Annotated in this window: 173 protein-coding genes; 71 read left to right on the plus strand and 102 right to left on the minus strand. The window is 66.2% G+C overall.

Going from position 1 to position 202,865, the window contains the following annotated elements:
* Positions 1–11 precede the first annotated feature (11 nt).
* The 4 genes from HOP58_RS03315 to HOP58_RS03330 form a co-directional block, all read right to left on the minus strand.
* Positions 12–1,133, minus strand: a complete 1,122-nt coding sequence (locus tag HOP58_RS03315) for a C4-dicarboxylate TRAP transporter substrate-binding protein (protein WP_234259547.1) — start codon at positions 1,131–1,133, stop codon at positions 12–14.
* Positions 1,134–1,240: 107 nt separating this feature from the next.
* Positions 1,241–2,182: a dioxygenase gene (locus tag HOP58_RS03320; protein ID WP_234259549.1), complete on the minus strand. Its 942-nt coding sequence runs from the start codon at positions 2,180–2,182 to the stop codon at positions 1,241–1,243.
* A gap of 90 nt (positions 2,183–2,272) precedes the next feature.
* Complete coding sequence (locus HOP58_RS03325; RefSeq protein ID WP_234259550.1) at positions 2,273–3,415, minus strand: CoA transferase; 1,143 nt, start codon at positions 3,413–3,415, stop codon at positions 2,273–2,275.
* Positions 3,412–4,227 carry a citryl-CoA lyase gene (locus HOP58_RS03330; protein WP_234259551.1) on the minus strand — a complete coding sequence of 272 codons (816 nt, stop codon included), beginning with the start codon at positions 4,225–4,227 and terminating at the stop codon, positions 3,412–3,414. Before HOP58_RS03330 ends, HOP58_RS03325 begins: the two co-directional genes overlap by 4 nt.
* A gap of 176 nt (positions 4,228–4,403) precedes the next feature.
* On the opposite strand from HOP58_RS03330, the gene HOP58_RS03335 reads away from it, so the two are divergent.
* Entirely contained in the window at positions 4,404–5,300 is an 897-nt protein-coding gene (locus HOP58_RS03335) for a LysR substrate-binding domain-containing protein (protein ID WP_234259553.1), read from the plus strand.
* Between the two features lie 75 nt (positions 5,301–5,375).
* Here HOP58_RS03335 and HOP58_RS03340 read toward each other — a convergent pair whose 3' ends face one another.
* The 12 genes from HOP58_RS03340 to HOP58_RS03395 all read right to left on the minus strand — a co-directional run bounded on the left by HOP58_RS03340 (position 5,376) and on the right by HOP58_RS03395 (position 21,229).
* On the minus strand, positions 5,376–8,837 hold the full coding sequence (locus HOP58_RS03340; RefSeq protein WP_234259554.1) for an EAL domain-containing protein: 3,462 nt from the start codon (positions 8,835–8,837) through the stop codon (positions 5,376–5,378).
* A 94-nt stretch (positions 8,838–8,931) separates the two neighbouring features.
* Positions 8,932–9,693: a fumarate/nitrate reduction transcriptional regulator Fnr gene (gene fnr, locus HOP58_RS03345; RefSeq protein WP_234259556.1), complete on the minus strand. Its 762-nt coding sequence runs from the start codon at positions 9,691–9,693 to the stop codon at positions 8,932–8,934.
* Between the two features lie 158 nt (positions 9,694–9,851).
* Complete coding sequence (locus HOP58_RS03350) at positions 9,852–10,661, minus strand: sulfite exporter TauE/SafE family protein (protein WP_234259557.1); 810 nt, start codon at positions 10,659–10,661, stop codon at positions 9,852–9,854.
* Between the two features lie 174 nt (positions 10,662–10,835).
* Positions 10,836–11,990, minus strand: coding sequence for a porin (locus HOP58_RS03355; RefSeq protein WP_234259558.1), 1,155 nt, complete (start codon positions 11,988–11,990; stop codon positions 10,836–10,838).
* A 412-nt stretch (positions 11,991–12,402) separates the two neighbouring features.
* Positions 12,403–13,533: a ProQ/FINO family protein gene (locus tag HOP58_RS03360; RefSeq protein WP_234259559.1), complete on the minus strand. Its 1,131-nt coding sequence runs from the start codon at positions 13,531–13,533 to the stop codon at positions 12,403–12,405.
* A gap of 121 nt (positions 13,534–13,654) precedes the next feature.
* On the minus strand, positions 13,655–14,173 hold the full coding sequence (locus HOP58_RS03365) for a dihydrofolate reductase (RefSeq protein ID WP_234253695.1): 519 nt from the start codon (positions 14,171–14,173) through the stop codon (positions 13,655–13,657).
* The gene (locus HOP58_RS03370) at positions 14,170–14,943 is read right to left on the minus strand and encodes a thymidylate synthase (protein ID WP_234259646.1); all 774 of its coding nucleotides are present in this window, start codon (positions 14,941–14,943) and stop codon (positions 14,170–14,172) included. Before HOP58_RS03370 ends, HOP58_RS03365 begins: the two co-directional genes overlap by 4 nt.
* A 248-nt stretch (positions 14,944–15,191) precedes the next feature.
* The gene (gene lgt / locus HOP58_RS03375) at positions 15,192–15,986 is read right to left on the minus strand and encodes a prolipoprotein diacylglyceryl transferase (protein ID WP_234259560.1); all 795 of its coding nucleotides are present in this window, start codon (positions 15,984–15,986) and stop codon (positions 15,192–15,194) included.
* 125 nt (positions 15,987–16,111) lie between these two features.
* Entirely contained in the window at positions 16,112–17,485 is a 1,374-nt protein-coding gene (locus HOP58_RS23240; protein ID WP_234259561.1) for a response regulator, read from the minus strand.
* A 59-nt stretch (positions 17,486–17,544) separates the two neighbouring features.
* Positions 17,545–18,339: an NRDE family protein gene (locus HOP58_RS03385; protein ID WP_234259562.1), complete on the minus strand. Its 795-nt coding sequence runs from the start codon at positions 18,337–18,339 to the stop codon at positions 17,545–17,547.
* A gap of 9 nt (positions 18,340–18,348) precedes the next feature.
* Entirely contained in the window at positions 18,349–20,610 is a 2,262-nt protein-coding gene (ptsP, locus tag HOP58_RS03390) for a phosphoenolpyruvate--protein phosphotransferase (RefSeq protein ID WP_234259647.1), read from the minus strand.
* Between the two features lie 127 nt (positions 20,611–20,737).
* A complete protein-coding gene (locus HOP58_RS03395; RefSeq protein ID WP_026037963.1) occupies positions 20,738–21,229 on the minus strand; it encodes an RNA pyrophosphohydrolase in 492 nt (163 codons plus the stop codon).
* A gap of 197 nt (positions 21,230–21,426) precedes the next feature.
* Between HOP58_RS03395 and HOP58_RS03400 the strand changes: the two genes are divergently transcribed.
* Complete coding sequence (locus HOP58_RS03400; RefSeq protein WP_234259564.1) at positions 21,427–22,083, plus strand: HAD family hydrolase; 657 nt, start codon at positions 21,427–21,429, stop codon at positions 22,081–22,083.
* A 108-nt stretch (positions 22,084–22,191) separates the two neighbouring features.
* On the opposite strand, the gene HOP58_RS03405 is transcribed toward HOP58_RS03400, so the two are convergent.
* Complete coding sequence (locus HOP58_RS03405; protein ID WP_234259565.1) at positions 22,192–23,166, minus strand: malate dehydrogenase; 975 nt, start codon at positions 23,164–23,166, stop codon at positions 22,192–22,194.
* A gap of 360 nt (positions 23,167–23,526) precedes the next feature.
* On the opposite strand from HOP58_RS03405, the gene HOP58_RS03410 reads away from it, so the two are divergent.
* Positions 23,527–24,693: an efflux RND transporter periplasmic adaptor subunit gene (locus tag HOP58_RS03410; RefSeq protein ID WP_234259566.1), complete on the plus strand. Its 1,167-nt coding sequence runs from the start codon at positions 23,527–23,529 to the stop codon at positions 24,691–24,693.
* Between the two features lie 2 nt (positions 24,694–24,695).
* Positions 24,696–27,800, plus strand: a complete 3,105-nt coding sequence (locus HOP58_RS03415) for an efflux RND transporter permease subunit (protein WP_234259567.1) — start codon at positions 24,696–24,698, stop codon at positions 27,798–27,800.
* A 95-nt stretch (positions 27,801–27,895) separates the two neighbouring features.
* Here the strand turns inward: HOP58_RS03415 and rsd are convergent, their stop codons facing one another.
* On the minus strand, positions 27,896–28,384 hold the full coding sequence (rsd, locus tag HOP58_RS03420) for a sigma D regulator (protein ID WP_010627212.1): 489 nt from the start codon (positions 28,382–28,384) through the stop codon (positions 27,896–27,898).
* A 211-nt stretch (positions 28,385–28,595) separates the two neighbouring features.
* On the opposite strand from rsd, the gene HOP58_RS03425 reads away from it, so the two are divergent.
* The 13 genes from HOP58_RS03425 (at position 28,596) to HOP58_RS03485 (ending at position 41,407) form a co-directional block, all read left to right on the plus strand.
* A complete protein-coding gene (locus HOP58_RS03425; RefSeq protein WP_234259568.1) occupies positions 28,596–30,881 on the plus strand; it encodes a bifunctional salicylyl-CoA 5-hydroxylase/oxidoreductase in 2,286 nt (761 codons plus the stop codon).
* A 2-nt stretch (positions 30,882–30,883) separates the two neighbouring features.
* Positions 30,884–31,639: an SDR family NAD(P)-dependent oxidoreductase gene (locus tag HOP58_RS03430; protein ID WP_103968316.1), complete on the plus strand. Its 756-nt coding sequence runs from the start codon at positions 30,884–30,886 to the stop codon at positions 31,637–31,639.
* Positions 31,636–32,103: a MarR family transcriptional regulator gene (locus HOP58_RS03435; protein WP_103968315.1), complete on the plus strand. Its 468-nt coding sequence runs from the start codon at positions 31,636–31,638 to the stop codon at positions 32,101–32,103. Before HOP58_RS03430 ends, HOP58_RS03435 begins: the two co-directional genes overlap by 4 nt.
* Entirely contained in the window at positions 32,100–32,909 is an 810-nt protein-coding gene (locus HOP58_RS03440) for an enoyl-CoA hydratase family protein (RefSeq protein ID WP_103968314.1), read from the plus strand. The genes HOP58_RS03435 and HOP58_RS03440 overlap by 4 nt, the downstream gene beginning before the upstream one ends.
* On the plus strand, positions 32,909–34,057 hold the full coding sequence (locus tag HOP58_RS03445) for an acyl-CoA dehydrogenase family protein (RefSeq protein ID WP_103968313.1): 1,149 nt from the start codon (positions 32,909–32,911) through the stop codon (positions 34,055–34,057). The genes HOP58_RS03440 and HOP58_RS03445 overlap by 1 nt, the downstream gene beginning before the upstream one ends.
* A 109-nt stretch (positions 34,058–34,166) precedes the next feature.
* On the plus strand, positions 34,167–35,798 hold the full coding sequence (locus HOP58_RS03450; protein ID WP_234259569.1) for a benzoate-CoA ligase family protein: 1,632 nt from the start codon (positions 34,167–34,169) through the stop codon (positions 35,796–35,798).
* A 182-nt stretch (positions 35,799–35,980) separates the two neighbouring features.
* Positions 35,981–37,123, plus strand: a complete 1,143-nt coding sequence (locus HOP58_RS03455) for an ABC transporter substrate-binding protein (RefSeq protein WP_010627205.1) — start codon at positions 35,981–35,983, stop codon at positions 37,121–37,123.
* 67 nt (positions 37,124–37,190) lie between these two features.
* On the plus strand, positions 37,191–38,105 hold the full coding sequence (locus HOP58_RS03460) for a branched-chain amino acid ABC transporter permease (protein WP_010627204.1): 915 nt from the start codon (positions 37,191–37,193) through the stop codon (positions 38,103–38,105).
* Positions 38,098–39,144: a branched-chain amino acid ABC transporter permease gene (locus tag HOP58_RS03465; protein ID WP_234259571.1), complete on the plus strand. Its 1,047-nt coding sequence runs from the start codon at positions 38,098–38,100 to the stop codon at positions 39,142–39,144. The genes HOP58_RS03460 and HOP58_RS03465 overlap by 8 nt, the downstream gene beginning before the upstream one ends.
* Positions 39,137–39,889, plus strand: a complete 753-nt coding sequence (locus tag HOP58_RS03470; protein WP_234259572.1) for an ABC transporter ATP-binding protein — start codon at positions 39,137–39,139, stop codon at positions 39,887–39,889. The genes HOP58_RS03465 and HOP58_RS03470 overlap by 8 nt, the downstream gene beginning before the upstream one ends.
* Complete coding sequence (locus tag HOP58_RS03475; protein ID WP_086509448.1) at positions 39,883–40,563, plus strand: ABC transporter ATP-binding protein; 681 nt, start codon at positions 39,883–39,885, stop codon at positions 40,561–40,563. The genes HOP58_RS03470 and HOP58_RS03475 overlap by 7 nt, the downstream gene beginning before the upstream one ends.
* A 12-nt stretch (positions 40,564–40,575) precedes the next feature.
* On the plus strand, positions 40,576–41,001 hold the full coding sequence (locus HOP58_RS03480) for a thioesterase family protein (protein ID WP_234259573.1): 426 nt from the start codon (positions 40,576–40,578) through the stop codon (positions 40,999–41,001).
* Positions 40,994–41,407, plus strand: coding sequence for a Rid family hydrolase (locus tag HOP58_RS03485; RefSeq protein WP_234244356.1), 414 nt, complete (start codon positions 40,994–40,996; stop codon positions 41,405–41,407). The genes HOP58_RS03480 and HOP58_RS03485 overlap by 8 nt, the downstream gene beginning before the upstream one ends.
* On the opposite strand, the gene HOP58_RS03490 is transcribed toward HOP58_RS03485, so the two are convergent.
* The 5 genes from HOP58_RS03490 to HOP58_RS03510 form a co-directional block, all read right to left on the minus strand.
* Entirely contained in the window at positions 41,408–42,259 is an 852-nt protein-coding gene (locus tag HOP58_RS03490; protein ID WP_234259575.1) for an alpha/beta hydrolase, read from the minus strand.
* A 36-nt stretch (positions 42,260–42,295) separates the two neighbouring features.
* Entirely contained in the window at positions 42,296–42,844 is a 549-nt protein-coding gene (locus HOP58_RS03495; RefSeq protein ID WP_086509444.1) for a disulfide bond formation protein B, read from the minus strand.
* On the minus strand, positions 42,844–44,460 hold the full coding sequence (gene gshA, locus HOP58_RS03500; protein WP_234259576.1) for a glutamate--cysteine ligase: 1,617 nt from the start codon (positions 44,458–44,460) through the stop codon (positions 42,844–42,846). The genes HOP58_RS03495 and gshA overlap by 1 nt, the downstream gene beginning before the upstream one ends.
* A gap of 117 nt (positions 44,461–44,577) precedes the next feature.
* On the minus strand, positions 44,578–46,944 hold the full coding sequence (locus HOP58_RS03505) for a Tex family protein (protein WP_234259577.1): 2,367 nt from the start codon (positions 46,942–46,944) through the stop codon (positions 44,578–44,580).
* A gap of 71 nt (positions 46,945–47,015) precedes the next feature.
* Positions 47,016–47,270 (minus strand): DUF1127 domain-containing protein, encoded by a 255-nt coding sequence (locus tag HOP58_RS03510; protein ID WP_234259578.1) that lies wholly within the window; start codon positions 47,268–47,270, stop codon positions 47,016–47,018.
* A 135-nt stretch (positions 47,271–47,405) separates the two neighbouring features.
* Between HOP58_RS03510 and HOP58_RS03515 the strand changes: the two genes are divergently transcribed.
* Entirely contained in the window at positions 47,406–48,257 is an 852-nt protein-coding gene (locus tag HOP58_RS03515) for a LysR substrate-binding domain-containing protein (RefSeq protein ID WP_234259579.1), read from the plus strand.
* On the opposite strand, the gene msrB is transcribed toward HOP58_RS03515, so the two are convergent.
* Together msrB and HOP58_RS03525 are read right to left on the minus strand one after the other, a co-directional pair.
* The gene (gene msrB, locus HOP58_RS03520) at positions 48,250–48,753 is read right to left on the minus strand and encodes a peptide-methionine (R)-S-oxide reductase MsrB (protein ID WP_234259580.1); all 504 of its coding nucleotides are present in this window, start codon (positions 48,751–48,753) and stop codon (positions 48,250–48,252) included. The two genes, HOP58_RS03515 and msrB, sit on opposite strands and share 8 nt — an antisense overlap.
* 128 nt (positions 48,754–48,881) lie before the next feature.
* Entirely contained in the window at positions 48,882–49,292 is a 411-nt protein-coding gene (locus HOP58_RS03525; protein WP_010627191.1) for a hypothetical protein, read from the minus strand.
* A gap of 110 nt (positions 49,293–49,402) precedes the next feature.
* Between HOP58_RS03525 and HOP58_RS03530 the strand changes: the two genes are divergently transcribed.
* Positions 49,403–50,779 (plus strand): PepSY-associated TM helix domain-containing protein, encoded by a 1,377-nt coding sequence (locus tag HOP58_RS03530; RefSeq protein ID WP_010627190.1) that lies wholly within the window; start codon positions 49,403–49,405, stop codon positions 50,777–50,779.
* 66 nt (positions 50,780–50,845) lie between these two features.
* Here the strand turns inward: HOP58_RS03530 and HOP58_RS03535 are convergent, their stop codons facing one another.
* The 4 genes from HOP58_RS03535 to yrfG form a co-directional block, all read right to left on the minus strand.
* A complete protein-coding gene (locus HOP58_RS03535; RefSeq protein ID WP_234259581.1) occupies positions 50,846–52,402 on the minus strand; it encodes a phosphoenolpyruvate carboxykinase in 1,557 nt (518 codons plus the stop codon).
* A gap of 316 nt (positions 52,403–52,718) precedes the next feature.
* The gene (hslO, locus tag HOP58_RS03540; RefSeq protein WP_234259583.1) at positions 52,719–53,594 is read right to left on the minus strand and encodes an Hsp33 family molecular chaperone HslO; all 876 of its coding nucleotides are present in this window, start codon (positions 53,592–53,594) and stop codon (positions 52,719–52,721) included.
* Positions 53,595–53,611: 17 nt separating this feature from the next.
* Positions 53,612–53,998 (minus strand): ribosome-associated heat shock protein Hsp15, encoded by a 387-nt coding sequence (gene hslR, locus HOP58_RS03545; protein WP_234259585.1) that lies wholly within the window; start codon positions 53,996–53,998, stop codon positions 53,612–53,614.
* A complete protein-coding gene (yrfG, locus tag HOP58_RS03550) occupies positions 53,991–54,749 on the minus strand; it encodes a GMP/IMP nucleotidase (protein WP_234259586.1) in 759 nt (252 codons plus the stop codon). Before yrfG ends, hslR begins: the two co-directional genes overlap by 8 nt.
* Positions 54,750–54,866: 117 nt before the next feature.
* On the opposite strand from yrfG, the gene nudE reads away from it, so the two are divergent.
* Complete coding sequence (nudE, locus tag HOP58_RS03555) at positions 54,867–55,454, plus strand: ADP compounds hydrolase NudE (protein WP_234259587.1); 588 nt, start codon at positions 54,867–54,869, stop codon at positions 55,452–55,454.
* A 41-nt stretch (positions 55,455–55,495) separates the two neighbouring features.
* On the opposite strand, the gene HOP58_RS03560 is transcribed toward nudE, so the two are convergent.
* The 5 genes from HOP58_RS03560 to HOP58_RS03580 all read right to left on the minus strand — a co-directional run bounded on the left by HOP58_RS03560 (position 55,496) and on the right by HOP58_RS03580 (position 62,034).
* A complete protein-coding gene (locus HOP58_RS03560) occupies positions 55,496–56,584 on the minus strand; it encodes an oxidoreductase (RefSeq protein WP_234259589.1) in 1,089 nt (362 codons plus the stop codon).
* 72 nt (positions 56,585–56,656) lie between these two features.
* Positions 56,657–58,501: a dihydroxy-acid dehydratase gene (ilvD, locus tag HOP58_RS03565; protein ID WP_234259590.1), complete on the minus strand. Its 1,845-nt coding sequence runs from the start codon at positions 58,499–58,501 to the stop codon at positions 56,657–56,659.
* A 104-nt stretch (positions 58,502–58,605) separates the two neighbouring features.
* Positions 58,606–59,151, minus strand: coding sequence for a hypothetical protein (locus tag HOP58_RS03570; RefSeq protein ID WP_010627182.1), 546 nt, complete (start codon positions 59,149–59,151; stop codon positions 58,606–58,608).
* A gap of 39 nt (positions 59,152–59,190) precedes the next feature.
* Positions 59,191–60,996 carry a TRAP transporter fused permease subunit gene (locus HOP58_RS03575; protein ID WP_234259591.1) on the minus strand — a complete coding sequence of 602 codons (1,806 nt, stop codon included), beginning with the start codon at positions 60,994–60,996 and terminating at the stop codon, positions 59,191–59,193.
* 60 nt (positions 60,997–61,056) lie between these two features.
* Positions 61,057–62,034, minus strand: coding sequence for a TAXI family TRAP transporter solute-binding subunit (locus HOP58_RS03580; protein ID WP_010627180.1), 978 nt, complete (start codon positions 62,032–62,034; stop codon positions 61,057–61,059).
* A 136-nt stretch (positions 62,035–62,170) separates the two neighbouring features.
* Here HOP58_RS03580 and HOP58_RS03585 point away from each other — a divergent pair, with 136 nt between their 5' ends.
* A complete protein-coding gene (locus HOP58_RS03585; RefSeq protein WP_234259593.1) occupies positions 62,171–62,899 on the plus strand; it encodes an SDR family oxidoreductase in 729 nt (242 codons plus the stop codon).
* Between the two features lie 20 nt (positions 62,900–62,919).
* Here HOP58_RS03585 and lon read toward each other — a convergent pair whose 3' ends face one another.
* The 10 genes from lon to HOP58_RS03635 form a co-directional block, all read right to left on the minus strand.
* On the minus strand, positions 62,920–65,355 hold the full coding sequence (gene lon / locus HOP58_RS03590) for an endopeptidase La (protein ID WP_010627178.1): 2,436 nt from the start codon (positions 65,353–65,355) through the stop codon (positions 62,920–62,922).
* A gap of 105 nt (positions 65,356–65,460) precedes the next feature.
* Positions 65,461–66,699: a DUF945 family protein gene (locus HOP58_RS03595; RefSeq protein WP_234259594.1), complete on the minus strand. Its 1,239-nt coding sequence runs from the start codon at positions 66,697–66,699 to the stop codon at positions 65,461–65,463.
* A gap of 58 nt (positions 66,700–66,757) precedes the next feature.
* On the minus strand, positions 66,758–67,231 hold the full coding sequence (locus HOP58_RS03600; RefSeq protein WP_010627176.1) for a phosphatidylglycerophosphatase A: 474 nt from the start codon (positions 67,229–67,231) through the stop codon (positions 66,758–66,760).
* Positions 67,228–68,181, minus strand: coding sequence for a thiamine-phosphate kinase (gene thiL, locus HOP58_RS03605; RefSeq protein ID WP_234259595.1), 954 nt, complete (start codon positions 68,179–68,181; stop codon positions 67,228–67,230). The genes HOP58_RS03600 and thiL overlap by 4 nt, the downstream gene beginning before the upstream one ends.
* 10 nt (positions 68,182–68,191) lie before the next feature.
* Positions 68,192–68,698, minus strand: a complete 507-nt coding sequence (gene nusB, locus HOP58_RS03610; RefSeq protein WP_234259596.1) for a transcription antitermination factor NusB — start codon at positions 68,696–68,698, stop codon at positions 68,192–68,194.
* Positions 68,695–69,195: a 6,7-dimethyl-8-ribityllumazine synthase gene (ribE, locus tag HOP58_RS03615; protein ID WP_010627172.1), complete on the minus strand. Its 501-nt coding sequence runs from the start codon at positions 69,193–69,195 to the stop codon at positions 68,695–68,697. Before ribE ends, nusB begins: the two co-directional genes overlap by 4 nt.
* A 111-nt stretch (positions 69,196–69,306) precedes the next feature.
* On the minus strand, positions 69,307–70,461 hold the full coding sequence (gene ribBA, locus HOP58_RS03620; RefSeq protein WP_234259597.1) for a bifunctional 3,4-dihydroxy-2-butanone-4-phosphate synthase/GTP cyclohydrolase II: 1,155 nt from the start codon (positions 70,459–70,461) through the stop codon (positions 69,307–69,309).
* Between the two features lie 343 nt (positions 70,462–70,804).
* Positions 70,805–71,941 (minus strand): bifunctional diaminohydroxyphosphoribosylaminopyrimidine deaminase/5-amino-6-(5-phosphoribosylamino)uracil reductase RibD, encoded by a 1,137-nt coding sequence (gene ribD, locus HOP58_RS03625; RefSeq protein WP_010627170.1) that lies wholly within the window; start codon positions 71,939–71,941, stop codon positions 70,805–70,807.
* Positions 71,942–72,003: 62 nt separating this feature from the next.
* Positions 72,004–72,486, minus strand: a complete 483-nt coding sequence (nrdR, locus tag HOP58_RS03630) for a transcriptional regulator NrdR (protein WP_010627169.1) — start codon at positions 72,484–72,486, stop codon at positions 72,004–72,006.
* Between the two features lie 144 nt (positions 72,487–72,630).
* Positions 72,631–73,167 carry a copper chaperone PCu(A)C gene (locus HOP58_RS03635; RefSeq protein WP_234253651.1) on the minus strand — a complete coding sequence of 179 codons (537 nt, stop codon included), beginning with the start codon at positions 73,165–73,167 and terminating at the stop codon, positions 72,631–72,633.
* 195 nt (positions 73,168–73,362) lie between these two features.
* Between HOP58_RS03635 and dsbG the strand changes: the two genes are divergently transcribed.
* Positions 73,363–74,118 (plus strand): thiol:disulfide interchange protein DsbG, encoded by a 756-nt coding sequence (gene dsbG / locus HOP58_RS03640; RefSeq protein WP_234259598.1) that lies wholly within the window; start codon positions 73,363–73,365, stop codon positions 74,116–74,118.
* Between the two features lie 54 nt (positions 74,119–74,172).
* On the opposite strand, the gene HOP58_RS03645 is transcribed toward dsbG, so the two are convergent.
* The 7 genes from HOP58_RS03645 to HOP58_RS03675 form a co-directional block, all read right to left on the minus strand.
* Positions 74,173–74,586, minus strand: coding sequence for a DUF6691 family protein (locus HOP58_RS03645; RefSeq protein ID WP_234259599.1), 414 nt, complete (start codon positions 74,584–74,586; stop codon positions 74,173–74,175).
* Positions 74,583–75,077 carry a YeeE/YedE family protein gene (locus HOP58_RS03650; protein ID WP_234259648.1) on the minus strand — a complete coding sequence of 165 codons (495 nt, stop codon included), beginning with the start codon at positions 75,075–75,077 and terminating at the stop codon, positions 74,583–74,585. The genes HOP58_RS03645 and HOP58_RS03650 overlap by 4 nt, the downstream gene beginning before the upstream one ends.
* Positions 75,047–76,846, minus strand: a complete 1,800-nt coding sequence (gene sulP, locus HOP58_RS03655; protein ID WP_234259600.1) for a sulfate permease — start codon at positions 76,844–76,846, stop codon at positions 75,047–75,049. The genes HOP58_RS03650 and sulP overlap by 31 nt, the downstream gene beginning before the upstream one ends.
* Before the next feature lie 10 nt (positions 76,847–76,856).
* Complete coding sequence (locus HOP58_RS03660; RefSeq protein WP_234259601.1) at positions 76,857–77,723, minus strand: MBL fold metallo-hydrolase; 867 nt, start codon at positions 77,721–77,723, stop codon at positions 76,857–76,859.
* Between the two features lie 186 nt (positions 77,724–77,909).
* On the minus strand, positions 77,910–78,101 hold the full coding sequence (locus HOP58_RS03665; RefSeq protein WP_010627162.1) for a DUF2892 domain-containing protein: 192 nt from the start codon (positions 78,099–78,101) through the stop codon (positions 77,910–77,912).
* Between the two features lie 22 nt (positions 78,102–78,123).
* The gene (locus HOP58_RS03670; protein WP_234259602.1) at positions 78,124–78,606 is read right to left on the minus strand and encodes a hypothetical protein; all 483 of its coding nucleotides are present in this window, start codon (positions 78,604–78,606) and stop codon (positions 78,124–78,126) included.
* 238 nt (positions 78,607–78,844) lie between these two features.
* Positions 78,845–80,254 carry an MBL fold metallo-hydrolase gene (locus tag HOP58_RS03675; RefSeq protein WP_010627160.1) on the minus strand — a complete coding sequence of 470 codons (1,410 nt, stop codon included), beginning with the start codon at positions 80,252–80,254 and terminating at the stop codon, positions 78,845–78,847.
* A 252-nt stretch (positions 80,255–80,506) separates the two neighbouring features.
* Between HOP58_RS03675 and HOP58_RS03680 the strand changes: the two genes are divergently transcribed.
* Positions 80,507–83,512: an Ig-like domain-containing protein gene (locus tag HOP58_RS03680; protein WP_234259603.1), complete on the plus strand. Its 3,006-nt coding sequence runs from the start codon at positions 80,507–80,509 to the stop codon at positions 83,510–83,512.
* 20 nt (positions 83,513–83,532) lie between these two features.
* On the opposite strand, the gene HOP58_RS03685 is transcribed toward HOP58_RS03680, so the two are convergent.
* The 6 genes from HOP58_RS03685 to HOP58_RS03710 form a co-directional block, all read right to left on the minus strand.
* On the minus strand, positions 83,533–84,897 hold the full coding sequence (locus HOP58_RS03685) for an HlyD family type I secretion periplasmic adaptor subunit (protein WP_234259604.1): 1,365 nt from the start codon (positions 84,895–84,897) through the stop codon (positions 83,533–83,535).
* Positions 84,881–86,644 (minus strand): type I secretion system permease/ATPase, encoded by a 1,764-nt coding sequence (locus HOP58_RS03690; protein WP_234259605.1) that lies wholly within the window; start codon positions 86,642–86,644, stop codon positions 84,881–84,883. The genes HOP58_RS03685 and HOP58_RS03690 overlap by 17 nt, the downstream gene beginning before the upstream one ends.
* 327 nt (positions 86,645–86,971) lie before the next feature.
* Positions 86,972–88,237, minus strand: a complete 1,266-nt coding sequence (gene glyA, locus HOP58_RS03695) for a serine hydroxymethyltransferase (protein ID WP_010627159.1) — start codon at positions 88,235–88,237, stop codon at positions 86,972–86,974.
* A 128-nt stretch (positions 88,238–88,365) separates the two neighbouring features.
* Positions 88,366–89,772: a hypothetical protein gene (locus tag HOP58_RS03700; RefSeq protein ID WP_234259606.1), complete on the minus strand. Its 1,407-nt coding sequence runs from the start codon at positions 89,770–89,772 to the stop codon at positions 88,366–88,368.
* A 146-nt stretch (positions 89,773–89,918) separates the two neighbouring features.
* Positions 89,919–92,519: an FtsX-like permease family protein gene (locus tag HOP58_RS03705; protein WP_234259607.1), complete on the minus strand. Its 2,601-nt coding sequence runs from the start codon at positions 92,517–92,519 to the stop codon at positions 89,919–89,921.
* Positions 92,516–93,268 (minus strand): ATP-binding cassette domain-containing protein, encoded by a 753-nt coding sequence (locus HOP58_RS03710; protein WP_010627155.1) that lies wholly within the window; start codon positions 93,266–93,268, stop codon positions 92,516–92,518. Before HOP58_RS03710 ends, HOP58_RS03705 begins: the two co-directional genes overlap by 4 nt.
* Here HOP58_RS03710 and HOP58_RS03715 point away from each other — a divergent pair.
* The 3 genes from HOP58_RS03715 (at position 93,267) to HOP58_RS03725 (ending at position 94,645) form a co-directional block, all read left to right on the plus strand.
* Positions 93,267–93,971 (plus strand): arylesterase, encoded by a 705-nt coding sequence (locus tag HOP58_RS03715; RefSeq protein WP_010627154.1) that lies wholly within the window; start codon positions 93,267–93,269, stop codon positions 93,969–93,971. The genes HOP58_RS03710 and HOP58_RS03715 overlap by 2 nt on opposite strands.
* 66 nt (positions 93,972–94,037) lie before the next feature.
* Positions 94,038–94,301 carry a type II toxin-antitoxin system Phd/YefM family antitoxin gene (locus HOP58_RS03720; RefSeq protein ID WP_010627153.1) on the plus strand — a complete coding sequence of 88 codons (264 nt, stop codon included), beginning with the start codon at positions 94,038–94,040 and terminating at the stop codon, positions 94,299–94,301.
* A complete protein-coding gene (locus HOP58_RS03725; RefSeq protein WP_010627152.1) occupies positions 94,298–94,645 on the plus strand; it encodes a type II toxin-antitoxin system RelE/ParE family toxin in 348 nt (115 codons plus the stop codon). Before HOP58_RS03720 ends, HOP58_RS03725 begins: the two co-directional genes overlap by 4 nt.
* Here the strand turns inward: HOP58_RS03725 and HOP58_RS03730 are convergent.
* Together HOP58_RS03730 and HOP58_RS03735 are read right to left on the minus strand one after the other, a co-directional pair.
* A complete protein-coding gene (locus HOP58_RS03730) occupies positions 94,630–95,544 on the minus strand; it encodes a DMT family transporter (RefSeq protein WP_010627151.1) in 915 nt (304 codons plus the stop codon). The genes HOP58_RS03725 and HOP58_RS03730 overlap by 16 nt on opposite strands.
* A gap of 5 nt (positions 95,545–95,549) precedes the next feature.
* On the minus strand, positions 95,550–95,819 hold the full coding sequence (locus HOP58_RS03735) for a SelT/SelW/SelH family protein (RefSeq protein WP_010627150.1): 270 nt from the start codon (positions 95,817–95,819) through the stop codon (positions 95,550–95,552).
* A 55-nt stretch (positions 95,820–95,874) separates the two neighbouring features.
* On the opposite strand from HOP58_RS03735, the gene HOP58_RS03740 reads away from it, so the two are divergent.
* The 4 genes from HOP58_RS03740 to ettA all read left to right on the plus strand — a co-directional run bounded on the left by HOP58_RS03740 (position 95,875) and on the right by ettA (position 99,872).
* The gene (locus tag HOP58_RS03740) at positions 95,875–97,188 is read left to right on the plus strand and encodes an MFS transporter (RefSeq protein ID WP_010627149.1); all 1,314 of its coding nucleotides are present in this window, start codon (positions 95,875–95,877) and stop codon (positions 97,186–97,188) included.
* Positions 97,189–97,297: 109 nt separating this feature from the next.
* Positions 97,298–97,732, plus strand: coding sequence for a PAS domain S-box protein (locus tag HOP58_RS03745; RefSeq protein WP_010627148.1), 435 nt, complete (start codon positions 97,298–97,300; stop codon positions 97,730–97,732).
* Positions 97,733–97,914: 182 nt separating this feature from the next.
* Positions 97,915–98,124 carry a hypothetical protein gene (locus HOP58_RS03750; RefSeq protein WP_010627147.1) on the plus strand — a complete coding sequence of 70 codons (210 nt, stop codon included), beginning with the start codon at positions 97,915–97,917 and terminating at the stop codon, positions 98,122–98,124.
* 86 nt (positions 98,125–98,210) lie between these two features.
* The gene (gene ettA, locus HOP58_RS03755) at positions 98,211–99,872 is read left to right on the plus strand and encodes an energy-dependent translational throttle protein EttA (protein WP_010627146.1); all 1,662 of its coding nucleotides are present in this window, start codon (positions 98,211–98,213) and stop codon (positions 99,870–99,872) included.
* A 72-nt stretch (positions 99,873–99,944) separates the two neighbouring features.
* On the opposite strand, the gene HOP58_RS03760 is transcribed toward ettA, so the two are convergent.
* The 14 genes from HOP58_RS03760 to HOP58_RS03825 all read right to left on the minus strand — a co-directional run bounded on the left by HOP58_RS03760 (position 99,945) and on the right by HOP58_RS03825 (position 112,574).
* Positions 99,945–100,103, minus strand: coding sequence for a DUF1328 domain-containing protein (locus tag HOP58_RS03760; protein ID WP_010627145.1), 159 nt, complete (start codon positions 100,101–100,103; stop codon positions 99,945–99,947).
* Between the two features lie 174 nt (positions 100,104–100,277).
* The gene (gene lpxL / locus HOP58_RS03765; RefSeq protein WP_010627144.1) at positions 100,278–101,192 is read right to left on the minus strand and encodes an LpxL/LpxP family Kdo(2)-lipid IV(A) lauroyl/palmitoleoyl acyltransferase; all 915 of its coding nucleotides are present in this window, start codon (positions 101,190–101,192) and stop codon (positions 100,278–100,280) included.
* Between the two features lie 12 nt (positions 101,193–101,204).
* Positions 101,205–102,323, minus strand: coding sequence for an alanine racemase (gene alr, locus HOP58_RS03770; protein WP_234259608.1), 1,119 nt, complete (start codon positions 102,321–102,323; stop codon positions 101,205–101,207).
* A gap of 131 nt (positions 102,324–102,454) precedes the next feature.
* On the minus strand, positions 102,455–103,927 hold the full coding sequence (locus HOP58_RS03775; RefSeq protein WP_010627142.1) for a TolC family outer membrane protein: 1,473 nt from the start codon (positions 103,925–103,927) through the stop codon (positions 102,455–102,457).
* A 110-nt stretch (positions 103,928–104,037) separates the two neighbouring features.
* Complete coding sequence (rpoS, locus tag HOP58_RS03780; RefSeq protein WP_026037959.1) at positions 104,038–105,030, minus strand: RNA polymerase sigma factor RpoS; 993 nt, start codon at positions 105,028–105,030, stop codon at positions 104,038–104,040.
* A 156-nt stretch (positions 105,031–105,186) separates the two neighbouring features.
* Positions 105,187–106,266, minus strand: a complete 1,080-nt coding sequence (locus HOP58_RS03785) for a peptidoglycan DD-metalloendopeptidase family protein (RefSeq protein WP_010627140.1) — start codon at positions 106,264–106,266, stop codon at positions 105,187–105,189.
* Positions 106,259–107,242: a DUF368 domain-containing protein gene (locus tag HOP58_RS03790; RefSeq protein WP_010627139.1), complete on the minus strand. Its 984-nt coding sequence runs from the start codon at positions 107,240–107,242 to the stop codon at positions 106,259–106,261. The genes HOP58_RS03785 and HOP58_RS03790 overlap by 8 nt, the downstream gene beginning before the upstream one ends.
* Positions 107,239–107,919 carry a protein-L-isoaspartate(D-aspartate) O-methyltransferase gene (locus tag HOP58_RS03795; protein ID WP_026037958.1) on the minus strand — a complete coding sequence of 227 codons (681 nt, stop codon included), beginning with the start codon at positions 107,917–107,919 and terminating at the stop codon, positions 107,239–107,241. Before HOP58_RS03795 ends, HOP58_RS03790 begins: the two co-directional genes overlap by 4 nt.
* Complete coding sequence (gene surE, locus HOP58_RS03800) at positions 107,906–108,652, minus strand: 5'/3'-nucleotidase SurE (RefSeq protein ID WP_010627137.1); 747 nt, start codon at positions 108,650–108,652, stop codon at positions 107,906–107,908. The genes HOP58_RS03795 and surE overlap by 14 nt, the downstream gene beginning before the upstream one ends.
* 18 nt (positions 108,653–108,670) lie before the next feature.
* Entirely contained in the window at positions 108,671–109,759 is a 1,089-nt protein-coding gene (locus HOP58_RS03805; RefSeq protein WP_010627136.1) for a tRNA pseudouridine(13) synthase TruD, read from the minus strand.
* Positions 109,752–110,243: a 2-C-methyl-D-erythritol 2,4-cyclodiphosphate synthase gene (ispF, locus tag HOP58_RS03810; protein WP_010627135.1), complete on the minus strand. Its 492-nt coding sequence runs from the start codon at positions 110,241–110,243 to the stop codon at positions 109,752–109,754. The genes HOP58_RS03805 and ispF overlap by 8 nt, the downstream gene beginning before the upstream one ends.
* On the minus strand, positions 110,244–111,020 hold the full coding sequence (ispD, locus tag HOP58_RS03815; protein WP_346657449.1) for a 2-C-methyl-D-erythritol 4-phosphate cytidylyltransferase: 777 nt from the start codon (positions 111,018–111,020) through the stop codon (positions 110,244–110,246).
* A complete protein-coding gene (gene ftsB, locus HOP58_RS03820) occupies positions 111,013–111,366 on the minus strand; it encodes a cell division protein FtsB (RefSeq protein ID WP_010627133.1) in 354 nt (117 codons plus the stop codon). The genes ispD and ftsB overlap by 8 nt, the downstream gene beginning before the upstream one ends.
* A 74-nt stretch (positions 111,367–111,440) precedes the next feature.
* Entirely contained in the window at positions 111,441–112,574 is a 1,134-nt protein-coding gene (locus tag HOP58_RS03825) for a GNAT family N-acetyltransferase (protein ID WP_010627132.1), read from the minus strand.
* Positions 112,575–112,770: 196 nt separating this feature from the next.
* Here HOP58_RS03825 and edd point away from each other — a divergent pair, with 196 nt between their 5' ends.
* From edd to HOP58_RS03850, 5 genes are read left to right on the plus strand one after another with little or no spacing between them, the layout of a single operon-like run.
* The gene (gene edd / locus HOP58_RS03830; RefSeq protein ID WP_010627131.1) at positions 112,771–114,657 is read left to right on the plus strand and encodes a phosphogluconate dehydratase; all 1,887 of its coding nucleotides are present in this window, start codon (positions 112,771–112,773) and stop codon (positions 114,655–114,657) included.
* Complete coding sequence (gene glk / locus HOP58_RS03835) at positions 114,654–115,622, plus strand: glucokinase (RefSeq protein WP_010627130.1); 969 nt, start codon at positions 114,654–114,656, stop codon at positions 115,620–115,622. Before edd ends, glk begins: the two co-directional genes overlap by 4 nt.
* 15 nt (positions 115,623–115,637) lie before the next feature.
* Positions 115,638–116,666: a D-hexose-6-phosphate mutarotase gene (locus tag HOP58_RS03840; protein WP_234259609.1), complete on the plus strand. Its 1,029-nt coding sequence runs from the start codon at positions 115,638–115,640 to the stop codon at positions 116,664–116,666.
* A 41-nt stretch (positions 116,667–116,707) separates the two neighbouring features.
* Positions 116,708–117,541, plus strand: a complete 834-nt coding sequence (locus tag HOP58_RS03845) for an aldo/keto reductase (protein ID WP_234259650.1) — start codon at positions 116,708–116,710, stop codon at positions 117,539–117,541.
* 36 nt (positions 117,542–117,577) lie between these two features.
* The gene (locus HOP58_RS03850) at positions 117,578–118,558 is read left to right on the plus strand and encodes a carbohydrate kinase (RefSeq protein ID WP_234259610.1); all 981 of its coding nucleotides are present in this window, start codon (positions 117,578–117,580) and stop codon (positions 118,556–118,558) included.
* 39 nt (positions 118,559–118,597) lie between these two features.
* Here HOP58_RS03850 and cra read toward each other — a convergent pair whose 3' ends face one another.
* Positions 118,598–119,596: a catabolite repressor/activator gene (cra, locus tag HOP58_RS03855; protein ID WP_234259611.1), complete on the minus strand. Its 999-nt coding sequence runs from the start codon at positions 119,594–119,596 to the stop codon at positions 118,598–118,600.
* Between the two features lie 208 nt (positions 119,597–119,804).
* Here cra and ptsP (HOP58_RS03860) point away from each other — a divergent pair, with 208 nt between their 5' ends.
* Genes ptsP (HOP58_RS03860) through HOP58_RS03870 form a run of 3 tightly spaced genes read left to right on the plus strand, consistent with a single transcriptional unit; the run spans position 119,805 to position 125,406 of the window.
* A complete protein-coding gene (gene ptsP / locus HOP58_RS03860; protein WP_234259612.1) occupies positions 119,805–122,693 on the plus strand; it encodes a phosphoenolpyruvate--protein phosphotransferase in 2,889 nt (962 codons plus the stop codon).
* Positions 122,693–123,667, plus strand: a complete 975-nt coding sequence (gene pfkB, locus HOP58_RS03865) for a 1-phosphofructokinase (protein ID WP_234259613.1) — start codon at positions 122,693–122,695, stop codon at positions 123,665–123,667. The genes ptsP (HOP58_RS03860) and pfkB overlap by 1 nt, the downstream gene beginning before the upstream one ends.
* Positions 123,664–125,406 carry a PTS fructose-like transporter subunit IIB gene (locus HOP58_RS03870; protein ID WP_234259614.1) on the plus strand — a complete coding sequence of 581 codons (1,743 nt, stop codon included), beginning with the start codon at positions 123,664–123,666 and terminating at the stop codon, positions 125,404–125,406. Before pfkB ends, HOP58_RS03870 begins: the two co-directional genes overlap by 4 nt.
* A 96-nt stretch (positions 125,407–125,502) precedes the next feature.
* On the opposite strand, the gene HOP58_RS03875 is transcribed toward HOP58_RS03870, so the two are convergent.
* Genes HOP58_RS03875 through zwf form a run of 3 tightly spaced genes read right to left on the minus strand, consistent with a single transcriptional unit; the run spans position 125,503 to position 128,363 of the window.
* Entirely contained in the window at positions 125,503–126,165 is a 663-nt protein-coding gene (locus HOP58_RS03875) for a bifunctional 4-hydroxy-2-oxoglutarate aldolase/2-dehydro-3-deoxy-phosphogluconate aldolase (RefSeq protein ID WP_010627122.1), read from the minus strand.
* 16 nt (positions 126,166–126,181) lie between these two features.
* The gene (pgl, locus tag HOP58_RS03880) at positions 126,182–126,853 is read right to left on the minus strand and encodes a 6-phosphogluconolactonase (RefSeq protein ID WP_010627121.1); all 672 of its coding nucleotides are present in this window, start codon (positions 126,851–126,853) and stop codon (positions 126,182–126,184) included.
* A gap of 1 nt (position 126,854) precedes the next feature.
* Positions 126,855–128,363: a glucose-6-phosphate dehydrogenase gene (zwf, locus tag HOP58_RS03885; protein WP_234253619.1), complete on the minus strand. Its 1,509-nt coding sequence runs from the start codon at positions 128,361–128,363 to the stop codon at positions 126,855–126,857.
* A 196-nt stretch (positions 128,364–128,559) separates the two neighbouring features.
* Here zwf and HOP58_RS03890 point away from each other — a divergent pair, with 196 nt between their 5' ends.
* From HOP58_RS03890 to HOP58_RS03905, 4 genes are all read left to right on the plus strand, one after another.
* A complete protein-coding gene (locus tag HOP58_RS03890) occupies positions 128,560–129,420 on the plus strand; it encodes a MurR/RpiR family transcriptional regulator (RefSeq protein WP_010627119.1) in 861 nt (286 codons plus the stop codon).
* 80 nt (positions 129,421–129,500) lie between these two features.
* Entirely contained in the window at positions 129,501–130,373 is an 873-nt protein-coding gene (locus HOP58_RS03895; RefSeq protein ID WP_010627118.1) for a putative selenate ABC transporter substrate-binding protein, read from the plus strand.
* Positions 130,373–131,137 carry an ATP-binding cassette domain-containing protein gene (locus HOP58_RS03900; protein WP_010627117.1) on the plus strand — a complete coding sequence of 255 codons (765 nt, stop codon included), beginning with the start codon at positions 130,373–130,375 and terminating at the stop codon, positions 131,135–131,137. The genes HOP58_RS03895 and HOP58_RS03900 overlap by 1 nt, the downstream gene beginning before the upstream one ends.
* A complete protein-coding gene (locus HOP58_RS03905; protein ID WP_234259615.1) occupies positions 131,134–132,657 on the plus strand; it encodes an ABC transporter permease subunit in 1,524 nt (507 codons plus the stop codon). The genes HOP58_RS03900 and HOP58_RS03905 overlap by 4 nt, the downstream gene beginning before the upstream one ends.
* Before the next feature lie 8 nt (positions 132,658–132,665).
* Here HOP58_RS03905 and HOP58_RS03910 read toward each other — a convergent pair whose 3' ends face one another.
* Complete coding sequence (locus HOP58_RS03910; protein ID WP_234259616.1) at positions 132,666–133,040, minus strand: RidA family protein; 375 nt, start codon at positions 133,038–133,040, stop codon at positions 132,666–132,668.
* Positions 133,041–133,254: 214 nt separating this feature from the next.
* On the opposite strand from HOP58_RS03910, the gene modA reads away from it, so the two are divergent.
* The 3 genes from modA to modC are packed head-to-tail and all read left to right on the plus strand — an operon-like array spanning position 133,255 to position 135,794.
* Entirely contained in the window at positions 133,255–134,031 is a 777-nt protein-coding gene (gene modA, locus HOP58_RS03915; protein WP_010627113.1) for a molybdate ABC transporter substrate-binding protein, read from the plus strand.
* A gap of 6 nt (positions 134,032–134,037) precedes the next feature.
* Positions 134,038–134,736: a molybdate ABC transporter permease subunit gene (modB, locus tag HOP58_RS03920; protein WP_234259617.1), complete on the plus strand. Its 699-nt coding sequence runs from the start codon at positions 134,038–134,040 to the stop codon at positions 134,734–134,736.
* A complete protein-coding gene (modC, locus tag HOP58_RS03925) occupies positions 134,733–135,794 on the plus strand; it encodes a molybdenum ABC transporter ATP-binding protein (protein WP_234259618.1) in 1,062 nt (353 codons plus the stop codon). Before modB ends, modC begins: the two co-directional genes overlap by 4 nt.
* Positions 135,795–135,807: 13 nt before the next feature.
* Here modC and HOP58_RS03930 read toward each other — a convergent pair whose 3' ends face one another.
* The 4 genes from HOP58_RS03930 to HOP58_RS03945 all read right to left on the minus strand — a co-directional run bounded on the left by HOP58_RS03930 (position 135,808) and on the right by HOP58_RS03945 (position 139,586).
* Entirely contained in the window at positions 135,808–136,176 is a 369-nt protein-coding gene (locus HOP58_RS03930; RefSeq protein ID WP_234259619.1) for a winged helix-turn-helix domain-containing protein, read from the minus strand.
* A gap of 79 nt (positions 136,177–136,255) precedes the next feature.
* Positions 136,256–137,158, minus strand: a complete 903-nt coding sequence (locus HOP58_RS03935) for a DMT family transporter (protein ID WP_234259620.1) — start codon at positions 137,156–137,158, stop codon at positions 136,256–136,258.
* Positions 137,159–137,223: 65 nt separating this feature from the next.
* Positions 137,224–138,024, minus strand: a complete 801-nt coding sequence (locus HOP58_RS03940; RefSeq protein ID WP_010627105.1) for a slipin family protein — start codon at positions 138,022–138,024, stop codon at positions 137,224–137,226.
* 50 nt (positions 138,025–138,074) lie between these two features.
* Positions 138,075–139,586 (minus strand): nodulation protein NfeD, encoded by a 1,512-nt coding sequence (locus HOP58_RS03945; RefSeq protein WP_234259621.1) that lies wholly within the window; start codon positions 139,584–139,586, stop codon positions 138,075–138,077.
* A gap of 137 nt (positions 139,587–139,723) precedes the next feature.
* Here HOP58_RS03945 and HOP58_RS03950 point away from each other — a divergent pair, with 137 nt between their 5' ends.
* Genes HOP58_RS03950 through HOP58_RS03960 form a run of 3 tightly spaced genes read left to right on the plus strand, consistent with a single transcriptional unit; the run spans position 139,724 to position 143,262 of the window.
* A complete protein-coding gene (locus HOP58_RS03950; protein WP_234259622.1) occupies positions 139,724–140,920 on the plus strand; it encodes an ABC transporter substrate-binding protein in 1,197 nt (398 codons plus the stop codon).
* A 15-nt stretch (positions 140,921–140,935) separates the two neighbouring features.
* A complete protein-coding gene (locus HOP58_RS03955) occupies positions 140,936–142,630 on the plus strand; it encodes an ABC transporter permease subunit (RefSeq protein ID WP_234259623.1) in 1,695 nt (564 codons plus the stop codon).
* Positions 142,627–143,262 (plus strand): ATP-binding cassette domain-containing protein, encoded by a 636-nt coding sequence (locus HOP58_RS03960; protein ID WP_234259624.1) that lies wholly within the window; start codon positions 142,627–142,629, stop codon positions 143,260–143,262. Before HOP58_RS03955 ends, HOP58_RS03960 begins: the two co-directional genes overlap by 4 nt.
* A 54-nt stretch (positions 143,263–143,316) precedes the next feature.
* On the opposite strand, the gene HOP58_RS03965 is transcribed toward HOP58_RS03960, so the two are convergent.
* Positions 143,317–144,711 carry a hypothetical protein gene (locus HOP58_RS03965; protein ID WP_010627099.1) on the minus strand — a complete coding sequence of 465 codons (1,395 nt, stop codon included), beginning with the start codon at positions 144,709–144,711 and terminating at the stop codon, positions 143,317–143,319.
* 92 nt (positions 144,712–144,803) lie between these two features.
* A complete protein-coding gene (locus HOP58_RS03970) occupies positions 144,804–145,787 on the minus strand; it encodes an SDR family oxidoreductase (RefSeq protein WP_010627098.1) in 984 nt (327 codons plus the stop codon).
* 557 nt (positions 145,788–146,344) lie between these two features.
* On the opposite strand from HOP58_RS03970, the gene glgA reads away from it, so the two are divergent.
* Genes glgA through HOP58_RS04010 form a run of 8 tightly spaced genes read left to right on the plus strand, consistent with a single transcriptional unit; the run spans position 146,345 to position 161,224 of the window.
* On the plus strand, positions 146,345–147,886 hold the full coding sequence (glgA, locus tag HOP58_RS03975) for a glycogen synthase GlgA (protein ID WP_234259625.1): 1,542 nt from the start codon (positions 146,345–146,347) through the stop codon (positions 147,884–147,886).
* Complete coding sequence (gene treZ / locus HOP58_RS03980; RefSeq protein ID WP_234259626.1) at positions 147,883–149,697, plus strand: malto-oligosyltrehalose trehalohydrolase; 1,815 nt, start codon at positions 147,883–147,885, stop codon at positions 149,695–149,697. The genes glgA and treZ overlap by 4 nt, the downstream gene beginning before the upstream one ends.
* Entirely contained in the window at positions 149,694–151,886 is a 2,193-nt protein-coding gene (gene malQ / locus HOP58_RS03985; protein ID WP_234259627.1) for a 4-alpha-glucanotransferase, read from the plus strand. The genes treZ and malQ overlap by 4 nt, the downstream gene beginning before the upstream one ends.
* Positions 151,879–154,671, plus strand: a complete 2,793-nt coding sequence (gene treY / locus HOP58_RS03990) for a malto-oligosyltrehalose synthase (protein WP_234259628.1) — start codon at positions 151,879–151,881, stop codon at positions 154,669–154,671. The genes malQ and treY overlap by 8 nt, the downstream gene beginning before the upstream one ends.
* 1 nt (position 154,672) lies before the next feature.
* Positions 154,673–155,371, plus strand: coding sequence for a DUF2934 domain-containing protein (locus HOP58_RS03995; RefSeq protein WP_234259629.1), 699 nt, complete (start codon positions 154,673–154,675; stop codon positions 155,369–155,371).
* A gap of 46 nt (positions 155,372–155,417) precedes the next feature.
* On the plus strand, positions 155,418–157,601 hold the full coding sequence (gene glgX / locus HOP58_RS04000) for a glycogen debranching protein GlgX (protein WP_234259630.1): 2,184 nt from the start codon (positions 155,418–155,420) through the stop codon (positions 157,599–157,601).
* A 28-nt stretch (positions 157,602–157,629) separates the two neighbouring features.
* Entirely contained in the window at positions 157,630–159,882 is a 2,253-nt protein-coding gene (gene glgB / locus HOP58_RS04005; RefSeq protein WP_234259631.1) for a 1,4-alpha-glucan branching protein GlgB, read from the plus strand.
* Between the two features lie 43 nt (positions 159,883–159,925).
* On the plus strand, positions 159,926–161,224 hold the full coding sequence (locus HOP58_RS04010; RefSeq protein WP_010627089.1) for an MFS transporter: 1,299 nt from the start codon (positions 159,926–159,928) through the stop codon (positions 161,222–161,224).
* Between the two features lie 75 nt (positions 161,225–161,299).
* Here HOP58_RS04010 and HOP58_RS04015 read toward each other — a convergent pair whose 3' ends face one another.
* The 12 genes from HOP58_RS04015 to doeA form a co-directional block, all read right to left on the minus strand.
* Positions 161,300–161,983, minus strand: a complete 684-nt coding sequence (locus HOP58_RS04015) for a haloacid dehalogenase type II (protein ID WP_234259632.1) — start codon at positions 161,981–161,983, stop codon at positions 161,300–161,302.
* An 89-nt stretch (positions 161,984–162,072) separates the two neighbouring features.
* On the minus strand, positions 162,073–163,023 hold the full coding sequence (locus HOP58_RS04020; protein WP_234259633.1) for a cyclodeaminase: 951 nt from the start codon (positions 163,021–163,023) through the stop codon (positions 162,073–162,075).
* A 27-nt stretch (positions 163,024–163,050) separates the two neighbouring features.
* Complete coding sequence (eutB, locus tag HOP58_RS04025) at positions 163,051–164,049, minus strand: hydroxyectoine utilization dehydratase EutB (RefSeq protein ID WP_234259634.1); 999 nt, start codon at positions 164,047–164,049, stop codon at positions 163,051–163,053.
* Positions 164,050–164,203: 154 nt separating this feature from the next.
* A complete protein-coding gene (locus HOP58_RS04030; protein WP_010627085.1) occupies positions 164,204–165,628 on the minus strand; it encodes an aminotransferase in 1,425 nt (474 codons plus the stop codon).
* A 269-nt stretch (positions 165,629–165,897) separates the two neighbouring features.
* A complete protein-coding gene (locus HOP58_RS04035; protein ID WP_234259635.1) occupies positions 165,898–167,397 on the minus strand; it encodes an NAD-dependent succinate-semialdehyde dehydrogenase in 1,500 nt (499 codons plus the stop codon).
* A 190-nt stretch (positions 167,398–167,587) separates the two neighbouring features.
* Positions 167,588–170,365: an aminotransferase class I/II-fold pyridoxal phosphate-dependent enzyme gene (locus HOP58_RS04040; protein WP_010627083.1), complete on the minus strand. Its 2,778-nt coding sequence runs from the start codon at positions 170,363–170,365 to the stop codon at positions 167,588–167,590.
* Positions 170,366–170,432: 67 nt separating this feature from the next.
* Positions 170,433–171,461, minus strand: coding sequence for a C45 family peptidase (locus HOP58_RS04045; protein ID WP_010627082.1), 1,029 nt, complete (start codon positions 171,459–171,461; stop codon positions 170,433–170,435).
* Positions 171,458–172,930 (minus strand): biotin carboxylase, encoded by a 1,473-nt coding sequence (locus HOP58_RS04050; RefSeq protein ID WP_010627081.1) that lies wholly within the window; start codon positions 172,928–172,930, stop codon positions 171,458–171,460. The genes HOP58_RS04045 and HOP58_RS04050 overlap by 4 nt, the downstream gene beginning before the upstream one ends.
* 149 nt (positions 172,931–173,079) lie before the next feature.
* Entirely contained in the window at positions 173,080–173,949 is an 870-nt protein-coding gene (locus HOP58_RS04055; protein WP_010627080.1) for a carbon-nitrogen hydrolase family protein, read from the minus strand.
* 196 nt (positions 173,950–174,145) lie between these two features.
* Positions 174,146–174,622, minus strand: coding sequence for an Lrp/AsnC family transcriptional regulator (locus HOP58_RS04060; RefSeq protein WP_010627079.1), 477 nt, complete (start codon positions 174,620–174,622; stop codon positions 174,146–174,148).
* Between the two features lie 47 nt (positions 174,623–174,669).
* Positions 174,670–175,683, minus strand: coding sequence for a N(2)-acetyl-L-2,4-diaminobutanoate deacetylase DoeB (gene doeB, locus HOP58_RS04065; protein ID WP_010627078.1), 1,014 nt, complete (start codon positions 175,681–175,683; stop codon positions 174,670–174,672).
* Positions 175,684–175,714: 31 nt separating this feature from the next.
* Positions 175,715–176,914, minus strand: coding sequence for an ectoine hydrolase DoeA (gene doeA / locus HOP58_RS04070; protein WP_010627077.1), 1,200 nt, complete (start codon positions 176,912–176,914; stop codon positions 175,715–175,717).
* A 214-nt stretch (positions 176,915–177,128) separates the two neighbouring features.
* Between doeA and HOP58_RS04075 the strand changes: the two genes are divergently transcribed.
* A complete protein-coding gene (locus HOP58_RS04075; RefSeq protein WP_010627076.1) occupies positions 177,129–178,535 on the plus strand; it encodes a PLP-dependent aminotransferase family protein in 1,407 nt (468 codons plus the stop codon).
* Between the two features lie 28 nt (positions 178,536–178,563).
* Entirely contained in the window at positions 178,564–179,499 is a 936-nt protein-coding gene (locus HOP58_RS04080; RefSeq protein ID WP_010627075.1) for a glyoxylate/hydroxypyruvate reductase A, read from the plus strand.
* A 52-nt stretch (positions 179,500–179,551) separates the two neighbouring features.
* On the opposite strand, the gene HOP58_RS23150 is transcribed toward HOP58_RS04080, so the two are convergent.
* Positions 179,552–181,183 (minus strand): methyl-accepting chemotaxis protein, encoded by a 1,632-nt coding sequence (locus HOP58_RS23150; protein WP_010627074.1) that lies wholly within the window; start codon positions 181,181–181,183, stop codon positions 179,552–179,554.
* A gap of 121 nt (positions 181,184–181,304) precedes the next feature.
* Complete coding sequence (locus HOP58_RS04095) at positions 181,305–183,203, minus strand: methyl-accepting chemotaxis protein (protein WP_234259636.1); 1,899 nt, start codon at positions 183,201–183,203, stop codon at positions 181,305–181,307.
* A gap of 471 nt (positions 183,204–183,674) precedes the next feature.
* On the opposite strand from HOP58_RS04095, the gene HOP58_RS04100 reads away from it, so the two are divergent.
* The 13 genes from HOP58_RS04100 (at position 183,675) to HOP58_RS04160 (ending at position 200,082) form a co-directional block, all read left to right on the plus strand.
* Positions 183,675–184,358: a hypothetical protein gene (locus HOP58_RS04100; RefSeq protein WP_010627072.1), complete on the plus strand. Its 684-nt coding sequence runs from the start codon at positions 183,675–183,677 to the stop codon at positions 184,356–184,358.
* An 84-nt stretch (positions 184,359–184,442) separates the two neighbouring features.
* Positions 184,443–185,369 carry a lysine exporter LysO family protein gene (locus HOP58_RS04105; RefSeq protein WP_010627071.1) on the plus strand — a complete coding sequence of 309 codons (927 nt, stop codon included), beginning with the start codon at positions 184,443–184,445 and terminating at the stop codon, positions 185,367–185,369.
* 168 nt (positions 185,370–185,537) lie between these two features.
* Positions 185,538–186,803 (plus strand): ABC transporter substrate-binding protein, encoded by a 1,266-nt coding sequence (locus HOP58_RS04110; protein ID WP_234259637.1) that lies wholly within the window; start codon positions 185,538–185,540, stop codon positions 186,801–186,803.
* Positions 186,804–186,822: 19 nt separating this feature from the next.
* Positions 186,823–187,800 (plus strand): sugar ABC transporter permease, encoded by a 978-nt coding sequence (locus HOP58_RS04115; protein WP_026037951.1) that lies wholly within the window; start codon positions 186,823–186,825, stop codon positions 187,798–187,800.
* Positions 187,800–188,642, plus strand: coding sequence for a carbohydrate ABC transporter permease (locus tag HOP58_RS04120; protein WP_234253581.1), 843 nt, complete (start codon positions 187,800–187,802; stop codon positions 188,640–188,642). The genes HOP58_RS04115 and HOP58_RS04120 overlap by 1 nt, the downstream gene beginning before the upstream one ends.
* Before the next feature lie 94 nt (positions 188,643–188,736).
* On the plus strand, positions 188,737–190,347 hold the full coding sequence (locus HOP58_RS04125; protein ID WP_234259638.1) for an alpha-glucosidase family protein: 1,611 nt from the start codon (positions 188,737–188,739) through the stop codon (positions 190,345–190,347).
* Positions 190,348–190,432: 85 nt separating this feature from the next.
* The gene (ugpC, locus tag HOP58_RS04130) at positions 190,433–191,539 is read left to right on the plus strand and encodes a sn-glycerol-3-phosphate ABC transporter ATP-binding protein UgpC (protein ID WP_234259639.1); all 1,107 of its coding nucleotides are present in this window, start codon (positions 190,433–190,435) and stop codon (positions 191,537–191,539) included.
* A gap of 95 nt (positions 191,540–191,634) precedes the next feature.
* The gene (locus HOP58_RS04135; RefSeq protein WP_234259640.1) at positions 191,635–192,690 is read left to right on the plus strand and encodes a substrate-binding domain-containing protein; all 1,056 of its coding nucleotides are present in this window, start codon (positions 191,635–191,637) and stop codon (positions 192,688–192,690) included.
* 114 nt (positions 192,691–192,804) lie between these two features.
* Positions 192,805–194,058, plus strand: a complete 1,254-nt coding sequence (locus HOP58_RS04140) for an efflux RND transporter periplasmic adaptor subunit (protein WP_234250072.1) — start codon at positions 192,805–192,807, stop codon at positions 194,056–194,058.
* Complete coding sequence (locus HOP58_RS04145; protein WP_234259641.1) at positions 194,055–197,162, plus strand: efflux RND transporter permease subunit; 3,108 nt, start codon at positions 194,055–194,057, stop codon at positions 197,160–197,162. Before HOP58_RS04140 ends, HOP58_RS04145 begins: the two co-directional genes overlap by 4 nt.
* The gene (locus tag HOP58_RS04150) at positions 197,159–198,586 is read left to right on the plus strand and encodes an ATP-binding protein (RefSeq protein ID WP_234253575.1); all 1,428 of its coding nucleotides are present in this window, start codon (positions 197,159–197,161) and stop codon (positions 198,584–198,586) included. Before HOP58_RS04145 ends, HOP58_RS04150 begins: the two co-directional genes overlap by 4 nt.
* Before the next feature lie 12 nt (positions 198,587–198,598).
* Positions 198,599–199,318 (plus strand): response regulator, encoded by a 720-nt coding sequence (locus tag HOP58_RS04155; RefSeq protein ID WP_234253574.1) that lies wholly within the window; start codon positions 198,599–198,601, stop codon positions 199,316–199,318.
* Between the two features lie 119 nt (positions 199,319–199,437).
* Complete coding sequence (locus HOP58_RS04160; protein WP_010627059.1) at positions 199,438–200,082, plus strand: hypothetical protein; 645 nt, start codon at positions 199,438–199,440, stop codon at positions 200,080–200,082.
* Between the two features lie 77 nt (positions 200,083–200,159).
* Here HOP58_RS04160 and HOP58_RS04165 read toward each other — a convergent pair whose 3' ends face one another.
* The 4 genes from HOP58_RS04165 to HOP58_RS04180 form a co-directional block, all read right to left on the minus strand.
* Positions 200,160–201,479, minus strand: coding sequence for a TRAP transporter large permease subunit (locus HOP58_RS04165; RefSeq protein ID WP_010627058.1), 1,320 nt, complete (start codon positions 201,477–201,479; stop codon positions 200,160–200,162).
* The gene (locus HOP58_RS04170; protein ID WP_234253924.1) at positions 201,476–202,072 is read right to left on the minus strand and encodes a TRAP transporter small permease subunit; all 597 of its coding nucleotides are present in this window, start codon (positions 202,070–202,072) and stop codon (positions 201,476–201,478) included. Before HOP58_RS04170 ends, HOP58_RS04165 begins: the two co-directional genes overlap by 4 nt.
* A 114-nt stretch (positions 202,073–202,186) precedes the next feature.
* Positions 202,187–202,387, minus strand: a complete 201-nt coding sequence (locus tag HOP58_RS04175; RefSeq protein WP_234259642.1) for a hypothetical protein — start codon at positions 202,385–202,387, stop codon at positions 202,187–202,189.
* Positions 202,388–202,455: 68 nt separating this feature from the next.
* The coding region (locus HOP58_RS04180; RefSeq protein ID WP_234259643.1) for a transposase at positions 202,456–202,865 on the minus strand (410 nt) is incomplete at its 5' end.

Here is a 202,865-nt window from a genome sequence, read left to right on the forward strand (position 1 = left end):
GGCATTACCGATCAGTTGCGGTCCCAGGCCAGTTCCGGCTCGTGACCGCGCTCGCGCATGGCATCCATGTAGGTACTGAGGAGTTCGCGGGCCGGCAGGCCCCGGCCTTCGTTGCGCTCGACCCACTGCTGCGCCAGGCCAGGCATGCCGTCGATCCACTGCTGGCGCTCCTCGTCGGATAGCGCCTGGACCTGCACCGGCGTGCTCTGGTCGGCACCCAGTTCGACCATCCGCTCGAGAGAACTCTCGTAGCGCTCGGCCAGGTCGCGGCCGTGGGCACGGGTGTAGGTCTCGCCCGCTTCCATCAGCGCCTGTTGCACCGGCTCCGGCAGGCCGTCCCAGGTGAACTGGTTGATGGCGAGCCCGCCCGAGAACACCACGCCCAGATTGACCTGGGTGACGTAAGGCGCCACCTCGTAGATGCGCGCCGGCAGGTTGCCGGTGGCAAGCCCCACCACGCCCTGGGAGACACCAGTCTGGATGTCGGTGTAATAGCTCGCCAGGGTACCGTCCACGGGCACCGCACCCACCGGCTCGAGCCATACGCCGAGCACGCCGGGGGCGGAGATGCGCGCCCCTTCCAGATCGTCGAGGCTCTCCACCGGGAAGTTGGTGTAGATGTCGTAGGTATCCGAGGCGGTGGCACCGAGGAACACCAGATCGTGCTCCTCCCACTCGGCGCGGAATTCCGGCACCGAGCGCACCAGGTCGTTCATCACGTCGAGCATCAGCTCGGGGTCGCTGGTGGTGAACGGCGTATAGGCGCTGATCTGGGCCAGCGGCATACGTGAGGGCTCCAGGTAGCTGAACACCCAGCCAATGTCGGCGATGCCGTCCTGAATCGAGGTGAGGGTGGCGTTGGTGCCGTAGAGCTGACCGGCGTAGGCTTCGGTCCAACGCACCTCGTATTCGCCCTCTTCCGCCAGGATCTCGTTGACCTTGGGGATGAAGACCTGGGGAATCATGCCCACCCAGGGAATGGTGGTCGGGTGGCTGGAGCCCACGGTCAGGTTGATCGTTTCCACTGCGGAAGCGCTGGCGGGAAGCAGTGCGGCGGCCAGCGTCGCGGCAGTGAGAGTTTTGAGGGGGAAGACAGTCGATGACTTGATGGTGTTGTGCTTTGGATGTGTCATGTTGGCGTCTCGTATTGGCTTGTTGTTATGGAAGCCGGATATGGAAACCGGTTATGGCAACTGGTTATTGCGACTGGTTACGGCAACGACGCTTCAGCGTGCGGGCATCACGAATCGATGGGCGATGCCGGCAGACGCGAAACGCCGGGCGACAGGTCGAAATCCACTTCCAGCGTGCAGTAGCGGCCACGCACGTCGGGGTCGGGCGCCCGGCCGTCGTCGTGGATGGGGAACTCCATGGCCAGGTCGGCGCTGGTGACGCCGAACACGCAGTCCGATTCGAGGAAGGGGTCGTCCTTGGGAAAGATCTGCGTCACCAGCGTCTGGTGGCCCTCGGCCGAAACGGTGAAGTGCAGATGCGCGGCGCGGAACGGATGGCGGCTCTGCGCCTCGAGCATTTCGCCGACGATGCCGTGGGTCGGAATCGGGTAGCTGGCCGGGCGAATGGTGCGGAAGTGGTAGCGCCCATCGGCGTCGGTGCGAAACTTGCCGCGCAGGTTGAGGTGCGGCTGGGAGTCGTCCTGGTTCTCGTAGAGCCCCTCCGGCGAGGCGTGCCACACCTCCACCAGCGCGCCCGGCAGCGGCTTGCCGTCGCGGCTCGTCACCCGGCCGGAGACGAACAGCGGAATGTCGCTCTCCTTCGGCGTATCGCGGGAGATGTTGAAGCCGAGCGGGTACTCCGGATCCTTGCGGCTGTAGAAGGGCCCCAGCAGGGCCGGCGAGATCTGCTCCGGCGTGCGCGCCTGATTGAGGATCATCACCAGGGTGGAGAAGCCCAGGGCGTCGGACATCACCATGGTCTCGTTGTGGCGATCGCGGGTGAGGTGGCCGAGCCGGGTCACGGCGTTGATCGCGGCCATGAACTCCTCTTCGTTCAGCTTCACCTCGCGGCCGAAGGCGTGCAGATGCTTCACCAGCGCGGTGAGTATCTCGCGCAGCCGGTCGTCCTTGGTATGGCTCATCGCCTTGAGCACGATCTCGGTGATGTCGTCCGGGGTCTGCGGAATGCCGTGTGGAACGATCTCGTCTTCGTTGGGCAATTCGAACATGACTGGGCTCCTGTTCGGCCTGGGCTGGCAGCGCCCGCCCGGCCTGATGATTGTCGTTGTGTCATGGTGCCACTGCGCCGCGCACTCGCTTCAACGTTGGCGGCGCTTCACTTCTGCCAGAATTTCGTCACGGTGTTCGTCCAGTACCGGCGGCGCCGTCACCTCCAGTGGCTTCACGCCGTCATAGGAGACCGGCGAACGCAGGGTGCGGAAGGTGCCCACCGTGGGGTGCTCGGTGCTCACCTCCAGCTGCAGATGCTTGACCTGAGGATCCTCAAGCACTTCGTCGGTGTCGTACATGGGGGCGTGGGGCACGTCCTCGGCTTCCAGACGGCGGCACCATTCGTCACGCACTCGGCGCTTGAAGACACCCTTGAGCACCTCGATCATCTGCTCCTGGTTGTCGATGCGCCCCTCACGGGTAGCGAAGCGTTCATCCTGCAGCAGTTCGGGGTACTCCATGGCGTTGGCCAGCCCCTGCCAGAACTTCTCCGGCGAGGACATGTGCAGTGCCACCCACTTGCCGTCGGCGCACTGCATCACGTACGACTGCGACACCTGTGGCCGGCTGTAGGGCCCCATGATCTCGTTCTCGGAGAGATAGTGGGTGAAGGCGTCGAGGTTGAAGTGACACATCGCCTCCAGCATGGAGACGTCGACCCGACGCCCTTGGCCGGTACGGCCACGCTCCACCAGTGCGCCGAGAATACCGTAGGCGGCGTAGAAGCCCGACAGCGCATCGGCCATGGCCGGCCCCACCACCCGTGGGTTCTCGGGATTCACCAGCAGCTTGAGAAAACCACTGGCGGCCTGAGCCACGGTGTCGTAGCTGGGGCGCCCGGCGTAGGGGCCGTCGTTGCCGAAACCGCTGATGGCGCAGTAGATCAGCCGCGGGTTGAGCTCGCGCAGGCGCTCTTCACCCGCCCCCAGCCGCTCGGCGGTGCCGGGGCGGAAGTTCTGGATGTAGACGTCGGCATCGCGGATCAGCGCATCGAAGGTGGCGAGATCCTCCGGCTCCTTGGTGTTGAGGGCGATGCTGCGCTTGTTGCGGTTGTAGGTCTGATAGTGGGGGCTGTAGAGCCCGCCCTTGAAAGCGCGGAAGGGGTCGCCCTTGCCGGGCATTTCGACCTTGATCACGTTGGCGCCCAGGTCGCCCAGCAGCATGCCGGCGGCGGGTCCGGTGATGAAGGTGCCCTGTTCGATGACGGTAATGCCTTCGAGTACCTTGCTCATGACTGCCCCCCTTCCTGGGTGAAGCCCGGCGGAACCTCGCCGGTGTACTCGACCCGCTGGGCCGCCTGATAGGAGAGCGCGAAGCCGCAGGGCTGCTCGGACTCCTCCAGCAGATGGGCGATCAGCCCGGCGGTGCGTGCCAACAGCGGCACACCGCGCAGCGCCTTGAGCGGAAAGCCCGCCCCCAGCAGCACGGCGGGAATGGCAGCGGAGACGTTGAGCTTGAGCTCCTTGCCGACGATGCCGGGAATGGCCCGCTCCACGGCTTCGGCGATCTCCACGTAGCGCAGCTCGGCGCCCGCCTCCCGCGCCACGCCGAACAGCGCCTCGACGCGAGGGTCGCGGGCCTTGTGCAGCGGGTGGCCGTAGCCGGGAATCGCTTCGCGGCGGGCGCGACGCTGACTGACGACATCGTGCACGGCACTTTCCAGGGACTTGCCCCCGTCGATCTCATCGGCGATCTCGGCGAACAGCTCCCCCGCCGCCTGAGAGGCACCGAGGATCACCGAGCCGCAGCCCAGCAGCCCCGCCGCCACCGCGCCCTGCAGCGCCTCGGGGGCGGCGGCATAGGTCATGCGACTGGCCTGCACGCTGGGTACCAGGCCGTGTTCGGCGATGGCCACCAGGGTGGCGTCCAGCACCCGGCGGCGCACGTCGCTCACCGGCTCGCCGTCGAGCAGCATCAGGAAATAGTCAGTGAAGGTTGTGTGACCGATCAGCTCGGCGCTGAGGTCCTTGCCGCGCACCACGATGGTGTCGGCGTTGGAGGTGCTGATGGCGGTTCTTGGAATTGTCTCACGCCCGATCTTCATGCTTTGGCTCCGCGTGGCAGATGCGAGCGAGTCATGCCGGAGCGGCACCCACGCTCGTGATGTGTAACGCTTGTGTTGGAACAACATAAGACGCCATCACGATGGACAAAAATGATAAATTTACATAAAAATGATTGATGTCATCGATTGATGATGCCACGACAAGCGGAGCTTGCATGGAACTTCGCCACATCCGGTACTTTCTGGCCATCGCGGAAACGCTCAATTTCACCCGGGCCGCCGAGAAGGTGCACGTCACCCAGTCGACGCTCTCCCACCAGATCCGTCAGTTGGAAGAGGAGCTGGGCCAGCCGCTGTTCACACGTATCGGCAAGCGGGTGACGCTCACCGAGGCGGGCCAGAGCTTTCACGAGCACGTGGTGCCTATCCTGCGCCAGGTCGATCAGGCCGTGGGCGCCTTGAAGGAAGCCCCCGACGACCTGAGCGGCGAGCTGCGCATCGCCGCCACCCACAGCTTCAACGTGCAGTTGATTCCACTTTGCCTCTCGCGCTTCATGCAGCGTCTGCCGCGGATGAAGGTGGTGGTCGAGGAGCTTTCGGGGGATCGGATCAGCGAGGGGCTGGTCGACGGCAGCCTGGACCTGGGCATCTCCTATCGTCCGGCCATACCCCGCGGCCTGCGCTTCGAGCCGCTCTACAACGAGGAGCTCAAGCTGATCGTGGCCAGCGACCATGCACTGGCCCGGCGCAAGCGGCTGCGCATGGTCGAGCTGAATGGCGCGCGCATGACACTGCTGGCACCGCACTTCTCGACCCGCCAGATGCTCGACGAGTGCTTCGCCGCTGCCGGCGCCCGCCCGCAGATCGTTGCCGAGCTCAATGCCATCTCCCCCATGATCGAACTGGTGCGACGCACCGATCTATGCAGCATCGTGGCGGAGAATGCGCTGGGCAACGAGCCCGGGGTAAAAGCCATCCCGCTGGAGAGCCCCACGCCGGTACGCACGCCGGGCCTGCTGTGGTCGCAGCAGGCCCAGCGCTCCCCCGCCAGCCGCTTCATGGCCGAGACGATTCGTCAGGTAGTGATGCAAGGGCCGCTGGTTCGTCGCTAGCTTTCAAGCAAGCTGCCAGCACCGCTCACTCACGGGCACAGCGCATGGTACGAACGTTCATGTCAGTGGCGACCCTCATTCGTCGGAGAAGAGCAGACTGCCGGCTTTCAGCGCCTGCTCGAGCCGCTCGCGGGGCATGGGGCGTGCCAGCAGGAAGCCCTGGAAGAGCTGGCAGCCGTAGCGTTTCAACAGACCGAGCTGCTGCTCGGTTTCGACGCCCTCGGCGACCACGGTCAGCCCCAGATGGTGGGCCATGGAGACGATGGCCTGGACGATGGATGCATCGTCCAGGTTCTCGGTCACTTCCTTGATGAAGCTACGGTCGATCTTGATCTTGCTGATGGGAAGATGCTTCAGGTAGTTCAGGCTGGAGAAGCCGGTACCGAAGTCGTCGATGGAGACATCGATCCCCATGTCACGCAGCGCATGAAGGATGTCGACCGCATCTCCCGCATCCTTCAACAGCACGCCTTCGGTCAGTTCCAGCTCCAGCCGGCTGGCCGGAAGCGCGGTCGCAGCCAATATCTCCCTGAGCGCTTCCAGAAAACCGGCTCGGTGAAACTGCATCGGTGAAAGGTTGACCGCCACCTTGAACTCACCGTAGCCTCGCGCACCCAGCCACTCCATGTCGAGGCAGGCACGCTCGAGTACCCAGCGACCGATCGCCATGATCTGGCCGGTCTCCTCGGCCAGGGGGATGAATTCCGCCGGTGACACGAAGCCTCGGTCGGGGTGAGGCCAGCGCAGCAGCGCTTCCACACAGACGATCTCGCCGGCCTGGTCGCATAGCGGCTGGTAATGGAGCTCGAGCCGATTGCCGTCGATGGCATCCTGAAGTTCGTTGCGCAAGGCGAGACGCTCGTTGACACGCAAGGTGATGTCACGGGTGAACCACTGGTAAGCGTTACGCCCCTGCTGCTTGGCCAGGTACATCGCCATGTCCGCCTGCTGAATCAGCTCCATGGGCTGAACGGTGGTCTCGTCACTGATGGCAATGCCGATACTGGCCGACAGATGAAGCTCGTGATGCTCGATGCCGTACGGCAGAGCCACGAGCCGCAGCAGGCTCTCCGCCATGTCTGCCTGCTCTTGCAAGGTGGCGCCCGGCATCAGCACCACGAACTCGTCCCCACCCAGGCGTCCCACGGTATCGCCAGGCCCCATGGCAGCGCAGAGTCGGCCGGCCACCTCGATCAGCACCTGGTCGCCGATGGCATGGCCCAGGCTGTCGTTGATCGGCTTGAAGTCGTCCAGGTCGACGAAAAGCACGGCCAGGTTGCGGCCCTGGCGCTGCGCCATGGCGAAGGAGACATTCAGCCGCTCCTCCAGCAGCGAGCGATTGGCCAGGCCGGTCAAGGCATCGTGACTGGCGCTGTGAGCGAGACGCTCCTCGTAGGCATGACGTTCGGACACATCGCGCAGTTCGCCGACGAAGTGCGTTACACCGCCGTCTCCATCGAGCACCGGCGACACGTAGAGCGCGTTCCAGAAGGTGCTGCCATCCTTGCGATAGTTGAGCAGCGTGACGTGGCAATCGCGTCGTTCGACCACGCAGCGGCGCAGCCATGCCACCGCATCGGGGTCGGTTTCCACTCCCTGCAGCATGCGACAGTTGCGGCCCAGCACCTCCTCCTCCCGGTAGCCGGTCAGGGCCAGAAAGGCCTCGTTCACGTAGCTGATGGGAAGATCGTGCTGGCTGGCATCGGTAATCACGATGCCGTTGATGCTGGCCTGGACGCTGCGTTCCAGCACGCGCAGGCGGGTCTCGTTGCGGTGGTGTTCGGTCACGTCCTTGGCAATGCCGAAGACCCCCTGGGCAACGCCCTCCACCAGGATCGGCAGAAGAGTCACATAGAGCATTCGCGTCTCACCGGCCTGGTCGAGGATGGTGACCTCATGGCGCAGCGCGTTACCCTTCAACGCCTCGTCGATACTCTGCTGAATGCGCTCGCGCTCGCCGGGTGGGCTGAGCTGGGAAAAATGCATGCCGACGACCCGCTCCACGGGCAGGCCGGTGATGGCGGCAAAGGTCGGGTTGGCGGTAGCGATGATGCCCTTGGGATCGACGGAGAACACCCCATCCGGGTTATAGGCGAAGAGGGAGCGGTAGCGCTGCTCGCTCTCCCATAGCGAGCGCCGATCCCTATTTCGCTGATGAGCCAGTCCCAGACTGAACGCCATGAGATAGCTGAGCAGGAGTCCGGCGAGAGCGACTCCGCCGGGTATCAACCCGGCCTCGAGCATGTCGCTGACCGAGTCGGGATAGAGCTCCAGCGTCAGCTCGACGCCGCCGGGCAGCTCGATGGTGCGCTGGGCCATGAGCGGGTAGCTCAACTCACTCGGCGTACGTCCGGGTACCCGCATGTCGAGCAGCAGGGTTCCCTCGCGCAGCACGCGCAGCTTGTAGGTCCCCAACTGGACACGCAGCGCCTCTTCGAACAGCACCGCCAGATCCATGCTGCCCAGCAACTGCTGCGTCGACGCCAGCGGTACCGCCGTCAGCACCCTACCGCTCTGCTCCGGGCCGGTGGCCAGCAGACGTGGCTGGGTGGCGTCGAGCTGCAGCCATGCCTCGACCCCGGGCTCATTCGGCTGCGCCTCCAGCCACTGCCCTGCTGCTGCATGGCGAGCGTTCAGCCATCTCCACTCCCCCCGATCCCACAGGCCGACAGCCTGCATGCCGGGAGCATCGCTCAAGTAACGCTCTACAAGGTGATCGCGCATCGCCTCGTCGTGCCGCACAGCCGGGCCGTCCAGACGCTCGGCCATGTATTTCGCCAGGAGAAGCTGCGCGGCCATGACCTGTTCGGCGTTGTATTGCAGGTTGTCCAACAGGTGGCCGGCTTGCAGCCGCTTGTTCTCCTGGTACTGCCAGTTCAACAGGTACCAGACCGTACAGCTCAGCAAGACCCCGAAGAAACCACAGGCCAGCGCCAGCCGGCCCAGACGCGGCTGCGGACGCTCGACGCTCGCTACCATGCACAGCATCGATATCCCCAGCAGCAGAGCCAGAACGGTTCCCAGCAGAGGTGAAGAGGCGTTGTTCAGCGTCCAGGCTATCTCACCACCCGGCAGAAACAGCCGGAGCAATGCCAGCAGGCTACTACTCAGTAACAGGATACCCACGCCGGCCCACAGCCCGCGCGAGAAGCGCCGGCCCACACCAAGCAACAGACAGAGCGCCACCAGCAACAGCATGGCCGACGCCAGTGAGCCCATGCGCACATCGCCCGTCAGCCACGACACCCCCACCTCGCGGCCGCCTGCCAAGGTGTTGTGCACCAACAGGTAAGTGACGTGAGCAAGCAGGATGAAAGCGCTGAAGCGGCGCAGCAACGACCAGCGCAGCATGAGTGCCAGCAGGCCTAGGCCCACCATCAGCACCGCCAGTGCATTGTCGGGCAGCAGTACGCCACGCAGTGGGTAAACGATGTCCAGCCAGTAGGTCAGCAACCCCGTGCCGCCCATCAGGATGAACACGGCGGCCGCCATATGGAGCGTGGTACTCCTGGCAATATCCAGCGTCTTGTAAGACATGCGTGGGCGCACTCCTCTGGACAGCCAAAAGCGAGGCGGCCTTCCTGCAAAGGGGCTCTGTCAGCATTGGATATCGGCAGGCAAAAGGGAAGGTTTAATCGAAGAGTCGGGCCGCCCTGGTGGCGCCTGTGCTTTCTGCCGCCAGCGCTTCGAGCGCCTCGATGTCGCTGATGGTGAGTTCGCGACCGGCCACGGCAATGGCTCCCTGCTCCTGAAAGCGTGCCAGCACCCGGCTGACGGTCTCCAGCGCCAGGCCCAGGTAGCTGCCGATGTCCGAGCGCGACATGGAGAGAAAGAAACGATAGGGCGACAAACCCCGGGAACTGAAGCGCTCGGAAAGCCCCAGCAGGAAACTCGCCAGGCGCTGGTCGGCGGTACGCCCCGAGAGCAGGCACATCATGCGCTGGTCGCGACGCAACTCGCGGCTCATGCAGCGATAGAGCCGCCCGCGCAGCTCCGGCAGCCGCTCGGCGAGAACTTCCAGCCGCGTGAACGGCAGCTCGCAGACGAAGGCACTCTCCAGCGCCACCACGCTGCCGTGGCACTCCTCCTCACCGATGGCATCCAGCCCGACGATCTCTCCGGGCAGATAGAAGTGAGTGACCTGAGCGCGCTGCTCAGGCTGCGCTACCGTTTGCTTGAGGCTGCCGGAGCGCACCACATAGAGACTGGAGAAGGGTGCGCCTTGGCGCATCAGCGCCTGGCCGCGCTTGAGCGCCTGCGGCAGCCGGATGATGTCATCGAAGGACTGCAGGGCATCGAACTCGAGCCCGAGCGGCAGGCAGCGGGCATGCAGCGTACAGCGCTCGCAGCGGGGCACGGCGGAGCGTGGCCGCTGGGCGGGCCGGGGTTTCATGAGCGCACTCCTTACCTCGGTCTCACGGTGGGTCGCACTGGGAGACTTCGATTCTGGCCTGCTGCGTTGCGCTTGTCCCGCCGCGCCGCCCCGCTCGGCGACAAAACGTTACTTCAGTTGATCTGTATCAAGAGCTTCATGGAACGAAAGCAAAGGTATCAGGCAGTGAACACGGTATATACCATCTGCAGCGCCAGCCCCATCATCATGACCGCGAAAATCCGCTTGAGTATCGTCACCGGCAGGCGATGCGCCAGCCTGGCCCCCACCGGCGCCATCAGCATGCTGAACGGAGCCATCAACAGCAGAGCGGGCAGGTAGACAAAACCCAGCGCGGCGTCAGGCAGGCCGGGGGTGCCCCAGCCGTTGATCACGTAGCCCAGGGCACCGGCCAGGGCGATGGGCAGGCCGACGGCGGCAGAAGTGCCGATGGCCTGGGGCAGTCTGACGTTGCACCAGGTCAGGAACGGCACGGTCAGCGAGCCGCCGCCAATGGCCACCAGCGCCGAGATGCCGCCGATCCCCAGCCCCGCACCGCCAAGGCCGACAGGCCCCGGAAGGTTACGCGTCGGCTTGGGCTTGATATTGGCCAGCATCTGCAGCGACATCAGGATCATGAAGCAGGCGAAGAAAATCGCCAGGCCGCGGGTCGGCAGCAAGGCGGCAATGAAGGTGGCCAGAAAAGTGCCCACCAGAATGCCGGGGGTCAGGTAGCGCACGATCTCCCAGCGCACGGCGCCGTGGCGGCGGTGGGAGAGCAGGCTCGCCGTGGAGGCGGGAATAATGGCGGCCATTGAGGTACCCAGCGCCAGATGAGCCAGGTGCTCGAGGGGCACCCCCTGGATGAGGAACAGCGCGGTCAGTATCGGCACCATGATGCCGCCGCCGCCAACGCCCAACAGGCCGGCCATGATACCGACCACCGCACCCAAGGCCACGTAGGCCAACCAGATAAGCTCCAAGGCCACTCCTCAAGTGATCGGGAACGATAAGGCGAGCCAGTCTATCAGAAAAGCGTCATCGGCAGCCCATATGCAGCACGGCTGATTGGCAGACCAGACTACAGACGAAAAAAACCGGCCCCGAAGGGCCGGTTTCGTCGTCGACGAATCGACGTGTCTTGCAGTCAGCTTGGGCTCGACTTAGAAGTCGTAGCGCAGACCGACAGTAACGTACAGATCGTCAGTCACGTCTTCAACGGCGTCAGAAGAGTCGAAGTCCGCATCGTGGATTTCGGCCCAGACGTACATCGGACGGCTGAAGCGATAGTTGGCGCCCAGGGTCCAGGCGTTGCGGCTGTCAACACCGTCGAGGGAAGAACGAATACGGTGGTAGTCGGCGTAGATTTCGCCCATACCGTAGTCGAACACACCCATCAGGGTCCACTGGTTGTCGACCGCGCCCAGGGCGTTGGTCACATTACGCAGGCCACCAACAAGAGGAGCGCGCTCGATCAGCTCTTCTTCGCTGAACTCGCTGGTCACATCTTCATATTTCACACCAACGCGAACCGCCGGGGTGAACTGATAGATTGCCGCAGCGGCCCAGATGTCTTCGCCAGAAATGTTGGGCTGGCCGCCGTCATAGCTGGCGCCACGCTCGAAGACGTCCTTGTTCTGGTTGTAACCGGCAGCCAGGTAGAGGTCCTGCCAGGTGTAGTTGACAGCTGCCTGCCAGGAGACGGTAGAGGAGTTGTCCTGCGCACCGATAGCAGAACCGTTACCGCTCAGATGCTTGGCCTGAACGTGAGCCTGGAAGCCTTCCAGGTTCGGGGTGGAGTACTGGATGGAGTCACCGCGAGCTGAGGTTGCACCACCGCTCTGGGAGATGAAGCCATGCAGCTCCTGGATTTCGAACTTACTGGTCACGGCCTGGTAGAGAACGCCATCGAAATTACCGATGCGAACCATACCCCAGTTGTCGCCGCGCAGGCCCAGGAAGGAATTGCGAATCTGCATGGAGTCAGTGCTCTGCGCGTCCAGCAGCGGGCGGAACTCCATGTTGGCGAAAGCCTGGAGATCCGGCGCTACCTGATGACGAGCGCGGAAGCCGAAACGGGAGAAGACGTCGCGGAACTCGGAGCCACTAGTCTTGGTGCCCTGAACGGTAGTGAGCTCACCGGTACCCTCATCCAGCCAAACAGTCTGGTTGTCAGTACCACCGGTGGTAACAGCCAGGTTGATACGGCCGTAGACGTCGACCTGAGTGCCGTCCTGGTCGTAAACGGTAGCAGCCTGAGCGGCAGCGGTGACGCCCAGGGCGCCGGCAATGGCAGTCGCTAACAGTGTCTTTTTCATCGCGATAGTTCCTTTCACTAGCTTACTGTTTCGATCGTTACTGCACGGATCGGTGATCGGTGCAGGTAGCTTGCCGGGCATGGGTCCCGCCGTGCTTGGCTCGGTTCCTTCCCAGGAAGGGCCGGTGGCCGGTCATGACCGCAGCGAAGCCTTGTTATAGTCCAATGCTCGCAGGTAGAACTCTATACCGGGAAAAATCGGAACGCAATAAGAAAAAACACTGTTTTCCTATGATGCCCGCCTCCCCGACGGAACTTTGCCCTGCTTTTGCGGTCCTGGGCGCTCCCGCTCCCTGAACCGCGTGCTGCAGGCATGGCAGTCGATCTGCCTGGCAGCGATGAGCCCGCACATCATGCCTCGCTGATACAGCGCTGACAAGCGACGGACTTTCTACGCTTCGGCTGGGCCGGCTTCAACTCCCCTTGCGGCTGCTGCCGTGCTTGGCCAGCAATGCCGAAAGCTTGGCCTCCATGCGCTCCTCGGGGTCCGCCGTTGCGGCGATGGGATCGGCCGCTTCGGATGCAGGGCTGGCCGCCTTGGGCGGGGCACTGTCATGGGGCTGACGGCGAGCCTTGTCGGCCGGCTGGGCGCCTGTTGCAACGGCGCGGCTGCGGCCGGAGTTCGCCTTGCCACTGCCCCGCTTCGGGGCGGCACCTGCCGGACGGCTGCGCTCGAGCCGTTCGCTCTGCAACCGCTCCAGCTTGCGCTTGGCATGTTCGGCGGCCTGGGCATCGACGTCACCGGCAGGCGCACCGTCGAGGTCGATACGCTCGGCGCCTTCACGCACCGCCTTCAGATAACGCGGCAGGTTGACGTAGCCCGCCAGCGCACGACGCACCAGCTTTTCGGGCCAGGGCTCGCGTGCGGCGAGGTCGTGATGAATGCCGACCTTGAGCGGCCGTGTATGGCCCTTGAAGAAGGTATGGGGATAGCGCTGGTACCACTGCTTCAGCAAGGCATCGGCGGAGGGCGCCTGCTCGATGGCAAGCTGGCCCTGACGTTCGGCCAACGCTTTCTGAGCCGGAGCCGCCTTGAAAGAGGCATATGCCGGAGTGGACGATGCAGCGGATACGCTACCTGCAGGAGCGAAGGGGCTCAACGGTTTGCTCGGCATACCCTTGCCGCTTGCCGTCTCTTGAGCGCCTGCCGCCTCCTTGTCTTTATCGCCTGCGACTTCCCGACAGGAATCAGGCGGCTCGCCGTGCTGACCGGCTTCCGCCCGCGGTCGCTGGCCGATCAGCGCCGCCAGGCCCTGGGCGCGCCGTGCGGGGCCGGGAAACGCCGGAGTCGTCTCGCCCTTGCGCAGGCGTTCGCGCAGACGGGCGTTGTCCTCCTCGAGCTCGCGATTCTGCTCATCCAGTTCGCGGTTCTCTTCCATCAGCTCCAGGCGAGCCGCTTCCAGCTCCTGCTGCCGCGCCTCGGATTCGGCGAGACGGGACTCCAGCTCCTGGATTCTTGCGCGATAGCTGCGCAACTCATGGAGCGCCGTGTCGGCACAGGTCTCCAAGACATCGAACAGTTGACGTGAACGCTCTTCGATCAAACCGGCATCCTCCTGGCGGGCTCACGTTGACGACACGACGATAGAACGGGGTGGCGAGAACGGGGCAGCTCCATGCCTCAGCCTAGTGTGTGCCACAAGCGAGGCGCTGACAACGTGCAGTTCAGCGGCGTTGGTACTGCACGAAACTGTAGCTCGGCTGGCCCGGGTTGGGCGAGCCCGGTACCCGCTGCACCTCCTGCCATTCACTCTCATCCAGCTCGGGAAAGCGGGCATCGCCCTCCACCTCGACATCCACCTCGGTGAGGTAGATGCGGCTGGCGTGGGGCAGCGCCTGGACATATATCTCGCCGCCGCCCATCACCATGATCTCCTCGCTGGCATCGATGGTGGCCTGCTGGTCGGCCAGGAACAGCGCCGATTCGAGATCGTGGCAGACCCGCACACCGTCGTGGTGGAAGCTCTCATCCCGGGTTACCACGATGTTGAGCCGCCCCGGCAGCGGGCGACCGATGGAAGCGAAGGTCTTGCGCCCCATGATCAGTGGTTTGGCCTGGGTCATGCGCTTGAAGAACTTGAGGTCCTCGGGCAGATGCCAGGGCAGCTTGTTGTCGACGCCGATCACGCCGTTGCGCGACACCGCGGCGATCATCGCCACCGGCACCAGAGTCTCGTCGGTCATACTGCCACCTCGGCCTTGATATGAGGATGGGGATCGTAGCCTTCGATGGCGATATGCTCGAAGCGGAACGCGAACAGGTCGTCGACGCCGGGATCGAGCACCAGCCGGGGCGCCGCACGCGGGGTCCGCGAGAGCTGAAGCTCGGCCTGCTCCAGGTGGTTGAGGTAGAGGTGAGCGTCGCCCAGAGTGTGGACGAAGTCGCCGGGCTCGAGGCCGGCGACCTGGGCGATCATCATGGTCAGCAGCGCATAGCTGGCGATGTTGAACGGCACCCCGAGAAAGATGTCGGCGCTGCGCTGATAGAGCTGGCAGGAGAGCCGCCCTTCCGCCACGTAGAACTGGAACAGGCAGTGGCACGGGGGCAGCGCCATCTCGTCGACCAGCGCCGGGTTCCAGGCCGAGACGATCAGCCGCCGCGAGCCGGGATTGGTACGCAGCTGCTCAAGCAGCTTGGCGATCTGATCCACGTGGCCGCCGCGGGGGTCGGGCCAGCTGCGCCACTGATAGCCGTAGACGGGGCCGAGATCGCCGTTGGCGTCGGCCCACTCGTCCCAGATGCTGACCCCGTTCTCCTTGAGATAGGCGATATTGGTATCGCCACGCAGGAACCACAGCAGCTCGTGGACGATCGAGCGCAGGTGCAGCTTCTTGGTAGTCACCAGCGGAAAGCCGCGGGAGAGATCGAAGCGCATCTGGTGGCCGAACAGCGAGCGCGTGCCGACCCCGGTGCGATCGCCGCGCTCCACGCCCTGCTCCAGCACCTGCCGCATCAGATCCAGATACGGTTGCTCGAGAGCGGACTGTTCGGGTTGCGATTGGAGAGCGACCCGTTCGGTAGCGGGCCGCCCGAGCTGGACGTTGTGGTCAGGCATCTTGGCAAGGCTCTATATATAAGATGGTCGATTGGCAGTCGATCGATTGACCAGAGAGTCTACCGCCTCCGCCCACGCACTCCTACTCTCGGCGAGTATCACTGCGTAGCTGTCGTCGAGTATTACTGCCCCGCTGTCGTCGAGCTTCACTGCATAGTCTTGTCGCCCACCAGCGGCTGACGCCGCGACCAGGCGATGAGCAGGATACCGAAGAGAATCATCGGCAGGGTCAGCAGCATGCCCATGGTGAACCAGCCGAAGGCCAGGTAGCCGATGTGGGCATCCGGCAGACGGTAGAACTCCACGCCGAAGCGGAACACCCCGTAGAGCAGCAGGAACAGACCGGAAACCAGACCGCGCCGACGCGGCTGGGCCGACACCCACCACAGGATGACGAACATCACCAGGCCCTCGAGAAAGGCCTCATAGAGCGCGGTGGGGTGCCGCGGCTCCGGCCCCATGCCGGGAAACGGCATGCCCCAGGGCATCTCGGTGACCCGACCGGGCAGTTCGCGGTTGATGAAGTTGCCGATGCGCCCGGCACCCAGGCCGATCGGCACCATGGGTGCGAAGAAGTCGGTGAGGCTGAAGAAGGCCATGCGCTTCTTGCGGGCGAACCAGAGCGCGGCCAGCAGCACGCCGATCAAGCCACCGTGGAAGCTCATGCCGCCGTCCCAGACACGGAACACCCATAGCGGGTCGGCGGCCCACTGGCCCATGCCGTAGAACAGCGCATAGCCGAGGCGGCCGCCGGCCACCACGCCGATGGCGAGATAAAACAGCAGATCGCCGACATCCTCATGGGTAAGGCCGAAACGATGAGCCCGCAGGCGCCCCAACCACCAGGCACCGACGAAGCCGATCACGTACATCAGGCCATACCAGTGCACCTGAAAAGGGCCGAGCGAGATGGCGACAGGATCGATATCGGGATAGTTCATGTACACCTCGGAACGGGAAACGGAGCCTTACGACGGCCAGCGGGCCGAAAGCACAGACCGGGGCCGGCATGATGACGGGGCCGCCGTCGATGACAGATGAAAGATGAAAGATGAACGCAACACGGTCATGTCGCTGCGGTATCTTGGAAGGCGTCCGGCCGCCACTGCCGAAGCAGGTCGATGAGCTCACGCGGGCCATAGGGTTTGGCCAGGTAGTCGTCCATGCCCGCTTCGACGAAGCGCTGGCGGTCGCTGTCGGTGGCATTGGCGGTGAGCGCCACCAGAATGCTGCGACCGGCCTCGGGAGCGAGCGCCTCCTGTTCGCGCCAGCGTCGGGCGGCCTCGATGCCATCCATGTCTGGCATGAAGATGTCCATCAGCACCAGGTCGTAGAACAGACGCTGCTGCTGCAACAGGGCTTCCGGGCCACTGGCGACGCTGTCGACCCTGAGCCCCTGGGTCTCGAGCAGTTGGCTGGCCAGCATGCGGTTGACCGGCCCGTCATCGACCACCAGCACCCGCAGCGGCTCCGCCGCCTGGCCGGCGCCGGCGGGCGGCAGCAGCTCACCCCGCTCTCCGGCCAGACTGTTGATCAGCAGCAGGATGTCGGCGATACGCTCGCGCAGGTGGGCGTAACGCGACGAATCTCCGGGGCCTGCCTCACCACGCTCCATGCTCTCGGCCAGCTCATTCAGCAGCGGCTCCAGCTCGCGCTGCAGCAGCGTCAGGTAGTGGGACTTCAGCCGCGAGTCTTCCCTCGCCCGCTCGCGGGCCGCCAGCAGATTGCCGAATTCGTGCATGCCGGCGCGTTCGAAGAGCAGCAATTGATAGGGCGAGGCCTCCAGCCACTCCGCCCGGAAGGAGCGCCAGCGCCCCTCGCCATCGAGCACCTGCACCTCGACCAGCCTGTCACCCGCATCGCCTCGCTCGATCAGCCGAGTCGCGGGATCCTGCCCCCTGAGCTTGGCCAGACTTTCTCCCAGCAGCTGCTCCATGGCCAGGTTGGCGCCGACGATGCGCCCCTGGTAGAGCAGCAGCGCCGGCCGCTGACTGCCCGCCAGCAGCGCATCGGGGCTCGGCACCAGCTCGAGCCGCGACTGCAGCTCGATCATGCCATCATGCAGGCGCTCCATGCGCCCCATCATCGAGTCGTCATGGGTCTCGAGCCGTCCCGGCTGTGCCAGCCAGCCCGGCAGCATCTGTTCGGCTTCCAGCAGCAGACGTTCGATGCGCTCGAGGCGGCTCTCGGCCTGAGCTTCACATTCGCGAATGCGGTGGCGCAATTGCAGGAGAAAGGCCGAGGTGGTGAGGGTCGTGCCGACCAGCAGGGCCAACAGCAGCCAGGCGGGGCCCGTCCAGGCGGCAGGGTCGGGAGTGGCCAGCCACAATACGGCGCCTGCCAGCAGACACAGCAGCACCAGGGCTGCCTGGGCCAGCAGCAGCGGCCACAGCAGGGGCCATATCAGGTAAGACCATAAGCGGTCCTTGTGTACTAACACGGGCTTGCGTCCCTGTGCCGAATGCCGATGGGTGAGTTTACGCCGCTACGTCCTGGCTGTCATGGCGACGCCAGGAACGAATTGAGATGCAAGGCAATTTGCTCCCGCGTCACCCCCTGGGGCTGTCCAGCAGGGCCGAAGCGACGCTCTTCCAGCACCACGGCGCCCGCGCCGGCGTCCCACTCCAGCCAGGTAGTGGCACGGGTGCCGTACTGCTCCCCGACGATGAAAGGCGGCGACAGCCGGCGCTCCAGCTCCAGCCCCACGCCGGTATCGGGCAGATGGCCATCGTCGGCCGGCAGTGTCTGGCCAAACGCTTCCAGCGCGTCCTCCGGCCAGCGGCGACGCTGCGCGGTCGCCAGCCCTTGTCGGGCGGCGATCAGCTTGGGCCAGGGCGTATCGAGAGTGGCATTGGAAAGGCCGTGGATGCCGGGCGCGACATGGGTGAGCAGCAGCTCGTCCCGACCGCGGTGCAGATGCCAGAGGCGCTCACCATCGCCCGCCAGCAGGTTGAAGCCGGCATAGCGCCAACCCTCGCCCCCGGCGAGCCTGAGCAGCCAGGCAGCGAGGTCGGGGCACTCCAGTGCGTCGCGCACGAGCTGTCCCCGGCTCGGCGCACCGGGCGCCACGGCGAGGGCAGGATCGCGCACGTTGGTCACCGCCGCGAATCGCCCGCGACGATGCACCGCCAGCCAGCTGCCGCCGGCCTCGAGATCGCGGCCGCCGACGATGTCGGGCGCATCCTGCCACGCCGCCAGTGCAGCCGTCGGCCGTTGGTAGAACTCGTCGCGGTTGGCCACCAGGCGCAGCGATATCGGCGCCTGCGGTCGAAAATCGAAAGCGATGAGACACATGAGTCGCGCTCAGTCCCGTGGCGGCAGCAGGTGCGCCAGCTGCCATTCGCTGAGACGCCCGAACAGATGGCTGCGAACCGCCACCGGTGAATTGAGCGCCAGGGTTTCCCGAACCAGCGCCTTGGCGGCGTCGATCGATACCCGACGAATGGCCGCTCTGACCCGGGGCAGGCTGGGGGCGTTCATGGAGAGGGAATCGAAGCCCATGCCCATCAGCAGCAGCGCGCCGGCCGGGTCGCCGGCCAGTTCGCCGCACACCGAGATCGGCTTCTTCAACCGCCGTGACTCCTCGGCCAGCCGCGCCATGGCGCACAGCACGGCGGGATGGCAGGAGTCGTAGAGGCTCGCCACCCGGGGGTTGTTGCGATCCACCGCCAGCAGGTACTGGGTCAGGTCGTTGCTGCCGACGGAGAAGAAGTCGACCCGCTCGGCCAGGGCATCCAACTGATAGAGCGTGGCAGGGACCTCCAGCATCACGCCTACCCGGGGCCGCGGCGAGACCACGCCCTCTTCGCCCAGCTCACGAATGGCACGGTCCAACAGGCGCAGCGCATCGTCGACTTCGTCGACGTTGGTCACCATGGGCAGCAGAATCTGCAGATTGTCGAGCCCCTGAGCGGCACGCAGCATGGCGCGCAGCTGCACCATCAGCACTTCGGGGTGATCGAGCGTGACCCGGATGCCGCGCCAGCCGAGGAAGGGGTTGGCTTCCTCGATGGGGAAATAGGGCAGGTCCTTGTCGCCGCCGATGTCGAGGGTACGCATGACCACCGGCAGCGGCGCAAAGCTCTCCAATTGATCGCGGTAGAGGCGCGCCTGCTCCTGCTCCCCCGGAAAGCGCTCGGCAATCATGAACGGTACTTCGGTGCGGTACAGACCCACGCCGCTGATGCGCTTCTTCAATGATACCGCGGTGTCGAAAGCCAGCCCGGTGTTGACCATCAGCGGCATCTCGTAGCCGTCGGGCGTCTCGCTGGGCAGGTCCTGCTCATGCTCCAGTACTTCCGTCAGCGCCACCTCTTCGGCGATCAGGCTGCTGTAGCGGGCTTTCAGCTCATCGGTAGGCCGCACGAAGAGCCGCCCCCGGTGCCCGTCGAGGACCACCTCGGCACCGGAGAGCCGCGGCAGCGGCAGGTCGACCATGCCCGACACCGTGGGAATGCCCATGGCCCGCGCCACGATCGCCACGTGAGAGGTACTCGAACCACGCATCGAGACCAGCCCGGCCAGACGCTCCCGCGGCACTTCGCCCAGCGTGGCGACGCTGATCTCGTCGCCCACCAGGATGGTGCTTTCGGGGAAATTGGCAGGAGTCTGGGGAGTCTCCTCCTGCAGATGCGCCAGCACCCGGCGGCCCAGGTCGCGCACGTCGGCGGCCCGCTCGCGCAGGTAGTCGTCGTCGACCCGCTCCAGATACTGCACGTGACGCCGCACCACGTCGGCCAGCGCCCCCGGGGCCCACTGCCCTTCACGAATGCGCTTCTCCACTTCCTGGGAGAGCGCCGCTTCGCTGAGCATCTGCTGGTAGACCTCGAACAGCGCCAGTTCCTGGGCGGAGATGCGGTTGGCCAGGCGCTCGCCCGCGGCTCGAATCTCCTCGCGCACGCACTCGATGGCCTCCTTGAGGCGCGCGATCTCGTGCTCGACGTCGGTGGGAATCAGGTCGGGAACGCTGTCCAGATCGGCCAGCGGCGCCACCACCACCACCTCGCCGATGGCCATGCCGGGCGAGGCGGGAACGCCAGTGAACATGGCCTGCCCGCCAGGCAGCGTAGGCTTGCTGAGACTGCCCGTGGCCAACGCGTGAGCCAGCACGCCGGCCAGCTGCGCACCCATGGTGATGAGGAAGGCTTCGTCCTCCTCATCGTAGCGGCGCTTCTCGGCCTGCTGTACGACGAGCACGCCGAGCATGCGCCGCTGATGGATGATGGGCACGCCGAGAAAGCTGGAGTAGCGCTCTTCGCCGGTGGCCTCGAAGTAGCGGAAGCGCGGGTGCGACGGTGCGTCCTCCAGGTTGAGCGGCTCCTCGCGCTCGGCCACCAGACCGACCAGGCCCTCGCCTACCCGCAAGGTGACCTGCCCCACCGCCTGGCTGTGCAGGCCGATGGTTTCCATCAGCACCAGCGCCTCGATCTCGGCATCGTAGAGATAGAAGGAACATACGTCGGTGCGCATGGCCTTGCGAATACGGCGAACCATGGTCGCCAGCGCCGCATCGAGATTGCGTGCCCCGTTGACCTCCTGGATGACCCGGCGCAGCACCTCGAGCATCGGCGTCTTGCTTTCCATCGTTGTCGTCCCTCGCCTGCTGAGGAGTCAAGGCCAAGCACCGCCAGTGCGGCGGAGCTCACACGGGGCCCTGCGTTGCCCCACTCGTACCGAACAGCGGATTCTTCGCTCAGCGCCCTTCCAGCGCCAGCCGCTGCGCCCGCGGCGACAGCTCGCTCAACGCGCGGCGATACACCTCGCGCTTGAACGGTACCACCTGGCCCAGCGGATACCAGTAGCTGACCCAGCGCCAGTTATCGAACTCGGGCTTCTCCGAGCCATCCATGCAGATGCGGCTCTCCTGACAGCGGATCCGCAGCAGGAACCACTTCTGCTTCTGGCCGATACACACCGGCCTCGAATTCATGCGCACCATGCGTCGTGGCAGGCGATAGCGCAGCCACCCCCGGGTACAGGCAAGCAGTTCGACGTCATCGGCGGTGAGGCCGATTTCCTCCTCCAGCTCTCGGTAAAGCGCCTGTTGCGGTGTTTCGGTTGACTTGATGCCTCCCTGGGGAAACTGCCACGCATTCTGTCCTACCCGACGCGCCCAAAGCAGCTGCCCCCTGGCGTTGGCGATGATGATGCCAACGTTGGGGCGAAAGCCGTCAGCGTCGATCACGGACGTCACCTTGTGAAATTCATCGTTGCTTGCATTCTTCCACAAGGGCGCAAAGCGCATCAATACAACGTTGGGGCCGAACCGGCAGTAGGAGAAAAAGCTCCGGCAGGCTTAGCAGCGAGGTCGTTGTCTGACATAATCGCCAGCTTTCACGAAACCTAGCAAGTCATTACTCACCAAATCGCAAGGGGTAAGCCGTGAGTCTGGCCATCTTCGACCTGGACAATACCCTGCTCGCCATCGACAGCGACCACGCCTGGGGCGAGTTTCTGCTCGAACAGGGAGCAGTGGATGCCAAGGCCTACCGTGAAGCCAACGACCGCTTCATGGCCGACTATGAGGCGGGAACGCTGGACATCCACGCCTTTCTCGCCGTGGCGCTCAAGCCGCTCGCCGACAACAGTCCCGAGCAGTTGGCTGCCTGGCATCAGCAGTTCATGGCCAGCAAGATCGAGCCCAACATCCTGGCCAAGGGCGAGGAACTGCTGGCACGCCACCGCAGCCGCGGCGACACTCTGCTGATCATCACCGCCACCAACCGCTTCATCACCGGCCCCATCGCCGAGCGGCTGGGGGTGGATCATCTCATCGCGGTGGAGCCGGAGGTGCGCGACGGCCGCTACACCGGCCAGGTCAGCGGCACGCCGAGCTATCGCGAAGGCAAGGTCAAGCGCCTGGAGGCGTGGCTGGCGGACAAGGACTACACCCTGGACGACGCCTGGTTCTACAGCGACTCCCACAACGACCTGCCGCTGCTGGAGCTGGTGGAGCACCCGGTGGCGGTGGACCCCGACGCCACCCTGCGCGAGGTGGCCGAACGGCGCGGCTGGCGCATCATGAGCCTGCGGGACTGACCCAGGCCCGCCCTGCCATACGCAAAACCCCGAAAGCCTGGGCTTTCGGGGTTTTTCTTTACTGCCTGCCGACTACACTGCGCGGCGATTCGCTCGCGCAGGCATTTGTTACCCCAGAAGGTGCTCGACCGCGGCGCGCTCTTCCCGCAGCTCGTCTTCGGTGGCCTTCATCTTGCCACGGCTGAACTCGTCGATCTCCAGACCCTGGACGATCTCGTAGTCGCCGTTCTGGCAGCGCACCGGGTAGGAGTAGATGATGCCCTCGGCGATGCCGTAGCTGCCGTCGGAGGGAATCGCCATGCTCACCACCTGATCGGTGCCCAGCGCCCAGTCGCGCATGTGGTCGATGGCGGAGGAGGCAGCGGAAGCGGCAGAAGAAGCACCGCGCGCCTTGATGATCGCCGCGCCGCGCTGCTGCACGGTGGGGATGAAGTCGTTCTCGTACCAGTCGCGCTCGACCAGATCGAAAGCGGGCTTGCCGGCCACCTTGGTATGGGCCAGATCCGGGTACTGGGTAGCGCTGTGGTTGCCCCAGATGATCATGCTGTCGACATCGGTAACGCGCTTGCCGGTCTTCTGCGCCAGCTGGGTCAAGGCGCGGTTGTGATCCAGACGGGTCATCGCGGTGAACTGACGCGGGCTCAGGTCGGGCGCGTTGCAGGAAGCGATCAGGGCGTTGGTGTTGGCCGGGTTGCCCACCACCAGCACGCGCACGTTGCGGCTGGCATTGTCGTTGAGCGCCTTGCCCTGCACGGAGAAGATCGCCGCGTTGGCTTCCAGCAGGTCCTTGCGCTCCATGCCCGGGCCGCGCGGACGGGCGCCGACCAGCAGAGCGAAATCGGCATCCTTGAAGGCGACGTTCGGGTCGTCGGTGGCGACGATGTCCTGCACCAGCGGGAAGGCGCAGTCGTTCACTTCCATGACCACGCCGTTGAGCGCGTCCATGGCCTGGGGAATCTCGAGCAGCTGGAGAATGACGGGCTGATCCGGGCCCAGCATGTCGCCTGCGGCAATACGGAAGATAAGGGAGTAGCTGATCTGGCCGGCACCGCCGGTAATGGCAATACGTACGGGATCTTTCATCGTTGCTCCTTCGGTTGAGCCGCCGTGAGGAAAACGCTGCTACGAATGGCTGCGCGAGCGAATCGTTCAGCATTTTCCTGAGGATGAGCCTTGCGAGCGCTTGCCCGCCCTGGCCGGGATTCGGACCGCAAGATGGTATGCTTGCATTGCACAAAACTCAATCCGACCTCCGACTAGGGAAAACCCTGCACAATCGATACCCCTCGGCGCGACTGCCACCTTTTTCGGCTTTTGCGCTATCATGCAATGCTTGATTAGCCGAGTAGGCGGCACGATTCAGCCAGCTTGGCTCCGCGCGACGCAGCACTCGCTGCACAGGCTCGTCTACCGTATTCCTGCTATCGAACCAGGGAAGGCCGCATGCTGAGACGTCCCCCTATTTCCGCGCTGCTGGCCGCTCTGGTGCTGCTGGCTCTGCTGCTGTGGCTGGCACTCGGCGACGTGCAGCGCTTCCAGCAGCAGGCGCCCACCACGGAAGCACCGCCCGCCGACACCCTGCCCCGGGTCGAATACCGTCACAGCAGCGCCGTCGCCTACCAGCCACAGCGGGTGGTGCAGGGCCAGCTGGTGGCCTTTCGCGAGGTCGAGCTGCGCACTCGCCATGCCGGCCGGGTCGTCGAATTGCCGGTCACCCAGGGCAGCGGAGTGGAAGCCGGCTCGCCTCTGCTGGCGCTGTCGCGCGATGCCCTGGAAGCACAGCTGCAGCGCGCCGAGGATCGGCTCGAACTGGCCAGGGCCGAGCTGGCCGGGGCCGACAGCTTACGTCAGCGCAACCTGATCTCTCAGCCCGAACTGCTGGGCCTGCAGAGCAGCGTCAGCGTGGCAGCGGCCGAGCTGGCCGAGCTGCGCCAGACGCTGGAGGAGACGCGTCCCACGGCCCCCTTCGACGGCGTCGTGGACCGTCTTCATGTGGAACTGGGTGAAGTGCTGCAGATCGGCGATCCCTATGCCCGCCTGATCGACGACCGCCGCCTCAAGGCCAGCGCCTGGGCAGCCCAACGCGATGCCCCCGACCTTGCCCCCGGGCTGCCCGTCGAGGCGCGACTGCTGGACGGCAGCCGCCTCACCGGCGAGCTGACCCACGTCGCCAGCCGCGCCGACGAGTCCACCCGCTCCTTCTATATCGAAGCCGAATTCGACAACGCGGACCGCCGCCGGCTGGCAGGCGCCAGCGCGACACTGGCGATCACCCTGCCTGAGCGCGAGGTACACCAGCTCTCACCCGCCCTGCTCGAGCTGGACGATGAGGGCCGGCTGCGGGTCAAGCATCTCGACGAGGAGGACCGGGTGGTGAGCACCCCGGTCAGCCTGGTCGCCGCCGACGCCACCCAAGCCCGGGTTGCCGGACTGCCCGAGACCATTCGCCTGATCACCCTGGGCAGCGGCTTCGTCGCCCAAGGCGATGAGGTCATCGCCGTACCGACGCCAAGCGAAAGCGACAACGGCACTCTCGACGAGGATGCCGCCACAGCCAGTAACAGCGAAGACGGCACGACCAGCGAACGCGCAGAGCAGGAGACCCCCTGACCATGCGCACCCTGATCGAGGCCGCACTGGACCGGTCGCGCACCACCCTGCTGTTGCTGCTGGCGCTGCTGCTGGCGGGCCTTGCCGCCTGGCAGGCGGTGCCCAAGGAAGCCAATCCCGACGTTCCCATCCCCATCATCTACGTCTCGCTGGCCCTGGAAGGGGTGACCCCCGAGGATGGCGAACGGCTGCTGGTGCGGCCCATGGAACAGGAACTGCGCACCATCGAGGGCGTGCGCAAGATGACCTCCCAGGCCAGCGAAGGTCACGCTGCGGTGACCCTGGAATTCGACGCCGGCTTCGACCCGCGCCAGGCGCTGGCCGACGTGCGCGAGCGGGTCGATATCGCCAACGCCTCGCTGCCCGACGAGGCCGAGGAGCCGCGGGTCTTCGAGGTCAACGTCGGCCTCTTCCCGGTGCTGACCCTGGGGCTCTCGGGCCCCATCGAGGAGACCCGGCGGCTGGCCATCGCCCGCCAACTGCAGGATGCCTTCGAGGGCGTGCCCGAAGTGCTCGAAGTGGAGATCGGCGGCGAGCGCGAGGAGCTGATGGAGATCGTCATCGACCCGCTGGTGCTCGACAGCTACGGCGTCGACTTCGACACCCTGTTCAACCTGATCACCCGCAACAACCGCCTGGTGGCCGCCGGCAGCCTGGATACCGGCGCCGGCCGCAGCCCGGTCAAGGTTCCCGGCATCATCGAATCGCTGGACGACGTGCTCAACATGCCGGTGAAGGTCGACGGCGACCGGGTGGTCACCTTCTCCGACGTGGGCTGGATCCACCCCACCTTCAAGGACCCAGCGGGCTTCGCCCGCATCGACGACGAGCCGGCCCTGGTACTGGAGATCTCCAAGCGTGCCGGCGCCAACCTGATCGCCACCATCGAGGGGGTGCGCGAGATCCTCGACCAGGCCGCGCCGCTGCTGCCCGAGGAGCTCTCGATCACCACCATCATGGACCAATCGGTGACCGTCGATCAGATGCTCTCGGAGCTGCTCAACAACGTGCTCACCGCCGTGGTGCTGGTACTGATCGTGATCCTGGCCGCCATGGGCGTGCGCTCGGCGCTGATGGTGGGGCTGACCATTCCCGGCGCCTTCCTCACTGGCATCCTGCTGATCTGGGCCATCGGTTACACCCTCAACATCGTGGTGCTGTTCGCCCTCATCTTGGTCGCCGGCATGCTGGTGGACGGCGCCATCGTGGTCAGCGAACTGGCCGACCGCCACCTGCGCGAAGGTCAGCCGCCGCGGCAGGCCTGGATCAACGCCGCCTCACGCATGAGCTGGCCGGTGATCGCCGCCACCGCCACCACTTTGGCGGTGTTCTTCCCGCTGCTGTTCTGGCCCGGCGTGGTGGGTGAGTTCATGAAGTACCTGCCGGCCACGGTGATCCTGTGCCTGATCGCCTCCTTGGCCATGGCGCTGATCTTCCTGCCCACCCTGGGCGGTGTGTTCAGCGTACGCGCCAGCCGGGCCGTGCACGGCGAAGAGATGATCACCGCCGGCGGACGTCTGTATCGCACCACCCTGGCCCGGCTGCTGGCCTGGCCAGGCGTGACGCTGACGATCGCCCTGCTGCTGATGGCGCTGATCTTCGTCGGTTACGGTCGCTTCAATCACGGCGTCGAGTTCTTTCCCGCCGTCGAGCCGGAAAATGCCCAGGTGATGGTACGCGCCCGCGGGGATTTCTCCGCGTTGGAGAAAGACGCCATCGTGCGTCGGGTGGAAGCGCGGCTGGCCGGCATGAGCGAGGTGCAAGCGCTCTATGCCCGCTCCTACGCCATTCCCAACGAGCAGCTCGGCAGCGACGTGATCGGCACGGTGCAGTTCCAGTTGATCGACTGGCAGGAGCGCCGCCCGGCCCAGGTGATCATGAACGAGATGGCCGAGCGCACCGCCGACCTGCCCGGGGTGGTATTGGAGTTCCGCGAGCAGGACATGGGCCCCGGCGCCGGCAAGCCGATCGTGCTGGAGGTGAGCGCCCAGCAGGAGGCCGATAGCGCGGCCACGGTGGAAACCATCCGGCGCGAAATGGAGCGCCTGGGCGGTTTCCGCGACATCGAGGACAACCGCAGCCTGCCCGGCATTGAGTGGCGGCTCAACGTCGACCGTGCCGCCGCCGCCAGGCTCGGCGCCGATGTCGCCGCCGTGGGCAGCGCCGTGCAGCTGGTCACCAACGGCCTGCAGGTGGCGAGCTACCGGCCCGCCCACGCCCCCGACGAAGTCGACATCAGCGTGCGCTTCCCCCATGACTGGCGCAGCATCGATCAGTTGGACCGGCTGACCCTCAACACCTCCCGCGGGCAGGTACCGATCTCCCACTTCGCCAGCCTCGAGCCTGCGCCACGGGTCGGCACCCTGCACCGCATCGACGGCCAGCGTGCCATCACCCTCGAGGCGGACGTGGCCGCAGGCTACCAGCCCGATGAGCGTCTGCGCGCGCTGCTGGCGGCGTTGGGCCCACCGCCGGAGGGTGTGCGCGTCAACGTGGCCGGCGAACAGGAGGACCAGGAGGAGGCCAGCCGCTTCCTGATCACCGCCTTCCTCGTGGCGATCGGGCTGATGCTGCTGATCCTCGTCACCCAGTTCAACAGCCTCTACCAGGCGCTGCTGGTGCTCTCGGCTATCGTCTTCTCCACCGCCGGCGTGCTGATGGGCCTGCTGATCAACGGCCAGCCGTTCGGCATCGTCATGGTGGGCATGGGCATCATCGCCCTGGCGGGCATCGTGGTGAACAACAACATCGTGTTGATCGACACCTACAACGAGCTGCGCCACGCGGGGCTGGCGCCCTACGACGCCGCTCTGGAGGCCGGCGGCCTGCGCCTGCGCCCGGTGCTGCTCACCGCCATCACCACCGTGCTGGGACTGATGCCGATGGTGCTGGAGATCAACGTCAACCTGTTCGCCCCGAGCCTGGGATTCGGCGCTCCCTCCACCCAATGGTGGACCCAGCTCTCCAGCGCCATCGCCGGCGGCCTGGTGTTCGCCACCGGGCTGACGCTGCTGCTGACGCCGTGCATGCTGGTGCTGTGGCAGCGCCGCTCGACGCGGGAAGCGACCGAGCCCACGGACATCGCAACGCCGAGCGCGCAGACATAAACGCCGCCCCGGGGACAAACCGGGGCGGCGTCAAAATGGGTCGGCCCGCAGGCCTGCTAGAGAACGGTTCGTAGAACCAGAACCATTCGGTAGCGCTATTCGGTTTCGGTTTCCGGGCGCGGCGTATGCGCGGCGTGCAACCTGGCGATCAGTTGGTCTTCCAGGGCGAAGCGTTCGGTCAGTCCCTTGGCGAGACGATCGAGCCATGCGGGCAAGCGCGGCAGGAAATGCTGGCAGCGCACCGGGGTCGAGAAGTCGGCGTCGAAGGCCAGCACCAGTTCGGTGGAGAGCTCCAGGCGCTCCAGCAGCTTGGCGGCGATTTCCAGCGCTTCGTGATCCTCGAAGGCGTTGGCCTCCTCACGCAGCTGCGGATAGATCTCGAAGTGACCGGCACTGATGTAATCCATCAGCAGCTCGCTGAAGCGATCGATCTGGGGCTTGCACACGGCCTCGAGCTCAGTATCGCAGGCCTCCTTGAGCTCGATGAAACTGACCAGCAGCTCACGGCGCTCGTCGAGCCAGCGGTCGATCAGCTGATGCACGCCACCCCAGCGTTCCCTGGCAGTCTTGCACTGTTCCAGCATGGAGAGCCTCCTTCCCCTGTGAAGCCGGTTGCAGCCCGGACCCTGCCGAACCCGAAACCCCAGACTCACCCTTGCCAGCCTGACTGTCAATCCTTGGCCGAGGGAAAAACGTTCTTCAACGATTTACTTCAAGCTTGAAATTTTAAGCTTGAAGTATCTCTTCGGCGGGTCTAGCCTGATATCAACTACAACAACCAAACGGTTCCGCCTCATGAGAATCGCCTGCCTGGGCGGTGGCCCCGCCGGCCTCTACTTCGCCATTAGCATGAAGTTGCACGACCCGGCGCACGAGATCGTGGTGATCGAGCGCAACCGCCCCGACGACACCTTCGGCTGGGGCGTGGTGCTCTCCGACGAGACGCTGGACAACCTGGCCGCCAACGATGCCGTCAGCGCGGCGCGCATCCGTGAGCACTTCGCCTATTGGGACGACATCGCGGTGATCCACGACGGCGTCAAGACCGTCTCCACCGGTCACGGCTTCTGCGGCATCGGCCGCCGCCAGCTGCTGTTGCTGCTGCAGGCGCGCGCCCGGGAGCTCGACATCGAGCTGCGCTTCGAGAGCGACGTCGCCGAATCCGCCATCGACGAGCTGCGCCGCGAGTTCGACCTGGTGCTGGCCGCCGACGGCCTCAACTCACGCACCCGTCAGCGCTATGCCGAGCATTTCCAGCCCGACATCGACGTGCGCGCCTGCAAGTTCGTCTGGCTCGGTACCCGTCAGACCTTCAACGACGCCTTTACCTTCATCTTCGAGAAGACCGAGCACGGCTGGGTGTGGGCTCACGCCTACCAGTTCGATGCCGACACCGCGACCTTCATCGTCGAGTGCAGCGAGGCCACCTGGCAGGCCTTCGGCTTCGGCGAGATGAGCCAGCAGGCGTCGATCGAGGTGTGCGAGCGCATCTTCGCCCGTCACCTGGGCGGCCATGCGCTGATGAGCAATGCCAACCACATTCGCGGCTCGGCGTGGATCAACTTCCCCCGCGTGCTGTGCGCGCGCTGGAGCTTCGACAACGTGGTGCTGATGGGCGATGCCGCGGCCACCGCGCACTTCTCCATCGGCTCCGGCACCAAGCTGGCGCTGGAGAGCGCCATCGCGCTGGCCGAGTACCTGCACAGCGAGCCCGACATGGCCAGCGCCTTCGCCCGCTACGAGGAGGAGCGCCGCCTGGAGGTGCTGCGCCTGCAGTCGGCGGCACGCAACTCCACCGAGTGGTTCGAACAGGTGGAGCGCTACCTGGACCTCGACCCGGTGCAGTTCAACTACTCGCTGCTGACCCGTTCCCAGCGTATCAGCCACGAGAACCTGCGCCTGCGCGATCCGGCCTGGCTCGAGAGCGCCGAACGCTGGTTCCAGACCCAGGCAGGCAACGCGGGCAGCGCACGGGCGCCGATGTTCGCCCCCTACCGGCTGCGTGACATGCAGCTCGTCAATCGGGTGGTGGTCTCGCCGATGGCCCAGTACAAGGCGGTGAACGGCAGCCCCACCGACTGGCACTTCGTGCACTACGCCGAACGCGCCAAGGGCGGCGCCGGGCTGGTCTACACCGAGATGACCTGCGTCTCGCCGGCGGGCCGTATCACCCCCGGCTGCCCGGGACTCTACACTGCCGAGCACGAGGCAGCATGGAAGCGGTTGTGCGACTTCGTCCACGCCGAGACGCCGGCCAAGCTGTGCGCCCAGATCGGCCACTCCGGACCCAAGGGCTCGACCCAGCTCGGCTGGCAGGAGATGGACGCGCCGCTCGCCGAGGGCAACTGGCCGATCATGGCGGCCTCCGCCGTGCCGTGGTCGGCGCGCAACCAGGTGCCCAGGGCCATGGTTCGCGCCGACATGGAGCGGGTGCGCGACGAGTTCGTCGCCGCCGCCCGCATGGCCGAGCGCGCCGGCTTCGACATGCTCGAGGTGCATGCCGCCCACGGTTACCTGCTCTCCTCCTTCATCACTCCGCTGACCAACCGCCGCGACGACGAGTACGGCGGTTCGCTCGAGAACCGCATGCGCTATCCGCTGGAGGTGATCCGCGCAGTGCGCGCCGCCTGGCCGGCCCACAAGCCGCTCTCGGTGCGCATCTCGGCCAACGACTGGGTCGGCGACGAGGGCGTCACCCCCGATGAGGCGGTCGAGATCGCCCGCCTGCTCCAGGCCGTCGAGGTCGACATCGTCGACGTCTCCGCCGGGCAGACCTCGACCCGGGCCAAGCCGCAGTACGGGCGCATGTTCCAGACGCCCTTCTCGGATCGCATCCGCAACGAGACCGGCATGGCCACCATGGCGGTGGGCAACATCTACCAGGCCGACCACGTCAACTCGATCCTGATGGCCGGCCGCGCCGACCTGGTGTGCCTGGCCCGCCCGCACCTGGCCGACCCCTACTGGACGCTGCATGCCGCCGCCGGCATCCAGGATGGCGAATGCGAGTGGCCGGCCCCCTATCGTGCCGGGCGCGATCAATTGCAACGCCTGGCCGAGCGCGGCGAGGGGTGGGTGTGACCATGAGCACGACCCTGCCCCCCCTCGACGGCAAGCGCGCGGTGATCACCGGCGGCGGCAGCGGCATCGGTGCCGACATGGCGCTGGCCTTCGCCGAGGCCGGCGCGAAGGTGACCATCACCGGGCGCCGTATCGCTGCGCTCGACGCCTTGGCCGAACGCCATCCCAACATCGCTACCGCTGTCGCCGACGTAACCCGCGAGGCTGACATGGTCGCCCTGTTCGAGCGCCTGGGCGAGGTCGATATCGTGATCGCCAACGCCGGGGCCGCCGAGAGCGCGCCGCTGGCCAGAACCGGGCTCGATCAGTGGCAGCGCATGCTCGACGTCAACCTGACCGGCGTGTTCCTGACCCTGCGCGAGGGCCTAAAGCACGTGCGCGACGGCGGCCGATTGATCGCCGTGGCCTCCACCGCCGGGCTCAAGGGCTACCCCTACGTGGCGCCCTACTGCGCCGCCAAGCACGGCGTGGTGGGCCTGGTACGCGCCCTGGCCCAGGAAGTGGCGGGACGCGACATCACTGTCAACGCACTGTGTCCCGGCTTCACCGAGACCCCGCTGCTGGAAGAGAGCATCGCCACCATCGTCGCCAAGACCGGGCAGACGGCGGAGCAGGCCCGCGCCCACCTGCAGTCGACCAACCCCAGCGGCCGGCTGATCCAGCCCGCCGAGGTCACCGCCACCGCGCTGTGGCTGTGCGGCCCGCACAGTAGCGCCATTCATGGCCAGGCGATCTCCATTTCGGGAGGCGAGACATGAGCGCACCAAAGGCAAAATCCGACGCCCTGAGCAAGGAGCGCCTGCGCCTGTGGCTGCGCATGCTCAGAGTGACCCGTCAGGTGGAAGCGGCGCTGCGCGAGAAGCTGCGCCTGGAGTTCGACTCCACCCTGCCGCGCTTCGACGTCATGGCCGCGCTCTATCGCGACCGCGAGGGGCTGAAGATGAACGAGCTCTCCAAGCGGCTGCGCGTCTCCAACGGCAACGTCACCGGTATCGTCGACCGCCTGGCCGAGGACGGCCTGGTGGAGCGCATCGCCATCGAAGGGGACCGCCGCGCCACCCTGGTACGCCTCACCTCCGCCGGCTGTGATGCCTTCACCGTCATGGCCGAGGCCCACGAGGGCTGGGTCGACGAACTGCTGGATGGCGTCGATGCCGAGGATGCCCACCACATCGGCGAGCTGCTGCACCGCTTGCCGGCCGACACGGGAGCACGACCATGAAACTGGCCGACCTGACGCCCAGGCATTTCCTGTGGCGCATGGAGGGCGAAGTGGCGGTGATCCGCCTCGACCGCCCCGAACGCAAGAATCCGCTTACCTTCGACAGCTACGCCGAGCTGCGCGACACCTTTCGCAATCTGGTCTATGCCGAGGACGTCAAGGCCGTGGTGTTCGCCGCCAACGGCGGCAACTTCTGCTCCGGCGGCGACGTCCACGAGATCATCGCCCCGCTGGTAGGACGTGACATGAAGGGGCTGCTCGAATTCACCCGCATGACCGGCGACCTGGTCAAGGCAATGATCCACTGCGGCAAGCCGGTGATCAGCGCGGTGGACGGCGTCTGCGTCGGCGCCGGCGCCATCATCGCCATGGCCTCGGACATTCGCTTCGCCACGCCTCGAGCCAGCACCGCCTTCCTCTTCACCCGGGTGGGCCTGGCCGGCTGCGACATGGGGGCCTGCGCCATGCTGCCGCGCATCATCGGCCAGGGCCGCGCCGCCGACCTGCTCTACAGCGGGCGCAGCATGAGCGCGGAAGAGGGCCATCAGTGGGGCTTCTACAATCGTCTGGTCGAGCCCGATGCGCTGGAAGCCGAGGCCATCGCCTACGCCACCCGTCTGGCTCAGGGCCCGACCTTTGCCCACGGCATCACCAAGACCCAGCTCAACCAGGAGTGGTCGATGAGCCTGGAGCAGGCCATCGAGGCCGAGGCCCAGGCCCAGGCGATCTGCATGCAGACCCGCGACTTCGAGCGCGCCTACCGCGCCTTCGCCGCCAAACAGAAGCCGGTCTTCGAGGGGGATTGATGAGCGATACGAGCTTTCTCGACTGGCCCTTCTTCGAGGCCCGCCATCGCGACCTGGCCAAGCGCCTGGAAGCATGGTGCCAGCGCGAGTTGCCCCGCGACCACGCCGACGTCGACGCTACCTGCATCCAGCTGGTGCGCGACCTGGGTCGGGCGGGCTTCCTCGAGGGCACTGCGGGGGACGCCATCGACGTACGCAGCCTGTGTCTGATCCGTGAAACCCTGGCCCGCCACGACGGCCTGGCCGACTTCGCCTTCGCCATGCAGGGGCTCGGCACCGGGGCCATCAGCCTGTTCGGCAGCGCCGAGCAAAAGCAGTGGCTGGACAGGACCCGCCGCGGCGAGGCGCTGGCCGCCTTCGCCCTTAGCGAGCCGCGCTCGGGCTCCGACGTGGCCCAGTTGGATACTACCGCCGAGCGCGACGGCGACGGTTACCGCATCAACGGCGAGAAGACCTGGATTTCCAACGGCGGCATCGCCGATGTGTACACCCTGTTCGCCCGCACCGGCGAGGGGCCGGGGGCCAAGGGGCTCTCCTGCTTCCTGGTGCCGGCCGACACGCCGGGGCTCGAAATCCGCGAACGGCTGGAGACCATCTCGCCCCACCCGCTGGCCCGGCTCGGCTTCGCCGACATGCGCCTGCCGGCCAGCGCCATGATCGGCCAGCCCGGCCAGGGCTTTCGCATCGCCATGGCGGTGCTCGACGTGTTCCGCTCCACGGTGGGCGCCGCCGCCCTGGGCTTCGCCCGCCGCGCGCTGGACGAGTCGCTGGACCGGGCCAGGAACCGCGAGCTGTTCGGCGCCAGCCTGGCCGACCTGCAGATGGTGCAGGGCCACCTGGCGGAGATGGCGCTGGACGTGGACGCCGCCGCGCTGCTGGTCTATCGCGCCGCCTGGACCAAAGACATGGGCGCCGAGCGGGTCACCCGCGAGGCGGCCATGGCCAAGCTCTACGCCACCGACCGCGCTCAGCAGGTGATCGACCAGGCGGTGCAGCTGCACGGCGGCGACGGCGTGCGCAAGGGCCACATCGTCGAGAGCCTGTATCGCGAGATCCGCGCGCTGCGCATCTATGAAGGCGCCTCGGACGTGCAGAAGGTGGTGATCGCCCGCAGCGCACTGGCGGAGAACCGACCGGGCACGAACTGAGCAAACGAAACAAGACCAATAACCAAAGCGACGAGACACGCCAGCCAGACCCGTATCCCCTGTCGACGCTTCGGCGCCGAACAACAACAACGACGTACGGAGAATGGTCATGAACGCACCGTCGGCTCACGCCGATACCTTTGCCCGGGACAACCTGCCTCCCGTGCATGAATGGCCCGAGCTCAGGCTCGACGGCTTCGACTATCCCGAGCGGCTCAACGCCGCGGTGGAGCTCTGCGACCGCTGGCTCGAGCGTGGCCATGGCGAACGCGTGGCGCTGATCGGCAACGGCCGACGACGCAGCTACCGCGAGCTTGCCGAGTGGAGCAACCGCCTGGCCCACGCCCTGGTGGAAGAGCTCGGCGTGCGCCCCGGCAACCGGGTGCTGATCCGCTCGGCCAACAACCCGGCCATGGTCGCCTGCTGGCTGGCCGCGACCAAGGCCGGCGCGGTGGTGGTCAACACCATGCCGATGCTGCGCGCGAGCGAACTGACCCAGATCGTCGACAAGGCCGAGATCGCTCTGGCCCTGTGCGATACCCGCCTGCTCGACGAGCTCGAGGCCTGCGCCGCCGGAAGCGCCTTCCTGAAGCGAGTGGTCGGCTTCGACGGCACGGCCAACCACGATGCCGAACTCGACCGACTGGCGCTGGACAAGCCCACCGAGTTCGAGGCGGTCGCCACCGCCGCCGACGATGTCGCCCTGCTCGGCTTCACCTCCGGCACCACCGGCCAGCCCAAGGCCACCATGCACTTCCATCGCGATCTGCTGATCATCGCCGACGGCTACGCCCGCGAGGTGCTGCAAGTGAGTGCGGACGACGTCTTCGTCGGCTCGCCACCGCTGGCCTTCACCTTCGGCCTCGGCGGGCTGGCCATCTTCCCGCTGCGCTTCGGTGCCAGCGCCGTGCTGCTGGAGAAGGCCACGCCGCCCAACATGATGGAAATCATCCGCGAGCATCGTGCCACCGTCGTATTTACTGCCCCCACCGCCTATCGCACCATGCTCGCCTCGCTCGAAAGCGGCGAGGAACTCGACAGCCTGCGCCTGGCGGTCTCGGCCGGCGAAACGTTGCCGGCACCGATCTACCATGAATGGATCGAGAAGACCGGCAAGCCGATCCTCGACGGCATCGGGGCCACGGAGATGCTGCACATCTTCATCTCCAACCATCTGGACGACCATCGCCCGGGCTGCACCGGCAAGCCGGTGGCCGGCTACGAGGCCAAGGTCGTCGATGCCGAGATGAACGAGCTGCCCCGCGGCGAAGTGGGACGCTTGGCGGTGCGCGGTCCTACGGGCTGTCGCTACCTGAACGACGTACGGCAGCTCAAATATGTTCGCGACGGCTGGAACATCACTGGCGATGCCTTCTACCAGGACGAGGAGGGTTACTTCCACTTCGCCGCGCGCAACGACGACATGATCGTCTCGGCCGGCTACAACATCGCCGGCCCCGAGGTGGAAGCCGCCCTGCTGGCCCACGAGGCGGTGGCGGAGTGTGCCGTAATCGGCGCACCGAATGGAGAGCGTGGGCAGATCGTCGAGGCCTTCGTGGTACTGTCTCCCGGGGTCGAGCCGGATGCCGAGTGCGTCGAGCGGTTGCAGCAGTTCGTCAAGCAGCGCATCGCCCCCTACAAGTATCCGCGCTCGGTGCGCTTCGTCGAGGCGTTGCCGAAGACGGCCACCGGCAAGGTGCAGCGCTTCCGGCTGCGCCAGGAGCATTATCCTGGCGATTGATGACCGAGCCAGGCGATTGATGGCCGAGCCAGGCGATTGATGGCCGGACATTGGAAGGTCCGATGGTGGATCAGACTGACGGCGGAAAACGGCCCGACAGCCATGGCTGACGGGCCAACCTAACGAGGCGCTGGACACGTTGCGCCGATGAGACAAAAACGAGAGCGAAGAGGGGTATCTTCATGAAGAAACTAGCCAGCCTTGGCCTCGGCCTGCTGATGACCGCCAGCATGACGGCAGCCCAGGCCGATGAGGTCAGAATCGGCATGATCACGACACTTTCCGGCGGCGGCTCGCATCTGGGCGTGGACGTACGCGACGGCTTCATGCTGGCCATGGAGCGCTCGGGACGTGATGACGTGCGCGTGTTGATCCAGGACGACGCCAACCGTCCCGACCTGGCGCGCAGCCTCTCCAACGAGTTCATGCAGCGCGACAACGTCGACATTCTTACCGGCATCATCTGGTCGAATCTGGCCATGGCGGTTGTGCCGGCGGCCGTGCGCCAGGGTACCTTCTACATTTCCCCCAACGCCGGGCCCTCCGACCTGGCCGGGCGCATGTGTCACGAGAACTACTTCAACGTCGCCTATCAGAACGATAACCTGCACGGGGCCATGGGCGCCTACATGCGCGAACAGGGCTTCGAGCGGCCCATCCTGCTGGCGCCCAACTACCCCGCCGGCACCGACGCCCTGGCCGGCTTCAAGCATCTCTACGAAGGTGAAGTCGTCGACGAGATCTACACCCAGATGGGACAGACCGACTACGCCGCCGAGATCGCCCGGATCCGTGCCAGCAACGCCGACAGCCTGTTCTTCTTCCTGCCCGGCGGCATGGGCATCTCGTTCATGAAGCAGTGGGAGAACTCCGGCGTCGACCTGCCGGTGTTCGGTGCCGCCTTCTCCTTCGACGAGACCATCATCAAGGCGGTGGGCAGCGCCGCCATCGGCGCCATGAATACCTCGCTGTGGGCCTACGATCTCGACAACGAGGCCAACCACGCCTTCGTCGAGGCGTTCCGTGAGGCCTACGGCCGCACGCCGACGCTGTATGCCGCCCAGGGCTACGACACCGCCAACCTGATCCTGAGCGCGCTGGAGAAGGCCCACCCGAGCGATCAGGATGCCTTCCGCGAAGCCCTGCGCGAAGCCGATTTCGACACGGTGCGCGGCAAGTTCCGTTTCGGCCCCAACCACCATCCGATCCAGGACATCTATGTACGCGAGGTGGTCGAGGGTGACGACGGCCAGCCCACCAACCGTCTGATCGGCATCGCCGTGGAGGACATCCAGGACATCTATCACGAGCAGTGCCAGATGTGATGCAACGCCAGTGCCGCCGGGCCGAGGGTTCGGCGGCGCCTTCCTTGCCTTTCACGGTTGACGCTTCATGACATTATTCATCGAACAGCTCATCAACGGCCTTCAGCTCGGTACCATGCTGTTCCTGATGGCCAGCGGCCTGACCCTGGTGTTCGGGGTCATGGGACTGATCAACCTGGCCCATGGCTCCTTCTACATGGTGGGCGCCTACGCCACGGCGCTGGTGACCGCCGCCACCGGCTCCTTCTTCGTCGGCCTGGTCGCGGGTATCGCCGTGGCCGCCGCGGTGGGCGCCCTGGTGGAGCTGATCGTGATCCGCCGGCTCTATCACCGTCCGCACCTGGACCAGGTGCTGGCCACCTTCGCCCTGATCCTGATCTTCTCGGAGGGCACGCGCTGGGTGTTCGGCTCCTCGCCGCTGTGGCTCAACCCGCCGGCCATGCTGTCGGGCTCGGTCACGCTGCCCGGCGGGCTGCGCTACCCCATCTACCGGCTGGTGATCATCGCCGTGGGCGTGGCCGTGGCGGTGGGCATGTACTTCCTGATCACCCGTACCCGGCTCGGCATGCGCATCCGTGCCGGCGAGAGCGACCGCGAGATGATCGGCGCCCTGGGCGTCAACATCGCCCGGCTCTACACCCTGGTGTTCGCCATGGGCGCGGCGCTGGCCGGCCTGGCCGGCGCGATGGTCGGTGCCCTGCAGTCGGTGCAGGTGGGCATGGGCGAACCGGTGCTGATCCTGGCCTTCGTGGTGATCGTGATCGGCGGCATCGGCTCGATCAAGGGAGCGCTGTACGGCGCCATCCTGGTCGGCGTGGTGGATACCCTGGGGCGAGTGTTCCTGCCCGCCTTCTTCCGCCAGTTCATGAGCCCCTCGGAGGCCGCCGGCGTCGGCTCGGCCATCGCCGCCATGCTCATCTACATCATGATGGCCGCCATCCTCGCCTTCAAACCCAAGGGACTGTTTGCCGCCAATGAATAAGTCCAACACCTCGACGCTCGCGCCCCAGCCGGGGCTGCCGACACCGGCGGCCAGCTGGTACGACCGCAAGGGGCTGGTGCAGATCGGCCTGCTGGCCTTCCTGCTGCTGGTGCCCCTGACGCTCTATTTCCTCGGTCACATCTACTACGTCAATCTGGCCTCGCGCATCACCCTGATCGCCATGGCCGCAGTGGGCCTCAACCTGGCCATCGGCTACGGCGGCATGATCAGCTTCGGCCACGCCGCCTACTTCGGTCTGGGCGGCTACGTGGCCGGCATCAGCGCCTATCACGCTTTCGACTTCACCCCGGTGATCGGCTGGCCCATCGCCATTCCCGGCAGCGACAGCATGCTGGTGATCTGGCTCGCGGCAATCCTGCTGTGCGGCCTGCTGGCGCTGGCCATCGGTGCCATCTCGCTGCGCACCACCGGGGTCTACTTCATCATGATCACCCTGGCCTTCGCCCAGATGATGTACTACTTCGCCAACTCCTGGCCCACCTACGGCGGTGAGGACGGCCTGCCGATCTTCCTGCGCAACGGCCTGCCGTGGGTGGATACCAACGATGCCCTGACCTTCTTTCTGATCTGCTTCGGCGGGCTCGTGCTCTCGCTCGCCCTCACCTCGCGGATCATGAAGTCGCGCTTCGGCGCCGCACTCACCATGGCGCGGCTCAACGACACGCGGCTTGCCACCGCCGGTGTCTCGCCCTACCCCATTCGCCTGGTCGCCTTCGTCATCTCGGCGATGATCACCGGGCTGGCCGGAGCACTCTACGCCGACCTCAACGGCTTCGTCAGTCCCACCATGCTGAGCTGGCACATGTCCGGCGAACTGATGGTGATCGTGATACTCGGCGGCGTGGGCCGGCTCTACGGACCGCTGGCCGGCGCGCTGCTGTTCGTGATGATGGAGACTCTGCTGGGCGGCATGACCGAGTACTGGCAGCTGTTCCTCGGCCTGGTGCTGCTGTTCGTGGTGCTGTTCGCCAAGCATGGCGTGATGGGCTGGCTGGCCGGGAGGGAGCGTCATGAGTGAAGCCGTGCTCGAACTCATCGATCTCAACAAGCGCTTCGGCGCCCTGCAGGCGACCCGCGACGTCTCGCTGGATCTGTACCCCGGCGAGATCCATGCCCTGATCGGTCCCAACGGCGCCGGCAAGTCGACCCTGATCGGCCAGATCGCCGGCAGCCTGAAACCCGACTCCGGCCGTATCGTGCTGGCCGGTCAGGAGATCACCTCACTCAGCGTGGCCCAGCGGGCCCGGCTGGGGCTGGGGCGCAGCTTTCAGGTCTCGTCGCTGGCCGAGCCGCTGTCGGTGAAGCGCAACGTGATGATCGCCGTACAGGCGCTGCAGGGCCACAGCTTCCGCTTCTGGAAACCGGTGCAGCACGACGAAAGCCTGCTGGCCCCGGCGCTGGAAGCACTGGAGCGCATGGCGCTCACCCACCGTGCCGACACCCAGGTGGCCGAACTCTCCCACGGCGAGCGCCGCCAGGTCGAGGTGGCCTGCGCGCTGGCACTCAAGCCCCGGGTACTGTTGCTCGACGAACCCATGGCCGGGCTCGGGCCGGAGGGCACGGCACACCTCACCGAGCTGCTCGAGGCGCTCAAGCTCGAGGTACCGATCCTGCTGATCGAGCACGACATGGACGCCGTGTTCCGCCTCGCCGACCGTATCTCTGTGCTGGTGGCCGGCGGTGTGATCGCCCACGGCGACAGCGCCGCGATCCGCGCCAACCCGCAAGTCCGCGAAGCCTATCTGGGAGAGGCGACATGCTGAACGTCACCGCGATCGAGACCTTCTACGGCCCCTCCCAGGCGCTGTTCGGCGTCGACCTGAGCGTTCGGGCCGGCGAGATGATGGCACTGATGGGGCGCAACGGCATGGGCAAGACCACCACCATCCGCTCCATCTTCGGCCTCACCCCGGCACGCAGCGGCAGCATCACCTTCGAGTCGCAGGATCTGCGGCGCCTGCCGTCGTATCGCATCGCCCAGGCAGGCCTCGGTCTGGTGCCCGAGGGGCGGCGCTGCTTCCCCAACCTCTCGGTGCGCGAGAACCTGGTGGTCACGGCGCGTCCCGGCTACTGGAGCCTGGCGCGGGTGGAGAAGCTCTTCCCCCGCCTGGCCGAGCGGCGCACCCAGATGGCGCGCACCCTCTCCGGCGGCGAGCAGCAGATGCTCGCCATCGGTCGCGCGTTGATGACCAACCCCAGGCTGCTGGTGCTCGACGAAGCCACCGAGGGTCTCGCCCCGGTGATCCGTCAGGAGATCTGGGCCGCCATTCGCGAGCTCAAGACCCAGGGGCAATCCACCCTGATCGTCGACAAGTCGCTGGCCGAGCTGCTGCCGGTGGCCGACCGCTGCACCATCCTGGAGAAAGGACGCACGGTGTGGACGGGAGAGCCGGCCGCACTCGACGACGGTCTGCGCGACCGTTACCTGGGCGTCTGAGAGGAAGCCGCCATGCCATTCGTCACCCAGCGCAAGGTGCGCTTCCAACACTGCGACCCGGCAGGCATCGTGTTCTATCCGCGCTACTACGAGATGCTCAACTCGGTGGTGGAGGACTATTTCGCCGAATCGGTGGGCCACGACTTCAATCGGCTCCACGTGGAGAGCCGTACCGGCGTGCCCACGGCGCATATCGAGACCGACTTCCATGCCCCCAGCCGGTTGGGCGACACGCTCACCTTCGAGCTCACGCTGCGTGACGTCGGCCGCACCAGCCTGACCCTGCGCACTGTGGCCCACTGCAACGGCGAACCGCGCCTGACCTGCCATTCCACCCTGGTATTCGTCGACCTGGACAGCGGCCGCCCCCTGCCCTGGCCCGACGACATGCGCCGGCACTTCGCCCAGGACTGCCAACAAGGATATCAAGATGAATGACGCCATCTCGCACCAGTTGCTCCACCCCTCTCACTGGAAGGCCGCCGTGGGCTACGCCAACGGCGTGCTGGCCACCGGCCGTACGATCTTCGTCGGCGGTCAGATCGGCTGGAACGGCGATCAGGTCTTCGAGAGCGACGACTTCGTCGCCCAGGTGCACCAGGCACTGACCAATATCGTCGAGGTATTGAAGGAAGCCGACGCCGGACCCCAGCACCTGGTGCGGCTGACCTGGTACGTGACCGACAAGCAGGAGTATCTGTCCCGGCTCAAGGAGGTGGGTGCCGCCTATCGCGAGGTGGTGGGCAAGCACTTCCCGGCCATGACCATGGTCCAGGTGGCCGACCTGATCGAGGATCGAGCCAAGGTGGAGATCGAAGCGACCGCCGTCATCCCCAGCGCCTGATCAGCCGCCGTGAAAGGCCGCGATACGCTGCACGAAGCGCCCGCCCGGCACGTAGTGGTCGAGAATGGTGAAGTGATCGTCGCCGGGCGAGAGCTCGGCGCTCACCCCCATGCCCTGGGCCTCGAGGTGCTCGGCGTGGGCATGCATCTGACGGGCGAACTCCGTGGACTCCTCGCCGCCCGCGACCAGATGCACCGGCGCGGCTACCCGACAGGGCTGGAACAGCGGACTGTAGTCGGTGACGTCGCGGCCGGTGAGCTGCAGCTTGGGCTGCAGCCACGACCAGGGAAAGGGCCGCAGGTCATAGAGCCCGCTGACGCACAGGGCGCCTTCGAGCAGATCGTCGGGCAGGCCGTACACGCCTTGCCAGTCGGTGGCCAGCAGCATGGCGGTCATGTGGCCGCCGGCGGAGTGGCCCGAGACGCTGAGTCGTGAAGGATCGACGCCCAGCGAGGCACCATGGCGATAGGCCCACGCCACCGCGGCGCGCGCCTGCCTCACCACTTCGCCGAACGCCACCGTGGGGCACAGCGCATAGTTCACCACAGCCACGCTGATGCCCGCCTCTAGCAGACCCTCGGCCACGAAGCCGAATTCCCGATGGCCCAGCGAGCGCCAGTAACCGCCGTGGAAGAACAGGTGCAGCGGCGCACCCTCGGCCTCGGCGTGGTAGACGTCCATGCATTCGGCCAGGGTCGGCCCGAAGGCGAGGTTCTCGGTGACGCGGCAGCGCTTGCGCAGCGCGTTGCTGCGTGCCTGCCAATCGCCAAGCAGCGCGGCCGGGTCGCGGCCGCGCATGGGATCGTACTCCCGGTCGATGGCTTCCTGGGTGGTGAAGTCCCGGTAGAGCATGCGTTTCCTTGTTCTTGTTGTGTCATTTCGCCCCGGTCACGCCGGGCGGTGGCTGCCGTTCAGGCTCGAGCGAGGCTGGCGAAAGGCGCCGAGCAGGATGCCCAGGGGCGCCACGGCCAGGATCACGAAGCCGATCAGCGTCCAGCCCGGCAGCGAGATGCCCATCAAGAGGAAATCGATCTCGGCGCACTCGCCGGAGCCGGAGAGTACCATGGCGACCACGTCACGCATGGGCAGGATGTCCATCATGTAGTCGAGACCGGGCCCGCAGCTCGGCACCTGGTCCGGCGGCAGCGACTGCAGCCACAGGTGGCGCCAGGCCACGCCGATGCCGCCCAGCACCGCGGCAAGCGACAGACCGCCGTAGAGCGCGGCGCCGACTCGCCCACGGGGGTTGTGGATGGCGGCCACGAGGAACACCGCCGCCGCCGCCAGCACGGCGACCCGCTGGAAGATGCACAGCGGACAGGGCTCGAGCCCGCCGATGTGCTCCAGGCCCAGCGCGACGCCCATCATCAAGGCGCAGAAGGCCAGCCCGGCCAGGCTCCACTGGCGCACGGAGAGGCGCCGCAAGGTATCGGGCATCATCTGCCTCCCTGACTCGCCATGGCCACCCGGGGTTCGCGGGCGCTGGCGAAGTACTCATCGAGAAATGCGTCGAAGTGCAGCGCATCGGCGTCTTCGATATCACGCTGCTGCTGATGCGAAGTACCGACCAGCTGTTCGAAGTTGGCCGCTCGTGCCGGCTCGATGGGTTCCCGACGAAACCGCTCGGCATGCTCGCCGGCGATGGCCAGGCAGGCCTCGATGAACTCCTCGCCGGTCGACTCCAGCCGCGCCAGCAGCCGGCCGGAAGGCGTCAGCGACGGGTCCTCGAGCCAGGGGGCCAGCGCCGCCACGGCGTCCACATGGGGCGTGCCCTGCTCCAGTGAATCGAGCAGTTCGGCGGCCTGAGCGATCTCGGCGAAGATCTCTCCACCCCAATCGGCCACGCTGCGCTGCCGCCCGTTCTGCATCAGCCTGAGCTCGGGGTCGCGGCCGCGCTCGACGACCAGGCGCCGGTTGTCGTCAAGCCGGTCGCATTCGTCATCCGGAATCCAGGGGCTCTCGGCCAGCAGACACCACACCAGGAAGGCGTCGATGAAGCGCAGCCGCGCCTCGTCGATGCCCAGCGGCAGGAAGGGGTCGAGATCGAGACAGCGCACCTCGATGTACTCGACGCCGCGCGCCTCCAGCGCCTGGCTGGGGGTCTCGTCGTGACGGGTGACACGCTTGGGCCGGATGTCGCTGTAGTACTCGTTCTCGATCTGCAGGATGTTGGCGTTGAGCTGCTGCCAGTCGCTGCCGCTGCGCACGCCCAGCGCCTCGTAGGCGGGCCACGGCGTCTGGATGGCATGGCGCAGGGTACCGACATAGTTGGCCAGCGAGTTGAAGCAGATCTTCAGCTGCGCCTGCACCTTGTTCTGGTAGCCGAGATCGGACATGCGCAGGCTGGTGGCATAGGGCGACACCAGGGTATCGCGCCCGTGCGCATGCAGCTTGTCGGGAATGTTGCCCTCGGGCAGGAAGCTGCGGTCGAGTGCCGGCGAGGCGCCGAACAGGTAGAGCAGCAGCCAGCTGTGACGGCGGAAATTGCGGATCAGGCCGAAATAGCGGCTGGAGCGGTAGTCGTCGAGGTCGACGTCGTGAGCCCCATCGCGCTCGCGCAGCAGCGCCCACAGCTCGTCGGGTAGCGAGACGTTGTAGTGGATCCCGGCGATGGCCTGCATGATGCGGCCATAGCGCACGTCGAGCCCTTTGCGGTAGACGTGCTTCATGGTCCCCACGTTGGAGCTGCCGTAGTCGGCGATGATCACGCTGTCGTTGCCATCGAGGCGAGCCGGCATGCTGGCCGGCCAGATCAGCTCCTCGCCCAGATGGCGGTAGCTGAAGCGGTGCAGGTCGGCGAGGAAGTCGACCGCATCGCCGGGGCGGCAGTACACAGGCGTGATGTACTCCAGCAGCGCCTCGGAATAATCCGTGGTGATGTGCGGATGCGTCAGCTTGGAGCCCAGCGCGTACGGGTGCGGCGTGGCGGCGATACGCCCCGCACCATCGACCCGCAACCCCTCCTTCTCCAGGCCGCGGCGCAGGCGCCCGAAGCGACCCTGAGCCGCCAGCTCGGTGAGGCGTGTAACGGTAGCAGTGTAATTTTCAGACAAGGCGTGGACCCCGTGTCTAGGAGGCCTTCAATGGGCCTCTCGGTCGAAGCATGTCGGCCGCCTACGACGGCCGAACACGCCAATGATGTCGAGAGTATGGCGACACAGGCGCCAGGATCAAGATTTGCCCTTTCTGGCCTTGAGCAGAGCCGCTCCCAGCGCACCCATCTGGTTGGGCTGAGACTGCTCCCGGGGCGCATTGTTGCGCGGTGCCTTGCCCTGACCGCCACGCCGTTCGCCCTGGCTGGCGCGCGACGATCTGCCGCTGCTCTTGCCACCCTCTGCCTCGCCGGGCTGATCGTCGAGACGCATCGAGAGCCCGATGCGCGCGCGTTCGAGATCCACGCTCATCACCTTGACCTTGACGATGTCGCCGGCCTTGACCACCGAGCGCGGATCCTCGACGAACTTGTCCGATAGCGCCGAGATGTGCACCAGGCCATCCTGATGCACGCCGATGTCGACGAAGGCTCCGAAGTGAGTGACGTTGGTCACGCTGCCTTCGAGAATCATGCCCGGCTCCAGGTCCTTGAGCGTCTCCACCCCCTCGCGGAACTCGGCGGCCTTGAACTCGGGGCGCGGGTCACGGCCCGGCTTGTCGAGCTCCTTGAGAATGTCGCTGATGGTCGGCACACCGAAGCGTTCGTCGGCAAACTCGGCGGGCTTGACCGTCTTCAGCGTGGAGCTGTCGCCGATCAGGCTGGCCACCGGGCGACCGCTGCGGCTGGCGATACGCTCCACCACCGGGTACGCCTCAGGGTGCACGGCGCTGGCATCGAGCGGGTTGTCGCCGTTCATGATGCGCAGGAAGCCGGCGCACTGCTCGAAGGTCTTGGGCCCCAGGCGGCTAACATCGAGCAGCTGCTTGCGGCTGGCGAAGGCGCCCTCGGCGTTGCGCCGGGCGACGATGGCCTCGGCCAGCGCCGGGTTGAGGCCGGCCACCCGCGACAGCAGCGCGCTGGAGGCGGTGTTGAGATCGACGCCGACGGCGTTCACGCAGTCCTCGATCACCGCCTCCAGACTCTTCGACAGCTGCAGCTGCGAAACGTCGTGCTGATACTGACCCACGCCGATGGACTTCGGTTCGATCTTGACCAGCTCGGCCAGCGGATCCTGCAGGCGCCGGGCGATGGAGACCGCGCCGCGGATGGTGACGTCGAGTTCGGGCAGCTCGCGGGAGGCATACTCCGACGCCGAGTAGACCGAGGCCCCGGCCTCGCTGACCATCACCTTGGAGAGCGGTTTCTTGCCAGCGAACAATTTGAGCAGGTCGCCGGCCAGCTTGTCGGTCTCGCGGCTGGCCGTGCCGTTGCCCACGGCGATCAGCGCCACGTCGTGCTTGTCCACCAGCTTGGCCAGCAGTGCCAGGGACTCGTTCCAGGCGTTGCGCGGCGCATGGGGGAAGATCGTGGCGTGCTCGAGGAACTGGCCGGTGGCGTCCACCACCGCCACCTTGCAGCCGGTGCGCAGGCCCGGGTCGATGGCCAGGGTCGCCTTTTGCCCCGCCGGGGCGGCCAGCAGCAGGTCCTTCAGGTTGGCGGCGAAGACCTCGATGGCATCGAGCTCGGCGCGTTCGCGCAGCCGCCCCATCAGTTCGGTCTCGAGGTGGGTGTAGAGCTTGACCCGCCAGGTCCAGCGCACCACGTCGGCCAGCCACTTGTCGGCAGCACGCCCCTCGTCATGGATATCGCAATGCCTGGCGATGGCCACCTGGGCCGGGTGAATCGGCGCCTCGTCCTCGCCGGGCAGGCGGATGGCCAGGGTCAGCACGCCCTCGTTGCGCCCGCGGAACATCGCCAGCGCGCGATGCGACGGCGTCTTGGCCAGCGCCTCGTCGTGCTCGAAGTAATCGGAGAACTTGGCGCCCTCGCGCTCCTTGCCGGCAATCACCCGAGCGCTGAGCTCGCCTTCGCTCCACAGCCGCTCGCGCAGCGAACCGACCAGCTCGGGATCCTCGGCAAAACGCTCCATGAGGATCTGGCGCGCGCCGTCCAGCGCCGCCTTGGCGTCCTCGATGGCCGGAATGTCGCCCTCGGCGGGGCGCAGGTAGTTGGCGGCCTCGCTCTCGGGGTCGAGGGTGGGATCGGCCAGCAGCGCATCGGCCAGCGGCTCGAGACCTGCCTCGCGGGCGATCTGGGCCTTGGTACGGCGCTTCTTCTTGTAAGGCAGGTAGAGGTCTTCCAGGCGCTGCTTGGTATCGGCGGCCTGGATCTGTCCCGCCAGCTCCGGCGTCAGCTTGCCCTGTTCATCGATGGCGGCGAGTACGGCGACACGGCGCTCCTCCAGCTCACGCAGATAACGCAGGCGCTCGTCGAGATTGCGCAGCTGGGTGTCGTCGAGGCCGCCGGTGACCTCCTTGCGGTAACGGGCGATGAAGGGCACGGTAGCGCCGCCATCGAGCAGTTCCACGGTAGCGGAGACCTGCTGCGGGCGAACGGCGAGTTCCTCGGCGAGGCGCGAAATGATCCGGGTCGTGGCGTCCATGACTTCCTTGGTATTGCGACAGCGAAAGATCGCGCCAAGGTACCACAAACGCCACGCCCTCGCCGCCAGGATCAGCGTCGCCAGCCGATGTCGTCCCAGAAGTGACGGCGGGCCTCGCGAGCCGCCTCGTGCCGGGTCAGGCCGATGTCGCGCAACTGGTGGTCGCTGAGTTCGAGCAGTTGGCTGCGCTCGTGGCGCAGCTGCACCAGGCGATCCATGCGCCGCGCCCAGCGCCACAGCTCGACGATGAAGCGCAAACGTCCGCGGGTGCGAGGTACGCAGTGGGGTGAGGCATGCTCACAGTCTATCGCTGCCTTCATGTTCATGCGGTGCTTCCTCCTTCCGATGATGCGATGGAGAAAGTCTCGACGAGGCGCTAGAATCAATCCAACGAATAGTTATTATGCCCATCATCACACTGCTTGATGAAACAACCTGCGAAACTGCTGGGAAGAACGGCCATGCTCCACACCATCGACCATGAACTGCTGCGCACCTTCGTCGCCATCGTCGACCACGGCGGTTTCACCCGCGCGGCCCAGGCGGTCAATCGCACCCAGTCCGCCGTCAGCATGCAGATCAAGCGGCTCGAGGAGGACGTGATCCAGCGACCGCTGTTCGAGCGTCAGGGGCGCCAGATGCATCTGACCAGCGAAGGTACCACGCTGCTTGGCTACGCCCGCCGCATCCTCGCCCTGCAGGGCGAGGCGCTCAACATGCTGCGTGAGCCGGACATGGTCGGACGGGTGCGTATCGGCGTGCCCGACGACTTCGTCATGCGCTTCCTGCCGGGCATTCTGAAATCGTTTTCGCAGACCTGGCCGCTGGTGGACGTCGAAGTGCAGTGCGCCCCCTCCTCGGAACTGCTCGGGCGCCAGCAGGGCAGTCTGGATCTGAGCATCGTGACCCGTGAAGTGGGTCAGGAGATCGGCACCATCCTGCGCCGTGAGGAGACGGTCTGGGTGGTGGCGGAGAGCCACCCGGTGCACCGCCAGTCGCCGCTGCCCCTGGCGCTGTTCGAGGAGCCCTGCTTCTGTCGCCGGCACGCCTGCAACGCCCTGACCCGCGCCGGGCGTCAGTATCGCATCGCCTACTCCAGCCCCAGCCTGGCCACGCTGCAGGCGGTAGTGGGTGCCGGGCTTGCCGTCTCCGCACTGATGAAGAGTCTGGTTACGCCCGGGATGCGGGTGCTCGACGAGGCGGACGGTCTGCCCCCGCTGCCGGACGGTTCCATCGTGCTGATGCGCTCGCCCGAGGCCAGCTCACCGGCAGTGGATGGGCTGGCGCAGCACATCGTCGAGGGCTTCAGGTAGCCGCCGGCACGAAGGTCAGCGCCAGGCCGTTGTTGCACCAGCGCAGGCCGGTGGGCTCGGGGCCGTCGCTGAACACATGGCCCTGATGCCCGCCGCAGCGAGCGCAGTGATATTCGCGCCGCGGCCAGATCAGGCTGAAATCGAGCTGGCTGAGCAGATGCCCCTCGATGTGATCGAAGAAGCTCGGCCAGCCGGTGCCGGAGTCGTACTTCATGGCGCTCTCGAACAGCGGCAGATCGCAGCCGGCGCAGCGGTACTCCCCATCGCGCCACTCCTTGTCGAGCGGACTCGAAAACGGCGGCTCGGTACCGTGGTCACGCAGGATCTCGAACTGCTCAGGCGTGAGGCGCTCGCGCCATTCGTCGCGTGACAGCTCGATTCGCTCCAGGCCCGGCGCCGGCTCGAGGCTGAGCCTCGGGAACCCCCAGCCAACCCCCGGCAGCAGCCAGGCGGCACCACCCGCACCCAGCGCGCCGAGAAAGTGACGACGTTTCATTGTTCTCCCCCAGCGCCGCTGCGCGACGCCACCAGACATGAGTGAGTGCCCTTTACGCTCAGACCCGCGACGTATTGAGCGGTTCGCTATTGGCCGGACCTCGCTTCTCGTCTAGAGTCGAACGTCTCTCACAAGGCGCCGTGGGCTCGATCGTGCACCGATTCATGACACGCTGGCACTCCCTGATGGCCTGTCTCGGCCTGCTGGCCCTGACGCTGGCTATCGGCGGGCCATTGCTGAGCCAGACCCAGCGCCTGCTCGAAGCCCAATCGGCGCCTCATCCCACGCATCATCAGACCGCACATCACCACCACGCCACCACAGCAGCTCATGCCAATGCGCACTCGCATGGGCACGCCACCGCCGCAAACGGCCATGACGATCACCTGGCGGCCTGCGGTTACTGTCCGCTCTTCCTGCACATGCCGGGGATGCTGGTACAGGACGCCGTCACTCTTGCCCGGCCCGCTGTTTCCCCCGCTCCCCTTGGCGCCGGCATTTATCGCCCGCACACAGGCCAGCGGTATCGGCTCTATCATGGCCGCGCTCCACCGCTTCGCTCCCTCGTTTGATCTTCGGTTCGTCGCGAGGACTCCCAGCTCTGGGCAGCTCTCGTGACCGTTCGTCCCCTGATCAGGAGCGTTTCTCCATGTCTCGACAACCGGCGACGGCTCCCCGTCGCACCGGCAGGCTACTGCTTGCCTTGGTAACCCGGCTGCACGCCTATATCGGCCTCTTCGTTGCCCCCTTCATGCTGGTGGCGGCACTCTCCGGCATTGCCTACGTCCTGACGCCCTCGCTCGAGGCCTGGCTCTACCGCGATGCATTGAATGGTGTACAGGGCGGGACGGCACAGCCGCTTGCCCTGCAGGTCGAAGTGGCACAGCGTGCGCTGAGCACGGGCGACATGCCGGCAGTCGTCCGACCGGCGCCGCATCCGGGCGGAACCACTCGGGTCATGTTCGCGTCAGCCGAGCTCGGTCCCTCGCAGCATCGTGCCCTCTTCATAGATCCAGTAAGCCTCGAGATCAAGGGCGACATGCCGGTGTATGGCACCAGCGGCGTGCTGCCTCTGCGCACTACCATCGACCTGTTCCACCGTGAGCTGCTGATGGGCGACATCGGCCGGTACTACAGCGAACTCGCCGCCTCCTGGCTGTGGGTAGCTGCCTTCGGCGGGCTGGCCCTGTGGCTGCAGCGCCGCCGAGCGCTACGAGCCCAGCAAGGGCCGGCGGCCCTGCGCCGCCGGCATGCCACCCTGGGCATGGTGGCAGCACTAGGGCTGGTGTTCTTCTCAATTACCGGCCTGACCTGGTCGCAGTGGGCGGGCGGCAACATCGCCGAGCTGCGCCACGCCTGGGGCTGGGGTACGCCTAGCGTAACCACACAGCTCCCCGAGGCGGTGCCCCAGGCGCACGACGCTCATGGCGAGCACGGTGAGCACAGCCATGCTCAAGCGCCGGATGCGGGGGTGAGCCTGGCGGACTTCGATCTCGCCCTGAGCGCTGCCCGCACGGCCGGCATCGATGCAGCACTGCTGCAGATCGAGCCGCCACGCAGCGCAGACAGAGCCTGGCGAGTGGTGGAGATCGATCGCAGTTGGCCAACCCAGGTGGATCAGGTCGCCCTGCATCCACAGACCATGGCCGTCATCGACCGTACCGATTTCACCACCTTCCCCCTGGCCGCCAAGCTCACCCGCTGGGGCATCGACCTACACATGGGTGTGCTCTTCGGCCTGCCCAACCAGTTGGCCCTGGCGGCGATGGCCGGCTGCCTGGTGGTGCTGGTGTGCTGGGGCTATACGATGTGGTGGCGACGTCTGCGAGCAGCCCGGCACAGAAGCCGGGAAACGCTGAGTGAGATCTTCGTGGCGCTGCCTTGGGGCGCTCGGCTGGGCGTGCTGATGACGGCCGTGGCGCTGGGCCTGGCGCTACCGGTACTGGGCGCGAGCCTGGCCCTGTTCGCGGTGGTGGATGTGCTGCGCTGGCGGTCGGACCGGCGACGAGAGCCTCGGCTCGCCTAATCCCGATAACGCAACGGGGGAGAGGCTAGCGCCTCTCCCCCGTTGTCAACGCCAGAGCTTTCGGCTTCAGGTCAGGCTGGGCCCGGCCTTGACGATGGCTTCGCTGACGCCGTCGAACTTCTTGAAGTTGTCGACGAACTTGGCGGCCAGGTCACGCAGCTTGCGGTCATAGGCGGCCTGGTCTTCCCAGGTCTCGCGCGGGTCGAGCAGGCTCGAGTCGACGCCGGGCACTGCAACCGGCACGTCCAGGTTGAGGCCCTCGATGCGCTTGGTCTCGACTTCGCGCAGCACGCCGGACTGGATGGCGCTGATGATCGCGCGAGTGGTCGGGATGGAGAAGCGCGAACCGCCTTCACCGTACGAACCGCCGGTCCAGCCGGTATTGACCAGGTAGACCTGGGCGTCCTTGGCCTCGACGCGCTTGATCAGCAGGTCGGCGTAGACACGTGCCGGGCGCGGGAAGAACGGCGCACCGAAGCAGGTGGAGAAGGTCGCCGCCAGGCCTTCGGAAGAGCCCATCTCGGTGGAGCCCACCTTGGCGGTGTAGCCGGAGAGGAAGTGGTAGGCCGCCGCCTCCTTGGAGAGCACCGACACCGGCGGCAGCACGCCGGACATGTCGCAGGTCAGGAAGATGATGGCATTGGGCTCGCCGGCACGGTTCTCCGGCACGCGCTTCTCCACGTGCTCCAGCGGATAGGCGGCGCGGGAGTTCTGGGTCAGGCTGTCGTCGGTGTAATCGGGCTCGCGACGGTCGTCGAGTACCACGTTCTCGAGCACGGTGCCGAACTTGATGGCACTCCAGATCACCGGTTCGTTCTTCTCGGAGAGGTCGATGCACTTGGCGTAGCAGCCGCCCTCTACGTTGAACACGGTGCCGGGGCCCCAGCCGTGCTCGTCGTCGCCAATCAGGTAACGCGCCGGGTCGGCGGAAAGCGTGGTCTTGCCGGTGCCGGAAAGGCCGAAGAACAGCGCCGTATTGCCGTCTTCGCCGACGTTGGCCGAGCAGTGCATCGGCAGCACGTCGGAGGCCGGCAGCAGGAAGTTCTGTACCGAGAACATCGCCTTCTTCATCTCTCCGGCGTAGCGCATACCGGCGATCAGCACCTTCTTCTGCGCGAAGTTGATGATCACGGTGCCGTCGGAGTTGGTGCCGTCACGGTTCGGATCGCACTCGAAGTGAGGCGCGTTGAGGATGGTCCACTCCTCTTTCGCCGCAGGGTTGTAGCCCTCGGGGCGCACGAACATGGTACGACCGAAGAGGTTGTGCCAGGCCGTCTCGGTGGTCACCCGCACCGGCAGGTAGTGGGTCGGGTCGCTGCCCACGTGGAGTTCGGAAACGAAGCGGTCGCCGCTGTTCAGGTAGTCCTCGACACGCGCCCAGAGAGCATCGAACTTGGCGGCATCGAAGGGACGGTTGACGCTGCCCCAGTCGATATCACTGCTGGTCGAAGGCTCGTCGACGATGAAGCGATCCTTGGGCGAACGGCCGGTGCGCAGGCCAGTGTTCACCACCAAGGCGCCATTTGCGGCCAGGTGGCCCTCTCCGCGTGCCACGGCACGCTCGATGAGCTCGGCGCTGCTGAGATTGACGTGTGCTTGAGGAGCGGCTTGGGATGTGGTCATGTCGTTTCCTGGGCCTTGCGGCCGGTTCTCTCTCGTGTGCCAGGCGTCGATACGCCGTTGCGTTGCGTTTCCGATCGTCCCTGTGCGGATGCATGCCGTCTTGTAATGAGGCGATCGGCCATTAAGCGGGCGCCATTATGGCAAAAAGGAAGCCATCGGGAAACGAGAACTTTGACCGAAGTTCTTGTAGTTTTACTACTACATCGAGACATATCGCCGCAGGTTGACGACACCCGAACTTGTGCATTGCAGCATCGTCAGGCGAACGAACGAGACGCCCCTCGAGACACCTCGTTCGTCGTGACCAGCAGGGGGATCAGTGCAGCGTGGGAGCAGCGCCACCCTGCTCGTGCAGCAGCGCCTCGATTTCACTCTCGCCGAAGCGGTAATGGGTGTGGCAGAAGTGGCACTGGGTCTCGATCTCGCCCTGCTCGGCCAGCACGTTGCGTAACTCTTCGCCCCCCAGGGTCAGCAGCGCTTCCGCAATGCGTTCCCGCGAGCAGGTGCAGCCGAAACGCAGCGCCTTGGGCTCGAACACCCTCACCGTCTCTTCGTGGTAGAGCCGGTGCAGCAGCTCGCGCTGTTCTAGCCCCAGCAGTTCGTCGGTTTTCAGGGTCTTGGCCAGTTGCACGGTGCGTTCCCAGGCGTCCTCGTCCTGGTTCTGCGACTCATCCGGCAGGCGCTGCAGCAGCAGCCCGGCGGCACGTTGACCGTCGGCACGCAGCCACAGCTGGGTAGGCAGCTGCTCGGACTGCGAGAAGTAGGCCTCGAGACAGCCGGCCAGGCTGTCGTGATCCAGCGCCACGATACCCTGGTAGCGATTGCCCTCGCGGGGGTCGAGAGTGATGACAATATGGCCATCGCCAACCAGCTCGCGGAAAGCCGCCTCGCCCTCCGGCAGGCTGGCATCTTCGGCCAGGCGCGCGATGGCGCGCAGCTCACCACCCGGGTTGGACTCCGCCATCAGCAGCGACAGCTCTCCCTGCCCGCGCACCTCGATGCTGAGGATCCCGTCGAGCTTGACGGTGTCGGTGAGCAACGCCACCGCCGCCAGCAGCTCACCCAACAGGCGGTTGACGGCAGGCGGATAGCCGTGCCGCTCGAGCACTTCGCCGTAGGCCCGCTCCAGCGTGACGATCTCGCCACGGACATTGGTGCGTTCGAAAAGAAAGCGCTGGATCTGATCGGTCATCATCGGTTCCGGAAAAGTCATTCGTCATGCTGGCGCTGAAAGCGCTGAATGTCCCGACGCTGCTTCTTGTCGGGTCGTTTGAGCGGATGCTGCATGGCCTGATTGGTCAGGCGTCTGCCTTCGGCCTCACGCGCACGGCGCTCGACGCTCTCATCGGTCTCGCGGTAGAGTTCGCGGGCTTCGGGGGCGCCGCGGCGCTGGTCGGAGAGCGCCAGGACTTCCACTTCCCAGACGTCCCAGCCCTGAGGGACGCGAATCAGCGCCCCCACTTCCACGTTCTTGCTGGTCTTGGCGCGGCCGCCATTGTAATGCACCTTGCCGCCCTCGATGGCCTTCTTGGCCAGAGCCCGGGTCTTGAAGAAGCGGGCAGCCCACAGCCACTTGTCGAGTCTTACGTTATCCACCGACGCCTCCTGTCTCGCCAGGCTTGCCCTTGTCGCCACGTACCTTGTCGCCACGTACCTTGTCGCCACGTACTTTGTCGGCACGTACTTCAGAGGGTAGCGCTTCAGGCAGGATCGTGGCGAAGCGGTCCAGGGCAATGAACTCCTTGAGCTCCTTTTCCGGCTGCGTGCTGTCAGGCTGCTTGATACCCAGCAGATGGCGGATGCCGAACTCCCGGGCGCTCTCCAGCACCTCGGGATTGTCATCGATGAACAAGGTACGAGTCGGGTCGAAGGGCTCAACGTCCTGCAGCGCGAACCAGAACTCCTGGGCCTCCTTGGGCACGCCGAGATCAGCCGAGGAGACGATGGCATCCAGGTACTCTTCGAGGCCGGTGAGGGGCAGCTTGAGCTCGAGGCTCTCGCGATCGGCGTTGGTGGCCAACACCACCCTGGGATGCGCCTGCTTGAGCCATTTGAGGAAATCCAAAGCGTCGCTGCGCAGGCCGATCAGGTGCTGGATCTCGCGTTTGAGCGCCACGATGTCCACACCCAGCTCCCGGCTCCAGTAGGCCAGGCTGTACCAGTTCAAGGTGCCTTTCTCGCGAATGATACGCGAGCGCAGCTGCTCTTGCGTGGCCTCGTCGAGGCGATGCAGCTCGACGTAGCGGCGAGGAAGATGCTCCAGCCAGAAGTGGCTGTCGAAGTGAAGGTCGAGCAGTGTGCCGTCCATGTCCAGCAGAACGGTATCGATGGCGCGCCAGTCGATCATGGCGACTCCCGGTAGCATCTGAGCGGTGGAAGGCGTGGTATTGTACCCAATGGATAATGGCGGCGCATTCCCGGCAGGACGCCATGCCGACGGTCACCCGCACGAAACGGAGCCTTCATGTCAGACAAGCAGCCCCTGCGCAAACCCCAGGTACTCTCTCGCCAGTCGGTGGCACGCAGCCGCCTGTTCCACATCGAGTCGCTGGAGCTGCGTTTCGCCAACGGTGCCGAACGCACCTTCGAGCGTTTGACCGGCAGCGACCAGGGCGCGGTGATGATCATCGCCATGCCCGACCCCGATCATGTCCTACTGATTCGCGAGTACGCAGCGGGCTTCGAGGACTACGTGCTGACGCTGCCCAAGGGGCTGGTCGACCCGGGCGAGGACATCGTCACCGCCGCCAATCGCGAACTGATGGAAGAGTGCGGCTTCGGCGCCCGACGCATCGAGCCGCTGGTGGAGCTGTCGCTGGCCCCCAACTACATGCGTCATCGCATGCAGGTGTTGCTGGCCACCGAACTCTATCCCAAACGCTTGCCGGGCGACGAGCCGGAGCCGTTGGTGGTCGAAACCCATGCTCTTGAGGAGCTGCCGGCCCTGCTGATGCGCGACGACTTCCACGAGGCCAGGGCCATCGCCGCGCTGTACATCGCCCGGGACACCCTGCGCCAGCGCCGCTACGACGAACCGCGCCTGGGCTGGTAGCACCTGCAAATGGGCGATGGCGGCGCTATTCAGCGTCGCGCTCAGCCGTGGCGATGCAGGTGAGGTAGCGTGGCGCCATTCTCCTTGAAGCGTATCCAGCGACTCTGACGATAGCTGTCGAGTCCGGCCTCCAGCAGGGTCATGACCTCGATCGCCTCTTCCACGCTGACTGGCGGCAGGCCACCACCATCGAGCGCTTCGACGATGCCTGTGTAGTAAGCCAGATAATCTCCCGGCAGGCCGCCGTGCTCACGACGCACCATGCCCCCCTCGCCGCTTTCGTCGACCAGCGTCAGTTGGCCCGGACGCGGATCGATGCCCCAGTCGCGGGTCGGCGTACGCCCCTCACGCAGCCAGTTCTCCTGCGGGTCGCGGCCATACTTGACGAAGCTTCCGCGGGTGCCGTGCAGCGCCAATTGAGGCGTCGGCTCCGCCACCAGTGAGCTGGCGCGCAGGGTGACCCGCAGCCCGTCGTAATCGAGCAGAGCGTGAAAGTCGTCGTCCACCTCGGCGCCGTCGCGGGCCGCCATCAGGTCGAGCAGTATCGCCCGCGGCATGCCGAACAGCGTGCGGGCCTGATCGAGCAGGTGCGAGCCGAGGTCGTACCAGATACCGCTGCCGGGCTTGTGCTGCTCGCGCCAACGCTCGGCGACTTGCGGGCGAAATCGGTCGAAGCGCAGCTCCAGCGACACCGGCCGGCCGACGCCCTCTTCCTTCACCAACGCCTGCAGCGTGCGGAAGTCGCTGTCCCAGCGGCGGTTGTGGAACACGCTGACCAGCCGCTCGGCCTTGTCGGCCTCGGCCTTGAGCAGCCGCGCCTCGGAGAGCGACACCGTGAACGGCTTGTCGATCACCACATGCTTGCCGCCAGCGAGCGCTGCCTTGCCCAGGGCGAAGTGGGTCTCGTTGGGGCTGGCGATCACCACCAGATCGATGTCTGGCCGGCTCAGCAACGCCGCCGCCTTGGGCAGCACTTCGACGTCGGGCAGTACGGCATGCACACGCTCGGGCGCACTGCTGACCACGGCCAACAGTTCGAGGCCCGGTGTGGCCTGGATCAGCGGGGCATGAAAGAAGCGGCCGGCGGTGCCGAAGCCGATCAGGCCGACGCCGAAGGTCTGCTTGCGCATGTCGTCGTTCCTTCTTGCTGAGGGAGAGCCCAAAGCCGACGAACCGGGCCTGGGCCCGGTTCGTCGCATACGTCAGTCGAGCTTGCTGAGGTCGCGCACCGCCCCCTTGTCGGCGGAGGTGGCCAACAGCGCATAGGCCTTGAGCGCGGCCGAGACCTTGCGCACGCGCTGGATGCTGGGCTTCCAGGCCTGACTTCCGCGTGCCTCTTCCGCCTCGCGCCGTGCCGCCAGCTCGCTGTCGGAGAGCTGCACGTCGATACGGCGGTTGGGAATGTCGATGCGGATGATGTCGCCCGACTGCACCAGGCCGATGGCGCCGCCGGCAGCCGCCTCAGGCGAGACGTGACCGATGGAGAGCCCCGAGGTGCCGCCGGAGAAGCGACCGTCGGTCAGCAGCGCGCAGGCTTTGCCCAGCCCCTTCGATTTGAGGTACGAGGTGGGATAGAGCATCTCTTGCATGCCCGGACCACCCTTCGGCCCCTCGTAGCGAATGACGACGACCTCGCCCTCCTTCACCTTGCCGGCCAGGATGTGCTCCACCGCCTGGTCCTGGGACTCGACCACGTGGGCCGGCCCTTCGAACACCAGAATGGAATCGTCGACGCCGGCGGTCTTTACCACGCAACCGTCCACGGCAATGTTGCCGGAGAGCACCGCAAGACCGCCCTCTCTGGAGAAGGCGTGTTCGAGGTCACGGATACAGCCGTTGGCCCGGTCGCCGTCAAGGGTGGGCCAACGCGCGCTTTGGGAGAAGGCCACCTGGGTCGGCACCCCGCCGGGGCCGGCCTTGAAGAACTCCACCACCTCGGGTGACGGATTGCGCATGATGTCCCACTCATCCAGCGCCTCCTTGAGGCTCTCGCCGTAGACGGTGGGTACACGGGTATCGAGCACTCCGGCACGATCCAGCTCGCCGAGGATCGCCATGATGCCGCCGGCGCGATGCACGTCCTCGATGTGATACTTCTGGGTGTTGGGCGCCACCTTGCATAGCTGCGGCACCTCACGCGACAGCCGGTCGATGTCGGCCATGCCGAAATCGATCTCCGCCTCCTGGGCAGCGGCCAGCAGGTGCAGGATGGTGTTGGTGGAACCGCCCATGGCGATGTCCAGGGTCATGGCGTTCTTGAACGCCGCCTTGGAGCCGATGGCGCGCGGTAGCAGGTGCGCTTCGTCGCCCTCGTAGTAGCGCTTGGCCAGCTCGACGATGCGGTGACCGGCGGTCTCGAACAGGCGGCGGCGGTCGGCATGGGTAGCCAGCACCGTGCCGTTGCCCGGCAGCGCCAGGCCCAGCGCCTCGGTCAGACAGTTCATCGAGTTGGCGGTAAACATGCCGGAGCAGCTGCCGCAGGTGGGGCAAGCGCTGCGCTCCACCTCGGCCAGGGTCTCGTCGTCCACCGAATCGTCGGCGGCCATGACCATGGCGTCGACCAGATCGAGACCGTGATCGAGCAGCTTGGTCTTGCCGGCCTCCATGGGACCGCCGGAAACGAAGATCACCGGAATGTTGAGGCGCATGGCTGCCATCAGCATGCCGGGAGTGATCTTGTCACAGTTGGAGATACACACCAGGGCGTCGGCACAGTGGGCATTGACCATGTACTCGACGCTGTCTGCGATGATGTCACGGCTCGGCAGCGAATAGAGCATACCGTCGTGGCCCATGGCGATGCCGTCGTCCACGGCGATGGTGTTGAACTCCTTGGCCACCCCACCGGCCTTCTCGATCTCCCGCGCTACCAGTTGGCCCATGTCCTTGAGGTGCACGTGCCCGGGCACGAACTGGGTAAAGGAGTTGGCCACGGCGATGATCGGCTTGTGGAAGTCCTCGTCCTTCATGCCGGTGGCGCGCCACAGGGCGCGGGCGCCGGCCATGTTGCGGCCAGCGGTGGTGGTACGGGAGCGATATTCGGGCATGGTGTCCTCTTCGTGCGCATTGCGCTATACGGTTGACGCCGTCTTTGCCATCCAGGGATGGCGACGATCTAGGCCATGATTCTGTCATGCACGAGCCGAGGCGGCTAGACCACGAGGGGATGAGCGTCTGAAAGCGGCTCGGTGCCATACAGTACCCAGACGTCCAGCGCCGGGCCCAGCTCCTCGACCAGGCGCAGCTTGTCCGGATGGGCTTCCAGGGTCTGGCGGGCGCAGATGCCCGCCTCGAAGCGCCCTTCCAGCAGCCCCTCGGCCACCGCCACCGTGGTGGGTGCGTCGATCTCTTCGGCAAAACCCGAAAGGTCAGTGTAGTAGCGGGTGGCCGGCTGACGTGCCACCTGGCGCGGCGTGGCGATGTCGCGCTGCGCCAGCAGCACCAGCGGATGGCTGCCGGCGACGAAGACATCCACCGGAAAGACGCGGTGCATGTATCGTCCCACGCAGTCGGCGTGGCTGAAGTGGGCCGTGCACTGCAGCACCCGGTCAACCTCGCCCGCTACCAGCGCCGCGAAGGCCGTCGGGAAATCGTCGAAAAACCTCACCTCGGCATCGGCCAGACCGCGAGTCGCGAGATAGCGGCCCAGCACCAGCACATGGTTGTTCCCATCAGGCCCCAGCGTGGCAACGATCATGACATGACTCCTCAGTCAGCGATGCAAAAGGTCAGCGGCTCAAAAGGCGAAGATCACCAGCGCCCCGACAATCACCAGCACCACCCTCAGCCAGGCCGCACGCCGTGCGATCACGCCGTAGGAAATCGCCATCAGGCCCAGCGCGATCTTCACTGCATCGAAGATGGCGCCGAACGGGTCGAAGGCCAGACGAATCACGTCGGGATTGGCGACCATGGCCAGCGGGATGATGTAGAGCCCGATGCCCAGCGCCATGGCCTTCAGCGCCACCTTGAGCCAGTTCTCCCCGACCATGCCGGCGGCGATGAACACCCCGCCGCAGACCGGCGGCGTGATGGTCGAGAGCAGCGCGAACCAGAACACGAACAGGTGCGCCAGCAGCGGCTCGAGGCCCAGCGCGGTGAGTGCGGGCCCCGCCACCGAGACGCAGATCACGTAGGCTGCCGTGGTCGGCACCTCCATGCCCAGCACCAGGCAGGCCAGCGCCGTGAGCAGCAGCGCCGGCCACAGCATCTCGTTGGAAAGCGACAGGATGCCCGAGGTGATCTTGACCCCGAGACCGGTGAGCGACAGCACACCGATCACCAGCGAAGCGCAGATGATGATGGCACCGATCACCGCCACCTGACGTCCCGCGGTGACCATCGCCTCGGCCATTCGCGAGGCGAAGCCGCGCAGGGAGAAGGTCAGCGTCACGTCGAAGAACAGCAACAGCATACCGGCAAAGATGGCGATGCTGGCGGCGTACTGCGGCGTGTAGCCGCCGAGGAAGATGCGCTCGAGCAGCAGCACGAAGGGCACGGCGAAGAACAGCGAGGTGATCGCCACCTCCTTGCCGCTGGCGCGGTCCTCCGCTGCCATGGGGCGCAGGTCGTGACGGGTGGCGTAGGCGTTGATGCCCATCCACACGGTAGCGAAGTAGAGGATCGCCGGCAGCAGCGCCGCCGCCATGATCTGGGTGTAGGGCGTGCCGGTGAGCTCCACCATGACGAAGGCGCCCGCCCCCATCAACGGCGGCATGATCTGCCCGCCCGAGGAGGCCACCGCCTCGACCCCGCCGGCCAAGGTGCGCGGATAGCCCAGGCGCACCATGGTGGGAATGGTGATGGCGCCGGTAGAAGCCACGTTGGCCGAGGCGGAGCCGGAGATGGAGCCCATCAGCGCCGAGGAGATCACCGAGACCTTGGCCGCGCCGCCGGTCAGGCGTCCGGCGAAGGCGCTGGCCATGTTCATGAAGCCGCGCCCCGCCTCGCCGGCGTTGAGCACCGCACCGAAGATGACGAAGATTGCCACCACGCCGACGCTGACCCCGGTGAGCGAGCCCCACAGGCCACTCTCGGCGATGGTCAGGGTGCCGACGAAGCTCTGCATCGGCAGACCAGGATGGCCGAACTGGCCAGGAATGTGCTCACCGAATACCGCGTAGGCCAGCGCCGCCACCGCTACCAGCGGCAGCGGCCAGCCGATCGCCCGACGCGCAGTCTCCAGAGTCAGCACGATCAGGAAGACCCCTAGCGCCATCTGAAAATTGTTGTCGATGAAGCCGTACTGGTTGGCCAGCGCCTCCTCGTTGAAGGCGATGTAGCCGCAGGCGGCGATACCGAGCACGGTCAGCAGCCAGCCGCTCCAGCGCTCGAAGGGGGTGCGGGCGGCCAGGATGAGTATCCACGGCAGCGCCAGCGCCAGGTGAATGGGCCGGCTGACCAGGGCCGGCGTCAGGCCGTAGAAGATCAGCCCGAGATGAAAGCAGACCGTTACAGTGCCGAGCACCACCCAGGCGGGGTGCAGGCGAGGTACGCCCTCGGCGTCGCTGCCCGTCGTTGAAGAAGAGAGTGTCGATAACATGAAAATGGGGATGCCTTGCGACCGCAGCGGGGGCATCCTTGCCCGCGCCGCCAGCCTTGGTTAACGCAGCTCGTCGGGAATCTCGATGCCGGCTTCGTCGTAATAGCGCACGGCACCGGGATGCAGGGTGCCGGCAATGTTGCCGATCATGTCGTGGGTGATGCTGCCCCACCAGGCGGTCTCGTCCGCCATGGCATCGCGACGCTCCCAGAAGGTCTTGGTCAGCGTGTAGGCGGTGTCATCGTCCATGCCGGTAGTGGTATAGGCGATCACCGGCAGCGAGGTGGTCTCCACATCCTGATCGACGCCGGAGTAGGTGCCGGCGGGGATGGTCTGGCGTGCCGCACCGGTCTGCTCGATCTGCTCGTCGGTGAGGCTGACCAGGCTGATCGGCATGCTGGCGGCAGTTTCGATCACGTTGGGCGTGGGAAAGGAGCTGGCGGTGACGAAGGCATCGATCTGACCGTTCTTCAGCGCATCGGGGCCGCTGCCGATCTCGGCGTTGGCCACACGCACCTTGTCCAGCATGCCGAACAGCTCGAGATAGCGCTCTGCCTCACGCGCGCCGAAGGTGCCGCGCCCGATCAGGACATGCTTGCCTTCGAGATCCTCGAGCCCGATCACGCCCTCATCGCCTGCCGCCACGAAATGCATGGTGATGGAGGGAATGGGGAACAGGCCGCGAATCTCCTGGAAGCGCGGGCTCTGACGCTCGGCGAACGGTCCCTCGCCGGCCATGGCCTGTTCGACCAGACCGGGCGGCGTGGTGAACACATAGTTGCCCTGGCGCGCCATCACTTCCATGACGTTCTGCACCGAGCCCTGGCTCTCCTCAAGGGTCAGCACGACTTCGCCTCCGGTACCCCGGCGAATCGACTCGGACAGCTCGACCCCCATCTGATAGTAGGCGGTACCCGCCGACGCAGACTTGTAGGTGACCCGGGTTTCGGCCTGGGCGGAAAGCGCAGTGGCACCCAAGAGTACGGCCGTGGCCGAAGCCAGCAGAGTGCGGGTGAAGGTGAGCTTGCGGTTTGACATCTGTCTCTCCCTTATGGCGTCCAGCATCGCTGCGCGATGGCGTGCGTTTGTTGTAGTGGTCGATTCGTTATAAAGAAATGTCGTGCAAACGTCTATAATGCCGATTTTTTCAGACGAAGAATACCTAGGACATAGGATGCGAATCACGGCTGTACTGGGCGCCACCGGGGGAATCGGCAGCGCCGTCGTCACAAAGCTGATGGAAGCGGGCGATTTCGTCTTTCTGCTCGACCACGAACGGGCAGAAGCCCGGGCCAGCGCGCTGCTGACAAGATGGCCGGAGCAAGGCGCCTTCCTTGCCTGCGACCTGGCCGAACCGGCCAGCATCGAGGCGGCCTTCGCCCATATCGCGGCCCATGGCGCGGGCCTCGACGCCTGTATCAACGCCGCGGGCACGATTCGTCGGGGGCGCTTCGTCGAGGTGCCGAGGGAAGAACTCGGGGAGATGCTGCAGGTCAACGTCGGCGGTGCCTATCTGGCGCTGCAGGCCGCCGCCAGGCTGATGATGGTGGGTAACGGCGGACGCCTGGTCATCCTTGCCTCGGCCCATGGCTTGCGCACCACCTCCGAGCGCTCGACCTACGCCATGTGCAAGGGTGCCATGCTGGCGCTCGCCCGGGCGCTGGCGGTGGAACTCGGCCCCCACGGCATTCTGGTCAACGCCGTGGCACCCGGTCCGGTGAGCGCCGGCATGCAGGACGCCGAGTCCGAGTCACGGCGCCGCTGGCAAGCGGCCACGCCGCTCGGCCGGGTGGCCACCGCCAACGAGGTGGCCGCGGCCGTGGCCTTCCTGGCCTCAGCCGAGAACACTTTCGTCAGCGGCGAAACCCTGGTGGTAGACGGCGGCGCCAACGTTGCCATGTGAGGAGTGTCGGCGCCGCGCCGTCAGATACCGAAGGCAACCCTGGCCACGTCCTTGTAGCGCTTGGCGAAGTGCACCGTCATACCCTCCTTGAGGAAGTCGGGCAGTTCGTCATAGTCGCGGCGGTTGGCCTCAGGCAGGATCACCTCGAAGATCTTGCTGCGCCGCGCGGCGATGATCTTCTCGCGAATGCCGCCCACCGGCAGCACCTGGCCGGTCAGGGTCAGCTCACCGGTCATTGCCAGCGGCCGGTCGATGCCCTGGTGCCGCGCCAGCGACAGCAGCGCCGTGGTCATGGTCACCCCCGCCGAGGGGCCATCCTTGGGCGTGGCCCCTTCCGGCACGTGCAGATGCACAAAGGCCGAATCGAAGAAGTCGGCATCGACGCCATTCTCGGCGAGGTGGCCCAGGGTGTAGCTGTAGGCAATGTTGGCCGACTCCTGCATCACCTCGCCGAGCTTGCCGGTGAGCTTGAAGCCGCGGGTCAGCGAGTGCACTTTGCCCGCCTCGATGGGCAGCGTGGCGCCGCCCATCGAGGTCCAGGCCAGCCCGGTGACCACCCCTTCCCCCTTGAGCACCTGCTCCTGACGGAACAGCGGTGCGCCGAGGAACTCCTCGAGGTTCTTGACCGAGATACGCACCGAATCTCGATCGCCCTCCAGCAGCTTGACCGCCGACTTGCGGACGATGCTGTGCAGCTGCTTCTCTAGCTGACGCACGCCGGCCTCGCGGGCATAACCCTCTATCACCTGGCGCAGGGCGGCATCGGTGAGATTGATACGCTTGCGCGGGATCTTGTCGCGCTCGAGCAGTTTGGGCCATAGGTGGTGCTTGGCGATGGCCACCTTCTCCTCGGCGATGTAGCCCGAGAGGCGGATCTGCTCCATGCGGTCGAGCAGCGGCCCCGGGATCGAATCGAGAGTGTTGGCGGTACACACGAACAGCACCTTGGAGAGGTCCAGGCGGACGTCGAGATAGTGGTCGAGGAAGTCGACGTTCTGCTCGGGGTCGAGCACCTCGAGCAGGGCCGAAGCCGGGTCGCCCTGGAACGACTTACCCAGCTTGTCAATCTCGTCGAGCATGATCACCGGGTTCTCGACCTCGACCTCCTTGAGCGCCTGCACCAGCTTGCCCGGCATGGCACCGATGTAGGTGCGCCGATGGCCCTTGATCTCGGCCTCGTCACGCATGCCGCCCACCGAGAAGCGGTAGAACTCCCGGCCCAGCGCTTCGGCGATGGAGCGGCCGACGGAGGTCTTGCCCACCCCGGGCGGGCCGACCAGCAGCAGAATGGAGCCCCCCACGTCGCCCTTGAAGGTGCCCTCGGCGAGGAACTCGATGATGCGCTCCTTGACGTCCTTGAGACCGTCGTGGTCGCGGTCGAGCACCGTCCGGGCATGGGTCAGGTCGAGCTGGTCCTGGCTGCGCACGCCCCACGGCATCGAGGTGAGCCAGTCGAGGTAGTTGCGGGTGGTGCCGTACTCCGGTGAGCCGGTCTCCAGCACCGAGAGCTTGTCGAGCTCCTCCTCGATCCGGGTCAGCACCTTGGGCGGCACCACCAGCCCTTCGAGGCGGTCGCGGAAGGTATCGACGTCATTCTCGCGGTCATCCTTGGAGATGCCCAGCTCGCGCTGGATCACCTTGAGCTGCTCGCGCAGGAAGAACTCACGCTGACGCTCCTGCATCTGGGCGTTGACCTGCTCGCTGATCTCGGTCTGCAACTGGGCGACGTCAATCTCCTTGCGCAGCAGCGGCAGCACCTTCTCCATGCGCGCCTGCACCGGCAGAGTCTCCAGCACGGTCTGCAGCTCACGCCCCTTGGCCGAGGTGATGGCGGCGGCGAAGTCTGTCAGCGGCCCCGGCTCATGGGGGCTGAAGCGGTTGAGATAGTGCTTGAGCTCCTCACCGTAGAGCGGGTTGATCGGCAGCAGCTCCTTGATGCCGTTGATGATCGCCATGGCATAGGCGCGGGTCTCGTCCTCGTCGGCCTTGACCGGCTCGCGAGGGTAGCTGACCTCGACCAGATAGGGCGGCTTCTTCGACAGCCAGCGCTGGATGCGGAAGCGGCGCAGGCCCTGGGCAATGAACTGCAGCTGCCCCTCCTCGCCGTGCATCTTGTGCACCTTGACGGCGGTGCCGATCTCGGGGAAATGATCGTGGCCGAGCTCATCGACCGAGGTGTCGCCGACGAAGGCAACGCCCAGGGTGTGGTGAGGCGTATTGCCGACCCGGCGCATGGTCTCCTCCCAGCGCTCACGGTTGATCACCAGCGGCTGGACCTGGGCAGGAAAGAACGGGCGGTTGTGGATCGGCAGCAGATAGATACGTTCGGGCAGATAGTCGCTCGCCGGCACCACGGCGTGGTTGGCGACCTCGTCCACTTCGCCGTCGGAGCCCAGCGCCTCGTCGGATTCCCTTCGCGCCTGCCAGCTGTGCTCGTCCTGATCGTGTTCGCTCATGAAGACCTCGTCCTGAAGCTGTTGAAGCCGATTGTTCACTGCCCTGTGGAATGCGGGCAGCAGAGTCGAACTTCAAGTCGGCTCATGCAACGAGATGGTCGGGAGTCACCGCCAAAGCGGGGGCAATGGACGACTATTGACCCGCACCTGCCCACGGCCGACGTCGACTTCCAGCGTGCGCGTGTCCAGCGGCAAACCGAGCCACAGCGCCACCACGGTAGGCAGCTCGTACCAGGTGAAGTCGCCATCCAGGCGCCGTCGCCAGCGCGCCTTGACGGTGGGCTCGTCGAGGCCGACCAGGCTCAGCTCTTCGAGCCGGCGACCGTCGAAAAACAGAGATCCGTCGACCCGGGCCGATAGCCCCAGCATCGGGCTGTCCAGCTCCAGGCGCTGCAGGTCGAGACGCGGCGAGTCCTGCAGTACTGCCAGCAGATTGGGTTCGAGTTCACCCAGCAGTGCCTTTTGCTTCATGCCGTGGTGCCCACTGGCCGCCAGCTTGCGCAAACGCAGCATGCTGCTGCGAATCGCATCGGCGTTGAAGCGCGAAAGCTCCACATCCACCTGACCGGTCAACAGTACCTGTTCCGCGGTATGGATCTCGCCCAGGTCCAGCGCCAGCTGCATCCTCAGCTCCTGCTCGTCCAGCGAGGTGCGGTTCGACAGACGGATACCGTTTCCATCGAGTCTGAGCTGGGGCTGATGCCAGGTGAAGGATTCGATCTGCAGGCGGTCTTCCTGGGTGAAGGTGTGCGCGTCTTCGGTATAGGCATACTGGCTGTTGAGAATGGCCGGCCCCACCTCCAGGCGAGCCGCGCCGTCACTCAGCGACCAGGCGTCGAGATGGGCACGCATCCGCCAGTTGCCCTGCTCGCCGCTGAAGCGCAGCCTGCCGCCGCCGAAGACGAGCTCCCGCTCCTGCTGGGTGATGCGCAGCGGCGCCAGCTGCAGCCCGCCTTCCAGGGTGCCGGTCAGGGAGTGATAGCTGGCCTCCCACAGGGGCGGAGAGGTGGCCAGGGAGTCGCCGAAGAGATGCACGGCATTGGGGCCGTGGCGCAGCATGGCCTCGCCGTCCAGGTGAGTGCTGAGCACCCCATGGCGGGCACGATAGGTCAGCTCCAGTTGCCACAGGTGACCGAACAACGGCGCCAGGTAGATGCGTCCGGAAGAGGACCACCAGCCCTGCTCCACCTCGACCCGTTCGATGTCGATCTCCCCCCGCGCCTCGAGATCGGCGAGGGTACGCGCCATCTCGCGCTCGAACAGCCAGCTCGATACTGCCTGCGCGCTCAACCAGGCGAGCAACAGCACGACCAGCAGCGGGACGATGAGACGTTCCTTGCGCATAGCTTCGCCTCCCTGTGGTGATACATGCGCCAGACCGGTTAACCGTACCGGATGTAAACTAGTGCAACCAGAGCCACAGGTGCATAGTACTCCAGGCGTAGATACCGGCCAGAACGTCATCGATCATGATGCCGAACCCGCCCGCCACGCGCCTGTCGGCCCAGCGGATCGGCCACGGTTTGAAGACGTCGAAGATACGGAACAGCACGAACCCCCACAGCGCCGCCTCCCAGGAGAACGGTACCGCTGCCATGGTGATCCAGTAGCCGACGAATTCGTCCCACACGATGCCGGAATGGTCGTGAACGCCGAGATCCCGCGAGGTCTTGTCGCACAGCCAGACGCCCACCACGAAGGCGACCGCCACCAGCGTCAGGTACCAGCCCAGCGGCAGTTCGGAGAGCAGCCAGTAGAAGGGAATCGCGGCCAGGGTGCCGAAGGTGCCCGGTGCCCAGGGCACGCCGCCGCTGCCCAGGCCGAAGGCGAAGAAGTGAACGGGGCGCCGCCAGACGCTCGGTGGACAGCGGTTCATGGCTCGCCTCCCGGGAAGTGCTGCCAGCCGTGGGCACCGCCGACATCGACACCTCTCACGCCCGGCTCGGCGCTGACCGTGCCGATCGGAGTCAGTGCCAGCCCCTGCTCCGCCAGACGTCGACGTGCCTCGGCGAGGCTCTCGCCGGGCAGGCTGACCAGCAGCTCGTAGTCGTCGCCGCCGCACAGCGCGGCGCGATAGGCGCCTTCTTCACCCAGCGCCTCGCGCAATCCTGTCGCCAAGGGCAGTGCCTCGGGCTCGAGCCGCGCCCCGACGCCGGAAGCTGCCAGCACGTGTTCGAGGTCGGCCAGCAGCCCGTCGGAAACATCGATGGCGGCATGCGCCAGGTCACGCAGCGCCATACCGGCCACGAGCCGCGGTGTCGGCTTGAGATAGCGGGCCAGTAGCGGGTGGCCGAGGTCGCGCTCACCGCGCTGCCACAGTGCCAGCCCCCCGGCTCCGCCGCCCAGGGCGCCGGTCACGGCCAGGGTGTCGCCGGGACGCGCACCGGCGCGGGTCAACGCCTCGCCTGCCGCCACTTCGCCCATCACCGTCACGCCGATGGCCAGCTGTCCCCGCGTCACGTCACCGCCCACCAGGGCGGTATTGCTGGCCTCGCACAGCGCATGAAACCCTCGAGCGAACTGCGCCAGCCAGGCTTCGTCGTTGTGCTCGAGCGCCAGCGCCATGAGACACCAGCGCGGCTCCGCGCCCATCGCCGCCAGGTCGCTGAGACTCACCGCCAACGCTCTATAGCCGATCGACTCGGCCGGGGCATCGGCGGGAAAGTGTACGTTCGCCACCGAGGTGTCGACGCTTACCGCCAGCTGCCGCCCCGGGCGCGGGGCGAGCAGCGCGCAGTCGTCACCCACACCCAGCGGCACGCCGGCATCGGGGCCGGGTGCAGCGGGAGTGAAATGGCGGGCGATCAGTTCGAATTCACTGGCCACCGGGGCACCTTCAGCCGCGACGGGCCCTGACCTCGGCGCTACGCAACCGGGCGGCCAGCTTGTCGAGGATGCCATTGACGTACTTGTGGCCATCGGTGGCGCCGAAGGACTTGGCCAGCTCGACGCCTTCGTTGATCGCCACGCGATAAGGTACGTCCAGTCGGCGACTCAGCTCGTAGGCGCCCAGGCGCAGAATGGCCAGCTCGATGGGGTCGAGTTCCACCAGACGGCGATCGAGCAGCGGTGCGATGGCGGCGTCCAGGTCCTCGCGGAAGCGCACCACGTTGTGCAGCAGTTCATGGAACAGAGCCAGATCGGCGATCTGCATCACCTTGGCCCAGTTCTCATGATCCTCGAGATCGTCATCGGGCTGCTGGCTGCGGAACTCGGCCTCGATGGCGGTGGTCGACTTGCCGGTCATGTGCCACTGATAGAGCCCCTGAACCGCCAGCTCACGGGCCGCTCGCCGCGCTTGCTGGCCCGCGGATGGGGGGCGTTGCGGGCGCGATGCACTCATGAAGCGTCTCCGTTCTCGCCGCTGTCGCCGAAGCCGCGCAGCAGAGAGACCATTTCCATGGCGGCCATGGCCGCTTCGGCGCCCTTGTTGCCGGCCTTGGTGCCGGAGCGCTCGATGGCCTGTTCGATGGTGTTGACCGTCAGCACGCCGTTAGCGATGGGTGTATCGAACTCGAGCTGCAGATTGCCCAGCGCTGCATTGCAACCGCCCGCCACGTACTCGAAGTGGGGCGTGCCGCCACGGATCACCGCTCCCAGGGCGATCACCGCGTCGGGGCGCGCCACCTGCAGGGCACGCTTGACGGCCAGCGGCAGTTCCCAGGCGCCGGGTACGTGGACGATATCGATGTTCTCGGCGTCCACACCATGGCGCACCAGGCTGTCCACGGCGCCCTCGACGAGGCTGTCGACCACATGATGGTTGAAACGGCCTACCACGATCACGTAGCGACCATCGACGTCGACGAAGTTGCCTTCCAGTTGAGACAGGGTATGCATTGCTAGTTCCTGATGAAAATGGTCCTGCTGGATACGGTATCAATCCCGCTGAAGCCGAGCGAGCCGGTGAAAGCGAACACCCCACCGGCCCTTTGTTTTTTGGCGCGCCGCTCAGCCTTCGGCGTCGATTTCCCGCTCGCCCGGCGCGATAAGCTCGACCACTTCCAGGTCGAAGCCGGAGAGTGCCGAGAACTTCCACGGCGAGCTGAGCAGACGCATGCGCCCCACACCGAGATGGCGCAGGATCTGCGAGCCGGTACCGATGGTAAGGTAATTGCCGGCACCATCGGAGTCGCTGGTGCGCGGCAGACGCCGGCGCTCCAGGAAGACGTCGAACTGATCGCGAAAGTCCTGGTGCGGGCGGCCATCGTCGAGCAGCACGAACACGCCGTGCTCGACTCGGGCGATCTCCTCCAGCGCACTGTGGGTCGTCCAGTTGCGGCTCTCGCTCTTCTGCAGCCCCAGCAGATCGCGCATGGTATCGGCCAGGTGTACCCGTACCGTGGTCAGGGTTTCCGGCGTCGGATGTCCCTTCACCAGCGCCACGTGGTGAGCGTTCTGGATGCGGTCGTGGAAGACGTGCAGGGTCAGCTTGCCCACTGCCGTGTCGACCAGGGTGGACTCCACCGGCTCGACGGTCTGCTCGTTGTGGATGCGGTAGTGGATCAGATCGGCGATGGTGCCCATCTTGAGGCCGTGCTCAGCGGCGAAGCGCTCCAGCTCCGGGCGCCGCGCCATGCTGCCGTCGTCGTTCATGATCTCGCAGATCACGCCGCTGGGGTCGAAGCCGGCCAGGGCGGCGAGGTCGCAGGCCGCTTCGGTATGACCGGCACGGCGCAGCACGCCGCCTGGTTCGGCCATCAGCGGGAAGATGTGGCCGGGCTGCACGATATCCTCGGCACGGGCATTGCGCGCGGCGGCGACCTGCACGGTGCGCGCGCGGTCGGCAGCGGAGATGCCGGTGGTGACGCCTTCCGCGGCCTCGATGGAGAGCGTGAACTTGGTGCCGAAACCGGAGCCGTTGTCGCTCACCATCAGCGGCAGCTTGAGCCGCTCGCAGCGTTCACGGGTCATAGGCATGCAGATCAGGCCGCGCGCATGGCGCGCCATGAAGTTGATATGCTCGGCCTCGACCTTCTCCGCGGCCATGATGATATCGCCTTCATTCTCGCGATCCTCATCATCCATGAGGATCACCATCTTGCCCTGACGAATGTCCTCGATCAGGTCTTCGATGGGAGCCAGGCCCGTATGGGAAGATTGCACGCTGGAATCTCCGAATGTTCGAACGACTTCATGGGCGATACTGCACCGCAACAGAACATTGCCGTCAAATCGCACCACGTTGAATGGGCGTCAGAGTACATTGGCGCGGCTTCGGGCGCCAGTAGTGAGCACATTGGCGCGGCTTCGGGCGCCAGTAGTGAGCACATTGGCGCGGCTTCGGGCGCCAGTAGTGAGCACATTGGCGCCCCCCACATGTGGACAGCTCCGGGACGAGGCCGCCGGGGAGGCGCTGTGAATCCTTCCCTGGACGCTATTTTTTCCATCCATGGAAAAAAACCTCCCCTGCGCCCTGCCCCGAAGCTGATGATGCAGAAGCTGATCCTCAGTCTTGCCTGCGCTCCGGCCGCGCAGTGATCCGCCAATCGCGGCCCACCGCGCGCATGTCGAGAATCTCCAGCGGACGCTGCTGGGCCATGCGCGTCAGTCCCGGCAGGGCGAACAGCGGACGCGCCTCGCCGCCCAGCAGGGTCGGCGCGACGAACAGCTGCATCTCGTCGACCAGGCCGGCATCGAGCATGGCGCCGGCGAGCGTGGCTCCGGTTTCCAACAGCAGCTCGTTGACCAGCTCCTGCTCGGACAGGTAGCGCAGCAGCGCAGCCAGATCGACACGACCGTCGTCACCGGTAGGCAACACCAGCACTTCGGCGCCGGCCGCCTCGAGCCGCGAGCGGCGCTCGGGATCATATCCCGATACGGTAGCCACCAGGGTGCGTCCCGGCTCACGCAGGCAGGCGGCTGCCTGGGGCAGCCTCAGCTGGGTATCGACCACCACGCGCAGTGGCTGACGTTCGGCGATGACCTCGGCATCGTCGAGGCCGAGCTGCGCCGCCCGCACCGTGAGCCGCGAATTGTCGAAGATGATCGAGTCGACGCCGGTCATGATCGCGCTGGCGCTGGCCCGCAGCCGCTGCACTTCCGCTCGCGCGTGGGGGCCGGTGATCCACTGGGACTCTCCCGACTGCATGGCGGTGCGGCCATCCAGGCTCATGGCCATTTTCAGGCGCACGAAGGGCCGCCGACGGGTCATGCGCGAGATGAAGCCGGGGTTGAGCGCTTGCGCTTCGGCTTCGAGCAGACCCACCGTCACCTCGATGCCCGCCTCGCGCAGCATGGCGATACCCCGCCCCGCCACTTCGGGATTGGGGTCCTGCATGGCCACCACCACCCGCTTGACGCCGGCCTCGGTCAGTGCCACGGCACAGGGGCCGGTTCGGCCATGATGGGAGCAAGGTTCCAGAGTCACGTAGGCGGTGGCACCGCGAGCGGCCGCCTGCGCCATGTTCAGCGCGTGCACCTCGGCATGAGGTTCCCCGGCACGCTCGTGCCAGCCCTCACCGACCATCTTCCTGTTCTTGACCAGAACGCAGCCCACCCGCGGGTTGGGGTGGGTGGTGTAGCGTCCGCGGCGGGCGAGTTGCAGCGCTCGTGCCATCCATGCGGCATCGGTCGGCTTGGCCATGCTCTCCTCGTTCAACTGGGCAGGTTGGCTATGCTCGGCGGCAGGCAGCTTGGAGATAAAGCCTATTCTTCGGCGGTACCCGGCGGAAACCCCGGCTCCTGGGCCAGCCGATCGATCTCGGCCCGAAATTCGTCGATATCCTGGAAGCGACGGTAGACCGAGGCGAAACGAATGTAGGCGACCTGATCGAGGCGCTTGAGCGCCTGCATTACGGCCTCGCCGATGTCGCGGGCCTGGATCTCGCGCTCGCCGCTCGCCCTCAGCCGATGGCGTATGCGCTCGACGGCGGCCTCGATGGCCTCGGCGCTGACGGGGCGCTTCTCCAGCGCACGCAGCATGCCGGCGCGCAGCTTGTGCTCGTCGAAGGTCTCGCGGGAACCGTCGGATTTCACCACCCGAGGCATGACCAGCTCAGCGGTCTCATAGGTGGTGAAGCGCTCACCACAGTCGGTGCACTGGCGGCGACGGCGCACCTGGTCGCCGTCAGCCACCAGGCGGGAGTCGGTCACGCGGGTATCATGGGCGCCGCAGAAAGGGCAATGCATGGTATCGATCCGAACGTGAAGCGGGGCGACACGAGGTCGCGCGTGAGTCACAAATGTGAGCCAATTGACCCGATATTGTACCCACTCCCCCGCTGATCGCCCAGCACACAGGTCAAGCCGGCATGCCGGGCGCTCGATTCGGCGTCAGTGACGGTGCCCTTCTCCATGATCATGGTCATGGTCGTGGTCGTGGTCGTGGTCGTGGTCGTGGTCGTGAGCATCACCATGGCCGTGATGCCCCTCAGCACTCACCTCGATACGCTTGACGGGCGCCGTGATCTGCTGGGACTCACCCGTGTCGAAGCGCAGCTCGATCTCGACGGGCTCCCCCTCCACCAGCGGAGCAGTCAGCCCGATCAGCATCAGGTGCAAGCCACCGGGTGCCAGCGCGACCGACTCGCCGGCAGGCACGACGATCTCGGTGACCTTGCGCATCTGCATCACACCATCGACGTCTTCGTGGTTGTGCAGCTCCATGACCTCGGCAGCGGGCGAGTCTGCCTCGACCAGGGTCACGTCCTGCTCCCCTGGGTTACGCAGCGTCATGAAGGCAGCCGAGGCCTGCGAGCCGGGGGGCACGGCGCGTACCTGGGCCTCTTCGACGAGCAGCGACTCGGCAAGGGCCGTCAATGACACCAGCGACAGGCCGGCAGTGAGCAAGAGTGAACGGACCAGCACCATGATGAAACTCCTTGTTGTATCGTTGGCGTGCGCCAGGGAATCAGGCAAACAGCTTACTACGATGTCGTGCGTCAGGAGACCGGATGCGTCAACCCGACACGCTCGGCTTTCCAGCGGCAAGATGAACCTGCGCTCGTTGCGGGAGTCCATCGCAGAGACGCTTCATCCGAAGTAAATTCACCCAAGGAACCCCACATGGCACTTCGCTTCACGCTGCTCATGGCCACCCTGTCCCCCCTGGCTGTCGTTTCGGCAGCGCATGCCGACGAATGGCCGGGCCCGGTTCAGGCCCTGGTCGAGGAAGGACTCGAGATTCACGGCGAATTCGAGGCGCCCGGCGGGCTGGTCGGTTACGCCGCTAGCCATCAGGGTCGCGAGATGACCGTCTACGTCACGGCCGACGGCCAATATGCCATCGTCGGCACCATGATCGATGCCGAGGGCAACGACCTCTCCGAGGCCCCCCTCGACGAGTTGGTGAGAGCCCCTCAGGAGGAGCAGGTCTGGCAGCAGCTGGAACAGAGCCACTGGATTCAGGACGGTCAGGAAGACGCGCCTCGCGTGCTGTACACCTTCACCGACCCCAACTGTCCCTACTGCCGGCAGTTCTGGGAGCAGGCCCGCCCCTGGGTCGAGGCCGGTGAGGTTCAGCTGCGCCACGTCATGGTGGGTATCCTGCAACCGGACAGCCCGGCCAAGGCTTCCGCCCTGCTGGGCGCCGAGGATCCCGTGGCCGCCTTGCACGACCACAGCGGCGGCGACAGCGTGGCTCCCTCGGCCCAGCCCCGCCATATCGAGGATAAGGTGTATCGCAACAATCAGCTGTTCGACGAGCTCGGGCTTTATGCCACCCCGACCACGCTCTATCGCCACGAGGGGCGGCTGCAGCGTGTAGACGGCATGCCGAATGAGGCGAGGTTGCACGAGATGATGGGCGGCGAGGCCCCCTAAACCATTGCGACGACAGGACGACCCCGCTGACGCAGCGCGGGGTCGCCACTTGAATCACCCTCGAGCGGGTAGCGCCCGGGCCAGGAACCAGCCCGCTACCATGGCCACGAGCATGGCGAACAGCGGCGCGGTGAGCCCGGCAATGGAGGCGATAGCCGGCCCGGGGCAGTAGCCGGAAAGCCCCCAGCCGACGCCGAACAGGGTAGCACCACCGATCAGCCGCGCATCCAGATCCTGACGAGTCGGCAGTTGGAATGTCTCGCCGAGCATCGGCCGCTCCCGGCGAAACACCAGCCGGTAGCCGATGAAGGTCGTCACCACGGCGCCCCCTAGTACGAACATCAGGGTCGCGTCCCAGGCACCGAAGATATCGAGGAAACCGAGCACGCGGGCGGGGTCGGTCATGCCGGCAAGCGCCAGGCCCAGGCCGAACAGCAGCCCGGCGATATAACCCATGACGGTTTTCATGCGCCGCCTCCCAGCACGTGCCGTACGATATAGACGGTGACGATGGCGCAGACCAGGAAGGTCAGCGTAGCCACCAGCGAGCGCGGCGACAGCCGAGCCAGGCCGCAAACACCGTGACCGCTGGTGCAGCCACTGCCTAACCCGGTTCCCATCCCCACCAGCAGCCCCGCCACCAGCATCAGCCCCACACCACCGGCGGGCGGACCGACCACTTCTCCGGGCGCACCGGCCACATTGCCCAGCCCACCTCCCGACAGCATGAGCAGCAGTGGGCCGCTGATCAGTCCTAGCACGAAGGCCACGCGCCAGGCGCTGTCACCCTTCGGAAGCGTCGTCACCAGGCTCCCGACGATACCGCTGATGCCGGCGATGCGGCCCAGCGTTGCCATCAGCCATACGGCCGATAGGCCGATCAGCACACCCCCTGCCAGCCCCTGCAGGCCTGCCGTCCAATCCATCTCTAGCTCCTTCGTGTGTCGTCGTTGATCAATGGCTTGGGTTGTCCTGCGCTCACCTGACCGACGCTGCCACAGGAGAGCCCCGGCACAGCGTCTCCACCGCGCAGCGAGCGCCAGGCGTCAAAAGTGCTCAGGTAAACCTGACCGGTCAACTCACGACAGAAGCGGGTATGCTGCAGTCGATCCATCACCGGCCCCTTCACCTCCGCCAGATGCAGCCTGACCTCGGCATCGCGCAGGCGGGCATTGATCACCTCGAGACTTTCCAGGGCCGAGGCGTCGATGACGTTCACTGCCTGACAGGTCAGCACGATATGCCGCAGCCCAGGCTGACGTGCCGCCAGCGCCATGACCGTGTCCTCGAGGTAGCGCGAGTTGGCGAAATAGAGACTCTCGTCGACCCGCAGAATGGCCAACTCAGCGTCGGTTTCGACCTGATGCCGTTCCACGTTGCGGAAGTGCTCGGTACCCGGAACGCGTCCTACCACGGCACTGTGAGGACGGCTCGTATAGTAGAGATGCAGCGCCAGCGAGAGCCCCACGCCTGCCAGGATGCCTGTCTCGACCCCCACACCAAGCGTCAAGCCGATGGTGACGAGCATAGCCATGGCATCGCAGCGGGAGTACTCCCAGTTCCTGCGAATGGCGGCAACGTCGACCAGAGACAGCACTGCCACGATGATGGTAGCCGCCAGGGTCGCAATCGGCAGATGAGCGATCAGCGGCGTCAACAGCAATGCCGCCGCGGCGATGCCTAACGCCGTGAAAGCGCCTGCCGCGGGCGTCTGGGCGCCGGCGTCGAAATTCACGACCGAACGGGCGAAGCCGCCGGTAACAGGCATACCGCCGGTGAAGGAAGCGGCGATGTTCGAGGTTCCCAACCCGATGAGCTCCTGGTCGGGGTCGATACGCTGCCGCCGCTTGGCGGCAAGGGTCTGACCCACCGATACCGACTCGACGAAGCCGATGATGCTGATCAACAGCGCCGCCACCCACAACTGACTCCACAGACCGCTATCGAAAGCCGGCAGGGTCAGCGGCGGCAGGCCCGCAGGTACCGTGCCCACCACGGCAACGCCCTTGGCATTCAGCCCCAGCCACCAGCTCGCCAGTGTCGTTACCGCCACGGCGATGATTGGCGCGGCCTTGGTCAACGTCTCCGCCGGTCGCGGCGGCATGCCTGCACGCTCGAGGCTCGGCTTGAGCCAACGCCTGGCGGCATATAGGAATACCAGCACGGAAAAGCCGACTGTCAGCGTTGGCAGGTGTAGGTCGCCGAGACCAACGGCCAGGCTGTTCAGCCAGTCGAGCAGATTGTGTCCTTTGGCCGCCACGCCCAGCACGTGCCCCAGCTGACTGGCCGCAATGAGCAGACCGGTGGCGGTGATGAACCCCGAGATCACAGGGTGGCTCAAGAAGTTGGCCAGAAAGCCTAACCTGGCCACCCCCATCAGGGTCAGGACGAGCCCCGACATCAGTGCCAGCACCAGAGCAGCACCGAGATACTCCGGCGTGCCCTGGGGGGCCACCTGCCCCACCGCCGCTGCCGTCATCAGCGACACCACCGCTACCGGCCCCACCGCCAGGGTGCGGCTGGTGCCGAAGACGGCGTAGATCACCAGCGGCGCGATGCTGGCATAGAGCCCCACCTCCGGCGGCAGTCCGGCCAGCATGGCGTAGGCCAGCGACTGCGGGATCAACATGACGGTGACGATCACCGCCGCCAGCAGGTCGCTGCCCAAGGTCGCCCGACCGTAGCCGGGCAACCACTGCAGGATGGGAAGGTAGCGCTTGGGATTCACGCGACGCGCCTCAGAACTTGTCGATCGGCACCTTGAGATAGACCTGGCCGTTGTCCTCCGGGGGCGGCATGTGACCGGCACGCATGTTGACCTGAACCGAGGGCAGGATCAGGCGCGGCATGTCGAGGGTGGCGTCACGCTCGGTGCGCATGTGGACGAACGCTTCCTCGCTGATCCCCTCACGCACGTGAACGTTATGCGCACGCTGCTCGGCCACCGTGGTCTCGTGCTGATACTGCTCGCGATCCGGCGTCTTGTAGTCATGGCAGAGAAAGAGGCGCGTTTCGTCCGGCAGCGCCAGCACCTTCTGGATCGAGCGATAAAGGGTGCGGGCATCGCCACCGGGAAAGTCACAGCGGGCGGTGCCATAGTCGGGCATGAACAGGGTGTCGCCGACGAAGGCGGCATCGCCGATCACATAGGTGAGGCAAGCCGGCGTATGGCCCGGCGTATGCAGTACTCGTCCTTCCAGGCTGCCGATGGCAAAGGTATCGCCTTCCTCGAAGAGGCGGTCGAACTGACTGCCGTCGCGGGCGAACTCGGTGCCGGCGTTGAAGACCTTGCCGAAGACCTCCTGCACCACGGTGATCCTGGCACCGATACCGGTCTTGCCGCCAAGCTTTTCATGCAGGTAGGGAGCAGCGGAGAGATGGTCGGCGTGAACGTGGGTCTCGAGGATCCATTCCACCCTCAGCCCTTCGCGCCGGATGAAGGCGATAATGGCGTCTGCCGAGCGGGTATCGGTGCGTCCCGCGGCGTAATCGAAGTCGAGCACCGAATCGATGATGGCACAGGCGCTGCTGCCTGGCTCCCTCACCACATAGCTGAAAGTGTTGGTGGGCTCGTCGAAGAAGTGGGTCACGATCGGCTTGGACATGGGGCCATTCCTCCGCTGTACGTCATTGCCGGGTATGATGACAGCATACATCAAATTTAGTTATATTCTTAGGCTTTTTTGTTATATAAAGCCTGCGACACAAAATCCATGACGATCAGCGATGCAGACACCCAAGCGAGGCCAAACGCTGACGCGATGGACCTCGCCATGAGCGTGTCGATGGCGTCACTTCTTCAGCTTGCAGGTATTGATGCCAAGCAGTTGGTAGGCCGGGCAGAAATTGAACAACCCGGTTGCCAACGGCACCACGCCAATCCAACCCCAGGCGCCGATGCTCCCGGTCAAGGCCAGACCGATCAGCACCGCACCGACGACGATGCGCGCCACCTTGTCGATACCGCCAACGTTGCTCTTCATGTCTTCACCTCACTGTCATGGTTCAGAAGCTGAATACCGGAATACTCAAGTCACGCATCATTTCGGCAATGCGGCCTGGAGCCGCCACGCCGATGCCTTCGCGCAGGTCGCTTTGGGCATAGTCGCTGTTGGGCAGGTAGATGGCGCATACATCGACCTGGGCCCCCTGATTGACCAGCATTTGCAGCATCCCCTCCGGGGTCACCTGTCCCGCCGGGTTCTCTGGTGGGGTATTGATCGGCGCGGAGCTGGCGTAGCTCCTGACCGCAAGGTCGCCGGCAGCATCGCAGAGCAGAAGCGACAACTCGGTGCCTTGCTGCTGCATGGCATTGGCAAGAATCATTGCCATGCCTTGGGTTTGCAGGGACTCGCTGGTAAGGATCACCAAGGCTCGATCGGCGGCAGCACCATGCTCAGCGTCAGCCCCGCTGGAACCGTCGGCCGACACTGCACCAGACAACCCGATCAAGGCTCCTGCGGCCAGGAAGAAGCTCGTTCTGATCATCGCTCGCCTCAAATTTTTAATAATAAAATGGAATATTTTAATAACCAATATTCAATCAAAGCGTAGCCTAAATAGCTTCATCTCTTAAGAGGAAAGAGAGGGATAATTGACCCATATCAATTTTTTACTGACTCCCGGCCTTGCCATGCCGTACTGACAGCGCCTTCAGCAGAACGAAAAAAGGCCGCACGCAGCGGCCTGGTAATGGAAATATGCAGTGAACTGGGAAAGCGCTTTCCTAGAGCTGAATACGGTCGCCGTAGCCCGGCACTTGCGCTTCGATACCGCTCTCCTCCAAGGCGTGCTTGAGCACCTGCTGGGTTTCAGGCTCGCCATGCACCAGGTAGAAACGTGGCTTGTCGCGGAAGGCACCGGCCCAGCCGATCAGTTGGCTCTGCCCAGCATGGGCGGAGAAGCCGCCAATGGTGTGCACCTTCGCCTTCACCGCAAGCTCCTGCCCGAGAACACGCACCTTCTCGGCTCCGTCTACGAGCTGGCGCCCCAGCGTGCCGGCCGCCTGGAAGCCGACGATCACCAGGCGGGTGTTGGGTTTTTCGAGGTTGTAGCGGAAATGATGAACGATACGTCCACCGGTGCACATACCCGCCCCGGCAATGATGATCGCCCCGCCGTGAATGCGGTTGATCGCCATGGACTCCTCCACCGTGCGCGTCATGCGTAGGATCGGCAGGTAACGGCCGGTATCGCCGCTGGCTGCGATGTTGAGGACCTTGAGGTCTTCGGCATCAAGACTCTTGCGGGCACGGTGGTAGAGTTCGGTGACCTTGATCGCCATGGGGCTATCGAGGAACACCATCTGCTGACGCAATCGGCCCGCGTGGTAGAGCACACTGAGGTGATAGAGGATCTCCTGGGTTCGGCCCACGGCGAAAGCGGGAATGAGTACGTTACCTCCGCTGGCGTGGGCCTCCTCCAGCACTTGGGCAAACTCTTCGAGCGTCTCTTCCAGGGGGCGGTGGTCGCGATCGCCGTAGGTGCTCTCCATCAGCACCACATCGGCTTCGAAGAGCTTTTCCGGCTCCTTCATGAGTACCGAGCTCGGGTTTCCCAGGTCGCCGGAAAAGACGATCCGCTTGGTCTGCCCGCCGGATGGCACCGCCAGCTCGACGATCGCCGAACCGAGGATATGACCGGCATCGCGAAATATCAGCGTCGCTCCACCCGGCAACGGGATGGGCTGGCCATACCCATGAGACTTGCACTGCTGCAGTGTGCGCTCCACGTCCGCCAACTCGTACAGCGGCTCGAGCAGCGGCTTGTCGTTGCGCTTACGCCACTTGTTTTCCCACTCGACGTCCTTGGCCATGATGAAGGCGGCATCCTCGAGCATGATCTCGAGCAGGTCCCGCGTACCGCGTGTGCAGTGAATAGGGCCGCTGTAGCCTTCCCGCACCAGTTTGGGCAGCAGCCCAGCATGATCCAGATGGCCGTGGGACAGTACCACGGCATCGAGCTGCCTCGCCAGGCTGCCGAATGGCTTGGCATTGGCCTCGTCGGCACTCTTGCCGCCCTGGTGCAGCCCACACTCCAGCAACACACGATAGGAACGGTCGGTCCCTTCCATCTCGATGAGATACCGGGAACCGGTGACTTCACCGACAGCCCCTTGAAACGTCAACGTCGACATAAGCGTATGGTCCACCAAAGTTCATTGCTTGCTTCAAGCATAACGGAAGGCGAGCCCGCCGGCTGAACCGAAACACCGGCCCAGGTCAGGCTACATGAACGGTCTTCAACTTGACCTCGGGTTTTTCATGCCCTGAAAACACATGGATTTTCTAGGCATCGCCGCATCGGATCTTTGAGGTGGTCACCTTGGCATCGGGCTCTCTACGCTTTTGAAGCGGGGCTCGCACATGGCTTCAGGAGGGAAGCTGTCATGACCAGTTCGGTGCTCCCGGAAGCGCAAGAAGCGCTCTCCGGTCAAACGGCATTTGGCGATCCGAATGCATCGAATGTCGTGCAGTTCCAGCACGGTCTCGATGGCTATGCTGGCGTCGTCGACACCTATCTGCACGAATCGTTTCCCGACACCGGTCGAGCGGCGTCGAAGTCTCTCACCGTAGACAGCGTCGACAAGAAAGGCGAGGTGCAGACGCTGCTACGTTTCGAGCATATATTTGGCAACGAACCCGGGCAGATCCCGCTCGGCGCCACCATTCTTTCGGCCACGCTGGAACTCAACACGACCAGCAAGGGCGATGGCGCACGCCTGCATCGCATGGTGATGCCCTGGAGCGATGATGATACCTGGAACAGCCTGGGCAACGGCATCCAGGCCGACGGGCAGGAAGCTGCGTTGCAGTACGACCTCATAACCGGTTTCGTACCGGCCGGCATCACCCAACTGGACGTGACGACAAGCCTGCAGGCCTGGGCCGACGGCCAGCCCAACTTCGGCTGGGCTTTCCTGCCGCTGGGTCCCGACGGTTGGGGTTTCACCTCGGCAGAAGGTCGCATCACTCCCAAGCTGATCGTCGAGTACCGCCTCGACGGCGGCGGGGAGCCGCCGGTGAATCGCCCACCCGTGGCAAACGATGACAGCGCCACCACCATGGCAGGCATCGCCGTAGAAATCGCCGTGCTGGCCAACGACAGCGACCCGGACGGCGATCCGCTGACAGTAGCCAGCTTCACCCAGCCCGCGAATGGCAGCGTTGCACTCAACCCGAACGGGACGCTGACCTATTCACCGGCGCCCGGCTTCGTCGGTGACGACATCTTCACCTACAGCGCCTGGGACGGCGCCTTGGCCAGCGAGCCCGCCACGGTTCATGTCGCCGTCAGCGCAGCCGAGCCGCCACCGCCCGCCACCGGCAGCCTTCACTTCCAGCACGGCGTGGGTGGATATGCCGGGGTGGTGGACACCTATCTGCATCAGACCTCGCCCGACACCAGCCGAGCGACCTCGAAGTCGCTCACCGTCGACAGCGTGGACAAGAAAGGTGAGGTGCAGACGCTGCTGCGCTTCGAACACATCTTCGGCAGCGAAGCCGGACAGATCCCGCTCGGCGCCACCATCCTCTCGGCCACCCTGGAGCTCAATACGACCGGCAAGGGCGACGGCGCCCGCCTGCACCGCATGGTGATGCCCTGGAACGACAGCGATACCTGGAACAGTCTGGGCAACGGCATCCAGGCCGACGGGCAGGAGGCCGCGCTGCAGTACGACCTCGTCACCGGCTTCGTGCCGGTGGGCACCACCCGCCTGGACGTGACGGCGAGCCTGCAGGCCTGGGCCGACGGTCAGCCCAACTACGGCTGGGCCTTTCTGCCGCTGGGTCCCGATGGCTGGGATTTCGCCTCGGCGGAGGGCGGCGTACCGCCCAAGCTGATCGTCGAGTACCACCTCGACGGCGGCGGAGAGCCGCCGGTGAACCGCCCACCCGTGGCCAACGACGACAGCGCCACGACCACCGAGGGTGTGGCCGTGGAGATCGCCGTGCTGGCCAACGACAGCGACCCGGACGGCGACCCGCTGACGGTGGGCAGCTTCACCCAGCCCACCAACGGCACCGTCACGCTCAACCCGACAGGCACCATGACCTACTCACCGAACACGGGCTTCATCGGCAGCGACAGCTTCACCTACCGCGCTTCCGACGGCAGCCTGCAGAGCGCAGCCGCTACGGTCATCGTCTCCGTCACCCACAACGTGCCGCCACCTCTGCCGCTGGAGACGAGCTATATCGCAACGGCCTTCAACACCAGCGATCGCCGCAACTTCGAACACAACAACGCCAACAAGAGCTTCTTCCATGACGGCAAATGGTGGGCCGTGCTGCCCGAGCAGAGCGGCTGGCACGTCTACCGTTTCGACGGCACCCTGCCCGAGCCCGGCACGCAGGGCGGCTGGAGCAGCGCCAGCCCGACCCTGCTCACCAGCGGTCGACGCGCCGACATCGCCTGGCACGACGCGAGCGACACGCTCTACGTGCTCAACTTCGGCCCCACCGAGACGAAACCCAGGCTCTATCAAATGAGCTACGACCAGCAGCAGCAGACGTTCGCCATCGAGAAGGACGTGCAGTTGGCGGGCTCGGGCGGCAAGCTGGCAGGGGCCGAGTGGGAACAGAACACGGAAATGGCGCTCGGCCTGGATCAGAACGGCATACCGGTGGTGGCCATGATAGGCCCTTCGGCTTCAGGCGGTTCGGCAGGCCTCAAGCTGGCCTACCCCACCTCTTCCAGTCTTGCCACCTGGGCCACGGTGACCATCGACAGCGGCCCCAGCACCATCTCCGGCAGCAACGGCGACAACAAGGTCGACTTCGTCGCCTTCACGCTCAACGGCATCGACCATGTCGGTCTCGTCTATGGCGACGACGCCACGGGTCTGTGGAAATTCGCCTACCAGGCCACACCCAGCTCTCCCGCCGGCTATGCCTCCGGCTGGGTGATCGAGACGATTACCGGTGCTGTCGTGCTGGACAACCACCTTGCCGTGCTGTGGGACGGCAGCAGCATCATCATGACCGTCAAGGACGACAAGAACGCCATCTGGGCCATCAAGGGCATGCCGGGCGAATGGGAAGCGCCGGTGCTGGTACATTCCGCTTCCCAGAACGGCAGCCGTCCGACGCTGGTCTACGACGAGGACAACGAGCAGATCTACGTTTTCTATCAGGAGAACACCAACCGGCCCTATGGCGACATCCACTTCAAGGTTTCCTCGGCCGCGGAACTGAGCTTCGATGCCTCGAGTCCGGGAACGAAGATCATGACCAGCAGCCGCGACGGAGAGAACATGAGCGACCCCCAGACCCCGGTGCATGCGGTAGGTGCCGCCACCGACGGCATGTTCTTTCTCTTCGCGCGCAACCAGGAAGCCAGGGAGATCTGGTACAACGACTTTCAGCTCAACGACGATGCTTTCCTGGCCTGACGGCGGCCGAGCCCGCAGGCTCACTCCTCCCGTGCCGCTCTAACGAACATGTCGGCGAGTGGCTTGAGCAGATAGCTGGCGAAGGTGCGCTCGCCGGTATGGATCATGACCTCCGCCGGCATGCCCGCCAACAGCTGCATGTGCCCATCGAGGGCCTGCCGTTCGCTATCCGACACCCGCAGGCGCACGCGATAGTACCTGGCTCCGGTTGCCTCATCGTGCTGGCTGTCCGCACTGACGTAGACGATCTGGGCCGGGCTGGTGTGGGTGCGCCGCTGATTGAAGGCGGAAAAGCGTATCTCGGCCGTCTGACCGGTATAGAGCCGGTCGATGTCCCGTCCCGGCACACGCGCCTCGATGAGAAAGCCCTCTCCCACCGGCACCAGATCCAGTAGCGACTCCCCGGGGCGCACCACGTCGCCGACCGAATGCACACGACGATCCACCACGGTGCCCTCCACCGGCGCCTTGATCACGGTACGCAGGAGCTGGTCCGACAGCGAGATCATGCGCTCTTCGGCCTCTGCCACGCGCGCCTGGGCGTCCCGCAGCTGCTCTGCGATCTCCTTGTGGAACTCCTGGACGCGTATCTCACGCTGCAGGCGGTTCTCGCTCAGCAGCGAACCGAGGCGACCGATCTCGGCGCGACGGGCGGCAACTTCCCCCTCGATCAGCAAAAGATCGCGCTCGACCTCCCGCAGTCTGAGGTTATTGACCAATCCCCTCTCGAACAAACCCCGCAGATCGCGCTCCTCGGCACGCAGCGAGGCGAGATGACGCTCGCCCAGGCGCACCAGCTCCTCCAAACCCTCGACCTGACGGCGCATCTGTATCACCTGCTCATCCAGTGCTTCCAGCGAGCCCAGGTGGGACTGGCGCCTGGCCACGAACAGCGCCTGCTGCAAGGCCATCACCTCCTGAGCTCTGGGCAAGTCGCCTTGCGTGAATTCTTCCGGCATGGCCAACGCCTCGCTTCCCTGCTGCTCGGCCAGTAGCCGCAGCTCAGTGGCCCGGTAGGCAAGGTAGTGGGAGCGCAGGATCTGAAGCTGGCTGCGGGCCTGGATGTCATCGATCACGACCAGAGGCTGACCGGCCACGACCAGATCGCCATCCGCCACCAGAATCTCCCTCACGATTCCCCCCTCCAGATGCTGGACCGAACGCCGGAAGGACTCGACCGCCACATGACCGGGCGCGACCACCGACACGGCGAGCTCAGCGAAGGAGGCCCAGCCAACGAAGCCGCCCAGGCCCAGCAGCAGCACCAGCAGACCGAAGCCGTGGTAGCGACGCTCATCCAGAGGCACCTCACACGACACCAGCTCCGACAGTGCCTCGTCGCCACCTTGCCTACGCGGCTCCGTGGGTTCATGCGCAATGTTCATTGCCGCCTCCCACAGGCGTTCCCATCGCCCTTGAGGCGAACGAACGCGCCTCCGCCGTGGCCGCGGGTACCGGCTTGATGGCCAGGCCGGCCATGACCTCCTCACGCAGACCGAAGCGCTGCACTTCTCCGTCGCGCAGCAGCAGGAGCCGGTCCATGTCTTTCAGTACGCTGATCCGATGGCTGATGACGCACAGCGTGACGCCCTCCCGTTTCAGCGTCTGCATGGCCTCGTTCAGAGCTTGCTCGCCGCGGTCATCGAGATTGGCATTCGGCTCGTCCAGCATTACCACCACGGGATCGCCATAAAGGGCCCGCGCCAGGGCAATGCGCTGACGCTGGCCACCGGAAAGACCGCTGCCGGAAGCGATGACGGTGTCGTAGCCTTCGGGCAAGGAGAGGATCATCTCATGGACCCCCGCCTTGCGGGCCGCCGCCACGACCCGCTTCGAGTCGACCTCGCCGAAGCGAGCGATGTTCTCGGCCACAGTGCCGTCGCAGAGTTCGATGTCCTGGGGCAAATAGCCGATACAAGGCCCCAGCAAGTCACGTTTCCAGGTGGCGATGTCGGCACCGTCGAGACGCACCGCACCGCTCGTCACCGGCCAGATGCCCAACATGACTCTGATCAATGAAGATTTTCCGGCAGCGCTGGGGCCTATGATGCCAAGATGCTCACCGGCAGCGAGTTCGAAGCTCACGTTGTGCAACACCGGCTGTCGCCCACCCGGTACGCATGCCGAAACGCTTTCGAGGCGAAGCTCTCCCCTGGGCCGAGGCAGGGCCATGCGCTCAGGCTCTTGCGGCACCCGCTGCAGCAGCTCTTCGAGGCGGCGATAGGCCCCACGGGCGGAGACGAAGCCCCGCCAGCTACCGATCATGCGATCGATGGGTGCCAGCGCCCGCCCCATGACAATGGAGCCGGCGATCATCATGCCCGCCGTCAGCTCCGCCCTTAGCACCAACCAGGCGCCGAGTCCCAGAATCAGCGACTGGGCCAGCAAGCGCAGGATTCGTGCGCTGCTGGCCAGCGCTTCCCCCCGGTCGCAGGCCAGCGACTGCCCGGCCAGATAGCGCCGGTGCCGCTGCAACCAGCGGGCCCGCACCCCCGCTTGCATACCCATGGCATGGAACGCCTCGGCGTTGCGCAGATTGGCTTCCACCAGCTCGTTGGCCCTGATCTGCTCGGCTGCAGCATCGCTCAGCAGCGGCTGGGTGATCTTCTCGCCGATCAGGGTAAGCGCCACCAGCAGCAAGCCTGCGGCAGTGGCGAACAGACCGAGCCAGGGATGAAAAAGGAAGAGCACCGCCAGGTAGATCGGTACCCAGGGCGCATCGAAGAAGACCAGCAGCCCGTTGCCGGAGAGGAACTGCCGCAGCGTGGAGAGATCGGTAAGCGGCTGTGCGGATTGCTGGCTGCCCGTGAGCAGGCCACCACCGAACATGGCCTGGAAGAGTCTGCCATTGAGCCCAAGATCGAAGCGGTTGCCCAAGCGCACCAGGATGCGATAACGCACCAGTTCGAGCAGCCCCATGACGAGAAACAGGAAAACGACCACCAGGGTGAGCATCAGCAGTGTCTCGCCGCTCATCGTGACGAGAACGCGATCGTAGACCTGCAGCATGTAAATGGCCGGCACCAGCATCAGCAGGTTGATGAACAAGCTGAACAGCCCCACCGAAACGAAGGCAGCCCGGCAGGCATGCAGCGCATGCTCAAGCTCCGAGGCATCCTGTTTCCTGCCCATCGAGGGTCACCTGCAGATCTGGCGTTGGCACGGAACCCATTTACGCAACGATACAAGCCGTTTCAAATATGGTAGCACGCCGGGTACACCGCATGAGGCGGTGCTCAGAAAAATGCAAGCAACGGCTGAGCGACGCGCTGACCGACATGCGAAAAAAGGCTCACAGCACCAACCCTTTTTTCCTAGCATTGCCGATTGGATAAATCGTCGACTCCCATTCCCCATGACCCCGCTGGCTGGCTAGGCAGCCAGCGCAGCACAAACGCAGAGCCCCGCGCCGTCTTGGACGGCGCGGGGCTCTACTATCCGAAAAGGTCGTTCAGCGTATCAGCGATAGACCGGGAAGCGCGCGCAGACGGCCTCCACCTTGCCCTTCACCTCGCCTTCGATGGCGGCGGTATCCTCACCCTTGGCCATGACGTCGAGGATGTCGCAGATCCAGCCGGCCAGCTCGCGGCATTCGCCTTCACCGAAGCCGCGGGTAGTCACGGCCGGGGTGCCGATGCGCAGACCGGAGGTCACGAACGGGCTCTGCGGATCGCCAGGCACCGCATTCTTGTTGACGGTGATGTGGGCGCGGCCCAGGGCAGCGTCAGCATCCTTGCCGGTCAGGCCCTGCTTGATAAGCGAGAGCAGGAACAGGTGATCCTCGGTGCCACCGGAAACGATGTCGTAGCCGCGCTCGATAAACACACCGGCCATGGTCTGGGCGTTCTTGACCACCTGCTGCTGATAGCTCTTGAAGCCGGGCTCCATGGCCTCCTTGAAACACACCGCCTTGGCCGCGATGACGTGCTCCAGCGGGCCACCCTGACCGCCGGGGAACACGGCCGACTGCAGCTTCTTCTCGATCTCTTCGTTGCCTTCGGCGGAAAGGATCAGGCCACCGCGCGGGCCGCGCAGGGTCTTGTGGGTGGTGGTAGTGACCACATGGGCGTGGGGCAGCGGGCTCGGATAGACCCCGGCCGCCACCAGGCCGGCGATGTGGGCCATGTCGACCAGAAGGAAGGCGCCCACTTCATCGGCAATCTCGCGGAACTTGGCCCAGTCGATGATCTGGGAGTAGGCGGAGAAGCCGGCGATGATCATCTTGGGCTGGTGCTCACGGGCCAGACGCGCCACTTCCTCGTAATCGATGCGGCCGCTGCCGTCGATGCCGTACTGCACGGCGTTGTAGTGCTTGCCGGAGAAATTCGGCTTGGCGCCGTGGGTCAGGTGACCGCCGGCATCGAGGCTCATGCCCAGTACGGTGTCGCCCGGCTTGACCAGCGCCTGGAACACGGCGCTGTTGGCTTGGGAGCCGGAGTGGGGCTGAACGTTGGCGTAGCTGGCAGCGAACAGCTGCTTGGCGTAGTCGATGGCCAGTTGCTCGACGATGTCGACGTACTCGCAGCCGCCGTAGTAGCGCTTGCCGGGGTAGCCTTCCGCGTACTTGTTGGTCAGCTGGCTGCCCTGGGCTTCCAGAACGCGCGGGCTGGCGTAGTTCTCGGAGGCGATCAGCTCGATGTGTGCTTCCTGGCGTGCGACCTCCTTCTGCATCGCATCGAACAGGGCATCATCGAAACCGGCAATCGTCATGTCACGGCTGAACATCGGCGGCAAACCTCGCATGGGGAAATCGGGATGCGCCATGATACCCCAGCCCATGGCGGCTTTCACTTGAAAGGCCGTCATGGGCTGGTGCAGAAATTCTCATGCTGGGTTTAGTGAGAAGAGCTGGATCAACGAGTTTCGACTTTAACACTGAGCTTCCCCGGCACCCCCAACGGGTCGCTCATATAGCTGGTCACGGTGCTTTGTGCCGGCAGGGTCACACGCACGTCGAGGTGCTGCGCACTGCCCTCCAGCAGGTCGACCAATCCCACCAGGATGGCCTGGATCTCGGGGCCGAACATCATGCCGAAGCCCTGGGCCTGGGTGCGCACCTGCTCGACGTACAGCGCCTCGGTCACGCCCTCCATGGCCGCCCCCAGCGTGGCCAGGCGCGAGAACAGGCCCTGGTTGGCCAGGCTCAGGTGAATGTTACCGCCCAGCAGGGTGGCGTCTTCGAGCCACTCCATGTTGCTGAAGGCATCGCTGGGTGTCACCTCGTGCGGTAGCAGCAGCGGCAGATTGATGTCGAGCAGCAGGCTCAAGGCATCGTGTATGTCGATCTGGCTGTCGCTGATCAGCACGCTGTGTTCATCCTTCTCCTGCCAGCTGCCAAGCAAGGCGGCATCGAGGCGCAGCTCGCCGCTGCCGCCGGTCAGTACGTTGCTGACCATGCGCAGTTGGGTGCGCTCATCCTCGGGAGCGAGCTCGATCATGCGCGCCAGATCCATGTGCAACCCCTCGAGACGCACTCCACCCTTGCCGTCGTCGAAGTTGCCGTCGAGATCGAACAGGGCCAGACGAGCGACCAGCTCGGGAGACTCCACGGCCAGATCACGCAGCACCAGCGAGGCCAATTTCTCCTCGCCCTCTTTATCGATCCCGGTCAGCCCCTCCAGGCGCAGCGAACGCAGCGTGAACGACCCGGAGCCGAGCTCTTCCAGTTCATCGAAAACGCCAGCCATGCCGGAGATCTCCAGCATGCCGATCGCCTCATGGGAGAGCGACTCGCCGCGCAGCTTGTCGATGGTCATGCGACCATGGCCGCTGCTGAGCGGCGTGTCGAAGAAGATCTCCTCGGCAAGCTCGATCACGATGCCGTCGATGGCAAGGCTACCCAGGCGCACCTGCTCGGGCGTCAGCGCATCATCATGCAGCGGAAACACCGCCTGCGACGGCTCACCGAGCACGATGCGCTCGACACTCATCAGGGTCAGTTCGGTGAGGCTGTCCTCGATACGCAGGCCTTCGAGCGTGACATCGGTGGGGGCGTCGTAGTCCCCACTGACGATATAACGGTCGATCAGCAGCCGCTCGCCCTCCTCGGCCTCGAACACGATATCCTCGGCGGTGAGCCGTGAACGCAGCATGGCGCTCGAGACATCGCCGATGGAAAGCGTTCCGCCTTCGCTGAACAGCGCGCGCAGGTCGGCTTCGAAGCGCTCTGCGTCCGCCATCGCGACACCATGGGCGCCGAAGAGCGCAACGAAGACAAGGGCCTGCTTCAGGCCGATCGATCGGGGTCGGTAAAGCTTCATCGATGCCACCTCCTGTGCACTGCATCGGTCGGATAGGAAGGTGGCAAGGCACGCCGCACCACATTCGCGTTTACATAGTGTAACCGCATTCATGCAGTGCAGCGCTCAAACATCGCCGCGGGCGTTTCAACGTCGCGGCGGAGGCATCAGGCCTCTCCCAGCAGCCCCAGGCTTGCCGCCGGGGCCTGCTTGCGCAGGCCCCGCGACAGGACATGCCCGATGGCACCGATCAGCGCCGCGCCACCCAAGGGCAGCACGATCCAAAGCCATAGGTGAAGGCGCGGTGCCAGATCGAACCAGGCGATATAGATGCCGGCAGTAGCCAGCTCGGCCAGCAGCGCGCCCATCAGCCCGCTGGCCAAGCCGAGAATGGCGAACTCGGCTCCCTGCACACGGGAAATCAGGCTCTGGCCGGCGCCGAACACCCGCAGCAGGCCGCTTTCGTGAGCCCGCGCCGGACGACTGGCCGTCAAGGAGGCGTAGAGCACGCTCACCCCGGCCAGCAGCACGAAGGCCAGCACCAGCTCCACCGCCCGGGTCACCTGGGCAACGACGTCACGCACCTGGGCCAGGATGGCGTCGATGTTGAGCAGCGACACTCCGGGGAAGCGCTGCACCAGTTGGCGCAGCGTCTCGCCCTGCCCCGCCTCCAGATGGAATGCGGTGATGAAGCTGTGGCCGAAGCGCTCCAGCACCCCGGGTGGGAAGATGACGAAGAAGTTGGGCCGGAAGCTGTCCCAGTCCAGGTTGCGCAGGCTCGCCACCTCACCGACGATCTCCTCGCCGCCGATGGTGAAGGTCAGGCGATCGCCCAGCGACAGGCCCAGGCGCTCGGCCAGCCCATCCTCCAGCGAGATCGGCACCACGCTCTGCGCCGGCTCGGCATCCACCTCGCCCAGCCAGCCGTTGGGTGAGGCCTCCGCAAGCGTATCGAACCACTGGCCGGCTACCATCCGGTTGCCCTCGGGCAGCTCGGCCTGCCAGGTGAGATTGAGTTCACGACGCAGCGAGCCGTCACCGCGGGACTCCACCGGCACGGCGTCACGGGCCGACTCACCGTTGATCTCGGTAAGCCGCCCACGCACCATCGGGTAGAGCGCGGTGCGGTCGTCGGCGTTGGCCTCAAGGGCCTCGATGAATGCCTCGCGCTCGGCGGGCTGGATGTTGATGGCGAAGTAGTTGGGTGCATCCTCGGGCAACTGGTCCTGCCAGGTGGTGAGCAGGTCGCCCCGCACCATGGCGATCATGGCCATGGCGAAGAAGGTCACCGAGAAGGCGAGCAGTTGCCCCAGGCTGGCGGAACGCCGCCGCGCCAGCTGGCGCCCGCCCAGGCGCAGGGCCTGGCTCAACTCCGCTCCCTTGCCGCCCCCCTGGGGCAGACGTGCGGCAACGCGCAGTACCAGGCCGAGCAACAGACCGCCCAGACTCCACAGCACCACCAGCATGACCAGCCCGCCGACCAGCAGCGAAGCCGCCAGGCCGAAGTCGCCGGAGTAGAGCCACAGCAGACCGCCGAACACCAGGCTGGCCACCAGCACCACCAGCCAGGCTGCGGCCGGCAGCGGGTCGAGCTCGCGGCGCAGCACCTTGAGCGCGCTGACCCGTTTCAAGCGCAGCAGCGTGGGGCCGGCAAAGCCGACCAGCACCGCCAGCGCCGTCAGCACACCGAGCCACAGCGGCAGCCAGCCCGGCGGCGGCAGAGTCAGCGGCAGGAAGGCCGTGAGCAGCGCCAGCAGCGCGGCCTGACCGACCAGGCCCAGCAGCGCCCCGAGCAGCGATGCCGCCAGCGCCAGCCACAGCAGCTGCAGGGCGAAGAGCCAGGTGAGATCGCGCTGAGTGGCCCCGAAGCAGCGCAGCAGCGCCGCGGTATCCAGATGCCGCTCCACATAGCGGCGCGTGGCCATGGCCACCGCCACCCCGGCCAGCAGCACCGCGGCAAGACCGGCCAGGCTCAGGTAGCGCTCGGCACGCTCCAGGGCGTTGCCGAGGCCCGGTCGGTCGCGGCGCACGTCACGCACCTCGACGCCGTCACGACGCAGGCGCTCGAGCAGCGGCGCCAGTTGATCCAGCGCCTGGGGCGGGCCGGCGGCAAGCAGCTCGAATTCCACCCGCGCTCCCGGCTGCACCAGGTTGGTGGCCTCGAGGTCGTCGAGATGGACCATCAACCGCGGGTTGAAGTTGCCGAAGCCGGCGGACTGGTCCGGCTCGCGCTCGACCAGTCCGGTCAACGTCAGCTCGCCCTCGCCCACTTGAATGCGGTCGCCCAGCTCCGCCTCCAGCAGCAGCGCCAGGCGCGGCGCCACCCAGGCTTCCCCCGGAGCGGGGCCGTGGCCGACCGTCTCGAGACCCTCGCCGCGGTCGACGTAGACCTCGCCGTAGTGGGGGTAGATGCTGTCCACGGCCTTGAGACTGGCCGGCTGGAAGGCGTCGCCGAAGCTGACCATGGTCACCATGTCGACCTGGTCGCTCAGCGTCATGCCGGCCTCTTCCAGGGTCTGGCGCAGCTCCTGGCTGAAGGGGCGGCCCTGCTCGAGTACCAGATCGCCGCCCAGCAGCTGACCGGCCTGACGGGTCAAACCACGGTCGAGGCGGTCGAGAAAGAAGCCGATCATGGTCGAGGCGGCCACCGCCAGCGCCAGAGCGACGAACAGCGCACGCACGTCGCTGGCGCGCAGATCGCGCAGCAGGCCGCGGGCGGAGAGGCGCAGCAGGTTGGCGCCCTCGGCCTGGGTAGAGGCTCGGCTCATGCGCCCACCTCTTCATCGCGCAATAGTTCGATCAGCTGCCCCTCCTCCAGACGCAGGCTACGATCGCAGCGCGCCGCCAGCGCATGGTCGTGAGTCACCAGTACCAGGGTGGTGCCGGCTTCGCGGTTGAGCTGGAACAGCAGGTCGATGATGCGCGCCCCGGTGGCTTGATCCAGGTTGCCCGTGGGTTCGTCGGCGAACACCAGCTCGGCGCCGGTGACAAAGGCCCGGGCCAGCGCAACCCGCTGCTGTTCGCCGCCGGAAAGCTGCTTGGGCAGATGCTCCATGCGCTCACCCAGACCGACGCGGGTGAGCCAATCGCGGGCCCGGGCCCCGGCGTCGGGAAGCGGCGAGAGCTCCAATGGCAGCAGCACGTTCTCCAGCGCCGTCAAGGTCGGCAGCAGCTGGAAGTTCTGGAACACGAAGCCGACCCGGCCGGCACGCAGCCGGGCGCGGCCATCTTCATCGAGCTTGCCGAGCGTCTCGCCGAATAGTTCGAGCTCGCCGCCGCTCGGCTCGTCCAACCCCGCCAGCAGGCCAAGCAGGGTCGACTTGCCTGCGCCACTCTGGCCGAGGATCGCCACGCTCTCGCCGGGGAACACTTCGAGCTCCAGACCACTCAGAATGGTGAGCCGCCGTTCGCCACTCGTCACCTGCTTGCTCAGCTGACGAGCATGTAGAATCGGTTTGGCGTCACGCCCGGAAGCGGCGGCAAGCGAAACAGCATCTCGAGTCAAGGAGTCGGTCATGGTGAAAGTCTTTCCCTTTGGTCTGGTAGGCGTCTGGCTGGCGCGCTGGCGTTCCTGCGGCGCTGGCCTTGCCGGTAGCGCGCTGTTCGCCCTGGCACTGGTCACTGCTCCGGCCCTGGCAGCCGAGCGTCCGGTCCTGCTGGTAATAGGTGACAGCCTGAGCACAGCCTATGGCTTCGAGCAGGAGGCCGGCTGGGTCACCCTGCTCGAGGAGCGGCTCGACGGCAGCGCGCGGGTCGTCAATGCCAGCATCAGCGGAGAGACCAGCGGCGGCGGTGCCAGCCGGCTCCCCGAGCTACTCGGACAGCACGACCCGGACATCGTTCTGCTCGAGCTGGGCGGCAACGACGGTCTGCGCGGCCTGCCGCCGACCCAGATGGAGGCCAATCTGGCCGGCATGATCGAGGCCAGCCAGGCCGCCGGCGCCGAAGTGCTGCTGCTCGGCATCGACATTCCGCCCAACTACGGGCAGGCCTACCGCCGCGCCTTCACCGACGTCTTCAGCCGTCTGGCCGATACCTACGATACCCCACTGGTGCCTTTCCTGCTGGAAGGCGTGGCGCTGGAAGATGGCCTGATGCAGAGCGACGGCATCCACCCCACCGCCGAGGCCCAACCCATCATACTCGACAACGTCTGGCCCGCCCTCGAACCGATGCTGGAAAACAACGGCGTGCAGCTGGCCGAAGTGGCAGCGGAATGAGCGACTAGCCGGCGGTCCATTTGCGGACTATTCTTGGACCACCATCATGTTATCAGGAGTGCACTCATGCGCACCGAGACCATCAGCTACCTCAAGCAGAATGCGGCCACACTCGACGTGGAGGAGCCCTTGGTCATCACGCAAAAGGGCAAGCCTACCTACGTGGTGGAGTCCTACGCCGCCCACGAGCGCCGCGAGCAGGCTATTGCCTTGCTCAAGCTGCTGAGCCTGGGCGAGAAGAGCCGTGAGGAAGGCAAGACCATGAGCGCCGAGGAGTTCATGGCGCGGCTCGAGACCAGGCACGAGGCACGCCGTGGCGAATCATTATGACAACGCCGCTGCGAGTGGTCTTCGAAGCCACGGCAGAACTCAGCCTGGAAACCTGCGAGAACTTCCTGCTCGACAAACTCGAGCTCCCGTTGCCGCGTGTCGAGACAATTTCACGAAACCTCGTCACGACCTGTCTCGAACGGCTCTCGACCCATCCCCATACCTATCCTGTCTGCTGCCTGGCCCTGGAGCTGGGCATCGGCCACTACCGTGAGCTGCTGATCGACGGCTACCGGGTCATCTATCGCTTCTGGCCCGAGCAGGAGCAGGTGTCAGTCTATCTCTTCGCCCATCAGCGCCAGGACTTCAAGCAACTGCTGTTCGAATATCAGCTGCTCTCCTGAGCCGCTGCCCGCGGTGCCTTCTGCCATTGCTGTAACCCCAGGCCACCGAGGATCAGCACCAGCCCGACCAGAGTGGAGAGCAGGATCGGCTCGCCCACCACCAAATAGAGCAGCAGCAGAGAGACCGGCGGCGACAGGAAGATCAGGTTGGAGACCCGCGCCGTACGCGACACCCGATGCATGGCCAGCTGCCACAGCACGAAGGCGATGCCCATCTCGAACAGGCCGACGTAGACCCCGGCGCCCAGCGCCGCCCAGCCGTGCCAGGTGAAGCCGGGCCCCAGCAGCATCAGCAGCGTGAGCACCGGCAGGCCGACGCTGAAGTTCTGCCACTGGGCCACCAGCGGTGGGCGGGCGTCGCGCACGTTGAGCAGCCAGTAAAGCGCCCACAACAGCGTCGAGCCCAGCGCCAGCCCCACGCCCAGCGGATCGGCAAAGGCCACGTCGAGCACCTGCCCTCGCGTGGCGATCACCCACACCCCAGCATAGGCTATCAGCCCTGCCGCCACGTCGGTGCGGGTCAGCCGCTGGCCGAGGATGGGTACGGCGAGAAAGGCCATGGCCAACGCCCAGGTGTAGTTGAGCGCCATGGCCTCCTGGCCCGGCAGGCGGGCATAGGCACCGAACAGCACCAGATAGTAGGCCACCGGGTTCATCAACCCGGCCCAGGCGGCGGTGCGCCAGCCGCGGCGCAGGGCCTGGCCGAGCAGCCCCTGACGCATCACCAGCACGCCCATCAGCAACCACGACACTGCAGATGCCAGCCACATCAGCTCCAGCGGCGACATGTAGCCCAGCGCCACCTTGAAGGCGGTGGCCACCGTCGACCACAGCGCCACGGCGCCCAGGCCGAACAGAATCGCCTGGCGGTCCTGATTCGGCATTGCCGCACTGGCCATGGTTTTCATCTATCGATATGCCCCAGGTCCCGCCCGGGGTCGAGTCTGTCGCGTACCCGCTGCTTGAGCTGCTTGCTGTCGGGGAAGCCGCCGTCGCGCTTGCGCTCCCAAAGCGACTCGTCATCAAAGAAGATCTCGAAATAGCCCCCGTGGGAGGGCACAAGGGCGACCTCTTCCAGCTCCTCGCCAAAGGTGGAGAGCAGCTCCTGGGCCAGCCAGGCGCTGCGCAGCAGCCACTGGCATTGGGTGCAGTAATGGATGCGGATGCGTGACATGCGGACCACCCTGTCGCAACAATGGAACCGGAATGATAGCAGCCGAGGAGCCGGAATGAGCGAGCGCGAGATCAGCCAGTCGCGACTGTACGAGTGGTTGACGGGCGATGAAGACAGCCGCATGTGCAAGGACATCGCCGACGAGGCCTGCGACGAGCAGCCACGCAATTTTTTCCTGCACCTGTTCGCCTCCTTGGGCAACAAGCTGGCAGACGAACTCTCCAGCGCCCGCCTGGTGCTACCCTGGCTGCTCGGCGTGATCGGCGCCCCGCTGTGGATGGTCGGGCTGCTGGTGCCGATCCGCGAAGCGGGGGCCCTGCTGCCGCAGCTGTTCGTCGCCGGCTTCATTCGTCTCAAGCCGCAGCGCAAGTGGGCCTGGGTCGTCGGCGGCTGCCTCCAGGCCTTGGCGGCGGTGACACTCGCGCTGCTCGCCCTGTTCGGCCAGGGCGGGCTCGGCGGCGCCCTGGTACTGATCACGCTGGTGGCACTTTCGCTGGCCCGCGGGCTCTCGTCCATCGCCACCAAGGACGTGCTGGGCAAGACCATCGCCAAGCAGCGCCGCGGCAACCTGCTGGGCTGGAGCGGCAGCGTGGCCGGGGCCGTCACCCTGGCTGCCGGCGGCGTGTTGATGCTGTTCGAAGATCGCCCCGGCGAACTGGCCCTGGCGGCACTGCTAGGCGTCGCCGCGCTGGGCTGGGCCGTCAATGCCCTGTGCGCGGCCCGCATCGCCGAGGTGCCGGGCGCCGTGGAGGGCGGCGAGAACGCCTGGAGCAGCATCAAACTGGGGCTGCATCTGATGCGTGAGGACCGCAACTTCCTGCACTTCAATATCTCACGTGCGCTGCTGCTGGCCAGCGCCCTGGCACTGCCCTATGTAGCGTTGCTCGGTCAGCAGCAGAGCGGCGCCGAGCTTGGCGGGCTGGGCCTGCTGATCGTGGTCTCGGGCCTCGCCGGCATGCTGGCAAGCCCGGTGTGGGGCAAGCGCTCCGACACCTCCAGTCGCAGCGTGCTGCGCGACACCGGCCTGGGCGCTGCGGCCTGCTGTCTGCTCGGCGCCGGCATCGCCTGGCTGCCGGGAGAGTGGACCACCCAGGTATGGCCCTATGCCCTGGTTTATGCTCTGCTTGTCGTCGTCCACGCCGGGGTGCGCCTGGGCCGCAAGACCTACCTGGTCGACATGGCAGGCCAGGACAAACGGGCACTCTACGTCGCGCTTTCCAATACCATCACCGGTGTGCTGATGCTTTTTGTCGGTGGCATGACGGGTGTGCTGGCCCAGTGGCTGGGTACCGACTGGCTGCTGGTGGTACTGGCCGTGATGGCGCTGGGAGCCGCCACCTCCGCTGCACGCCTGCCGGATGTCGAGTAAAGTTCAGTAGACGTTGTCAATCTGGCGCCGGCTGGCCATGGTGTAGCATAGTGACATTTGGTAATAGACACGATCGGTAACCGCCAAGCCCGAGACAGGAATGCCTGGAATGAAACGAACCCCATTGATCAGCCCCGAACTGCTCGAGCGAATCGTCGACGCCTCCGAGGACGGCATCGTGGTCGCCGAACAGGAAGGTGACGAGAACATTCTCATTTACGTCAACAAGGGCTTCGAGCGGCTCACCGGCTACAGCGCGGACGAGATCCTGTACCAGGACTGCCGCTTCCTGCAGAACGACGACCGCGACCAGCCGGCGCTGGACAACATCCGCAAAGCGCTGGCCGAGGGCCGGCCGTGCCGGGAGGTGCTGCGCAACTACCGCAAGGACGGCACCCTGTTCTGGAACGAGCTGTCGATCACCCCCGTCTACGATGCCGACGACAACCTGACCTACTACATCGGTGTACAGAAGGACGTCACGGAGCGCGTCGAGGCGCAGCGGGAGTTGGAACGAATCAAGGCCGAGCACGGCCTCTCGTAACCTGCAGGCGCAAAGAAAAAAATCGCGATTAAGCTTGCTCTCGGCTCCTTCCGGATATATATAGCCGTCAGGTGCCGATCTTTGGCACCGATGGCGCTTCAGGTCCGTCGCTTCGGACGCGAAGCGGATGTGCGATACGTCGATCGCAGCGCGGTCGACACTGGGCCATGGGAGGACTTCGCATGAGCCATGAACCCCTTGTCAACGACACTCACGACGACGACGACTTCCTCGAAGCGGTGAACGACGACGACTATGTGCGTCCTCGCGCCTCCAGCCGTGCCGATACCCTGCGTGCCCGACGCCGCGTCGAGGCCCTGTTGGAAGAGCGCCGCCTCAAGCGCGTCATCGAAGACGACTGGATGCTGCTCGACGAGGAAGAAGAAGAGTAGACACCCCCATCGCAGCGACACTGGCCTTTGCCCTGCCCGACCACTATCATCGTGGCCACTGAACCCCTCAACTCCAGTGGAATTCCATGGCGCAATACGTCTTCACCATGAATCGGGTGGGCAAGGTCGTTCCGCCCAAGAAGCAGATCCTCAAGGACATCTCCCTATCCTTCTTCCCGGGCGCCAAGATCGGCGTGCTGGGCCTGAACGGTGCCGGCAAATCGACCCTGCTGCGCATCATGGCCGGAGTAGACAAGGAGCATGAAGGCGAAGCGCGCCCCATGCCCGGCATCAACATCGGCTATCTGCCCCAGGAGCCCCAGCTCGACGACGACAAGAGCGTGCGCGAGACCGTGGAGGAGGCGCTGGGCGAGATCAAGGAGGCGCAGACCAAGCTGGACGCCGTTTACGCCGCCTACGCCGAGCCGGATGCCGACTTCGATGCCCTGGCCGCCGAGCAGGCGCGCCTGGAGAACATCATCGAGGCTGCCGACGCGCACAACCTCGAGCGCAAGCTGGAAGTCGCCGCCGAGGCGCTGCGCCTGCCGCCCTGGGACGCCCGTGTCGGCCACCTCTCTGGTGGTGAGCGCCGTCGCGTGGCCCTGTGCCGGTTGCTACTCTCCAGCCCCGATATGCTGCTGCTCGACGAGCCCACCAACCACCTGGACGCCGAATCGGTCGCCTGGCTCGAGCGCTTCCTGCACGATTACCCCGGTACCGTGGTAGCCATCACCCACGACCGCTACTTCCTCGACAACGTGGCCGGCTGGATTCTCGAGCTCGACCGCGGCCACGGCATCCCCTTCGAGGGCAACTACTCCCAGTGGCTGGAATCGAAGGAGAAGCGACTGGAGCAGGAGGCCAAGCAGGAAGCCTCACGCCAGAAGGCGATCAAGCACGAGCTGGAGTGGGTGCGCAGCAACGCCAAGGGGCGTCAGGCCAAGAGCAAGGCGCGCCTCAACCGCTTCGAGGAGATGCAGTCGGGCGACTTCCAGAAGCGCAACGAGACCAATGAGATCTACATTCCGCCCGGCCCGCGCCTGGGCGACAAGGTGATCGAGTTCCACGGCGTGTCCAAGCGCTTCGAGGACAAGCTGCTCTACGAGGATCTCACCTTCACCGTACCCAAGGGGGCCATCGTCGGCATCATCGGCGGCAACGGCGCCGGCAAATCGACCCTGTTCAAGCTGATTACCGGCAAGGAGCAGCCCGATAGCGGCGAGGTGGTGATCGGCGAGACCGTCGACATCGCCTACGTGGAACAGCTGCGCGACGCCCTCGAAGACAAGCAGACGGTGTGGGAAGCGGTCTCCGACGGCCAGGACATCCTCAACATCAATGGCTACGAGGTCTCCTCACGCGCCTATGTTGGCCGCTTCAACTTCAAGGGCAACGACCAGCAGAAGTTCCTGAAGGACCTCTCCGGCGGTGAACGCGGCCGTCTGCAGCTGGCCCAGACCCTGAAGCAGGGCGCCAACGTACTGCTGCTCGACGAACCGTCCAACGATCTCGACATCGAGACCCTGCGCGCACTGGAAGAGGCGCTGCTCGCCTTCCCCGGCTGCGCTCTGGTGATCTCCCACGATCGCTGGTTCCTCGACCGCATCGCCACCCACATTCTGGCGTTCGAGGGCGACTCCCACGTGGAGTTCTTCGAGGGCAACTACACCGACTACGAAGCGGATCACCGCAAGCGGGTCGGTAACGACACCCCGCACAGGATGAAGTACAAGCGCATCGACGCCTGATCTCGCCGGATGCCACAAACGCAACGAGGCCCCGCCATGCGGGGCCTCGTTGCGTTTGCCAAGATGGCAAGGCTACGGTTTTCGCCCGGTGATCAGCGAGACGATGAACAACACGATGAACAGGAAGAACAGGATCTGAGCGATGGTCGTCGCCGCACCGGCGATGCCGGTGAAACCCAGCACCCCCGCAATGATGGCGATGATCAGAAACAGCATGGCATTGCCGAGCATATGGACCTCCTTGACTCGTTTAGCGCCAATTTCCTTCGGCGCAGTTTCCCTATCAGGTGCCTTTAAGCCTTGCGTGAACTCACCGAAGCGTCAAGTTACCACCGGTGACGCCTTGTTATGGTTCTGCTACATCACCGTACGAAACTGCCGCTTGTCGGCTCGTGCCTGCCGGGCTCAGTAGAGCTCCGGCTCGCCCTCCGGGCGCGTCTTGAAACGCCGATGCAGCCACATGTACTGCTCCGGGTGCTTGCCGATCGCCCGCTCGATGAAGGCGTTGACCTGCCTGGCATCACGCACTTCATCGCCACTGGGGAAATCCTCCAGCGCCGGGTGGCACTCGATGGTATAGGTGCGATCATCCGGGTTGCGGTGAAACATTAGCGGCACCACCGGCGCTCCGGTCATTCGCGCGATCTTGGCGGTCAGGCGAATGGTTGCCGCTTCGATGCCGAAAAGCGGAGCGAACACGCTGACGTCGCGGCCGAAATCCTGGTCCGGCGAATACCACACGATGTGCCCGGCCTTGATGCGCCGTACTACCCCGCGCAGGTCATGGCGATCGATGGCTTCGCCGAAGATGCGACTGCGCGCGCGGGTCATGAAACGATCGAACAGCGGGTTGTTGTGCGGCCGGTAGACCACGTCGGAAGGGAAGTAGAGCGAGTGCAGCGCACCGCCCAGGTCCAGCGTCGAGAAGTGGATGCCCACCACCAGCACGCCCTTGCCCTTGGCGTAGGCCGCATCCAGATGATGGCGGCCCTTGTAGGTCACACGATGGCGCAGATGCTTGGGGTCGCGACACCAGCCCGTTGCGGTCTCGAGAATGCCGATGCCATTGGCCTCGAAGGTCTCACGCACCAGCTTGGCACGCTCGGCATCGCCAAGCTCGGGGAAACAGAGCTTCAGGTTGGTGTCGACGATATGGCGACGGCGCGGCACTGCGGCCCAGGCCAATAGACCGAGCGCCCTGCCGATGGCGAGCTTGAGCCGCCATGGCAGCCAGGCCCCCACCCGCATGGCACCGATGGCCAGCCATGCAGGCCAGAAGCGGGGATGGGCGTAGGAGTCGGGCCAGTTGCGTTTGGACATGCAGGATTCCGTTCAGTCGAGCCGCGAATAGCGCCGGGGAACTCGCGGCAGAATACCGGTCAACAGCGTATAGCTGATGGTATCGCAATAGCGAGCCACCTCATCGACGCCGAGCACCGCACCATGACGGGAGCGCCCCCACAGTACCACCTCGGTGCCGATGTCGGCCTCGGGGATGTCGGTCACGTCCACCGTCAGCATGTCCATCGACACCTTGCCGGCAATCGTCGTGCGCTGTCCGGCCACCAGCACCGGCGTACCGTCGACCGCATGCCGATCGTAACCGTCGCCATAGCCGCAGGCCACCACCGCGATGCGTGATGGTCGCGGCGCCCGCCATCGCCCGGCGTAGCCCACCGGCTCCCCCACTGCCAGGTCGCGCACGGCAATGATCTCGGAGCGCAGCGTCATCACCGGCTGCAGCTGGCGGCTGGCCTCGCTGGGTCGTTCCAGCGGATCGCTGCCGTAAAGCATGACCCCAGGGCGAACCCAGCTGCCATGGGACTGCGGCCAGGCCAGGGTGGCCGGGGAGTTGGCCAGACACAGCGGTGCCTTCAGGCGCTGCGCCAGGTCGCGCATGCATTCCAGTTGGGTCTCGAAGTAGCCGGCATCGACGGCATCGGCGGTAGCGAAATGACTCATCAGCTGCAGGCCGGTGGCACACCCAGGGGCTGACGCCAGGCGCTGCCATACCGACTCCACCTGCTCGGGGGCAAAGCCCAGCCGGTGCATACCGGAGTCGACCTTGACCCAGACTGGAATCGGCCGGGCCGGACGATGCTCCAGCAAGGCTCGGAGCTGCCATTCGCTGTGCACCGCCATCCACAGGTCGAGCGCCTCGACGCGGGCCAGCTCCGCCGCCTCGAAAATACCTTCGAGCAGCACGATGGGCGACTCGATGCCACCCAGGCGCAAGGCCTCGGCCTCCTCTAGGCAGGCCACGGCAAAGGCGGGCGGACGCTTGCCTTCGGGCAGCGACTCGAGCGCGCGGGCACACGCCACGGCGCCATGGCCGTAGGCATCGGCCTTGATCACCGCCAGAGCCCGGCTCTCCCCGGCCAGTTCACGAGCCAGGGCATAATTGTGACGCAGGGCGTCAAGATCGATGTCTGCGACCAGGGGCCTGGCCATGGCAACCTCCGCTGATAGGGAACAGCGCAGTATTATCTTTCATAACTCAAGCCGCTTCACGAAAGAAACCACCGATTACTCGGTGGTTCTCGGTGATTATCTACGTTTTTTGGCGGCAATTTCGAGATTTTTCACGAAGGCGCCTGAGGCCGCTCACCGATGTTCATGACCGGATTGTCGTTGGCCTCATCCGGCAGCTCCAGCGAGACGCGCTCCTCCTCGGACAGCCAGGCGTTGACTGCCTGGATAGAATCCGCCCCGAGGATGCCTGCCTGCAGCTGCAGTTGGAGCAACCCCAGCACATAGTCGTAGCGCGCCTCGGCGTGCTCGGCGATGGCGTTGAACAGGTTCTGCTCGGCGTTGAGCACGTCGACGATGTTGCGCGTACCCACCTCGTAGCCCGAACGCGTCGCTTCCAGAGCGCTCTGATTGGAGATGATCGCCTGGCGGCGCGCCTCGACGGTCTCGACGTCGTTGTTCACCCGGGTGAACAGGGAGCGGACCTGCTGGATGGTGTCGCGTCGCTGCGCCTCGAAGTCGTACTGCGTGGCCTCGAGCAGGAAGCCGCTCTGACGAATCTGCGCCTGGGTCGAACCGCCGGTGTAGAGCGGCAGGCTGGCACGCAGCCCGACCTGGCTCTCCGACTGATGCGCCGTACCGCTGCGGTCGGTATCCGCCCAACCGTAGTTGGCGAATGCCGACACCACCGGACGCTGGCCGGCACGGGAGACCTCGAGAGTGCTTCTGGCCACCTCGATACCCGCTTCGGCCATCAACACCATGGGGCTGTTGGCCATGGCCAGCGCCACCCACTCCTCGCGGTCGGCCGGCTGTGGCGAGGCAATGGGCACCTCTTCGTCGAGGGCATCGATGCTGTCATAGCGGTGGCCGGTCAGCCGCTCCAGCGCCTCGAAGCTGACCTGCATGGCCCCTTCCGCGGCGATGCGCTGAGCCCGCGCCAGGTCAAAGCGAGCCTGGGCCTCATGCACGTCGGTAATGGCGATCAAGCCGACTTCGAAGCGCTCCCGAGCCTGCTCGAGCTGGCGGCTGATGGCGGTTTCCTGAGCGCGGCGGGCGCTGAGGATATCGTGCGCTCGCAGTATCTCGAAGTAGGCGTTGGCCACGTTGTAGAGCAGCTGCTGCTGGGTCGCTTCCAGCCCCAGAGCGTCACGATCGATCTCTCTCTCGGCACGCTGCAGTTGGGCACGGCGGGTCGGGTCGTAGAGCGCCTGCTCGGCATCGAGGCTGATCCCTACACTGTTCACCGTATCGTCCTGGTCGAAGGCGGCAGCACCGGCCCCCAGCTCCTCGGCGCCCTCCTGTACCCTGCCGGCCGCCCCTTGTGCGGGGCTCGAATAGGTACGTGTGTGACTGACGCTGCCGCCGAGGCCGATCTGCGGTAGCAAGGTGCCGCGCTGTACGTCCCGCGCCGCCTCGGTGGCCTGAAAACCGGAGCGGGTCGAAGCCAGCTCGGCATCGTTGGCCAGCGCATCCTGGGCAATGGTCCACAGATCGGCAGCATGCACGTTGCCTGCCATGGCGAGACCGACGATTGCCGCAAGACCACGGCGCTGAAATCGCCTAGTGAATGGTGAGCGATGCATTGATCGTTTCCTTGTTCATCCCTGCATGATGAGGGTGCTAATGATAGCGCATCAGCATGCAGAAAATATGCAGCCGACCCGAAGGTCGGCTGTTTCTGCTCTATCTGCCGTTACTCGTTGAAGATGTTGTCCATCGAGAGGCCCTGCTTCTCGAGTACGCGACGCAGCTTCTTGAGCGCTTCGACCTGGATCTGGCGTACCCGCTCGCGGGTCAGGCCGATTTCGTCGCCGACCTCCTCCAGGGTCGCCGCCTCGTGGCCTCGCAGGCCGAAACGGCGGATGACCACTTCCATCTGCTTCTCGGTCAGCTCTGCAAGCCACTCATCGACATGTTGCTTGACGTCGATGTCGACCAGCGACGACTCGGGACCCTGCTCGTTGTCGTCGGCCAGAGTCTCGATCAGCGGCTTGTCGCTCTCGCCACCCATGGGATAGTCCACCGAGGAGACACGCTCGTTGAGCCCCATCATCTTCTTCACCGACTCGACCGGCTTGTCGAGATAGTCGGCGATCTCCTCCGGTGTGGCTTCGTGATCCAGCTTCTGGGTCAGCTCACGGGCCGCACGCAGGTAGATATTGAGTTCCTTGACGACGTGGATCGGCAGACGAATGGTGCGGGTCTGATTCATCAGCGCCCGCTCGATGGTCTGGCGAATCCACCAGGTAGCGTAGGTGGAGAAGCGGAAGCCGCGCTCGGGATCGAACTTCTCCACCGCCCGAATCAGCCCGAGGTTGCCCTCCTCGATCAGGTCGAGCAACGTCAGGCCGCGATTGAGATAGCGGCGGGCAATCTTGACCACCAGCCGCAGGTTGGACTCGATCATTCTCGCCCGCCCCGCCGGGTCGCCCTTCTGGGCCAGGCGGCCGTAATAGACCTCCTCCTCCGGTGTCAGCAGGGGCGAGAAGCCGATCTCGTTGAGATAGATCTGGGTGGCGTCGAGACTATGGTGATAGTGCTTGTCTTCGCGACTCAGCGCCTTCTCGAAGGCGGTATCGTCGTCGCTGTCGCTAGCCGAGCTGTCCGACTCCGTACTGAGCTCTTCATCAGACTCGGTGACGTCGTCGAGATCAACATCCTGAAGGTCCCGTTCAAGCATGCTCATCGGTTGCTACCCCGTGGTTTCGTCCTGAAATGTCGTTATCTCTTGCATGATCCGCATGCAGAGCTCTTTTGTTATTGACTCCTCATGGCACCGGTGGGTACCTATGACCACCTTGCCACCCCAGCGACAGCCACTACCAACTGACTACTGACTCGACTATCGCTGCGGCAGGTACTTAAGAGGGTCCTGAGGCTGGCCATCCTTGCGCACCTCGAAATGCAGCCTGACGTTTTCGGCATCGCTGTCGCCCATGGTGGCGATCACCTGACCGGCCTCGACCACATCGTTCTCCGTCACTCGGAGGCTGTCATTGTGGGCGTAGGCGCTCAGGTACTGGTCGTTATGCTTGAGCAGGATGAGGTTGCCGTAGCCCCGCACCCCGCTGCCGGCATAGACCACGATACCGGGACCGGCTGCTCTGACAGGTTGCCCCTTTTGTCCGGCAATATCAATGCCGGCCGTTATGCTTCCACCTTCACCGAAACGACCGACCAGCTCACCGTCCGCAGGCCACTGCCAGGGCACCTCATCTACCGGTGTATAGGTACGACCAGCACTTGCGGGCTGACGTTCCGGCTCACCCGCCACTTGCGTGCCGGCATCCGGTTCGGGCTGTGCCGCCGGCTGGGGTTCGGGCTGGGGTTCCGGCTGCTGCTGGGGTTCCGGTTGCTGCTGAGAGGCAACGGCCGCTTCGGCATCCACGCGGGCTTCGGCCGTGCGCTCCGGCTCCGCGGTGGGAGCCGGCTCGGCGACCCGCTCCGCACTGGCCAACGCCGTCTCGCTGGGGGCGCTCGCCTGACCGCCGAGAGGCTCTACGGTGAGGCGCCGGTTACGCTCGATGCGCTCTTCGTCAGGCATCAGCCAATCGCTGTCGCCGGCCTGGGCGGTGGTGCCGCCGCCCAGTGCGGTAGCCGTTGCCACCTGGGAGTCGCCCAGCTCACGCGAGGGCTCCTGGCGCGCCGGCGCGCCGGCGCCATCGCTCAGGCGCAGCTGTTGGCCGGGCTGGATGCGATATGGCGGCCCGATCTGGTTGAGTCGCGCCAGGTCGCGATAATCCATGTCATGCCGCCAGGCGATGCCGTACAGGGTATCGCCCTGCTCGACCGTGTAATGGCTTGCCGGAGCACGCTCGCGACTCACCGAGAGATCGCGAACCTGAGGAGTGCCATAATCCTGCTGTGCGGCACAGCCGGCCACGGCCAGAGCGATGGCCGAGACGAGAAAAACCTTACGCATTGGAGCCCTCCTTGTCAGGCGAATTGTGAGAGCCGTTTGCCGCCCGGCCGGGCGCGCTGCCGCCCGAGCCGCGAGCCACCCCGAGCACCAGTGCCGCCCCGAACAACATGGCAATCACCACGGGCAGCATCAGGCCGGATTCTCCGGTCAAAATGGCGTAATCGCCCGGTGTCAGATAGCGGTAGTCGAGCGGAATCATCTGCCCCTCGGGACCGAGCTGATAGCGAACCAGCTCGCGCCAGGGCCAGAGCACGGGCAGCGAGCCGACGATGAAACCGATCAACAGCTGCAGTGTGGCCGTATGATAGCGGCGAAGCAGCCAGGAGAGCAGCCGTGAAAAGCCGAACAGGCCGATCAGGCAGCCTACCGCGAAAGTCGAGAGCAGTGCCAGATCGAAGCTGCGTATGCCCTGCATCACAGTGCCGTAGAGCCCCATGGTCAACAGCAGGAAGCTGCCTGAGACGCCGGGCAACAGCAGTGCGCTGATGGCGATGGCACCGCCCACGATCAACACCAGCGAGGGAACGCCCAGTTGGGTGACCAGCGGCATCAGCGACGGCAGCCCATGCGCCAGCAGCAGACCGACGATCAACGGCACGAGATGCCACAGCTTCCAATCGGCAGGATGCCGGCTGACCACGATGGCGGACGCCGCCACCAGGCCGAAGAAGAAGCCGTTGAGCAGCAGCGGATGATCGTCCATGAGCCACACCACCAGGTGCGCCACGCTGACCAGACTGACGCCGATGCCCAGCAGCAGCGGCAAGGCGAAGGCCAGGTTGAGATGATGATAGAGCCCGGCCAGCCCGCCGCGACGCCATGCCGGGTAGGCGCTGGGGCCGAACTGCTTGATGGTGTGGATGAGTTCCTCGTAGATGCCGGTGACGAAGGCAATGGTGCCGCCGGAAACCCCGGGCACGGCATCGGCCGCTCCCATGCCGGCCCCCTTGAGGAAGACACTGAGTTGTCGCTTCAACGAATCACTCCTTGCAGCAACGGCACGAAGCGCACGCGCTCGAGCCGCTGTACTTCTGTTTGATGGCCCACGCGGCGTACCCGAGTAAGCCACTGGTCGCCGCCCGGATCGGCCAAGGGCAGTATCATCACGCCGCCTTCGGCGAGCTGGTCGATCAGCACCTGAGGCAGCTCATGGGCGCAGGCGGTGAGCAATACCACGTCGAACGGCGCCACCTCCTGCCAGCCGTGGCCGCCATCCGCCAGACGCAAGCGAACGTTGTGCGCCCGCAGCAGGCGCAGCCGCTTCGCTGCCCGGTGATGCAAGGCATTGATCCGCTCCACCGACCAGAGTTCCGGCACCAGACGCGAGAGAATCAACGTTTGATAGCCGGAACCGGTGCCGATCTCCAGCACGCGCTGGGGCGCCTCCTGCATCACCAGCTCGGTCATGCGCGCGACCATCCATGGCTGCGACAGGGTCTGGCCGTGGCCGATGGGCAGCGAGGTATCCTCATAGGCACGATGGGCCAAGGCCTCGTCGAGGAAGAGGTGGCGTGGCTCTTCGGCCATCACCCGCAGCACCCGCTCATCGACGATGCCCTGTGCGGCCAGACGTGCCGCCATGCGGTCTCGGGTACGCTGCGACGTCATGCCGACGCCGCGCAGCAGTTCCGGCAATCGTTCAGGTGAATGCATCCAACCAGCCTTGCACATCGTCGAGCGCTGCATGCCGGGTGAGATCGGTCTGCAGCGGTGTTATCGATACGTATCCCGCCTCGATGGCGGCAAAATCGGTGTCATCGCCATCATCGGCGCTCTGCCCCACGGCCGCAATCCAGTAGCGTAAACGGCCCCGGGGATCACGCACCTCCATTGGCCGCTCCGCCGGCCCACGATAGCCCATGCGGGTCACTCGGAAGCCCTGGATCTCTTCCCAGGGCAGGTCCGGCACGTTGACGTTGAGCAGGCTGCGGGGCGGCAGCGAAAGCTGATCGGCGGCACCGACCAGGGTTGCCGCCACCCGACCGGCGGTGTCGAAGTGGCGCGAGCCCACCAGCGACATGGCAATGGCCGGCATGCCAAGGTTACGCCCCTCCATGGCCGCGGCCACGGTGCCCGAATAGAGTACGTCGTCACCCAGGTTGCCGCCGTGGTTGATGCCGGATATCACCAGATCGGGGCGCTCGTCCCAGATGCCGTTCACGCCCAGGTAGACGCAGTCGGCGGGCGTGCCGTCGACACAGTGAAAGCCGTTGTCCAGCGCCGTCAAGGCCAGGGGACGATTGAGGGTCAACGAGTTGCTGGCGCCACTGCGGTCGCGGTCGGGGGCCACCACGCGCAGCCGGGCATGGAGCTCCAGGGCGTCGTAGAGGGCACGCAGGCCCGGCGCATGCACACCGTCGTCGTTGGATAGCAGCAGTCTGCGCATTCGATAAAGCCTCCAGGTTCAGCCGGGCTCATGCCCAGGCGCCGTGCGTTCGGCGAAAGAGGTCAAGGTGGGATGGTCGAGCAGTTCGCGCAGCACCGCCGTGGCAAAGCCACCGCGCGGCAGATGAAAGTCGAGCCGCGCCACGTCCGCCGACACCTCGAGTCGAGGCTGGTCCAGGCGCATGCGCAGGGCGCGGCGCGCCACGCGCACGCCGGCACGCTCCAGCCCCTGGCACAGGGTGGCATGGCGCTCGCACAGAGCCTGCTCGTAGCGCACCGCCTCGCCCTCGGCGAGGGAATTGCCCACTCCCCACAGCACCCCGCTAGGGTGCAGGTCGAGCCGCTCGGCGCGCTCTGCCAGTTCGCCGTCGAGGGCTTCCACGACGAACTGGCTGGCGCTGCCGTCGAGTATCGCCACGTCGCCCGTCAGCAGCCGCTGCCAGCTGCCGTCGTCCAGACGCATGGCGAGCTGCTCGTTGAACAGGTAGCTGCGCGCGGCGGAGAGCAGCATGCCCTCCTTGTCGTCGCGCTTGCGCCAGCCGCGGGCCAGTAGCGCCCGGGAACGCGCCAGGTTGCGTCCCTCGGGTCCGAAGCGCTGCGGGCCGAACAGGTTGGGTACGCCATGATGACAGAGCCAGGCCCAGCGCGCCTCGAGCTGCGCATTCACCGCCGCCCCGGTGATGCGCAGCGTAAAGCGATTGGCCCGGTGCACCCCACGCTTGAGCTTGCGCGGATGGCGCGCCTGCTCAAGCACTCTCACACCACAGGCCGCCAGCCGCTCGACCAGATCGTCCGGCGCCGGCTGCCCCGGCAGTTGCACGGAGAGCCACTGCCGGGTCACGGCAATTTTGTCCTTCATGCCGGAGTAGCCCACCGCCCGCGGCGACACCTGGCAGGCCCGCGCCAGATGCCGCACCGCATCCAGCGTGGTGAGGCCGCGCTTCTCGATCCACAGCCAGAGGTGTTCGCCGTGCCCCTCGGGGGCAAAGCCGAGCACCTCCTCGACCACGAAGTCCTCCGGCGCGGCGCGGTAGTCGCCGGCCTGCGGCGGGCCGAATTCGGCGTCGGTGGCGCGGGGCCAGTCGCCCTGCCGTCGCGTCTCAGACACTCGTCGCTCCCTCGCGGGTCAGCAGCACCACGGCCTCGGCGGCAATGCCTTCACCGCGACCGGTGAAGCCCAAGCGCTCGCTGGTAGTGGCCTTGACGTTCACCGCATCCAGGGTGAGCTCGAGATCTTCGGCGACATGCGTGCACATGGCGGCGATATGTGGCGCCAGCTTGGGCGCCTGGGCGATCACCGTGGCATCCACGTTGCCGACCCGGTAGCCGGCCTCGCGCACCAGGCCATATACGTGGCGCAGCAGGGCACGACTGTCGGCGCCGGCCCAGGCCGCATCGGTATCGGGAAAATGACGGCCGATGTCCCCCAGCGCACAGGCCCCCAGCAGCGCATCGCTGATGGCGTGCAGCAGGACATCGCCATCGGAATGAGCCACGAAGCCGTGATCGAAAGGAATGGCGACGCCACCGATCATGAGATGGTCGCCTTCGCCGAAGCGGTGGACGTCGAAGCCATGGCCGATCCGTAGCATTCAGTCAGTCTCCTTTGAAGCATGATTGGCATGCCCAGCGCACCCCTGCCCGGCATGGAGCGCGCGCCCTTCCCGCTGGGCGGCCAGCACATGGGCGGCCAGGGCCAGATCCTCCGGATGGGTGATCTTGAGGTTGTCGCGTCGGCCGGGCACCAGCCGCGGCGAGAGCCCCAGCGCCTCCACCGCCGAGGCCTCGTCGGTGACCCCGACGCCGCCGGCCGCGGCCTGCTCCAGCGCCCGACGCAGCAGGCCGTAGCGGAAGCCCTGGGGGGTCTGGGCCTGCCACAGGCCGTCTCTGGGCTCGGTGCTGGCGATGCGCGCCTGGCCGTCGTCGCGCTTGATGGTGTCGGCCACCGGCGTGGCGAGCAGCGCCCCCACGGGGTCTTCACGCAGCGCGCTCAGCAATGTCATGAGATCGGCCACGGTGACGCAGGGTCGCGCCACGTCGTGGACCAGCACCAGATCGTCGTCGCCGGCCTCGTCGGCCAGCGCTGCCAGGGCCTGGCGCACCGAGTCGGCCCGCTCGGCCCCACCGGGGCTGCGCCGCCATTGGGCAAAGGGCACCCAGGCCGGATCGAAGCGGTCGTCGTCGGGGTCGAGGCACAGGCACAGCTGCGCCTGTGGAAAGGCCTGGTACAGTCGCTCCAGCGTATGCGCCAGCACCGGACGCCCTTCCAGGGGCAGGTACTGCTTGGGCCGATCGGCGCCCATGCGCCGCCCGCGACCCGCGGCGGGAACCACAAGCCAGAGCCGCCCGGATGCACCGTCCTCACTCACCGGTCGCTCCCGCCCGTGGGCTGCCCGCCGTCGGCTCCGGGTTGCCGACAGGACCGACGCTCGCCTCGATCACCACGCCAGGTACCCAGTAGAACTGCTCGTCGGTACGCACCATGCCGATGTCGCTGCGGGCCCGCTCCTCGATGGCATCAAGGCCGGTCTGGAGATCGATGACCTCGGCGGCGAGGCGCTGGTTGCGGTCGCGCAGCGGCTTGTTGTCGGCGTCGAACATGGCCACGCGCTCGCGAATCTCGCGCAATTCATGAATACCGCCGTCACCGAGCCACAGGCGATACTGCAGCAACGCCAGCAACAGCAGCAAAGCGATGGCGAGCCACTTGAGCATCGGTAGTTGACCTCATGGTTCTGAATGGCCGGCATTATGCCACCAACGACCGCCCGGCTCACGCCCTGAAAAGCTCACTCCTTGAAGGGCAGTGCCTCAACGGCGGCACGACAGTAGGCCTCGACGTGTCGACGCTCCTCGTCGCAGAAGCGCGTCACGGCGGCACGCAGCCCGGGGTCGGCGAGATGATGCAGCGAACGCAGCCGCCTGGGGGCGAACCCCCTCACCAGCTTGTGCTCGCCCTGGGTGCCGGGGTCGAAGCAGGTCAGTCCGTTGGCCAGGCAGTGTTCGATGCCCTGGTAATAGCACGCCTCGAAGTGCAGACAGTCGGCCAGCACCTCGCTGCCCCAATAGCGGCCGTATAGCGTGCGACTACCCTGCAGGCAGAGCGCAGCGGCCACCGGTTGCTCGTCGAGACGCGCCTGAATGAGCAGCAGCGCCTCTGGCATGGTACGCCGCAGCCGGCGGAAGAAATCGAGGTTGAGATAGCCGTGGCGACCGCGTTCGAGATAGGTAATCTCGTAACAGCGGAAGAAGTGCTCGAGCTCGCGCTCGCCGATCGCCTCGCCGCTGAGTCGATGCAGGCTGAGTCCCTGCTCGCTGACGCGGCGTCGTTCGCGACGAATCGTCTTGCGCCGCTTCGCCGTCATGGCCGCCAGATAGCCTTCGAAGTCGCCGTAGCTCTGGTCGCGCCACTGGAACTGCACTCCGTGGCGCACCAGCAGCTCGGGCCTGGCCTCGAGCCAGGCGTCGACCTCCTCGTCGACGGCAAACAGCAAATGCCAGCTCGACAGCCCGCCCTCCTCCCAGACTCCGGCCAATAGGTCCCGCGCCGCGAGCGGGTCGACATCGGCCGCCAAGGCCAGCCGCGGCCCCGGCACAGGAGAAAAGGGAATCGCCGTGAGTCCCTTGGGATAGTAGCGCCCGCCGGCACGCTCCCAGGCATCGGCCCAGCTCCAGTCGAACACGTACTCACCGTAGGAGTGGAACTTGCGATAGTGGGGCATCACGCCCACCAGAGACTCGCCGCGCCACAGCGTGAGGTGATCCGGCACCCAGCCGGTGGAGCGGCTGGCCGCACCGCTCGCTTCCAGCGCGTAAAGGAACTCATGGCGCAGAAAGGGGTGATCGTCGCCGATCAGTGCATTCCATTGCGTCGCTGCCACCGCCTCGATGGCGGACAGTTGCTTGAGGATCAGCTCGGACATGGGGTTCCTGCCAGGGGAAGTGGCCGATGCGCCGGCTGACAACGGGCCGACGCCCGCCTACATTGTGCGCAGACCCTTCGACCTTTTCCATCGCTGTAATAAAACTACATATTTTTGGCCAAGCACCTTCAATTCTGCCAAGCGATGGGCGACAATTGTGTAAATTTACATTCCTCTAACGACGCGAGGTGCTTCCATGGCTCGCCCCACCGCATTGAATTCCACCGTCGAGCAGGTGACCGAGCGCATTAGCGAGCGTTCACGCGGGCGCCGCAAGCTCTATGAAGCGCACATGGCCGCACAGCACCAGCAGGGCGTGCACCGCGGCGAGCTCTCCTGCGGCAACCTAGCTCACGGCTTCGCAGGCTGCGATCATGCCGGCGACAAGGATCGGCTCAAGCTGACCAACAGCGCCAACCTGGCCATCGTTTCGTCATATAACGACATGCTCTCGGCCCACCGGCCCTTCGAGGACTACCCCGAGATCATCAAGCAGGCCGCCCGCGGCATGGGCAGCACCGCCCAGTTCGCCGGCGGCGTACCGGCGATGTGTGACGGGGTCACCCAGGGCATGCCGGGCATGGAGCTGTCGCTGTTCTCCCGCGACGTGATTGCCATGGCCACCGCCGTGGCGCTGTCCCACAACATGTTCGATGCCGCCCTCTACCTGGGCATCTGCGACAAGATCGTGCCGGGACTGTTCATCGGCGCGGCACGCTTCGGCCACCTGCCGGCGATCTTCGTGCCCGGCGGCCCCATGCCCAGCGGCCTGCCCAACGACGAGAAAGCCCGTATCCGCCAGCTCTACGCCGAGGGCAAGGTGGGCCGCGAAGAGCTGCTCGAGGCGGAGTCGCGCTCCTACCACAGCCCCGGCACCTGCACCTTCTACGGCACCGCCAACTCCAACCAGTTGATGATGGAGATGATGGGCCTGCATCTGCCGGGCGCCTCCTTCGTCAACCCCGGCACCCCGCTGCGCGAGGCGCTGACCCGCTACGCCGCCGAGCAGGCCATCCGCAACACCGAGCAGAGCGGCAACTACCGACCCTTCTACCGCCAGATCGACGAGCGCGCCATCGTCAACGCCATGGTCGGCCTGCTCGCCTCGGGCGGTTCCACCAACCATACCCTGCACCTGGTGGCGATGGCCGCCGCCGCCGGCATCACCATCGACTGGAACGACTTCAACGACCTCTCGGCGGCGGTGCCGAGCCTGACCCGGATCTACCCCAACGGCAGCGCCGACGTGAACCACTTCCAGGCCGCCGGGGGCATGAGCCTGCTGATTCGCGAGCTGCTCGATGCCGGCCTGATCCATGGCGACATTCCCACCGTATTCGGCACCGACCTGACCGCCTATACCCAGGAGCCGTTCCTCGAGGATGGCAAGCTCATCTGGCGCGAGGGGCCGACGGAAAGTCTCGACAGCGACGTGCTGCGCCCGGTCTCCAACCCCTTCGCCGCCACCGGCGGACTGGTGGTGATGGAGGGCAACCTCGGCCGCGGCGTGATCAAGATCTCGGCAGTCAAGCAGGCTAACCGCGTGGTGGAGGCGCCGGTACGCATCTTCGACGACCAGAATCAGGTCAAGGCCGCCTTCGAGTCGGGTGAGCTCGATCGCGACGTGGTGGTGGTGGTGCGCTTCCAGGGACCCAAGGCCAACGGCATGCCCGAGCTGCACAAGCTCACTCCCTTCCTAGGCGTGCTGCAGGATCGCGGTTATAAGGTGGCGCTGGTCACCGACGGACGCATGTCCGGCGCCTCGGGCAAGGTGCCCGCGGCCATTCACGTCACCCCGGAAGCGGTAGACCGCGGCCCGCTGGCACGCCTGCGCGACGGCGATGTTGTGCGGGTCGACGCCGAACGCGGTGAGCTGACCGCGCTGGTCGACGCCGCCGAGTTCGCCGGCCGTGGCATCGTCGAACCCAACCTGGAGCGTTACCACTTCGGCATGGGACGCGAGCTGTTCGGCGGCTTCCGTCATCTGGCCGCCGGTGCCGAGCAGGGCGCCGGAGTGTTCGGCGGCTTCGAGGAGGAGGTGCTCTCCCGCGAGCTCGAGAAGATCTCCCAGGAGGACCAATGACGCGACCGGCCCTGATCGGCGACATCGGTGGCACCAACGCCCGCTTCGCTCTGGTCACGCCGGGCGAGCACGCCCCCCGTGAGAGCATCGCCCTGCCCTGCGCCGATTATCCCGGCCTGGTAGAGGCGGTGCGCGACTACCTGGCCCGGGTCGGCCTGGCCGCCGACGATACCCCACGGCAAGCCTGCTTGGCCTTCGCCTGCCCCATCGACGGCGATCGGGTGGTCATGACCAACAATCACTGGTCGTTCTCTCGCCGCGAGGCGCAGACCGCCCTCGGCCTGGAACGGCTCAAGGTGATCAACGATTTCACCGCCCAGGCTCTGGGCGTACCGCACCTGGCGCCAGACGAGCTGGTCGAGGTGCAACCGGGCGTGGCACGTGAGCACGCCACTTGTCTGGTCATCGGCCCCGGCACCGGACTCGGCGTGGCAGGTATCTTTCCCGGCCGCCATGCCTGGATTCCGCTGCCCACCGAAGGCGGACACGTCACCTACGCCCCCACCGACGAGCGCGAGCAGAACCTGCTGCGACATTTCCGCAACCGCTATGGCCGGGTCTCCGTGGAGCGCATCCTGTGTGGCCAGGGGCTGCTCGACCTCTACCTGGCCCACTGCTCGCTGAAAGGCGCCAATCCCAGCTGCCAGACCCCGCCCGAGGTGACGGCCGCCGCCGCGGGCGGTGACGCCATCGCCCGTGATACCCTGCTGCGGTTTCTCAAGATCCTCGGCGACGTCTGCGGCGATGCCGCCCTGACCATGGGCGCCCGCGGCGGGGTCTATCTGTGCGGAGGCATTTTGCCGCGACTGCTGGACTGGCTACCCCAGAGCCGCTTCGTCGAAGCCTTTACCGCCAAGGGCCGCATGAGCGACTACAACCGCACCATCCCGGTGCGAGTGGTCACCGCGCCCTGGCCGGGGCTGCTGGGCGCCGCCGAGGCCCTGCACAACGAAGAAGTGGAATGACGTGAAGGAGCGCGAATGATCCCGCAAAGCCTGCGAGCCCTGCTCGATGAGACCGACGGCCGGCGTGAGTGCGAGTGGGCCGACCGCCGCGTGTGGTTGGCTCGTGAAGCTTGGGGCGAACTGGCGGTGTGTTTGCAGGGCGCCCAGGTGCTTCACTTTTTACCGGCGTCCGAAGCCACGCCAGCTGAAGGCTCGCTACCTTACGCGCCCACCCCCGCGCGAGCTGAAGGCTCTCTCTCTACTAACGCGCCCGAAACCGCGCGTACTGATCTTCCCGCCCCCGCGCCCGAGAGCATGGGCGAGGAAGAAGAGGCGCTGGTGCCCGGCGGTTGGCTGTGGGTCACGCCCACGCCCCAGGCGCTGCCCGGCGCCATTCGCGGCGGTATTCCGCTGTGCTGGCCCTGGTTCGCCGACGAGCGCGGTGCCGATGAAAGCCCGGATCGCTCGGGCCCCATGCACGGCCCGGCGCGTCTGGCCCAGTGGCGTCTCGACGCAGTGGACGAGCATGAGGGCGGCATCGAACTGCACCTCTCCCCCAGCGAGCGCCTGCACAGCCAGTTGGTGCCGCGCGCGGTGATCCAGGCCAATGCCCGGCGTCTGCACGTGGAGCTGATCACCGAGCACGTCGGCGAGACCCCGGTCAAGCTCAGCGGCGCTCTGCACAGCTACCTGGCCGTGGCCGACAGCTTCGCCTGTCGCCTCACGGGACTGGCCGGCGCCCGCTACCTGGACAAGCTGGCCGGCTTCGCCGAGCGCGAACAGCAGGGCGAGCTCGCCGTACGCGGCGGGCTCGACCGCATCTATCACAGCAACGCCGAGGTGGTGCTCGACGACGGCAGCCGACGCCTGCGCGTCGCCCGCCAGGGCAGCGACTCGGCGGTGGTGTGGCACCCTGCAGAGGCACCGCCCGACGATACTTCGCCCGCCGCCGCGCGACGCTTCCTCTGCGTGGAGTCGGCCAATACCCGCCTCGACCCGGTATGGCTGGTACCCGGCGCCCAGCACCTTCTGGGTACCACCCTGTCGTGGGAGGCAGACTCGTGAAGCACGCTACCGGCGCGCTGGAGACGCCGTTTCTGCTGGGCATGATGCGCCTGCACGAGGCGAGCGATCTGCATCCCCCGGCGCGCCTGGCCAACTGGATCGAAGCCCGCCTCGACGAGGGGCTCGGATGGTTCGATCATGCCGATATCTACGGCGATACCCAGGGCGAGGCCCTGTTCGGTGCCGCCCTGCGCGCTCGCCCCGGGCTCGCGGCACGCGTCAGGGTCGTGACCAAGGCCAGCATCGTCACGCCGGAGCGCGATGCCTCGCCGTTTCGCGTCAAGCACTACGACAGCTCGCCGGAATACCTGACCGGCGCCATTGACGACTCGCTGGCTCGTCTCGGCGTCGAGCGTCTCGACCATTTCCTGCTGCATCGTCCCAGTCCGCTGATGGATGCCGAAGCCACCGCCCGGGCGCTGGACGAGGCCATTGATGCCGGCAAGGTCGGCGCCGTAGGAGTCTCGAACTTCCTGCCTGACCAATGGCGCCGCCTGCAGGCGGCGATGCATCACGAGCTGGCCACGCATCAACTGCAGCTCTCGCTGGACCACACCCAGCCACTCTTCGATGGCACCTACGATGCGCTGGTCGGCGACGGCCAGATACCACTGGTGTGGTCGCCCCTGGGCGGCGGCCGGGTCTTCCAGGGGCCGGCCGAACGGCTGCTGATCCGGCTCGCCGAGGAGCTCGGCATCACGCCGGCCGGGCTGGCCTTGGCTTGGCTGCGCGCCTTGCCGGGCCGCCCGCGACCGGTGATCGGCAGCCTGCGTGAAGAGCGCATTGCGGCCCTGCATGCCGATGCCCAAGCGCAGATGGATCGCCCCACCTGGTATGCCCTGCTGGAATCCGCCCGGGGTCACGAGGTGGCTTGAGGTTCGCCACTCACAAGGACAACACGAGGAATTCACATGCTACCCGTCATCGCCTTCGGCGAAGCCCTGGTCGACATGCTCTCCAGCCGCCTGGGCGACCTCGCCGGCGACGCTTCGGAAACCTTCACCCCCTACGCCGGCGGTGCCCCGGCCAACGTGGCGGTGGCCTGCGCGCGCCTGGGCATACCCAGCCGTTTCCTCGGCATGCTGGGAGAGGACCACTTCGGCGACTTCCTGGCCGCGGAGCTGGCCGCCCACGGCGTCGAGATCAGCGGCGTGGTGCGCACCCGCGAGGCGCGCACGGCGCTGGCCTTCGTCTCCCGCGACGCCCATGGCGAGCGCACCTTCGACTTCTATCGCCCGCCGGCCGCGGATCTGCTCTATCGGCTGGAGCACCTGCCGCCCGGTGTGTTCGCCGAACCGGCCATCGTGCACTTCTGCAGCAACAGCCTGACCGAGCCGGAGATCGCCGACACCACCCTGGCCATGGCCGACATGGCCAGCCGCGCCGGCTGCCTGGTCAGCGTCGATGCCAACCTGCGCCACAACCTCTGGGCCGGCGGCAGCGCCGACATCGCTTTGGTCACTCAGTTGATCGATCGCGCCGGCCTGGTCAAGCTCTCGACGGATGAACTCGACTACCTGCGCGCCGATCATCCCGCCGAGGCCTGGCTGGCCGAGCGGCTTGCCGCCGGCGTCCGGCTGCTGGTGATCACCGACGGCCCCGGTGAAGTGCGCGCCATGGGCGTGGGCAGGGAGCTGCGCCATGCGCCACCCAGGGTCGAGGCCGTGGACACCACCGCCGGCGGCGACGCCTTCATCGGCGGACTGCTGGCCGAACTGGCCGACTATCTGGACAAGACGGAACTAGCGTCAGATTGGCACCAGGACGAGGCGTTTCTGCATCGCGCCCTGCGCACCGCCGCCAACTGCGGCGCCCATGCGGTAACCCGTCCCGGCGCCTATGCCGCCCTGCCCGATCGTGACGACCTGGCCCGACTGCGGGGCGAGAGCTGACGATACCAGCCAGCCACCCAGCCATGCCGCCTGGCCGTGTCACAGCGGCCCTCGTGCCGGCAGTCGCCAGCGCAGCGTTCGCGCCACCACCTGCTGCCCCGGGCGATAATCGCCCCGGGCGGCAGCCAGCGCGGCGGCAAGGGCAGCGTCGGCGATACGTTCGTGATCCTGCACCGCCGAATTGACCGGCAGCGGTAGGAAATCGAGCAGGCGATTGTCACCGAAAGTGGCCAGACGCAACGTCTGCGGCAATCCGCCTTGCTCCAGCAGCACGTCGAAGACTCCGTCGAGCAGCGTGTAGGAAGCCGTGACCAAAGCATCGGGCAAGCCGTGCTCGGCGAGCAGCTCGCGCATCAGGCGCGCTCCCTCGTCTCGTTCGTAGCGCTCGGCCCCGTACATGAGTACCGTTGCGTCGCTGCCGGCCAGAGCCTGACGGAACCCACTGCGCCGCTCGTGGCTGATGGAGAGCCCCGGCACGGCATCCAGCCAGGCCACGCTTTTCACCCCTTCACCCAGCACCGAGCGCGTCAGCCGCTCGGCGGCTTCTCTGTCGTTGCTCACCACGCAGGCGAAATGCTGCGGATCGAAGCCGCGGTCCACTGCGATCACCGGCAGGCCATCGGCCATCAGCTCGGCATAGAAAGGGTCGTCCAAGGGCAAGCAGCTGGCGGTGATCAACACCTCGCAGCGCTGGGCACGCAGGGCCAGGGCCAGCTCACGCTCGCTCTCCGGCCGGTCGTCGGAGCCGACGATCAGCAGTTGGTAGCCCTGTTCCCGCGCACCGCGCTCGAGTCGCTTCGCCAGCCGCGCATAGCTAGCATTCTCCAGGTCCGGCACGATCAGCCCGAGAATGCGACTCGAGCCCCGCCGCAGCGCGGCGGCCTGTGCATCCACGCGATAGCGGTGCTGGCGCACCACCGCCATGACCTTGTCGACGGTTTCCTGACTGATGCGCCGCTCGGTGGCCTGTCCATTGATCACGTAGCTGGCCGTGGTGCGCGAGACACCGGCCAGGCGTGCGATTTCAGCAAGTGTCATCGCTCTCCCCCGTTAACGGCCTGTCATTCTACGCCAGTGGCTGAGCACCCACCCCCTGCCAAAGTCTAAGATCCTTGACTTGCGAAAGCAGATGAATCGATCCAGCATGAAGAATAGACAAGGTGACACGATTCAGCAAAACACAATCGACAAACCTGGACTTGATCCAGCGGTGTCGATCGGGGTCGCCGCCAACAGGAGATTGCCCATGCTCACGCTACGCCCCGAGGACGTCCGCCTCGACTGTCAGGCACCTGACTGGCGCGATGCGCTGGAGCAGGCCGCCGAATCGCTGCACCGGGCGGGGCTGACCGCCCCCGCCTATCGCGACGGCCTGTTCCAGCGCGAGGCACAGTCCTCCACCTACCTTGGCAACGCCATCGCCATCCCCCACGGCACCCCGGAGAGCCGCGAGCACGTTCTCGCCACCGGCGTACGCGTGCTGCAGTTTCCCGCCGGGGTCGAGTGGCACGACGGCCAGCGCATCCACGTGCTGGTCGCCATTGCCGCCCAGAGCGACGAACACCTGGACATCCTGCGCCAGCTCACCCACGTACTCGACGACGACCGCGTCGGCGAGCGGCTGGCCGGTGCCGGTTCGGCGGCGGCCGTGGCCGCCCTGCTGTCGAAGGCGCAAGTGGAGGCACGTCTGGACACCGATACCCTGTGCCTCGGCTTTCCTGCCCGCGACGCCCGCGAACTGGCCCTGGCCGGCGCCGCCAGGCTGAGTCAGCTCGGCTGCGTGGGTGGCGACTTCATGGCCGACGTGGCCGAGCGTCCCCTGGCACCGCTGGGCCAAGGGCTGTGGCTCAGCCTCGGCGAGCGCAGCGTCGCGGTGCCGGCGCTGGCCCTGGCCACCCCGGATGAACGCCTGGAGAGCGGCGGCGAAGCGGTGAAGGGCGTGTTCTGCCTGGCCGCCCAGGGCGACGCCCACCGCGGCCTGCTGGAGCGCGTTCTGACCCTGCTCGACAGCGGCGCTGCCGCCGAGCTGCCCAGTGCCGATGCCGCCACCGTGCTGGCACGCCTGGCCGGCGAATCCGCCGCGGCCCATACCCGGCTGGCGCGGGTGCTCAACGCCCACGGGCTGCATGCCCGCCCGGCCAAACAGCTGGTGCAGGTGGCCCGGGAACAGGGCCTGCCGATCCAGGTACGACTGGCCGAAGGCGGTGGCGCCGCGGTGTCCGCTTCCAGTTTGACCAAGGTGATCAACCTGGGTGCCCGCCGCGGCCAGCAACTGGTCTTCTCCGCCGAAGGCGAGGGAGCCCAGCAGGCCCTCGAGGCCGTGAGCCGTGCCGTGGCGGACGGCCTGGGCGAGCACGTGCTGCCCTTCGACGAGAGCCGCGAGCGTAGCATGCCGCTGGCGGATGCGGCCCCCGTCGAACCGCTGCCCGACGATACGCCGCACCCGGGAGTGGCGGCATCGCCGGGGCTGGCCATCGCACCGGTCTTCGTGCTGCAGACCCCGCGCTTCGACTATCCCGAGCGCGCCGCCGACCCTGCCGAGCAGCAGCAGCGCCTGCGCCAGGCCATCGCCGAGGGGGCGGCCCAGCTCGAGGCACTGGTCCAGCAGGCCCGCGGCGGCGAAGTGGCGCAGATCCTCTCCATGCACGAGGAGATGCTCAGAGACCCCGAATTGTTCGAGGCCGCCCGTGAGGGCATTCAGGAGGGCCGCTCGGCCGAGGCTGCCTGGTGGGTAGCCATCGAGACCGCCGCCCATGCCCAGGAGATGCTCGCCGACCGCCTGCTGGCCGAGCGCGCCGCCGACCTGCGCGACGTCGGCCGCCGCGTACTCGGCGTACTGTGCGAGGTGAGCCTGCCCGAGCCGCCGGAGACGCCCTACATCCTAGTGACCGACGACATCGGCCCTTCCGACGTGGCGCGGCTCGACACACAGCGGGTGCGCGGCCTGCTCACCGCCCGCGGCGGCGCCACCGCACACAGCGCGATTCTCGCCCGCGCCCTGGGGATTCCTGCCGTAGTGGGCGCCGGCGAACGGGTGCTGACGCTGGCAGGCGGCCAGGAGCTGATTCTTGATGGCGAACGCGGCAGGGTGATTCCGGCGCCCTCTGCCGAACGCCGCGCCAGCGCCGAGCAGCGCCTGGCCGAACGCCAGCGGCGCGAGGCCGAGGCGTGGCAGGCGCGCTTCGAGCCGGCCCAAACTCGTGACGGACATCGCGTGGAAGTGGCCGCCAACCTGGGCAACACCACCCACGCCGCCGATGCCGTGGAGCGCGGCGCCGAGGGCATCGGCCTGTTGCGCACCGAGTTCCTGTTCATGGCCCACGCCCGGGAGCCGGATCTCGCCACGCAGATCGAAGAGTACCGCGAGGCTCTGGACGCCCTTGACGGCCGTCCGCTAGTGGCCCGCACCCTCGACGTGGGCGGCGACAAGCCGCTGCCCTACTGGCCGATGCCCAAGGAGGACAACCCCTTCCTCGGGCTGCGCGGCATCCGCCTCAGCCTGACCCGGCCCGAGGTGCTCGAAACCCAACTGCGGGCGCTGTTGATGGCGGCGGCCCCCGCCAGCGAGGCGGCGGACAAGCCGCAGCCGCTGCGCATCATGCTGCCGATGGTCAAGGACGTGGGCGAATTCCGCGCCGCACGCGCCATCTTCGAGCGCCTGCTCGACGAAATTCCCGCTGCCGAGCGCGCCACCGACGTGCAGTTGGGGGTGATGATCGAGGTGCCTTCGGCGGCCCTGCTGGCACCTGTCTTGGCCGCCGAGGTCGACTTCTTCTCGGTAGGCACCAACGACCTGACCCAGTACACCCTGGCCATCGACCGCGACCACCCCGAGCTCTCGGCCCAAGCCGACGGCCTGCATCCGGCGGTGCTGCGCCTGATCGAGATGACCGTAGCGGCGGCTCATGCCCACGGCAAGTGGGTCGGGGTATGCGGCGAGCTGGCCAGCGACACCCTGGCGGTGCCGGTGCTGGTCGGACTCGGCGTCGATGAGCTCTCGGTGAGCGCGCGCCAGGTACCGCTGGTCAAGGCCAGACTGCGCGAATTCGATCTGGCCGAGGCCCGCACCCAGGCCCAACTGGCACTGGCCCAGGCCACCAGCGAGGCGGTACGCGACGCCCTGGAGGCACGCTGATGGCCCGCCTGCTCACCCTCACCCTGAATCCGGCGCTGGACCTCTCCGTCAGCCTGGAGCGGCTGGAGCCGGGCACGGTCAACCGCACCCATGAGACCCACCTGACGGCGGCCGGCAAGGGCGTCAACGTGGCCCGGGTGCTGGCCCAGTTAGATCACGACGTGACGGTGTCGGGCTTTCTCGGCGCCGACAACGACGGCCCCTTCCTGCGCGCCTTCGAAGCCATGGGCGTGGAAGACGCCTTCCTGCGCGTACCCGGCGAGACCCGCATCAATGCCAAGCTCGCCGAGGCCGACGGTCGCATCACCGACATCAACGGCCCCGGCGCGGCCATCGACGAAGCGGCCTGGCAGCGCTTGCTCGACGGTCTCGACACGCGCATCGGCGACCCGCGACGGCGCCCCGACGCTGTGGTGATCGCCGGCAGCCTGCCACCCGGCGTGACACCGGCCAATCTGGCCGAGCTGGTCACCCGGCTGCGCGAGGCGGGCCTGCCGGTGTGGGTCGATACCAGCGGCGCCGCCCTGGATCAAGCCATTGCGGCTCGCCCCACCGCGGTCAAGCCCAACGAGCTCGAGCTGGCCACCTGGGCCGGCAACACCCTCGACACGGCGGAAGCACGCCTGACCGCGGCACTACGCCTATACGCCGCCGGCATCGAGGAGGCTGTGGTCTCGGCCGGGGCTGCCGGGGTGCTGTGGGTCAGCCATCGCGGCGCCTGGCAGGCCATGCCGCCCCGGGTCAGCGTCGCCAGCACCGTAGGCGCCGGCGACACCCTGCTTGCCGCCCTGCTGCACGGGGTGGTGTGCGGCCATCCGCCCGACCAGGCCCTGCGCCTGGCCACCGCACTCTCCGCTGAATCGGTTCGTCACCTGGGCGTGGGCAACCTCCACGCCGAGGACTTACCGCAACTTCAACAACAGACCCGCGTGCGTCGCCTCAACGACGTAGACGCAGGGGGAGCCCTCGCATGAACGTGATCATCGTCACCGCCTGCCCCAGCGGCATGGCCACCACTTTCCTCGCCTCTCGGCGCCTGGAGCAGGCCGCCCGTCGCCTGGGCTGGCAAGCCAGCGTCGAGATGCACAGCCAGCTCGAAGCCGTCGAGCCCGTCTCGGCCGACGCCATTGCCGCGGCCGATCTGGTCGTGGTCGCCGCCGACCAGATTCCTGCCGCCGAGCGCTTTGCCGACAAGCAACTGTTCCGCGCCGCCATCGGCGAAGCCCTGCCCGACCCCGAGGCGTTCCTGCAGCGCGCCCGGCGCGAGGCCGAGAGCTTCACTCCGCCCGCCCAGAGCGCGGTGGCCACCCAGCATAAAGCGCCCGGCGGCAGCAAAATCGTCGCCGTGACCGCCTGCCCCACCGGAGTGGCTCACACCTTCATGGCCGCCGAGGCACTGAGCGAAGCGGGCAAGAGCCTGGGCCACGCGATTCGAGTCGAGACCCAGGGCTCGGTGGGGGCGCAGAACAAGCTCACCGACGAGGAGATCGCCGCGGCGGACGTGGTGATTCTGGCCTGCGACATCGAGGTCGACCCGACCCGCTTCGCCGGCAAGCGCATCTACCGCACCTCCACCGGCAACGCACTGAAGAAGCCGCGTCCCACCATCGAGGCGGCCCTCGATCAGGCCGAGGTGGAAGAGACCGGCACCGCTCGTCGCAGCGATGCGAGCCGCAGCATCAAGGAGAAAGGGGTCTACAAGCATCTGCTCACCGGGGTATCCTTCATGCTACCCATGGTGGTGGCCGGCGGCCTGCTGATCGCGCTCTCCTTCGTCTTCGGCATCGAGGCCTTCCAGGAAGAGGGCACCCTGGCCGCGGCGCTGATGCAGATCGGCGGCGGCACCGCCTTCGCTCTGATGATCCCGGTGCTGGCCGGCTACATCGCCTACTCCATCGCCGACCGGCCGGGCATCGCGCCGGGCATGATCGGCGGCATGCTGGCGGCCAACATCGAGGCCGGCTTCATCGGCGGCATCATCGCCGGCTTCCTGGCCGGCTACGTGGCGCTGGCGGTGACCCGCCACGTCAAGCTGCCGGCCAGCGTCGAGTCGCTCAAGCCGATCCTGATCATCCCGCTGGTATCGAGCCTGGTCACCGGCCTGACCATGATCTACATCATCGGCGAGCCGGTGGCGGCGATACTGGCCGGCCTGACCAGCTTCCTTGCCGGCATGGACGCCACCAACGCGGTGCTGCTGGGTATCCTGCTCGGCGCCATGATGTGCTTCGACCTGGGCGGGCCGGTAAACAAGGCCGCCTACACCTTCGGCGTGGGCCTGCTGGCCTCGCAGACCTACGCGCCGATGGCGGCAATCATGGCCGCCGGCATGGTGCCGGCCATCGGCATGGGCATCGCCAGCTTCGTCGCCCGCCACAAGTTCTCCGAACCGGAGCGCGAGGCAGGCAAGGCATCGTTCGTGCTGGGGCTGTGCTTCATCAGCGAAGGCGCCATTCCCTTCGCCGCCAAGGATCCGCTGCGGGTGATCCCCGCCTGCATCGCCGGCGGCGCGGTGACCGGCGCCCTCTCGATGCTGGTCGGCGCCCAACTGATGGCCCCCCACGGCGGCATCTTCGTGCTGCTGATCCCCAACGCCATCACCCCGGTGCTGCTCTACCTCGGCGCCATCGTCATCGGCTCGCTGATCACCGGCCTGGGCTACGCCGCGATCAAGCGCGGCGCGGCACCGGTAGCGGTGGGCGCCGCCGCCTGAGTGTGTTCATCAAGCCAAAAAAAGCCCGGCCACATGGCCGGGCAAATGACAGCACCTGGCTGCCGAGAGAGCACGAGAGAGGGTCGGGGAAGCCGCTCAGTGGTGAAAACGCTGGGCGGCTTCCTTGGCGAGCTGGCGAATGCCGTTCCAGTCCTCGGCATCGACCAGCGACTTCGGCGTCAGCCACGAGCCGCCTACGCACATCACGTTCTTCAGCGCCAGGTAGTCTTCGGCGTTTTCCAGGGTGATGCCGCCGGTGGGACAGAAACGCGCCTCGGGGATAGGACCGGCGAAAGCCTTCAGCGCCTTGACGCCGCCGCTGGCTTCGGCGGGGAAGAACTTGAAGCGGCGATAGCCGTATTGCCAGCCGGTCATCAGCTCGGACACCGTGGCCACACCGGGCAGCATCGGCACCGGGCTGGTGACACCGTAGCGGTAGAGCGCTTCGGTAGTGCCGGGGGTGACCACGAAGTCGGCGCCCACCTGCTCGCTCTGGCGATACTGAGCCGGCGTGAGCACCGTTCCCACACCGATACTGGCCTGGGGCAGCGCCGCCTTGAGTCGCTTCACCGCTTCCAGGGCGCAGTCGGTACGCAGGGTCACTTCCAGCACGGTGAGTCCGCCTTCGACCAGAGCGCGGCCGAGCGGCACGGCGTCCTCGATGCGCTCGATGGCCAGCACCGGAATGACTTCCGCCTTGAGGCAGATGCTGTCGAGCTCGGTGGTCCGCGTGGACGGCAGCTGTTTGTCGATGGTCATGAGCAAGACTCCAAGTTCAGGGGGCCCAGTAGACGGCCAGCGGGCAGGAAAGAAAGGCACGGATCGGCAGTTCGCGCGAGTCGTCGCCGGACATGGCCCGGGCCAGTACGCTGCGTTTGTCGTCACCGGTGATGTGCAAGACGTGGCGCCGCGCCTGATGCAGGCGGTCGGCGCTCAGAGTGATGCGCGGCTGGGGCTGGCTGGGGGTGCGTGCGGCCAGCACTGGAGCATCGGTGGTCAGGCCAAGCTCCAGCTCACGGCTGTCGGGGAAAAGCGAGGCGGTGTGACCGTCGCCGCCCATGCCCAGTACCACCAGGCTGGCGGGCCAGGTCAGCGCCTCGATGCGCCGGGTAACGGCCTCGACGCCCTGCTCGGGCGTCTCGTCGTCGGTGGTCAGCGCAACGAAGCTGGCCGCGGCGGCCTTGCCCTGCAGCAGATGGCGACGCACCAGGCGCGCATTGCTCGCTTCGTCGCTCTCGCTCACCCAGCGCTCGTCGGCCAGGGTCACCTCGACCCGCTCCCAAGGCAGCGCCTGTTTGGCCAGGGCCTGGAAGAACGGTACCGGCGTCGAGCCGCCGGAGAGCACCAGCAGCGCACGTTCCTGCTGCGCCAGGTCCTGACGCAGCGCCTCGGCGACGGCTTCGGCGAGCTGCTCGGCAAGCTGCTCGCGGGGTGTGGCGTTCGTCATGTCAGTAGTCCTCGTACCAGCTGCGCCCGTCCTGGGTGATCATGGCGATGGAGGCCACCGGACCCCAGGAGCCGGCCGGATAGCGCCGCGGCGGCTCGCCCATCTCCTCCCAGGCGGCAATCAGACTGTCGCACCAGTGCCAGGCGTGCTCCACCTCGTCACGGCGCACGAACAGGTATTGGCGCCCCTTCATCACCTCGAGCAGCAGACGCTCGTAGGCATCGGGAATGCGCTCCTGAGGGAAGGCGCTGCCGAAATCCAGATGCAGCGGCCCGCGACGGAGGCGCATGCCGCGGTCCAGGCCGCTGTCCTTGGTCAGCACCTCCAGGGCGATGCCTTCGTCCGGCTGCAGGCGGATGATCAGCTTGTTGGCGGCCAGATTGCGCTGATCGGGGTCGAAGATGTAGTGCGCCTGCTGGCGGAAGTGAATCACGATCTGCGACAGCTTCTCGGGCATGCGCTTGCCGGTGCGCAGGTAGAACGGCACCCCGGCCCAGCGCCAGTTGGAGACGCCGGTCTTCATCGCGACGAAGGTCTCGGTGCCGCTCTCGCGGTTGGCGCCCTCCTCCTCGAGGTAGCCGGGCACGCCCTTGCCTTTGATGGTGCCGGCAATGTATTGGCCGCGCACCACGTCACGATTGAGCTTGGCCTCGCTGAAGGGCTGCAGCGCCTTGAGCACCTTGACCTTCTCGTCGCGGATGGCGTCGGCATCCAGGTTGGCCGGCGGGTCCATGGCGATCAGACAGACCAGCTGCAGCAGGTGATTCTGCACCATGTCGCGCAGCTGGCCGGCACGGTCGAAGTAGCCCCAGCGCCCCTCGATGCCGACCTGCTCGGCCACGGTGATCTCCACGTGGGAGATGTGGTTCTGATTCCACTGGGTGCCGAACAGGGGATTGGCGAAGCGCAGCGCGATCAGGTTCTGGACGGTCTCCTTGCCGAGATAGTGATCGATGCGGTAGACCCGGGACTCCGGGAACACCTCGCCGATGGCATCGTTGATCTCGCAGGAGGATTCGAAGTCGTAGCCGATCGGTTTCTCGACCACCACCCGGGAAAGCTCGTCGAGACATTCACCGGCCTGAAGATTGCGGCAGATATCGCCATACAGGCTGGCCGGCACGGCCAGATAGACGACCAGGGGGCAGACCACGGTGTCGTGACGCACGGCCTTGCGCCACTCGGCGATGGCGCGATAGCCCTCGGCAGTGCCGAAGTCGAGCTGCAGGAAATCGAGACGCGCGGTGAAACGCTTGACGGTCTCGCGGTCCAGCTCGGCAGGCTTGACGTAGGTCTGCAGGGTTTCGGCCACGCGCTTGCGGAAGGCATCGGTCTGCATCTCCTGGCGCGCCAACCCGAGGATGCGCGTGTCGTCGTGCAGCAGCCCCTCGCGGTCGAGATGGTACAGCGCGGGATAGAGCTTGCGCAGCGACAGGTCGCCCAGGGCGCCGAACAGCGCCAGATCGATGACCGGCCGATCCTCGTCCTCAGACCGCCTGGTTGCCTTCATGTTTGCCCCCAATCTGGTTAACTTACATAAAAAATACGTCAGCACCACTTACCGCGCAATGTTTGTTTTGTAATATTACACTAATTTCCTAACAATGAGCTTGCCTCATTCGCGGCCGGGACGACACCGCGATAGGATAGCCCATCATTTTGTTGTTAAATCACTACATCATCTGTTTCAGAGAGTCGCAACCGCCATGGCCCATGATCTGCTGCAACGCATTCGACAACGTCTCGATGAGCTCAACCGCTCCGAGCGCAAGGTAGCAGACGTCATCCTGGCCGACCCGGCGCGGGCCACCGGCCTGAGCATAGCCAGCCTGGCCCAGGCCGCCTCGGTCAGCGAGCCCACCGTCAACCGTTTCTGCCGCAGCTTCGATGCCAAGGGCTATCCCGACTTCAAGATCAAGCTGGCCCAGAGCCTGGCCGGCGGCACGCCCTATGTCAGCCAGTCGGTTGAGCCCGGCGACGCGGCGGCGGATTACACGGGCAAGATCTTCGGCGCCACCATTGCCGCTCTCGACGAAGCCAGCCGCACGCTGGACCCGGCCCGCATCGAGCGGGTGGTGGACTACCTCATTCAGGCCAAGCAGATCCACTTCTTCGGCCTGGGTGCCTCCGGCGCGGTGGCACAGGATGCCCAGCACAAGTTCTTCCGCTTCAACCTGCCGGTCACGGCCTATGTCGACGTGCTGATGCAGCGCATGGTGGCATCGGCCTGCCATACCGGCGATGTGGTAGTTGTCATCTCCTGGACCGGGCGCACCCGCGAGCTGGTCGACATCGCCCGCCTGGCGCGGGAGAGCGGCGCCGTGGTGCTGGGCATCACAGCACCCGACTCGCCGCTGGCCACGGAGTGCACCGAAACCCTGGAGGTCGCCACCCCCGAGGACACCGACGTCTACATGCCGATGACCTCACGCATGATCCAGCTCACCCTGATCGACGTGCTGGCCACCGGGGTGACCCTGCGTCGCGGCGAGGACTTCCTGCCGCACCTGAAGAAGATCAAGGACAGCCTGCAGGAGACCCGCTACCCGGCGACGCGCCAGGATTGAGTCCAGCGGCCGAAGGGTTGTCAGGGCGCCGTGACGGCACAACAATAACGGCTCCCTTCCTTCTCACTTCGAGGCCCTCGATGCAACGGATCGCACGTTCTGCCATTTCTCTCTCCGCCCTCGCCTTCGCCCTGTTGGCGCAGGGTGCCGCCGCCGAGACCTTCCGCTTCACCGCCATCCCCGACGAGGATCAGGCGCGTCTGGTCGAGCGCTTCGGCAAGGTGGCCGACTACCTCGAGGAGCGCCTCGGGGTCGAGGTGGAGTACGTACCGGTGAAGTCCTACAGCGCCGCGGTCACCGCTTTCCGCAACGATCAGGTCCAGTTGGCCTGGTTCGGCGGCCTCTCCGGCGTGCAGGCGCGGCGCCTGGTCCCGGGCTCCCAGGCACTGGCCCAGGGCAGCGAGGACGACGCCTTCATGAGCTACTTCATCGCTCACGAGTCCACCGGCCTCGAGCGTGCCGACGAGCTGCCCGACGAGCTGGAAGGCATGAGCCTCACCTTCGGCTCGCGCACCTCCACCTCCGGGCGCCTGATGCCGGAACACTTCTTCCGTGAGCGCTTCGACGACGTCGACCCGGAGCGTTTCTTCTCCCGCGTCGGCTACTCCGGCGATCACTCGCGCACCATTGCTCTGGTCGAAGCCGGCACCTACGACATCGGCGCGGTCAACTATACGGTGTGGGAAGCCGCCGTCGAGGATGGCCGGGTCAATACCGACCAGGTCCGGGTGATCTGGGCCACGCCGCCCTACCCGGACTACAACTGGACCCTGCGCGGCGACGCCGACGAACGCTTCGGCGAAGGCTTCACCGAGAAGGTGCGGGCCGCCTTCCTCGAGATGGACGACCCGGAGCTGCTCGCCTCCTTCCCCCGTGAGGCGTTCATTCCCGCTGACAACGACCTTTATGCCCCCATCGAGGAGGTGGCCGAAGAGCTCGGCCTGCTGCGCTGATGGAGAGCGAGCAACGGCGCCTGCTGGTTCGCTTCGAGGGCGAGGATCTCGGTCACGGCGCGCATGTGGTGCTGCCGCGCCTGAGCCTTGCCCTGCACCAGGGCGAGCGGGTCGCCCTGCTCGGCCAGAGCGGCGCCGGCAAGTCGACGCTGCTCGCTGAGCTGCGCCGCCGGCTGGGGGGAGAGGCGGCCTGGTGCCCTCAGCATCACGGCCTGGTGCCGCAGCTTGCCGTCTATCACAACGTCTTCATGGGGCGCCTGCCGGAGCATTCGGCGCTGGCCAATCTGTGGAACCTGGTGCGCCCACTGCGCGGGCCATGGCGGGAAGTGGCCGCACTGTGCGACGAACTGGGCCTGAACGGCCTGATGCGCCGCCCGGTGGGCGAGCTTTCCGGCGGCCAGCGCCAGCGGGTGGCCATCGCCCGCGCCCTGTATCAGGCCCGCCCGCTGTTCCTGGGTGACGAACCGGTGGCCAGCGTCGATCCTCACCAGGCGCTGCGGCTGCTGGACCTGATCGACTCCCGCCACACCACCTCGGTAGTGGCGCTGCACCAGCGCGAGCTGGCGCTCTCCCACTTCGACCGGGTGTGGGGGTTGCGCGACGGCCGCCTGGCGATCGATGCCCGCGCCGACGAGCTCAGCCTGGCCGAACTCGATGCGCTCTATCCCGACGCCGCGGAACCGGCCGGCAGCCCACCGCCCGGCAACGACGACGTGCCGCTGCCCAGCCCCGAGGCGCTGCCCTGCGCCCGAGGGCGGCCATGAGCGATAGTCTGGTCGACAGCCGTCCGCCCTCGGCACGCAGCTGGTGGCGCGGCGGCTCCCCCGGCCTGCGCCTGGCCCGTCACAGCCTGGGCCTGGTGGCGCTTGCCGTGCTGCTGGTGCCCTTCGCCGACCTGGCCATTCACACCCGCGACCCCTGGGGCGAACTCGGGCGCATGGCCGCCGGGCTGGCCTGGCCCGCCTGGGGCGCGCTGGAATCACCCTTCACGGCCCTGGGCCTGACCGTGGCGGTGGCCCTGTGGGGCACCCTGGCCGGGGTGGTGCTGGGCTTTCCCCTGGCGCTGCTGTTCGCCCGCTCACGCCTGGTGCGCGCCGGCTGCGCCTTCGTGCGCGCCATTCACGAGCTGTTCTGGGCACTGCTGTTCCTGCAGGTGTTCGGTCTCTCGGCACTCACCGCCCTGGCGGCGCTGGCGATTCCCTATGCCGGTATCTTCGCCAAGGTCTACGCCGAGATCCTCGAGCAGACGCCGCGCGCACCGCGCGACGCCCTGCCACCCGGCAGCGGACGGCTGGCACGCTTCGTCTACGCCGAGCTGCCGCTGGCCTGGTCCCAGCTCGCCGCCTATACCCGCTATCGCTTCGAGTGCGGCCTGCGCGCCAGCGTGCTGCTCGGCTTCGTCGGCCTGCCGACCCTGGGCTTCCATCTCGAGACTGCCTTTCGCGAGGGCCGCTATCACGAGGCGGGGGCGCTGCTGTGGCTGTTCTATCTGCTGATCGCCAGCCTGCCGTGGTGGGGCCACAAACGGCTGATCCCGCTGCTGCTGGTGGGGGGCGTCTGGCTGCTGGGGCCGTGGCCCAACGTGGACGGCGCGCTGCTGTGGCGCTTCGTCTCCGAGGATATCTGGCCGGCGGCGTTGCTGGCCGGCGACTGGGCGGGAGTGCTCGCCTGGCTGGCGCGGATCCCGGCGCTGGGACCGGCCATCGGCAATACCCTGCTACTGGGTCTGCTCGGCACCGTCGGCGCGCTCGCCGTGGCGCTGCTCCTGTGGCCGCTGGCAAGCCGGCACTTCGGCAATCGCGGCACGCGACTGGCCGGGCACGGCGTGCTGATCTTCCTGCGCTCGACACCGGAGCTGATACTGGCGTTCGTCTTCCTGCTGCTGCTCGGCCCCTCGCTGCTGCCCGCCTGGCTGGCCCTGGCGCTGCACAACGGGGCCCTGATCGCCTTCCTGGTGGCACGCCACGCCGATGCCATCAACCCCGGCATGCCGGGCCTGCCGGCCAGCGGGCGCCTGGCCTACGAGCTGCTGCCGCGGGTCTACCCCGGGCTGCTGGCGCTGCTCTACTATCGCGCCGAGGTGATCCTGCGCGAAACGGCGATTCTCGGCATGCTGGGGGTGGCCACGCTGGGCTTCTATATCGAAGAGGGCTTCGACTACCTGATGTTCGACGTGGCCTTCTTCCTGCTGCTGATCACCGCCGCGCTCAACATCGCCGTGGACACCCTCTCGCGACGGCTGCGGCCGCGAGAGGCGCCGCTGGACGACCCCTGCGTGAGATAGGCGGGGCTTCAGTAGCTGTATTCGCCGCCGACGACTGCCGCCGTGACGGTGATCTCCACCTTGAGCTCATCGGCAGGCATGGGCGCGCAGACGCAGGTACGTGCCGGGGCATGGCCGGTGGGTACCCAGGCGTCCCACACCGCGTTCATGGCGGCGAAGTCATGGCCGTCCTTGAGGTAGATGGTGGCCGTCAGCAGGTGCTCGCGGTCCGAGCCGATCTCGGCCAGCAGCGCATCCACCCGCGCCAGCATGCTTTCGGTCTGCTCGGTGATGTCGCCGTGGCGCGCCTCGGGGCCGGCTACCTGGCCGCACAGGTAGGCGATACCCTGATGAATCACCGCGCGGCTCATGCGCGCCTTGGTATCATGACGGACGATGGTCATTTCTTTCTCCTCGGAAGTTAAAGCCCGTCGATTCTACCGCATCCCCAGCGCTCAGCGTCGATGCCCCACCGGCATCCGCAGGGATACCTCCTGTGCGGTATATCCAGCCAACGTTATGCATGGCAGTATACGACGGATCGTTATATCCACCGGGATATGACGATGACTCGCCCTAGCCGGACGAGCACAGAAGAACCCAACGGGGGAACGATCGATGAGCCGTGTTTTTCGTCTATTGGCCGGCATGGCCGTCCTCGGCCTGAGCCTGACCATCGCAACGGCCCTGGCCGACCCGAAGCCGACCCGAATTGCCGCCGCCTCGGACCTGCGCTTCGCTATGGACGAGATACTGGAGAACTTCGCCGCCGATCATCCCGAGCATCCCATCGAGGTGCTCTATGGCTCCTCGGGGCGTTTTCGCAGCCAGATCGAGCATGGCGCCCCCTTCGATCTGTTCTTCTCGGCGGACATCGCCTACCCCCAGGCACTGAAAGAGGCCGGCCATGCCGCCGGCGAGGTGATCCCCTACGCCGAGGGCCGCATCGTGATCTGGAGCGACGGGCTCGACGCCTCGGCACTGACCCTGGACGACCTTGCCGACGAGCGCTTCCGCCGCATCGCCATCGCCAACCCCCGCCATGCGCCCTATGGCGACCGGGCCCAGGTGGCCCTGCGTGCCAGCGGCCTGTGGGAAACGCTGGAGCGGCGGCTGGTGTTCGGCGAGAACATCGCCCACACCATGCAGTTGGTGCAGAGCGGTGCCGCCGAGGTGGGCATCATCGCCCTGTCGCTGGTCCGCCACCCGTCGATACTCGACCAGGGCGGCTACCATTTGATCGACGATTCCCTTCACGCACCGCTCACCCAGGGCTTCATCATCACCCGCCGCGCCGCCGACAACCCTACCGCCCGGCTGTTCGCCGACTACATGGGCTCGGCGGAAACCCGCAGCATCATGCGTGCCTATGGCTTCCAGCTACCCGATGAGTAAGGCGAGATGACCTGGTTCGGGATCGGCGAGGCCGACTGGATCGCGCTGCAGCTCACCTTCCGCCTGGCCCTGATCAGCACCGCCCTGTTGCTGGTGCTGTGCCTGCCGCTGGCCTGGTGGCTGGCCCATACCCAGCGCCGCATCAAGGTGGTGATCGAGGCGCTGGTCTCGCTGCCGCTGGTGCTGCCGCCCACGGTGATCGGCTTCTACCTGCTGATCCTGCTCGGCCCCCGCGGCGCCGTGGGCGGCACCCTGGAACGCCTGGGCGCGAGCCACCTGGCCTTTACCTTCACCGGGCTGGTGATCGGCTCGATGGTCTATTCGCTGCCCTTCGTGGTGCAGCCGCTGCAGAACGCCTTCCAGGCCATGGGGCGCCGCCCGCTTGAGGTAGCCGCCACCCTGCGGGCGGGGCCGCTGGATCGACTGGTGTCGGTGGTGCTGCCGCTGTCGCGCCAGGGCCTGCTCACCGCGGCGGTACTCTCCTTCGCCCATACCCTGGGCGAATTCGGCGTGCTGCTGATGATCGGCGGCGGCATCCCCGGCCAGACCCAGGTCGCCTCCATCGCCATCTACAGCCATGTCGAGGCCATGGACTATGCCGCCGCTCACCGCCTGTCGCTGTTCCTGATCGTGACGGCCTTCGTGATGCTGGTCTGCATCTATGCCCTCAACAAGCGCTTCAAGATCGTGGGAGTGGCGCCATGAGCCTGGCCTGCGAGTTTCGGCTGGAGCGCGGCGACTTCGTGCTGGACGCCCGGATGACCCTGCCCGAGCGCGGCGTCACCGCGCTGTTCGGCCGCTCCGGCTCGGGCAAGACCACGCTGCTGCGCTGTCTGGCCGGCCTGGAGAGAGCCAGGGGCTGGCTGACGGTGAACGACTGCCGCTGGCAGGATGACCAACGCTTCCTGCCGGTACATCGCCGCCCGCTGGGCTACGTGTTCCAGGAGGCGAGCCTGTTTCCCCACCTGCGGGTGCGCGACAACCTGCGCTACGGCTACCGGCGGGTACCGGCCGACCGACGCCGGGTCGACTTCGACGAGACGGTGCGACTGCTCGGCGTCGAGGCACTGCTCGAGCGATACCCGCAAGCGCTCTCCGGCGGCCAGCGCCAGCGCGTGGCCATCGCCCGGGCCCTGCTCGCCAGCCCCCGGCTGCTGCTGATGGACGAGCCCATGGCGTCGCTGGACGCCACCAGCAAGGCGGAGATCCTGCCCTACCTGGAGCGGCTTCACGATCATCTGGAAATACCGCTGGTCTACGTCAGCCATGCTCTCGAGGAGGTGGCCCGGCTGGCGGATCACATGGTGCTGCTGGAGGCAGGCCGGGTGCTGGCCGCCGGCCCCTTGCAGGAGTTGCTGACTCGCAGCGACCTGCCGCTGGCCCATGCCGACAATGCCGCCGCGGTGCTGGAGGCGCAGGTGCTGGATTACGACGCCGGGCGGCAGCTGGTCACGCTCGGCTGCGGCGACGTGCGACTGCGGGTCTCGCGGGAGCAGGCGCCAACGGGCGCGCGCCTGAGGCTCAGCGTCAGGGCCAACGACGTGGCGATCAGCCTGAGCCCCGCGCGGGATTCCAGCGTGCTCAACTGCCTGCCGGCGCGGGTCGCCGGGATCGACGACGACCCCCACCCCGGCCACCGGCTGGTGCATCTGAGCCTCGGCGACCAGACCCTGCTCGCGCGCATTCCCCGCGAGGCCGTGGAGCGCCTGGCACTCGCCCCCGGCATGATCGTGCATGCTCAGGTGCGGGCGCGAGTGCTCTAGATTTAAAAGGCGATCAGCTGGACGGCGGCGAATCGGCGAACAGCGCAGTGAAGGCTTCCATCTCCTCGGCCACCGCCTCGCTGGCGATACGCTGCATGCGCTGGTAGCGCTCCAGCACCTCCTGGCCCAAGGGCGTGATGCTGGCCCCACCGCCCCGCTTGCCGCCGGTAGCCGTGGCTACCAACGGCGCCTTGAAACACTGGTTCATGGTGTCCACCAGCATCCAGGCACGCCGATAGCTCATGCCCATCTCACGCGCAGCGGCACTGATCGACCCGGTGGAGGCAATGGCCTCAAGCAGTTGCGCCTTGCCCGGGCCGATGGCAATGGCAGGCCCCAACTGGATGCGCAGGCGGGGAACGGTAGGATCATGGGCGGCCACGCTGTGCCTCCTTGGACTAGTCAGCAGGATGGTAGCACTCCTACCGAGGTCCCGGCATCGCGCTTGCCCGAGGCCTCGCTCAAGCCTCGCCCAGCCCCCTCAACCGCCGCTCCAGCCGGCGTTCGTAAAGCCCCTTGGCCAGCAGCGTGCCGAGCACCAGGCCGCCGCCCAGCAAGGCAATGGGCGCCGGTCGTTCGGCCAGCAGCCACCATACCCATAGCGTGCCCACCACCACTTCCATCAGCATCAGCAGCCCCACCTCGGCGGCGGGCAGATAGAGCGGCCCCCGCTGGATCAGGGTGAAGCCCAGCGGCAGCAGCACCAGGCACAGCAGTATCAGCAGCAGCAGGCTGTCGGCGGGCGGCAGCGCGATGCTGCCGCCGGCCAGGCCGAGCAGCCCCGCCGTGGCGGCCACGATCAGTCCCGATAGCGTGAGCATCGGGCTCATGTCGACCCCGGGGCGGGTACGGCACAGGGTGAAGTTGGCCGCCAGCGCCGTGGCCGCCAGCAGGGCGAAACCGTTGCCCATCCATGAGCCGGCACCGGCATCGTCGAGCACGATCAGCGAGGTGCCGAACAGACAGATCCAGATGGCGAGCCAGGTGCGCCGGGGCAGCCGCTCGCCGAGGAACAAGCGTGACAGGAGGGCGGCGATCAGCGGCGCTCCAGCCAGGATCATCAGCACGTTGCCGCCCTTGGTGTACTGGTTGCCGAGCACGAAGCCATAGGTGGAGAGGCTGAACAGCACGGCCACGCCGATACCGGTCCAGCCGCAGCGGCGATAGGCAGCGACGGTGCCGGCACCGTGGCGGGCCAGCATGATGAGCAGGAACCCCAGCGCGGTGAGCAGCCCGCGCCACAGCAGGATCTGGCTGTCGGGCAGACCGATCAGCTTGATCAGCAGGGCGTCGGGGGAAATGATCAGTGCACCGCCGCCGGTCAGCAGCAGCCCCTGCTGGCGGTGCGAAAGGGAGTGGATCAAGGCGACCTCGAAGTCCGTCGGATCGCCTCAGCATGCCACGTCCGGGCGGACGTGGCACGCTTCGCTCAGCCTTCGCCCAGATCGTCGGGCCGCGTGGCGTTGGTCTTGGCCTGGGCGGTGGACGCCTGCATGTGCCGGAACGCCTCCATGATGTCCATCGGCAGCGGGAAGACGATGGTCGAGGCGTTCTTGTTGCTCATGTCGCTCATGGTCTGCAGATAACGCAGCTGCAGCGCAGCGGAGTTCTCGGCCATGACGTTGGCCGCTTCGACCAGCTTCTTCGAGGCCTGCAGCTCACCTTCGGCGTGGATCACCTTGGCGCGCCGCTCACGTTCGGCCTCGGCCTGCCGGGCGATGGCGCGGATCATGCTCTCATTGAGGTCGACGTGCTTGATCTCGACGTTGGCCACCTTGATGCCCCACTCCTCGGTCTGAGCGTCGATGATCTCCTGGATGTCGTCGTTGAGCTTGTCGCGCTCAGAGAGCATCTCGTCGAGATCGTGCTTGCCGAGCACCGAACGCAGCGTGGTCTGGGCCAGCTGGCTGGTGGCCACGGCGAAGTTCTCGACCTGGATGATCGCCTTCTCGGGATCGACCACGCGGAAATAGAGCACCGCGTTGACCTTCACCGTGACGTTGTCCTGGGAGATGACGTCCTGCTCCGGCACGTCCATGGTGATCACGCGCAGGTCCACCACGCTCATCTGCTGAATGCCGGGAATCACGATGATCAACCCCGGTCCCTTGACCGACTGGAAGCGACCGAGGAAAAAGATCACGCCGCGTTTGTACTCCGGCAGAATGCGGATCGAGGCGGCGACCAGCATGAACAGCAGGACGACCGGAATGAGATATTCGAGCATCATGGGAACTCTCCTTGATGTGGTTGCGCTTGAACTCGATGAATTCCGTTACATTATCGAGCGGTTCGTGGCACGGGCTCGACGTGTAGCGTCAGGCCGTCGACCGTCACCACTCTGACCGCCTCTCCACGCCTCAAAGCAACGGGACTGCGTGCATTCCAGCGCTCCCCCCGCATGCGCACATGGCCTTCATGCTGGAAGTCCTCCAGGGCAACGCCATGACAGCCTATCAGCTGCTCCTGGCCAGTGCGGGCCGGACGTCGGCGCAGGCCGGTGAAGCGAATCATCACCCACAGCATGAGCACCGCCGCCACCAGGGCAACGCCGCCGATCATCGGCAAAGAGACGGCGAGCTGGTCGGTATCCATCAGCATCACCGAGCCGATTACGAAGGCCGCGATCCCGCCCATGCCGAGGATACCGAAGCTCGGCATCAACGCCTCGCCCACGATCAAGCCCAGCCCCACCAGCAGCAGTGCCAGCCCCGCGTAGTTGATCGGCAGCAGCTGGAAGGCGAACAGCGCGAGCAGCAGCGAGATGACGCCAATGGTGCCCGGCACCAGGGCCCCCGGATTGGAGAGTTCGAAGATCAGCCCGTAGAAGCCGATGATCATCAGGAAGTAGGCCACGTTGGGGTTGGTGATCACCTGCAGGAACTGGGTGCGCCAGTCGGGATCGAAGCGCTCGATGGTGATGTCGGCGGTACTCAGGGTGCGTTCGCCGCGCTCCATGACCACCTCGCGACCGTCGATCTGCTCCAGCAGGTCGTCGATGTCACTCGCCACCACGTCGATGACGTTGATTTCGAGCGCCTCGCGGGAAGTCAGGTTGACCGCTTCGCGTACCGCCTCCTCGGCCCAGTCGGCATTGCGGCCATGGCGCTCGGCCAGCCCGCGAATGTAGTAGACGGCGTCCTCCAGCACCTTGCGCTCCATGGCGGTCTCGCCGCGCCGGCGCGTATCGGCGGGGGTGTCGCCTTCGGCCTCCGCCGCCTCGGCATCGTTGGCCTCGTTAGCCTCGTTGGCTTCCTGCTCCGCCTCGTCATTCTCCCGTGCGTTGCGCTCCTCGTTCGCCTCGTTCTCCCCGTTCGTCGCGTCCTCTTCTTCGTCGCGCTCGTCCATGCCGGGAAAGCCGCCGCCCATCTGCACCGGCGTGGCCGAGCCCAGATGAGTCGCAGGGGCCATGGCAGCGACGTGGCTGCCGTAGAGCAGATAGGTGCCGGCGCTGGCGGCACGGGCGCCGCTGGGGGAGACGTAGATGGCCACGGGCACCGGCGAGGTGAGCATGGCGCGGATCATGCTGCGCATGGTGGCATCGAGCCCGCCCGGGGTATCCATCTGCACGACGACGAGTTCGGCATTACGCTCGGCCGCCTTGCGCAACCCGCGCTCGAAGTAGTCGCCGGTGGCCGGCCCGATGGCCCCCTCCACCGTCATCACCAGGGCGATGCGCTCGTTCTCCTGAGCCTGACTCTGCCAGGCCAGCAGGGCACCGCCGGCAGCCAGGCACAGGAAGCTGAACCACAGCACAAGACGGTGAAACCAGGCGACACGGCGCACGCTCATGACAGACTTACCTCGCGTCGTGATATGGGTATGCTTGTAGGACCCCACTGGTGGTGTTTCAGTTTCTCCTTAAATCAGGTTAGCAGGCGAAGCCGAGAAAGCCGAACCCGCCACGAAGCCCATCCTGGAGTACGCCGATGCGCCAACTTGTCACTGCCATTGCCCTCTCGCTGACCCTGGTACCGCCGGCGGCAGCCGACACATGGTCGCAGGTACTCGACGAAGCCCGCGGCCAGAGCGTCTACTGGCACGCCTGGGCCGGCGATACACGGGTCAACGACTATCTCGAATGGGTGAAGCGGCGAGTGCAAGATGAGTACGAGATCGAGCTGGTACACGTCAAGATCGACGATACCGGTGCCGCCGTCTCCCGCGTGCTGGCCGAGCGCAGCGCCGGCAATCACGACGACGGCAGCATCGATCTGATCTGGCTCAACGGCGAGAACTTCGCCGCCATGAAAGAGAACGACCTGCTGTACGGCCCCTTTGCCGAGCGGCTGCCCAACTTCGCGCTGACCTTTCCGGAACACAATCCCGAGGTGGTCACCGACTTCACGCTGCCCACGGAAGGCTATGAGTCGCCCTGGGGCAAGGCACAGATCACCTTCTATTACGACGCCGACGAAGTCGGAGACGAGCCGCCGCGCAGCATGGCGCAGCTGCTCACCTGGGCCGAGGCCAACCCGGGACGCTTCACCTATCCCCGCATTCCCGACTTCCTCGGCAGCACCTTCCTCAAGCAGGCACTCATTGCCCTGGTCGACGATGGCGATGCCCTCTATGAACCGGTGGCGCAGAGCGACTTCGAGGAAGTCACGGCACCGCTGTGGGAGTATCTCGACGCCCTTCACCCCCACCTGTGGCGCAGCGGGCGACAGTTCCCCGCCAATGGCCCCGAGCTGCGGCGCCTGCTGGCCGACGGCGAAGTCGCGCTGGCCTTCACCTTCAATCCGGCGGAGCCGGCTGCCGCGGTGGCCGACTTCGAGCTGCCCGAGTCGACCCGCAGCTACGTGCTCGACGGCGGCACCCTGGGTAACGTGCACTTCGTTGCCATTCCGTTCAACTCACCGCGCCGTGCCGCCGCCATGGTGGTGGCCGATTTCCTGCTCTCGCCCGAAGCCCAGGCACGCAAGCAGGACATCTCGGTGTGGGGCGATCCCACCGTGCTCGACGTGACGCGGCTGGACGACGAGACCCGCGCACTCTTCGAGCAGGCGCACGACAACCCCGCCCTGCTGGCCCCGGAGGCGCTGACCGAGACCCTGCCGGAGCCGCATCCGAGCTGGATGACGGCGCTGCAGGACGCCTGGCAGGCGCGCTACGTCGGCCGCTAGGGACAGCCGCTGCCGATGCTGCGCCTTGCTCCGTGGCTGATCGTCATCCTGCTGGTCGGCCCGATACTGGCCGGCCTGACCATGGCGCTGCTGCCTGCGTTCGGCTATATGCCGGCGCTGGGCGGCCATGCCTTCAGCCTGGAGCCCTGGCGGCTGCTCCTGGCCCAACCGGGCCTGGTCCGCTCGGTGGGTGTGAGTTTCGCCAGCGGTCTGATTACCACGGCCATTTCGCTGGCCGTGGTGCTGCTGTTTCTGGCCGGGGTGTCGGGCAGCCGGCTGGACCGGTGGATTCGACGCCTGGTCGCGCCGCTGCTGTCGATCCCCCACGCCGCCGCGGCCTTCGGCCTGGCCTTCCTGATCGCGCCATCCGGCCTGCTGTCACGGCTGGTCTCGCCGGGGCTCACCGGCTGGGAGCGCCCGCCGGACGTGCTGATCGTTCAGGACCCCTGGGGGCTCTCGCTGATGGCCGGGCTGATCATCAAGGAGATCCCCTTCCTGCTGCTGATGTGCCTTGCCGCCCTGCCTCAGATCGACCCGGAGCGGCGCGTGGCCATGGCCCGCTCGCTCGGCTATCGCCCGACCACTGCCTGGCTCAAGGTGGTAGCCCCTTCGCTCTATCCGCTGATCCGGCTGCCGGTCTTTGCCGTCATCGCCTATGCCACGTCGGTGGTCGACGTGGCGCTGATTCTCGGCCCGACCCTGCCGCCGACGCTGGCGGTCTCGATTCTGGTCTGGTTCAACGACCCCGACCTGAGCCGGCGCTTCATGGCCTCGGCCGGCGCCGTGCTGCAGCTCGGCGTCACGGCCGCGGCGCTCATCGCCTGGTGGTGTCTGGAACGCCTGGTCGCCCGGCTGGGGCGGCAGTGGCTCGCACGTGGCGGTCGCGGCAATGGCGACTCGCCGCTGCGCCTGGCGGGTAAGGGGCTGATCGGGCTGGCCACACTCACCGCCTTCGCCGGCATCGCCGGCCTGGCGCTGTATTCCATTGCCGGCTTCTGGCGCTTTCCCGATGCCCTGCCGCAGAGCCTCACCGCGGCGCACTGGCTGCGCGCCCTGCCCGCTCTTTCGGGGCCGGTCGCCACCACGGCGCTGATCGCCATCGGCGCTACGCTGATCGCCCTGGCGCTGACCCTGGCGGCCCTGGAGAACGAGCAACGCACGGGCCGGCAGCCGGCACAGGGACGACTGCTCTCGGCGCTGACGCTGCTCTACCTGCCGCTGATCGTGCCACAGATCGCCTTCCTGTTCGGGCTGGTGGTGGTGATGGAGTCGCTGGGCACGCGCCCCACCCCTGCGCTGGTGATCTTCGGCCACCTGCTGTTCGTGCTGCCCTACGTGTTCCTCTCCCTCGCGGAGAGCTACCGCCGCTTCGACCCGCGCTGGTCGCAGCTGGCGCTGAGTCTCGGTACCTCGCGCAGCGGCGCCTTCTGGCGGGTGCGGCTGCCGATGCTGCTGGCGCCGCTGCTCACCGCCGCCGCCGTGGGCCTGGCTGTCAGCATCGGCCAGTACCTGCCCACCCTGCTGCTGGGGGCCGGTCGCGTGCCCACTGTGACCACCGAGGCGGTGTCGCTGGCCGCCGGTGGCAATCGTCGGGTGATCGGCGTGTGGGCGATGGTTCAGGCCAGCCTGCCGCTGGTAGGCTTCGTCATCGCCGTGGGCCTGCCACGGCTGCTGTGGCGCAATCGACGCGACATGAGGGGTTCACCATGAGCACAGGTCACCGCCTGGTGCTGGACGAGGTCCGCCTCGTCCTGGCAGGCAGCACACTGCTCGAACTCGATGCCGAGATCGGTCCCGGCGAGGTCTTCACCGTGATGGGACCATCGGGATCGGGCAAGTCGACTCTGCTGGCTTACCTGGCCGGCTTCCTGGCACCGGCCTTCCAGGCCAGCGGCCGGGTACTGCTCGACGGGCACGACATCGCCAGCCTGCCGGCAGAACGTCGCGGCATCGGCCTGCTGTTCCAGGACCCGCTGCTGTTCCCGCATCTCTCGGTGGCCGGCAACCTTCGCTTCGGCATGCCCCGCGCCATGTCCGACAAGGCGGCAAGGGTCGAGACGGCGCTGGCGCAGGTCGGCCTGGCCGGCTTCGGGCCGCGCGACCCGGCCACTCTCTCCGGCGGCCAGAGAGCCCGAGTGGCGCTGATGCGACTGCTGCTCTCCGAGCCGCGGGCCGTACTGCTCGACGAGCCCTTCTCGAAGCTCGACCGGCAGCTGCGCCACGACATGCGCCGGCTGGTCTTCGACCGGCTGCGCGAGGCGGGCCTGCCCAGCCTGCTGGTAACCCACGACCGCGAAGATGCCGAGGACGCCGGCGGCAGGGTGATCGAACTGGGACAATGAGTGGGGTCGGCCTGCCCCGCCCCTGAGCGGGCGAAGCAGGCCGGCTGACGAGCCTCACGCCGCCAGCAGTTCGACGTCGTAGCGCTCACCGTGGCGTTCCATGTAGTCGGTCAGTCGCGCCAGCGGCAGCGGCCCCGGCAGCGGATAGCGCGCCGGGATCTTCTGCTTGGTCTCGATGTAGTAGCGCCCCAGCGAGCCGAAATCCCGCGGGTGCAGCTCCTCGCTGACCCCGATGAACTGCCCCTGCTTGCGGGCCCGGTCCAGCACCTGGCGCCAACGGTCGATCTGCGGGAACCCCACCCCCTCGACGCCGTTGTTGAACAGCATCAGGTTGATCTCGTCGAAGGGCTCGCGAGAGTCGAGGTAGGACTCGATGGTATCCACCGACGGGTTCATGTTGAACTTCATCCAGAACGGCACCGAGCCCGTGCGTAGCGCCCAGTAGGGCTCGAGCATGATGAAGGACTCGACCAGCACCCGGTTGGACTTCATGCCGCGCTGGTGATACCAGTCGCGGTAGAAGTCGGCCACCATCGGGCTGAGGGAGTCAGGCTCGTCGTAGATCAATCGCTTGACCTGGTAGCCGTGCTGCACGGCGAAGCGCAGGATGTCGTCCCGCAGCGCCGCCTCGAAGCCCCACTCCGCCTCGGGGCTCCTGCCATCCGGCTCCGGCGAGTCCCAGCGCCGCACCGGCGAATCGTAGCGCTCCAGGTACTCCTCGACCCGCTCACTGCCGTGCAGGAACTCCTCTTCGGTGGCGCCCCCCAGCGCCCCGTGCTGGAAGAAGTGGCGCTCGCCGATACGGGTCGTCGGCCAACTGCTGCGGCATTCGGTCACGATGATGGTGCCGCCCGGCTCGAGATTCGCCTCGAGAAAGCGCTCGTATGCCCGGCCCAGGGTCAGTCGCTTGACCCGGAAGTAGTCCATGTACTCCACCATCAGACGGTCCTGATTGGCATCGTGCATGTGGTGTAGCTGCAAGTCCGGATTGGCCTCGAGCAGCTTGGGGGCGTAGCGACGACCGAACTCCATGGCCCCCTTCGGGTCGTCATTGTCCCCCGTGAGGTGACGCACCGGGATGAAGAAGGTCTGCGGTAGCCAGGGGATGTCGAAGGCGGCCGAGAGATGGGTCAGCGCACCGCTGGCCGAGCCGACCATCACCGCCTGATAGCGCCGCTGGGGATAGCGGGCCGTGATCCACTCCGCCACCTTTTCGGCATCGATCTGATCGAGCTTGTCCGGGGCGTGCCCCTCTGTCACGCCGCCCACCGCGTAGACCTCTTCGCGAGCCGCCTGGGGCAGCTTGTTCGCTGCCTGCACCAGGTGGCCCATGAGATGGCCCTTGCCCAGACCAGGGTAATCCTGACCGTGCAGGTAATTGGAAGCGGCACGCAGCATGCCGGTGGCGGAATCGAAATCGGCGATGTAGGAAGGGGAACTGGGTCGCATGAGAAACTCCTGTCTTCAGCGATAGGGTAAAAATCCCAAGGGAGCGACCTCCTGTCGCTCCCGGCAGGCAGGCTTGGCGGTGTGAAGCGGTGTCAGGCCTGGCGATGATAGGCGTACAGCGCCAACGGCAGCGCTACCGCCGCCAGCCCTAGCGCCAGCCCCATACCGCTGCCGGCGCCGCCATGTTCGCGCTCGATCCAGCCGCCGCGGACGGCCCCGTCTCCGTGGGAGTGGAACAGGTTGCCCGAACCGGGCTCGATGGGCAGATCCTGGGCGAAGTGATCGCTGTTCACCTTGCGCTCCATCATCTTTTCGCCGAGCGGCGGCGCCACGGTGCGAAGCGCCGCCATCATGCGCCCCGAGTTGCCGACGAAGTGCTCGCGCATCGGGTGCCTGGCCACGTGCACGATGGCCGCGGCCACCTTCTCCGGGGGGTAGACAGGCGTCATGGCCTTGACCGGCTGCCCCACGTAGTTGGCCGCACGCTGAAACAGCGGCGTATCGATGGAAGCAGGCAGAATTGTGGAGACGTGAATGTCCGGCGCATCGGCAAGCTCCATGCGCAGGCACTCCGACAGACCGCGAATGCCCCATTTCGAGGTCACGTAGGCACTGGTGAAGGGTTGGCCGGCATGGGCCACCATCGAAGAGACGTTGATCAGCCGCCCGTGGCCCTGCTCGCGGAATTGACGAATCGCCTCCCGCGCTCCGTTGACGCAGCCCATCAGGTTGGTCTGGATCACCTTTTCATAAGCATCGCGCGGCGTTTCCTCCAGGCGCCCGAACAGCGTCACCGCGGCATTGTTGATCCAGACGTCGACGCGCCCGTAGCGCTCCACCGCCTTCTCGCACAGCCGCTCGACCTGATCGGCCTCGCACACATCAGTGGGTACGACGATGCCGCGTCCGCCAAGACGCTCGCACTCCTGCAGCGTATCCTGCAGCGCAGGTTCTCGCCGGGATGCCAGCACTACGGTGGCTCCGCTGCGGGCGAAAGCATGAGCCGTGGCACGACCGATGCCGCTCGAGGCACCGGTGATGACCACGATGGCGTCGTGTAACTCGCTGCGTTTCATGACCTACCTCCTTGGAAAATCAACGCGTCTAGCGATTCATTGAGCGGCACGCTCATGTGCCGACCGTCATCCCTTGGCAAGATCGGGACAGGCGTACAATCTGCATCAATTGGCAAAACAACAAACTAATCTCAAGCACATTAATTTACTTGAAAAGCCAAAAAACACGTCATTGCTAAGCATCAATATGGCACAGATGAATCGCTTTCTCTGTATCGGCGGGTGAGGAAGTTTTTCATCCCGTACCGCCAACATCCTATCTCCAAAAAAGTGCAACGAACCGCACCATGACGGGGCTTTCGCTATCTAAGAAAACTTTACGCAGGTTATGTGCACCTTCGGCTTCACCAAGGTAGTTTCATCGTCTATACCTATGCTTTGACACTTGTCATGCTCCGAAGAGGTCAATAAGGAAATGGCCCAACGGAGCTAGCGCGCCGGCTGCATGGGAAGTCGTCTTGCCACTACAGGGAGGTTGTCATATGGGCAATGTGGCACTGAAAGGTATCGATACCGATACGAAACCAGGGCATAGAAGCCGAGCGATTGCTGCAAGCTTGGACGATCTCGGCCTCGATGAAACCAGCAAGGCCGGACGAGACGTCACCCTGCCTCGTGCAGGGGGCGAGGGCCGGCATCCGTCTCAACGTATTCTCTTCGTCACTCCCGAAATTGCCGATTTCGTCAAGGTCGGCGGGCTGGGCGACGTCTCTTCGGCGCTACCCCGGGCTCTGGCAGCTCACCACGACATTCGCATCCTCATACCGGCCTACCGGGAGGTGCTCAACTCAGCGCTGAACGTCCGCCGCGTCGGCCGATTGCCCGCCCACGCCGCGCTGCCGGCCTGCGAGCTTGGCGAGATGACCTGCGCCGATGGCATGGTGATCTACGTGCTGCTCTGCCCCGAACTCTATGAGCGCGAAGGCGGCCCCTATGGCACCGGCCCGGGGGGTTACGGCAGCGGTGGCTGGGAAGACAACGACATTCGCTTCGCCAGGCTGTCGCTGGCCGCCGCCCAGATCGCTGCCGGTCAGGCCGGACTCGACTGGCAGCCACAGTTGCTACATCTCAACGACTGGACATGCGGCCTCGCCCCCGCCTACCTGGAGTGGATGGGACGCCAGGTCCCCAGCGTCTTCACCATCCATAACCTGGCCTACCAAGGGCTCTTCGACAGGTCGCGCTGTACGGCACTGGGCATCCCCGAAAGCGCCTTCCATATCGAAGGAATCGAGTATTACGGCAGGCTCTCCTTCATGAAGGCGGGCATCGTCTACGCTTCCCACGTGACCACGGTAAGCGCCACCTATGCGCAGGAAATCACCACGCCGGAGTTCGGCTGCGGCCTGGAGGGGTTGCTGTGCTGCAAGGCGCAGCAAGGACGGCTCAGCGGTATTCCCAACGGTATCGACGACTCCTGGGATCCACGCACCGATGCTCACCTGGTTCAGGCCTTCTCGGCCAACGACTGGCGCGGCAAGCGTGCCAATGCCGACTACGTGCGCCACCGCTTCGGCCTGGCCCCCAGCGCCGGACCGCTGTTCGCCATGGTCTCGCGCATGGTGCACCAGAAGGGTGTCGACCTCGTCATCGACGCCGCCCCCAGCATCGTCCAGGCCGGCGGCCAACTGGTCTTCATCGGCAGCGGCGAGCGTCGCGTGGAGCAGCAACTGGATCGGCTGGCGGAGCGCTACCCGGGGGCCGTGGCCACCTACATCGGCTTCGATGAGTACGAGGCCCGCTGCATCTACGCCGGCAGCGACTTCCTGCTGATGCCGTCGCGCTTCGAGCCGTGCGGTCTCAGTCAGATGTACGCCCAGCGCTTCGGCTCGCTGCCCATCGCTCATCGTACCGGGGGGCTGGCCGATACCATCGAGGATGGCGTGACCGGGTTCCTGTTCGAAGGCGCCAATCTGGCCAACTTCATGCGGGCGATCCAGCAGGCCTTCTCGGTCTATCACTCCACCGAGCTGTTCTACGCCATGCGCCGGGCCGCCATGACCGGGCGCTACCACTGGCGTCAGTCGATCGCGCCTTACACCCAGCTCTATCGGCGCATCTGCAACGAAGCAGGCGTGGAGGTGCGACAAGCCGGATGAACGCAGCCACTCGATTCGAATACACCTTCGGTGCCCAGGTGCTGGGCCCGCACCGGACCCGCTTCGCACTCTGGGCGCCAAGCGCCCACCGGGTCGTGCTCATGTTGGAAGGACAGGCACCGCTCGACATGACCCAGGCCGGCGAAGGGCGCTTCGTCGGCGAGGCCGAGTGCGACCACGGCACCCGCTATCGCTATCGCGTGCATCTCGACGACGACACCGAGGGCATTCTGGTGCCCGACCCCGCCGCCCGCGCCCAGGCAGGCGGCATCGACGGGCCGAGCCTGGTCGTCGACCCCTTCCGGCACGCCTGGCGGCATGCCGACTGGAACGGGCGGCCCTGGCACGAGACGGTGCTCTACGAACTCCATCTGGGTACCCTGGGGGGACTGGAGGCGGCACGCCGTCAGCTGCCCTACCTGGCCGAGCTTGGCGTCACCGCGGTCGAGCTGATGCCGGTGGCGGCCTTTCCCGGCTCGCGCAACTGGGGCTACGACGGCGTGCTGCCCTACGCCGTGGACGAGGCCTACGGCGACCCGGATGCGCTCAAGGCCTTCGTCGACGATGCTCACAGCCTGGGCCTGATGGTTTTCCTCGATGTGGTGTACAACCACTTCGGCCCCGACGGCAACTACCTGCCACGCTACGCCGAGGCTTTCTTCCGCCACGACCGTGACACCCCCTGGGGGCCGGCCATCGACTTCCGACAGCCCATGGTGCGGCGCTTCTTCATCGAGAATGCGCTGATGTGGCTCGACGAGTACCGCCTCGACGGCCTGCGCCTCGATGCAGTGCACGCCATCGGCGAACGCGACTTTCTGGTCGAGATGGCCAAGACGCTGCGCAGCCACCTCGACGCCAAGCGCCACGTGCATCTGGTGCTGGAGAACGAGTACAACGATGCCGAACTGCTCGGGCCGGGCCGCTTCACCGCCCAGTGGAACGACGACTGGCACAACGTCATGCACGTGCTGCTCACCGGCGAGCGCGAGGGTTACTACGGCGAATTCGCCGACGAGCCGACGCAGAAGCTGGTGCGTTGCCTGAGCGAGGGCTTCGTCTACCAGGGTGAGCCCACCCGCGACGGCACGCCGCGAGGCACCCCCAGCGCCCACCTGCCACCGAGCGCCTTCGTCGCCTTTCTGCAGAATCACGACCAGGTGGGTAACCGCGCCCTGGGCGAACGCCTGACTCGGCTCGCCGAGCCCCAGGCGCTCGAAGCCGCCACGCTGCTGCTGCTGCTCTCGCCCATGGTGCCGCTGCTGTTCATGGGCGAGGAGTGGGCTAGCGAGCAGGCGTTCCTGTTCTTCACCGATCATCGTGCCGAGCTGGCCGAGGCCGTGCGCGAGGGTCGCCGCGCCGAGTTCGCCGCCTTCAGTGCCTTCCAGGACCCGGCCAGGCGGGAAGCCATCCCCGACCCCAACGCCGAGGCGACCTTCGCGGCGTCACGCCCCGACTTCGACAGCCGGGAGACGCCACCCCATGCCGACCGGCTGGCCTACGTTCGGCACCTGCTGGCGATTCGCCATGAAGAGATCGTGCCGCGGCTCAAGGGCGCTCGCGCCCTGGGCGCCGAGGCGCTGGGCGACAGGGCCGTCGTGGCCCGCTGGCAAATGAACGACGACAGCCAGTTGGTCATTGCCATGAACCTCAGCGAGCGAGCGGTGGCCACCCGGGCCTTCGGCATCGGCCACCGCCTGCACGAAACCCGCGACGGCGTGGCGGTGGCCACCGAAAGCGGCAGTCTGCCGGCCAGCTGCGCCGCCGCCTGGCTGCGCCCCAGCCCCGGCGACGAGGAGCTTTGCGCATGAGCGACGCACACCTGGATGCGTTGGCCGAGGCCGCCGGCCTGATCGGCGAATGGCAGGACAGCGAAGGGTGCACCCGCCGGCTCGACGACGCCACCCGGCGGGAGCTGCTGGCACGCCTGGGTTACCCGGCCGGGAACGCCGCCGAGATCGACGCCAGCCTGCAACGGTTGCGCCCGCCCGCTTCTCCCGCACAGTGGCCGCCGCTGATCACCGCCGAGCAGGGCAGGAGTACGGCGCTGCCTTCCGTCCTTCCTGAAGGCACCCGCTACGTTCTCGTTCTGGAAAACGGCGAGCGTCGCGAGGGGCGTCTCACACGAGCGGGCGAACTGCCTCCCGTCGAGACACCCGGCTACCACCGACTGCAGATCGGCGACAGCGTACGGACCCTGGCCGTGGCCCCGCCGCGCTGCTTCACCCTGGCCGACGCCTGCGCCAGCGAGACACCGCGCCTGTGGGGCCTGGCGGCGCAGCTCTATGCCCTGCGCCGGCCCGGCGACGGCGGCATCGGCGACACCCTGGCGCTGGAGCGACTGGTACGGCATGCCGCCGAGGCCGGCGCCGCGGCCGTGGCGATCAGCCCGACCCATGCCATGTTCAGCGCCGACGTGACGCGCTACAGCCCCTACGCCCCTTCCAGCCGGCTGCTCTACAACGTGCTGCATGCGGCACCGGAAGCTCTGCTCGGCGAGGAGCCGGTGAAGCGCGCCATGGAAGTCAGCGGCGTGAACGATGCCTTGCCGCGGCTCGAGGCGGAACCGCTGCTCGACTGGCCCGCCACGGCGGGCGCCAAGCTGACCTGGCTGCGTGCCCTGTGCGACGACCTGATGCAGCGCGAGGATGCGCAGGCTGTCAGGCTCCGCCAGGCCCTGGCGGCCTTTCGCCAACGCGGTGGCTCGGCGCTCGAACACCACTGCCGTTTCGAGGCCCTGCAGCAGCGGCTCGGCATTATCGACTGGCGCCAGTGGCCCCGGGAGCTGCGCGATCCGACCGGCCCGGAAGTGGCACGCTTCGCCGAGGTGGATTCCCGCGACGTCGAGTTTCACGCCTTTCTGCAATGGCTGGTCAGCGAAGGTCTCGCCCGCGCCCAGGCCTCGGCCCGGGAGGCCGGCATGGCGGTGGGGCTGATCGGCGATCTGGCGGTAGGCGCCGATGCCGCGGGCAGCCAGGCCTGGAGCCGCCAGGCGGAGATGCTCGAAGGCCTGTCGATCGGCGCCCCACCGGACGCCTTCAACGTGCACGGTCAGGACTGGGGCCTTGCGCCCTTCTCGCCTCAGGGCCTGGTGCGCTCGGGGTTTCGCAGCTTCATCGACATGCTGCAGGCCGGCTTCGCCCATGCGGGGGGGCTGCGCATCGACCACGTGATGGGCCTCATGCGCCTGTGGCTGGTGCCCCACGGCAAGGCCCCTACCGAAGGCGGCTACGTGCGCTATCCATTCGACGATCTGCTGCGGCTGGTGGCACTGGAGTCCTGGCGTCACCGCGCCATCGTCATCGGCGAGGACCTCGGCACCGTTCCCCCCGGCTTTCGTCAGCGGCTGGCGCGCCACGGCATTCTCGGCATGCGCGTGCTGTGGTTCGAGCGCGATGCCGAAGGCGGTTTCCTGCCGCCGGCCCAGTGGTCCCGGACGGCCATCGCCACCAGCACGACCCACGATCTGCCCACCCTGGCGGGCTGGTGGGCAGGGCGCGACATCGAGTGGCGCGACCGCCTGGGTCTGCTGGGCGAAGATCAGGATGCTCGCAGCGAGCAGGCCGAGCGTCGCAGCGAACGGGCACGCCTGGCTCGGGCCCTCGGCCTGCTGGATCCGCTGGCCTCTTCCACGGGGCTGGAAGCCACCGAGCTGCCCCTTTCGCAGGTGCTGGATGCCACTGTACAGCAACTGGGGCTGACCCCGGCGCCGCTCACGCTGCTGCCGGTGGAAGACGCCCTGGGGCTGGAGGAGCAAGCCAACCTGCCGGGTACCCTCGACGAGCACCCCAACTGGCGGAGGCGCCTGCCCGACGCCACCACACGCCTGTTCGCCTCCACCGAGGTGAGAGATCGGCTCGAGCAACTGGCCATGGCTCGTCGTCATGCCCTACAGGCACCCTCTACCAAAGAGCCCCCTATCCAGGAACCCCCTATCCAAGAACCCCCTATCCAGGAGCCCTCTGTCCCAAAACCCCCGGGGGAGGCTATCGATGAGTGACATCCGCGCCACCGTTCGCCTGCAGTTCCACCGCGGTTTCACCCTGGACGATGCCGCCGAATGGGTCGGCTACTACGCCAGGCTCGGCATCAGTCATGTCTATGCCTCGCCGCTGCAGATGTCCCGCAGCGGCTCACCCCATGGCTATGACGGCATCGACCCTACCCGCATCGACCCCGAGCTCGGCGGCGAGGAGGCGCTGGAGCGGCTGGTGACGCGCCTGCGCGCCCACGGAATGGGCCTGATCCTGGATATCGTTCCCAACCACGTGGCGGTGGGCGGCTCGCAGAACCCCTGGTGGCAGGACGTGCTGGCCTGGGGCCAGGCGAGCCCCTTCGCCGGCTTCTTCGATATCGACTGGCACTCCCCCGATCCGCTGCTGAGCGGCAAGGTGCTGCTGCCCTTCCTCGGCGAGCCCTATGCCGACGCCCTGCACGGCGGCCAGCTCGAACTGCGCCACGACCCGGAAACCTGCGCCTTCCACGTGGCCTATCACGAGCATCGCTTTCCTCTCGATCCGCGCCGTTACGGCGACATCCTGCGTCTGGCCGAGCACGATGCCCTTTGGGAACTGGCGCCGCGCTTCGATGCCCTGCGCCAGCGCGACGATGTCTATACCGCCGTAGCCGAGTGTCGCCGCGAGCTGCGTCAGACACTGACGGACCCGGCCGCCGCAGGCGCCTTGGACCGCGCCCTGAGGCTGTTCGACGGCAGCACCCGCGGCGGTGCCATTCGCCTGCACGACCTGCTGGAGCAGCAGCACTACCGTCTGGCCTGGTGGCGAACCGGCGCCGACGAGATCAACTGGCGCCGTTTCTTCGACATCACTGAACTCGGCGGACTGCGCATCGAGCAGCCCGAGGTGTTCGAAGCGGTGCATGCCCTGCCGCTACGCCTGGTGGAGCAGGGCTGGGTCGACGGGTTGCGCATCGACCATATCGACGGCCTGGCCGACCCGCGCGGCTACTGCCGTCGGCTGCGGGCCCGCCTGGGCGAAATCCAGAAGCGGCGCCCGCCGGACGCGGTACGCCACGTGGCGATCTTCGTCGAGAAGATCCTCGCCGCCGACGAGACCTTGCATCGCGACTGGGGGGTCGACGGTACCACCGGCTACGAGCTGATGAACGAGATCTCGGCCCTGCAGCACGACCCCGCCGGGGCTCAGCCGCTACGTGAGCTGTGGCGTCGCATCAGCGGCCGCAGCGACGACTTTCTGGATGAGGTGCGCCAGGCCCGCCGCGAGGTGCTGCATACCCTGCTCGTCAGCGAATTCGAGGCCTGCGTTCGTGCCCTGCACGCCATGGCTCGCCATCGCCTGGCGAGCCGCGACGTCACCCTGGCCGCCCTGCGTCGGGCGCTCGAGGCGCTGATCGTGCATTTCCCGGTCTACCGCACCTACGCCGACGATGGTGGCCGTCCGGAGCTCGACGCCAGCTTCTTCGATCAAGCCATGGCCGGCGCCCGCACGGCGCTGAGCCCGCCCGACGCCGCCGTGCTGGCCCGGCTCGAGCGCTGGTTGGGCGGCGAAGCCCCCGCCGACGCCGAAGACGCCGAGGAGCGCTGGCTGCGCCAGAGCGCCATCGTGCGCTTTCAGCAGCTCACCTCGCCGGTGGCCGCCAAGGCCGTGGAGGACACCGCCGGCTATCGCAGCGCGGCCCTGATCTCGCGTAACGACGTCGGCTTCGACGGCGAGCATTTCAGCCACTCGCCACGCCAGTTCCACGAAACCAACGCCTGGCGCGCACGCCACTTCCCCCACGGCCTGGTCGCCACCGCCACCCACGATCACAAGCGCGGTGAAGACGTGCGGGCGCGTCTTGCCGCGCTGAGTGAAAGTCCCGCCGACTTCGCCACCTGTGTCGAACGCTGGCGCGATCTCGCCGCCCCGTTGCGCCAGGTGCTGCCCTCGGGTGCCGCCCCCAGCCCCGGCGACGAACTGATCCTCTACCAGCTGCTGCTCGGCGCCTGGCCGCCGACGCTCTCACGTCACGACGACGACGGCATGCATGAATTTGCCGAACGCCTGGCTCAGTGGCAGCAGAAAGCCGTGCGCGAAGCCAAGCTGCGCACGCACTGGCTGTGGCCCGACGAGGCCTACGAGAGCGCCTGCCGCGATTACCTGCTGGGGCTTCTGGCCAGCCCCGAGTTGTGCCGCGAGATCGAGGCGGCGGCCCGCGAGCTCGACCTGCCGGGCGCGCTCAACGGCCTGGTTCAGACGGCGCTGAGGCTGACCGTGCCCGGCATCCCCGACCTCTATCAGGGCTGCGAATATTGGGATTACAGCTTGGTCGATCCCGACAACCGCCGCCCGGTCGATCACGCCGCACGGTTGGCGACGCTCGACGGGCAGCAAGCGCTCGGCGAGGCTCTGGCCGACTGGCGCCACGGCGCCGTCAAGCAGGCATTGATCGCACGCCTGCTTGCACTGCGCCACGAGCGGCGCGAGCTTTTCGTCCATGGCGATTATCGGCCGCTGGCCACCGTCGGCGCGCATGAGGAACGGCTGATCGCCTTTCTGCGCAGCCACGCCGACCAACAGCTGCTGGTTGTCGTGCCACGGCTGTCTGCGGGGCTGCTGTCGGACGCCGACCGCCCCCTGGTGCCGCCGGCGCAGTGGGGCGACAGCGGCATCTGCCTGCCCGAAGGGGCACGTGGCGCTTGGCAAAGCGCGCTGACCGGTACCACCCTGATAGTAACGACGGAGACTGCCGCCGCCGGGGAATTGCTAAAGGATTTCCCCGTCGGCATCTACCTACGAGACACGCACAGGCAAAGGGAGAGCTAGGATGGCTGACGAAGAGCGCGTACGGAACCTGGCCTACGAAATCTGGGAGTCGGAAGGACGCCCCGAAGGGCAGCAGCAGCGCCACTGGGACATGGCACTGAAGATCGTCGCCGCGGAGCAGGCCGCGGGCATGGACGCCGAACTCGAGGAGGTCGGCGAACTGGTTGCCGAGCCACCTATTCTCGAGGACGACCTGCCGCTGGAGGATGACGAAAGGGGCATCGATGAGAATCGGCTGCCGCTGGAACCCCCCGACGGCGAACCCGACTTCGACGAACTACCTTACCGCGACGACCGCGACGTGGCCCAGGACGTCCCGGTTCAGGATCGTGCCAGCCCCGGCCCGGCCCCGGGCGAACCCGAACCCACCGCGGCCTCTACCCGCCCGCTGCCGGCCGAGGAGGCGACCAGTACCGGCGCCCAGGACCAGACGGTCGCCAATCGCGGCGGCCCTGAGTCCCCGGAAGCCTCGGCGGAACCCGGCCCGGGGCCCATGGAACCGCTGCCGCCGCAATCCGCCACGGCCAAGCGCACACGCAAGCCACGCCGCGAGAGCGATGGCCTGACCCAGCCTGACGCTACCGATACCTCCCAGGCGCCGGGCAAGACGGCCAGCAGCGCCAAGTCAACCTCGTCCGCCCCTAATGCAAAGGCGGGCAGATCGTCAGGCCGCTCCAGCCGTACGAAGCCCAAGGAGTGATCGTACCGGGGCATGATGCACCCCTCAGTTTCATGGATGAAAACCGATGAAAGACAGGCAAACGCCGAAACAGAACGATACCGCCGTGGCAATCGATGAACAACCCGGGGTGATCCGGCGCTCGCGCGTACGCGAGGGCTGGCCATTCCCGCTGGGCGCGACCTGGGACGGCCTTGGCGTCAATTTCGCTCTCTTTTCCGCCCATGCCACCCGGGTCGAACTGTGCCTGTTCGACGCGAGCGGCACCCATGAGGTGGAGCGCATCGAGCTGCCGGAGTACACCGACGAGGTGTGGCACGGCTACCTGCCCGATGCCCGCCCGGGCCAGCTCTATGCCTACCGGGTCCACGGCCCCTATGAGCCCGAGTCGGGGCATCGCTTCAACCCACACAAGCTGCTGCTCGATCCCTACGCCAAGCAGCTCGTGGGCGAGCTGGTGTGGGACGAAGCGCTGTTCGGCTACACCATCGGCCATGCCGACGGCGATCTCAGTTTCGATACCCGCGACAGCGCCCCCTTCATGCCCCGCTGCCGGGTGATCGACCCCGCCTTCACCTGGGGCCGCTCCCGTGGCGTTCAGCAGCCATGGGAGCGCACCGTGGTCTACGAGACCCACGTGCGCGGCTATACCATGCGTCACCCGGCGGTGCCCGAAGCGCTGCGCGGCACCTTCTCGGGGCTGATGGTCAACGAAGTGGTCGACTACATCCGCTCGCTCGGCGTGTCGTCGGTGGAGCTGCTGCCGATCCACGCCTTCGTCGACGACCAGCACCTGCTCGAGCGCGGGCTGCGCAACTACTGGGGCTACAACACCCTGGGCTTCTTCGCCCCCCATTCGCGCTATCTCTCCGGCAGCAACATCAACGAGTTCAAGCAGATGGTGGCCTGTTATCACGCCGCCGATCTCGAGGTGATCCTCGACGTGGTGTACAACCACACCGCCGAGGGCAACCATCTCGGCCCCACCCTCTCCTTCAAGGGCATCGACAACGCCTCCTACTATCGCCTGCTGCCCGACGAACCGCGCTACTACATCGACGATACCGGCACCGGCAACACGCTCAACCTGAGCCATCCCCGGGTACTGCAGATGGTCACCGACTCGCTGCGCTACTGGGCCACCGAAATGCGCGTCGACGGTTTTCGCTTCGACCTGGCGACCATCCTCGGCCGCGAGCCCCACGGCTTCGACGAAGGCGGCGGCTTTCTCGACTCCTGCCGCCAGGACCCGGTGCTGAGCCAGGTGAAGCTGATCGCCGAGCCTTGGGACTGCGGCCCCGGCGGCTACCAGGTGGGCGGCTTCCCGCCCGGCTGGGCGGAGTGGAACGACCGCTTCCGCGACACCAGCCGTGCCTTCTGGCGCGGCGACGAGGGCCAGCTCGCCGAGTTCGCCTCGCGGTTGATGGGCTCGGCCGACCTGTTCGACCGCCGCGGCCGCCGCCCTTTCGCCTCGGTCAACTTCGTCACCGCCCACGACGGTTTCACCCTGCACGACCTGGTCGCCTACGACGACAAGCACAACCAGGCCAACGGCGAGGAGAACCGCGACGGCCACGACCACAACCTCTCCTGGAACCACGGCGAAGAGGGACCCACCGACGACCCGGACGTCCACTCGCTGCGCCTGCGCCAGATTCGCAACTTCCTCGCCACGCTGCTGTTCTCCCAGGGCACGCCGATGCTGCTGGCCGGCGACGAGCTGCTGCGCACCCAGCGCGGCAACAACAACGCCTACTGTCAGGACAACGAGCTGAGCTGGCTCGACTGGAACCTGGAGGGCGACGCCCACGACCTGATCGATTACCTGCGCCGGCTGATCGCCCTGCGCCTGCGCTATCCCATTTTGCGCCGCGGCCGCTTTCTCTCCGGCGAGTACAACGAGGAGATGGGACTCAGGGAGGTCACCTGGTTGGCTGCCGACGGTAGCGAGATGGACGTGCAGCGTTGGGAGGATCCACAAGCGCACTGTCTCGGCCTGCTGCTCGACGGCCGCGCCCGCCCCTCGGGCATTCGCCGCGCAGGCGACGACCGCTCGCTGCTGATCCTGTTCAACGCCAGCCCCGAACCGATCGCCTTCTGCCTGCCCGACGTACCCCGCGGCAACGGCTGGGTGTGCCGGCTCGATACGCGTGACAGCGCACCGCCCGACGCCGGCCTGCGCGCCTTCGGCGAGGAGTACGCCATGCTCGAACGCTCGCTGGTCATGCTCGAACTGGAGCAGGCGCCATGAACACGACCACCTCTCGACGGAAGGGCACATGACGGAACTGATGGCCTGTAGTGATGATTGGGAAACGAAGCCGAGTGACCGGCAAGCGAGCGCTGCCAGCACCGCCCTGCCCCGCAGCGATGCCGAGGCGCTGGCTAGCGGCCGCCATCCTGACCCCTTCGCAGTGCTGGGACTGCACGCGCAGGGAGACGGGTACGCACTCAGGGTCTACGTTCCCGGCGCCCAGGGCGTGGACGTCCTGCGGCGTGACAGCGAGCGTATCGAGGGCCGCCTCACCGAACTCGGCACAGCGGGGCTGTTCGTCATCGCGCTGAGCGAGATCTTCCCCTACCGGCTGCGCATCCACTGGCCCGACGGCGTTCAGGAGACGGAAGACCCATACAGCTTCGGCCTCTTGCTGGGCGACATCGACCTGCACCTGATCGGCGAAGGCACCCATCGCGACCTCGGCCGCTGCCTGGGCGCCCAACTCATGGAGATCGACGGCGTGGCAGGCGTGCGCTTCGCCGTGTGGGCACCCAACGCCCGGCGTGTCTCGGTCATCGGCGCCTTCAACGGCTGGGACGGCCGTCGCCATCCCATGCGCCTGCGCCACCAGGCCGGCGTGTGGGAGCTGTTCGTGCCACGTCTGCAGCCGGGCGAAGCCTACAAGTACGAACTGGTGGACGCCCATGAGCACGTCGTGCAAAAAGCCGATCCCGTGGCGCTGGCCAGCGAACTGCCGCCCGGCACCGCCTCGAAAGTGGCCGATATCGAGAATTTCGAGTGGCACGACGAGGCCTGGCTCGCCCGGCGCGGTGGGACGCTCGCCCCCGACCGGCCGATTGCCATCTACGAAGTGCACGCCGCCTCGTGGCGCAAGCACGGCGGCAACGAGGGCGAACTCTACGACTGGCGGGAGCTGGCCGAGCAGCTGATCCCCTACGTGGGCGAGATGGGCTTCACCCACATCGAGCTGCTGCCGATCATGGAGCACCCCTTCGGCGGCTCCTGGGGCTACCAGCCGCTGGGGCTGTTCGCGCCCACCGCTCGCCACGGCTCGCCGGCGGATTTCGCTTACTTCGTCGATGCCTGCCACCGGGCGGGGCTCGGCGTGATCCTCGACTGGGTACCGGCCCATTTTCCCACCGACGCCCACGGCCTGGCGCGCTTCGACGGCACTGCGCTGTACGAATACGAGCACCCTCATGAGGGCTTCCATCAGGATTGGAACACCTACATCTACAACCTGGGCCGGCGCGAGGTGCATGGCATCATGCTCTCTTCCGCCCTGCACTGGCTCAGGCACTATCACATCGACGCCCTGCGCGTGGATGCGGTGGCCTCGATGATCTACCGCAACTACTCGCGGCGCGACGGCGAGTGGATTCCCAATCGCCATGGCGGCCACGAGAATCTCGAAGCGCTCGACTTCCTGCGCCACCTCAACCAGGTGGTGGCCGAGGAGGTGCCCGACGCCGCCGTCATCGCCGAGGAGTCGACCGCCTGGCCCGGCGTGACCCGGTCGGTACCCGAGGGTGGGCTGGGCTTTGCCTACAAGTGGAACCTCGGCTGGATGCACGACACCCTGAGCTACATGGCGGAGGATCCTCTCTACCGCTGCCATGGTCACCACAACATGACCTTTCCTCAGGTCTATGCATACTCCGAGCGCTTCATGCTGCCGATCTCCCATGACGAGGTGGTCCACGGCAAGCGCGCGCTGCTCGACAAGATGCCCGGCGACGAGTGGCAGAAGTTCGCCAATCTGCGCGCCTATCTCGCCACGCTGTGGACCCAGCCGGGCAAGAAGCTGCTGTTCATGGGCTGCGAGTTCGGCCAGTGGCGCGAGTGGGATCACGACCGCGAGCTCGACTGGTGGCTGCTCGACGAGCCGCGCCACGCCGGCGCGCGCCTGCTGGTGGGGGACCTCAACCGGCTGTATCGCGAACTGCCGGCGCTGCACCAGGGCGACTGCGACCCGGCCGGCTTCGTCTGGGTCATCGGCAACGACCACACCAACAGCGTGTTCGCCTGGCTGCGCTGCGATGCCCAGGGAGAACCGCTGCTGGTAGTGGCCAACATGACACCGGTGCCGCGGCACGAGTACCGGGTCGGTGTGCCGCGAGCCGGCGCCTGGGAAGAGATCTTCAACAGCGATGCGGCGTGCTACGGCGGTTCGAACCTGGGCAACCTGGGCCGCCTCGAGGCCAACGAACAACCGCTGCACGGTCAGCCGGCGAGCCTGGAGCTGACCCTGCCGCCGCTGGCGGTGATCATTCTGCGGCCGCTAGCGAGGTAGGGAACACACTCACGACTTCAACACGGAAGTAAGGAGAGATGGCATGCTGGCCATGCTGCAACCGGTCCGTTCGATTCTCTGGAGCGTCGCCCTGCTGCTGCTGGGCAACGGCCTGATCAATACGCTGCTGACGCTGCGCGGCACCGACGAGGGATTCTCGTCCACCATGGTGGGCGTGATCATGTCGGCCTACTTCGTCGGCTTCACCTGCGGTACCTGGGTCAGCAGCCGCTTGATTCGGCGCGCCGGGCACATTCGCACCTTCGCCTTCTGCGCCGCGCTGTGCGCCTCGGGCGCGCTGCTGCACATCATCTTCGTCGACCCCTGGGTGTGGATCGTGCTGCGCTTCTTCTACGGCCTGGCCTTCGTCACCCTGATGACGGTGATCGAGAGCTGGCTCAACGGCCAGGCGGCCAGCCACGAGCGCGGCCGCGTGTTCGCCACCTACATGCTGGTGAACCTCGGGGCGATTGCCGCCGCCCAGCAGATCCTGCGCCTGGACACGCCCGGCGGTTTCCTGCTCTTCGCCGTGACGGCCATCCTGATCAGTTGGGCACTGCTGCCGATCACCATGACCCGGCGCCAGCAACCCACCGTGCCCGAAAACGCCAAGAGCAGCCTCAAGGCACTGATCGGCTTCGCGCCGCTATCGGTCACGGCCTCGGTGCTGTCGGGGCTGGCCATGGGCGCCTTCTGGGGTATGGCGCCGCTCTATGCCCGCCAGTTGGGCTGGAGCGCCGGCGACGTGGGTACGCTGATGAGTGTGACCATCCTGGGCGGCGCGCTGCTGCAGCTGCCCATCGGCCGCTTCTCCGACAAGCACGACCGCTCTCGGGTGCTGACCTGGGTGGTGATCGCCGCCGCGGCGCTGGCCGCGATGATGCCGTTCGCCCCCAACCAGACCGCGCTGCTGGGGCTGTTCTTCCTGTGGGGCGGCTTCTCCTTCGCCATCTACCCGCTGGCGGTGGCGCAGTTGATCGACCAGCTACATCCCGAAGAGGTGGTTTCGGCCTCGGCCGACATGCTGGTGACCCAGGGGGCGGGCAGCGCCTTGGCGCCGATTCTCGCCGGGGCGCTGATGGGCGTGCTGGGGCCCCAGGCGCTGCCCTTCTACATTGCCGCGGTGCTGGCCGTGCTGGGTGCCTATGCGCTCTATCGTCGCCGCCACGTCTCCGATCTGGTCTATGGCCATCCCGCCCACTTCGAGCCGATGACCCAGACCAGCCCGCTGGCGTTGGAGATGCTCTTCGACGACTCCCAGCCCGACCTGTTCGACGACCCCAGCTTCTACGAGGAGCACGAGCGCAAGCGGCTGATCGAGGCGTACCAGCAGCGGGACTAGTCCTCAGCTCAGGCGATCGGAGAGCCCTCAGCTCAGGTGATCGGAGAGCCCTCAGCTCAGGTGATCGGAGAGCCCTCAGCTCAGGCGATCAGAGAGCGCCTCCAGGTCGGTGACGGTCAGGTCCGGCTCGATGCCCCAGGGGTCGAAGGGGGCATCGAGGCTGCGCCGCACCCAGGCGGCATGCAGTCCGGCATGCCGCGCGCCGATCACGTCGAAGGGGTTGCTCGAGATCAGCCAGGTGTCGCCGGGAGCCACGTCGAGGCGGTTGCGAAGATGGGCGTAGACGGCGGGATCGGGCTTGAAGCGCTTGACCTCGTCGACGCTGATCACCGCTTCGAAGCACTCGCCTATTCCGGCCTGTTCGAGTAAGCCGCTGACCGCATCGAAGGTGCCGTTGGAGAAGGCCACGCAGCGCATGCCGCTCGCTGCCAGTCGCTGGAGCGCACCGGCGGCCTCGGCAAAGGCGGGCAGGCGCCCGTAGACCGACATCAGGTGGTCCTTGTCGACGTCCGACAGCTGCGTCTGCAGGGCGCGGTCGGTGAAATCCAGCGCTTCTCGGGTGCACTGCCCGAAGGTCACGTAGGCCCCCATCAGGCCGCGGCGGAAGCTGTACTCCAGCTGCTTGTCCCGCCAACGCCGCGAGAACTCCGCGGCCAGCTCCGTCCTGCCGCTCCTGCCGAGCCGCTCTTCCAGTTCGGCGACCACCCCATGGGTATCGATCAGAGTACCGTAGACATCAAAGGCGAGTACCGTTGCCATCCGCTGCGCTCCTCGTTGCGTTTCGTCACCCCAAGCATGGGAGCTGCCCCGCCCTGGCTCAAGGCGTGGTAGCGGAGGCACCCTGCTGCTTACCCCGCCAGCCGAGTGAGGGCGAAGTTGGCGATGGCGGTGTCCTGCACGCCGGTGCCGGTCAGGTCGCACACGGTGATGGCCGCCTCGGAGTTCCGCAGCGGTTCACCCCGTTCGATCACCCGGCCCAGCTCATGCACCTCGAACGGCGGCTCGCGCCTCTCGTTGGCAAAGACCTTGAGTTCACCGTTGTGCTCGCTCTGCGCCCGGCTGTCGCAGACGAAGGCGTCGGCCCGGGTCAGCACCGATTCGTCCAGCTCGCGCTTGTCGGGGCTGTCCGAGCCCATGGCGGTGACGTGCACGCTCTCGGGCAGGTCGCTGGCGAAGAGCAGCGGCTCCCGCGATGGTGTCGCCGTCACGATGATATCGGCCTGGGCACAGGCGGCATGCACGCTGTCGCGCACGGTGACGGTGAGGCCTTGGCCGCGCAAGTATTCGGCGTACTCTTCGGCCGCTTCACGGCGGCGAGCCCAGACGTCTAGGGTGTCGACGTTACGCACCAGGCGCAGGGCTTCCACCTGCCGCCGCGCCTGCTCGCCGGCACCAATCACCCCGACCCGGCGGCTGTCCTCGCGGGAAAGGTGCTTGGCGGCGATGGCTCCGGCCAGGGCGGTACGCACCATGGTCAGATAGCCCTCGTCGAACAGTACCGCCTCGACCTGGCCGGTCTCGGCGGAGAACAGCATCATCAGGCCGCTCAGGCTCGGCAGGCCGCGCTTGGGATTGTCGAAGGCGCCGCTGCTGACCTTGATCGCATAACGTTCCCAACCCTTGATGTGGGCGGTCTTGACGTCGACTTCGCTGTTGAACTCCTCCATGGCCATCGACAGGATCGGCGGCTGCACCACTTCGCCGCGCCCCAGCGCGGCGAAGCCCGCCTCCACCTGGCGCAGCGCCTCGTCGTCGATGCCCACCACCGCTTCGATTTCGTCACGTCGATAGAGCTTCATGTTTCCTCCTTGAACACTGCAAAGACCTCAGCCATTGGCAAGCTGGCGAGCTTTGTCCAGCGTCTCCAGCGCCACGCCGTTGCCGGAAAGAATCAGCGCCACCCGCTGGCCGCGCACCTCGAGCCCATGCTCCAGCATGGCCGCGAGCCCCACCGCGGCGGCGCCTTCCACCAGCAGCTTCTCGTGCTCGAGTATGTCGACCATGGCCTGGGCAATGGCTGCCTCCGAGACCTGAAAGTGGTCATCCATCACCTCGCGCACCAGGCTGAACGTGCAGCGATTGTCGAGGCCGATACCGCCACCCAGCGAATCGGCCAGACTCTCCACCTCTTCGACCGCCACGGGACGCCCAGCCTGCAGGCTCTGCCACATGGCCGCGCCGCGGGAGAGGCTGACCCCGGTGATGCGGGTCTCAGGGCGGATGGCCTTCACCGCCGCGCCGATGCCCCCCAGCAGCCCACCGCCGGAGAGACCGACGATCACCCGGTCGAGATCCGGCGCATCCTCCATCAGCTCCAGGCCGATGGTGCCCTGGCCGGCCGCGATCAGCGGGTCGTCGAAAGGCGGTACCAGGGTCATGCCGCGCTCGCGGATCAGGTGCTCGACCTCACCGAAGGCCTCGTCCTGGTTCTCCCCCACGCGCCTGACCTCGGCACCCAACGCCTCGATGGCGGCCACCTTGTTGGCCGGCACCAGGCGTGACAGGCAGACCGTCGCGTCGATGCCGAGCTTCGATGCGGCATAGGCGACGGCCCGGCCGTGGTTGCCGGTAGAGGCGGTGACCACCCCGGCCTCAAGGGCATCACGACCGTGACGCTCGATCAGTGCGGCGATCATGTTGGCGGCACCGCGCAGCTTGAAGGCGCCGGTGGGCTGAAGGGTTTCCAGCTTGAGCAGGATATCGGCGTCGAAACGCCGCGACAGGGCAGGCGAACGGACCAGTGGCGTACGCAGCGCCTGTCCGGCGATACGGCGACGCGCCTGGTAAACGGCAGCGAGGGTAACCCCGTGAGCAGAGGTCGACATGGCAGATCCAGTTGTGTGGCTCGTGGCGAGAGGCTTGGCGCTTTCAGCCTAGAAGAGAAGGACAGGCCCAGCCAAACGAAGCGCCGCGGGCATTACCCGCGGCGCTCGTGGTCAGACATACTGGTCGCTTGCCGATTCGACTCGGCAGTACGGCTCAGCTCACCGACATGGCGGCCTTGACCACGCCTTCGCGCACCAGCTCGTCGGTGACCTTGTTCACCGCGCGCTCGGCACGGGCGACGATCTCGTCGACCTCGGCGCGGGTCGCCACCAGCGGCGGCGCGAAGCCGAGAATGTCGCCCTGGGGCATGGCGCGGGCGATCAGGTTCTCGTCCAACGCCGCCGCGGCGATGCGCGGGCCTACCTTGTGCGCGGCATCGAAGTGCGCACGCTTGGCCGGATCGATGGAGAATTCCAGCGCCGCCAGCATGCCCACGCCGCGCACGTTGCCGACGATGGGGTGCTCGCCGAAGGCGGCCTGCATCTGCTGCTGCAGGTAGGCACCGGTTTCGGCGGCGTTCCGGGTCAGCCCCTCACGCTCGATGATCGCCAGGTTGGCCAGCGCCGCGGCGCAGCCCAGCGCGTGACCGGAGTAGGTCCAGCCGTGGCCAATGGGGCCGTACTGGCCGGTGCCCTGCTCCAGCACGCTCCATACGCGGTCGCCGACGATCACGCCGGAGAGCGGCTGATAGGCGCTGGTCAGGCCCTTGGCGACGGTGATCAGGTCGGGCTTGATGCCGTAGTGGTGGCTGCCGAAATCGGCGCCGATACGGCCGAAGCCGCACACCACTTCGTCGGCGATCAGCAGCACGTCGTACTTGGCCAGTACCGCCTGGATCGCCTCCCAGTAACCTTCCGGCGGCGGCACGATGCCGCCGGTGCCGAGCACCGGCTCGCCGATGAAGGCGGCTACGGTGTCGGGGCCTTCGGCCAGGATCATCTCTTCCAGCTTCTGGGCACAGAACTGGGAGAACTCGCGCTCGCTCATGCCTTCCTGCTCGGCGGCGCGGTGGTAGTAGTACGGCGCCTCGGTGTGCAGGATGCCGGCCAGCGGCAGGTCGAACTGGTCGTGAAACGCCTTGAGGCCGGTCAGCGAGCCGGTGGCCAGGCCAGAGCCGTGGTAGCCGCGCTGGCGCGAGATGACCTTCTTCTTCTGCGGGCGACCGAGCACGTTGTTGTAGTAGCGCACGATCTTGAGCTGGGTCTCGTTGGCGTCACTGCCACCCAGGCCGTAGTAGACCTTGGACATGCCGGGGCCGGCGAGCTCGATGATCTTCTCGGAGAGCGCGATCTGCGGCTCGTTGGAGTGGCCCACGTAGGTGTGATAGTAGGAGAGCTCCAGCGCCTGCTGGTAGATCGCCTCGGCCACCTCGGTGCGGCCGTAGCCGATGTTGACGCAGTACAGCCCGGCGAAGCCGTCGATGAACTCGCGGCCGTCCTTGTCGACGATGTGGATGCCCTTGCCGCCGGTGATCACCCGGCCCGGCGCGTCGCCATGGGCGAAATCGCGCAGGTGGGTGGAGGCGTGGAAGGTGACCTTGCGGTCGCGCTCGATCAGATCGCGGTGCTGCTGGTTCATTATGCTCTCTCTATATCAAAGGCCCCGCCGCAGCGGGGAGATGTTCGATTCGTTATGACGTCGCTGGCCCAGCGCCAGGGCAGGCCAGCGAGCGATATCTACCCAAGGGCGCTGACGCAAGTGCAGCGGCGCGCGGCGATCGACATGGATGTCGATCGAGGACCGGCAAGAGGGACCTTGATCCGGTCCGACGCGCAAGCCGCAAACGCAGCGTCAGGGTTTCGCCCTTGGGCATCGCGAGATGGGATGCGCTGGTGCCTCCTCTCGCTTCAGCTCCCCGATACGGAGCCCAAAGCCCCCAGGCAGTAATACTTGGTCTCGAGATATTCGTCGATCCCGGTGATGCCGCCCTCGCGGCCCAGCCCCGACTGCTTGACGCCGCCGAAAGGCACCGGCGGACCGGTCATCTTCACCGAGTTGACGCTGACCATGCCGTACTCCAGCGCCCGCAGCAGCTTCCAGATGCGGCGGATGTCGTGGGTGTAGACATAGGCCGCCAGGCCGTACTCGGTGTCGTTGGCCATCTCGATCACATCGTCGTCGTCATGGTAGGCGGTCACACCGGCCACCGGGGCGAAGTTCTCCTCGCGCCATACCTTCATCTGCGGCGTCACGCCGGTGAGCAGCACGGGCATGAAGAAGTTCTCTCCCGGCGCCCGGGTCTGATCGCCGGCCACCAGGGTCGCGCCGCGGGAGATGGCGTCGTCGACGATGGTCGCCGCCTTGTCCACCGCCTGGCGATGGATCAGCGGCCCCAGGTCGACCTCGCTCTCCATGCCGTTGCCCACGGTCAATGCCGCCATGCGCTCGGCGAAGTGTTCGACGAACTCGTCGTGGATCGACTCGTGCACCAGGATACGGTTGGCCGCCAGGCAGTCTTGACCCGCGGTCTGGAACTTGGCCGCCACCGCGGCAAAGGCCGCCTCCTTGGGGTCCATGTCGGGGCCGACGATGAATGGTGCATTGCCGCCGAGCTCCAGCGACACGCGCTTCACCGTCTGGGCGCTCTGCTCGAGCAGCAAGCGGCCGACCCGGGTGGAACCAGTGAAGGATAGCGCCTTGACCCGCTCTTCGGCACACAGAATTTTCGAAACCTCGGCGGGCTCGCCCAGTACCACGTTGAACACCCCTGCCGGAATCCCGGCGCGCTCGGCCAGCTCGGCCAGGGCCAACGCCGAGAACGGCGTCTCGCCGGCCGGCTTGACCACCACGCTGCAGCCGGCGGCCAGGGCAGCGGCAGCCTTGCGGGTGATCATCGCCAGCGGGAAGTTCCACGGCGTGATCAGCGCGGCGATGCCCACCGGCTCCTTGAGCGTGCCCAGGGCGGCATTGGGGATGTGGCTGGGAATGGTCTCGCCGAAGGTGCGCTTGCCCTCCTCGGCGAACCAGCGCACGAAGCTGGCGCCGTACTCCACCTCGCCGCGGGCATCTGGCAGCGGCTTGCCCTGCTCCAGGGTCATGATGATCGCGAGGTCCTCGCGGTGAGCCTGCAGCAGGTCGTGCCAGGCCATAAGCCGCTCGGCGCGCTCGTCGGCACGCAGCGCGCGCCAGTGCACGAAGGCGGCATCGGCGGCGTCCACCGCTTCGCGGATCTGGTGCGATTCGAGCCAGGGGATGTAGCCGATGACCTCGCCGGTGGCGGGGTCGAACACCGTCTCCTCACGGCCGCCGTCGCCGTGGGTCCACTTGCCGTTCACATAGGCGTGCTGACGGAACAGACGCGGATCATCGAGCATGGTGGACAGTGTATTGGTCAACTTCATGTTCATGTGGCACCTCCCCTGACACCGGCCCCTCGCTCACGGGCCGGCTGTGGCAAAAACGGCAGAGCAGCCGGCGGCTGCTCGATGGGTACAGGGTAAGGGCAAACCCGGGGCGGGACTTTTCGTTAACCCGCAGGGCAAGTGTGCTTTTTTTTGTCCTCCCGGACTAAGTTGCGTTTTTTTCTGCGCGCCGCACTCAGGTCTCCGGCGGCGCGGCCAGCGCCTCTTCGGTAAATACGATCAGGCCCAGCTCCGGCCGGTAGCCGTGGATCTCCTTGACGTCGAGCGCCTGCAGGAAATAAAGGATCTCCTCGCTGACCACCTGCCCCGGCACCAGCACCGGGAAGCCCGGCGGGTAGGGAATCACGAAGCTGGCCGAGACCACGTCGCGACCGGCACGCATCTCGGCCTGGAGCTCGCCGTTGTCGAAGCGCAGATACTCGGTGTTCTCCTCGTCGTAGCTCAAGAAGTAGGCGCGGCGAATGTCGCCCTCCGGTGTCTCGCTGCGCTGACGGAAGGCGTCGTGGAAGCGGCTGAAGTCGGGCAGCGGCGGCAGCTCCTGAGTCAGCGAATGCACCCGGTGCTCGATGATCTTGCGCTCGGGCCGGCTGCTCTCCTCCCAGCGGTACTCGAACTCCTTGGCCAGCTTGATCAACACGTCGAGCAGGTAGGCGATGGAGCCGCGAGTCGTACCGATGTTGGTCATGAACAGCACGGTGTTGCGCGAGGTCTTGTTGATCTGAATGCCGTATTTGTTCATCAGGTATTCGTTCTTGAAGGCATCGCCGTCGACCCCAGTGTTGCCGATGGCAATGGTCACCCGGGTGGGGTCGACCACGAACTCGTCCCGCGCCCAGGCCTCCTCCATCTGGTTCCAGCCGGTCACCGGGTCGAAATAGGACTCGACCCCCGATTCACGATACTCGACGGGCACCATGTCGCTGTTCTTGAGTACCCGGAAGTACTTCTGCAGCTGCGGATGGGTGTAGAGCTGCTCGCGTAGCGACAGCGCCGCCTCTACCTGGGCATGAACCAGCTCGAAGCCCTCCATCTCGGCCTGCATGCGCCCGACGTCCAGCGACGCCACAATCTGATAGTTGGGCGAGGTGGAGGTATGCGTCATGTAGGCCTCGTGGAACGGCGCCTCGACCTTCTGACGGAAGTCCTGGTCCCAGACATGGATCATCGAGCCCTGGCGCAGCGAGGTCAGGGTCTTGTGGGTGGAGTGGGTGGCATAGGCGCGGATGCGCACCGCCTCCGGATCGGGCAGCAGCCGGCGCTCGAGCCAGGTGGCGTCGTCGTCGGGGTCGAGCGTATCGAACTCCGCCTTCCATGCCGCGTACTCCTCGCGGTAGGCCTCGCTGCGGTAGCGGTCGCGCAGGGTGCGCGCGGCGTGCATGGCGGTGCGCGGCCGATAGGTGGGATTGAAGGTGGCGAAGGCGAACCACGCCTCGTCCCACAGGAACACCAGGTCGGGCTTGATCGCCAGGCACTCCTCCATCACCCGGCGCACGTTGTAGACCACGCCGTCGAAGGTGCAGTTGGTCAGCAGCAACATCTTGACCCGGTCGAGCTGGCCGGCGCGCTTGTACTCCAGCAGCGTCTTCTTGATCTCGCGCAGCGGCACCGCGCCGTACATCGAGTAATCATTGAGCGGGTAGGAGTCCAGGTAGCTGACGTGGGCGCCCGCCAGCACCATGCCGTAGTGGTGCGACTTGTGGCAGTCGCGGTCGATCAGCACGATGTCGCGGGGCTTGACCAGCGCCTGCACCACGATCTTGTTGGCCGTCGAGGTGCCGTTGGTGACGAAGAAGCTCTGCCGCGCACCGAAGGCCCGGGCGGCGTACTCCTGGGCCTTCTTGATCGGCCCATAGGGCTGCAGCAGTGAATCGAGGCCGCCCGAGGTGGCCGAGGTCTCTGCAAGGAAGATGTTGATGCCGTAGAAATCGATCATGTGCCCCGCCCAGTGCGAGCGGGTCACCGACTTGCCCCGCGAGATGGGCATGGCGTGGAACACCCCGGTGGGCTTCTTGCTGTATTCGCGCAGGGCATCGAAGAACGGCGTGCGATAGCGGCTGTCGATGGCACGCAGGATGGTATGGTGCTGCTCGATGTAGTCGGTTTCGCGATAGAAGATGCGGTTGAAGTGGCGGATGTCGCGGCTCGCCGTGGCCTCGACGTCGCCGCTGGTGACCAGGAACTGGTCGATCTCGGGACGCAGCTCGTGGATCATCGAGCTGAGCAGGATGCTGCGTTCGGCCTCGGTCTGGTGTTCCAGCTCCTTCTCCGACAGGCCTTCCAGATAGTTGCGCAGCGCACTGAGGTTGTACTTGGACTTGTAGGGAAACTCGTAGCGGATCAGGCAGGCCTGGATGTTGGGGTTGACCAGCACCGCGATCAGGGCGTCCTCGAAGCTGCGTACGGTGACCACGTCGTAGACGAAGCGGTCCTCGGGCCGGCGCAGGCTGTGGAACGCCTCGCGCACCACTTCCTCTTCCTGGGACGAGAGGTTGTCGACGATCAGCAGCTCGAAATAGGGCTGGGCCGAACTGTTGGAGGCCGGGTGCCCATGGCGCAGCTGCGCCAGCGCATCCATGGTCTCGAGATCCTCGGCACTGGCATCGGTTTCGGAGAGGTCGACATGACGCCGCCGATAGGATTCGCTGATCAGCGCCCGCACCAACCGCTTGACCACCTTCTCCAGCAGCGCGTACTCCTCGCGGTCGAACAGCCCCCAGAGATGGCGGAAGTCCTCCTTGGAGGGGAAGGCGTGATAGTCCTCGATGATCTCGAGCCGCGTCAGCTTGACGTCGATCGCCTTGATCAGGTTGCGTGCACGGCTCTCGTCGTTGAGCCGCACCAACTGCCCCAGGTCGCGCTTGAGCGCATTCCAGGTGTCGGCGCGAAGCTGGGAGATCTTGTGGTAGAAGCCCAGCGCGGTATAGGGCGTTTCGGTATGGCTGCTCTCGTTCATGGCGACACCCTTTCCATCGTTGTTCGTTGTCTTTCTCTCAGCGCCAGCTCACGGCCGACAGTGCCGACTATCTCGGGCCGTAACGGACCCGCAATTGCTGTTCGGGAAAATGATCGAAGGCCAGTTCCAGGCGCTGCTGCGGCCAGCGATAGCTGACCCGCCCCGACTGCGGCCAGTACGCGGCGGTGTAGATGGTGCCAAGCCCGCGTGCGTAGTCGCGACGAAACAGCGGCGGCGCGGCGAAGGCGTCGAGCAGGCGCGCCTCGCTGGTAGCCGGGTCGTCCACCAGGATCGACAGCTGGCGCTCGCGAATCAGGGTTTCCGAGGCCAGCGCATGGGCGTACCACTCGATCTTCTTCTGGTGGTTAGTGGCCACCGCCACCCGGCGGATGCTGGCCCGCTGGTCGGGAGCGATCATCGCCGTGACGTAGCGTCCCGCAGCATCGGTCAGGGTGATGTTGTAGGCCATATGGCTGGGCACTCGGGCCAGTACCTCGGCGGCCTGAGGCACGCTGTCGCAGAACTCCAGCAGATAGCGCAGGATGATCGGCGCGCCGAAGCCCTCGCCCACCGCCTTGCGTCCACCGAAGGCCAGCGATACGGCCAGGCCCGCCTCGTTCATGCCATCCAGCACGCCCCACAGGCAGTCGGTCATGGCGATCACGCCGCGTCCGTTCCAACGGGTGTACAGCACGCTGCCCTCGCACAGCTCCGGCGGGTAGTCGTAGTTGCGCGCCAGTATCGGCGCGCCATCGCGCACCAGCACCGCCTGGGAACAGCCGGTGATGTACGGCGGCGGCTGGTAGAGGCTGAGAAAACGCGCCGCCAGATCGCCGCCACCGGCCAGCTCGCACAGCGCCCGGTAGGTCTCCAGCAGCTCCGGCATGTGCCGACGCAGGGCGTTGTAGCAGCTCAGGTAACCCGGCCGCTCACGCTCCCCCTCGGCCAGGTACCACGCCTCGTAGGCTGGCCAGTGGTAGTCGAACAGAGACCGCCACTTGGGCCCCGGCACCTCCTCCTGCAGGGTACGAAAGACCAGCGCTTTCTCCATCTCCCCTCGCCGCGCCTGGTGATGCCGCTCGACTTCTCCGTTCATAGGATCTTGAAGTTGCCGCCGCCGATGGCGTGACTCACGGCGACCTCTTCCACCGCCGGGTCCTGCAGCGGCTGGCCGGCATACTCCCCGCGAATGCCCTCGATCCAGGCCTTGGCCCGCTCGGTGAGCTGGAAGTCGTCGTCCATCAGACGGCCCCGGGTGATCAGGATGCCCAGGTCGGCGCCCTCGTAGCGGAAGTCGCCCGGTCCGCTGATGCGCAGGAAGAAGGCCTCGCGCTCATTCTCGGCGGCATGCGGGTGGTAGCTGTAATGGTCGTAGGCCATGCGGCTGTCAGCGCCCAGCGTCCACACCCCGGTGCGTGGCGCCTGGGTGAGCAGATCGACGCTCTCGTCGGTGTGCTTGATCACCAGTTGGCTCCAGCTGTCGACGCTGTCGGGGTGCGACCAGCGCTCGTTGATCTCCTCGATGTCGAGATCGAACTCGACGTCGGAGAACTCCAGCAGATGGAACAGGAACAGCGGGATGTCGGAGTGGGCGAAAGCGGCCACGTTGGTCAGCGAGCTGGCGCCGGTGACCCGAGGATTGAGTTCGCCCAGGTAAACCTCGCCGTTGTCCATGTCGATCAGGAAGTCGAGCTCGAAGTAGCCGCGGTAGCCCTCTTCGCGCAGGGCCTCGCCGAACTTGAAGGTGTACTCGCGGGCCTTGTCGCGGATCTCCTGGCTGAAGGCGCCAGCGAACATCTCGTTGCCGCACCAGCCGCCCTTGTAGGGGGTCAACGACTTGAAACCCACCAGTTCGGTCATCAACGGCCCCACCACGGTGCCACAGCGGGTGGCGCAGGCCTCGATGGCCGAACCACGGCAATTGATGCGCTTCATGATCTTGACCTCGGGCTCGGCCTCGATCTCCTCGGCGTGCTTGTAGTAGTCGTCTTCGCTGGCGATGAAGAAGGTGGTGTGGCCGGAGTCGCCGTAGGCGGTCTGCACCACCAGGTCGTCGCCCAGCTCACCGCTGACCTCGAGCAGCTCCTGGTAGCTGCCGACCCTGGCCAGCACGTTGGGCACGCTGGGTACCCCGGCCTTGTTGCCGATCCGCACCGTCTCGATCTTGTTGTCCATGCGCGAGCGCAGCTCGGCCGGTGGGAAGGCGACCCGCAGACCGAGCTGCCGGCAGATCTCCTCGGTGTGCTCGTCGAACATCAGGAAGGCGGCGACCCCGGCATCGTCGCCGCTGGCGCGCGACTGGATGAAGTCGATCACCTCCTTGTGCTCGAGCAGGTAGTTGTTGATGTCCTCGATGCTCTCGAAGTCCCGCGGGAATTTCTCCTTGGGCACGAAGACGTTGCGCTGCTGGCCGTCGAAGCAGTCGATGTAGTTGATGTGGCGGAAATTGCCCACCCAGTCGCCGATACCGAGCAGGTTGAAGTTGGTCGCCGATATGAAGTAGACCGGTTCCTTATTGTTGCGAAAATGGCGGCGAACGTCGGCAATGTTATTGATCTTGTTCATTGTTTTCGCTCCAACGATGACGGAAGGGATAGCATCGGCGCGGCCTGTACCGGCGACCGATGCCGTTGCGGAGCCGCGTGGCGGGAAGCTCCGCTGCAACAGTTGTATCAGGCGCAACAGGAACTCCCGCATGACGACCTCCTGTAGGGTCAGTACTCCTCTATATCGGTGCGTTGCGGTTTGGCCAGCGGCCCCAGGCTGGCAAGAAACGGCGAGGGGCCATGCTCGAAGCGGTAGATCGAGAAATCCACCTGGCGGTCGCGGAAGCTCTTCAGCGGCTGACCCAGGCCGCGCAAACCGGTTTCACGCTCGCGCCGCACCCGGCCGAAATCGACCTCGATGGGCATGATCTCCTCGCCGCCGCCAGCTTGATGAATCACGTCGCCAGAAGGCCCCACCACGATGGAGCGACCGTTGCCGAGGGCGCCGGCGCCGTTGATGTCGAAGAAGTAGCACTGGTTGACCGCGGCGTTGGCACGGGCGATGGAAAGCTCGATATCGCGGTCGATGGTATCGGTCATGGTGGGGTGGAGGATCACCTCGGCGCCCATGGCTGCCAGGGTCCGGGTGGTCTCGGGGAACCACATGTCGTAGCAGATCGACACACCGAAACGACCGACATTGGGCACGTCGAAGACGACGAACTCCATGCCGCTCTCCACGCCGGCCTCGTAGGGGCGGAAGGGGAACATCTTGCGGTAACGCGCCACCACCTGCCCACTCGGATCGATCACCGACAGGGTGTTGTAGATACCGCTTTCGGTACGTTCGAACATGGATCCGGGAATCAGCCAAATACGGTACTGCTCGGCGAGCTGGCAGAAGAACTGCTCGACATGGCTGGGTAACGGGTGGGCGTGGTGTGGCGAGGCGCCGAGCGGCATCAGCTCACTGAACAGAACCATTTGCACCTGGGGAAAGCGGCTCATCAGCGCGTCGACCCGGTGGCGCATGGCCTCGGTATTGTCACCGTGATGCAGGGCCTGCATCTGCACCCCGGCAATGGTGAAGTAGGACATGGGCATCTCTCTACGTCAGGCGATCTTGTCTCAGGGCGCTAACCAACTCGTCCGGCACCGCGATGACATGCCGGAAGATCGCCCGGCTGAGTGAGCCGTAGGCTCACTCTCGCTTTAAGCTTATGCCATGATTCTACTCAGAGTATCAACGTTGAGTTCGCGTTGGATGCCGCGCCGCCAGCGGCCCTAGTCTAAATCAACTGAGAAAGTCGCCCCGCTCCAGTCCCGGTGCAGGACGTTTGACCGCCTTGGTCACAATGTAGGTGAAATAACGCTCGATGCCGACATCCGAGGTGAGCCAGGCGTCGATCAGGCGCTGGTAGGCATCGACGGAGTCGGCCTCGACCTTCATCAGGTAGTCGACCCCGCCGCCCACGGCCACGCATTCGGTGACCTCGGGGGTTTCGTGAACCAGCGCCTCGAAGCGGGCGAAGCTCTCGGCATTGTGCTGCTTGAGCTCGATCTGCACCCACACCGGGGTGCGCTTGACCAGCGCATCGGGGTTGAGGCGTGCGGCGTAACCCTCGATGATGCCGGCCTTCTCCAGCCGCCGCACCCGCTCCCAACACGGGCTGACCGAGAGGTTGATGGCCTCGGCCAGCTTCGACTTGGTGATGCGTCCGTCGCGGGACAGGATCTCGAGAATCTTAAGGTCGTATCGATCGAGCTTCATCGTTCTCTCTTGTCATGTTGCTCTTGTCATTGGCAGAGCGGCACGAATCAGCCGAGGGTATCGACGACGTCGGCGATCACGGCAATGGTGTCGCCCATGTTGACCAGCGCGGGGAAGCGCCGCGCCGCCAGGATGCCGTCGCGACCGGCGTGGTACTCGACCGGCGTCGCGCCGCTGCGGGTCATGTCGTAAACGCGGGCGATCACCTGGCCCTTCTCCACCCTGTCGCCCAGCGCCAGGGTCAGCTCGAGCAGACCCGTATGTTCGCTCTGCACGTAGCAGCTGGCGTCGGGCATATCGAGATAGATCTGCGGCTCGGCAGGCATCTCCACCTCGCCCTGGAGCAGGCCGAAATAGATCAGGAAATTGCGCACGCCGCGCTCGGTGAGGGCCAGGCTCTCGGGGGTCGAGGTGCCGCCGCCGCCCAGCTCGGTGGCGACGAAGACCTTGCCCTGACTCTCCACCGCGGTATCGAACAGCGCCGCGGCATCGAGTTCGAACATCATCATGGCGTAGGGGGCACCGAACGCCTTGGCGCCCTCCAGGGCCTGGCGCTGCTGCTCGGGGTCGTCGAGCACGTGGGAGGCACCGAAGGGAATGATGTCCAGGGTGCGACCGCCGGAGTGCAGGTCGAGCACTACGTCGCACATCGGCGTAATGACCCGGGTGAAGTAGTCGGCGATCTTCTCGGTCACCGTGCCGTCGGGGTCGCCGGGAAAGCTGCGGTTGAGGTTGCCGCCATCCATCGGCGAGGTGCGCTTGCCGGCCATGGCCGCCGGCATGTTCATCATCGGCACGATGATCACGCGACCGCTCACGTCCTCGGCACGCAGCGAGCTCGACAGCTTCATCAGCGCGGTGATGCCCTCGTACTCGTCACCGTGGTTGCCACCGGTCAGCAGCGCCGTGGGGCCCTCCCCGTTCTTGACCACGGTCACCGGAATCATCACCGCCCCCCAGGCCGACTCGTCGGTGGAGATCGGCAGCTTGAGGAAGCCGTGCTGGACGCCGTCGGCGTCGAAGTCCACGGTGGCGCTGATCGGGCTGGGTCGCTTGCTCATCTTGCTCTCCTTGACTTGACGAACGCTGGCCTTACTTGACGAAAAGCTGGCGCGGAAAATTGGCCAGCGCTTCGCAGCCGGTCTCGGTGATCAGAATGCTCTCGGTTATCTCGAGCCCCCAGTCGTCCTGCCACAGGCCCGGCATGAAGTGGAAGGTCATGCCCGGTTCGAGAATGGTCTCGTCCGAGGGACGTAGGCTCATGGTGCGCTCGCCCCAATCGGGCGGATAGCTGATGCCGATGGGGTAGCCGCAGCGGGCGCCGCCGCGGTCGAAGCCGTACTTGTCCATCGCCGCACCCAGGGCCATGGCGATGTCGGCGGTGCGATTGCCTGGCTTGGCCACGGCCAGGCCGTTCTCGATACCCTCGAGCAGGGCCGACTCGGCGCGCACGAAATCCTGCGGCGGCCGGCCCAGAAACACCGTGCGTGACAGGGGCGCATGGTAACGCTTGAACACCCCGGCAATCTCGAAGAAGGTCCCTTCCCCCTTGCGGAACGGCGTGTCGTCCCAGGTCAGATGGGGCGCCGCCGCATCCTTGCCGGTGGGCAGCATGGGCACGATGGCGGGGTAGTCACCGCCGTGCACCTTGCCGTTCTCGTCGACCCAGCCCTCGATACCGACACGGTAGATCTCCGAGACCAGCTTGCTCTTGGGCAGGCCGGGCTCGATCACCTCCAGAATGCGTGAGTGCATACCCTCGACGATCTTGCCCGCCACCCGCATGTAGGCAATCTCCTGGGGCGACTTGATCGCACGGCACCAGTTGACCAGCGAGTTGGCATCCATGAAGCGTGCATGGGGCAGTTCGCGCAGCAGACTCTGGTAGGCCTTGGCTGAAAAGTAGTAGTTGTCCATCTCCAGCCCCACCACGCCCTGATGCCAGCCGCGATCGGGCATGATCGACTGGGCCAGGTAATCCATGGGGTGCATGTCCGGATTCTGGACGTAGTAGTCAGGGTAGTAGGTGATGTTGTCCGGATCGATCCAGCAGGTGCGCAGCGCCCCGTTGGCGTCCATGCGCCGGCCGTACCACACCGGTTCGCCCTCCAGCCCCACCAGCACGCACTGGTGCACGTAGAAGGACCAGCCATCATAGCCCGTCAGCCAGGCCATGTTGGACGGATCGCTGATCACCAGCACGTCGATCCCTCGACTGGCCATTTCGGCCCGCACCTTCCATAGCCGGCTGGCATATTCCTCACGAGTGAAGGACAGGGATACCTGAGTCATGGGCCACTCGCCATAAAATCACCAAGAACCGGCCCTCTCCGCTACATGAAGAAGGCCGGGCCATCGGATAGTCGGTCATCGCGGTCAGGGGTGAAAGGACCGGCCCAAAATTGTCATGATCGATTTTGACGGAAAACATGACAATCCCAGTTCAATGCCGCTAAGCTGATAGTAGCATCCCCCCTTGGCTGGCGGTCAAAGGCTTTATTGAATCATGACGATTGATCTGACCCCGTACCTGACGGATACGGGCCCCAAGTACCTGGCCATCGCTCGTGCTCTCTCGGAAGCGGTGCGTCAGGGGGAGCTGGTGCCCGGTACCCGGCTGCCGCCTCACCGCCAACTGGCCGAGAGCCTGGGGGTCAGCGTCCAGACCGTCTCGCGCGCCTATGCTCAGGCGGAGAGAATGGGGCTGGTGCAGGCCCGGGTGGGCAGCGGCACCTGGATCAACGCGCTGGACGATGCCAAGGAGTCGGCCTATCTGCGTGGCCACGAAGCACGTCAGGAGAATCCGCTGATCGATCTGTCGATCGCCCACCCGGTATGCCCGCCGAGCCATCATCTGCGCTTTCGCCATACCCTGGCCGAGCTGGCCGAGCTGGCCAGCCCCGACGTGATCGGCGCCTGCCGCCCCATCGCCGGCCTCACGCATCAGCGCGAGCGCGCCAGCGCCTGGCTGCAATCGCGCCTGCACGTACCCGGCGAGATGGACGACCGCATTCTCTGCAACGGCGCCGCCCACGGCCTGATGCTGGCGATTTCCAGCGTGGTGCAGCACGGCGACCTGGTGCTGACCGAAGCACTGACCGATCACGGCCTGATCGCGCTCTCGCGCACGCTGGGCTTCCAGTTGCGCGGCATCGCCATCGACCACGAGGGCATCGTGCCGGAAGCGCTTGAGCTGGCCTGCCAGCGCTTCAAGCCGCGCGCGCTCTACCTGACCCCGACCCAGCTCAATCCCACCGGGGCGACCATGAGCGAGGCGCGCCGCGACGCCGTGGCCGAGGTGCTGGCGCGGCACCGGGTTTGGCTGATCGAGGACGACGTGCATGCGCTGCTGGAAGCCCCGGGATTAACCCCCGTCGCGGCACGCATTCCGCAGCTGAGCTTCCACGTCACCAGCCTGACCAAGGTCACCGTGCCGGGGCTGCGTGCCGGCTACCTCACCGTGCCGCGCGGCCAGCTGCACCATGTGCTGCCGCGCATGCGTGCGACCACCTGGATGGCAACGCCGCTGATCTTCGAGATCGCCGACCGCTGGCTTGCCGATGGCACCGTCGAGACCCTGGCCGCCGAACAGCGTAGCCTGCTGGGCGAGCGCCAGCAGCTTGCCCAGCGCCTGCTCGGCCATCATGCGCTGGAGTCGCGCCCCACCAGCCTGCACGTTTGGATTTCGCTGCCCGACGCCTGGCGCGCCGAGGAATTGCAGCAGCAGGCGGAGCAGGAGGGGCTGGCGATCACCACGGCGGTGCCGTTCATGGTGGAGCAGACTCCGCCGCCCAGGCGCATCCGGGTGAGCCTGGGTGCCGAGCAGGACATTGCCCGCCTGGAAGAGGGGCTCAAGCGCTTGGCCGTGCTGCTCGACGAGGCGCCGCCGCCCATGATGCAGATCGTGTACTGAGAGATCGTCTACCGAGTAAGGAGCCGTCATGCGCATACTGCTTCACATCGACGACATCGAGGCCTGGCGCGATGCGCTGGCCGAACGCCTGCCCGATGCCGAGATCGTCACCGCTGACGACCCCGCCGAGCGACGCCGCGACGCCGACTACCTGGCGGTGTGGAAACCCTCCGAGGCGCTGCTCGCCGAGCAGACCCGCGCCCGCGGCATCGTCAACCTGGGAGCGGGCGTCGATTCCCTGCTGAACAATCCGGCGCTGCCCGAAGGGGTACCCATCGTCAAACTGCGCGATGCCGGCATGGCCGAGCTGATCGGCGACTACGTGCGTTACGGGGTGCTGCACTTTCAGCGCGACTTCGACCGCTACCGCCGCCAGCAGGCGCAAGGGGAGTGGCACGAGCACAGCGTTGCCGACAAGCGCGACTGGCCGGTGGGCGTGCTCGGCCTCGGTGCCATCGGCGCCAAGGTGGCCGCCATGGTCGCCGCCGACGGTTTCCCCGTGCATGGCTGGAGCCGCTCGCCCAAGTCGCTCGACGGCATCGTCTGCCACCACGGCGACGAGGGGCTGATCGAGCTGCTCGGGCAGGTTCGCACCCTGGTGCTGCTACTGCCCGGCACCCATTCCACCCGCCATATCATCGATGCCCGCGCCCTGGCCGCCCTGCCCGAGGGTGCCAACCTGATCAACCCCGGCCGCGGCAGCCTGATCGACGAGGCGGCGCTGCTCGAAGCGCTGGGTGAAGGTGAACAGGAAGGCCGGCTGCGTGGCGCCATCCTCGACGCCTTCCCCGAGGAGCCGCTGCCCGAATCGAGCCCGCTGTGGCGGCATCCGCGCATCTGGGTAACGCCGCACATGGCCGGGCCGACGCCGCTGGGCGAGGCCGTCGACCAGGTGGCCGAGGCGATCCGCGCCTTCGAGGCCGGCGACGAAGTGGAGAGCGTCGACCCCGAAGCGGGTTATTGAGCGGGCGCGTGTCGCGTGGCCGCGGCACGCGCCCAGGTCAGACAGGAAGGGGTCAGGCGATCTCGGCCTGCGGGCGCGGATCGTGCACCAGGGCGGGCTGCCAGGCCGGCGCAGCGGCGACGCCTTGCTGCGGCGCTTCGATGCGGAACCACATGACCTCTTTCACCAGCAATTCCACTTGCTGGCGAAGCGTCGCCGCCTCGTCGGCCGCCCGCTCCACCAGGGCAGCATTCTGCTGAGTCACTTGATCCATCTGACCGACCGCGGTGTTGACCTGCTCGATGCCGATGCGCTGTTCGCCGGACGCCGAGGCGATTTCCTCCATCAGATCGGTCACCCGGGTGACGGCTGCGACGACCTCACGGATGGTGCTGCCCGTTCTTTCGACGAGCTCCGCTCCCTGACCGACCTGCTGGTGGGACGACTCGATCAAGGTCCGAATCTCACGCGAGGCCTCGGCGCTGCGGCTGGCCAGAGTTCGCACCTCACCCGCCACCACGGCGAATCCTCTGCCCTGCTCACCGGCCCGCGCCGCCTCCACGGAAGCATTGAGCGCCAGGATGCTGGTCTGGAAGGCAATCGAGTCGATTACCTCGATGATGTCTTTTACACGCCCGGCGCTCTGAGCGATCCCCTGCATCGTGGCGACCACGTTGGCCATCATCTCCCCGCCCTGGTGTGCCGTTCGTCTGGCTTCCAGGGCCAGTTGGTTGGCTACGTTGGCGTTCTCGGCGTTCTGGCCCACCGTCTGCGTCAGCTGCTCCATGCTGGCCGCGGTCTCCTCGATCGACGCGGCCTGCTGCTCCGTGCGGGCCGAAAGGTCCTGGTTGCCCATCACGATCTGATCGACGCCGGCATTGATCCGCTCGGTGCCGCCATGCACATTGACCAGCGAGGCCACGAGACGCTGACGCATGCTCTCGATACCCGCCAGCAGACTGGACTGGTCGCCGGCCTTGAGCGCCAGCGCCTGGGTCAGGTCGCCGTCCGCGATTCGCCGCACTATCTCCTGGGCATGGTGCGGCTCGCCGCCGAGACTCCTTAGCACGTCACGGATGATCCAGCCCATGGCAAGGGTCAGCAGGATGCCGATGCCCAGCAGCAGCATGCCCAGCTCGATCAGGCTCGCCCAGAAGGCGGCGTTGATGTCATCCATGTAGACGCCTGCTGCCAGGTCCCAATTCCAGCCGGGCACCCGCTGCACGTAGCTCATCTTGGGCACCTCTTCGGAGCCGGCCTGGCTGCGCTGAGACATATAGCCGACGAAACCGCCCGTCTGAGGATTGCGGTCCGCCGTCGCCTTCAGTTCCCGATAAAGGTACAGCCCGCTCTTGTCCTGGAAGTCGCGCATGGAATCGCCCAAGGCACGACGGGGATGAGCCACGATACGAATGTCGCTGTCGAAGGCGAAAATGTAACCATCCTCACCGAAGCTCAGGTTCGCCAGGCTTTCGATGGCCCTGGCCTGGGCTTCCGCTTGCGTCAGTTCACCGCGTTCGGCGCGTGAGGCAAGGCTCGCCACCATGTCCCGTGCGCTGCCGACGAAATACTCGAGGCTCGCGATCCGCTCATTCAGCAAACCCTCGCGCTTGTCGTAGGCCGTCCACCCCACCAATACCAGCATCCCCACCCACATCAAGCCCAATGTCGCCCACAGCTTGGTACTTGTCGCCCAGTTGCGCATCGTCTCTGTTTCCTTGGATTCGTCTATCACTTAGTCGTAATACGGGGAGAACCGAAAGCACGTCTGGCGCTTTCGGTTCGGTTCTTGAACGGGCTTCATTGGCCCGTTCTGGTTGTTTGGTTCAAACCGGCAGCAGCCGGCTTTCCATGGAATGGTGTTCGAGCCTTGCGCGGGCATCGTTTCCGCCCTGCTCAAGCTGTTCGAGATGCTCGCTGACACGGAAACGGGCGATCAGCCTGGCCATCTCTCCGGCCTGATCGTCCAGTGAACGGCTCGCGGTGGCGACCTGCTCGACCAGCGCCGCGTTCTGCTGGGTGGTAGCCTCGAGCTGGGCCACGGCCTGGTTGATCTGTTCGATACCCGCCGACTGCTCGCCGCCGGCCGAGGAAATCTCCGCCACCAGGTCGGAGACCTGGCGCACGTCTCGGGAGATGGCGGCCAACGCCTCGGAGGTGCGACCCACCAGGCCGTTGCCCGCCTCCACCCGTTGGGTGGTGTTGTCGACCAACTGACGAATGCGTTCTGCCTCCTCGGCGCTGCGACTGGCCAGCTTGCGTACCTCGCCGGCCACCACGGCGAAGCCGCGCCCGTGCTCACCGGCGCGGGCGGCTTCCACCGAGGCATTGAGCGCCAGCAGGTTGGTCTGAAAGGCGATGCCGTCAATGGCCGCGACGATGGCGGTAATCTGGCGGTTGGCCTCGGAGATCTGCTGCATGGCCTGGCGCGCCTCCTCGGCCACCCGGCTGGCCTGTTCGGCCTGGCTTACCGCCTGCTCCGTCATACTGCTGGCCTGGCGCGCGTTGTCGGCCGACTGACGCACGGTGGAAGTCATCTGCTCCATGCTGGTGGCGGTTTCCACCAGCGAGGCGGACTGCTCCTCGGTACGGCTGGCCAGATCCTCGTTGCCCTGGGCGATCTCGCCGCTGGCCGAGCCCACCCCGCGGGCGCCCTGCTGAATCGAAGCCACCAGGGCTTCCATGCTGTCCGTGGAGTGATTGAAGGCGGCATAGAGCCGCGACAACTCATCGCTGCCGGGCACTGCCAGCCGCTGGGTCAGATCGCCGCCGCGCGACTCGATCTGGGCTAGCGCCCGGCGCAGCGGCACGACCATGCTGCGCACCAGCAGGATGGAAAGCACGACGGAGACCAGAATGGCCGCCATGGCCAGACCGGCGAACGTCCATAACCCAATGCGAGCCTCGCTTGCCAGGCCATGGGCACGGACCTGTACATAGTCGGCCAGCGCCAGCTCCACTGCGCGCAGCCGCTCCAGCTTGCCGGTCTGGGCGTCAAACCAGCGTTCCGCGCGAATGCCATAGCCGCCGTCGATGCCTTGACGCATGGCGATCTGGCGCATCATGGTCAGTTCACCATTGGCCTCATGCTCGCCGGTGGCGGCACGATACCGAGCCCACATCTCGGCGTCGGCCTGGATGAGGAAGCTCTCCTCGAACGCCTCCTCTTCGCCGAGCAGGCGGAGAAAGCGGAAATAGACATCCTGCGACATGCGGTTGGCGGCGAAAGCGCTGGCCAGCAGCGCCCGCTCTATACCCGCCGTCTCCTTGATCTCGAGCAGGGAGTAATAGGCACCCAAGGCACGGGAGAGCTCTCCGGCATTACTCAGCGAACTCAGCCGCCCCACGTTTTCGGCCAGCCGTGAATTAATCTCGGTGTAGTAGTCCAGCGCATCCAGATCACGCATGCGCAAGGTGTCGACCGCCTGACGGGTGGTGCGCAGTTCGGCCAGCAGCGCATTGATCTCCTCACGCCGCAAGTCGATTTCGCTATCGCCGCTGGTGCCTATCCCATCCCAAGCTCTGTGATAGTCGGCCAGCTGATCGTCTACCCGGCTGCGCTGGGCGGCCAGTCGCTCGCCGAAGGCCTCACCGCGGCTGCCGATGAAACCGACCGACAAACCACGTTCCACCTGCAGCTCATGTATCAGGCCACCGAGCTGCACCGACAATTCGGTGAAGCGATCGACCTGCTGCATGTTGTTGGCCATATGGTGTCTGTCCATGATGCCGCTCGCGGCCAGCCAGACGATGATGCAAAGGGGCAGCGCCAGCACAAGCATGAACTTGCGGGACACTGGAGTGCGGTGAAGGAGGTTTTTCATCTGTTGGAACCCTGCCAAGCTCGAAGATATCGGGAGTCGGGACGTGGCTGGCGTAGCGTGCCGTTGTAGTTGTGATATCCGTCGGCCATCGTGGCGCTGCCTGTCGGCGCGCGAAATCTTCTTCGGCCGGGCAGCGGGAATCTTGAGCCCCACTCTCGCCGACTCGCTCGATTCATTGACGAGCATCACGCCTGAACTCAAAAGCTGCGCCGCCCTCTCGTCTCGGCTTGCCATGGCGGCTTGAGTTTGCGTTGGCCGACTCGGAGAACTTCGCCACGATGGAATGAAACCGTGGAATAACCGTGCATCACGGAACCCGGCGGGCTGGCGAGGTTCACAGCTACTGTCGCCCAACAGCCATGCGGTCTTGCCATGAATCGATCCTCACGAGCCCTGGCTCGCCTGACTCTTTCCGTTCTGCTGCTGGCCTGGCTTCCGGTCAAGGCCGTGGCGGCCGCACCCCAGCCCGACGCCCAGCTGCAGCCGTTCAGCGCCAGCTATCGTCTGGAGGTAAGGGGCTGGCCCAACGCCACCATCGAACACCAACTGACCCGAGAGAGCGGCCACTGGCAGAGCCGCATGCAGGCCGCCATCGCCGTGGCCCGGGGCAACGAACGCAGCCGTTTCATCGTCACGCCCGAGGGCGTGCATTCGGTGAACTACGCCAGCGGCTACTCGCTGTTCGGCGTGGGCGGGAACTATCGCCTGGGCAGCAGCGAACTGGCCGAGCTGCCGGACCGCCAGGCCGCCCTGATCGAACTCTCGCGGCGCGCCCTGAACGGCGGCTGCGAGAGCGATAGATGCCGCCTGGTCTACCAGGATCACCGCGGCCGCGAGGAGACCCTCGACTACCGCCTGCTGGGCACCGATGTAGTGAAGCTGCCCGCTGGCGAGTTCCAGGCGCTCAAGGTTGAGGTCAGCGAGCCGGACACACCGGAGCGCAGGATGGTGTTCCACTTCCACCCCGAGTATCCCGGCTTGCTGCTGGCGGTGGATTACCAGCGCGACGGCGAGCGCCGCAGCCGGCTCACCCTGACCTCACTCAGGACAGACTGAGCACGAGACCCGGCGCCGGGCGCAAAAGCCTGGTAGAGTTGGCGGTTTTCGCCGCCCTGAGCGGCCGGGCTGAAGGAAGTCGTCATGCTGTCGGGGCTATTGATCGTGCTGTTGCCGCTGGTGCTGGGCTATCTGGTGCCGGTGCGAAGTCCCGACGTCCTGGCCGTCATCAATCGCGGCGTCAGCGCCTCGGTCTACGTCATTCTGCTGCTGATGGGCATCAGCCTGGCGGGGCTCGATGAGCTGGGCCGCGAGCTGTCACGTATGGGCGGGCAGGCACTGACGCTGTTCACGGTGATCACCGCCTGCAACCTGCTGGCGCTGGGGTGGCTGTCACATCGTCTGGCCCTGCGCATGGGGCCGTCTCCGGTGGTGGCCGATGCGCCCACCACTAAACTGGCCGCACTGGTCGGTTCCCTGGCCCTGGTGGCGGTGGTGGCAGGCGGCGTGCTGATCGGCCTGGCGCTTGCCTGGCTGGGCGGCGATGCCATCTTCCAGCATGCCGAGCTGATGGCCGAATGGGTGCTCTACGTGCTGCTGGCACTGATCGGCTGTCAGTTGCGCAACTCCGGCATGCCACTGCGGCAGATCCTGCTCAACCGCCACGGGCTGGCCATTGCCATGACCCTGGCCGTGAGCTCCCTCATCGGCGGCTTGCTCGCCGCTCCCCTGCTGTCGCTGAGCTGGAACGAGGGCCTGGCGCTGGCATCGGGCTTCGGCTGGTATTCGCTCTCGGCGATACTGGTCGGCGATCAGCTCGGCCCCGTGTTCGGCGGGGTGGCTTTCTTCAACGACCTCAGTCGCGAGCTGCTGGCCTTCATCCTGATCCCGCTGTTCATCAAGCGCTACGCGCCACTGGCCATCGGTTACGGCGGCGCTACCTCCATGGATTTCACCCTGCCGGTGATCCAGCAGCACGGCGGCGTGGCCTGCGTGCCCATCGCCGTGGTCAGCGGTTTCATCCTCTCGCTGCTGTCGCCGCCACTGATCCTGTTCTTCCTGTCGCTGTAAGAAGCGGGAGCTATGCTCAGGAAGCAACGGCAAGCGCCAAGCCCACTGTTAGCCGAAAGTCTAGGTTGAACTCTCCAGGCAGACACGGCTAACTGAGCGGCGAACGATCTTAATCGTTTAAGACTCCTCAGCCGCCATTGATAACAACAAGCCGACAAGGATACCAGCATGTACAAGAAGACGTTGCTTTCCACCCTCGTCGTTGCCGGAGCCGCCAGCCTCAGCCACGCCCAGGCCGCCGACCTGACCATCTCCTGCGGTGCCGTGGGTGCCGAGCTGCAGCTCTGCCAACAGGGTGTGCGGGCATGGGAAGAGAAGACCGGCTACAGCGTCGACGTGGTCTCGACGCCCAACTCCTCCACCGAACGCCTGTCGCTCTACCAGCAGATTCTCTCCGCCAACTCCACCGACATCGACATCATGCAGATCGACGTCGTATGGCCGGGCCTGCTGGCCAACCACCTGCTCGACCTGCGTGAAGTGCTGGGCGAGAACGCCGGCGAAGGACACTTCTCCGCCATCGTCGAGAACAACACCATCGACGACCGCCTGGTGGCGATGCCCTGGTTCACCGATGCCGGCGTGCTCTACTACCGTGCCGACCTGCTCGAGCAGTACGGCTTCGAGGCGCCGGAAACCTGGGAAGAGCTGACCGAAATCGCCCGCGAGATACAGAACGGCGAGCGCGAGGCAGGCAACAGCCGTATGCACGGCTACGTCTTCCAGGGCCGCGCCTACGAGGGGCTGACCTGTAACGCCCTGGAGTGGGTGGCCAGTCACGGTGGCGGCACCATCGTCGATGGCGACGGCGAGATCACCATCAACAACCCGCAGGCCGCCGCGGCATTGGACCTTGCCGCTTCCTGGATCGGCGACATCTCGCCCAACGGCGTCCTCAACTACACCGAGGAAGAGGCCCGCGGCGTGTTCCAGGGCGGCAATGCCGTGTTCATGCGCAACTGGCCCTATGCCTGGGCGCTGGCCCAGAGCGAGGGCAGCGAGGTGCGCGGCAAGGTGGGCGTGACCCAACTGCCCTATAGCGGCGACGGCAGCACCGCCGCCACCCTGGGCGGCTGGAACCTGGCGGTATCGCGCTACAGCGAGAACCCAGAGCTTGCCGCCGAGCTGGTGGCATTCCTGGCCGGCGAAGAGGAGCAGAAGCGGCGCGCCATCGAGGGGGCCTACAACCCGACCCTCGAAGCACTCTACCAGGATGACGAAGTACTCGAAGCGGTGCCCTTCTTCGGCGAACTCTACGAGACCTTCGTCAACGCCGTAGCACGGCCTTCGGCGCCCACCGGCGATGCCTATGGTCGCGTCAGCAACGCCTTCTTCAGCGCCACTCACGACGTGCTCTCCGGCAGCCGTAGCGGCGAGCAGGCGATGAGCGACCTGGATCACGAGCTGGCCCGTCTCAAGCGCCGCAACTGGTAACCCCCTTCAGGAGCCCGCCATGTCGACTCCCGTGACCGAAAGCGCGCCGATACCGGCGCGCCCCCTGCCGGCAAGCTATCGCAGTACCAAGGTGAGGCGGCAGCGAGTGCGCGCCGCCTGGTTCTTCCTGGCGCCGATGCTGGTGACCCTGGCCATGGTGGCCGGCTGGCCGCTGCTGCGCACTTTCTACTTCAGCTTCACCGACGCTTCGCTGTCGGACATGAGCGATACCCTGTTCATCGGGCTGGAGAATTACCTGGTCTACGACGACGGCCGCTGGTTCGGCGTGCTGGCCGACCCCATCTGGTGGCGGGCGGTATGGAATACCGTCTACTTCTCGGTGGTTTCGGTGTCGCTGGAGGTGGTGTTCGGGGTCATCGTCGCCCTGGTGCTCAACGCCGAGTTCAAGGGCCGCACCCTGGTGCGCGCCGCGGTGCTGATCCCCTGGGCGATCCCTACCATCGTCTCGGCGCAGATGTGGGCGTGGATGCTCAACGACCAGTTCGGCATCATCAACCACCTGCTGATGGCGCTCGGCATCATCGCCAGCCCCATCGCCTGGACCGCCGACGCCAACTACTCCATGTGGGCGGTGATCATGGTCGACGTGTGGAAGACCACGCCGTTCGTCGCCCTGCTGGTGCTGGCGGCACTGCAGATGCTGCCCAAGGACTGCTACGAAGCCGCCGAGGTCGACGGTATCCACCCGGTCAAGGTGTTCTTCCGCGTCACTCTGCCGCTTATCACCCCGGCGCTGATGGTAGCGGTGATCTTCCGCCTGCTCGATGCACTGCGCGTGTTCGACGTGATCTACGTGCTCACCTCCAACTCCACCAGCACCATGTCGATGTCGATCTACGCCCGCCAACAGCTGGTGGAGTTCCAGGACGTGGGCTACGGCAGCGCCGCTTCCACCCTGCTGTTCCTGATCATCGCCCTGGCGACCATCGCCTATCTCTATCTGGGCCGCAAGCAACTGCAACTGGGGGGTGACTGATGACCTCGCGCCAGCTTTCCAAACTCGCAGCGCGTGTCGGCTTCTGGCTGCTGGTGACCTTGATCGTGGTGATCGCTGTATTCCCGTTCTACTACGCCATCAAGACCTCCTTCACGCCTTCCGGCGACCTGTTCCGGGTCGAGCTGTGGCCGACGCGGGCAACGCTCGCCAACTACGTGCAGATTTTCTCCCAGCGCAGCTTTCTGCAGGCGATCTTCAACTCCATCCTGGTCGCCACCAGCGTGGTGTTCATCGCGCTGCTGCTGGGCATCACTGCCTCCTACGCCCTGGGGCGGGTACGCTTCCGCGGCCGCACCTCGGTGTTGCTGATCATCCTCGGCGTATCGATGTTCCCCCAGGTGGCGGTGCTGTCGGGGCTGTTCGAGGTGATCCGCGCGCTCAACCTCTACAACAACCCGGGCGGGCTGATCCTGAGCTACACCATCTTCACCCTGCCCTTCACCGTGTGGGTGCTGACCACCTTCATGCGCCAGCTGCCCCTGGAGCTCGAGGAGGCCGCGATCATGGACGGCGCCACGCCCTGGGTAACCATCACCAAGGTGTTCCTGCCATTGATGTGGCCGGCCATGGCAACCACCGGGCTGCTCGCCTTCATTGCCGCCTGGAACGAATTCCTGTTCGCCCTGACCTTCACCCTGACCGACAGCCAGCGCACGGTGCCGGTGGCGATCGCCCTGCTCTCCGGCGGCAGCGCCTACGAGCTGCCCTGGGCGCCGATCATGGCCGCTTCGGTAGTGGTCACGGTACCGCTGGTGGTGCTGGTGATCATCTTCCAGCGGCGCATCGTCTCGGGGCTGACGGCCGGTGCGGTAAAGGGATGAATCGGAGCGGCTGAACCCGACACGAACAGGATTGTCCACGGCAACTCGTACCTGACGAACAACCATGCCATCGAGGCTTGATCAAGGGAAACTCATGCAAGACAACACATTCTGGTGGCGCGGCGGCGTCATCTACCAGATCTACCCACGTAGCTTCATGGACAGCAACGGCGACGGCGTCGGCGACCTGCCGGGGGTCACCGAGCGGCTCGACTACGTCGCCTCGCTGGGCGTGGACGGCATCTGGCTGTCGCCCTTCTTCACCTCGCCGATGCGCGACTTCGGTTACGACATCAGCAACTATCGCGACGTCGATCCGCTGTTCGGCACCCTGGCAGACTTCAAGGCCCTGCTGGAGCGCGCTCATGCACTCGGCCTCAAGGTGATCATCGATCAGGTGATCAGCCACACCTCGGACCAGCACCCCTGGTTCCAGGAGAGCCGCAGGAACCGCGGTAACCCGCGCGCCGACTGGTACGTGTGGGCCGATCCCAACCCGGACGGCACCGCGCCCAACAACTGGCTGTCGATCTTCGGCGGTCCGGCCTGGACCTTCGACAGTCGGCGCCAGCAGTACTACCTGCACAACTTCCTGTCGAGCCAGCCGGACCTCAACTTCCACAACCCCGAGGTGCGCACCGCCCAGCTCGACAATATGCGCTTCTGGCTCGAGCTGGGGGTCGACGGCTTCCGCCTCGACACGGTCAATTTCTACTTCCACGACCAGCACCTGCGCAGCAATCCGGCGCTGACCATCGACGCCACCCGCACGCTGGGCGCGCCCAAGGAGAACCCCTATACCTGGCAGCGCCACATCTACGACATCAGCCGCCCCGAGAACGTCGAGTTCCTGCGCGAGCTGCGAGCGCTGATGGACGAGTACCCCGGCACCACCACGGTGGGCGAGATCGGTGACGACACGCCGCTGGAGCGCATGGCCGAGTACACCTCGGGGGGCGACAAGCTGCACATGGCCTACACCTTCGACCTGCTCAACGCACCGCGCTCGCCGGACTACATTCGCGGCGTGCTCGAGCGCTTCCAGCAGTTCGCCGGCGATGCGTGGCCGTGCTGGGCGCTGTCCAATCACGACGTGGTGCGCAGCGCCACTCGCTGGGGCAGCGAAGAGTGCGCCTTCGCCTACCCCCGCGTGGCGCTGGCCCTGCTCTTCTCGCTGCGCGGCAGCGTCTGCCTTTACCAGGGCGAGGAGCTCGGTCTGCCCGAGGCAGAGGTGCCCTTCGAGCACATTCAGGACCCCTACGGCCTGCCGCTGTGGCCCGATTTCAAGGGCCGCGACGGTTGCCGCACGCCTATGCCCTGGGACGATACCCCGCTGGCCGGTTTCTCCCAGGTGAAGCCGTGGCTGCCGGTAGCCGAACCGCACCTGGCCATGTCGGTGGCACGTCAGCAGGACGAGCCGGAGTCGATGCTCAACGCCACCCGTCGCCTGCTGCGCTTCCGCCACCAGCACCCGGCCCTGTTCGACGGCGACATGACGCTGCTCGACCTGGGCGAAGCGCTGGTCGCCTTCACCCGCCAGCGCGGTGGCGACAGGCTGCTGTGCGTGTTCAACCTCACCGGTCAGCCCCAGAGCGCGACGCTGCCCGAGGTGCGCGAGGCGCTGCAGGAGCACGGTTTCCAGTACGAGGTGAGCGGCGGCAAGTTACATCTGCCGCCCTATCAGGCGGCCTATTTCCGCCTCTAAGAATGGCTGCGCTTGGCCACTTCCCGATAGCGTAGTGGCAAAGTCTTGAACAACAGCGGCCGTAAAGCGGCCGAGGATGGATCGAATGGCAAGCGTCACCCTCGACAAAATCAACAAGGTCTTCGGCAGCACACACATCATCAAGGATGTGGACCTGGCGATCGGTGAAGGCGAATTCGTGGTCTTCGTCGGCCCCTCGGGCTGCGGCAAGTCCACCTTGCTGCGCCTGATCGCCGGGCTGGAGTCGATCAGCGACGGCGAGCTCTCCATCGGCAGTCAGGTGGTCAACGAGCTGCCGCCGCGGGAGCGCGGCGTGGGCATGGTGTTCCAGTCCTACGCGCTCTACCCGCACATGACCGTGTACGAGAACATGGCCTTCGGCCTCAAGCTGGCCAAGACCGCCAAGGAGACCGTACACGAGCGGGTGATGGCGACGGCGCGCATCCTGCAGCTCGAGGAGCTGCTCGAACGCAAGCCCAAGGCACTCTCCGGCGGCCAGCGCCAGCGTGTGGCCATGGGCCGTGCCATGGCCCGGGAGCCGCGCATCCTGCTGTTCGACGAGCCGCTCTCGAACCTCGACGCCTCGCTGCGGGTGCAGATGCGCAACGAGATCGCCCGCCTGCACAAGCGGCTCGGCTCGACCATGGTCTACGTGACCCATGACCAGGTCGAGGCGATGACCCTGGCCGACAAGATCGTGGTGCTCAACGGCGGTCGCGTGGAACAGGTGGGCAGCCCCCAGGAACTCTATCAGCGCCCGGCGACCAAGTTCGTGGCCGGCTTCATCGGCTCGCCGACGATGAACTTCCTGCCCGCGCGCCTGCTCGGCGCCGATGCCACCGGCTGCCGGGTCGGCGCCACCGGCCTGACCGAGCTGGCACTGCCCCAGGATGCCTCGGGCCATGCCCAGGGGGCGGCGCTGACGCTGGGCATTCGCCCCGAACACCTGCGTCTGAGCGAGGCCCAAGGCAGCGAGGGCTTCGAGATCGTCAACGTCGAATACCTGGGCAACGAGGTCTACGTCTACCTCGAGCCCAAGGAGGGCGAGACCCTGCTGATCCAGCGCGGCGAAGCACCCACGACGTGGCGGGTCGGTCAGCGCGTGACGCTGGCTCCCGACCCCGAGCACGTGCACCTGTTCGACGCCGGAGGCCGGGCGCTGTCGGTCAAGGCCGCACGCGCCGTGGCCTGAGACCATGGTAGCGTTACAAAAATAGACGGCGGGACTGTCCCGGCCACGGCCGGGGCGGTATGCTGGGCGCCGTACTCATTAGCAGGGAAATAATCGTGTCGCCACCGGCCCGCCGTATCACCCTCAAGGATCTGGCCCGCGAGCTCGGCGTCTCCACCGCCACTATATCCAATGCCTTCAACCGGCCCGACCAGCTCTCGCCCAGCCTGCGCGAGCGCATTCTCGCCGAGGCCAAGCGGCTGGGCTATCGCGGCCCCGACGCCAAGGCGCGCAGCCTGCGCACCGGGCGTTCGCGCATCATCGCGGTGGTTCTGGCCGAGAGTCTTACCTACAGCCTCAACGATGCCGTCTCCAGCGAGTTTCTCTCCGGCGTGGCCGAGGTACTCGACAGTCAGGGCCATACCCTGCTGCTGCTCTCGGCACGGCAGGTCAATTGCCAGTTGGTCGACTCGGCAAGCATGGCCGACGGCTTCATCGTTTACGGCTTGATGCCCTCCGCCGAGCTGTTCGACTCGCTGCCCCTCCACGCTGCGCTGGTGGCGGTCGACTTCAACGTGGCGGGCCATCCTTCGATACACGTCGACAACGAGCCTTCCTGCTTCGAGATCGCCGACCACGCGCTGTCGGTCGCCCCACGCAAGCGACCGGCCATCGTCAACCTGCGCCTCACGGCGGAACCCTGCAATGGAAGAATCGATCCGCAGCACACCCTGCTCTCGGCCGAACTCACCATTACCCGCTCGCGGCTGGCCGGCTTTCATGCCGCCCTGGAAAAGCACGACTTCGACCTCGAACGGATCCCGATGTGGAACGTGGAGGAGAACACCTTCGAGGTATGCGCTCCGGTGATCGAGGAGATTCTCGATCTGCCCGACGCCGAGCGTCCAGACCTGCTGCTGTGCATGTCGGACCGTATCGCCCTGACCGCCCTGACCCTGGCCGAGCAACGCGGCCTGCGTATTCCCGATGACCTGTGTCTGATCGGCTTCGACGGTATCGCCGAAGGCCAGTACCGGGCGCCGCGGCTGACCACGGTGCGCCAGGAGAGCAGCGAGAAAGGACGCCTGGCGGCGCGCATGATCCTGGGCCTGGAGCCGAGCCACTCACGCCTGCTGACGACCGAGATGATGCTGGGCGAGACCTGCTCCTAGGAGCTGATTCGTTAAACAGCGGGCTCGCTTGCACGTTGCTTGCACACTTCATGACCATTGGCTGCATCGCCTTGCGAGATGCTGCATGGGCCCACCCTTCGCCGCGAGCCCACGATGCCAGCCTTACCTCTGCTCTCCCTGTCTTCTCCCGGTCGCGCCGGTCGCCGTCAACGGGGACGCTTTACCCTGGGCGCCCTGCTGGCCGTGCTGGTTCTGGCAGCAGGCGCGGCCGGGGCCTGGTGGCTGGTCTCGCAGCCGCCGCGCATCGAACGCCGGGCACCGGTCGAGCTACCCGCCCCACTGGTGGACACCGTGCTGGCACAGCGTCAGGCAGCGGCGCCGTCGCTGCACGGCTTCGGTCGGGTGATCGCCGAGCGCGAGGCGCACCTGGCCAGCCGCGTGAGCGGCGAACTGCTCGAGTTCACTGACGAGGCGCTACCGGGCCGCGTGGTCGAGGCCGGCAGCGCGCTGGCACGACTCGACGACGCCGACCTGAGGCTGGCCCTGCGCGAGGCCGAGGCCGCGCTGGCCCAGGCCGAGGCGGCACTGGCCATGGAGCGCGGCGAGCAGCAGCGGGCCGAGACGGAGTATCGCAGCTTCGGCCGCGAGCTTTCCGCCGAGCGCCGCGCGCTGGTGCTGCGTCAGCCACAACTGCGTCAGGCCGAGGCCGAAGTGGAACGGGCCCGTGCCGCCCGCGACCGGGCACGGCTGGAGCTGGAGCGGGCCACCCTCACCGCGCCCTGGCGCGGAATGGTGCAATCCCGGCTGCTGGGCAGCGGCAGCATGGTGAACAACGGCACCGAGTTGTTGCATCTGGTCGACGTTTCGCGCTTCTGGATTCGCGTCTCGCTGCCCGGCGAGGCACTGGGTTGGCTGCACGCCGCCGATGCCAACGGAGCGGGCAGCGGCGTGACGCTCTCGACACGTACCTGGCCCGGCGGCGAGACTCGCCGCGGCGAGGTGATCGCGATCCTGCCGGCGCTGGAGGAACAGGGCCTGCAGGCCCAACTGCTGGTGGCGGTCGACGATCCGCTGGGGCTCGACAACGGCGCAGCGGCCCTGCGCCTGGGCGATATGGTGCGCCTGGAGTTCGAAGCGCGCCCGCAGGACGATCTGTTCGTGCTGCCTGCCGCCGCTCTGCGCCCGGGTGACGAGCTATGGCTGCTCGACGAGGAGGAGCGTCTGCGTCGGCGCACGGTGAGCGTGATACATCGCGGTGAGACGCGGGTACTGATCGCCGATGGCCTCGAAGACGGCGAACGCGTAGTCACCTCGCAACTGGGCCAGCCGCGCACGGGCATGCGCCTGCGCTCACGCATCGCCGACAGCGAACGTCCCGCCGGTGAGCGTCGGGAGTCCCGCTCATGATGCGCCGTGGTCCCATCGCCTGGATGGTCAATCACGGCGTCGCTCCCAACCTGCTGATGGTGCTGCTGATCGTCGGTGGCCTGTTGGCGTCGCTTGCGATCAAGAAGGAAGTGTTCCCCGAGTTCGAGCTGGAAATCGTCCACGTGGCGATCGGCTATCCCGGCGCCACTCCTGAGGAAGTGGAGCGCAGCCTGCTGCTGCCCATGGAGGCAGCCCTGGCCGACGTCGACGGCATCGACGAGATGACCGCCACCGCCAACGAGGGCGCCGGGCGTGTCTCCCTGTCCCTGATCGACGGGGTCGACGTGATGCGCGCCTATCAGGACATCCAGCAGGCGATCAACGCCATCACCAACCTGCCCGCCGCCGCCGACCCGCCGCGCTTCAGCCTTGCCGGTCGTGCGCGCAGCGTGATGAACCTGCAGGTGCACGGCTGGGTCGACGACCGGCTACTGCACGACGTGGCCGAGGATCTGCGCGCCGAGCTGCAGGCCGCCTCCGGCATCTCGCGGGTGGAGCTGGCGGGCAATCGCGAGCGCGAGGTGCAGATCCTGCTCGACGAGGAGGCGATGCGCCGGCATGGCCTCGACCATCGCGGGCTGGCCTCGCGAATAGCCGACGAGGCACTGGATCTCGCCAGCGGTCGTCTGGCCACCGCCGAGGGCGAATGGCTGATCCGCTACCAGGGACGCCGCGACGAGGCTCGCGAATTCGCCGAGCTGCCGCTGATCGGCACCACCGACGGCGGCCAGCTGCGCCTGGGGGACATCGCCCGGGTGGTGGACGGCTTCGCCGAAACCGACCGCGAGGTGCTCTACAATGGTGCTCCTGCACTCAGCCTCGAGGTGTACCAGATCGGCAACCAGACGCCGATCGGCATTTCCGATGCGGTGCACGCCCAGCTCGAACGGCTGCGTGCCGGCCTGCCCGAGGGGGTCTATCTGAGCGTGTCCCAGGATACCTCGGAGATCTATCGCGACCGCCTCGACCTGCTGCTCAAGAACGCCTGGCTGGGCCTGGCGCTGGTGCTGGTACTGATGGCGCTGTTCCTCGAGGCGCGCCTGGCATTCTGGGTCACCTTGGGTATTCCCACCGCCTTCCTCGGTGCCATGCTGTTCCTGCCATGGCTGGGCGTGTCGATCAACATGATGTCGATGTTCGCCTTCATCATCGCACTGGGCATCGTCGTCGACGACGCCATCATGGTGGGCGAGAACATCCACAGCTATCGCGAGCAGGGCCACTCGCTGCGCGAGGCCGCCGTGCGTGGCGCCCGCGAGATGGCGGTGCCGATCTCCTTCGCCATTCTCTCCAATATCGTCGCTTTCATGCCGCTGCTGTTCCTGCCGGGCTTTCTTGGCATGATCTTCGCCGTCATCCCGGTGGTGGTGGTCACGGTGTTCCTGGTGTCGTGGCTGGAAGCGCTGTTCATCCTTCCCGCGCACCTGGCCCATCGCGCCGGGGGCCGCGAGCCGGCGCCCTGGCTCAGGCCGCTGGACCGCCTGCGCCGCACCCTGCAGAACGGCCTGACGCACTTCACCCAGCAGCGCTTCGAGCCGTTTCTGCAGCGCGCCCTGAATCAGCGCCTGCTCACCGTGAGCCTGGCCATCGCCGTGCTGGCCCTGGCCATCGCCTGGAGCTTGAGCGGACGCATGGGCTTCTCGCTGATGCCGCGGGTCGAGTCCGACCGGGTTCAGGCCACGGTGACCCTGCCGGTGGGCAGCCCCATCGCCGACGATCGCCGCATTCGCGATCAGCTGCTGGATGCCGCCATGGCGCTAAGCGAGCGCGACGATGGCCCACGCTTCGCCGCCAGCCGCGCCCAGATCGACGGCGACCGTTTGAACGTGCGCCTGACCATCGAGCGCGACAGCCTCAATGCCTGGCCGCCGTCGCGAGTCGCGCGGGAGTGGCGCGAAGAGGCAGGCGACATCATGGGCGCCCAGGCGGTACGTTTCGAGTCGGATTTCGGTGGCCCTGGCGCCGGTGCCGGCCTCACTCTGCGCCTGTCGCACCCCGACAGCCGCGCGCTGGAAGCCGCCGCCACCCGGCTGGCCGACGAGCTGACCGAGTTCGAGGGCCTGACCGACATCGACAGCGGTCTGGCCGACGGCAAGCCTCAGCTCGAACTGCGCCTGGCGCCGGAAGGCCGGGCGCTGGGTCTTACCGGCGCCGACCTGGCCGCTCAGCTGCGCGGCCCGCTGCAGGGCGTCACCGCCATCGAGCAGTTCGTCGGGCGACACGAGATCAGCGTGGCAGTGCGTCTGCCCAGTGAGGAGCGCGACAGTCTGGGCCATCTCCACCAGTTGCCGATTCGCACGCCGGATGGTCAGGTGGTGCCGCTTGCGCGCATCGCCGAGATTCATCTCGGTCGTGCGGCAACCACCCTGCAGCGCGTCGACGGCAGGCGCCAGATCAGCGTCACCGCCGATACCGAGAGCGACGCGCAGATCAACCAGGTGGTGGCCACCCTGCAGGCGGACGTCTTTCCCGCCCTGCAAGCGGCCTGGCCGGGGCTCGAGTTGACCCTGGGTGGCCGCCAGCAGGAGACCGCCGAGAACGCCTCCGCCTTGAGTCACGCCACCTGGCTGACGCTGATCGCCCTGTATGCGCTGCTGGCGATTCCGTTTCGCAGCTACCTGCAGCCGCTGCTGGTGCTGGCGGCGATCCCCTTCGGCGTGATCGGCGCCATGGCCGGCCATGCCATCATGGGCTTCGGCCTCTCGGTGATCAGCCTGATGGGCATGCTGGCGCTCTCGGGAGTCGTGATCAACGACGCTCTGGTGCTGATCGACTACGCCAACCGGCGCCGGCGCGAAGGCTTCGGCGCCCGCGAGGCGATAGTCGCCGCGGCGACCCGGCGCTTGCGCCCGATCATGATGACCACCCTGACCACCTTCCTGGGGCTCGCCCCGATGATCTTCGAGACCTCGCGCCAGGCCCGCTTCATGATTCCCATGGCCATCTCGCTGGGCTTCGGCATGCTGTTCGCCACCGTGATCCTGCTGGTGCTGGTACCCTGTCTCTATCTGATGCTGGAAGGATTGCGCGAGCGATGGGAACGCCTGACCACTACCGTTACCACTCAGGAGACGACCCGATGAGGCCGCGCCTGCTCCGCGCCCCGTTCTCTCATCTGGGCGTCAAGCTGTTCGTCATCATCCTGTCGGTCAACGTGGCGATCGCCGGGCTGGTCTTCCTGTCGGTGTCGCGCAGTCTCGACCGGGGCTTTCTCGACTATCTCGAGACCACCCAGGTGCAGCGTGCCGAAACCCTGGCCGAGGGGCTGGGCCAGGAGTGGGCACGCCGCGGCGGCTGGCAGTGGCTGCGCGACTCACCGCCGGCCTGGGAGCGGCTGGTGCGCCAGCAGCTGTGGCCGGGCGAGCGTCAGCCTCCCCATGGCATCGAGCGACGCCTGGGCGATGCCCGCGACTTCGTGCTGCACGATGCCGAGGGCCTGCCGGTGATCGGCCTGCCGCCGGACGACCAGGAAATGGCCGCCGAGCTCCACTGGCTGCCCATCGAGTATCGCGGTCAGCGGGTCGGCACCCTGGGCTATCGCCCGCCGCAGCAGCTGATGGCGCGCATGGATCGTATCTTCCTCGCGCGCCAGCAGCGCAACCTGGGCATCATCGTCGCCTCCCTCGGCCTGGCCTCGCTGCTGCTGGCAGGTGGGCTGGCCTGGTGGCTGGGCCGACGCACCCGCAGCATGGCGCTCGCCACGCGCAGCCTGATCGAAGGCGACTACAGCGCCCGCCTGCCGGAGCGCGGCCGCGACGAACTCTCTCGCCTGGCCCGCGACTTCAACATGCTGGCCGCCACCCTGGAGGCCAGCCGCGAGGCGCGCAGTCGCTGGGTATCGGACATCGCCCACGAGCTGCGTACGCCGCTGGCGGTACTGCGCGGCGAGATCGAGGCCATGCAGGACGGCATCCGTCCCTTCAACGAAGACAACCTGCACTCGCTGTCCCAGGAGGTGGGTCAGCTCGAGCGTCTGGTCGCCGACCTGCGCCTGCTCTCCCAGAGCGATGCCGGCGCCCTCGAGGTGCAACTGGCACCGCTCGACCTGGCGGCCAGCCTGGCCTCGCGCCTCGAGGAGGCCGGCGGCTGGCTAGGGGATTGCGGCATGACGCTCACCACGTCGATCCAGGGCCCGGCCTGGATCCGCGGCGATACCCGGCGCCTGCGCCAACTGTGGACCAATCTGCTCGACAACAGCTGTGCCTATACCACCTCGCCGGGCCAACTGGACGTCAGCCTGACTCAGGACGGGGAGCGAGTACGCGTGACCTGGCAGGACAGCCCGCCAGGCGTGCCGGAAGCATCGCTGGAGCGCCTCACCGAACGCCTCTACCGGGTCGAGGGCTCGCGCAGTCGCGCCAGCGGCGGCAGCGGACTGGGACTCTCCATTGCCAGCGCACTGGTCAAGAGTCACGGCGGCACCATGCAGGCCTCACCCTCGCCGCTGGGTGGGTTATGCTGGACCCTTGAGTTTCCCGCCCTGGTGGCCGATGAGCGAACCCCATGAGGAATAGCGCCCATGCATGACTCCGACGCCCCACGCGACACCCTGCTGATCGTCGAGGACGAACCCAAGATCGCCCGCCTGGTGGCCGACTACCTGGAGGGCAGCGGCTTCGCCACCCAGCACATCGACCACGGCGATCAGGTGCTGCCATGGCTGCATGAGCGAGCCGGCGAGGAACGGCTGCCCGCCCTGGTGCTGCTCGACCTGATGCTGCCCGGCACCGACGGCCTCACCCTGTGCCGCGAGATTCGCCAGCGCTGGCCGGGCGTTGCCATCATCATGCTCACGGCACGGGTCGAGGAGGTCGACCGCCTGCTGGGCCTGGAGCTTGGCGCCGACGACTACATCTGCAAGCCCTTCAGCCCGCGGGAGGTGGTGGCCCGGGTCAAGGCGGTGCTGAGGCGTAGTCAGGCGCTGCGCGACCCCGCCGCGGCCGGCGGTAGCCAGCTCACCCTCGACGACGAAGGCTGGCGCGCGCTGGCCGACGGCCAGGACCTGGGGCTCACCGCGGTGGAATATCAACTGCTCAAGGTGATGACGCAGGCCCCCGGTCGCATCTTCACCCGCGATCAGCTGATGGACCGCATGTATCGCGATCATCGCATCGTTTCCGAGCGCACCGTGGACAGCCACGTCAAGAAGCTGCGGCGCAAGATCGCCGACATCTGGCCCGAGCGCGAGATTATCCGTTCGGTGTATGGGGTGGGCTACAAATACCAACCCGAGGAATAAGAGGCTCATTTGTACCGCATCGGCATCCGAACCCATACTCATTGCACGTTTTGTGCAACTTGATTGCACAGGGCCGTACGACACTGCAAGCATCCACTCAACGTGAAGGAGTCACTCGCATGCGCCGTACCATTACCCGAAACATGCTGATGCCCGCCCTGCTCGCCGTTGCCATCGCCCCCATGTCGCTGGCCGCGGTGGCCGCTCCCGGTCAGGGCGAAGGCGGCTGGCACGAGCAGCGCCACGAGCGCTTCCAGGAGCGCCGTCAGGCCCTGTTCGAGCGCGCCGGGCTCGACGAGGAGACCCGCAGCGCCCTGGAAGAGGCCCACAGCGAGCACATGCAGGCACTGCGCGAGTTGCACGAGCAGCACCGCGAGCGCATGGATGAGATCCTCGACGAGGAGCAGCGTGAAGCCCTGCGCGAGGCCAAGCGCGAGATGCGCCAGGAGCACCGCGCCGAGCGCGGCGGTGAGCGTCGTCAGAGCATGCAGGAACGTCTGACCACCCTGGTCGACAGCTGGGAGCTCTCCGACGAGGAGCGTGAGCGGCTGACCGAACTGCGCGAATCCCTGTATGCCGACATGCAGGAGCTGCGCGGACAGGAGTTCGACTCCCGCGAGGAGCGCCGCGAGGCCTGGCAGGAGCTGCGCGACGAGCATCGTGAAGCCCTGACGGAAGTGCTCACCGAAGAGCAGATCGACGCTCTCGAAGCCTTCATGCAGCAGGGCAAGCACAAGGGCCACAAGCATCACGGCCGCGGCTGATTGCCAAGCGGCACCAGGTATGACACGAGCAGGCCCGGCATTGCGCCGGGCCTGTTGCGTTGCGCCCCTCGCCTCGCTCAGTTGTAGAGCACTCCCGGCAGCCAGAACACGATGCTCGGCACCATGTAGAGAATGAACATGGCCACGAACACCAGCAGCAGGAACGGGGCGATACCGATGAAGATGTCGTTGAGCTCGATGCCCTTGGGCGAGATGCCCTTCAGGTAGAAGGCCGACATCGCCATGGGTGGCGTCAGAAACGAGGTCTGGATGTTGAGCGCCACCAGCACGCCGAAGAACAGCGGGTCGATGCCGAACAAGTGCAGCAGCGGCAGGAAGATCGGCACGAAGATGATGATGATCTCGGTCCATTCCAGCGGCCAGCCCAGGATGAAGATCAGCAGTTGCGCCAGCAGCAGGAACTGCAGTGGCGTCAATGACATGCCGCTGATCCAGTGCTCGATGAGGGAATGGCCGTCGAGCAGCGAGAACACCGAGGAGAAGATCCACGAGCCGACGAACAGCCAGCACACCATGGCGCTGGTACGCGCGGTGAGGAACACCGCCTCGCGCAGCCGCGCCAGGGTCAGCTGGCGGTAGGCCGCCGCCAGTAAAATGGCGCCCAGTGCACCGATACCCGCGGCCTCATGCGGCGTGGCCAGGCCGAAGAGGATGGCCCCCAGCACCGACATGATCAGCACGAACAGTGGCACGAACGAGGTCAACAGCCCCCAGTACACCTCACCCAGCGGCACGTCGAGCTTCTCCGCCGGCAGCTTCGGCGCCACCTTGGGGTTGATCATCGCCCGCCCCATCACGTAGACGATGTACAGCCCCGCCAGCAGCAGCCCGGGAATCAGCGCCGCGGCGTAGAGACGCACCACCGAGACCCCGGCCATCGCCCCGTAGAGGATCAGCATGATGCTCGGCGGGATCAGAATCCCGAGGCAGCCCCCGGCACAGATCACGCCGCTCGACATGCGCTTGTCGTAGCCGGCGTTGAGCATGGCAGGCAGCGCCAGCAGCCCCATCAGCGTAACCACGGCGCCGACGATGCCGGTGGCAGTGGCGAACAGCGCGCAGGTGATCAGGCTGGCCACCGCCAGCGAGGCGGGCATGCCGCGAGCGGCAAGCTGCAGGCTGGCGAACAACCGGTCGAGAATGTTGGCCCGCTCCACCATGTAGCCCATGAAGAGGAACAGCGGCACGGCGATCAGCACGTCGTTGGACATGACCCCATAGGCGCGCTGCACCAGCAGCGAAAAGATGATATCGCCGATGGCGAAGTAGCCGAAGCCGATGCCCATGGCGATCAACGTGAAGGCGATGGGAAAGCCGAGCATGATCAGCACGATCAGCATGCCCAGCATCAGGATACCGATTTCCGGCTCGCTCATTGGCGGGGCTCCCCTGATTTTTCCTGGGCGGCCTTGATCTCCGCCTCCTTGTTGATGGGAATGGCGATCTCCTCCACGTCACCCAGCCGGCGCGGCCACTTGCCGTGTATGAGACACATCACGCAGCGCGTCACTTCCGCCACCCCCTGTAGGGCAAGCAGCGCCGCGCAGGCGGGAATCACGAACTTGTAGGGCCAGATGGGCGGGCCCCCGGGCGTATAGGAGCTGTGCTCGTTCTGACGGTAGGAGATGGCGAAGAAGTCCCAGCCGTAGAACACCAGCGCGAAGATGCCGGGGTAGAAGAACAGCAGGTAGAGCGCGAGCTCCAACCCGGCCTGGACGCGGATGGGGAAATAGCGCGACACCACGTCGGCCCGCACGTGGGCGTTGTGGGCCAGCGCATAGGCGCCGCTCATCATGAACAGGGTGCCGTAGAGCATGTAGCTGGTGTCATAGGCCCAGGTGGTCGGTGCCCCCATGGCATAGCGCATGAAGACCTCGTAGCTCACCACGAGGGTCAGGATCAGGATCGCCCAGGCGAAGGTCTTGCCCACCCAGGTGCTGAGATGGTCGATGAAGAACACGAAACGCATGGTCACCTCTCACCATCCCTGCGCCACCCATCGGGGTGGCGCAGGACGGAACATGAACCCGGCAGCGTCCTGAACCGGGGCAACATGCCGATCCGGGCCCGCAGGCCCGGTGGCTCACAGGATGGTTGAGGTATCGGTGGGCGACTTGCCGTAGAAGTGCACATACGCCGGCTCCTTGGGCGTGGTGTGCTCGAGGTGGTAGCCCACGACGCGCTCGCAATACTCCCGCTGATGCTCGACTACCTTCCTGAAGAACTCGTCGCGGGACTCGTTCTCGATCACCTTGTCCCACGCCTCGAGCTGGGCCTGCAGCACCGAGTCGGGTGTGATGTAGGTCTGTACTCCCTGCTGTTCGAGTTATCGTCAAATCTGGTGGATGGCGATCAGGCCGCATTCCTGTCTGATTGATCAACCACTTGCTCCCCGTCCTGGAACTTGACGTTGCTGACGACCAGTTCCAGCTTCTGGAAGTGCTTGATCCTCCTCCATCGCTTTTGGGCGCTCTGGAGCAGCTTGAAGACCATCGCCAAGGTCGTCGCCCGGGAGCCGCAGTTCCGGCTCCGCTTGGTCCTCAGGCGGACCGTGGCGAAGGTCGACTCGATCGGGTTGGTGGTGCGGATATGCACCCAGTGCTCTGCCGGGTAGTCGTAAAACGCCAGCAGCTCGTCCCGATCCTTGGCCAGGCACCCCATCGCCTTGGGGTACTTGGCCTCGAAACGCTTCACCGTGCGATCGAAGGCCCTGCGTGCCTCGTCGCGGGTCTCGGCCATCCAGATGTCATGGAGGTCCGCCT

The organism is Halomonas sp. MCCC 1A11062 (genome assembly GCF_021404355.1).
In the GTDB taxonomy this organism is placed as follows: Bacteria; Pseudomonadota; Gammaproteobacteria; order Pseudomonadales; family Halomonadaceae; genus Halomonas; species Halomonas aerodenitrificans.

Excerpts from the sequence above, each read along its gene's own strand:
- HOP58_RS03895 (WP_010627118.1), top strand. The coding sequence starts at position 129,501 with ATGCAACGGATCGCACGTTCTGCCATTTCTCTCTCCGCCCTCGCCTTC.
- HOP58_RS04080 (WP_010627075.1), top strand. The coding sequence starts at position 178,564 with ATGCGCATACTGCTTCACATCGACGACATCGAGGCCTGGCGCGATGCG.
- HOP58_RS03955 (WP_234259623.1), top strand. The coding sequence starts at position 140,936 with ATGCTGCGCCTTGCTCCGTGGCTGATCGTCATCCTGCTGGTCGGCCCG.
- glgB (WP_234259631.1), top strand. The coding sequence starts at position 157,630 with ATGACGGAACTGATGGCCTGTAGTGATGATTGGGAAACGAAGCCGAGT.
- HOP58_RS03570 (WP_010627182.1), bottom strand. The coding sequence starts at position 59,151 with ATGATCGTTGCCACGCTGGGGCCTGATGGGAACAACCATGTGCTGGTG.
- surE (WP_010627137.1), bottom strand. The coding sequence starts at position 108,652 with ATGCGCAGACTGCTGCTATCCAACGACGACGGTGTGCATGCGCCGGGC.
- cra (WP_234259611.1), bottom strand. The coding sequence starts at position 119,596 with ATGACACTTGCTGAAATCGCACGCCTGGCCGGTGTCTCGCGCACCACG.
- HOP58_RS03715 (WP_010627154.1), top strand. The coding sequence starts at position 93,267 with ATGGTGAAAGTCTTTCCCTTTGGTCTGGTAGGCGTCTGGCTGGCGCGC.
- hslO (WP_234259583.1), bottom strand. The coding sequence starts at position 53,594 with ATGACCGATCAGATCCAGCGCTTTCTTTTCGAACGCACCAATGTCCGT.
- HOP58_RS03950 (WP_234259622.1), top strand. The coding sequence starts at position 139,724 with ATGCGCCAACTTGTCACTGCCATTGCCCTCTCGCTGACCCTGGTACCG.
- lgt (WP_234259560.1), bottom strand. The coding sequence starts at position 15,986 with ATGAACTATCCCGATATCGATCCTGTCGCCATCTCGCTCGGCCCTTTT.
- HOP58_RS04170 (WP_234253924.1), bottom strand. The coding sequence starts at position 202,072 with ATGCGTTTCGTGTTCTTCATCGACCATCTCAGCACCTGGGTGGGCAAG.
- HOP58_RS03910 (WP_234259616.1), bottom strand. The coding sequence starts at position 133,040 with ATGACCATCGTCCGTCATGATACCAAGGCGCGCATGAGCCGCGCGGTG.
- nrdR (WP_010627169.1), bottom strand. The coding sequence starts at position 72,486 with ATGCATTGCCCTTTCTGCGGCGCCCATGATACCCGCGTGACCGACTCC.
- dsbG (WP_234259598.1), top strand. The coding sequence starts at position 73,363 with ATGGCACTTCGCTTCACGCTGCTCATGGCCACCCTGTCCCCCCTGGCT.
- HOP58_RS03760 (WP_010627145.1), bottom strand. The coding sequence starts at position 100,103 with ATGCTCGGCAATGCCATGCTGTTTCTGATCATCGCCATCATTGCGGGG.
- HOP58_RS04140 (WP_234250072.1), top strand. The coding sequence starts at position 192,805 with ATGCCAGCCTTACCTCTGCTCTCCCTGTCTTCTCCCGGTCGCGCCGGT.
- HOP58_RS03470 (WP_234259572.1), top strand. The coding sequence starts at position 39,137 with ATGAGTGAAGCCGTGCTCGAACTCATCGATCTCAACAAGCGCTTCGGC.
- HOP58_RS03675 (WP_010627160.1), bottom strand. The coding sequence starts at position 80,254 with ATGTCGACGTTGACGTTTCAAGGGGCTGTCGGTGAAGTCACCGGTTCC.
- HOP58_RS03495 (WP_086509444.1), bottom strand. The coding sequence starts at position 42,844 with ATGCCCGATACCTTGCGGCGCCTCTCCGTGCGCCAGTGGAGCCTGGCC.
- HOP58_RS04020 (WP_234259633.1), bottom strand. The coding sequence starts at position 163,023 with ATGAAGCTCTATCGACGTGACGAAATCGAAGCGGTGGTGGGCATCGAC.
- HOP58_RS04015 (WP_234259632.1), bottom strand. The coding sequence starts at position 161,983 with ATGGCAACGGTACTCGCCTTTGATGTCTACGGTACTCTGATCGATACC.
- HOP58_RS04035 (WP_234259635.1), bottom strand. The coding sequence starts at position 167,397 with ATGAACATGAAGTTGACCAATACACTGTCCACCATGCTCGATGATCCG.
- eutB (WP_234259634.1), bottom strand. The coding sequence starts at position 164,049 with ATGTCGACCTCTGCTCACGGGGTTACCCTCGCTGCCGTTTACCAGGCG.
- HOP58_RS03405 (WP_234259565.1), bottom strand. The coding sequence starts at position 23,166 with ATGAAAGATCCCGTACGTATTGCCATTACCGGCGGTGCCGGCCAGATC.
- rpoS (WP_026037959.1), bottom strand. The coding sequence starts at position 105,030 with ATGAGCATGCTTGAACGGGACCTTCAGGATGTTGATCTCGACGACGTC.
- malQ (WP_234259627.1), top strand. The coding sequence starts at position 149,694 with ATGAGCGACGCACACCTGGATGCGTTGGCCGAGGCCGCCGGCCTGATC.
- HOP58_RS03840 (WP_234259609.1), top strand. The coding sequence starts at position 115,638 with ATGATCCCGCAAAGCCTGCGAGCCCTGCTCGATGAGACCGACGGCCGG.
- HOP58_RS03600 (WP_010627176.1), bottom strand. The coding sequence starts at position 67,231 with ATGAACCGCTGTCCACCGAGCGTCTGGCGGCGCCCCGTTCACTTCTTC.
- HOP58_RS03455 (WP_010627205.1), top strand. The coding sequence starts at position 35,981 with ATGAAGAAACTAGCCAGCCTTGGCCTCGGCCTGCTGATGACCGCCAGC.
- zwf (WP_234253619.1), bottom strand. The coding sequence starts at position 128,363 with ATGAAGGCAACCAGGCGGTCTGAGGACGAGGATCGGCCGGTCATCGAT.
- HOP58_RS03850 (WP_234259610.1), top strand. The coding sequence starts at position 117,578 with ATGCTACCCGTCATCGCCTTCGGCGAAGCCCTGGTCGACATGCTCTCC.
- HOP58_RS03845 (WP_234259650.1), top strand. The coding sequence starts at position 116,708 with ATGATGCGCCTGCACGAGGCGAGCGATCTGCATCCCCCGGCGCGCCTG.
- glk (WP_010627130.1), top strand. The coding sequence starts at position 114,654 with ATGACGCGACCGGCCCTGATCGGCGACATCGGTGGCACCAACGCCCGC.
- nudE (WP_234259587.1), top strand. The coding sequence starts at position 54,867 with ATGTCAGACAAGCAGCCCCTGCGCAAACCCCAGGTACTCTCTCGCCAG.
- pfkB (WP_234259613.1), top strand. The coding sequence starts at position 122,693 with ATGGCCCGCCTGCTCACCCTCACCCTGAATCCGGCGCTGGACCTCTCC.
- HOP58_RS03705 (WP_234259607.1), bottom strand. The coding sequence starts at position 92,519 with ATGAGCCGAGCCTCTACCCAGGCCGAGGGCGCCAACCTGCTGCGCCTC.
- HOP58_RS03450 (WP_234259569.1), top strand. The coding sequence starts at position 34,167 with ATGAACGCACCGTCGGCTCACGCCGATACCTTTGCCCGGGACAACCTG.
- HOP58_RS04165 (WP_010627058.1), bottom strand. The coding sequence starts at position 201,479 with ATGAGCGAGCCGGAAATCGGTATCCTGATGCTGGGCATGCTGATCGTG.
- HOP58_RS03385 (WP_234259562.1), bottom strand. The coding sequence starts at position 18,339 with ATGTGTCTCATCGCTTTCGATTTTCGACCGCAGGCGCCGATATCGCTG.
- ispF (WP_010627135.1), bottom strand. The coding sequence starts at position 110,243 with ATGCTACGGATCGGCCATGGCTTCGACGTCCACCGCTTCGGCGAAGGC.
- glyA (WP_010627159.1), bottom strand. The coding sequence starts at position 88,237 with ATGTTCAGCCGTGACATGACGATTGCCGGTTTCGATGATGCCCTGTTC.
- HOP58_RS03515 (WP_234259579.1), top strand. The coding sequence starts at position 47,406 with ATGCTCCACACCATCGACCATGAACTGCTGCGCACCTTCGTCGCCATC.
- lpxL (WP_010627144.1), bottom strand. The coding sequence starts at position 101,192 with ATGTCCAAACGCAACTGGCCCGACTCCTACGCCCATCCCCGCTTCTGG.
- HOP58_RS03480 (WP_234259573.1), top strand. The coding sequence starts at position 40,576 with ATGCCATTCGTCACCCAGCGCAAGGTGCGCTTCCAACACTGCGACCCG.
- HOP58_RS04010 (WP_010627089.1), top strand. The coding sequence starts at position 159,926 with ATGCTGGCCATGCTGCAACCGGTCCGTTCGATTCTCTGGAGCGTCGCC.
- ilvD (WP_234259590.1), bottom strand. The coding sequence starts at position 58,501 with ATGCCCGAATATCGCTCCCGTACCACCACCGCTGGCCGCAACATGGCC.
- HOP58_RS03505 (WP_234259577.1), bottom strand. The coding sequence starts at position 46,944 with ATGGACGCCACGACCCGGATCATTTCGCGCCTCGCCGAGGAACTCGCC.
- ribE (WP_010627172.1), bottom strand. The coding sequence starts at position 69,195 with ATGCATACCCTGTCTCAACTGGAAGGCAACTTCGTCGACGTCGATGGT.
- HOP58_RS04030 (WP_010627085.1), bottom strand. The coding sequence starts at position 165,628 with ATGAACCAGCAGCACCGCGATCTGATCGAGCGCGACCGCAAGGTCACC.
- HOP58_RS04100 (WP_010627072.1), top strand. The coding sequence starts at position 183,675 with ATGAATCGATCCTCACGAGCCCTGGCTCGCCTGACTCTTTCCGTTCTG.
- HOP58_RS03645 (WP_234259599.1), bottom strand. The coding sequence starts at position 74,586 with ATGAAAACCGTCATGGGTTATATCGCCGGGCTGCTGTTCGGCCTGGGC.
- HOP58_RS03330 (WP_234259551.1), bottom strand. The coding sequence starts at position 4,227 with ATGAAGATCGGGCGTGAGACAATTCCAAGAACCGCCATCAGCACCTCC.
- HOP58_RS03870 (WP_234259614.1), top strand. The coding sequence starts at position 123,664 with ATGAACGTGATCATCGTCACCGCCTGCCCCAGCGGCATGGCCACCACT.
- HOP58_RS04105 (WP_010627071.1), top strand. The coding sequence starts at position 184,443 with ATGCTGTCGGGGCTATTGATCGTGCTGTTGCCGCTGGTGCTGGGCTAT.
- HOP58_RS03690 (WP_234259605.1), bottom strand. The coding sequence starts at position 86,644 with ATGGGCAGGAAACAGGATGCCTCGGAGCTTGAGCATGCGCTGCATGCC.
- HOP58_RS03430 (WP_103968316.1), top strand. The coding sequence starts at position 30,884 with ATGAGCACGACCCTGCCCCCCCTCGACGGCAAGCGCGCGGTGATCACC.
- HOP58_RS03365 (WP_234253695.1), bottom strand. The coding sequence starts at position 14,173 with ATGACCGACGAGACTCTGGTGCCGGTGGCGATGATCGCCGCGGTGTCG.
- edd (WP_010627131.1), top strand. The coding sequence starts at position 112,771 with ATGGCTCGCCCCACCGCATTGAATTCCACCGTCGAGCAGGTGACCGAG.
- HOP58_RS03320 (WP_234259549.1), bottom strand. The coding sequence starts at position 2,182 with ATGTTCGAATTGCCCAACGAAGACGAGATCGTTCCACACGGCATTCCG.
- HOP58_RS03665 (WP_010627162.1), bottom strand. The coding sequence starts at position 78,101 with ATGAAGAGCAACGTTGGCGGTATCGACAAGGTGGCGCGCATCGTCGTC.
- HOP58_RS03460 (WP_010627204.1), top strand. The coding sequence starts at position 37,191 with ATGACATTATTCATCGAACAGCTCATCAACGGCCTTCAGCTCGGTACC.
- HOP58_RS04095 (WP_234259636.1), bottom strand. The coding sequence starts at position 183,203 with ATGGACAGACACCATATGGCCAACAACATGCAGCAGGTCGATCGCTTC.
- glgX (WP_234259630.1), top strand. The coding sequence starts at position 155,418 with ATGAAAGACAGGCAAACGCCGAAACAGAACGATACCGCCGTGGCAATC.
- HOP58_RS03890 (WP_010627119.1), top strand. The coding sequence starts at position 128,560 with ATGGCCCATGATCTGCTGCAACGCATTCGACAACGTCTCGATGAGCTC.
- pgl (WP_010627121.1), bottom strand. The coding sequence starts at position 126,853 with ATGACGAACGCCACACCCCGCGAGCAGCTTGCCGAGCAGCTCGCCGAA.
- HOP58_RS04115 (WP_026037951.1), top strand. The coding sequence starts at position 186,823 with ATGTCGACTCCCGTGACCGAAAGCGCGCCGATACCGGCGCGCCCCCTG.
- treY (WP_234259628.1), top strand. The coding sequence starts at position 151,879 with ATGAGTGACATCCGCGCCACCGTTCGCCTGCAGTTCCACCGCGGTTTC.
- HOP58_RS03510 (WP_234259578.1), bottom strand. The coding sequence starts at position 47,270 with ATGAACATGAAGGCAGCGATAGACTGTGAGCATGCCTCACCCCACTGC.
- HOP58_RS03595 (WP_234259594.1), bottom strand. The coding sequence starts at position 66,699 with ATGCGCAAGGAACGTCTCATCGTCCCGCTGCTGGTCGTGCTGTTGCTC.
- HOP58_RS03560 (WP_234259589.1), bottom strand. The coding sequence starts at position 56,584 with ATGCGCAAGCAGACCTTCGGCGTCGGCCTGATCGGCTTCGGCACCGCC.
- HOP58_RS03525 (WP_010627191.1), bottom strand. The coding sequence starts at position 49,292 with ATGATAGAGCCGATACCGCTGGCCTGTGTGCGGGCGATAAATGCCGGC.
- HOP58_RS03945 (WP_234259621.1), bottom strand. The coding sequence starts at position 139,586 with ATGAGCGTGCGCCGTGTCGCCTGGTTTCACCGTCTTGTGCTGTGGTTC.
- modC (WP_234259618.1), top strand. The coding sequence starts at position 134,733 with ATGAGCCTGGCCTGCGAGTTTCGGCTGGAGCGCGGCGACTTCGTGCTG.
- HOP58_RS03970 (WP_010627098.1), bottom strand. The coding sequence starts at position 145,787 with ATGAAACGCAGCGAGTTACACGACGCCATCGTGGTCATCACCGGTGCC.
- HOP58_RS03740 (WP_010627149.1), top strand. The coding sequence starts at position 95,875 with ATGAGCGAGCGCGAGATCAGCCAGTCGCGACTGTACGAGTGGTTGACG.
- doeA (WP_010627077.1), bottom strand. The coding sequence starts at position 176,914 with ATGACTCAGGTATCCCTGTCCTTCACTCGTGAGGAATATGCCAGCCGG.
- HOP58_RS03465 (WP_234259571.1), top strand. The coding sequence starts at position 38,098 with ATGAATAAGTCCAACACCTCGACGCTCGCGCCCCAGCCGGGGCTGCCG.
- HOP58_RS03940 (WP_010627105.1), bottom strand. The coding sequence starts at position 138,024 with ATGATGCTCGAATATCTCATTCCGGTCGTCCTGCTGTTCATGCTGGTC.
- HOP58_RS03670 (WP_234259602.1), bottom strand. The coding sequence starts at position 78,606 with ATGATCAGAACGAGCTTCTTCCTGGCCGCAGGAGCCTTGATCGGGTTG.
- HOP58_RS03685 (WP_234259604.1), bottom strand. The coding sequence starts at position 84,897 with ATGAACATTGCGCATGAACCCACGGAGCCGCGTAGGCAAGGTGGCGAC.
- HOP58_RS03725 (WP_010627152.1), top strand. The coding sequence starts at position 94,298 with ATGACAACGCCGCTGCGAGTGGTCTTCGAAGCCACGGCAGAACTCAGC.
- HOP58_RS04145 (WP_234259641.1), top strand. The coding sequence starts at position 194,055 with ATGATGCGCCGTGGTCCCATCGCCTGGATGGTCAATCACGGCGTCGCT.
- yrfG (WP_234259586.1), bottom strand. The coding sequence starts at position 54,749 with ATGATCGACTGGCGCGCCATCGATACCGTTCTGCTGGACATGGACGGC.
- HOP58_RS03355 (WP_234259558.1), bottom strand. The coding sequence starts at position 11,990 with ATGAAAAAGACACTGTTAGCGACTGCCATTGCCGGCGCCCTGGGCGTC.
- HOP58_RS03445 (WP_103968313.1), top strand. The coding sequence starts at position 32,909 with ATGAGCGATACGAGCTTTCTCGACTGGCCCTTCTTCGAGGCCCGCCAT.
- HOP58_RS04050 (WP_010627081.1), bottom strand. The coding sequence starts at position 172,930 with ATGAACAAGATCAATAACATTGCCGACGTTCGCCGCCATTTTCGCAAC.
- HOP58_RS04110 (WP_234259637.1), top strand. The coding sequence starts at position 185,538 with ATGTACAAGAAGACGTTGCTTTCCACCCTCGTCGTTGCCGGAGCCGCC.
- ftsB (WP_010627133.1), bottom strand. The coding sequence starts at position 111,366 with ATGCTCAAGTGGCTCGCCATCGCTTTGCTGCTGTTGCTGGCGTTGCTG.
- ptsP (WP_234259612.1), top strand. The coding sequence starts at position 119,805 with ATGCTCACGCTACGCCCCGAGGACGTCCGCCTCGACTGTCAGGCACCT.
- doeB (WP_010627078.1), bottom strand. The coding sequence starts at position 175,683 with ATGAGCAAGCGACCCAGCCCGATCAGCGCCACCGTGGACTTCGACGCC.
- HOP58_RS03900 (WP_010627117.1), top strand. The coding sequence starts at position 130,373 with ATGGAGAGCGAGCAACGGCGCCTGCTGGTTCGCTTCGAGGGCGAGGAT.
- HOP58_RS04160 (WP_010627059.1), top strand. The coding sequence starts at position 199,438 with ATGCGCCGTACCATTACCCGAAACATGCTGATGCCCGCCCTGCTCGCC.
- HOP58_RS03485 (WP_234244356.1), top strand. The coding sequence starts at position 40,994 with ATGAATGACGCCATCTCGCACCAGTTGCTCCACCCCTCTCACTGGAAG.
- HOP58_RS03995 (WP_234259629.1), top strand. The coding sequence starts at position 154,673 with ATGGCTGACGAAGAGCGCGTACGGAACCTGGCCTACGAAATCTGGGAG.
- HOP58_RS03490 (WP_234259575.1), bottom strand. The coding sequence starts at position 42,259 with ATGCTCTACCGGGACTTCACCACCCAGGAAGCCATCGACCGGGAGTAC.
- HOP58_RS03745 (WP_010627148.1), top strand. The coding sequence starts at position 97,298 with ATGAAACGAACCCCATTGATCAGCCCCGAACTGCTCGAGCGAATCGTC.
- HOP58_RS03785 (WP_010627140.1), bottom strand. The coding sequence starts at position 106,266 with ATGCGTAAGGTTTTTCTCGTCTCGGCCATCGCTCTGGCCGTGGCCGGC.
- HOP58_RS03580 (WP_010627180.1), bottom strand. The coding sequence starts at position 62,034 with ATGTCAAACCGCAAGCTCACCTTCACCCGCACTCTGCTGGCTTCGGCC.
- HOP58_RS04155 (WP_234253574.1), top strand. The coding sequence starts at position 198,599 with ATGCATGACTCCGACGCCCCACGCGACACCCTGCTGATCGTCGAGGAC.
- HOP58_RS03775 (WP_010627142.1), bottom strand. The coding sequence starts at position 103,927 with ATGCATCGCTCACCATTCACTAGGCGATTTCAGCGCCGTGGTCTTGCG.
- ugpC (WP_234259639.1), top strand. The coding sequence starts at position 190,433 with ATGGCAAGCGTCACCCTCGACAAAATCAACAAGGTCTTCGGCAGCACA.
- HOP58_RS03710 (WP_010627155.1), bottom strand. The coding sequence starts at position 93,268 with ATGACCGACTCCTTGACTCGAGATGCTGTTTCGCTTGCCGCCGCTTCC.
- msrB (WP_234259580.1), bottom strand. The coding sequence starts at position 48,753 with ATGAAACGTCGTCACTTTCTCGGCGCGCTGGGTGCGGGTGGTGCCGCC.
- HOP58_RS03635 (WP_234253651.1), bottom strand. The coding sequence starts at position 73,167 with ATGGTGCTGGTCCGTTCACTCTTGCTCACTGCCGGCCTGTCGCTGGTG.
- HOP58_RS03530 (WP_010627190.1), top strand. The coding sequence starts at position 49,403 with ATGTCTCGACAACCGGCGACGGCTCCCCGTCGCACCGGCAGGCTACTG.
- HOP58_RS04125 (WP_234259638.1), top strand. The coding sequence starts at position 188,737 with ATGCAAGACAACACATTCTGGTGGCGCGGCGGCGTCATCTACCAGATC.
- nusB (WP_234259596.1), bottom strand. The coding sequence starts at position 68,698 with ATGAGTGCATCGCGCCCGCAACGCCCCCCATCCGCGGGCCAGCAAGCG.
- HOP58_RS03535 (WP_234259581.1), bottom strand. The coding sequence starts at position 52,402 with ATGACCACATCCCAAGCCGCTCCTCAAGCACACGTCAATCTCAGCAGC.
- HOP58_RS04150 (WP_234253575.1), top strand. The coding sequence starts at position 197,159 with ATGAGGCCGCGCCTGCTCCGCGCCCCGTTCTCTCATCTGGGCGTCAAG.
- HOP58_RS03700 (WP_234259606.1), bottom strand. The coding sequence starts at position 89,772 with ATGAAGCTTTACCGACCCCGATCGATCGGCCTGAAGCAGGCCCTTGTC.
- HOP58_RS04120 (WP_234253581.1), top strand. The coding sequence starts at position 187,800 with ATGACCTCGCGCCAGCTTTCCAAACTCGCAGCGCGTGTCGGCTTCTGG.
- HOP58_RS04040 (WP_010627083.1), bottom strand. The coding sequence starts at position 170,365 with ATGAACGAGAGCAGCCATACCGAAACGCCCTATACCGCGCTGGGCTTC.
- HOP58_RS03825 (WP_010627132.1), bottom strand. The coding sequence starts at position 112,574 with ATGTCCGAGCTGATCCTCAAGCAACTGTCCGCCATCGAGGCGGTGGCA.
- HOP58_RS03750 (WP_010627147.1), top strand. The coding sequence starts at position 97,915 with ATGAGCCATGAACCCCTTGTCAACGACACTCACGACGACGACGACTTC.
- HOP58_RS04055 (WP_010627080.1), bottom strand. The coding sequence starts at position 173,949 with ATGTCCTACTTCACCATTGCCGGGGTGCAGATGCAGGCCCTGCATCAC.
- HOP58_RS04075 (WP_010627076.1), top strand. The coding sequence starts at position 177,129 with ATGACGATTGATCTGACCCCGTACCTGACGGATACGGGCCCCAAGTAC.
- HOP58_RS03875 (WP_010627122.1), bottom strand. The coding sequence starts at position 126,165 with ATGACCATCGACAAACAGCTGCCGTCCACGCGGACCACCGAGCTCGAC.
- ptsP (WP_234259647.1), bottom strand. The coding sequence starts at position 20,610 with ATGCTCGAGGTGCTGCGCCGGGTCATCCAGGAGGTCAACGGGGCACGC.
- HOP58_RS03475 (WP_086509448.1), top strand. The coding sequence starts at position 39,883 with ATGCTGAACGTCACCGCGATCGAGACCTTCTACGGCCCCTCCCAGGCG.
- HOP58_RS03680 (WP_234259603.1), top strand. The coding sequence starts at position 80,507 with ATGACCAGTTCGGTGCTCCCGGAAGCGCAAGAAGCGCTCTCCGGTCAA.
- HOP58_RS03325 (WP_234259550.1), bottom strand. The coding sequence starts at position 3,415 with ATGAGCAAGGTACTCGAAGGCATTACCGTCATCGAACAGGGCACCTTC.
- modB (WP_234259617.1), top strand. The coding sequence starts at position 134,038 with ATGACCTGGTTCGGGATCGGCGAGGCCGACTGGATCGCGCTGCAGCTC.
- HOP58_RS04060 (WP_010627079.1), bottom strand. The coding sequence starts at position 174,622 with ATGAAGCTCGATCGATACGACCTTAAGATTCTCGAGATCCTGTCCCGC.
- HOP58_RS03720 (WP_010627153.1), top strand. The coding sequence starts at position 94,038 with ATGCGCACCGAGACCATCAGCTACCTCAAGCAGAATGCGGCCACACTC.
- HOP58_RS03735 (WP_010627150.1), bottom strand. The coding sequence starts at position 95,819 with ATGTCACGCATCCGCATCCATTACTGCACCCAATGCCAGTGGCTGCTG.
- HOP58_RS04045 (WP_010627082.1), bottom strand. The coding sequence starts at position 171,461 with ATGAACGGAGAAGTCGAGCGGCATCACCAGGCGCGGCGAGGGGAGATG.
- HOP58_RS03730 (WP_010627151.1), bottom strand. The coding sequence starts at position 95,544 with ATGGCCAGTGCGGCAATGCCGAATCAGGACCGCCAGGCGATTCTGTTC.
- HOP58_RS03960 (WP_234259624.1), top strand. The coding sequence starts at position 142,627 with ATGAGCACAGGTCACCGCCTGGTGCTGGACGAGGTCCGCCTCGTCCTG.
- HOP58_RS03575 (WP_234259591.1), bottom strand. The coding sequence starts at position 60,996 with ATGTTATCGACACTCTCTTCTTCAACGACGGGCAGCGACGCCGAGGGC.
- HOP58_RS03410 (WP_234259566.1), top strand. The coding sequence starts at position 23,527 with ATGCTGAGACGTCCCCCTATTTCCGCGCTGCTGGCCGCTCTGGTGCTG.
- treZ (WP_234259626.1), top strand. The coding sequence starts at position 147,883 with ATGAACGCAGCCACTCGATTCGAATACACCTTCGGTGCCCAGGTGCTG.
- HOP58_RS03965 (WP_010627099.1), bottom strand. The coding sequence starts at position 144,711 with ATGCGACCCAGTTCCCCTTCCTACATCGCCGATTTCGATTCCGCCACC.
- HOP58_RS03435 (WP_103968315.1), top strand. The coding sequence starts at position 31,636 with ATGAGCGCACCAAAGGCAAAATCCGACGCCCTGAGCAAGGAGCGCCTG.
- HOP58_RS03795 (WP_026037958.1), bottom strand. The coding sequence starts at position 107,919 with ATGCATTCACCTGAACGATTGCCGGAACTGCTGCGCGGCGTCGGCATG.
- alr (WP_234259608.1), bottom strand. The coding sequence starts at position 102,323 with ATGGCCAGGCCCCTGGTCGCAGACATCGATCTTGACGCCCTGCGTCAC.
- HOP58_RS03585 (WP_234259593.1), top strand. The coding sequence starts at position 62,171 with ATGCGAATCACGGCTGTACTGGGCGCCACCGGGGGAATCGGCAGCGCC.
- HOP58_RS03425 (WP_234259568.1), top strand. The coding sequence starts at position 28,596 with ATGAGAATCGCCTGCCTGGGCGGTGGCCCCGCCGGCCTCTACTTCGCC.
- HOP58_RS03335 (WP_234259553.1), top strand. The coding sequence starts at position 4,404 with ATGGAACTTCGCCACATCCGGTACTTTCTGGCCATCGCGGAAACGCTC.
- ettA (WP_010627146.1), top strand. The coding sequence starts at position 98,211 with ATGGCGCAATACGTCTTCACCATGAATCGGGTGGGCAAGGTCGTTCCG.
- HOP58_RS03660 (WP_234259601.1), bottom strand. The coding sequence starts at position 77,723 with ATGTCCAAGCCGATCGTGACCCACTTCTTCGACGAGCCCACCAACACT.
- HOP58_RS03905 (WP_234259615.1), top strand. The coding sequence starts at position 131,134 with ATGAGCGATAGTCTGGTCGACAGCCGTCCGCCCTCGGCACGCAGCTGG.
- lon (WP_010627178.1), bottom strand. The coding sequence starts at position 65,355 with ATGAGCGAACACGATCAGGACGAGCACAGCTGGCAGGCGCGAAGGGAA.
- fnr (WP_234259556.1), bottom strand. The coding sequence starts at position 9,693 with ATGAAACCCCGGCCCGCCCAGCGGCCACGCTCCGCCGTGCCCCGCTGC.
- HOP58_RS03415 (WP_234259567.1), top strand. The coding sequence starts at position 24,696 with ATGCGCACCCTGATCGAGGCCGCACTGGACCGGTCGCGCACCACCCTG.
- rsd (WP_010627212.1), bottom strand. The coding sequence starts at position 28,384 with ATGCTGGAACAGTGCAAGACTGCCAGGGAACGCTGGGGTGGCGTGCAT.
- HOP58_RS03315 (WP_234259547.1), bottom strand. The coding sequence starts at position 1,133 with ATGACACATCCAAAGCACAACACCATCAAGTCATCGACTGTCTTCCCC.
- HOP58_RS03370 (WP_234259646.1), bottom strand. The coding sequence starts at position 14,943 with ATGCGGCAGGTGCTGGAGCAGGGCGTGGAGCGCGGCGATCGCACCGGG.
- modA (WP_010627113.1), top strand. The coding sequence starts at position 133,255 with ATGAGCCGTGTTTTTCGTCTATTGGCCGGCATGGCCGTCCTCGGCCTG.
- HOP58_RS23150 (WP_010627074.1), bottom strand. The coding sequence starts at position 181,183 with ATGCGCAACTGGGCGACAAGTACCAAGCTGTGGGCGACATTGGGCTTG.
- ribD (WP_010627170.1), bottom strand. The coding sequence starts at position 71,941 with ATGGCCAAGCCGACCGATGCCGCATGGATGGCACGAGCGCTGCAACTC.
- HOP58_RS03440 (WP_103968314.1), top strand. The coding sequence starts at position 32,100 with ATGAAACTGGCCGACCTGACGCCCAGGCATTTCCTGTGGCGCATGGAG.
- HOP58_RS03340 (WP_234259554.1), bottom strand. The coding sequence starts at position 8,837 with ATGTCTTACAAGACGCTGGATATTGCCAGGAGTACCACGCTCCATATG.